The 229373-nt window shown below is 66.7% G+C and carries 199 protein-coding genes and 4 pseudogenes (1 of these 203 cut by a window edge); 80 read left to right on the top strand and 123 right to left on the bottom strand.

Translation table 11 applies throughout. From position 1 onward, the window contains the following. Positions 1 to 93 precede the first annotated feature (93 nt). The 7 genes and pseudogenes from ACQPW1_RS21790 to ACQPW1_RS21760 all read right to left on the bottom strand — a co-directional run bounded on the left by ACQPW1_RS21790 (position 94) and on the right by ACQPW1_RS21760 (position 5728). Entirely contained in the window at positions 94 to 1182 is a 1089-nt protein-coding gene (locus ACQPW1_RS21790) for an IS3 family transposase (RefSeq protein ID WP_433653973.1), read from the bottom strand. Continuing rightward, positions 1074 to 1316, bottom strand: a pseudogene (locus tag ACQPW1_RS21785) (transposase); the annotation flags it as partial. The gene ACQPW1_RS21790 and the pseudogene ACQPW1_RS21785, both read right to left, overlap by 109 nt. A 319-nt stretch (positions 1317 to 1635) precedes the next feature. Next, positions 1636 to 1947 carry a hypothetical protein gene (locus ACQPW1_RS21780; RefSeq protein ID WP_433664523.1) on the bottom strand — a complete coding sequence of 104 codons (312 nt, stop codon included), beginning with the start codon at positions 1945 to 1947 and terminating at the stop codon, positions 1636 to 1638. A 436-nt stretch (positions 1948 to 2383) separates the two neighbouring features. Further along, the gene (locus ACQPW1_RS21775; RefSeq protein ID WP_433665300.1) at positions 2384 to 3187 is read right to left on the bottom strand and encodes a lytic transglycosylase domain-containing protein; all 804 of its coding nucleotides are present in this window, start codon (positions 3185 to 3187) and stop codon (positions 2384 to 2386) included. Beyond that, positions 3187 to 3516, bottom strand: coding sequence for a hypothetical protein (locus ACQPW1_RS21770; protein WP_433664522.1), 330 nt, complete (start codon positions 3514 to 3516; stop codon positions 3187 to 3189). The genes ACQPW1_RS21775 and ACQPW1_RS21770 overlap by 1 nt, the downstream gene beginning before the upstream one ends. Then, positions 3470 to 4285, bottom strand: coding sequence for a hypothetical protein (locus ACQPW1_RS21765; RefSeq protein WP_433664521.1), 816 nt, complete (start codon positions 4283 to 4285; stop codon positions 3470 to 3472). Before ACQPW1_RS21765 ends, ACQPW1_RS21770 begins: the two co-directional genes overlap by 47 nt. Before the next feature lie 1206 nt (positions 4286 to 5491). After that, on the bottom strand, positions 5492 to 5728 hold the full coding sequence (locus tag ACQPW1_RS21760; protein ID WP_433664520.1) for a hypothetical protein: 237 nt from the start codon (positions 5726 to 5728) through the stop codon (positions 5492 to 5494). Positions 5729 to 6158: 430 nt separating this feature from the next. Here ACQPW1_RS21760 and ACQPW1_RS21755 point away from each other — a divergent pair, with 430 nt between their 5' ends. Next, positions 6159 to 6680, top strand: a complete 522-nt coding sequence (locus ACQPW1_RS21755; RefSeq protein ID WP_433661355.1) for an NUDIX hydrolase — start codon at positions 6159 to 6161, stop codon at positions 6678 to 6680. 109 nt (positions 6681 to 6789) lie between these two features. Further along, on the top strand, positions 6790 to 7131 hold the full coding sequence (locus tag ACQPW1_RS21750; protein ID WP_433661356.1) for a DUF6247 family protein: 342 nt from the start codon (positions 6790 to 6792) through the stop codon (positions 7129 to 7131). Positions 7132 to 7301: 170 nt separating this feature from the next. Here the strand turns inward: ACQPW1_RS21750 and ACQPW1_RS21745 are convergent, their stop codons facing one another. After that, entirely contained in the window at positions 7302 to 8198 is an 897-nt protein-coding gene (locus ACQPW1_RS21745; protein WP_433661357.1) for a hypothetical protein, read from the bottom strand. Positions 8199 to 8433: 235 nt separating this feature from the next. On the opposite strand from ACQPW1_RS21745, the gene ACQPW1_RS21740 reads away from it, so the two are divergent. Beyond that, complete coding sequence (locus ACQPW1_RS21740) at positions 8434 to 8688, top strand: helix-turn-helix domain-containing protein (RefSeq protein WP_433664519.1); 255 nt, start codon at positions 8434 to 8436, stop codon at positions 8686 to 8688. A gap of 145 nt (positions 8689 to 8833) precedes the next feature. On the opposite strand, the gene ACQPW1_RS21735 is transcribed toward ACQPW1_RS21740, so the two are convergent. The 13 genes from ACQPW1_RS21735 to ACQPW1_RS21675 all read right to left on the bottom strand — a co-directional run bounded on the left by ACQPW1_RS21735 (position 8834) and on the right by ACQPW1_RS21675 (position 22780). Further along, positions 8834 to 9631, bottom strand: a complete 798-nt coding sequence (locus ACQPW1_RS21735) for a restriction endonuclease (protein WP_433661359.1) — start codon at positions 9629 to 9631, stop codon at positions 8834 to 8836. Between the two features lie 437 nt (positions 9632 to 10068). Further along, complete coding sequence (locus ACQPW1_RS21730; RefSeq protein ID WP_433661360.1) at positions 10069 to 10350, bottom strand: hypothetical protein; 282 nt, start codon at positions 10348 to 10350, stop codon at positions 10069 to 10071. Between the two features lie 201 nt (positions 10351 to 10551). Continuing rightward, on the bottom strand, positions 10552 to 10956 hold the full coding sequence (locus ACQPW1_RS21725) for a hypothetical protein (protein ID WP_433661361.1): 405 nt from the start codon (positions 10954 to 10956) through the stop codon (positions 10552 to 10554). A gap of 22 nt (positions 10957 to 10978) precedes the next feature. Next, a complete protein-coding gene (locus ACQPW1_RS21720; RefSeq protein WP_433661362.1) occupies positions 10979 to 12934 on the bottom strand; it encodes a DciA family protein in 1956 nt (651 codons plus the stop codon). 2041 nt (positions 12935 to 14975) lie between these two features. Beyond that, complete coding sequence (locus tag ACQPW1_RS21715) at positions 14976 to 15509, bottom strand: YbaB/EbfC family nucleoid-associated protein (protein WP_433661363.1); 534 nt, start codon at positions 15507 to 15509, stop codon at positions 14976 to 14978. Positions 15510 to 15522: 13 nt separating this feature from the next. Beyond that, positions 15523 to 16053 (bottom strand): DUF3558 family protein, encoded by a 531-nt coding sequence (locus tag ACQPW1_RS21710; RefSeq protein ID WP_433661364.1) that lies wholly within the window; start codon positions 16051 to 16053, stop codon positions 15523 to 15525. 1 nt (position 16054) lies between these two features. Beyond that, positions 16055 to 18583, bottom strand: a complete 2529-nt coding sequence (locus ACQPW1_RS21705) for a hypothetical protein (protein ID WP_433661365.1) — start codon at positions 18581 to 18583, stop codon at positions 16055 to 16057. Then, on the bottom strand, positions 18580 to 18867 hold the full coding sequence (locus tag ACQPW1_RS21700) for a hypothetical protein (protein ID WP_433661366.1): 288 nt from the start codon (positions 18865 to 18867) through the stop codon (positions 18580 to 18582). The genes ACQPW1_RS21705 and ACQPW1_RS21700 overlap by 4 nt, the downstream gene beginning before the upstream one ends. A gap of 154 nt (positions 18868 to 19021) precedes the next feature. Further along, positions 19022 to 19738, bottom strand: coding sequence for an ESX secretion-associated protein EspG (locus ACQPW1_RS21695; protein WP_433661367.1), 717 nt, complete (start codon positions 19736 to 19738; stop codon positions 19022 to 19024). Beyond that, complete coding sequence (locus ACQPW1_RS21690) at positions 19738 to 21093, bottom strand: hypothetical protein (RefSeq protein ID WP_433661368.1); 1356 nt, start codon at positions 21091 to 21093, stop codon at positions 19738 to 19740. The genes ACQPW1_RS21695 and ACQPW1_RS21690 overlap by 1 nt, the downstream gene beginning before the upstream one ends. A 14-nt stretch (positions 21094 to 21107) precedes the next feature. Continuing rightward, entirely contained in the window at positions 21108 to 21788 is a 681-nt protein-coding gene (locus tag ACQPW1_RS21685) for a DUF3558 domain-containing protein (protein ID WP_433661369.1), read from the bottom strand. Then, entirely contained in the window at positions 21785 to 22168 is a 384-nt protein-coding gene (locus ACQPW1_RS21680) for a hypothetical protein (protein ID WP_433661370.1), read from the bottom strand. The genes ACQPW1_RS21685 and ACQPW1_RS21680 overlap by 4 nt, the downstream gene beginning before the upstream one ends. 135 nt (positions 22169 to 22303) lie before the next feature. Continuing rightward, complete coding sequence (locus tag ACQPW1_RS21675; protein WP_433661371.1) at positions 22304 to 22780, bottom strand: DUF3558 family protein; 477 nt, start codon at positions 22778 to 22780, stop codon at positions 22304 to 22306. 224 nt (positions 22781 to 23004) lie between these two features. Here ACQPW1_RS21675 and ACQPW1_RS21670 point away from each other — a divergent pair, with 224 nt between their 5' ends. Then, positions 23005 to 23250 (top strand): helix-turn-helix domain-containing protein, encoded by a 246-nt coding sequence (locus ACQPW1_RS21670; protein ID WP_433661372.1) that lies wholly within the window; start codon positions 23005 to 23007, stop codon positions 23248 to 23250. Between the two features lie 197 nt (positions 23251 to 23447). Here ACQPW1_RS21670 and ACQPW1_RS21665 read toward each other — a convergent pair whose 3' ends face one another. The 5 genes from ACQPW1_RS21665 to ACQPW1_RS21645 all read right to left on the bottom strand — a co-directional run bounded on the left by ACQPW1_RS21665 (position 23448) and on the right by ACQPW1_RS21645 (position 31251). Then, on the bottom strand, positions 23448 to 25349 hold the full coding sequence (locus tag ACQPW1_RS21665) for a hypothetical protein (protein WP_433661373.1): 1902 nt from the start codon (positions 25347 to 25349) through the stop codon (positions 23448 to 23450). A 115-nt stretch (positions 25350 to 25464) separates the two neighbouring features. After that, positions 25465 to 25887, bottom strand: a complete 423-nt coding sequence (locus ACQPW1_RS21660) for a hypothetical protein (RefSeq protein ID WP_433661374.1) — start codon at positions 25885 to 25887, stop codon at positions 25465 to 25467. Further along, positions 25887 to 27806, bottom strand: a complete 1920-nt coding sequence (locus ACQPW1_RS21655; RefSeq protein WP_433661375.1) for a hypothetical protein — start codon at positions 27804 to 27806, stop codon at positions 25887 to 25889. Before ACQPW1_RS21655 ends, ACQPW1_RS21660 begins: the two co-directional genes overlap by 1 nt. Before the next feature lie 203 nt (positions 27807 to 28009). Next, positions 28010 to 29548: a hypothetical protein gene (locus tag ACQPW1_RS21650; RefSeq protein ID WP_433661376.1), complete on the bottom strand. Its 1539-nt coding sequence runs from the start codon at positions 29546 to 29548 to the stop codon at positions 28010 to 28012. A gap of 305 nt (positions 29549 to 29853) precedes the next feature. Beyond that, positions 29854 to 31251: a site-specific integrase gene (locus ACQPW1_RS21645; RefSeq protein WP_433661377.1), complete on the bottom strand. Its 1398-nt coding sequence runs from the start codon at positions 31249 to 31251 to the stop codon at positions 29854 to 29856. 433 nt (positions 31252 to 31684) lie between these two features. On the opposite strand from ACQPW1_RS21645, the gene ACQPW1_RS21640 reads away from it, so the two are divergent. Beyond that, positions 31685 to 32275, top strand: coding sequence for a MepB family protein (locus ACQPW1_RS21640; protein WP_433664518.1), 591 nt, complete (start codon positions 31685 to 31687; stop codon positions 32273 to 32275). Positions 32276 to 32281: 6 nt separating this feature from the next. Here the strand turns inward: ACQPW1_RS21640 and ACQPW1_RS21635 are convergent, their stop codons facing one another. Beyond that, positions 32282 to 32716 carry an SDR family NAD(P)-dependent oxidoreductase gene (locus tag ACQPW1_RS21635; protein ID WP_433665299.1) on the bottom strand — a complete coding sequence of 145 codons (435 nt, stop codon included), beginning with the start codon at positions 32714 to 32716 and terminating at the stop codon, positions 32282 to 32284. Between the two features lie 351 nt (positions 32717 to 33067). On the opposite strand from ACQPW1_RS21635, the gene ACQPW1_RS21630 reads away from it, so the two are divergent. The 5 genes from ACQPW1_RS21630 (at position 33068) to ACQPW1_RS21610 (ending at position 36369) form a co-directional block, all read left to right on the top strand. Next, a complete protein-coding gene (locus ACQPW1_RS21630; protein ID WP_433664517.1) occupies positions 33068 to 34234 on the top strand; it encodes a helix-turn-helix domain-containing protein in 1167 nt (388 codons plus the stop codon). 178 nt (positions 34235 to 34412) lie between these two features. Beyond that, on the top strand, positions 34413 to 34676 hold the full coding sequence (locus tag ACQPW1_RS21625; protein ID WP_433664516.1) for a hypothetical protein: 264 nt from the start codon (positions 34413 to 34415) through the stop codon (positions 34674 to 34676). A gap of 193 nt (positions 34677 to 34869) precedes the next feature. Continuing rightward, the gene (locus ACQPW1_RS21620) at positions 34870 to 35070 is read left to right on the top strand and encodes a hypothetical protein (protein ID WP_433664515.1); all 201 of its coding nucleotides are present in this window, start codon (positions 34870 to 34872) and stop codon (positions 35068 to 35070) included. 245 nt (positions 35071 to 35315) lie between these two features. After that, entirely contained in the window at positions 35316 to 35513 is a 198-nt protein-coding gene (locus ACQPW1_RS21615) for a hypothetical protein (protein ID WP_433664514.1), read from the top strand. A 373-nt stretch (positions 35514 to 35886) separates the two neighbouring features. Continuing rightward, positions 35887 to 36369: a hypothetical protein gene (locus tag ACQPW1_RS21610; RefSeq protein WP_433664513.1), complete on the top strand. Its 483-nt coding sequence runs from the start codon at positions 35887 to 35889 to the stop codon at positions 36367 to 36369. 44 nt (positions 36370 to 36413) lie between these two features. On the opposite strand, the gene ACQPW1_RS21605 is transcribed toward ACQPW1_RS21610, so the two are convergent. From ACQPW1_RS21605 to ACQPW1_RS21550, 12 genes are read right to left on the bottom strand one after another with little or no spacing between them, the layout of a single operon-like run. Next, positions 36414 to 37202: an ABC transporter permease gene (locus ACQPW1_RS21605; RefSeq protein WP_433664511.1), complete on the bottom strand. Its 789-nt coding sequence runs from the start codon at positions 37200 to 37202 to the stop codon at positions 36414 to 36416. Beyond that, positions 37189 to 38142 carry an ABC transporter ATP-binding protein gene (locus tag ACQPW1_RS21600; RefSeq protein ID WP_433664510.1) on the bottom strand — a complete coding sequence of 318 codons (954 nt, stop codon included), beginning with the start codon at positions 38140 to 38142 and terminating at the stop codon, positions 37189 to 37191. Before ACQPW1_RS21600 ends, ACQPW1_RS21605 begins: the two co-directional genes overlap by 14 nt. Further along, complete coding sequence (locus ACQPW1_RS21595) at positions 38105 to 39652, bottom strand: SDR family NAD(P)-dependent oxidoreductase (protein WP_433664509.1); 1548 nt, start codon at positions 39650 to 39652, stop codon at positions 38105 to 38107. Before ACQPW1_RS21595 ends, ACQPW1_RS21600 begins: the two co-directional genes overlap by 38 nt. Next, complete coding sequence (locus ACQPW1_RS21590) at positions 39649 to 39897, bottom strand: acyl carrier protein (RefSeq protein ID WP_433664508.1); 249 nt, start codon at positions 39895 to 39897, stop codon at positions 39649 to 39651. Before ACQPW1_RS21590 ends, ACQPW1_RS21595 begins: the two co-directional genes overlap by 4 nt. Beyond that, positions 39887 to 41629, bottom strand: a complete 1743-nt coding sequence (locus ACQPW1_RS21585) for an HAD-IIIC family phosphatase (protein ID WP_433664507.1) — start codon at positions 41627 to 41629, stop codon at positions 39887 to 39889. The genes ACQPW1_RS21590 and ACQPW1_RS21585 overlap by 11 nt, the downstream gene beginning before the upstream one ends. 2 nt (positions 41630 to 41631) lie before the next feature. Further along, positions 41632 to 42591: a hypothetical protein gene (locus ACQPW1_RS21580; RefSeq protein WP_433664506.1), complete on the bottom strand. Its 960-nt coding sequence runs from the start codon at positions 42589 to 42591 to the stop codon at positions 41632 to 41634. Next, positions 42588 to 44348, bottom strand: coding sequence for a fatty acyl-AMP ligase (locus ACQPW1_RS21575; protein ID WP_433664505.1), 1761 nt, complete (start codon positions 44346 to 44348; stop codon positions 42588 to 42590). The genes ACQPW1_RS21580 and ACQPW1_RS21575 overlap by 4 nt, the downstream gene beginning before the upstream one ends. Then, positions 44345 to 49984 (bottom strand): amino acid adenylation domain-containing protein, encoded by a 5640-nt coding sequence (locus ACQPW1_RS21570; RefSeq protein ID WP_433664504.1) that lies wholly within the window; start codon positions 49982 to 49984, stop codon positions 44345 to 44347. The genes ACQPW1_RS21575 and ACQPW1_RS21570 overlap by 4 nt, the downstream gene beginning before the upstream one ends. Continuing rightward, positions 49977 to 52961, bottom strand: coding sequence for a type I polyketide synthase (locus tag ACQPW1_RS21565; RefSeq protein WP_433664503.1), 2985 nt, complete (start codon positions 52959 to 52961; stop codon positions 49977 to 49979). Before ACQPW1_RS21565 ends, ACQPW1_RS21570 begins: the two co-directional genes overlap by 8 nt. Then, positions 52958 to 57973: an amino acid adenylation domain-containing protein gene (locus ACQPW1_RS21560; RefSeq protein WP_433664502.1), complete on the bottom strand. Its 5016-nt coding sequence runs from the start codon at positions 57971 to 57973 to the stop codon at positions 52958 to 52960. The genes ACQPW1_RS21565 and ACQPW1_RS21560 overlap by 4 nt, the downstream gene beginning before the upstream one ends. Further along, positions 57957 to 61268, bottom strand: a complete 3312-nt coding sequence (locus ACQPW1_RS21555) for a type I polyketide synthase (RefSeq protein WP_433664501.1) — start codon at positions 61266 to 61268, stop codon at positions 57957 to 57959. The genes ACQPW1_RS21560 and ACQPW1_RS21555 overlap by 17 nt, the downstream gene beginning before the upstream one ends. A 15-nt stretch (positions 61269 to 61283) precedes the next feature. Then, a complete protein-coding gene (locus tag ACQPW1_RS21550; protein WP_433664500.1) occupies positions 61284 to 62120 on the bottom strand; it encodes a CPBP family glutamic-type intramembrane protease in 837 nt (278 codons plus the stop codon). A gap of 652 nt (positions 62121 to 62772) precedes the next feature. Between ACQPW1_RS21550 and ACQPW1_RS21545 the strand changes: the two genes are divergently transcribed. Then, the gene (locus ACQPW1_RS21545) at positions 62773 to 64185 is read left to right on the top strand and encodes an MDR family MFS transporter (RefSeq protein ID WP_433664499.1); all 1413 of its coding nucleotides are present in this window, start codon (positions 62773 to 62775) and stop codon (positions 64183 to 64185) included. On the opposite strand, the gene ACQPW1_RS21540 is transcribed toward ACQPW1_RS21545, so the two are convergent. After that, the gene (locus tag ACQPW1_RS21540) at positions 64182 to 65168 is read right to left on the bottom strand and encodes an endonuclease/exonuclease/phosphatase family protein (protein WP_433664498.1); all 987 of its coding nucleotides are present in this window, start codon (positions 65166 to 65168) and stop codon (positions 64182 to 64184) included. The two genes, ACQPW1_RS21545 and ACQPW1_RS21540, sit on opposite strands and share 4 nt — an antisense overlap. 285 nt (positions 65169 to 65453) lie before the next feature. Between ACQPW1_RS21540 and ACQPW1_RS21535 the strand changes: the two genes are divergently transcribed. Next, positions 65454 to 67352 carry an ABC1 kinase family protein gene (locus tag ACQPW1_RS21535; RefSeq protein WP_433664497.1) on the top strand — a complete coding sequence of 633 codons (1899 nt, stop codon included), beginning with the start codon at positions 65454 to 65456 and terminating at the stop codon, positions 67350 to 67352. A gap of 3 nt (positions 67353 to 67355) precedes the next feature. Here ACQPW1_RS21535 and ACQPW1_RS21530 read toward each other — a convergent pair whose 3' ends face one another. The 6 genes from ACQPW1_RS21530 to ACQPW1_RS21505 form a co-directional block, all read right to left on the bottom strand. Further along, positions 67356 to 68111, bottom strand: a complete 756-nt coding sequence (locus tag ACQPW1_RS21530) for a hypothetical protein (protein WP_433664496.1) — start codon at positions 68109 to 68111, stop codon at positions 67356 to 67358. Then, positions 68108 to 68323, bottom strand: a complete 216-nt coding sequence (locus tag ACQPW1_RS21525; protein ID WP_433664495.1) for a hypothetical protein — start codon at positions 68321 to 68323, stop codon at positions 68108 to 68110. Before ACQPW1_RS21525 ends, ACQPW1_RS21530 begins: the two co-directional genes overlap by 4 nt. A gap of 87 nt (positions 68324 to 68410) precedes the next feature. Continuing rightward, complete coding sequence (locus ACQPW1_RS21520) at positions 68411 to 69304, bottom strand: NADP-dependent oxidoreductase (protein WP_433664493.1); 894 nt, start codon at positions 69302 to 69304, stop codon at positions 68411 to 68413. Positions 69305 to 69332: 28 nt separating this feature from the next. Further along, entirely contained in the window at positions 69333 to 69587 is a 255-nt protein-coding gene (locus tag ACQPW1_RS21515) for a 2Fe-2S iron-sulfur cluster-binding protein (RefSeq protein ID WP_433664492.1), read from the bottom strand. Beyond that, positions 69584 to 70927, bottom strand: coding sequence for an oxygenase MpaB family protein (locus ACQPW1_RS21510; RefSeq protein WP_433664491.1), 1344 nt, complete (start codon positions 70925 to 70927; stop codon positions 69584 to 69586). Before ACQPW1_RS21510 ends, ACQPW1_RS21515 begins: the two co-directional genes overlap by 4 nt. A gap of 3 nt (positions 70928 to 70930) precedes the next feature. Next, entirely contained in the window at positions 70931 to 71950 is a 1020-nt protein-coding gene (locus tag ACQPW1_RS21505) for an oxygenase MpaB family protein (RefSeq protein ID WP_433664490.1), read from the bottom strand. A gap of 47 nt (positions 71951 to 71997) precedes the next feature. Between ACQPW1_RS21505 and ACQPW1_RS21500 the strand changes: the two genes are divergently transcribed. Continuing rightward, entirely contained in the window at positions 71998 to 72663 is a 666-nt protein-coding gene (locus ACQPW1_RS21500; protein ID WP_433664489.1) for a TetR/AcrR family transcriptional regulator, read from the top strand. Positions 72664 to 72785: 122 nt separating this feature from the next. Here the strand turns inward: ACQPW1_RS21500 and ACQPW1_RS21495 are convergent, their stop codons facing one another. Then, positions 72786 to 74225, bottom strand: a complete 1440-nt coding sequence (locus ACQPW1_RS21495) for an amino acid permease (protein WP_433664488.1) — start codon at positions 74223 to 74225, stop codon at positions 72786 to 72788. Between the two features lie 321 nt (positions 74226 to 74546). Next, complete coding sequence (locus ACQPW1_RS21490) at positions 74547 to 75374, bottom strand: NADPH-dependent oxidoreductase (protein ID WP_433664487.1); 828 nt, start codon at positions 75372 to 75374, stop codon at positions 74547 to 74549. A gap of 141 nt (positions 75375 to 75515) precedes the next feature. On the opposite strand from ACQPW1_RS21490, the gene ACQPW1_RS21485 reads away from it, so the two are divergent. After that, positions 75516 to 76277, top strand: a complete 762-nt coding sequence (locus tag ACQPW1_RS21485) for a siderophore-interacting protein (protein ID WP_433664486.1) — start codon at positions 75516 to 75518, stop codon at positions 76275 to 76277. A gap of 26 nt (positions 76278 to 76303) precedes the next feature. Here the strand turns inward: ACQPW1_RS21485 and ACQPW1_RS21480 are convergent, their stop codons facing one another. Further along, on the bottom strand, positions 76304 to 77188 hold the full coding sequence (locus ACQPW1_RS21480) for an alpha/beta fold hydrolase (RefSeq protein ID WP_433664485.1): 885 nt from the start codon (positions 77186 to 77188) through the stop codon (positions 76304 to 76306). A gap of 162 nt (positions 77189 to 77350) precedes the next feature. Between ACQPW1_RS21480 and ACQPW1_RS21475 the strand changes: the two genes are divergently transcribed. Beyond that, a complete protein-coding gene (locus tag ACQPW1_RS21475; protein WP_433664484.1) occupies positions 77351 to 77794 on the top strand; it encodes a hypothetical protein in 444 nt (147 codons plus the stop codon). A gap of 63 nt (positions 77795 to 77857) precedes the next feature. Here the strand turns inward: ACQPW1_RS21475 and ACQPW1_RS21470 are convergent, their stop codons facing one another. From ACQPW1_RS21470 to ACQPW1_RS21460, 3 genes are read right to left on the bottom strand one after another with little or no spacing between them, the layout of a single operon-like run. Next, entirely contained in the window at positions 77858 to 78910 is a 1053-nt protein-coding gene (locus ACQPW1_RS21470) for an ABC transporter substrate-binding protein (protein ID WP_433664483.1), read from the bottom strand. A 2-nt stretch (positions 78911 to 78912) separates the two neighbouring features. After that, entirely contained in the window at positions 78913 to 79800 is an 888-nt protein-coding gene (locus ACQPW1_RS21465) for an ABC transporter permease (RefSeq protein WP_433664482.1), read from the bottom strand. Continuing rightward, a complete protein-coding gene (locus ACQPW1_RS21460; RefSeq protein ID WP_433664481.1) occupies positions 79790 to 80638 on the bottom strand; it encodes an ABC transporter ATP-binding protein in 849 nt (282 codons plus the stop codon). The genes ACQPW1_RS21465 and ACQPW1_RS21460 overlap by 11 nt, the downstream gene beginning before the upstream one ends. A 146-nt stretch (positions 80639 to 80784) precedes the next feature. Between ACQPW1_RS21460 and ACQPW1_RS21455 the strand changes: the two genes are divergently transcribed. Together ACQPW1_RS21455 and ACQPW1_RS21450 are read left to right on the top strand one after the other, a co-directional pair. After that, positions 80785 to 82473: an ATP-binding protein gene (locus ACQPW1_RS21455; protein ID WP_433664480.1), complete on the top strand. Its 1689-nt coding sequence runs from the start codon at positions 80785 to 80787 to the stop codon at positions 82471 to 82473. Next, complete coding sequence (locus tag ACQPW1_RS21450) at positions 82455 to 83126, top strand: response regulator transcription factor (RefSeq protein ID WP_433664479.1); 672 nt, start codon at positions 82455 to 82457, stop codon at positions 83124 to 83126. Before ACQPW1_RS21455 ends, ACQPW1_RS21450 begins: the two co-directional genes overlap by 19 nt. Here the strand turns inward: ACQPW1_RS21450 and ACQPW1_RS21445 are convergent, their stop codons facing one another. The 3 genes from ACQPW1_RS21445 to ACQPW1_RS21435 form a co-directional block, all read right to left on the bottom strand. Continuing rightward, the gene (locus tag ACQPW1_RS21445) at positions 83127 to 83846 is read right to left on the bottom strand and encodes a hypothetical protein (protein WP_433664478.1); all 720 of its coding nucleotides are present in this window, start codon (positions 83844 to 83846) and stop codon (positions 83127 to 83129) included. A gap of 31 nt (positions 83847 to 83877) precedes the next feature. Next, positions 83878 to 84612 (bottom strand): hypothetical protein, encoded by a 735-nt coding sequence (locus tag ACQPW1_RS21440; RefSeq protein ID WP_433664476.1) that lies wholly within the window; start codon positions 84610 to 84612, stop codon positions 83878 to 83880. A 94-nt stretch (positions 84613 to 84706) separates the two neighbouring features. Next, a complete protein-coding gene (locus ACQPW1_RS21435) occupies positions 84707 to 85273 on the bottom strand; it encodes a carboxymuconolactone decarboxylase family protein (RefSeq protein ID WP_433664475.1) in 567 nt (188 codons plus the stop codon). Between the two features lie 66 nt (positions 85274 to 85339). Here ACQPW1_RS21435 and ACQPW1_RS21430 point away from each other — a divergent pair, with 66 nt between their 5' ends. Then, positions 85340 to 85714, top strand: a complete 375-nt coding sequence (locus ACQPW1_RS21430; RefSeq protein WP_433664474.1) for a winged helix-turn-helix transcriptional regulator — start codon at positions 85340 to 85342, stop codon at positions 85712 to 85714. A 29-nt stretch (positions 85715 to 85743) separates the two neighbouring features. On the opposite strand, the gene ACQPW1_RS21425 is transcribed toward ACQPW1_RS21430, so the two are convergent. From ACQPW1_RS21425 to ACQPW1_RS21410, 4 genes are all read right to left on the bottom strand, one after another. Next, positions 85744 to 86184 carry an LppP/LprE family lipoprotein gene (locus ACQPW1_RS21425; RefSeq protein ID WP_433664473.1) on the bottom strand — a complete coding sequence of 147 codons (441 nt, stop codon included), beginning with the start codon at positions 86182 to 86184 and terminating at the stop codon, positions 85744 to 85746. Positions 86185 to 86336: 152 nt separating this feature from the next. After that, positions 86337 to 87029: an HAD family hydrolase gene (locus tag ACQPW1_RS21420; protein WP_433664472.1), complete on the bottom strand. Its 693-nt coding sequence runs from the start codon at positions 87027 to 87029 to the stop codon at positions 86337 to 86339. Beyond that, positions 87026 to 88582, bottom strand: coding sequence for a mannitol dehydrogenase family protein (locus tag ACQPW1_RS21415; RefSeq protein WP_433664471.1), 1557 nt, complete (start codon positions 88580 to 88582; stop codon positions 87026 to 87028). The genes ACQPW1_RS21420 and ACQPW1_RS21415 overlap by 4 nt, the downstream gene beginning before the upstream one ends. Positions 88583 to 89243: 661 nt before the next feature. Beyond that, positions 89244 to 90137, bottom strand: a complete 894-nt coding sequence (locus ACQPW1_RS21410) for an NADP-dependent oxidoreductase (protein ID WP_433664470.1) — start codon at positions 90135 to 90137, stop codon at positions 89244 to 89246. 70 nt (positions 90138 to 90207) lie between these two features. Between ACQPW1_RS21410 and ACQPW1_RS21405 the strand changes: the two genes are divergently transcribed. After that, positions 90208 to 90807 (top strand): TetR/AcrR family transcriptional regulator, encoded by a 600-nt coding sequence (locus ACQPW1_RS21405; protein ID WP_433664469.1) that lies wholly within the window; start codon positions 90208 to 90210, stop codon positions 90805 to 90807. On the opposite strand, the gene ACQPW1_RS21400 is transcribed toward ACQPW1_RS21405, so the two are convergent. Beyond that, complete coding sequence (locus ACQPW1_RS21400; protein ID WP_433664468.1) at positions 90804 to 91424, bottom strand: hypothetical protein; 621 nt, start codon at positions 91422 to 91424, stop codon at positions 90804 to 90806. The two genes, ACQPW1_RS21405 and ACQPW1_RS21400, sit on opposite strands and share 4 nt — an antisense overlap. Positions 91425 to 91497: 73 nt before the next feature. On the opposite strand from ACQPW1_RS21400, the gene ACQPW1_RS21395 reads away from it, so the two are divergent. From ACQPW1_RS21395 to ACQPW1_RS21365, 7 genes are all read left to right on the top strand, one after another. Beyond that, entirely contained in the window at positions 91498 to 92547 is a 1050-nt protein-coding gene (locus ACQPW1_RS21395) for a Gfo/Idh/MocA family protein (protein ID WP_433664467.1), read from the top strand. A gap of 127 nt (positions 92548 to 92674) precedes the next feature. Further along, positions 92675 to 93568: a bile acid:sodium symporter family protein gene (locus ACQPW1_RS21390; RefSeq protein WP_433664466.1), complete on the top strand. Its 894-nt coding sequence runs from the start codon at positions 92675 to 92677 to the stop codon at positions 93566 to 93568. Positions 93569 to 93667: 99 nt separating this feature from the next. Next, the gene (locus ACQPW1_RS21385; RefSeq protein ID WP_433664465.1) at positions 93668 to 95335 is read left to right on the top strand and encodes a protein kinase domain-containing protein; all 1668 of its coding nucleotides are present in this window, start codon (positions 93668 to 93670) and stop codon (positions 95333 to 95335) included. Between the two features lie 47 nt (positions 95336 to 95382). After that, positions 95383 to 96939, top strand: coding sequence for an AMP-binding protein (locus tag ACQPW1_RS21380; RefSeq protein ID WP_433664464.1), 1557 nt, complete (start codon positions 95383 to 95385; stop codon positions 96937 to 96939). 9 nt (positions 96940 to 96948) lie between these two features. Further along, the gene (locus ACQPW1_RS21375) at positions 96949 to 97746 is read left to right on the top strand and encodes a M50 family metallopeptidase (RefSeq protein ID WP_433664463.1); all 798 of its coding nucleotides are present in this window, start codon (positions 96949 to 96951) and stop codon (positions 97744 to 97746) included. 161 nt (positions 97747 to 97907) lie between these two features. Further along, entirely contained in the window at positions 97908 to 98792 is an 885-nt protein-coding gene (locus ACQPW1_RS21370; protein WP_433664462.1) for a DUF5995 family protein, read from the top strand. A 66-nt stretch (positions 98793 to 98858) separates the two neighbouring features. After that, entirely contained in the window at positions 98859 to 99440 is a 582-nt protein-coding gene (locus ACQPW1_RS21365) for a type 1 glutamine amidotransferase domain-containing protein (RefSeq protein ID WP_433664461.1), read from the top strand. Positions 99441 to 99533: 93 nt separating this feature from the next. Here ACQPW1_RS21365 and ACQPW1_RS21360 read toward each other — a convergent pair whose 3' ends face one another. Together ACQPW1_RS21360 and ACQPW1_RS21355 are read right to left on the bottom strand one after the other, a co-directional pair. Beyond that, positions 99534 to 100010 (bottom strand): gluconokinase, encoded by a 477-nt coding sequence (locus ACQPW1_RS21360; RefSeq protein WP_433665298.1) that lies wholly within the window; start codon positions 100008 to 100010, stop codon positions 99534 to 99536. Between the two features lie 164 nt (positions 100011 to 100174). Beyond that, on the bottom strand, positions 100175 to 101050 hold the full coding sequence (locus ACQPW1_RS21355; protein WP_433664460.1) for a dihydrodipicolinate synthase family protein: 876 nt from the start codon (positions 101048 to 101050) through the stop codon (positions 100175 to 100177). Positions 101051 to 101159: 109 nt separating this feature from the next. Here ACQPW1_RS21355 and ACQPW1_RS21350 point away from each other — a divergent pair, with 109 nt between their 5' ends. Both ACQPW1_RS21350 and ACQPW1_RS21345 read left to right on the top strand, forming a co-directional pair. Further along, positions 101160 to 102080, top strand: a complete 921-nt coding sequence (locus tag ACQPW1_RS21350; protein ID WP_433664459.1) for an LLM class F420-dependent oxidoreductase — start codon at positions 101160 to 101162, stop codon at positions 102078 to 102080. A gap of 1 nt (position 102081) precedes the next feature. Beyond that, a complete protein-coding gene (locus tag ACQPW1_RS21345) occupies positions 102082 to 102936 on the top strand; it encodes a class I SAM-dependent methyltransferase (RefSeq protein WP_433664458.1) in 855 nt (284 codons plus the stop codon). Position 102937: 1 nt separating this feature from the next. Here the strand turns inward: ACQPW1_RS21345 and ACQPW1_RS21340 are convergent, their stop codons facing one another. Both ACQPW1_RS21340 and ACQPW1_RS21335 read right to left on the bottom strand, forming a co-directional pair. After that, positions 102938 to 104923, bottom strand: coding sequence for a CocE/NonD family hydrolase (locus tag ACQPW1_RS21340; RefSeq protein ID WP_433664457.1), 1986 nt, complete (start codon positions 104921 to 104923; stop codon positions 102938 to 102940). Between the two features lie 266 nt (positions 104924 to 105189). After that, a complete protein-coding gene (locus tag ACQPW1_RS21335; protein WP_433664456.1) occupies positions 105190 to 106104 on the bottom strand; it encodes an SDR family oxidoreductase in 915 nt (304 codons plus the stop codon). A gap of 107 nt (positions 106105 to 106211) precedes the next feature. On the opposite strand from ACQPW1_RS21335, the gene ACQPW1_RS21330 reads away from it, so the two are divergent. Next, positions 106212 to 106877 (top strand): TetR family transcriptional regulator, encoded by a 666-nt coding sequence (locus ACQPW1_RS21330; protein WP_433664455.1) that lies wholly within the window; start codon positions 106212 to 106214, stop codon positions 106875 to 106877. A 57-nt stretch (positions 106878 to 106934) separates the two neighbouring features. Further along, positions 106935 to 107840, top strand: a complete 906-nt coding sequence (locus tag ACQPW1_RS21325; RefSeq protein WP_433664454.1) for a dienelactone hydrolase family protein — start codon at positions 106935 to 106937, stop codon at positions 107838 to 107840. A gap of 7 nt (positions 107841 to 107847) precedes the next feature. Here the strand turns inward: ACQPW1_RS21325 and ACQPW1_RS21320 are convergent, their stop codons facing one another. From ACQPW1_RS21320 to ACQPW1_RS21310, 3 genes are all read right to left on the bottom strand, one after another. Further along, positions 107848 to 109344, bottom strand: coding sequence for an FAD-dependent monooxygenase (locus tag ACQPW1_RS21320; protein WP_433665297.1), 1497 nt, complete (start codon positions 109342 to 109344; stop codon positions 107848 to 107850). Between the two features lie 8 nt (positions 109345 to 109352). Next, positions 109353 to 109940 carry a TetR/AcrR family transcriptional regulator gene (locus ACQPW1_RS21315; RefSeq protein ID WP_433664453.1) on the bottom strand — a complete coding sequence of 196 codons (588 nt, stop codon included), beginning with the start codon at positions 109938 to 109940 and terminating at the stop codon, positions 109353 to 109355. Positions 109941 to 110014: 74 nt separating this feature from the next. After that, positions 110015 to 110914 carry a LysR family transcriptional regulator gene (locus ACQPW1_RS21310; RefSeq protein ID WP_433664452.1) on the bottom strand — a complete coding sequence of 300 codons (900 nt, stop codon included), beginning with the start codon at positions 110912 to 110914 and terminating at the stop codon, positions 110015 to 110017. 117 nt (positions 110915 to 111031) lie between these two features. Here ACQPW1_RS21310 and ACQPW1_RS21305 point away from each other — a divergent pair, with 117 nt between their 5' ends. Continuing rightward, positions 111032 to 112150 (top strand): PQQ-dependent sugar dehydrogenase, encoded by a 1119-nt coding sequence (locus ACQPW1_RS21305; protein ID WP_433664451.1) that lies wholly within the window; start codon positions 111032 to 111034, stop codon positions 112148 to 112150. Between the two features lie 4 nt (positions 112151 to 112154). Here ACQPW1_RS21305 and hutI read toward each other — a convergent pair whose 3' ends face one another. The 5 genes from hutI to hutH form a co-directional block, all read right to left on the bottom strand. Further along, positions 112155 to 113312 carry an imidazolonepropionase gene (hutI, locus tag ACQPW1_RS21300; protein WP_433664450.1) on the bottom strand — a complete coding sequence of 386 codons (1158 nt, stop codon included), beginning with the start codon at positions 113310 to 113312 and terminating at the stop codon, positions 112155 to 112157. After that, positions 113300 to 114604, bottom strand: a complete 1305-nt coding sequence (locus ACQPW1_RS21295; protein ID WP_433664449.1) for a formimidoylglutamate deiminase — start codon at positions 114602 to 114604, stop codon at positions 113300 to 113302. The genes hutI and ACQPW1_RS21295 overlap by 13 nt, the downstream gene beginning before the upstream one ends. Further along, entirely contained in the window at positions 114601 to 115800 is a 1200-nt protein-coding gene (locus ACQPW1_RS21290) for an allantoate amidohydrolase (RefSeq protein ID WP_433664448.1), read from the bottom strand. The genes ACQPW1_RS21295 and ACQPW1_RS21290 overlap by 4 nt, the downstream gene beginning before the upstream one ends. Positions 115801 to 115832: 32 nt before the next feature. Then, positions 115833 to 117485 carry a urocanate hydratase gene (gene hutU / locus ACQPW1_RS21285; protein ID WP_433664447.1) on the bottom strand — a complete coding sequence of 551 codons (1653 nt, stop codon included), beginning with the start codon at positions 117483 to 117485 and terminating at the stop codon, positions 115833 to 115835. A gap of 70 nt (positions 117486 to 117555) precedes the next feature. Beyond that, positions 117556 to 119115 (bottom strand): histidine ammonia-lyase, encoded by a 1560-nt coding sequence (gene hutH / locus ACQPW1_RS21280; RefSeq protein WP_433664446.1) that lies wholly within the window; start codon positions 119113 to 119115, stop codon positions 117556 to 117558. Between the two features lie 87 nt (positions 119116 to 119202). Here hutH and ACQPW1_RS21275 point away from each other — a divergent pair, with 87 nt between their 5' ends. Beyond that, positions 119203 to 119985, top strand: coding sequence for an IclR family transcriptional regulator (locus ACQPW1_RS21275; RefSeq protein ID WP_433664445.1), 783 nt, complete (start codon positions 119203 to 119205; stop codon positions 119983 to 119985). On the opposite strand, the gene ACQPW1_RS21270 is transcribed toward ACQPW1_RS21275, so the two are convergent. Further along, positions 119982 to 120776, bottom strand: a complete 795-nt coding sequence (locus tag ACQPW1_RS21270; protein ID WP_433664444.1) for an SAM-dependent methyltransferase — start codon at positions 120774 to 120776, stop codon at positions 119982 to 119984. The two genes, ACQPW1_RS21275 and ACQPW1_RS21270, sit on opposite strands and share 4 nt — an antisense overlap. A gap of 252 nt (positions 120777 to 121028) precedes the next feature. Between ACQPW1_RS21270 and ACQPW1_RS21265 the strand changes: the two genes are divergently transcribed. Genes ACQPW1_RS21265 through ACQPW1_RS21255 form a run of 3 tightly spaced genes read left to right on the top strand, consistent with a single transcriptional unit; the run spans position 121029 to position 122899 of the window. Beyond that, positions 121029 to 121475: a MarR family winged helix-turn-helix transcriptional regulator gene (locus ACQPW1_RS21265; protein WP_433664443.1), complete on the top strand. Its 447-nt coding sequence runs from the start codon at positions 121029 to 121031 to the stop codon at positions 121473 to 121475. Between the two features lie 2 nt (positions 121476 to 121477). After that, positions 121478 to 121900: an organic hydroperoxide resistance protein gene (locus ACQPW1_RS21260; protein ID WP_433664442.1), complete on the top strand. Its 423-nt coding sequence runs from the start codon at positions 121478 to 121480 to the stop codon at positions 121898 to 121900. Positions 121901 to 121915: 15 nt separating this feature from the next. Continuing rightward, positions 121916 to 122899, top strand: a complete 984-nt coding sequence (locus ACQPW1_RS21255; protein ID WP_433664441.1) for a zinc-binding dehydrogenase — start codon at positions 121916 to 121918, stop codon at positions 122897 to 122899. A gap of 4 nt (positions 122900 to 122903) precedes the next feature. Here the strand turns inward: ACQPW1_RS21255 and ACQPW1_RS21250 are convergent, their stop codons facing one another. Together ACQPW1_RS21250 and ACQPW1_RS21245 are read right to left on the bottom strand one after the other, a co-directional pair. After that, entirely contained in the window at positions 122904 to 124457 is a 1554-nt protein-coding gene (locus ACQPW1_RS21250; RefSeq protein WP_433664440.1) for a phytoene desaturase family protein, read from the bottom strand. Positions 124458 to 124546: 89 nt separating this feature from the next. Continuing rightward, positions 124547 to 125479 carry a PDR/VanB family oxidoreductase gene (locus tag ACQPW1_RS21245; protein ID WP_433664439.1) on the bottom strand — a complete coding sequence of 311 codons (933 nt, stop codon included), beginning with the start codon at positions 125477 to 125479 and terminating at the stop codon, positions 124547 to 124549. 168 nt (positions 125480 to 125647) lie between these two features. On the opposite strand from ACQPW1_RS21245, the gene ACQPW1_RS21240 reads away from it, so the two are divergent. The 10 genes from ACQPW1_RS21240 (at position 125648) to ACQPW1_RS21195 (ending at position 135427) form a co-directional block, all read left to right on the top strand. Further along, positions 125648 to 126805, top strand: a complete 1158-nt coding sequence (locus tag ACQPW1_RS21240; RefSeq protein WP_433664438.1) for an acyl-CoA dehydrogenase family protein — start codon at positions 125648 to 125650, stop codon at positions 126803 to 126805. 29 nt (positions 126806 to 126834) lie between these two features. Next, positions 126835 to 127359: a YiiD C-terminal domain-containing protein gene (locus ACQPW1_RS21235; protein ID WP_433664437.1), complete on the top strand. Its 525-nt coding sequence runs from the start codon at positions 126835 to 126837 to the stop codon at positions 127357 to 127359. After that, a complete protein-coding gene (locus ACQPW1_RS21230; protein WP_433664436.1) occupies positions 127356 to 128249 on the top strand; it encodes an alpha/beta hydrolase family protein in 894 nt (297 codons plus the stop codon). The genes ACQPW1_RS21235 and ACQPW1_RS21230 overlap by 4 nt, the downstream gene beginning before the upstream one ends. Positions 128250 to 128258: 9 nt before the next feature. After that, positions 128259 to 129392 (top strand): ABC transporter ATP-binding protein, encoded by a 1134-nt coding sequence (locus ACQPW1_RS21225; protein WP_433664435.1) that lies wholly within the window; start codon positions 128259 to 128261, stop codon positions 129390 to 129392. A 46-nt stretch (positions 129393 to 129438) separates the two neighbouring features. After that, on the top strand, positions 129439 to 130812 hold the full coding sequence (locus ACQPW1_RS21220; protein WP_433664434.1) for an ABC transporter substrate-binding protein: 1374 nt from the start codon (positions 129439 to 129441) through the stop codon (positions 130810 to 130812). After that, positions 130809 to 131672: a metallophosphoesterase gene (locus tag ACQPW1_RS21215; protein ID WP_433664433.1), complete on the top strand. Its 864-nt coding sequence runs from the start codon at positions 130809 to 130811 to the stop codon at positions 131670 to 131672. The genes ACQPW1_RS21220 and ACQPW1_RS21215 overlap by 4 nt, the downstream gene beginning before the upstream one ends. A 4-nt stretch (positions 131673 to 131676) precedes the next feature. Then, on the top strand, positions 131677 to 132639 hold the full coding sequence (locus tag ACQPW1_RS21210) for a carbohydrate ABC transporter permease (protein ID WP_433664432.1): 963 nt from the start codon (positions 131677 to 131679) through the stop codon (positions 132637 to 132639). After that, positions 132629 to 133441: a carbohydrate ABC transporter permease gene (locus tag ACQPW1_RS21205; RefSeq protein ID WP_433664431.1), complete on the top strand. Its 813-nt coding sequence runs from the start codon at positions 132629 to 132631 to the stop codon at positions 133439 to 133441. The genes ACQPW1_RS21210 and ACQPW1_RS21205 overlap by 11 nt, the downstream gene beginning before the upstream one ends. 127 nt (positions 133442 to 133568) lie before the next feature. Next, complete coding sequence (locus ACQPW1_RS21200) at positions 133569 to 134741, top strand: lipase family protein (RefSeq protein ID WP_433664430.1); 1173 nt, start codon at positions 133569 to 133571, stop codon at positions 134739 to 134741. Beyond that, a complete protein-coding gene (locus ACQPW1_RS21195; RefSeq protein WP_433664429.1) occupies positions 134738 to 135427 on the top strand; it encodes a DUF998 domain-containing protein in 690 nt (229 codons plus the stop codon). Before ACQPW1_RS21200 ends, ACQPW1_RS21195 begins: the two co-directional genes overlap by 4 nt. Positions 135428 to 135448: 21 nt before the next feature. Here ACQPW1_RS21195 and ACQPW1_RS21190 read toward each other — a convergent pair whose 3' ends face one another. The 12 genes from ACQPW1_RS21190 to ACQPW1_RS21135 form a co-directional block, all read right to left on the bottom strand. Continuing rightward, a complete protein-coding gene (locus ACQPW1_RS21190) occupies positions 135449 to 136936 on the bottom strand; it encodes a DUF222 domain-containing protein (protein WP_433664428.1) in 1488 nt (495 codons plus the stop codon). A gap of 261 nt (positions 136937 to 137197) precedes the next feature. Beyond that, positions 137198 to 138199, bottom strand: a complete 1002-nt coding sequence (locus ACQPW1_RS21185; RefSeq protein ID WP_433664427.1) for an acyl-ACP desaturase — start codon at positions 138197 to 138199, stop codon at positions 137198 to 137200. Positions 138200 to 138300: 101 nt separating this feature from the next. Beyond that, on the bottom strand, positions 138301 to 139683 hold the full coding sequence (locus tag ACQPW1_RS21180) for an acetyl-CoA carboxylase biotin carboxylase subunit (protein WP_433664426.1): 1383 nt from the start codon (positions 139681 to 139683) through the stop codon (positions 138301 to 138303). Next, the gene (locus tag ACQPW1_RS21175) at positions 139680 to 140174 is read right to left on the bottom strand and encodes an acetyl-CoA carboxylase biotin carboxyl carrier protein (RefSeq protein ID WP_433664425.1); all 495 of its coding nucleotides are present in this window, start codon (positions 140172 to 140174) and stop codon (positions 139680 to 139682) included. Before ACQPW1_RS21175 ends, ACQPW1_RS21180 begins: the two co-directional genes overlap by 4 nt. Continuing rightward, positions 140174 to 141862, bottom strand: a complete 1689-nt coding sequence (accD, locus tag ACQPW1_RS21170) for an acetyl-CoA carboxylase, carboxyltransferase subunit beta (protein WP_433664424.1) — start codon at positions 141860 to 141862, stop codon at positions 140174 to 140176. The genes ACQPW1_RS21175 and accD overlap by 1 nt, the downstream gene beginning before the upstream one ends. Then, entirely contained in the window at positions 141859 to 143421 is a 1563-nt protein-coding gene (locus ACQPW1_RS21165) for a PfaD family polyunsaturated fatty acid/polyketide biosynthesis protein (RefSeq protein ID WP_433664423.1), read from the bottom strand. Before ACQPW1_RS21165 ends, accD begins: the two co-directional genes overlap by 4 nt. Further along, a complete protein-coding gene (locus ACQPW1_RS21160) occupies positions 143418 to 145442 on the bottom strand; it encodes a beta-ketoacyl synthase (RefSeq protein WP_433664422.1) in 2025 nt (674 codons plus the stop codon). The genes ACQPW1_RS21165 and ACQPW1_RS21160 overlap by 4 nt, the downstream gene beginning before the upstream one ends. Then, a complete protein-coding gene (locus tag ACQPW1_RS21155; protein WP_433664421.1) occupies positions 145439 to 151798 on the bottom strand; it encodes an SDR family NAD(P)-dependent oxidoreductase in 6360 nt (2119 codons plus the stop codon). The genes ACQPW1_RS21160 and ACQPW1_RS21155 overlap by 4 nt, the downstream gene beginning before the upstream one ends. Before the next feature lie 31 nt (positions 151799 to 151829). Next, positions 151830 to 152435: a GDSL-type esterase/lipase family protein gene (locus ACQPW1_RS21150; protein ID WP_433664420.1), complete on the bottom strand. Its 606-nt coding sequence runs from the start codon at positions 152433 to 152435 to the stop codon at positions 151830 to 151832. After that, positions 152432 to 153682, bottom strand: a complete 1251-nt coding sequence (locus ACQPW1_RS21145; RefSeq protein WP_433664419.1) for an NAD(P)/FAD-dependent oxidoreductase — start codon at positions 153680 to 153682, stop codon at positions 152432 to 152434. Before ACQPW1_RS21145 ends, ACQPW1_RS21150 begins: the two co-directional genes overlap by 4 nt. A 162-nt stretch (positions 153683 to 153844) precedes the next feature. Then, positions 153845 to 155542, bottom strand: a complete 1698-nt coding sequence (locus ACQPW1_RS21140) for an AMP-dependent synthetase/ligase (RefSeq protein WP_433664418.1) — start codon at positions 155540 to 155542, stop codon at positions 153845 to 153847. A gap of 88 nt (positions 155543 to 155630) precedes the next feature. Beyond that, positions 155631 to 156563 (bottom strand): LysR family transcriptional regulator, encoded by a 933-nt coding sequence (locus tag ACQPW1_RS21135; RefSeq protein WP_433664417.1) that lies wholly within the window; start codon positions 156561 to 156563, stop codon positions 155631 to 155633. Between the two features lie 341 nt (positions 156564 to 156904). Here ACQPW1_RS21135 and ACQPW1_RS21130 point away from each other — a divergent pair, with 341 nt between their 5' ends. After that, a complete protein-coding gene (locus ACQPW1_RS21130) occupies positions 156905 to 158029 on the top strand; it encodes a BTAD domain-containing putative transcriptional regulator (protein ID WP_433664416.1) in 1125 nt (374 codons plus the stop codon). A 232-nt stretch (positions 158030 to 158261) separates the two neighbouring features. Here the strand turns inward: ACQPW1_RS21130 and ACQPW1_RS21125 are convergent, their stop codons facing one another. Both ACQPW1_RS21125 and ACQPW1_RS21120 read right to left on the bottom strand, forming a co-directional pair. After that, positions 158262 to 159281: a hypothetical protein gene (locus ACQPW1_RS21125; protein WP_433664415.1), complete on the bottom strand. Its 1020-nt coding sequence runs from the start codon at positions 159279 to 159281 to the stop codon at positions 158262 to 158264. 63 nt (positions 159282 to 159344) lie between these two features. Continuing rightward, positions 159345 to 161391 (bottom strand): annotated as a pseudogene (locus ACQPW1_RS21120) (alkyl/aryl-sulfatase). Between the two features lie 116 nt (positions 161392 to 161507). Here ACQPW1_RS21120 and ACQPW1_RS21115 point away from each other — a divergent pair. From ACQPW1_RS21115 to ACQPW1_RS21095, 5 genes are all read left to right on the top strand, one after another. After that, the gene (locus ACQPW1_RS21115) at positions 161508 to 162113 is read left to right on the top strand and encodes a TetR/AcrR family transcriptional regulator (protein WP_433664414.1); all 606 of its coding nucleotides are present in this window, start codon (positions 161508 to 161510) and stop codon (positions 162111 to 162113) included. Between the two features lie 31 nt (positions 162114 to 162144). After that, positions 162145 to 162663, top strand: coding sequence for a MarR family winged helix-turn-helix transcriptional regulator (locus ACQPW1_RS21110; protein ID WP_433664413.1), 519 nt, complete (start codon positions 162145 to 162147; stop codon positions 162661 to 162663). Positions 162664 to 162725: 62 nt separating this feature from the next. Further along, positions 162726 to 163142 carry a hypothetical protein gene (locus ACQPW1_RS21105; RefSeq protein ID WP_433664412.1) on the top strand — a complete coding sequence of 139 codons (417 nt, stop codon included), beginning with the start codon at positions 162726 to 162728 and terminating at the stop codon, positions 163140 to 163142. Continuing rightward, entirely contained in the window at positions 163139 to 164026 is an 888-nt protein-coding gene (locus ACQPW1_RS21100; protein WP_433664411.1) for an NmrA family NAD(P)-binding protein, read from the top strand. The genes ACQPW1_RS21105 and ACQPW1_RS21100 overlap by 4 nt, the downstream gene beginning before the upstream one ends. Before the next feature lie 42 nt (positions 164027 to 164068). Beyond that, entirely contained in the window at positions 164069 to 164371 is a 303-nt protein-coding gene (locus ACQPW1_RS21095) for a hypothetical protein (RefSeq protein WP_433664410.1), read from the top strand. Between the two features lie 90 nt (positions 164372 to 164461). Here ACQPW1_RS21095 and ACQPW1_RS21090 read toward each other — a convergent pair whose 3' ends face one another. Beyond that, positions 164462 to 165721, bottom strand: coding sequence for a PucR family transcriptional regulator (locus ACQPW1_RS21090; RefSeq protein WP_433664409.1), 1260 nt, complete (start codon positions 165719 to 165721; stop codon positions 164462 to 164464). Positions 165722 to 165885: 164 nt separating this feature from the next. On the opposite strand from ACQPW1_RS21090, the gene pruA reads away from it, so the two are divergent. From pruA to ACQPW1_RS21020, 14 genes are all read left to right on the top strand, one after another. After that, the gene (gene pruA / locus ACQPW1_RS21085) at positions 165886 to 167523 is read left to right on the top strand and encodes an L-glutamate gamma-semialdehyde dehydrogenase (RefSeq protein ID WP_433664408.1); all 1638 of its coding nucleotides are present in this window, start codon (positions 165886 to 165888) and stop codon (positions 167521 to 167523) included. Positions 167524 to 167597: 74 nt separating this feature from the next. Beyond that, positions 167598 to 168566: a proline dehydrogenase family protein gene (locus ACQPW1_RS21080; protein WP_433664407.1), complete on the top strand. Its 969-nt coding sequence runs from the start codon at positions 167598 to 167600 to the stop codon at positions 168564 to 168566. 185 nt (positions 168567 to 168751) lie between these two features. Next, the gene (locus tag ACQPW1_RS21075; RefSeq protein WP_433664406.1) at positions 168752 to 170224 is read left to right on the top strand and encodes an amino acid permease; all 1473 of its coding nucleotides are present in this window, start codon (positions 168752 to 168754) and stop codon (positions 170222 to 170224) included. Positions 170225 to 170426: 202 nt separating this feature from the next. Further along, entirely contained in the window at positions 170427 to 171224 is a 798-nt protein-coding gene (locus tag ACQPW1_RS21070; protein WP_433664405.1) for an NAD-dependent epimerase/dehydratase family protein, read from the top strand. 138 nt (positions 171225 to 171362) lie between these two features. Continuing rightward, entirely contained in the window at positions 171363 to 172763 is a 1401-nt protein-coding gene (locus tag ACQPW1_RS21065; protein ID WP_433664404.1) for a sugar porter family MFS transporter, read from the top strand. A 5-nt stretch (positions 172764 to 172768) separates the two neighbouring features. Further along, positions 172769 to 173800, top strand: coding sequence for a lactonase family protein (locus tag ACQPW1_RS21060; protein ID WP_433665296.1), 1032 nt, complete (start codon positions 172769 to 172771; stop codon positions 173798 to 173800). Next, positions 173797 to 174765 (top strand): LysR family transcriptional regulator, encoded by a 969-nt coding sequence (locus tag ACQPW1_RS21055; RefSeq protein ID WP_433664403.1) that lies wholly within the window; start codon positions 173797 to 173799, stop codon positions 174763 to 174765. The genes ACQPW1_RS21060 and ACQPW1_RS21055 overlap by 4 nt, the downstream gene beginning before the upstream one ends. Positions 174766 to 174775: 10 nt before the next feature. After that, positions 174776 to 175705 carry a 5-dehydro-4-deoxyglucarate dehydratase gene (gene kdgD / locus ACQPW1_RS21050; protein WP_433664402.1) on the top strand — a complete coding sequence of 310 codons (930 nt, stop codon included), beginning with the start codon at positions 174776 to 174778 and terminating at the stop codon, positions 175703 to 175705. Further along, on the top strand, positions 175702 to 176838 hold the full coding sequence (locus ACQPW1_RS21045) for an L-talarate/galactarate dehydratase (RefSeq protein WP_433664401.1): 1137 nt from the start codon (positions 175702 to 175704) through the stop codon (positions 176836 to 176838). Before kdgD ends, ACQPW1_RS21045 begins: the two co-directional genes overlap by 4 nt. Before the next feature lie 15 nt (positions 176839 to 176853). Continuing rightward, positions 176854 to 178305 carry an aldehyde dehydrogenase (NADP(+)) gene (locus tag ACQPW1_RS21040; RefSeq protein WP_433664400.1) on the top strand — a complete coding sequence of 484 codons (1452 nt, stop codon included), beginning with the start codon at positions 176854 to 176856 and terminating at the stop codon, positions 178303 to 178305. A 2-nt stretch (positions 178306 to 178307) separates the two neighbouring features. Next, positions 178308 to 179582 (top strand): glucarate dehydratase family protein, encoded by a 1275-nt coding sequence (locus ACQPW1_RS21035; RefSeq protein ID WP_433664399.1) that lies wholly within the window; start codon positions 178308 to 178310, stop codon positions 179580 to 179582. Between the two features lie 127 nt (positions 179583 to 179709). After that, positions 179710 to 181104 carry an amidase gene (locus tag ACQPW1_RS21030; RefSeq protein ID WP_433664398.1) on the top strand — a complete coding sequence of 465 codons (1395 nt, stop codon included), beginning with the start codon at positions 179710 to 179712 and terminating at the stop codon, positions 181102 to 181104. 28 nt (positions 181105 to 181132) lie between these two features. Then, positions 181133 to 181615: a pyridoxamine 5'-phosphate oxidase family protein gene (locus ACQPW1_RS21025; protein ID WP_433664397.1), complete on the top strand. Its 483-nt coding sequence runs from the start codon at positions 181133 to 181135 to the stop codon at positions 181613 to 181615. Positions 181616 to 181693: 78 nt separating this feature from the next. Beyond that, a complete protein-coding gene (locus tag ACQPW1_RS21020; protein WP_433664396.1) occupies positions 181694 to 182218 on the top strand; it encodes an Lrp/AsnC family transcriptional regulator in 525 nt (174 codons plus the stop codon). Between the two features lie 45 nt (positions 182219 to 182263). On the opposite strand, the gene ald is transcribed toward ACQPW1_RS21020, so the two are convergent. Then, positions 182264 to 183370, bottom strand: a complete 1107-nt coding sequence (gene ald, locus ACQPW1_RS21015) for an alanine dehydrogenase (protein ID WP_433664395.1) — start codon at positions 183368 to 183370, stop codon at positions 182264 to 182266. A gap of 274 nt (positions 183371 to 183644) precedes the next feature. Between ald and ACQPW1_RS21010 the strand changes: the two genes are divergently transcribed. From ACQPW1_RS21010 to ACQPW1_RS20995, 4 genes are all read left to right on the top strand, one after another. Continuing rightward, positions 183645 to 184286, top strand: a complete 642-nt coding sequence (locus tag ACQPW1_RS21010; RefSeq protein WP_433664394.1) for a GntR family transcriptional regulator — start codon at positions 183645 to 183647, stop codon at positions 184284 to 184286. Further along, positions 184286 to 185509, top strand: coding sequence for an MFS transporter (locus ACQPW1_RS21005; RefSeq protein WP_433664393.1), 1224 nt, complete (start codon positions 184286 to 184288; stop codon positions 185507 to 185509). The genes ACQPW1_RS21010 and ACQPW1_RS21005 overlap by 1 nt, the downstream gene beginning before the upstream one ends. Before the next feature lie 270 nt (positions 185510 to 185779). Continuing rightward, positions 185780 to 186154, top strand: a complete 375-nt coding sequence (locus tag ACQPW1_RS21000; protein WP_107656109.1) for an RNHCP domain-containing protein — start codon at positions 185780 to 185782, stop codon at positions 186152 to 186154. A 10-nt stretch (positions 186155 to 186164) separates the two neighbouring features. Continuing rightward, the gene (locus tag ACQPW1_RS20995) at positions 186165 to 186575 is read left to right on the top strand and encodes an RNHCP domain-containing protein (protein ID WP_433664392.1); all 411 of its coding nucleotides are present in this window, start codon (positions 186165 to 186167) and stop codon (positions 186573 to 186575) included. Between the two features lie 41 nt (positions 186576 to 186616). Here the strand turns inward: ACQPW1_RS20995 and ACQPW1_RS20990 are convergent, their stop codons facing one another. The 9 genes from ACQPW1_RS20990 to ACQPW1_RS20950 form a co-directional block, all read right to left on the bottom strand. After that, positions 186617 to 187468, bottom strand: a complete 852-nt coding sequence (locus tag ACQPW1_RS20990; protein ID WP_433664391.1) for a hypothetical protein — start codon at positions 187466 to 187468, stop codon at positions 186617 to 186619. Between the two features lie 132 nt (positions 187469 to 187600). Continuing rightward, complete coding sequence (locus ACQPW1_RS20985; protein WP_433664390.1) at positions 187601 to 189058, bottom strand: FAD-dependent oxidoreductase; 1458 nt, start codon at positions 189056 to 189058, stop codon at positions 187601 to 187603. A 97-nt stretch (positions 189059 to 189155) separates the two neighbouring features. Continuing rightward, positions 189156 to 189782, bottom strand: coding sequence for a LysE family translocator (locus ACQPW1_RS20980; RefSeq protein WP_433664388.1), 627 nt, complete (start codon positions 189780 to 189782; stop codon positions 189156 to 189158). Between the two features lie 81 nt (positions 189783 to 189863). Beyond that, positions 189864 to 190370: a GNAT family N-acetyltransferase gene (locus ACQPW1_RS20975; protein WP_433664387.1), complete on the bottom strand. Its 507-nt coding sequence runs from the start codon at positions 190368 to 190370 to the stop codon at positions 189864 to 189866. Beyond that, positions 190367 to 191554, bottom strand: coding sequence for a HAMP domain-containing sensor histidine kinase (locus ACQPW1_RS20970; protein ID WP_433664386.1), 1188 nt, complete (start codon positions 191552 to 191554; stop codon positions 190367 to 190369). The genes ACQPW1_RS20975 and ACQPW1_RS20970 overlap by 4 nt, the downstream gene beginning before the upstream one ends. A 181-nt stretch (positions 191555 to 191735) precedes the next feature. Further along, positions 191736 to 193001, bottom strand: coding sequence for a cytochrome P450 (locus ACQPW1_RS20965; RefSeq protein WP_433664385.1), 1266 nt, complete (start codon positions 192999 to 193001; stop codon positions 191736 to 191738). Between the two features lie 115 nt (positions 193002 to 193116). After that, positions 193117 to 194496, bottom strand: a complete 1380-nt coding sequence (locus ACQPW1_RS20960) for an FAD-dependent oxidoreductase (protein ID WP_433664384.1) — start codon at positions 194494 to 194496, stop codon at positions 193117 to 193119. Next, positions 194493 to 195713, bottom strand: a complete 1221-nt coding sequence (locus ACQPW1_RS20955; protein WP_433664383.1) for a cytochrome P450 — start codon at positions 195711 to 195713, stop codon at positions 194493 to 194495. The genes ACQPW1_RS20960 and ACQPW1_RS20955 overlap by 4 nt, the downstream gene beginning before the upstream one ends. Positions 195714 to 195744: 31 nt before the next feature. After that, on the bottom strand, positions 195745 to 196983 hold the full coding sequence (locus ACQPW1_RS20950) for a cytochrome P450 (protein ID WP_433664382.1): 1239 nt from the start codon (positions 196981 to 196983) through the stop codon (positions 195745 to 195747). Positions 196984 to 197249: 266 nt separating this feature from the next. Between ACQPW1_RS20950 and ACQPW1_RS20945 the strand changes: the two genes are divergently transcribed. From ACQPW1_RS20945 to ACQPW1_RS20920, 6 genes are read left to right on the top strand one after another with little or no spacing between them, the layout of a single operon-like run. After that, entirely contained in the window at positions 197250 to 198911 is a 1662-nt protein-coding gene (locus ACQPW1_RS20945) for a fatty acyl-AMP ligase (RefSeq protein WP_433664381.1), read from the top strand. A 39-nt stretch (positions 198912 to 198950) separates the two neighbouring features. Continuing rightward, on the top strand, positions 198951 to 199739 hold the full coding sequence (locus ACQPW1_RS20940) for a ferritin-like domain-containing protein (RefSeq protein WP_433664380.1): 789 nt from the start codon (positions 198951 to 198953) through the stop codon (positions 199737 to 199739). A gap of 4 nt (positions 199740 to 199743) precedes the next feature. Further along, complete coding sequence (locus ACQPW1_RS20935) at positions 199744 to 200322, top strand: PaaI family thioesterase (protein WP_433664379.1); 579 nt, start codon at positions 199744 to 199746, stop codon at positions 200320 to 200322. Then, positions 200319 to 200576: an acyl carrier protein gene (locus tag ACQPW1_RS20930; RefSeq protein WP_433664378.1), complete on the top strand. Its 258-nt coding sequence runs from the start codon at positions 200319 to 200321 to the stop codon at positions 200574 to 200576. Before ACQPW1_RS20935 ends, ACQPW1_RS20930 begins: the two co-directional genes overlap by 4 nt. Then, positions 200573 to 201421, top strand: a complete 849-nt coding sequence (locus ACQPW1_RS20925; RefSeq protein WP_433664377.1) for an SAM-dependent methyltransferase — start codon at positions 200573 to 200575, stop codon at positions 201419 to 201421. The genes ACQPW1_RS20930 and ACQPW1_RS20925 overlap by 4 nt, the downstream gene beginning before the upstream one ends. Before the next feature lie 16 nt (positions 201422 to 201437). Further along, the gene (locus ACQPW1_RS20920) at positions 201438 to 202280 is read left to right on the top strand and encodes an acyl-ACP desaturase (protein ID WP_433664376.1); all 843 of its coding nucleotides are present in this window, start codon (positions 201438 to 201440) and stop codon (positions 202278 to 202280) included. Between the two features lie 63 nt (positions 202281 to 202343). On the opposite strand, the gene ACQPW1_RS20915 is transcribed toward ACQPW1_RS20920, so the two are convergent. The 7 genes from ACQPW1_RS20915 to ACQPW1_RS20885 all read right to left on the bottom strand — a co-directional run bounded on the left by ACQPW1_RS20915 (position 202344) and on the right by ACQPW1_RS20885 (position 210480). Continuing rightward, positions 202344 to 202853 (bottom strand): PaaI family thioesterase, encoded by a 510-nt coding sequence (locus ACQPW1_RS20915; RefSeq protein WP_433664375.1) that lies wholly within the window; start codon positions 202851 to 202853, stop codon positions 202344 to 202346. 117 nt (positions 202854 to 202970) lie between these two features. Beyond that, positions 202971 to 204710 (bottom strand): hypothetical protein, encoded by a 1740-nt coding sequence (locus ACQPW1_RS20910; protein ID WP_433664374.1) that lies wholly within the window; start codon positions 204708 to 204710, stop codon positions 202971 to 202973. Next, entirely contained in the window at positions 204694 to 205083 is a 390-nt protein-coding gene (locus ACQPW1_RS20905) for a hypothetical protein (RefSeq protein ID WP_433664373.1), read from the bottom strand. Before ACQPW1_RS20905 ends, ACQPW1_RS20910 begins: the two co-directional genes overlap by 17 nt. A gap of 98 nt (positions 205084 to 205181) precedes the next feature. Continuing rightward, positions 205182 to 206309 carry an acyl-CoA dehydrogenase family protein gene (locus ACQPW1_RS20900; RefSeq protein WP_433664372.1) on the bottom strand — a complete coding sequence of 376 codons (1128 nt, stop codon included), beginning with the start codon at positions 206307 to 206309 and terminating at the stop codon, positions 205182 to 205184. Between the two features lie 169 nt (positions 206310 to 206478). Beyond that, on the bottom strand, positions 206479 to 207756 hold the full coding sequence (locus tag ACQPW1_RS20895) for an ABC transporter permease (protein WP_433665295.1): 1278 nt from the start codon (positions 207754 to 207756) through the stop codon (positions 206479 to 206481). A gap of 221 nt (positions 207757 to 207977) precedes the next feature. Continuing rightward, positions 207978 to 209549, bottom strand: a complete 1572-nt coding sequence (locus tag ACQPW1_RS20890; RefSeq protein ID WP_433664371.1) for a Na+/H+ antiporter — start codon at positions 209547 to 209549, stop codon at positions 207978 to 207980. 85 nt (positions 209550 to 209634) lie between these two features. Then, positions 209635 to 210480, bottom strand: coding sequence for an alpha/beta fold hydrolase (locus tag ACQPW1_RS20885; protein ID WP_433664370.1), 846 nt, complete (start codon positions 210478 to 210480; stop codon positions 209635 to 209637). Positions 210481 to 210612: 132 nt separating this feature from the next. Here ACQPW1_RS20885 and ACQPW1_RS20880 point away from each other — a divergent pair, with 132 nt between their 5' ends. After that, positions 210613 to 211530, top strand: coding sequence for a cupin domain-containing protein (locus tag ACQPW1_RS20880; RefSeq protein WP_433664369.1), 918 nt, complete (start codon positions 210613 to 210615; stop codon positions 211528 to 211530). A gap of 295 nt (positions 211531 to 211825) precedes the next feature. Beyond that, entirely contained in the window at positions 211826 to 212944 is a 1119-nt protein-coding gene (locus ACQPW1_RS20875) for a glutamate--cysteine ligase 2 (protein ID WP_433664368.1), read from the top strand. Here the strand turns inward: ACQPW1_RS20875 and ACQPW1_RS20870 are convergent. Both ACQPW1_RS20870 and ACQPW1_RS20865 read right to left on the bottom strand, forming a co-directional pair. Then, positions 212931 to 213098, bottom strand: a pseudogene (locus tag ACQPW1_RS20870) (VOC family protein); the annotation flags it as partial. The gene ACQPW1_RS20875 and the pseudogene ACQPW1_RS20870 overlap by 14 nt on opposite strands. Before the next feature lie 127 nt (positions 213099 to 213225). Continuing rightward, positions 213226 to 213306: pseudogene (locus tag ACQPW1_RS20865) on the bottom strand (VOC family protein); the annotation flags it as partial. A 267-nt stretch (positions 213307 to 213573) separates the two neighbouring features. Here ACQPW1_RS20865 and ACQPW1_RS20860 point away from each other — a divergent pair. Next, the gene (locus ACQPW1_RS20860; protein ID WP_433664367.1) at positions 213574 to 214386 is read left to right on the top strand and encodes an SAM-dependent methyltransferase; all 813 of its coding nucleotides are present in this window, start codon (positions 213574 to 213576) and stop codon (positions 214384 to 214386) included. Between the two features lie 62 nt (positions 214387 to 214448). On the opposite strand, the gene ACQPW1_RS20855 is transcribed toward ACQPW1_RS20860, so the two are convergent. From ACQPW1_RS20855 to ACQPW1_RS20830, 6 genes are read right to left on the bottom strand one after another with little or no spacing between them, the layout of a single operon-like run. Continuing rightward, positions 214449 to 215678 (bottom strand): cytochrome P450 family protein, encoded by a 1230-nt coding sequence (locus ACQPW1_RS20855; protein ID WP_433664366.1) that lies wholly within the window; start codon positions 215676 to 215678, stop codon positions 214449 to 214451. 10 nt (positions 215679 to 215688) lie between these two features. Next, positions 215689 to 216930 (bottom strand): cytochrome P450, encoded by a 1242-nt coding sequence (locus ACQPW1_RS20850; RefSeq protein WP_433664365.1) that lies wholly within the window; start codon positions 216928 to 216930, stop codon positions 215689 to 215691. After that, entirely contained in the window at positions 216927 to 217532 is a 606-nt protein-coding gene (locus ACQPW1_RS20845; RefSeq protein ID WP_433664364.1) for a GTP-binding protein, read from the bottom strand. Before ACQPW1_RS20845 ends, ACQPW1_RS20850 begins: the two co-directional genes overlap by 4 nt. After that, positions 217507 to 217860, bottom strand: a complete 354-nt coding sequence (locus ACQPW1_RS20840) for a DUF742 domain-containing protein (RefSeq protein WP_433664363.1) — start codon at positions 217858 to 217860, stop codon at positions 217507 to 217509. The genes ACQPW1_RS20845 and ACQPW1_RS20840 overlap by 26 nt, the downstream gene beginning before the upstream one ends. Next, positions 217857 to 218282 (bottom strand): roadblock/LC7 domain-containing protein, encoded by a 426-nt coding sequence (locus tag ACQPW1_RS20835; protein WP_433664362.1) that lies wholly within the window; start codon positions 218280 to 218282, stop codon positions 217857 to 217859. The genes ACQPW1_RS20840 and ACQPW1_RS20835 overlap by 4 nt, the downstream gene beginning before the upstream one ends. Continuing rightward, on the bottom strand, positions 218282 to 219694 hold the full coding sequence (locus tag ACQPW1_RS20830) for a sensor histidine kinase (protein WP_433664361.1): 1413 nt from the start codon (positions 219692 to 219694) through the stop codon (positions 218282 to 218284). Before ACQPW1_RS20830 ends, ACQPW1_RS20835 begins: the two co-directional genes overlap by 1 nt. A gap of 647 nt (positions 219695 to 220341) precedes the next feature. Here ACQPW1_RS20830 and ACQPW1_RS20825 point away from each other — a divergent pair. Then, positions 220342 to 220773 carry a type II toxin-antitoxin system Rv0910 family toxin gene (locus ACQPW1_RS20825; RefSeq protein WP_433664360.1) on the top strand — a complete coding sequence of 144 codons (432 nt, stop codon included), beginning with the start codon at positions 220342 to 220344 and terminating at the stop codon, positions 220771 to 220773. 20 nt (positions 220774 to 220793) lie between these two features. Here ACQPW1_RS20825 and ACQPW1_RS20820 read toward each other — a convergent pair whose 3' ends face one another. Together ACQPW1_RS20820 and ACQPW1_RS20815 are read right to left on the bottom strand one after the other, a co-directional pair. Beyond that, on the bottom strand, positions 220794 to 221006 hold the full coding sequence (locus ACQPW1_RS20820) for a hypothetical protein (RefSeq protein ID WP_433664359.1): 213 nt from the start codon (positions 221004 to 221006) through the stop codon (positions 220794 to 220796). After that, entirely contained in the window at positions 221003 to 222253 is a 1251-nt protein-coding gene (locus ACQPW1_RS20815; RefSeq protein ID WP_433664358.1) for an MFS transporter, read from the bottom strand. Before ACQPW1_RS20815 ends, ACQPW1_RS20820 begins: the two co-directional genes overlap by 4 nt. Before the next feature lie 129 nt (positions 222254 to 222382). Here ACQPW1_RS20815 and ACQPW1_RS20810 point away from each other — a divergent pair, with 129 nt between their 5' ends. Then, positions 222383 to 223321 (top strand): LysR family transcriptional regulator, encoded by a 939-nt coding sequence (locus tag ACQPW1_RS20810; protein ID WP_433664357.1) that lies wholly within the window; start codon positions 222383 to 222385, stop codon positions 223319 to 223321. Here the strand turns inward: ACQPW1_RS20810 and alc are convergent. The 6 genes in view from alc to ACQPW1_RS20780 are tightly spaced (at most 2 nt apart) and all read right to left on the bottom strand, a layout consistent with a single transcriptional unit that may run on beyond the window. Further along, entirely contained in the window at positions 223295 to 224323 is a 1029-nt protein-coding gene (gene alc, locus ACQPW1_RS20805; protein ID WP_433664356.1) for an allantoicase, read from the bottom strand. The two genes, ACQPW1_RS20810 and alc, sit on opposite strands and share 27 nt — an antisense overlap. Then, positions 224316 to 225641: an allantoinase AllB gene (allB, locus tag ACQPW1_RS20800; protein ID WP_433664355.1), complete on the bottom strand. Its 1326-nt coding sequence runs from the start codon at positions 225639 to 225641 to the stop codon at positions 224316 to 224318. The genes alc and allB overlap by 8 nt, the downstream gene beginning before the upstream one ends. Beyond that, complete coding sequence (locus tag ACQPW1_RS20795; RefSeq protein WP_433664354.1) at positions 225634 to 226815, bottom strand: glycerate kinase; 1182 nt, start codon at positions 226813 to 226815, stop codon at positions 225634 to 225636. The genes allB and ACQPW1_RS20795 overlap by 8 nt, the downstream gene beginning before the upstream one ends. Then, positions 226812 to 228617, bottom strand: coding sequence for a glyoxylate carboligase (gene gcl / locus ACQPW1_RS20790; RefSeq protein WP_433664353.1), 1806 nt, complete (start codon positions 228615 to 228617; stop codon positions 226812 to 226814). The genes ACQPW1_RS20795 and gcl overlap by 4 nt, the downstream gene beginning before the upstream one ends. A gap of 2 nt (positions 228618 to 228619) precedes the next feature. Further along, on the bottom strand, positions 228620 to 228766 hold the full coding sequence (locus ACQPW1_RS20785; protein WP_433664352.1) for a hypothetical protein: 147 nt from the start codon (positions 228764 to 228766) through the stop codon (positions 228620 to 228622). A 2-nt stretch (positions 228767 to 228768) separates the two neighbouring features. Next, on the bottom strand, positions 228769 to 229373 hold the 3' portion of the coding sequence (locus tag ACQPW1_RS20780) for an NAD(P)-dependent oxidoreductase (RefSeq protein ID WP_433664351.1). It continues 271 nt past the right edge of the window; 605 of the gene's 876 nt are visible here — the last part of the coding sequence; its start codon lies beyond the right edge, outside the window; the stop codon is at positions 228769 to 228771.

Raw genomic sequence — 229373 nt, 5'->3', positions numbered from 1 at the left:
CCGCTAACCAACCGAGCTTCTCATTCTTATTTCTCGGCCGGAGAATTCATCAACCCGCTCGACTGAGGTTCCCCCCAAATGGTGGACGGGGGGTTATGCGGCCGAAGTGGCCGCGAGGAGTGACCGCTCATAATTGTCGGGGCTGAGCATCCCGATCGTGGAGTGGCGTCTTCTACTGTTGTAGAAATTCATCCATTTGTCAACTGCTGCAACGAGTTCCGCTTTGGTGGCGAAGGTGTGTCGATAGTAGTATTCGTGTTTGAATGTCGACCACAGGCTTTCCGCGCCGGCATTGTCCCAGCATATTCCGGTCGATCCCATGGATCGGCGCAGACCGTGCCGATCGCAGGCGGCAGCCATGTCGTTGGCGGTGTACTGGCTACCTCGGTCCGAATGCAGAACCGTGCCCGCACACGACCCGCCACGCGCCGCTACCGCCCGGTCCACGGCGTCGGTGACCATCTCGGTCCGCATGTGATCGGCCACGGTCCAGCCGAGCACCTTCTTGGAATGCTCGTCCTTGATCGCGCACAGGTACATATCGCCTTCACCGCAAGTCAGATAGGTGATGTCGGAAACCCAGACTGCGTCTACACGGCCCTGGTCGAAAAGACGTTGCACCAGGTCGTCCGGGAACGACGCGGTCGGGTCCACGATCGTGGTCCGCACCTTGAAGGTGCGCGGGCTGATCCCGGCCAGCCCGATCTCGGCCATGATCGCCGCGACCGTCTTCTCCGACACCCGATCACCGCGATCGCGCAGCTCGGCGGTGATCCGCGGAGCCCCGTAGGTCCCATCGGAGTCTTTATGGACGGCAAGGATCTTCACCGTCAAGTCGGCGCGCCGCTGCTGCCGATCGGTCAACACAGGGGCCGTCTTCCGCTTCAGGTACGCGTAGAACCCTGAGGTCGATACACTCAACAACCGCGCCATGCGCGTGATATCGGCTGTGCTGCCGTTGATTTCGGTGGCGGCGCACTGCGCTGCCATCAGCTCGAACCGGGCCGGTTCTGCTGCATCGCCGCGAAGTACGCGCTCGCTTTTTTTAGGAAACTGACGTCTTTCTCCAGCTCGCTGACCTGCTTGCGTAACCGGAGCAACTCTGCCCGCTCGGCCGGGCTCAACGGCTGCTCGCCGTGTACCTCGGCCGCCGCTATCCGGCGGCGTTCGTCTTGGACCCATTTAGCGAGAAGGCTTTCATGCAAACCCAACTCGCCAGCCACCGCGGCGATCGTGCGACCGGAATCGATCACCCGATGCGCGGCCTCGACCCGGTACTCGGCCGTGAACGACCGGCGCTTCCGAGACGATGACATACTGGACATCCTTCCAGCAGGACCGCGATCCCGCTAAATCGGTGTCCACTGCTTGGGGGGAGCCTCAGACCACACCCTGCAGCCGAGCGTCACTTCACTGACCCGATCAATCCGAGTCAACTGGCGAATGAATGCGACGCCACAAGACAACGCGCATCGCCTCGCCGTCACCCATTCATATATCTGCGCTCGTCAATGACTGGCCTGCCATTCACTAACGAGTCGACACCCCATCACCTGGTCATCGACGTTAGAACCGTCCCGAACAGCCTCTGCGAGAAGCGAACTCGGCGACTCACCGATCACGACGGAGCACGTGTTACTTCGGGCAGCCGTTGGTAGTCGGGTTGGTCGCGCACAGGGCAGCGCTACCGGTGCCCGCGCTACCGGTGGACAGCGCAGTACCGGCAACGTTGCCGTTGCCGACCTTGACCCCACCACTGACCGAGGAACCAGAGTCACTGCTCCCAGCACCCAGCACCTCGATCAGACCACCCAGCGTGCTTGCCGAACCCGTGCTCGCGACAGGTGCCACCGGAGTGGTCTCCTCGGCCGACGCCGCACCCGCCGCAGCCAGCATCAAACCCGATGCCACAACCACCGCGGCACCGACCGCACGCAACTTCTTCATCGAATTTCTCCTCATCAGAATTTTTAACGCCACCCCCATCGGTCCCCACCGAAAGGGTCGCGACCGAGTCAACACAAGCTGTGTCGATGATTTTTAACATATCTTCTAGAGACTGACAACCCGAAGCGACAACACTGCCCAAATGCATAGACCTCGAGAAATAGAATCATCGAACCCTACCCAATGAAAGCCGGGCACACCAAACTACCCGTACCCCACGATCAGGGAAAGGGTCAATTTCTACATATGTGCGCCTACTGAAATTCTTGAGCCCCGCAGCAGCACAGCTCACACTTCCACCACACGGAATGCAACCAACACTCACGAATGCGATACGACGATCCACGGCGATAGGCCGAATTACCTCCGAGCGTCCACACCCCTAATAACGGAGTCGCCATCAGTATTCACTGGCGTGCGATGAGCCCTTTAAGCGTTATGCGGTGTAGCTGGTGGCGGTCGCTCGTATTTGCCTCACATAAGTATCGGAATGGTTGTAGGCGAAGATGGCGTTTCGCCAGCCCCGAGCGGTGGCCAGGTCACCACCGGAGGCACACAGGTAACGCCCGGCCGCCAGAGCCGCGTCGTCGATGTTGTCCGGGCTGCCGAGCTGGTCGGTAGATACCGCGGGTTTGGCTTTCTCGACGGTGCTGGCCAGGGTTGTGTAGTCGGTGTCAGCGCGCACACCCCACCGTTTCCACGTGTCGGGAATGAACTGGAACGGACCCGCCGCTACCGCATACACCGTATGCCCAGCCCACGTCGAGGCATCGGGATCGATGATGCGGGCGTTGCCGTTGGTGCCATCCAGGGCGACACCCCGGATCGGAGGTTTCACCAGGCCGTCAACAGCGATCTTCGCACCGCGATGACGGCCGTGATCGCTTTCCACCCGGGCGATACCAGCCAAAGTGGTCCACCCCAGATGGCAACCGGGTTGAGTTTTGGCCAGCACCACCGCCGCATACCCGTAAGCCTGCAACGCACGCACCGGAATCCCGTACTTACCGCCCCGACTGCGCGCCCACTCCTGCAGGGGCGCGGCGTGGCGACCGGCCGCGACGAGCTGGATCGCCGGTAACGGCTCACCGGCACCAGGCGGCGCGGCACCGACCTCACGATCAGATCCACCACCGCACCCCGCGACAACGGCAGCCACCGCGACTACCGACACCAGCAACATAAGACGTGGCACGATTCCCCGCCGACCACCCGCGCTCGGTATGTATCTGCTGTTCATCATCTTTCGAAACTCACCGCCACCATCTTGTCCAGCGCCGAACATCTACGTCTGTCACCTACCTGCACGGACGAGCCGTGGTCGTGGCGGTGGTGGTGGTAGTCGGCTTCTTCGACGTCGGTGCCGGTGTAGTCGTGCGTTGCGGACTTGTCGTCGCCGGCGCCCGGGTGATCGTTGTCGGTGACGGCGTCGTCGTCTTGGGCGGTGTTGTTGCCGTCGGGCACCCGGTCGGCTTCGCCGTCGACGGCCTCGGCTGTGGGGGTGCTGTCGTCGCCGTGACGATCACGGTGACGGTGACGGTTGCGGTGGCGTCGTACCAGCCGGGACAACCACAGTCACCGTCGACGGGCCACCACCCGGGGTAGGAGGCTGCCGGGAGGCTTGTACCGAAATGCTGCCGTCGATCGAGAGGCCGGGACCCCGCGCCGCTGTCGGTGTCTCCGTAATCGTGGACGGCGCAACGGTTTCGGTCATAACGCTGGTCTCCGTCGTCACCGGGTCTCCGCTGACGTTCTCGATCGAGGCCGAGTCGGTCACCGTCACTGTGGCCGGAGTGATCGACTGATCACTGCCCTCGGGTTCCACATTCGGAATATCACCCGGAGGGGGCACATCACCCGGTGTCTCGGAAACGGTCGTCGGGAAACTTGTCTCGAGCGGTGTCGTCGTGCTGGCCAGACCGCCCTGCAACAGTTGAGTGATGTCAGCGAAGCTCTGCGTCCCCGACGACGCGGCATCAGTCACCGCGTCAGACTTTTTCGGTCCGGTCCCTGTCACGATCAAGACCGTGATCACAGCGATGATCGCGACGGCCGCGGCCACGGCGTAGGGCAGATGCCGACGAACATCACCCGCGCTGGCGTATTCGATGACCCGCCGCCATCGCCGCAGCAGCGGCGACACCGACTCCTCATCAAGAGCCTCACCACCATCGGAGACATCATGGTCCGACACATCGTCGACCGAGTCACCGGCAGTTTCAACGGCATTCGTCTCATCCGAAACGCGCTCACCGTCTAAAGCACCAACGGGGATGGCGATGACTTTGGTCGCCTCGGGATCGTCGTAGTCAGGTTCGTTGTTGTCGGGTGGTCTCACCAGGTGTTGCTTTCTTTCTCAGAGACGAGCCGCCCCACAGCTTCATTGGCATGCAGGATGGGCTCGTCGACGGCCCACACAGGCACGTACTACGAGTGACGGACATCCGATGTGATGTGTGATCCGTGGAACCGCGCTGCCCGCACGGTTCCACGAATCAGGAGCGGCCATGCCGGTCAGACCCCGGCACAGCCACCCGCGATGACGACAGCGGATCTCAGGAACCGGTCACCACACCGCGCAGAACACGGCCCAAGAACCGCCCATTCGAAGAGCCCGACGACCCATCGCTCCCGCCCCCACCCTCCTGCGACCCAGTGTTGAGCGAACCGGAAGACCCGGTCGTCGACGAACCCGCGCCGACCACGAAACCACTTTCAACCGATACCAACTAGCAGGCAACCAACGCACCAACGCGTCGCCCTGACGACGAAACCTCATCACACTCCACAACACCTGAGCCCATTCCCTTGATGGACCATCCCCAAATCGGGCGAAAGCGTAGCAACGCGACAAACACTTCAAGACGGAACCAGTTGTGCACGATCCACCTGCGTTGTAGAACAGCTCACACAAATCTAGGCAGCGCATAGCGTCAGCAACTATTCAACAGTCTATTCTTCAACTTCGTTCCAGAGCAATAGATTTGAGTCATCCACACCACCGACCCCATCACGCCGATCACTCGAAACAGCTAGCTGCCCAACTAGATTCAAGTTGCCCAACCGGTACACGGCTCGTGACCATTGGTGTGCTCAATTGAAATCGCTTAACCGTCACTGTATCCCGAGTACGCAAGCCGATTATTCGAACGCGTCACATGAGCAACCGAGGCGTTACATCACTTTGGCACAACGTCTTTCGATGCCTTCGCCTTTGCGGTAAGGACACCGCTGACGCCGATCCATCGGGATACCCTTGGCTCTGAACAACATTGGTGCACACCCCTTCCATGCGGAAGGTCTCACGCACGTGGCACGACGCTAATGATTCGACTGCGGCCCCATCGACACCCAGACACTGGCCCTATGAGGCCGAGCCAGCGTGCCCAGTCGCCCGGACCGTTTACCCAGCAGATCCCCACTCTCAACCAAATCGGCTGCACACCTTCACATCTGACGAACCATCTGCCGCAGCATCCACGCAGCACACCATCCGATGAGTAGGCCTTGCCTAGACGCCAACCGAACCAAGATGATCGCGCGCTCAGGCTTCTCCCAGCTTCCGCTCAGCCTCCCCTAACGTGAATACGCCATAACGTCGAGCCACACCGCTCCGCCCTGTCCAGTTAATCCATTGCGGCACAAGCATTTTAGAAATCCGCGCGATCATCAGCCATCCGGGGCGGCATCCCATCAGGTGGTACAGCAAACCCTGCGCGACAGTCGCAATAAACGCGTCCATCGGTCGGATCGTCACCCAAAAAGTGAGATAGCCCACCATGGTAGTTACCTTCAGTAACTTCTCCGCACGTCTCAACACCAAGGTTGGGCCGGTTGGCGACCCAACCAGTTGTCCTGACACAGCCACTCCATGAACACATTCCAACGTCGGATGCCTGCCCTGCGCCGACCCCCACCCGGCTCATGACTGAGCCCTCCCGCGCCACTGGTGGGTGACCGGTCTGATGGAGCTCAGTTGTGCGCTCGCTGCTGCGAGCCCGTACTCGGTGAACACAGCTTCTCTGCCACGCCGTCGTTCGATGCCGCCCTCAGCACGTTCGACGAGTTCCGTGGATAATGAGATGTGGGCCCTACCCGCAGTTCATTTGGCAAGTCGGGTGTCGGAATGATGTTTGTCGGCTTCGTTGGTCGTCTGTCTGTGGGGTGGCGCGAGCCCGGTTGGGCCGCGCCTGAGCGGCTGGGAGTCGATCGTGGTTGAGCGCTATCGCAGCTTCGTCGACGTCTACGTTCTCCTGCGCCGAGCTGATGGCCGTGTCCTGTTGATGGAGCGCGCCAACACCGGATATGCCGACGGGCAGCTCTGCCCGCCCAGCGGTCACCTTGAGGAAGGTGAGTCGGTGATGGCCGGAGCAATCCGAGAGGCGCATGAGGAGGTCGGTGTTGTCATCACGCCAGCTGATCTGACCTTCGTCCATGTAGTGCACCATCGAAGCCCGGAACAGGTGGGCCGCGTCGGCTTTTTCTTCCTCGTCGATACTTGGGACGGCGAACCGACCAATCGCGAGCCGCATAAATGTGCTGGTCTCCTTTGGGTCGAGCCAGCTGATCCGCCCGCAGCAACCGTCCCCTATAGCGCTGCGGCCCTTCTCCAAATCGCCCAAGGACGCCAGTTCTCCCTCGATGGCTGGACAGAACTGGCCGAGATCACTGAATCTGTTCCACCAAAGGTGTTGCTGTGGAACGTCATCGAAGAGAACAATCTGCCCGGTTAGGACGGTGAAGAGTTCAGTGGCCTGTCATAGAGTTCAGTGACGGCTATCGGCAGATGGTCGTGAGACGCCACGAAACCTCAGTAAGCAGCGATGGGGCTATGGTGTTGACGTGGAACTCCGCGAGTCGTCAGGTTCGTCGGCGTTAACCGAACCGTCGGTGCCGTCCGCACTCCGCGAGATTCGTAATGCTCTTGTCGGTTCAGAACGTGTCGACTTCGAGCGCCGTTACGGCGAGGAGTTGGTGGCCGCAGCCTCGTCACTGGACCTGACGGGCGTATTCGCGGTGTTGGACAGCTTCCGCGAGGTCGCCGAGATCACCCGACGTCACGGCACCGACGCGCACATCCGGATGCTCGCTCACGTCACGGACCTCCAGCAGGGTCGGGATGTCGCCAATACCACCGCCGCGGCCACGCACCGAGCGGAGATCTACGCCAAGCTCGGCTTGTAGGCCGATGACTTCCTACGAGATCGCTTCCGGCGCCCGCGAACGGATCGATGGCAATCTCAACGATCGCGCTGGTGTCCTATGCCGATCCGACAACTAACGAGTGCTGGCGGCCATCTGATGGGAGATGGCCGCTAGCAACACGCAGGTACGGCGGTCGGTGCCAATAGGCTTCAGGCCGCTTGCAGTGAGGCGGAAGCCTTTCGCAAGGCCGTGCGGCGGTTGGTTTCGGCCTTGGCGCGTTCACCGCGCCGGAGTTGATCATCCTGTATGCGAATCCACCCCTGGGTTATTAGCCATCGTTGTTGCGCCCGGCCGTCGGCGGCGCTGAAGAACAACGGGATGCCCTTCCGGTCGGCGGTTGACGCGGCGATCTGCTCCCAGCTCGGGCTTTGATCCCCATGGAGTCGTCGATAGATTCCGATGTAGCGGGCGACGAGGTGGCCCACAGTTGCTGCGGAAGCGGGCGAGACATGGTCGCCGTGGAAGCGGTTGTAAAACCGTCGGCCGGTGCACAGGGAGCGAGGGGTGCGATTCGATGTGATCCACCCGGCCCGGTCGAGGATGGTGAATGTCGGTTTCCTGGCCAGCCGATACTCGGGCACCTCGCCGAGTGCCAGGATCCACCAGTCCACAACTGGGTCGGATTGCCAGGCTTCCTGCCAGGTCGGGCCGACGCCGTAATTGGCCCATTGCAGCGAGATGGACGACGACATCGCCTCACCGAGTGAGTCGACATCGGTGCGAATCAACGCCTCGAACTGTTTGATCTCAACCCGCTCCTCGTCGCGGACTGCACAGACCCTATTGCCCGGCAGGGTCGTCACCGCAGCGTTCACTGCGTCCGGCGTCGGTACCTGCCCGGCCTCCAGCAACTCGATGATGACCGCGGCAGCTTCGCCGGTGTACAGCGCTAGATCCAGCGGCGCACGTTTGGCGAAGCCATAGCGAGCCGGGTCGATCGCTCGCGACAACCGTGCTGCGGCGACGGTATCGCCGGCCAACTCAGTGGCGGTCAGCCAAGACTGGGCCGTCTGGTCGACGCCGGCCCGGCGTCCTTTCAAAATCACTGTGGACAACGCTCTAGCTCCGATCTCGTGTGATGTGGTCAGTCACTCGAAGCGAGTCGATCCACGACGGACGCTCGCCGAGCTCGGCTTGCGCGGACTGCTCAGATCGGTCCGGTCGTGAGGGGCGCACGTGGCGTCGGGACGAGCATAGTACGACATTTATGCATGGGATGAAAGAGCATAGGACGTTTACGCTCTGGATCATTATGCGCGGGACGTATGTGGTTGGTCCCGTATGTCGAGCCCAGGCAAGCCACCCCGCAATCCGACCGCTATGGCGTTCGGAGCGCGGGTGCGTGCCCGGCGCACCGAGCTCGGGTGGAGTCAGGAAGTGGCTGCACACGAGTGCGGCGTCCACTGGACTTATCTAGGTCAGGTCGAACGCGGGCGGCGCAGCCCGCGGGTCGAAAATATTATGAGGTTCGCGATGGGGTTGCAGACGACACCAGGCCAACTGATGGATGGTCTGCCTGTGCCGCCAGCGCCTTGAGCGCCTGCTTGTGTCGACAGCACGTCAATACTGGCTCTGGCACACATTTCGTGATCGGTTATGCCTACGGAACGGCGCGCAGGCTCTCATGGCGTGGGTAGCTTGGGTCTCCGCGATTTCCAGCCGCTACTTGTGTGCGGCAGGTCTACGAGTTCAGATACTCGCGGTACTGCCAGCACCCGCATACGGCAAACACGAGAGCGAAGGCGAAACCTATGCTATTGCCGATCGCGCCGAGGACTACCAACATGGACGCCAAAACAGCGTTTAGAACCGCGAGCACAAGATGGCCGACATGTCCGCGTGCTGGAGGCTGGCGAGGGGTTCCCCCGGTGGCACCAATAGCTTGATTTGCGGCTGCCGTCGCATGCATGCTGTGTCGGGTGTCGGCGAAGACCGCCTTGCTTCGAGACGCCCGTGAACGCTGTTGATGCAAAGCCGCGCTCGCTACGGGCACGTGCCCGTTCGAGGCTCCAGACCGTCGCTGAGCGATCTGTCCTCTCTTGTGAGCTTTATTGCGATTCTTCGCAATAAGTTTGGCGAGCCGCTCCTCGGTCAGTTCGGGCAGTTCAGCTGAGGTTGCAGGTCGCTGCCGAGGGGTCTGTTCTCTATCGCGCGCCCCCGCAATATGTTTGGCGACGATGTTGATCGGCGTAATAGTTCCGTTCGGAAGGTAGGTGAACAATGCTATGTCGTGCGCGTCGGCGTAATCGACCGCGTGAGCGCTGTAGCCTGAGGCAGCAAAGAAGAGCATCTGCAGATCAAGTCTCATACCTCGTGCGCCAAATAGCCGTTGCAGGTCGGGTCGACCAGCTTGAGCTGTACGCCATTTCACCTGCGCTACGGCCCCAGTAGCGCGGACATCGATGCCGCTGTCTGCGCCGCGTGCGGTCACTTGGGCATCGCGGTATCCGAGCGAACGCATTTGACTCGTTGCGTTCATCTCTGCTTCCTCAGCGGAGCTTATGTGTTCCACGTGCGTACTCCCCTGCCGCGCAACGTCTCTGGGCCTTGCGAGTCTTTGCCTCCGGCCCATCGTGGCCTGGCTTGACTCACACTAGTTCAGGCGGGTGGCCGGATGACCCGGCTTCTGGCGGCCACTGTCAGCCGGATGACGCTGTCGCGGCAAATCCGGCGCGCGCCCGGCCACCGTTGCCCCTACGTTTGCGGTGGGCGGTCTGATCGCTGCCTTCGGGAGCTGCTGCGCCCCCGGCGGCGCAGATCCACGAACCGAGGCCGCCAGGAGAGCTGATCACGAAATATGTGCCAGAGCCAGGATTCAGCTGCCGTTGACAGCTTGAGATATGTCCGATCAGATCAGCATGGACAGCGTCACCGCGGGCTCTCGGTCACATTAGAAGTCGAGCGCACACCCACTGCCTAGTCGGCGCCCCAACCGAGGGGCCGATCGTTGATGCGGTCAGCTACCCAGGCTGAGACCAGTTGGCTTGGGCCGAGATCTTGGGCCCGGCCGAGCTGTTCGAAGCGCTTGTACAGGCTGGCGGGCAGCCTCAGGAAGATCTTCCGGACAATCACGATCTCCTGATCGACTGGTGGCAGCTCGATTGGCGCGGCGTCGGGGTCCACGCGCACGTTCTTGAGGAACTCGTCGCGCCAGTCGGGTCCGTAAGCCGCCCGCATCTGGGCTTCGAGCTCCTCCATGGGGTCGGTCTCCCCTTCGGTCCATGGATCCTTCACAGTCAATCCCTCCAGTCTCGTGAACAGTTGAGTCAAGCCATGGGTCCAGCTCTCGGCGCAGACCGCCAGCAAGGCCGGCCCGCACCGGGGGCACTGGGTATAACGAGTTGCAAACTCGATATCCCCAGTGCCCAGCGCGGGCTACGCTGATCTACCGGAGGTTGCCTAGGTGCACGGTGCAGCTGTCTCGGTGGTGATGATGATCGTGGATATCGCCTCGAGCCCGGGTCGCGAGTTGATCCGCCCGATCAGTGATTCGGTGCGGGCGCGGATGGCCGATGCCCAGGGCAACGAAACGGTCGAGATCACTAGCGTTGTGTTGTTCAGTCCAGCTGGGATCGGCATCTCGTTCCGGTCGAGCAAGGGCTCGTCAGCGAACTCGGCAGTGATTGCGCTGAGCCACACGTCTTCGATCGGGTGGCGGCGCAGCGGCTCTTGTGCTTGGCCGCAATCGTTGATGTGTGCGGTTTTCATCAGATGTGGTCGGCAGATGACGCAGGGGATTGGTTTCTTGTCGTCATCCTTGCCGAGCCAGCCGTTGTGGCAGCCGTGGGCACTCACGTAATGCACTACTGATCGGCCCCTTCAGTTGTCACGCGGCTTCGCCGTCGTCGTCGGATTCGTCGGATTCGTCGTTCGGTCGGCCGGCGGGATGATTGTGGATCCAGGCGAGGCTGCCGAGATCGAGGTGCAGACGAGCTCGAGTTACTGCGACGTAGGCCAGGCGGGCATCGTCGTCATGGATGGGTCCGGGCTGTCCGTCATCAGTCTTCGCCGGCTCGTTGAAGTCGCTGGCGATGCGGAGTTTCCTCCATTCACGCCCCTTCGCTTTGTGTGCGGTGGAGATCGTCAATTGAGCGCTGGGTTCATCGCTGAGCTTGTTGATAGCGGCCAGAATCGCTTCGACACCGTGTTCGTCGATGAGCTTGACGAACGGGAGAAGATCGCCGCCCTGGGGGTCGCCGCTCGCGTAGTACTGCACCTCTCCCCACGATTCGAACAACGAGAGTTCATGATGGGTTGCGCGCCGTCCAGCTTTGAGGTCGCGAGCGGCTTCGGCGAGCGAGCGCAACGTGCCACCCCCACCGACCAGAGCAACCTTGATGCCCGCATCGAGGGCCGCGATCACTTCGCACATCGCTCCCGCGTTGGTCCGGCAGACAATCGCGTCGGGTTCATCGACAACCCCGACCTCGGTGGACAACTGCTCGCTGCCAGTGAGTCGGATCGGCGCGTCGATGGCATGTAGCCACAGATTCGCGACGTCGGCTACCGCGGCCCCGAAACGGAACGACTGCGTCAGGCCCAGATGCATCCCGTCGAAGCCGGACATGACGTCACGAGCTCCGCGCCACCCATAGATCGCCTGCGCTGAGTCACCCACCATGATCAGCTGTGCCCGGCCTCGTTGGGCGATGAAGATCTGCTCGATACACGGGTTCGTATCCTGTGCTTCGTCGAGCAGAAGAAATTCATAGTCCAGCTCCGGAAGGGTGAGGGCCCACATCTTCAGGTAATGATCGTGCTCGAACCGCACGTGTCCGAATGTGGGGTTCTGAAGATCGTTCCATGCTCGCCGGGCGAAGGGCAGGATGAGATTCGTGAAAGCGTGGTGGTGTTCGTCGGTTTCGATGCCCCGCATCCGCGGCACGTGCCGAGCGTTGATCGTGTCGTCGCCGGAGTGGCAGTACTTGGCCACCGCTCTCATCGTGGCGTAGTACTGGGCGGAGACACTTGCAAGTCGTTCCCCGATGCGGACTTCGTTGCGTATACCGAGCTCGACGGCTACTTGACGTGACGGGGTTCGTGGGGCATTGAGTCGGTCACGGTAGCGCTGTCCGACTGCTCCGAAGGCCAGCGAATGCGTTGTGCGGCAGTCGATATTGCGTGGGAAACGCCGACGGGCTTCGTCGGCGACAGCCTTGTTGAATGCGATGTACAGCCCCCGCCTCGGGGTACTCGCCCCCAGCAACTGCAGCGTGGTTGTCTTGCCGGTTCCTGCGCCAGCCTGGATAGCGAGGTGCTTGTCGGTCCCGAAGGCAGCCATGGCCGCATGCTGCTCCGGTGTCGGTTCCCCAGCAACAACTTTCGGTCCGGCTACAGCCGCATTTCCCGTGGCGAGGGCCGGTGCGAGACCGGTCGGCGCCCTGGTATCAGCCCGTTCCGGGCCGAGGATCTTGATGTTGGAGATGAGCTTGTCACCCGCGGCACCGTTGATCATCGCGATCAGCTGGGCTGATGTGATCCGAAGATGAGCAGTCCGTGCCTTCGTCGCGCACTGGACGGTCAGCACTCCGCCTACCAACGACGTGGGCGTGGCCGTCGCCGCGGTGTCTTGGCCGAGGAGCTCTGCCCACCTCTGCTGGATGAAGCACAGTCCGGATTGTGCGGTGGCTCTCTGCGTATCTGCCGGTGAGGGAAATGGGACAGGTTCGGTTGTATTCAGGCCTTTCTGTGCCACCGGCTGCGCGGTCGCGTTGTCCTTTTTTCCGACGGCGCGCCCAGGCCGTTGCCGGTTTGCGGGCTTTCGTTGCGATCTCTTACTCATGACTGAGATTTGTACACTCAGGTTCGCTTAAAATAACGGATATTTACCCCGGCGTGTTATGTCGGAATCATGCATGTAATTCGCTGACTCCTACCTGTTGAGGCTGTTCAGGAAGGTCTTCGGATATTTGTGCCGATATCTGCCGGATGGCTGTAAAAATACTCTGCGCACGCCATTTGACTAGAATGCAGTACGCATTCTAGCTAAATGAAAGAACTATTTCCGTGCCTGGATGTCGTTTCTCAAGCCTTCAGATTTTACTGAATGCTTGAATTCTGGAATTGCAACCATTTAAGAACAGCTTGAGTATGTGCTACTCCTATCGTCCTTTGTCCTTCGATCGGCGGGGTCATCACCGGCGCCGTGTTGTCGTGCCGGATCGGTCTTCGGCGGCGGCTCCGCGCTGGAGCGGGGCCGCCGGCCTGCCGGTTGAAGGCAGCCGGAATCCCCCGAGTGGATCTCCACTCCCGCGAGCCTGCCCGAGCCCACGCGAGCGAGCAGGTACGGTGACACCTGGGTCGTTTCGAATACTGACGATTCACGCGCGGAACCCCGCCCGCGCCCTCGACAAGCATCGGGCGGGGTTTCACCTTCCTGAGCCGACGTCGCAGCGCGCCGTGAACCGACCGCAAGGGCGGGCGGCGACTCAGCTACACAGTGGCGGGGACCAATGGGAACACGACGGTCGTCCTGTCGCGCTCAACCTCTGCCGCGCCAACGAACTGCCGCGCGCCTGCGGCTTCGAAGTATGCGGGGCTATTCGGCGGCTCCAGCCATATTGCCGTCGGCGGAGCTGCTGCCGAGGTCGGTGTAGGTTGCGGATCATATCGCCACGACGCTCGACCGACTCGCGATACTCCGCTTCCTTCCTTGGCCGCCAGCTTGACAAGGGCTCGGTGGATGGCGTGTCCGGGCCGCATCGGCTCGGCCCACCCGCGTTCGATCATCCATGTCGCCAGATCGCGCACCGCCAAATCCTGTCCAGGATGGGAAGCTAGCGCACCCTGCAGCAACTTCGTCAACGTGCCGGCTGGTGCGCGACTTCCTGAGGCCCGCTTGGGTTGTTGACTCGACGGCCGTTTGGGTGAGGGTGCCCGCTGTCCGGCGGGCGAATCGGGGGCTGGCCCGGCAGGCGACAAGGCCATCAACCGCTGGCACACCGTCTGGGTGGCTTTGCTCGGGTAGACCGAATCCCCCAGAGCTTGTGCGGCCTCGAAGAACTTCGCCAGGTGCTCCATGATCTCGCGCGCTGCACGCTCTTGCTCGACGATGGCAGCGTACGACCCACGTACACGCTTCATGATGGCCTTTCACTGTGGGTAGATTGAATACATTTCCACGCGCGATACTGCGGTGTTCCCCTCCAACAGCGGGGGTAGCCCTCGACGGGGCCATTTGATCACACAACGTGTCAAGGCCGTGGACGCCACGCCCGAGAGGCTTCGATGATGTGGCGAGTGGAGTAGGCGGCCTGCTCGAGCCTGTGGGAGTCTCGCCACCGAGGATTGCCGCCGATCACCGTGTCATGTTCGGTGCTTGTGCTCGGATGTCACGGCCTGGGCATACGCCATCGGACTGCACCACCATCCCGGTGGTCTTGCACCCGACACAGCGACCAAGCCACAAGGGGGTTCGATCAAGGGAGCATTCGGTGCACCTCGGGTGCGATTGTCGGTTCACCTACATCTCGAAGGATCGGTCCTCAGAACCGGCAGACTCCCCGGGTGGATGAGGTAGTGGCTATAGCCCGCTTGTACGGGGCACCGATGAGATCTCTGTGTCGAGAGCATGCGCAGATGCTTGACACTCGAATCCCCTGGGGCGTAGGAAGTTTCGGGGGAGCGATCTGCTAGGGACCGCGAGCTGCGTCGGCACCTGGCGGCCCTGCGCCATGTCGAGGAGGCTTCCGGTGACGGCGCGGTGACCCGCTGGCATCTCGGTAGCAGCCATCCGGCGTGAACGGGGCTGCTCAGGCTCTGTGGTGTTCGCAGAGCTCACTGGCGGCAACCGTGGACAACCCGGCAGGGTGTTCGGAGAGGCGTCAGGGCTCGAGCCACCCCTGGCGTCGCTTGCGCGCGTAGTAGTCGTCTTCTTCGTCCCAGTCGTCATTGTCTCGGTCCGTAGCTGACCCCGTTGATGTCTTTGTGACTGGCGCAGACAGTGGCGCGCGATGAGGACTCTCTATTCCCGGTGTTGTCGTGGGAGTGGTCCAGCGTCGCTCGTGCGCATCCGATTGCGCCGCCGTCGGCTGCACCGTGGCGCGCGTCAGGGGGTCTGGCTGAACGGTCATGTCCACTACTCGGGCGACCTGTGGATCGTCCATCAGTTCCTGCATCGCCGTCGCGGCACGCGGTTCGGCATCCTGAACTGCCTGCTGGTATGCGTGCAAGATCAGGTTGCACAGTCCGTTCGGGCCACCTGCGATGGCTTGGGCGTCGATCGATATTGCCTGCAGGTGGCCTTTCGAATCGACCTCGATTGATACGCCACCGGTCCGGGCCGACCCTCGGATCTGAGCCAATGCCTGCTGCGCTCGCAGGATCTTGATACCGACCTCGTCGTGGGGACTCGACATGATCAGCCTTCCGTCAGTTGGCGGGCGGGATGTGCGGTTCCAGCACGGTCGCTATGCGTGTCAGATCAGTGCACGGGTCTGGTCGTTCGGCATTCATGTCATTGAACTCGAAGGTGACATATCCGCCGACGGTATCAAGCCTCATGAGACACACGAACTTTCGATTCTCACCGGTTCGATGGTCCAGGTCGCCGCGATGGGTGCCGACGGTGATCGGCGCCAAATCCCGGTCCTTTCCCTTCTTCCATTCCGCGGCGCCGTCACCGCTGGCGTAACGGATACCGAGAGAAAAGTCGGGATTGGCCTGGCTGAGCCACGTGCAACTTTCCCCGGGGAACTGTCCTTGCGACTTCCGTTCTGGATTCACTCCAGCGTCGCGCAACGTGGTGTCAGGAAACGCGGAGCAGGGATCCCATGGCGGCGCCTCTGCTGGTCTGTGGTCCCCGTCGCATGCCGTGATGAGGACAGTAGTCGCGGCTAAGGCTGCGGTGAGGGCGGTGATGGCTTTGGATTTCGAGTGGACTGAGCAGCTGATGGTCGCCATCTCACTTCCACTGGTTGACGTGGGCGGGCACCTTGTCGCCTCGCAGTACGGAGACGAATAACTGTTGGTCAGCGGTGGTCATGTTGCCGCCGAAGACGATCTGATTGATCTCGTTGTCCCCTGATCGGGCGTCGATGACGTACTGATTGGAGTCGTCCCTGTTCAGGCCGGCCCCCTCGAGAATCTTGGGGACCGAAGCAAGATCACCGCTTTTGAGATCTTCGAAGGGTTTGAGAGCGCCGTGGTCGGTGAAGTTGCCGGGCAGCGCGTTGGGGTCGACGCGGCCTGCGTCGACGAGTGATTGCAGCATCGTGTATCGGCGGCCGGCGTCAGCGCGTACATCGGTTTGCTGTTCGGTGAGGTCGAAGTTGTCGTAGCTGATGGCTGGGTAGGGAGTGGAGGGTTTGTCGTTGATTGCGCCTACCGTGGGGTCTTTGAGGAAGGCCTCGATGGAGTTCGCCATCGGGGACCACACGTACTTCTCATAGGGCAGGGCCTTGACTCCCAGGTTGATGTACTCCTTGGCGGTCATGAATCCGGCGCCGAGCTGCTCTTTGCGGTGGGCACTTGCCGATTGATCGTCATAGCCGTGCAGTCCACTCTCGGCGGCGATACCGCCTTCGACGAGCCCGCGTAAGCGACCTGACTCGAGGGCCAGTTCCGGTCCTCCTTGCCCGAGGGCGAACGCGCGATCGAAGTTGTGCGCTTGGGCTATGGCGGCCCCGTTGATGATTGCCGCAGCCTTCGGATCGCCGTCGAGTAAGGTAAAGATGCGCGTCGATTCGACTGGGTTCAATGTGCCGAATCCGTGTGTGCCGGTGAGGTTTTCCGCCGCACCTGCCATGTTGCCGACGTAGGGTGCGAGTGCCCCGGCGACGTGTTGGGCCACGCCTGGGGTCATTTGCGCGCCGTGGGGCATCTTGAGGTCGGCGGAGTTCTCACCAGTGGACAGGACGTTGAAGTTGTTGGTGCCGTCGGAGGAGTGTGTGGTGGACAGGATCTGTGACAAACCGTGCGCGGATCTGCCGGCAAGCTCGGCGTTGGTGAGCTGCGATTGGTAGTGCGGATCGCCGGGCGCGACGGTGACTTGTGCGTCTTGGTGGATCCAGTCGAGCATCGAGTTGATCGCTGGTCCGTTGGGTCCGTCGGGCCAATGCCGTTGCAGTAGCGGCATCACGTCGGTGTCGGCGTGGTAGCCGGAGCCAAGGATCTCCGGGCCGCCTTGGCCGGTGAGGATGGCGGTGGTTCCTTCGTGGTTGCGGGCGGCGATCTCGACGGACTTGCTGATCGAATCATCGAGCGGGTAGCCAGAATCCGGATTCAGCTGGTTGTTGTGGGTCTGCTGCCAGGACAGGTGCGAACCCTGGCGATACAACTCGGTCGAGGTTTTGGTACCCGGTTCGATGCCCTGGTCGGACATGCCGAGTGCGTCGAGCAATTTGTTCTGTTTGGTGAGGAACGCGTTCATGTTCGCGTTCTCGGGACGCTGTCCCATGTCGGGGTATTGCTGGGTGTTGGCGTCGGGCCCTTGGGTGCCGACCCGGGTGGAGATCAGTTGCTTGATATCGGTGGGCAGCCGGTCGTAGCTACCTGGCGAGGTCGGTTTGCCGTTCCTGTCGCGGCCGGTGCCGACCTTCTCGTCGGAGAGCATCAGCAGCGCATTGCTCATGGCCGCCGCGCTGGTCTGTCCAGCCGGGCCTTGGGCTTTGAGCTGTTCGCTGGCGGCGATGAAGCCGTCGGCACCGGCATTGTTGAAGAACTGCTGGGTGAACTCTTGCGTCGCCGCGGGGATGGTGGCGCCGTTGCCTTGGAGGTAGGCGGCGAGCTGTTCGGGGGGCACGCCGGAGGCTTTCATGTCCTCGCCGAGTTCGGTCAGTAGCTCTGGCGGGATCGGCTGGCCGGAGGCAACAGCGTCATGGATCTTCTTGCCCAGGGCCGCTCCTGCCGGCCCGCTCAGTGGTGTACCACCGCTGTCCTTGCCCCCGCCGGGGCCGCCGTGCGCGGCGAGGTCGTCGAGGCCTGCCGCGATAGTGGCTTTCGCCGCTGCGATCGCTGAGCCGGCATTGGCCAGCTGCTCTTTGAGGCGGGTCTGAAAATCGGCGGCCGCGCGATTGAGGTTGCCCTGCATCATCGCAGCCGTTGGGTCGGTCTTGGCGTTCGGGAAATCCGGTGCCGTCACACCGCCGTCGGGCCACACCGACATACCGGCGCTGGAAGCTTCGCCATGGATCTTGACCAGTGCGGCCTTGTACCCGGCAATCGTCGATCCAGCGGAGATGAACGACTGGGCGACGGCATCGGCGGCACGGAAGGCCCTGGACGCAGCGAGGAATTCGGTCAGAGCACGCGCTGAGGCCGCGGAGGCCGCGTTGCCTTGCCAGCGGAGTGCCGTATTGTCCACTGCGCGTTGAGCTTCGGCCATCCGATCCGAGAAGTTCTTCCCGGCGGCTTCCAGGTCGTTGCCGGCCTGAGTCAGGGTCTCGGGCTGCCAATTGTAGACCTGGCCGAGGGTTGGAATTTGGATCGTCATAGCTCTGCCCGCAGCTTGTTCAGCTGGTCGGTAAACGCTTGTTCGACGGTCTCGTAGTCGGTGGCGCTGGTAGCGGCGGCATCGGACATCGCTCGAAGGCTGTCGGCTTGTCGCCCAAAGGTGGCAGTGAACTTTTGGGCCACATCGGTGGCCACTTCGCCGAGACCACTGTCGGGCATCACTACCTGCGTAAGACCGGGCATCGGTATGTGCGCGATGGCATCGGCCTTGCCCGACAAGTCCTGCGCCAACTGTCGTAGCGCATCGAGATCGGCCTGCAGCATTTCCCCCAACAGACGTACCTCTCCCTCGCAGATATCAGTCTGGGGCCGACGCTATCACAGGATTACTGGACGATGCCGGGTGTGGATGCTGCCAAGATTTGAGAGTGAAATAGGCAGCTGAGCTGGGCCGATTCAGTATGGACTGAGCTGGTGATTAGCGGATTTCGGCGAGCTGGGCGAGGTGCTGGGCGAGCTCGCTGTCGCCGACGGGGGTGAGTGTCATGTCATGACCGATAGTGAGCAAGTAACGGCCGTCGCTGGTGAAGTCCAGCCAGGTGCGGTGCCGCGGCGGCGGTGACATCGGATCCTCTGGGGCGACAGTGATAGTGAAGTAGCCGCGAGCGTCGATCGGTCGGCGCAAGACGTGCCGAAACCGTTTGGCGCGGCGACTGTCCTCGGTCTCTTGCCATTGGCTTGCATCGGTGAACAACACCGACCGCCGAGCTTCTCGCAGGGCGTCGAGCCTGCCCGCAGGCGCCGAGCCGATCGCGGTAATCAGGTGTTTGGCGACGTTGCGGGCGTGGCAGGACACCACCGTGACCGTGTCGGTCGTGGCAAGGATGGCCGCGCCCCAGTCAGAGAAGGCGGCTCCCAGCGCCAGGATCGGGTCAGGCAGTCGCTGTCCGCCGAGGTAGCGGTCGCCGAACACCGCGATCGTCGTGACATCGGTACGGGCGAGGAACGTCAATGTGCCGGTCAGGTCCGGGTCACCGTTGAGCGGGAACCGCTCGGCGAGTTGCAATGCCGCCCTTGCGCTTTCAGTGCCTACCGTGCCCCTGGGTGCGAGATTGATCGGGTATGGACGGCGATCGTGCCTGGTCTCGGTCGCCCAGACATGACTGAATTCGTCCGGGGTGAACACCCACCGCACTAGCCATCTCCTCGTGTCCTGTTATCGGACTTCCCACTTGGGGGTGGCTCGTCGTCGGTTGCGTCCCAACCGATGACCGCGGGCATCGTCGGATCGACCTGGACGAGCTCCTCGTGCGTACGCCGCAAATAGTCAGGGCTGCCCTTGCTGCGGTCAGAATCTGAACCTTGTCCACGGCTTGCCCCCGGCATCCCGCTCATCGGCGCGGTCGAACTGCCCGTTGTTGAGCGGACACCAGCGGGGACGGCTGGGTTGGTTCCCGCAGGTGACTGTGGTTGTCCAGGTATCGAGATCCCTGGGCCGCCTGGGCGATTGCCGGGCGATCCGGGGGCGCCGCTGGTGACCCGAGGGGTACTCGGTACTCGGGAGCCGGGCGATCCGGGGACGGAAGGCACTGTGGGCGAAGGTGATGCCTGCGTTTTGTCCACAGGGTTGACGCCTGCGGGGACCGTCGGTGTGTTCGGGGTTGACGACGGCTTCGTTGCGTTCGTTGCGGCAGGGTCATTCAGTGACGATGTCGTCGTCTGCGCAGGCGTCGTGGCGTTGTTTGGTTGCGGATTTTCTCCAGGCGGCTGCTCGGCTGGCTTGCCGTCTCCGGTCTCGCCATTCCCGTCTCCGGGTTCACTATTTTTGCTGTTTTTGGTGGGGTCTCCGGCACTGTTGCCACCGTCGACTCCGCCGGGGCTCTCACTCGGCTGCTGATTGACATCACCAGGGCTCGGCGCGCCAGGGCCAGGGGGCAGCGGAACGAACCGGGGAACACTGTCACCGGAGGCAGGCATGGTCGGGTTGTACACGAAGTTCATCGTGTCCTGCGCGCTTGCTTGGGCTTCGGCTGCCGCGACGTTGTAGGCCGTGCGCCGGGCCGCTCCGTCCGCGGACTCCTTCACCGGGTCGGGGTCCTCCTGATATGGCGGAGGCGGCGGCGGGATCGCGGATTTGACCGTCTGCGCGGCGCTGGAATTGAGGGCAATCAGGCGCTGAACCGTCCGGGCTGTGTCGTGCTGTTCGGCTCCTGCGCTCACGAACGCGGCGGTCGACTGCTGGGCGGTCGAGGCGAATGCGCCTGACCAGGAAGCGAACTCGCTCTTCACCTCGCGGGAGAATGCGTCGAACAGTTCGTGCAGCTTGTCGGCCCGGTAGCTCCATTCACTCGCGATCTGTCCCATCGCACCCGGATCCAGCTTCTCGTGCACCAGATCCCAGATCTGCTGGTGTATGTAGCTGTCGAACGATTCGCGATCGGGAACATAAGCCGGGTCGACCCCTGCGGCCCCGAATCCGCTCACGTGAGCAAGCTGGCTCTGCTGCTCGCGAATGTCGTCAGCGATCTCTTTGCTCGTCCGTCTGCCCACGACGCCCTCCCGATTCAGCTGTCCCCGACACGCGGAATAATCCCGCGCACCAAATCGACCATCCCCGAACATCTTTCAGGTGTTGGTCCGTCGATGAGATACGCGGCGATGACACGGTTGAAGTCGATGTAACCCACCTTGGTCTGCAGCAGAACATCGCAACCGGTGGCGGGTGCCTTCGGTCGCGCGATCAGCGCAGCGTGACCATCGATTGTCGTGTCCTCGATCTGTGCGCCGTCTGCGGTGAACTTCGCACGCCCCTCATCCAGGGTTCGGTTGCCCGACAGGATGCCCAAGCTGTACGCCTTGTCTGCGGACTTGAACTCGCAGCCCCGGAATGTGTACTCGGCGTGGATGTCGGTCGAGCGTTTGCGTGAGCGCGAGTCGTATCCGAGATGGCTGATTGTCTCGTCGTCGATCCAGGTACAGGGGTCGAAAGCAACGTCTGGGCGGTTCTGGTTCTGCTGCTTCGGCGGCTGCAGCTCGGGCGCGGTCAACGTCGGGAACGGTGGCCGACCGGCTGTGCTCGCCGCGGTCGAGCCAGATCCCGAGGCTGTCATGGCGGGGGAGCTCGACACTGGGTTGCCGTCCCCTGACGAAGTGCATCCGGCTGCTGTCAACACGCTCAAGACCAGAAGCGAGGCAGTCGAGAAGCGGCGAAAACTCTTGGTTTGCAACGCTTTTGCGACTGTCATGCGGGATCCTCGAGTTGGCTGGCTGCGACTTTGATCGCTGCTCGGTTCGCGGCGTCGGCTTGTTCGAGTTGCTTCCCGGCTACCAGGTAGGCCGCTTTGTAGCGCAGGACCGTTTCCTGGAATGCGGTCAACGTTTCGATGTACTCGCGCCCTTTGGCGCTGAACCCCTTGGCTAGCGCATGCCCTGAGGGGAGATCGGGGAAACCCGTCACGTTGTTGAGAAGCGAGGCGGCCATGATCTCGTCTTGCAACCCTGCCGCCAGCTTGTCGCAGGAGGCCGCGAGGCGGGTAGCGCCTTCTGCTGGCATCTCGAACGTGCCAGCGGTGGCCGCGTCGTAGGCCGCTTGGGCGTTCTTCTGCCCCTTGTCCGGTAGCGCCATGACCGTACATCCCCTCCGGTCTCGACAGCCGGGCATTACTAACCCGGCTTCGGTCCGAAAAGCGTATCAGTGCGCGTGTGCCGGCATTGGGTACTGACCTTCCGCCTGGCTTGACCTTGTACTTGTCTCTCGTGCTCAGCGGAGCAGCAACGGGACCACGACGTTCGCGACCTCGATCGCGCGGTCGTGTGGAGCGACACGGCTTCGTGGGTCCAATCGCAGCACCACGATGCTGAACGAGCCCAAAATCGAGGGGAAGGTCAGGTTGCACTGGTCGCCGGTTCTGTCGGACCCCGGGCGGTATCGCAGGCCGTTGCGGTCCGCGATCGTGACAGGTAGAAACTCGGTTCCCGCTTCCTTGCGGGTGAAGTCGTCGACTGTGTAGACCTGCGACCACACGTCGACCGAGTAAGTCCGCGGCTGGTCGTGACCGCCGCATCGTCTGAACCCTTCGATCCGGTCGATACCGCCGATGTCGGAGCTGAGTGTGCCCGGATCGACGCCGATCTGCCGCCAGACTTCCTCGCCGATCAGGCAGGGATCCCACAAGTCATCCAAGGGTGCACTGCCCGCGCCTACGACGGCTGCGATGGTTTCCGCTTTGTCCTGCATGCCGCGCCTCCTGTACCGCCAGCTAGGCCAGCGGCTCTGCGGAACTTTAGGTAGAAATAATGGTTCCTACATGCCCTTTGTATCGCATGCGATACATTCGCGCTACCGTACATACGTCGTGCTGTGCAGCGAGCTCACGAGATCGGTCAGGTCAGGCGTGCGATGATGCGGCCATGCCGGTGCCAGAAGCCTCGCTGTCTCCACAGCAGAGGAGGGTGCGCAAGATGAGGCGGGACGCTGTCGGCGGTGCTATTCGTCGCGCCCGTGAGTTGGCCGGGATGACGCGAGATGATCTGGCCAAGGTCTCCGGTGTATCGCAACCCGCTCTTGCTCGCATCGAGTTGGGAACCAGCAGCGTCCAGATCGATCGGCTGTGGGATCTCGCCGAGGCATTGTCCACTACGCCGTCGGTACTCCTGGCCGACGCCGAGAAGCACCTGTCACCGACCGCAACAACTGGCCGCGGCTGACTTCTGATTGACGACTTCACGCTGCCGCCCGGAGAGTACGGACGCGGCGTGTACACATAAGCGGGAAAGGATGTTCGTTGGTCAGAGGTGGCGGCGGCCGCCGCCTCGGCTGGCATCTGTACTGGTGGATGCCCCGACGTCATGCTTTTAGCCGAATGCTCCCGACAGCCCGCAGAGGTGGCCGGGAGCATCAACGCCTAGCTGGCCGGGCTCTCGCCCTCCGCCAGCAGCTTCTTTTCCATCAAGTCCACGATGGTGTTGAGCATGTCGGTGGTTCGCTGGACGACCGACTCGAACGCCTGCAGATTCGTCATGCCGTCGATTCCGAGGGCCACGCGCGTTTTCCGAGCCTCCGATCCGGCGAAGTGCGCGACACCGCCGCTGGACCGGAAGTCATACAGCTGCCGAAGGATCGCGGTGCAGTTGCTGTCATCGCCCAACACCTCGGTGAAGCGCTGTAGCAGGCCCATCGATCGTTCATTCTCCCTTGCGCCGCCGAGGTACGTCTTCAACGGCTTCGGGTCGATGCCGTCGATCATCGCGATCACAAGCAAGAGGAGGGACTTGCCGAGTGACGTCGAGTCCTCGTTCAGCGGGCCGATCATCGACTCCCACTCGGCAAGCTGGTCGTCTCGCAGTGCGCGCCAGATGGGTTTGCCGAGTAGCTGTTCCGAGACTCCGGCCGCGCGCTGACGCGCCCGCCGGAGATCGCCCGGGATGTCCTTGGAGCTCGCCGACTGGTTCAGGATGTCCCGCCTGAAGCGCCCTTCCTCCATGTGCCCCTCGGGCGGAACGTTGTGGGCCAGCCAGTGGTTCCACTCTTCGGACGGCAGCCGCTGGCCGATATCACCCAGGTAGACCTCGACCAGGCCAACTGTATTGAAGCCGATATCGACACCCCACAGGTTGTCGCAACTCAGGTGGGTTGCCGTGATTCGGTAGGCCGTCGGCTCGGCTGCATACGGCGCCAGTACTGCACGGTTGAAGTAGATCGGTGTCAGGTAGTGCGGACGACTGCCGTCGGGGTCAAAGTACGTCCCGAGTTGCTCGGGGTCACAGGTATGCCTGATCGGAGCGTACGAGTCGGGATCCACGTCGTAAATGAACGAGGGGTAGTCGACGTCCTCGCGATCGAACTGCTCAAACCGCGGCACGCGGGGACCACGTCGGCCAGTGAGGATGTACTGGCCCAACGCCCGGGAGCAAGACGGACGACTCAGCAATCCGCCGGAGGCCACGCCGAAGTGCAAGTGCGCCCACTCGTTTCGGAACGTATCGGAAACCCGTTCGAATCCGTCCTGATCTGAGTACCGAACCAGATCTAGCTGGAGGATGGCGCTTTTCCCCACTGCGGCGAGGTACTGGCGGAATTCGAGTACCCGAACCTCAACCTTCCAGCGATCTTTCGCTACGTCGTAGTGGATCAGGTCATGCTTCCGACCAGCCTGATCGGCATATTCCCAGCTGGTCGCGGTCGGATACGCATCCCAGTACCACAGGAACGGCTGGGCGATCTCGACCAGCGGCGTCGGCGCTCCTTGCGGCTGCCGGACCTGCGCGAAGAACTCCATGTCGACACCCTTCCGGGTTTCAGCGAGGCCAGAACCGAACCCCTCAGTGCCTGACCCGTCCGACCACACCTCGAACTGCCCGAGGCCGCGCCCGACCCAGCCGGTGTCGTCCAGTGCCGGCTCAGCGTGGGCCGGAACAATCAGGACACACCTGCGTCCGTCCCGAATATCTCCACTGACAGTGAGTTCTTCGATCGTCAGCCACCCGGACGGCTGGATCGTAATCGTTCGCAGAGCATCATTTGGCCATAGTTCCGCCGGGAACTCGGCGACCGGCTTCGGCCAGAGGTCAGCCAGGGTGTTGTTCAGGGGCGGGGTCGTATATCCGGGGATCGACGGCATGCTCACCAGATCAGCGTATGCCGGTGCACCCCATGGTGATCCTGGCGGCGATGAGCGATCTGAGAGGTTTGGACACGGCGTCTTGTGTGGTGAACGCGTTGTTCTCGGTGTCCGGTCGCGTCCAGGGCAGTCGCGTTCGAATTCTGGGATCATCGCCGCCCGCAGGTCGGCGACGTCGATGATCATCCACCACCGGTGATCGCTAACTCGTGCAGTATGCCGTGCCCTGGACGAACGCCGCCAGATCCTTGCGAACATCGACGACTAAATTGATTGCAGGACAGAATGTTTCGATAGTTGGCTATTGATTCCGGTGGCGGCTGTTCAGTTGCGTCACGGCTGTGGCTGCGGAGAGCTGTCCTTTGGCTTGATCGAGTTCGAGTGATAGTTCGGCAGCGATCTTGCGTAGTGCTGCGGTGATGCCGCGTTCGGTTGTGAGTTCGTATGTGAGCTTGTCGTTTTTGCCATGCAATGCCCTGTTCTCGTCAGCGAGCTCCTGCATCGCTGCAGGGGTCGCGTCCTGGGCTTTAGCCCTGGCCTTGAACAAATCGACGAGACCGGGGTGTTCGTAGACGACGTCACGGCGAAGCCCGGATTCGGCGATGAGTTCGCTGATGGTGAGTTTCCCCGACGCCGATCGTAAGGGGGTGCCGGCCAGAAGCCGGTCGGTAGCCGCGTTGATCGCTGAGGCTTCGGCGGTGCGGTCGCGAGGGGTCCGTGCCATCAGCTGCCTTCCGCTGCCCTGGTTGGCCGGATGTCGCGGCGGTGGTCGTGGCGGTCGATGATCACGCGTGCACGCGTAGCCAGTGCCGCGGCCCGGTCCCGCAGGGGTGCCGGTGCCAGTGGGTCCGCGGCAGCGGCTTCCCACTGCTGCGCGTTCTTTCGTTGCTGATCGATGTCGCGGTCGGTGAACGCCAGATTCAGGCAGTTCGAACGGCATTCGGACTCATCGGGCTGGTCCTCGGCGGCCAGCCCGGCCTCGAGCTTTGCTTGTCGGCAGGCTGCGGTCTCGGCCCGCCAGACGCAGGTTATGCCGTCGCCGTGGTGAATGTTGGGATCCGCTTTGGCGAGAAGCCGTTCGACGTTGCGGATGTTGGTGGTGACTCGACCGGCGAAACGGGCGCTGCGCTCGATGCGCTCGCGGTAATAACGCGCGGACGGTCCAGAGACGTGCTCGCCGTCAGCGAGAAGGGCAGTGTCGTCATCGATTTGTTCGAGCACCATCTCCAGCCGCTCGACGGACAGGTCGTCCATCCATGACATGTCCGCCCTGCCTGCGTAATTCATGGTGACTTTGGTGCTGACGTGCCCATATTGCAATGCCGCGGCAATGAGACCTCGTGGTCGGCGGACGATGAAATAGGCGAGGCTGCGCCGGAAACGAGAGGTATGTAGATGTTTGGTCGGGTCAGGCGGGATCGGCAGGCTGCCGTCGACGGGTCGGAATGTCGAGTTCACCCAGGCCACAAAGTCTCTGAGGTCCAGGAGCATCATCGCTGCGGATCTGGCATTGTGCTGGTTGGGGCGGACCGCATGAGGGTGATGCGGGCTTGCCGGAAACAGCAGCGGATACTCGCCGAGGTTTTCGAGCATGGCTATGGCTGTGTGAACGGGCTCGACGACTACCCAGGGACGATCCTGGGGATCGTCGTCGGGTGCGAGGGGATTACGGTCGAAGCCTTTACCGCGGCGGCCGACGATCAGCAGTTCGCCGGTTTCTGGATCACGGTCTCGGCAGCCGCGGACCAGGTTGAGAGCCTCTCCCGGGCGTAGTCCGGATAGGTAGCAAACGATGGTGAAGCAGGCGGCATACAGCAACCGCACCAGGGTCGGCAGTTCCGCGACGCTGATCGGACGGCTCCGCCATGGCTGTCCGTCGATGTGCCCGGTGATCGTGCCGATGTAGGTGTCGTCGGCGACCGGAAGTCCCGATTGCTCGATCATTCGTTTCTGACGCTTCGACAATCCTCCGCGCTTGTCGTCCGGGACGCCGACCAGGCGTAGGACCGCACCGAAATTCAACCCGCCGTCGAGCTTGCCAGGCAGCGAGCCGCCTGTAGCGCGCAACCGATCAAGGAAGGTCGGAAGTCGTGAGCCGAGTGTGCCCACGTAGACGGCTTGCGAGGAGTGGGTTCCCTCGTCGAGTTGGCGATGTTCGATCCAAGCGTCGCTGATATCGGGTCCGAGGACTTCGACCATGCGCAGGGCCCAGGCAAGCAGCGCCTCCATGGTGTCGGGGTGGATGCGCGGGGTCTTGTTTTCGAACCCGGTGCCGAGGCGGGCGACTAGGTCCTTGTCGGAGACGCCGGCCCAGGGATAGTTGGCGCGTGGGCGTGCAGGTTTGGGGATGTGCTCGCGGAAAAGCCAGAACGTGCGGACAACTTGGAGCAGGTCGGCCTTGCGGTCTTCTCGGCGCGCCAGAGCGTGAATGTGAGTTCGGTAAGTGTCCAGATCGCCGTCGGTGACGTCGCCGAGGTGGGTGATGCCGCGATCGACGAGCCAAACCGCGAAGACGCGCAGATCACCGAACCAGTAGGACACGGTCTTGACGCTGGCGCGCTCCCCCGGTCGTCGGGCACCCGGACCTGGTGGATAGTCATGATTCAGGGCAGCGAGGAAAAATGCCTTGAAGGTTGTCACCATCTGGTCTGGGTATCGTGTCCAGCGTAGCGGGGAGACGTTTAGGTGAGCGTCGGGATGTGCCGGTTTGATGTGCCAGATGGCATCGCTGAACCGCGACAGTGACGCTTGGTGGGTCCCGGCCCGAACGGTTCGGTTGTGTAGTACCACCGTGTCGTCGGCTGGCCATTCGTCGTCAGATTCGACCGCCAGGTTGTGGACGTGGGTCACCGCAGATCGAACCTTCCGTTGATGAGGTCATCGATGAGGTGCAGCTGGGCCGCGGTGAGGTCGCGGCGTGCCCGGTGGTGTTCAGCCGGTGTGTAGTGGCGCAGGATGTCGTGGAGGCCGTCGAGCGCATCCTGGTAGCGGTGAGTCCAGGTGTCGGGGTCCATGTGTGCCCGTAGGGCGTCGATTCGGTCCTTGACGGTGATCTGAATGGGTAGTTGATGTGGCAACGCGCGAGCGTTTTCGCAGTTAAGGCAGTTAAGAAATGAAGCGGGGCACGGTTCTCCGGGTTCTGTGTACGGGCCAGCGCGGTGGTCGATGCAGGCAGCCAGGGCGGTATCTTGCTCACCGGTGATCAGGCTGCGCAGAGTCTGCGGGCTCACTCCGGCTTCGCTGGATGCGCTGGTGAGGTCATTTTCCGCGCGAGCGAGGAATTCTGCGGTGAGCACTGTGCCGCCTTGCCGCTGGCGGGCTTTGTCGACCTGGTCGCGTAATGCTGCGCCGACGATGACACGGCTGTCGGCCTGAACTGTTCGGCTCGGTCGCAGATAACTGTCGTTCATGGTTTGGCGGGTGTGTGCGACGGGGCGGCGTCGGCGTTCGATCACCGTCAGTCGCATCCGGACGACATTGATTGCTGGTTTGCCTTCTCGCCCATCGTGTTTCGCCGTTGGAAAGCCACGGTTATGCGCCCAGCGCGCGACGTCTTTGGCGTTGGCTGCCTGCGGCCATCGGTGTCCCCAGCGGCCAGGAGTGGGGATGTAGGCGGTGATTGCCGTGCTGTGCCCGCCGTGGCGGCGTGTCAGTTCGGTAAGGTCGAGCAGCAGCCGGTAGACGCGCAGAGGTGACCGAAACAGTCGATGCTCTGTTTCATCGTCTTCGAGCACATCCGCCAAACCTGGCGGGAGGTCTTCCAAAGCGGTGATCATGTGTTCACGGTCGGGACCGCGTCGCGGTTTACTCGTTTCTAGCAAGGCGATGCCGTGCTCGGTGTGGGTGCCATCGCCGCGGTGGTGAACTGCCGGCCACGAAGCCACCGTGCCGAAGTTCTCCCCGGTGAGCGCGGTGAGCAGCAGCGCGAATGCGGTCGCCTCACCCTGAGTCAGACAAAGGTTGGAGACCACCTGGCCGAGCCCACCTAGGCGTGCGACTATCGCGACGCAATGACCGGATGGCGCCCGGGGTAGATCCCCAGTGCGGTCGAAGAAATCCAGTAACCGACCCAGTTCAGCCTCGCGACCGCTCGTTGTGCCGCAACGGAAGCCGTCGAGCAGGGCGCGCCCGGCCCGGATCCGATTCCGCGCTGTCCGAACATCCCTACGCAAGGCTGTCGTGATCAGCTGCCATGCAGCGTCGTCGTAGGGCGCACGGGTAGTGGATGCGGGGACGGGAACGCGAGCAGCTAGCAGCGCCGCTCGTGCGGCTGGCGGCAATTCCGGATCGTGCCTGAACGTGGTGCGCAACCGCTTGAGGTATTCGTGCTGCGACGGTATGTCGGCGTAACGGTCGACGAACACCTGGATATGCGCAGCCGTCAATTCCAGGGGACCTCGCGGCCGGGGCTGGGAGTCGGTTAACGACGCCGCGAACTGCTGAAGCGTGGCGTAGCGTCCTTCCGCGCTCTTCACACGTTTCACCGCCGAGCGAGCGCCGATCTCACGCGCGAATATCCGCGCCAGCCACCGCTGTATGCCAGGTTCGACGGGCAAGCCGGAAAAGTCGAATGTCTTTGTGCGTCCGCCAGATTCCTCGACGAACCGCACCGACGTTCCGTCGCAGCCATCCAGCAATCGTTGCGGCGGCCGCCAGTTCGGATCCGGAAGCGCGGCTCGCCGCCCCGCCCTCACCGGATGCCACCGGAAGGCGGGGAAGGCGCCACTCCCGTGACGACCCTGCCGCTGTCTTCGGCGACCGCACGTACCAGCGCATCGACAGCGGTCTGTTCGTCCTCGTCCAGCAACGACATCAGATAGTCGACCTGGAGCCCGGTGAATGGCTCGAGATAATAGTCGCGGGTCACCGACGGGCTCGCGTGACCCATCAAGGTCGCCAGCTGATACCAGATATCGCCGAGTTCCTCGCGCAGATCCTTCAACTCGTCGGTGGTGAACCCCTTCACCTTCTGTTCCCAGACCAGCGACAAGACCGAAAACCATTTCAGGCAGAAGGAATGTCGCAGCATATGGGGCCGGGCCCAGAGCGGGCATGGCATTCTGGCCCGATCACCACCATGGTTCGGGTCGCTGACGTGCCAGGCCCGCGTTACCCGGGTATTGGCGTGGTCGAACGTGTCCTCCCAACCGTGAACCTTTTTCGGCAATCCGTTCGGCGCCAACCACACTGCCAGCGGTTCCAGCCCCGCCGGTGTCGTACGGAACAGCTTGCGGCGCTCGTCGGGGCCGACCACATCTAGCGACAGCAACTCCGAACTAGCAGTTCCTTCGATATGCAGCGTCCTGCTGGGCAGGTTGTAGCCGGTGACCACGCGGATTCCGGGCAGTCGGTCGTAGCGACCGGACCGCTGTGCTCGCCGAATCACCTCAGCCCGCGACCCCTCTACCGGATCCAGACAGGCGTTCACCGCGGCGAGCGCTCGCCGCGGAATCCGGTAGACCCGTCCTTCGCGGCCGCCCTTGATGCACGCTGCCGACAACCACATTCGAGCACTGCGCCCACTCTCTGACACAGGTATCTCGACGTCGAGGATGCTGGCCCATTCCCGCAACCGCAGACCCGTCCCGTACAGGCCGTCAACGAACGCGACATCACGGTCCTCGTTGAACCCCTGCCAGCCCGTGCGCCGTAAACCATCGAATCCGTAACCGCGCAAACCGATGTTGCGCCACTGCTCAAACGCCGGTCGAAGCAACCACTTCACCTGACGCCGCGACGCGCCCGCTGGCCGCAGCGGATCGCGTCCACCGAAGCCGGAACCACCACCGACATGGCCGTGCTGTCGAGGCCCAGTACGCCGTACTCGTATCGTCGGCACCGGATTAAAAACGCCGTAGCGAGCCGACGCCCACTCATAGAAGCAGTTCAGCGCGGCGCGGTCAGCGTCGAAACTGCTGGCCTGGACCCGGCCCTCATTGCGCGCATCGGTCAACCGCCAGTCCTTGAACGCCTCCACATCGCCAATGGTCGCCTCATCCCAGCACCGGCCGAACACCCCCAAGAAGTCCAGCCACACCGCCAATGAGTACGCGTACCGCCGCCACGTCGTAACCGCCGCTCCTGCCATAGCTCCGGTCCTGAAGAACAAGTTGATTCGCGAATCCGGCCGAGTTCCCGCCGACGGCGACAGGATCGGCGTGCCGTGCCTCGCCCCGTTGCGCGCGGCGCGCTCGTGCAGACCGCCAAACCACTCCAGCTCTGAAAAATCAACCGTAGGAGAAGAATCGAAGAAGTTGTAGAAGTCCACCGACCAACGTGTTGAGCCACTCACTGAGACCCCCGAACACTAGTTTGTGTCATACATGAACCGACAGCTGAAGGAAGCCTAGAGAACCAGGGGCAAGATGGAACTCGGCGAGTATTGTCGCCTGCCTGTCGCAGAGTATTCAGCCGTATCGACACTTGCGGGACGGACGTACCAGCCTTCGAGGACGCGGGCGCTGCTGTTGATCGGCGGCTGCTCCCGATTTTCTGTCGGTGGCCCGTGCCAGGGTGAACGGGTGATCACGAACGGCGAGTGCGCAACCGACCGCTACCCCACCGCGGTCGCGCTGTGGCCGGATACAACCGTGGTCAACGCGGACCTTCTCGCCGCGAAAGCGCTCGTCTACGACCCCTGCGGGTTCGCTTGCACGCGCCCGATTCCCGAAGCAGAGAGCGCCGCGTACGCCGCCCACTCCTTCACCGTCGACGGCCGCTCGATCCGATTTCGTGTGGCCAAGTCGACGCCCACCAAGGTCGGTCAGTTCGTCACCGTGTGGAAGAGGTCGGCGGGCGGGCACATCGAGCCCTTCGACGTCACCGACCCGGTAGATCTCTTCGTCATCAGCACTCGCGACCGAGACCAGTTGGGCCAGTTCATCTTTCCCGTCGACGTGCTCCGTGAACGCGGGGTCGTATCGGTGGATGGTTCCGCTGGCAAGCGAGCGTTCCGCGTCTATCCACCGTGGGTGGGCACCACCAACCGCCAGGCCGCAAGTGCGCAAGTGCGCAAGCCTGGCAACTGGACCACTTCTTACATCTGCGGCGCGATGGACCGATCGACACCGCTCGTGCCCGAATGCTCTACCGCCGGTAGGCGATCCACGTAGACCGGACTACCAGGGCAATGCGCCAGTGGCGTCGAAGTAGCCACCGGTGGGGCCGTCGGGGTTCAGCTGTGCCATCCGGACGATGATCTCCGCTCCCTCCTCGACGGTCTGAGTTCCCGCGTGCCCGTTCAGGTCCGTCGCGGTGTAGCCGGGCTCAACCGCATTGATTCGCATGTTCGGGAACGCTTTGGCGTACTGCACGGTGATCATGTTGACCGCGGCCTTCGACGCGGGATAGGCGACTCCCGGGTAGGCGTACGCGGGCGTGTCCGGGGTGGTGACGTTGGCCAGTGAGGCCAGGCCGCTGCTGACATTGACCACGACGGGCGCGGAAGATCGTTGCAGCAGTGGCAGGAAAGCGTGGGTCACGCGGACCACGCCGAAGACGTTCGTATCGAATATCGGCTGCATGATGTCGACGGTCACCGCGGCGGCGCCGATCTCGTCGCTGTCCCTGGTTTGCCCTTCGAGGCCCGAGATACCCGCGTTGTTTGATCAGCACGTCCAGTCCTCCACCGGCCTCGATGGTTTTCACCGCCGCCGGGGACGCCGCCGCCGAGACGAACGCGAAGTAGCCCTGCATTTGTGAGAATTTGTGAGATACAGCAGCGAGTGATGGGCTGTGGGCGCACGCCGACGGCACCTGAAAGCAGAATGACCGTCCTGGCGAACCGGGCCGGTCATTCTTTGCGGTGCAACTCATGAGTGTGGTCGCGGCGCACGCCAAATTTACGCTGGTCAAGACTCGGTGAAACCCTGTACGGCCGGACCGCACGGTCGTAGCGTGGGCTTATGAGTGTGGTTGGTGCCGAACGGCTGAAGAATGCCCGGAAACGGGCCAACTTGACGCAACGACAGCTGGCGGAGGCGTCTGGTGTCTCGCTGTCGCAGGTCAAGAAGATCGAAGCGGGCAGGTACACGCCACGCCTGGAAACGCTGCGTGCGTTCGCCGTCGCAATGGATATGCGCACATCGAAACTGCAAGATGAGCCTGACTTCCAGGTGCCGGATACCGACACCGAAAACCAGTGGGCACCGGTATGGCCAGCACTCTCCGGCAAAATCTCGCAGCCCGACGAACCGGCGACTGTCGAGGGTGTGCAGTCGGTGTTGGACAGCGTGCAGGCGATGATCAGTGCCGACCGCTACGCCGAAGTAACTGCGCTGCTGCCCGACTTGATTCGAGATGCCGACAGCCTCCAAGGTGGCGAGCGCGCACGTGCTGTGCGGTTCCGGGTGCTGAATCTGGTGGGATCACTGTTGGCACAGACTCGCCAATTCGAAGCGGCGGACGTCGTCTTGGACCGTGCGCTCGACACCGCCGAGAACGGCGTCGAGGCTGCCACTGTCACCGATACCCGGCTGTGGGCCGTACTGCGGCAGGGGCGGTTGGAAGACGCGCGAAACTTGGCGATCGGAGTGGCCGACAACATCGAACCGCGATTCAGCCGGGCCAGCCTGTCCACCGTTGCGATGTGGGGACGCCTCTGGCTGAAGGTGGCCAACGCCGCCGTGCGGGACAACCAGCCCGGTGAAGCTGACGAGGCGATGTCGATGGCACGTGCCGCCGCTTACCGCATCGGGCGCGACATTTATGTTGAACGCCTGCTCGGTCGAACATTCGGGCCGCTCGAGGTCGGATACATCACCGGCGAGATGCACGTCATCGCAGGTGAACCCGAGCTCACGCTAGCGGGTGCCAGGCAGTTGCCGCCGCCGATGCTCGAGCCAACGGGGTCGAGCAGGATGCGGCACCGACTCGATCTGGCGAATGCACACGTTCAACTCGGCAACTACGGCGATGCACTCCAAGAGATGCGGAGAGTGCAAGCTAAGGCACCGGAATGGCTTGTGCAGCAACGTTATTCGCGAGACATCCTTGGCTCGATGATCAGCAAACGCCGGTCACTGACGCGGGAGATGCGGGATATGGCCACGGCGATCCGGCTCGATTACTAGGAATTCAATTCGTCCCAGGAATGTCCCTTCCGGTCCGCCATCGCCGGAAGGGACATTGTTTTGCCTGGTAGGACGATGTGACGCTGGTTCCCAGCACGCGGCGGGCGGTGAGAAATTCACCCTTTTGGTCATCGGTCGGCCCGGTCGCCGGGTGCCTCCGCCGACGACAGGGGCAACGATGTCGCTCTCCCGAACACAGCTCGCGGTGTTGTCCGCATTGGCCGTCCTGGAACCCGCGCAGGCGCGTTCGGTGCGGCAGCTGTCCGAGGAAACGGGCTTGGCGGCGTCGACGGTGCGCGCCGCGCTCAACGCGCACTCGTACATGGGATGGGCGCTCAGCTCCCGCAGGAGCCCGGCGAACTGGCGAATCACCGCACTCGGTCGGGCGGTGCTCAGCGCGCCCCGATACCGCGATGTCCTGTCGCACCGCAGCAGGAGGTGAGCAGCGATGCGACACCGCTTGTTCCCCCGGAGCCGGACCATCGAGCCCCCGGACAGCCCTCCGGGTGGCTCTGGCTCCGCTACGACGACGGCACGTGGGCTGCTGTCAACGCGTACGGCATTCCGGGGAAGCCGTTCAAACCGAACTTCGATGCCGTCCATGACGATGTGCCCCTGCACCGGAGCTGGCAGTTGTGGGCGTGGCGGTGATGGCGCGCATGACCAACGGGTGGGTGTTCGTCCTAGTGTTGATTGCGGTGCTCGGTGCGTGCATTTTGGTTTATGCCGCCATCGTCTGCTGGCCGCAACGGATACCGAAAGACCAGAGTGTCAACGGCATTCGCGAACGTATTGAAGACGAGGAGCGACAGAAGCGGAGGTGTGATCGTGGATGACGACGCCGGGACACATGGGGTCTCATGCATGCCTCGAGGCGACCGGTGACGACTTCAGCTCGACGGCATCCCATTAGGCGGGCATAGCGCACGTGCGCAACGGCAAGATCGCCCCCAACGCTGCCACCCCGGTCCGGACACGGTCCTCTAGCAGAGTCGGCAAAGGACCCGAGTACGAACTCAGGCCCGAACAGCCCGGCGTGGCGAACCGAAACGATGGTACGGCGTGGCTCGATGGGCTGGGTATGCGTACCGACCTCACCTGCGGTGAGCGGCGGCAAGCCGTACGACGGCTGGTCGCCGTGTGTCATCTGCTGAATCAGCTCGTCGAACTGGCGGAAGACGGCTCGTCGGAGCCGTTGATCGCGCTGGCGCACACGACCCGCCGACTATTACAGGATCTCGTCCTCGACATGGTCGCGACCACTTACACCAGCCACTGACGAACCACACCTGGACGCGTGCGCCGAAATTGCTTCGGCGCGCCGACAATCCAGACGGGCGACCAAGCCGAACGTAGATGTGTAGGCATCGACGTTTCGGAATGAGGTCACCATCGGCACACATCTGCCCGGAAGTCACGGAACACCGGGGGCAGTGATTCCGGGTACAACGAGGCACTCGCGTCGAGATCGGTTGCGCAGCAGTCCATGACCGCGCGCGCAACCGCGGGATTCGCGCAGCGTTTGCGGTGTCGCGATGACACCATGGGGCTATCATTTAGTTAATCGTTCGGGGTACCGGGGGTCGGGTGGTAGCCGAGAGCGGCTCGGCGAGTCATGACAAGGCAGGGGTTGAGTGGCCACGATCGCGCAATTGAGGGCAATTCTCGCGGTGCTGCATATCGACCCAGGCGATACCGATGTCCTCGCGCACAACGACACCGCGGTCGAACGCGCCAAGCTGGCCGCGTTGCTGCAGCGGGTCTTCAGCAGCGAGTTGCGCAGCGCGGTCACCAACGCGCCGGATCAGAACGAGCTGGCTCGCCGCTGGACCGCGGCAAGCACCCAGCCCGCGCTGCATGGCGAGAACGCCACCGAACAGGCCCATTTCGACGCGCACTGGCTACACAACCGGATCGACGCGCTGGCCCCGCGCGACACCTCCGACCAGGCGCCGGTGCTACTCGACGCCGCCGCGCGCGCCGCCGAGGCGGCCCAGGTGCTGCTCTCACTGAGCAGCGGCAACCCGCACGGCGACGGCACCGAATCGCTCTGGCAGACCGCACTCGACGACCTGGCGTCCGCGTTTCACCTGATCAACGACGAACACAACGCGATCACCCAGCCGATCGAATAACTGAGCTCAGCTCCAATAACTGAGCCCAGCTCCAATAACTGAGCTCAGCTCCGGCCGACCTTGCTGTGGTTGAGCCGGAATTTGAACAGCGCGACCAGTCCGCCCGCCACGCCGACGGCGATCAGGATCAGACACGGCTTGACGATGTCGCTGAACCCTGCACCGTGCAGGATGACGTCCTGATAGCCCTTCAACGCCCAGTACTGCGGGGTGTACGGCGACAACGCGCGCGCCCAGGCGGGCAGCGTGTCGCGCGGGGTGATCGTGCCGGCGAGCCCGCCGATGGCCAGCGAACCCACCTGCGCCATGATCGAGAGCTGATCGATGGTGCGGCACAACGAGACAAGAGCAATGCCGAAACCCCAGGTGGCCGCAAGCAGGGAGGCTGTGAGCGGCAGCAGAAGCCAGCTCGAGCCCTTGCTGTGCAGGTCCCACAACGTGAACACGGCCAACCACAGAATGGACACCTGAGCGACCGAAAACAGCACTGACGGGAACGACTTCCCGATGATGACCTCGATCGCCCGTACCGGAGCTGCTCGAATCCGCTGCCAGGTTCCCCACTCGTGTTCGCGGAAGAACGACGCACCGAGCAAGGTGGTGATGAAGAACGCGAACATCACGATCGTGCCCGGCCCGGACTGCTCGACACCGCTCGCGTTGAAGTATCCGGTCAGCCGCAGCTGTGCTCGGTTCGCCGGTGTCAGGAACGCGATCATGCCGATCGGCAGCACCGTAAGAACAATGAGCTGAGCCGGGTCCGACCGAATACGGCGGAGATCCGCCCAGGACAGCGCGCGTACTCGATCAACAGCAGAATCATGCAACAGCATCTTGGATCCCTTCCACGGGCCGGTCGTCCTGCGCCGCGCGCATGATCGCCAAGTACGCGTTCTCCAGGTTGGGGTGATGGATCTCCGCCGCGAGCAGTTGATCGGTGTCGGTATCCAACGTGGCGAACAACTGAGCGAGCAGTTGCCCCGGCACGTTGGTAGGAATGTTCAACCGCTTCGACTCCAGCACGGCGGCACCGGGTGCGGCGAGGAATCCGCCGAGGCTCGCGGGGATGGCGGCCGAGAACTCCAGGCTCACCGCGGACTGTGCGTACTGCTCCACCAGATCCGAGGCGTTACCCTCCGCCAGGATCCGGCCTTGGTGCAGCACGACCACCCGCGCGTCGAGCACCTCCAGTTCGGGCAGATAGTGCGTCGCGTACACGACGGCGGCACCGTGGTCGGCGAGGTTGCGGACCTCTACCAACAGATCCTGCCTGGCCGAGACGTCGGCGCCGACGGTCGGCTCATCGAGCCACAACACATCCGGTTCGTGCAGCAGTGCCATCGCGGTGTGCAGCCTGCGCTGCTGACCGCCGGAGAGCTGGTGCGCCCTGGTCTTCAGGAAGGGCGTGACACCGAGCCGGTCCGCCACCTCGTCGATGCGCGCGACCAGATCTTTGCGCCCGACGCCCATCAGCCGACCGAAGAAGGTCAGGTTCTCCAGCGCGGTGAGCGTGGGATTTACGCCGAGTTCCTGCGGCGCGAATCCCAGCTTGCGCCGCGCCTGGCGCGGGTCGCTCGCGACGTCGATGCCATCGATGCGCACCGTTCCGGAATCGGCCGGTGTCAGGCCCGCGACGATCGACGCCGTGGTGGTCTTGCCCGCGCCGTTGGGTCCGAGCAGCCCGACGATCTCGCCCGGCTGCACGATCAGATCGATCCCGGTGAGGACCTGTTTCTTACCGTACGACTTGTTCAGGTCGGAGATCTCCAGCATCCCGCACCTCCTCACTCAGAATTGGCCATGGTGCGCCCCATCCGGCGGCGCCGAGCACCGAAACTTCCCCGGCGACAGCGGCTTCCGCGGAGAACGCGTTGACGATGTCGGCGGCGACCGGCGCGATGGGGTTGCTCACGGCACGTCCGCCCGGCGTGTTCGTCAGGTCGGTCCAGAGCCGCGGTGGCCGCACCACCACGACGTTCCAGGGATGGTGTCGCGCAACGTATTCCGCGAGACCCTCGACGGCCGCCTTGGCCGCCGCGTAGTGCGGCCACCAGCGGGGCGGCGCGAGCACCGCCTCCGAGGAGATCATCACCACCGTCGCGCCTTTGCGTAGGCGAGGCACGCACACCGACAGCGGGGCGAAGACCAGCCGGGTGCTCGCCGCCATGAACTGTGCGGCGGTCTCGACCGCGTCCGGTGCCAAAGGCAGGGTCGGAATCGCCGGTGCGGCAAGCAGAACCACGCCGTCCAGCTGTCCTTCCGGCAGTGCCGCTCCCAATGCCCAACCGTCGCTGGCATCGGCGAGCACCGGCCACAACCGATCTCGGTACGCGTGCGAGGCGGCCGCCAGTACCTCGGGTGCGCGGGTGCAGCTCACCAGCACGCGCGCGCCCTGGCTGGCCAAACCCAGTGATACCGCGGCGCCGAGGCCACGGCTGCCGCCGACGACCAGGATGGTCTGTCCGGCAAGCGCTTCCGAAGGCGGCAGGACCGCGGCCAGTTCGGCAGGATCCGGGCCGGGCACCGACTCCCTGATCAAACTCTGCACGGTGACATCGGCGCTGGCACCGCAGCGCATGCCCGCGCGCAAGGTGACCAGACCGGATCGCCGGTCCACCTCGGGCTCGTTGGTCTCGAATTCCACCGCGCCGGAACCGGATCCGTGCAACACGACGGTGCACGCGACGAGCAATGCATCCCGGCCGGGCGTGCACATCCCGGTCCAGTAGCTTGCCCAACCGAGCACTGCCGCAACATGTTCGGGAACACGTCCGCCGATGACCCGCGATACCAGACCCGCGATCAGTGGATAGTCCACCGAGTAGGACCCGCTCTCCTGACCGGGCGCCTGCGCGGAATCTCCGGCCACATCGGCCAATCCGAGCACCCGCGGCGCGTCACGACGCGGCTGGTCCTCCGCGGCGGGCCCGCACCACGGCAGCACCGAGCCGAGCCGGCACCGGATGCCGACCACCTCGATACCGCCGAAGCTGACCCGCCCGCGGGCCTCACTCTCCGACACCGTCCAGTCGACCTCGTAACGTCGACCCGGAATCGTGGGCTGCCGGAACGTCGCCCGGATATCGCGCACCGCCATCGGGTCGGTCGTCTCGGCCAACGCCGCCAAAGCGAGCGTGACCACCAGTGCGCCATGCGCGACCGGCCTGCCGTAGGGCGATCGATGGCCGAAGTCGTTGTCCACGTGCAGCGGATTGCGATCGCCGACCGCGGCGGCGTAGGTCGCCACGTCCGTATCCGTAACCCGGAAGACCCGTGAGTTCATGACACCCGCTCCTGCCGTGCGGCCACCACGGAGGCGGCGATCTCGGCGAGCGACGGTTCGGAGGTGAGTGTGCTCTCCGGAAGTTCCACCGCGAAGGCGCGTTCCACCGCGTAGACGAGGCGCACCTGGGCGAGTGAATCCCAGGTGTCCATGTCGGCGCGGACGGTGTCGGGGCCGTGCGCGGCCGGCTCGCCGACCACCTCGGCGAACAGCTCGAGCAGCTGCTCCATCACATCAGTAGCCATGTTGCATCTGCGCCTCTCGCACATGCGGGCTGCGCGCGAGTGCGCCGCCCGAAAGGTCGTAACCGAATACCGACCCCTGTTCTGACTCCGCTTCGAGTGCGAAGCCGTGCCCGGGGTACAGATCGCGCACCAGCGCGTTGCGGGCGGTCGGGAGATACCGGCCCACCAATCGCGAACTACCCTGTGCCAGCGCCCATTCGGCGGTGGCGGCCAGGAGATTGTTTTCCGCGTTCCGGCCGATCACCCGGCAGCTGAGCAGCAGGGTGTCGATCTCGACGGTGCCGCCGAGGTCTTCGGCCAGCAGCACGCCGACGATGCCGTGGTCGGCGAATCGGTCCCGCAGGCGCAGGGTGGCCGCGAACCATTGCGGGTCCTCGGCCATCTTCCGGACCTGGGTCTGGGTGTGCCTGCGGGTGGTCAGGTTGAACTGGTTGGTCTTGGCGATCAGCTGCGCGGCCCGGTCGAGGGTGGTGCTGTTGATCGGCTCGATGGTAGCCACCATCTCCAGGCCCGCGAGGAACTCGTCCAGGTTGTCCGTCGCGGTCCGCTCGGCGGCAGCCAGCGCCTGGTACGAGCGCTGCCTGGTGAAGTCCTCGCTGGACAGCGAACCCGGATGCAGCCAGGGCAGTGCCGCCAGTTCGGTGGCGAACTTCGCGGGCGAGGCGGGCAGGCAGAGCGCGCGCACCTCGGGATGCGCGGCGACCACCTGAGCGCATTCGGCCGGGTTGTCGTCCACGAAGGCGAAGCTGTTCAGGCCGAGCCGGATCTTGTCCGAGATCTCCTGGAGCTGTTCGGATTTGGGTCGCCAGTCGGCGACGATGTGGGTGAAGTCCTCGACGCGCAGCACCATGCCCGGCGCCTCGGCGATGGCGCGCAACGCGAGGTCGCGATCGTTCTTGCTGGCCACCGCGAGCAGCACGCCACGCTCGGTCAGTCCGCGCAGGTAACGCTGGAAGTCGGCGAACGCCTCGCCATCCGGACCGGTGCCGACGCGAATACCGTCGATGCCGTCGTCACCGAGGATGCCGCCCCAGAGGGTGCCGTCGAGATCGACCACCACGCAACGCGCGGAGCGGCCACGATCGGCGGCGATCGTGTCGGCGATGGCGGCGGCGAGCCACGGCAGGCTGTCGGGCGCGTACGGCTGACGCACCCGGTACCAGCTGCGCGGGTCTTCCCACTGACGCAGGCCGACCTGAGCGGCGAGCTGCTCGACATCGACGAAAAGCACTCGGCCAGCGGCCTGTTCAGCAAGTCGAGCGTTGATCTCACGCACTCGATACGAGAGCGACTGCGGCGCACGCCAAGCCGCGGGACCGTACGCGTCCACCGCAGGCGGCGCGAAACCTAGCTGGACGACCCGGACACCGGAGCGCGCGGCCGCGTCCCAGAGCCCGACCCACCGGTTGACGGTCTCGTCGACCGTGCCGGTGACGTCGTGATGAGTACCGGCCAGCACCACGTAATCGCCTTCACGGAAGGGCGTTTGGGGCGCGAGCAACACCTGCTCGACCTGACCGAACGGGAACTCCAGGAGCTCCGGCGTCAGACCGGCCCGTGCGCCCGCCAGCGGCAGCAGTTCGGCGAGGAAGTCGGTCGTGTAGGTGGCCAGCAGCGCCATCCGCACCCCGATCCCGGGCACGCCGGGTTCGCGCGCAAGCGTTTTCGCCTGCTGCGTCCACGCCACGTAGCCGTCGGCGGGGGAAAGTTCTACTGCCACATCGGTTGTCATGACTACTCCCGCTCCGTGCGAGGCTGGTGCGCGAAAGCCGAGTGCTTGCCCTCGTATTCGGCGAGCGACAGCAGTGTCTCGGCGATGTGCGCGGTCTGTACGGTGCCGCCCGCGGCGGCGCGCATCCTGGCGTGCATCAGCAGCGGTGGAAGTTTGCGCCACTGCGTGACCGCACGTTCCCAGTGGTCGCGCCCGGCCGCGTCGAGTAGTTCGGGGTCCAGATCGGACGCCCACAGCAGCAGCTCGCGCTGGCGCAGCGCCTGCCACAGATCGTCCAACTGGGTGAAATCGTCTGGCGTCGAAGCGAACTGGTAGCGACTGGCCAGTGCGATGAGCGCATCAGCACCCACCAGACGGTCCTCGCGCGGTGAGAGCGGCGCCACCGGATGGGATTCGAGCCACCGATAGGTCTTGCCGACGTGGATCGCGTCCGAACCGGCCATCGCCCGTTCGCGCAGCAGCGCGACCGTGTCGTCCTGGCCGAGACCGGTCGACCACTCGCGCAGCTCGGCCGCCGAGAGCACCGGAATCCGTTGCCCGGTTTGCTTTCCGAGCTCGGTGGTCATGGTCAGCGGATCCTCTACCACCCAGCCTTCGACGGTCTCCACGATGGCCAGCCAGTGCGGGGCGTGCCAGCGCTGGTATCCGTGCTGCCACGGCAGGTGGAAGATGTCGGCGAGCAGCACCACCGAACCGTGCTCGGCCACTTGCTCTTCGAGCGCGTGATAGGCCGTCGCCCAGTCGTCGTCGCCGTTCACCCGCAGGCCCAGCGCGGGCAGCGGCGGGGTCGCGTCGTGCTCGAACAGCAGCAGGTCGTCCTCGGCGGGGCTCACCGCTAGGGTCGGCCCGCCTGCGAGCAGCGGCCGCCACCACTGGGTTTCGCCGCGGGCCACCAGTGCGCTGGCCAACGCCGCGGTGAAGCAGGTCAGCTTGTCGCCGTGGGTGGCGAGGGCCGTGGTCATTTCGCGCCTCGCAGGGTGCCGTCGAGGTAGGCGGTGCGTGAGGCCGAGCGCTGGATCTTGCCGCTCGACGTGCGCGGGATCGCACCGGGGCCGAGCAGCACCACCTCGTGCACGCCGACGTCGTGAATGCTGAAGATGGCCTGCCGCACCGCGTTCCGCAGTTCCTGCGCGGTGTTCTCGTCGTCGGACGGGATCCGGGCCTCGATGAGCACCACGATCTTCTCCTGCACGCCGACCTCGATGGAGAAGGCCGAGCAGCGACCGGGCAGCACCAGCGAATGCGCCTTCTCGGCGGCGTCTTCGAGGTCCGGCGGATAGTAGTTGCGGCCGTCGATGATGATCAGGTCCTTGAGCCGGGTGGTCGGATAGACCTCGCCGTCGTGCAGGAACCCGATGTCACCGGTGCGCAGGTAGTACTTGCCGTCGCGCGGCGCGAGTTCACCGCGGAAGGTGTGTTCGGTCTCTTCGGGCCGGTTGTAGTAGCCGGTGCAGACGGCCGGACCGGACACCCAGACCTCACCCAGCCGGTCCTCGGGCAATGCCAGCCTGGTCTCCGGATCCACGATCTGGATCGTGGTGCCCGGCGCCGCGGCGCCGCCGCTGACGATGTCCGCGCCGTCCTTGGCGACGACGACCTGACCCGCGGCGAGCGCCTCACGGTCCACCGTGAGCGTCTGCACGCCGGACAAGGTGCGCCAGTTCACCGACACGATCAGGGTCGACTCCGCCAGCCCGTACCCGGCGATCAGACTCGACCGGGCCAGGCCGTTGTCGGCGAAGGCCGCGTGGAACTTCTCGATGGTGCTCACCCGCACCGGCTCCGCACCGGACAACGCGTACCGCCAGCGACTCAGATCGATGCCTTCGAGCTCCGTCGGGCCGACGCGTTCGGCGCACAGTTCGTAGCCGACGTTCGGCGAGGCCGCGAAGACCTGCGCGGGGTTGTCGCTGATCGCCTGTAGCCAGCGCTCCGGCCGACGCAGGAACGAGGTCGGCGACATCTGGACCACACCGTGGCCGCTGATGATCGGCATGATCACGCCGACCATCAGGCCCATGTCGTGGAACAGCGGCAGCCAGCTGACGAAACCGACCTCGTCCTCGGCGGAAATGCCGACGTGGTACATCATTTCGTAGACCTGCCTGGCGTTGTCCAGGAGTCCGCGATGCGGCACCATCACCCCGGCGGGCGTGCGAGTGGAGCCGGAGGTGTACTGCAGCAAGGCGATCTGCTCGCGGTCCACCAGGACCGGTTCCCAGTCGATCGCGAGCTTCTCGTCGACCTCGCCGGTGGTCACGATGAGGCGGGTCGTGTCGGTCGGCGAATTGTCCAGCCACGCCGTCACATTCGCGAGTGCGCCGTCGGTGGTGACGATGCAGGCCGGGTCGGCGTCGACGCAGACCGCGTCGATGCGTCCGTTGGAGTTGTGCGCGCTCGGCGGATATAGCGGCACCGCGATGATACCGGCGTAGAGGCAGCCGAAGAACGCCTTCACGTACTCCAGGCCCGGCGGCAACAGCAGCACCGCCCGGTCGCCGGGGTGCGCGACCTGGAGCAGCGTGGCCGCGTATGCCCGTGCCGCGCGGTCGATCTCGGCGTAGGTCAGCGACTCGGTCTCGCCGTGCTTGGAGGTCGGATCCGGGTAGTGCAGGAAGCTGTAGGCGACCTTGTTCGGCCGTTGCGCGGCCTGGTTGGTCAGCGCGCGCACCAATGTGTCGTACTCGAGCGCGCCCCCGGTAAGCAGTGTTGTGGTCATACTCCGACCTCCTGTGGTGACGGAACGGCGAGGAAGCCGACCTTGCGGAAGTAATCCAGGTAGCGGATGAACAGGTCGCGGGAGACCGGCGGGCAGTGCACGCCGACCTGATCCAGTGCTGTGACAGCCTTGTCGACGTCGAACTGGATGAGCGGGGTGAGGCCGCCGTTGGCGCTCAACAGGCTCAGCACGCTGAAGGACGCCGATCCCGGTCCCGCGCTGGCAGCGTGGGCGGCGATCGCGTCGCGCCACTGGTCGAGGGCGACCAGTCGCACCGGCCAGCCGCTTTCCCGCAGCCACCCGATGGCCTCGGTGAAGGTGCTGGGCTGGGGGTTACGCAGGTGGTAGATGTGGGTGCCCGGTTTCGGGTTGCGGGCCAGTTCGACCATGGCCGAGCCGGTGAAGTCGGCCGGGGCCAGGTCGACCGCGAAGTCCACCTCCGGCGCGAGACCCACCTCCTGGCTCGCCTTGACGAGCAGCCAGAAGAAGTCGCTGGTCTGGCAGGCGCCGGTGCGGCTGTCGCCGCCGATGCGACCCAGTCGGAACACACTCACCGGCAAGCCACGCTCCCCCGCCTCGGTGACCAGTCGCTCGGAAACCCACTTGCTGCGTAGGTATCCGAGGGACAGCTGCGAGGGGTCCTGTGCCGCAAGCGGTTCCGCGACCCGTCCGTCGACCGCGTCACCAGGGCCGAGCACGTACAGCGAGGACACGAAATGCAGTGGCGCGCCACTGGTTCGGGCCAGGGTGACGAGCTCCTGGGTGCCCTGGACGTTGGCCGCCTCCAGCACCCGGTACGGCAGCGCGAAGTTCACGTGCGCGCCGTTGTGATAGATCGCGTCGATGGTGCGGCCCAGCAGCAGGAACTGCTTCTCGGACAACCCGAGTCGCGGCTCGGCCAGGTCACCGAGCACCGGGATGACCCGGTCGAACGAGTCGCGCGGCAGCTCGTAGCTGTCGAAGGTGGCGGTCAGACGGGCCAGGCCTTCGTCCCGGCTGTCGGCCCGCACCAGGCAGTGCACGCGGGAGTCGGTGCGCGCCAGCAGTTCATGGAGCAGGAAGGCGCCGACGAAGCCGGTCGCGCCGGTGAGCAGCACCTCGCCCGTGGTGGGCGGGGTGACGGTCCACGGTGCGGCGGGCCAGGATTCGATCGCGGCGGCCACCTCGGCTTCGAGGTCGATGACTTCCTCGGCGGCGGTCTCACCGGCCAGCAGCGCGACCACACCCGCCACTGTCGGCCGGGCGAACAGCGAACCGAGCGGAATGTCCTCGCCGAAGGTTTGTTTCAGCCGCAGGATCAGCTGAGCCGCCAGCAGTGAGTGGCCGCCGAGGTCGAAGAAGTTGTCTTCACGACCCACTCGCGGGATACCGAGGACGTGCGCGAAGACGCCCGCGACGCGCTGCTCGAGCGGGGTGCGCGGCGGCTCGTATTCCAAGGTGTTGCGGCGCAGGACCGGAGCGGGCAGTGCGCGTCGATCCAGTTTTCCGTTGGTGGTCAGCGGGAATTCGTCCAGCACGAGGACGGCTGCGGGCACCATGTGCTGCGGCAGTCGTCGCGCCAGGTGAGCGCGCACGTCGACGACCAAGTCGTCGCGGGCCTTGACGCGCAACGGGTCCGAGATGACGAGATCGTCCGGCCATTCGGCGTCCCGCGCCGTCGGGATGGACGGCAACGCCACATCCCAGCCGGTCACCACGACGTCGTACCGGCCACCCGGGCGGCGTAGCGCCTCGATGCGATACGGCACCCGATCGGCAAGGGCGAGATAGTCTTCCGGGCTGATGCCGCCGGAATCGGCGAGCGCGGCGCGGATCTGCGCGGCGCTGGCCCGGCCGCGCTGCAACTCGGCGACCACCGCGAGCGGACCGGCCACTCGGGCGTCGAGGACGTCGGCGATCAGCACCGCCGCCGGGCGATCCCGCTCGAGCAGCTCGGCCAGCAGCTGCGGCGTGGTCGTCGCGTCGAGCAGCTTCGGCCGCACCGGCAGGCCACGCTGGCCCGCGAACAGCACCGCGTCGTACCGGAATCGGGACATCTCGTTGAGGTACTCGCCGCGCTTGAGCCGCATCCTGGAGCCGGTCAGCGTCGGGTGGGTGGCCACGAAGTCTTCGAAATACCGTGGCGAGATGACCAATTCGGCATCCCGGTCGAGGGCGGCGCGCACGGCGGGTGCGAGCTCACCGGCACCGGCGGACGGCGCGTTGGTCGCCTCGACGGTCGCGTGGAACGACTCGCTGAGGGTGAGGTCGCGGACGTCGCCGACGAACAGCACGCCTTCGGGGGCGAGCAGGCCGACCACCGAATCCAGCACGCGGGTCAGGTAATCGGCGCTCGGGAAGTACTGGACCACCGAGTTGATCAAGATGACGTCGTACGGTCCGGCGACGTCGTAGGGCAGCTCGTCGGCGGCGCACATGTCGAGCCGGACGTGCTCGAGGTCCGGGTTGCCCTCGACGATCTTCGTCCGCACGTTCTCGATGGCCGAAGCGGAGACGTCGGTGGCGTCGTAGACCGCGCACTGCGGTGCCAGCCGGGACAGCAACAGGCCGGTGCCGCAACCGATTTCGAGGACGCGCTGCGGGGCCAGCGTGCGCACCGCGGCGACGGTCGCGTCGACCCATTCCCGCATGTGCTCCTCGGGGATGGCGGCATTGGTGTACGAGTCGTTCCAGCCGGAGATATCGAAATCGGCGTCGCCGTCACGGCCTTGGCGATAGGTGCTGTTGAAGACGATCTGCCAGTTGGCGACCTGGTCCTGTTCCGCTGCGGCCGCGTCGGCGGTCGCGTCGCCCGGCGTGAAATAGGCGACCAGGGACAGGCTTCCGCCGGTGTCCTTGCGGGCCAGCACGACCGACTGATCGACGCCGGGGTGCGCGGTGATCGCGGCCTCGATCTCGCCGAGCTCGATGCGGAAGCCACGCACCTTGACCTGCTGATCGATGCGGCCCAGGTATTCCAGGTCGCCGTCAGCCCGGCGGCGGGCGAGGTCGCCGGTGCGATAGACCCGTCGTCCCTCGAGCACGGGGCTCTCCACGAACCGTTCGGCCGTCAGGTCGTCGCGGTTCAGGTACCCGCGCCCGACACCGGGCCCGGATACAAGCATCTCCCCTGCCACGCCGTCGGGCACCGGACGCCCCGCCGGATCGACAATGAGCACACCGAGATCGGGCAGCGGCACGCCGATCAGGCTGCCTGCCGCCGAGACCACGTCGGCGCGGGTGAGTTCGCGATAGGTGACGTGCACGGTCGTCTCGGTGATGCCGTACATGTTCACCAGCCGCGCGGACTCGCCGAAACGATCGAACCACGGTGCGAGCGTGGACAAATCGAGTGCCTCGCCGCCGAAGATCACCCAGCGCACCGCGAGCTGCGTGCCGGGTGCGTTCTCCAGCGCGCGCAGCAGTTGGGTGAACGCGGACGGCGTCTGGTTGAGCACCGTGACCTGTTCGCGCGCAAGCAGTTCCGCGAACTCGGCGGTGGACCGGCTGACCGAGCCGGGCACCACGACGAGCCGGCCGCCGTAGAGCAGCGCGCCCCACATCTCCCAGACGGCGAAGTCGAAGGAGTACGAGTGGAACATCGTCCACACGTCCTGCGGGCCGAAGTCGTACCAGCGGGTGGTGGTGGAGAACAGGCGAACCACGTTGGCGTGCTCGATGACAACGCCCTTCGGGACGCCCGTCGAGCCCGAGGTGTAGATGACATAGCACGGGTCGTGCGGCTCGGCCTTCTCCAGCGGGAGGTCGGGCACGGTCTCGTCGGCCTGTTCGTCGATGAGCAGGAGTTCCGGGCCTGATTCCGAGGCCGAGACGAGGGCACTGTGGCTGATCACCAGACGCGCGCCGGAGTCCGCGATCATGAACTCGATCCGGTCGGCCGGGTACATCGGGTCCAGCGGGACATAGGCCGCACCGGCCCGCAGCACGGCGAGGATGGAGACGACCACATCGGCGGAACGGTCCAGATGGATGCCGACGAACGAACCGCGACCGATGCCGCGCGCACGCAGGCGCTGGGCCAGCTGGTCGGCGGCCTCCGCGAGCTCGCCGTAGCTCAGGGCGCTGTCGCCGAACGTGAGCGCGACCGCGTCGGGTGTCTGGATGGCCTGGGCCGCGAAGAGCTCGTGCAGCGTCAGGGCGGGCTCGGCGACGGTCTCGCTGGGCAGTGCCGCGGCGATCGCTCGTTCCCGCTCGTCCGTCTCGAGGAAGTCGAGTTCCGGCAGTGCGGTGTCCGGGTTGGCGACCACCGCGGTCAGCAGGGCGACGAAGTGGCGCGCGATAGCGGCGACGGTGGGCTCGTCGTAGAGGTCGACGTCGTATTCGAACGCGCCGACCAGTTCCGCGCCGACCTGGCGCAAGGTGACCAGCACGTCGAATTTGGTAGTGCCGGAATGCACTTCGACGTATTCGGCGCTGAGTCCGGGGATGGCGAGTTCGGGTAGCGCGGTGTTCTGCAACACGACGGCGGTGCGGAACAGTGGCGAGTGGCTCAGTTCCCGGTCGGGGCGCACGTGCTCGACGACGAGGTCGAACGGCGCCTCCTGGTGGTCGAACGCGTCGAAGACGACGCGCTGTTCCCGGCCGAGGAGTTCGCGGAAGGTCGGCGCGCCGGACAGATCCGTGCGTAGTGCTAGGGCGTTCACGAAGAACCCGATCAGCGGCTCGATCTCGGGCCTGGTGCGGCCCGCGATCGGTGTGCCGACGGTGATGTCCTCCGCGCCGGTGTAATAGCGAAGCAGCGCTTTGAATCCCGCCATCAACCCGATGAACAGGGTGGCGGGGCGGTCGTTCACCCGGACCTCGTCGACGAGATGCCGCAGGCCGGACAGCACCGGTGCCGGAATCGTGAACAGCACCCGGGCGCCGCGGTTTTCCGGCTCGAGCGCGCGCGGCCGGTCGGGGTGGAAGGTCACCAGTGGCGGTTCGTCGCCGAGCACGCCGCGCCAGTAGTCGAGGTCGGCGCCGAACTTGTCCTGCTGCGCGAGATCCTGCAGCCAGGTCGCGTAGTCAGGGTACTGCAACGACAGTTCCGGCAGTTCCGGAAGGTGCTTGCCCGCCGTGAGATCCGCGTAGGCGGACATCAGTTCGGTGGCGAACACGCCGAGCGACCAGCCGTCGGAAATGATGTGGTGCATGGCGACCGCGAAGATCGAATCGTCCTCGCTCAGCCGCACCAGCAGCACCTCGACCAGCTGACCGGACAGGTCGAAGACGGTCCGGCTGAACTGCTCGACCTGCTCGGTCGCGTCCGCCAACGGCCGGTTCGGGTCCAGCTGCGACGACGACACCATGGTCATCGGCAGCGGCGCCACCGGCCCGACGACCTGGACCGGAACACCGTCGCGCACTTCGATGCTGGTGCGCAGCGACTCGTGCCGGGCGACGACCAGCGACAGCGCGCCCTGCAGGGCCGCGATGTCGAGGTGGCCGCGCAGGCGCAGCGCCAGCGGCATCGTGTAGGTGGCCCGATCCGGGAACAGCTGTTCCAGGAACCAGATTCGCTGCTGGGCGGCCGAAAGCGGTGCGGCGGCAGTGGGATCGGGACGGCGCGGAATACCGGCGCGCGGGGTGCCACCCGCGGCCCAGCGGCGCAGCAACGCGCGGCGGGATGCGCCCGTGTCGACGAGTTCAGGCATTGTTGCTCCGTTCTTCGGCCGCCCCCGGCTGGTTGAGCAGCAGCTCGACCTCGCTGTCGGACAGTTCGTCCAACCGCTGCATCAGGTGCGCGGCGATGGTGTCGGCCATCCCCGCGGCTGTCGGGCTGGCGAACAGCTCTCCGAGTGCGAGATCCAACGGGAAGATGGACCGCAGCTGTGTTGCGACGTGCACGGCGAGCAGCGAATCCCCGCCCAGTTCGAAGAAGTTGGCGTCGTTGCCGACCTCGTCGATGCCGAGCGCCGCGCACCACACCGCGACGACCTGGTTGCGCACCGAGACCACGAAGTCGTCCTCGTCGGACGGTTCGGCAGTAGTGCTGTCGATCGGGGCCGAGGCGGGCGCCACGGGATCGATGCGCCGGGTTTGCGTCGGCGCCACCTCTGGGGCGTCGACCCAATAGCGTTTCAGGGCAAAGGGATACGTAGGCAGGCTGACCTTCGCCGAGGTTTCGCCGCCGTAGATGGCGTCGAAATCGATTGCGACACCGGACAACCACAGTCGTCCGGCTGCGTCCACGATCGCGGTCTCAGGCGCGCCCGCGCCGAGGCCGATGCCGAGGGTGCCGACCGTGGCCGAGGCGCGATCGGCGGTGCGCAGGAACGAGACGAGGGACTTGCCCGGGCCGACCTCCAGCGCGACGGTCCCCGGGTTGCGGCCGACCAGGGCGAGGGCGGCCTCCCGGAAACGAACGGTGCTCGTCATCTGGCGGGACCAGTAGGCCGGGTCGACCGCCTGTTCGGCGGTGATCGGCGCGCCGGTGACGTTCGACCAGAACGGCACTTCCGGCGCCTTACGGGGAACGCCGCGGACGAGTTCGGCGAAGCGAGCCGCGGCCTCGTCCATGAGCGGCGTGTGGAACGCGTGCCCGACGGGCAGCAGCGAGCTCGGCACGCCCTCCTCGGAGAGTTCACCGGCCAGCCGGAACAGGGCCGCCGGGGAGCCCGCGACGACGCAACGGTTGGCGGAGTTGTCGGCGGCGAGCCAGACGTCCTCCGGCAGGCGCTCCGCGACGACGTCCACGCCCTTGGAGATCGCGAGCATGCCGCCGGGCGGGGAGGCCGCCATGATCCGGCCGCGTTCGACCACCAGTTGCAGTGCGTCGGCCAGCTCGAAGACGCCCGCGATGGTGGCGCAGACGAGCTCACCGAGGCTGTGCCCCAGCAGTTCCCGTGGTTCGGCGCCGAATTCGCGCCACATCCCGGCGAGTGCGTACTCGACCGCGAACAGGGCGACCTGGGTCTGCTCGGTGCCCTCGGCATTGCGCACCGCGGCGTCCAAGTCGAAGCCGCTACGCTCGCGCAGGATGTCGGCGCAGGCGCGGTACCGGTCGCCGAACGGGCGGACCGTCGCGGCGAGTTCGAGAACGGCGGCGCCGAGCGCGACACCCTGTCCGGGGAACAGCCAGGCGAGCGCGGGAGCGGGCGAGGCCTCCCCCGCCGCGGGCTTACTCAGTGCGGCCGCAGCCTCCGCCGTCGTGCTTGCCACGACCATGCGGCGGTGCGGGAAACGACGGCGGCCGTGCGTCAACGTTTTTGCGACAGAAGCGAGTTCCGCGTCCGTGTTGCTCAGGTGCTCGGCGAGCCGGGCCGCGATACGGTCGGCGTCCTGTGCGGTGCGACCCGAGATCAGCAGTGCGCGGGGGCCGGACTGCACCGGGGCCGGTGCCTGTGTCGGCGGCTGTTCGACGATCACGTGGGCATTGGTCCCGCCGATGCCGAAGGCGCTCACGGCCGCCCGCCGCACCTCGTCCGACCAGGTCCGCAGTTCCGTGTTGACGAAGAACGGTGTTGCGGCGAAGTCGATTTCGGGGTTCGGCCGGGTGTAGTGCAGGCTGGCCGGGATGCGCCCCTCGCGCACGGCGAGCACGGCCTTGATGAACCCGGCGACGCCACCCGCGGAGTTGAGATGGCCGACATTGGATTTCACCGAGCCGAGCGCGCAGTACTGCGCGGCGTCGGTGTGCTCGCGGTAGGCCGCGCTCAACGCCGCCACCTCGATCGGGTCACCGAGCTTGGTGCCGGTGCCGTGCGCTTCGACGTAGCCGATGGTGTCGGCCCCGATTCCGGCGGCCGACAACGCTTCCCGGATGACAGCACGCTGGCCCGCGATGCCGGGCGCGGTGAAGCCGATCTTGTTGCCGCCGTCGTTGTTCACCGCGGAACCGACGATCACGGCGTGGATGTTGTCCCGGTCGGCGATCGCGTCGGCGAGCCGCTTGAGCACGACAACGCCGACACCCGAACCGAATACGGTGCCACTGGCATCCGCGTCGAACGCCCGGCAGTGACCGTCCGGGGAGAGGATCGACCCCTCTTCGTAGATGTATCCGGCCTCCTGCGGCACCTGCACGCTCGCACCGCCCGCAAGCGCCACGTCGCACTGGAAGTCGAGCAGCGCCTGCGCGGCCTGATGCACGGCGACCAGGGAGGTGGAGCACGCCGTCTGCACCGCGACACTCGGCCCGGTCAGGTTCAACTTGTAGGAGACCCTGGTGGCCATGTAGTCGGAAGCGTTGCCGTGCAGCGCGTGCAGCTGCGAGCTGGGTGTCTGGAACAGGCTCGCGTGTCCGACGAGGTTACGTAGCAGATAGGTGCTGATGCCCGCGCCCGCGAAAACGCCGACCGGCGTGGGGTTTTCGGCCGCGATGTGACCGGCGTCCTCCAGTGCCTCCCACGCGCACAGCGTGAACAGGCGATGCTGCGGGTCGGTGAGTTGTGCTTCGCGCGGCGGCATTTCGAAGAACTCCGCGTCGAACTTGTCCGCGTCCGCCAGCAGCGCGCCCGCGTGCACGTATCCGGCGGGCGGGTCGGCGGGCATGGCTTCCGGGGCGAGCGGGCGCACCGATTCGCGGCCCTCGCACAGGTTGCGCCAGTAGTCCGTGACGGTGTCCGCGTCGGGGAAACGGCAGGCCATGCCGATCACCGCAACGCGGAATTCGTTGTCGTCGTGTGTCATCGCTGGCTCCCAACGCTGTCGGGCAGGGTCTCGGTCGCCTGGCGGTGCGCCCGGCGGCGGGCGGCAGCCGCGCGCCGGTCCTGACCTCGGTCCGCGTCCTCCTGCGGCGCCGTCCGCCCGGCTAGAGACTTGGCCAGCCCGTCAACAGTCGGTGCCGCGAACAGGTCGGTCATCGCCAGGTCCACGCCGAGGCGGCGCTCCAGCAGCCCACGCACCCTGGCCAGCGCGAGCGAATGGCCACCGAGGTCGAAGAAGTTCTGCCCGAGACCGATCTCGCGGTCGAGCACCTCCGCCCACACCTCCGCGACGACGCGCTCCAGCTCGGTGCCCGGCGGCGTGTACACCGGCGCCACGGCCGGGGCGATCTTCGGCAGCTTCGCGCGATCGAGCTTGCCGGTGAGGCCGCGCGGCAGGTGGTCGAGAACCATGTAGGCCGACGGAATCATGTAGTCCGGCAACCGAGTACGCAGATAGGCGGACAGCTCGAGGTAGTCGGGCTCCAGCGGACCGTCCTGGGTGAGGTAAGCGACCAGCCTCGGCACGTCGGCCTCGGCGTCGAGCACCACGGCGGCCTCGGCGACCGTCGGGTGCGACCGCAGGAACGTCTCGGCCTCGCCCGGTTCCACCCGGTGGCCGCGGATCTTGACCTGGCGGTCCTTGCGGCCGACGAAGACGAGTCGGCCGTCGGGCAGCCGCCGGGCGAGATCGCCGGTCCGGTAGTACGGGACGCCGTTGGGGCCGGTGCCGAACACCTTCTCGGTGAGTTCGGGACGATGCCAGTAGCCGAGCGCGACGTACGAGCTGCGCAGCGCGATCTCACCGTAAACCTCGGTGGGACGGCCACTTCCGTCGACCAGATCGACCTCGACGCCCTCGACCGGGTGGCCGATCGGCACCCCTGCGCTGTCCGCGTCCTCGGGAGTGATGATGTGCTGCAACGCGACCGAGCATTCGGACGGCCCGTACAGGCTGACCAGGCGGCAGGTCGGGCCGAAGTGCTTGCCGAAGTCGACGACGTCGCCGCGGACCACTTCCTCGCCGCCGAGCGCGACCAGCCGCAGCGCGTCCGGCACCCACGGGCCGTCGGTGTCGCCGAGCAGGTAGCGGAAAAGCGTTGGCGTGCAGTGCAGCACGGTGACCCCGGCGCGTTCGATCTCCTCGCGCAGGCCCGCGGGACTGAACAGGTGCGGGTCGATCACGTACAGCTCGGCCCCGGCCGCCGCCGCGCCGAACGAGTTCAGCACACCGGCGTCGAAGGTGTAGCGGGCGGGCGCGGCCACGACGTCGTCGGGTCCGATGCGCAGTCGCCGCGCGTAGGTGACCGCGTGGGCCAGTGCGTTGCCGCGGCTCTGCGCCACACCCTTCGGGCGGCCGGTCGAGCCGGACGTGTGCAGGATGTAGGCGAAATCGTCGGCACTGATATGGGACTTCGCCCAGGTCGACAGGTCGTTGGTGGGCACCGTGCTCAGCGTCGGGTGCGGTTGATCGGTGCGCCCGGACACGGTGAAGACGTGCGCCCCACCGGCGACCGAGCGGGCGAGATCGGCGAGCGACGGATCGCACAGCAGCGCGGAGACGTCGGCCTCCTCCATGATCTCGATCAGCCTGGCCTGCGGCGCGCGCGGGTCGAGCGGGACGTACGCGACACCCGCGCGCAAAGCCGCCCAGACGGCGACGAAACTCTCCGGCGTGTGGTCGTAGAGCAGGGCGACGCGGCTGCCATCGAGGCCGGCGCCGATCAGCTCCTTGGCGATGGCGGCGGTGAGCACGTCGAGTTCGGCGAAGCTCGTGGTGCGATCGCCCGCGCGCAAAGCCGGTGCGCTGCCGCGCAAGTCGATCACGGCGTCGAGCCGATCGATCAGTCGCTCGTCCGGCTCCGCCTCGGGCACCATCGGGGAGCCGGGCAGGGTCCAGATCGCCTCGGCCGCAGCCTGATCCGGGCTGTCCAGGCGTACCTCGCCGACGAGCTGTTCCGGGTTCGCGACAATGCTCGCGAGCGCGGTCGCGTAATGCCGCAGTGCCCGAACGGCGGTCGGCGCGTCGTAGAGGTCGGCGCTGTATTCCAGGGTGAGCTTGGTCGGGCCGTCGGTCTCGTCGACCGTGAGGTCGAAGTCCATCTTGGCCGTGGTCCGGGGCGCGTCCACCAGCTCGACGTCGAGGTCTGCCATGTCGAGAGACGGTGGGGGCGTGTTCAAGTAGTTGAACATGACCTGGGCGAGCGGGGTGCGGCTCATGTCCCTGGTCGGCACCATTGCCTCGATGACCTTCTCGAACGGCAGGTCCTGGTTGGCATGCGCCGACAGCACCGTCTTGCCGACACGGGCCACCAGCGCGGAGAAGGTCTCCTCGGTGTCGACCTCGGTGCGCAGCGCCAGGGTGTTCAGGAAGCAGCCGACGAGCGGCTCGACGGACGAGCGGGTGCGCCCGGCGATCGGCGAGGCGACGATCAGATCCTGTTGGCGGGTATAGCGATTCAGCATGGTGTAGAAGGCGGCGAGCAGCACCGCGAAGGTGGTGACGCCGCTGCGGGCCGCGAGCGCCCGTACTTCGGCCATCACCTGCGGGTCGACGGCGAGCCGCTCGACCGCGCCGCGGGAGGTGCGGCGGGCCGGACGCGGTCGGTCGCCGGGGATTTCGGTGACCGTCGGGTCGGCCAGCTCGGCGCGCCAGAAGTCCAGCTGCCCGTCGAGCCGGTCGGCGTTGCCGCGCTGCCAGCCCGCGTAGTCCGCGTACTGCACGACCAGCGGCGGTAGCGGCGAGTCGACGCCCGCGACCTGCGCCCGGTAGTGGGCCGAAACCTCTTGGCTCAGTACGGCAACGGACCAGCCGTCACACACGATGTGATGGAGGGCGATGGCCAGGAGGTACTCGTCCGGCCCCGACTTGATGAGGTGGTAGCGCCAGACCGGGCCTTCGGCGAGATCGAACGGCGCACGATAGACGCTCGCCGCGAGTTCGGCCTCGGCGGTGCCGCGCTGTTCGGTAGGCAGGGTGCTGAAGTCCGTGAACTCCAGTGGCCGTGGCGAATACGGGCGGATCACCTGACGCAGCTGTCCGTCGTCGGTGGTGCGATAGACGCTGCGCAGCACCTCGTGCCGCTGTTCGACCAGGGCCAGGGCCTGCTCGACCGCGGCGACGTCGAGCTCGCCGCGCAGCCGCAGGCCGCCGGGCATGATGTAGGTCGCGTTGCCGGGATCCAGTGTCTCCAGGAACCATAGGCGTTCCTGGGCGTAGGACACCGCGAGCAGTTCGCCGTCCGTGCGCGGCACCGGCTTAAGCGGCGGCAGCGAATCCTGTTCTGCGGACGCCGCTTCGATCAGGCGCGCGGCCGTCACGATCGTCGGACTCTCGAAGAGCTCACGCAGCGACACGCTGACGTCGAACTCGTCGAGGATCTGGGAGATCACCCGGGTTGCCGCCAAGGACGTGCCGCCGAGCAGGAAGAAGTCGTCGTGGCGGCCGATTTCGGTACGCTCCAGCGCCTGCGCCCAGAGAGCCGCGAGGCGGGTCTCGCGTTCGCCGATCGGAGCCTCGAACGCTACGTCATCGGAGTCGTCCGAATCCGCTTCGGCCGCTTGGTCGTTCACCGCATACTCGCGCACCGGTAGCACGGCGAGCAGCTCGTCGACTGGTGTCGTCGGTGCGGCGGCGGCCGCTGCCGCGATGGCGAGGAAGTCCTGCGCCAGATCCGCCGCGGCGGTCGCGTTGAGCAGCTTCTCGTTGTAGGTCAGGTGGCAGACCAGCTCCGAGCCCGTCTCGGCGACGTGCATGACCAGGTCGTAGAGCGTGGCGCCGGTATCGATGGTCTGCCACTCGACAGTCAGTCCCCATTCGCTCAGATCGGGGCGCTCCAGCATCTGCTGTACGAACAGGGTCTGGAATACCGGGCTGAAGGCCGGATCCCACGGCCCGCCGATGGCCTCGACGACCCGCTCGAACGGGACGGTCTCGTCGTCGTAGGCCGCCATCGCGCTGTCGCGGGTCCGGTGCAGCAGGTCGAGGAAGGTCTGGTCGTCGGCGAGATCGGCGCGAACGGGGACGGTATTGACGAAGTGCCCGATGGTCTTCGCGAGCTCGGCGTACGGGCGGGCCGCCATCGGGATGCCGACACAGAAGTCGCGCTGTCCGGTGCGGTGCGCCAATGTCAGCTCGTAGCAGGCCAACAGGAAGACGAACGGCGGCATGCCGTTGTCGGCCGCAAAGGCGCGCACCGCGTCGGCCGCCTCGCGGGAGAACGAATTCTCCACGCGCGCACCGTTGTTGCCCACCCGCCGCGGGCGGCGGCCGAGGGACAGATCCAACGGCGGGGCACCACGCAGCAGCGCGGCCCGGCGCTCGACGGCCGCCGCTTGCGTTGCGGAGGCGCCATGTTCGGCACTCCACACCGCATAGTCGGCGTATTGCCGCGGCGGCACCGGCAGAATGGTCTCCGCTCGGTGCACGACGGCACCGTAGGCCGCCCACAGCTGATCGATCAGCAGCGCGATCGACAATCCGTCCAGCACAAGGTGATGCGCGACGACCGCGAGGATCCACTCCTGCTCGGCCAGCCGGATCAGCGCCCAGCGCACCGGCGGCCGATCCGCCAGATCGAACGGCGCAGACGCGAGGGACTCGAGCAGCTGATCGACCGCCGCCGCCCGCGATTTCGCGGGCACCAGGCGCAGATCGGGCGTCTGCCAGTCGGCGCCCTCGACGTCGACGACCTCGGCTCGCAGACCTTCCGGTGACTCCTTGAAGACCGTCCGGAAGGCGTGCTGCTGCTGAGTCACCGCGTCGGCGGCCGCACGCAGCGCCGCGGTATCGAGCGGACCGGTGATCCGAATGCCCAGCGGCACATGGTAGATCGCCGCGTGACCGGCCAGCTGCTCGTGCAGCCAGATGCCCCGCTGCGCCGGGGTGACCGGGAACGGACCCGCACCCTCGCGCAGTGGAACGGTGGTGGTGGAGATACCCGCCGCGCGGCGTTCCCGCAGGCGGGCCAGGGCCAGGCTGCTAGCCGGTGAGTTCATGATCGCTCTCCAAAAGGGCTGCATCGGCTTGTTCGACCATGAGCTCCTCCAGCGCCGCCGCCACCTGGGCGACGGTGGGCTCCTGCAACATGCGCCGGAGGGCGAACTCGATCTCGAAGAGTTCGCGGAGTCTGCGGACGAACTGGGTGGCGGCTAGGGAATGCCCGCCGATGCGGAAGAAGTTCTCGAAAACGCCGACCTGCTCCAGCCCGAGCAGTTCGGCCCACATTTCGGCGACGACCTGCTCGTATTCGGTGCGCGGCGCGACATAGTCGACGTCGGCGGTGAACAGATCCGTGGTCGCGCGCGAGACCGGGGCGGCCTCGACGCTCGGCACGCCACCGGCGATCCGGTACGACTTGCGGTCGAACGGATACAGCGGCAGCCGGGCCAGCGGCCGGGTCGCCGCGTCCACACCGGCCCAGCGCACCTCGTGCCCGCGGACGTGCAGTTCGCCGAGCGCCGCCAGCATCACCGACAGGTCGTCGACGTCGCGGACCAGCGACGGCACCGCGACCCCGGCCCGATCGTGATGGCGGAGCAGGCTTTTCAGCATGCCGTTGAGCGCGGGATGCGGGCCGATCTCGATGAAGGTGCCGATGTTGGCGTCGATCATCGCGCCGACCGCCTCGGCGAACTGCACCGGGCGCACCACCTGATCGGTCCAGTAGAGGCCGTTCAGTTGCGCGCCGTCGATCCGGCCGCCGGTGACTGTCGAGAAGAACGGGATGCTGCCCTCGCAGGGCTGGATGCACGGCATGTCCGTCGCGAATTCCGGCAGGCAGTCACGCATCAGCGGCGAGTGGAAGGCATAGCGGCCGGGCAGGCGGCGGGTCATGATCTGCTCGCCGTCGAGCCGGTTGAGGTAGCCGTCGACCGCGCCGGTGTTGCCCGAGATGAGCGTCCACTTCGGGCCGTTGGTGCCCGCGAGGTAAACCCGTTGCGGCAGTTCGAGTTCCGCAGCGGGGCGGTTGACCACGGCCATGCAGCCGTTGTCACGCAGGCGCGCAGTGGCTTTGGCCCGGGCCGCGATGATTTGCGCGGCGGTGCGCAGGTCGATCGCACCGCAGACGTGCGCGGCGGCGACTTCGCCGACGCTGTGTCCCACCACCGCAGCGGGGGTGATTCCCCACGACTGCCACAGTGCAGCCAGCGCGACCTGCAGAGCGAACAGCACCGGCTGGGCTGTGCCGGTATCGGCGAGAGCTTCCTCGTCGCGGCCCCGGTCGAGGATGGCGAAGGTGGACCAGCCGAGCTCCATGCGCAGCTCACGATCGACCGCGAGCAGCGCGTCGCGGAATACCGGCTGGTGCCGGATCAGCTTGCGGCCCATGCCGATCCACTGGTTGCCCTGACCGGTGAAGACGAAGCCCACCTTGCCCGGACCACTGCGCGGCACCCGGCCCGCGGCGGCGCCGAGCGGTAGCGAACCGCCGGAGATCGAGGTGAGCTGCTCCGCCAGGTCCGCGTGACCGCGGGCGGTGACGGCGACGCGGAACGGGTGCTGCGCCCGGCGCGCGGTCGAGGTCTGCGCGAGTTCGGCGATCGGCGGGGCCGATCCGTCACGCAGTGCGTCGATCCAGCTGTCGACCAGATCCAGGGTCGACTGCTCGCTCCGGCCGGAAATGCTGACCAGATAAGGCTTTTCGGGCGCGGCGGCCGGCTGGGTGTGTGCCGTCTGCGCCGGAGCGCCGGTGAGGACGGCGTGTGCGTTGGTGCCGCCGAAGCCGAACGAGCTCACGCCCGCCAGGGCACGGCCACGACGCTGCGGCCAGACCTGGTTCTCGGCAGGCACATTGAACGGCAGATCTTCGAAAGCGATGTGCTTACTGGGCGATTCGAAGTTCAGGTTGGCGGGCACCTGCTCGTGGTGCAACGCGAGGGCGGTCTTCACCAGTCCGGTGATGCCCGCGGCGGCCTCGAGGTGACCGACCACCGTCTTGGCGGAGCCGACGAGGAACTTCTCGTCGCCACCGCGGTTTTCGGCGAAGACGGTGCCGAGCGCGCGTGCCTCGATGGCGTCGCCGAGGATGGTCCCCGTGCCGTGCGCCTCGATGTACTGCACGTCGCCGGGATTCACGTTGGCCCGCCGATAGGCGCGACGGAGCACGTCGACCTGTGACTGATAGCTCGGCGCGGTCAGCCCGTTGGTACGACCGTCCTGGTTTATCGCCGAACCGAGCAGCACCGCGTAGACGCGGTCGCCGTCCTGCTCGGCCTGCGCCAGCGGCTTGAGCACGACCGCGGCGCTGCCCTCGCCACGAACGTACCCGTCGGCCCGATCGTCGAAGGTCTTGCAGCGCCCGTCGGCGGCCATCATTCCCGCGTCGGCCAGCGACTCGGTGACCCGCGGGTCGAGGGTCATGTTCACCCCGCCGACCACGGCGACGTCGCAGTCCCCGTCGTGCAGGCTGCGCAGCGCCATGTGCAGCGCGACCAGCGACGACGAGCAGGCGGTATCCACGCTGACGCTCGGCCCGCGCAGATCGTAGAGATAGGACAACCGATTTGCCGCGATGCTGCTCGCGTTGCCGGTGACGGCGGCGATCGGCATCCCGGACTCGGCGGCGTCGCCTATGCCGCGGGCGTAGTCGCCCGCAGTGATGCCGACGAAGGTGCCGGTCGAGGTCCCGGCGAGCCGCTCCACCGGCACGCCCGCGTCCTCGAAGGCGTCCGCGACGGTTTCCGCGAGCAGCCGGTGCTGCGGATCCATCGCCGCTGCCTCGGCATCGCCGATGCCGAAGTAGTTCGCGTCGAAGGCGTACGGGTCATCGAGGAAGGAGCCGAACCACGAACGGCGCTTGTCGTCGCGTCGCGCGGTGCCCGACGGCCAGTCGTGCCTGGCCTCCGGCGCCTCGCCGACCAATTCCCGGCCGTGCCACAGGGTTTCCCACAGCTGCTCGGGTCCGCGCAGTCCGGGGAACGAGCAACCGATGCCGATGATGGCGACCGGTTCCTGCGCGGTGTCGGCGCGAGGCGGGCGCCCCCCGACTTCGGGCTCCCGAGCCGCGGCATCGTGCTGCGCCGGTTCGGTGCTGTCCTGTGCCGCGGCCAGCCCCTCGGCCAGGGCGTGCACGGTCGGATACTCCCAGGGGAGGTCCGGCGGTAGTGGTTTACCCATCCAGGTGGAAATCTTGCCGACGAATACCAGGGCCACCGCCGAGGTGAGCCCGAAACTCGAGAAAGGCTCACTCAGCGCGACATCATCCGTGGCAATGTCCAGTAAATCTCCGAGCGTTTCGGTGAGAAACAAACTGATCTCGTCGGCCGTCCGACGGGCCATTTCTGCAGACATCTAGCACTATCCCTACTACGTAGAAACAGAAGTACGTGGCTCGACTGAATTATCAGTATTGTCCGCGACGGCGGGGACATTATGGTCGGTGAGAGTTTTCCCGGGAATCTCGGACAATCCACGCTCGGCCAGGTTGCGCCGAGCCTGCGCCAGCGGGAATGCCAGCACGCGCAGGTCGTGGAAGAGCTTCACCGCGATGGTCGGCCAGATCGCTCCGGTCAATTTGTAGGTCAGCGCGAGTGCGACACCACCGAATATCACCTGAGCGGAGACGGCGGGACGGAATCCGTGCCGCAGACCATCGATGACGCCACCGGCAACGATGATCAGGATCCAGAACGGCATGTCCGGCCACAGCAGCGCGACCGCGTAGATGGTGAAGCCGCGGTAGACGACCTCCTCGGCGGGCGTGCTGAACGAGTTGGCCAGCCACCAGAACCGCTCGATCGAGCTCTCCGGCGTGATGAAGACGACGTACTCGATCTTGTGCGCGATCCAGTCCTTGCCGCGCCGACCGCCGACCAGCGGAATCAGCACGGGGCCAAGCAGATACGACACGTAGATGGCGACGATGGCCAGGCTGATGATCTTCTCGGCCAGCGAGAAGCCGCGGAAGACGGAGAAGTCGAAGTGGGTGAGTCCGAGCTCGTGCACCGAGGTGCCGCTGACCGCGAACGCGACGAGGATGACGGCCAGTGTCGCCCAGGTCCGGAAGACGCCACCCTGGTACAGGCGGACGCGCGCGTCGGACCGTTCGCCGAATTCCTTCGTGAAAACGCGAACCGAGAATATCTCGAAGAATGGCTCGGCGAAGACGAGGTAGACAAGCAGAATAATGCAGAAGATTTCCATCGGGAGGCCCCGTTCACTATCCGGTCGGGTCGGTCTTTACATTTCAGTGGAGTGGGGTCGTCCGTGCCCTCATGCCGGGACAACTAATTACACGCAGGTTGCGGGAAACATCAGGTGACTTTGCGGTACTGCCCGAGCGCTGACATCACCTACCTACGGCGTCGTCCTGAACACATCGGCAGACAGTACAACCGTACTGAGATGACTGTCTACAGCTTCCACCTGGAAGCGCCTGTGAGCTGAGACACCGGTTTTATACGGAGTAAGGCCCTCCGCATGCGACGAGAGCAATACGTCCCATTCGTGCCGTTTTTTCGTCCGATTTCACCTGATCGGACAAATGACGTTAACCATTACCTACGTCGCATTAAACTGATGGAAACATTCCACACATCCCAGCGAGACGTCCAGTAGCGTCAAATTGATAGCTAGTTGTTTGCCGGAGATGTGCGGCCGTCCAACTTCGTATGTACGGCCGTCCAACACCGGGCCACGGCACCCCTACGCGGCACCGGCCCGATCGGGTGCCGACGCGGACCGACCGCAGGCCACGTCGACACCTGAACGCCGAGAAAATTCCGAGCGGGAATAGCTGTGCCCGGACTACGTTCGTTGATGATGGTTAGTTCAACAAAAGAAAGGGCCCGCGCGCGTGGCAACCGGGACAGTGGCATCATCGGTCGGCTTTCGATCGGAGCGTGGCGCCATACTCGGTGCGCTGATGCTGGCGACGGGGCTGGTGGCACTGGATTCCACCATCATCGCCACCGCGGTGCTGACCATCACCAGCACGCTCGGCGGGTTCGCGCAGTTCCCCTGGTTGTTCTCCATCTATCTACTGGCGCAGGCGGTCACCGTCCCGATCTACGGCAAGCTGGCCGACACGGTCGGGCGTAAGCCGGTCCTGATGTTCGGGATCGCTGTGTTCGCGCTCGGCTCGCTGCTGTGCGGGCTGGCGACGAGCATGCTCGGGCTGATCATCTTCCGCGCGGTGCAGGGCATCGGCGCGGGCGCGATCCAGCCGATGACGATGACCATCGCCAGTGACCTCTACACGCTGACCGAGCGGGCCAAGGTGCAGGGTTACCTGGCGAGCGTGTGGGCGATGTCTTCGGTCGCGGGACCGCTGCTGGGCGGTGTCTTCGCCGATTACCTCAGCTGGCGCTGGATCTTCCTGATCAACCTGCCGCTGTCGGCAGTCGCAGCCTGGATGCTGCTGCGCAAGTTCACCGAGACCGCGCCGCGGCGCAAACAACGGGTGGATTATCTCGGCGCCGCCCTATTAACAGTGGGTGCGGGTGCGCTGATCCTCGGCTTGCTCGAGGGTGGGCAGGCCTGGGCGTGGGGCTCCCCTGCGAGCATCGGCATCTTCGTCGGCGGTGCGCTGCTGCTGGTGCTGTTCGGCCTGGTCGAGTGGCGGGCGGAGAATCCGATCCTGCCGCTGTGGGTGTTCACCCGGCGGGTGATCATCGCGAGCAGCCTCGTCTCCGTGCTCGTCGGCACCATCCTGATCGGCCTGACCTCCTACGTCCCGACCTTCACGCAGGGCGTGCTCGGCACCAGCGCGCTGGTCGCCGGACTCACCGTCGGCGTGCTCACCCTCGGCTGGCCGATCGCCGCCTCGCTGGCCGGAAAGGTGTACCTGCGCATCGGTTTTCGGTCGACCGCGCTGATCGGCAGCGGGCTGGCGACGGTGGGTGCCGCGACCACGCTGCTGATCAACGAGAATTCGACGCTGTGGCAGGTGGCCGCATCGTGCTTCGTTCTCGGTGCGGGCATGGGTCTCGTCGCGACGCCGACCCTCATCGCGGCGCAGACGAGCGCGGACTGGTCCGAGCGCGGCGTGGTTACCTCGGCCAACATGTTCGGGCGCTCGATCGGCAGTGCGGTCGGCGTGGCGATCTTCGGTGCGATCGTGAACGCCCGGGTCGGTCACACCGATCATCCGCTGCCGTCGACCCTGTCGTCGGCGGTGCACCTGGTCTTCATCACGGTGCTGGTGATGGCGGCCGTGATGGTGCTGGCCTCGGCGTGCATGCCGAGCCGTAAGACGGTGGTCAGCTAGGCGAACTCGAAGGTCGCGACGACCGGCGCGTGATCCGATTCGGGGTACTTCTTGTCCGTCGCGAAGTCGGCCGACTCGTCGTGCAGCAGCTCGTTGTGGATCTCGGTGCCGCGGTAGTTGGCGAGCATGTTCCGGGTGACCAGCAGGTGGTCGAGCATCTGCCCGCGGCCGTGGTGGAACAGCGAATAGCGCGAGGATTCGGGGACGGTGGACTCCAGCGGGACCAGTACTCGCCCGGCCAGCGCGCCGTTGCCGGTGTCCTCCACATCGCCGCGGATCGCGACCAGCGGCACCTCGTCGGCCGTGGAGTTGAAATCGCCCGCCACCACGATGCGGGCGTTCGCGTCCTGGTCGAGGATCTGATCGACGAGCCGCCGGACCTCGACGGCCTGACTCATTCGTTTCATCGAGGACAGGAACGAGCCCTCGGCGGCGGCGCCCGCGTCGCGCCAGGTGAAGCGATCGAGCTTCTGGCCGGCGATGTCGGTGGGCAGCTTCGACTTCAGGTGCACGACGATCACGTGCAACGGCGCGCCGAGCAGATCGAGTTCGACGTGCAGGATCGGTCGTTCGATGGCGATCGACTGTGGTTGCGCGGCAGGCGGATTCGAGGTCAGCACCTGGTAGACGGGTGCCGCGACCAGATCGTTGAGCAGTTGAGCGTGCGCGGTGACCGGCAGCGCGGTGACCACCGCGAGGTTGCGTTCGTCGAACACCTCGCCGTTGGCCTTCTCGGTCGAGACGATGCCCGAGCCCGCCAGGGCGGTGTCTTGCAGCAGCTCGGTCAACGCGATCAGCGAACGCGGCTGTCCCGGCCGCTCCTGCCCGTTCACCTCCTGCAGGCAGAGGATGTCCGCGCGGAGCCGGTTGATCTGGGGCCGCATGATCGCGATGCGGTCCGCGAGCGTCGGCGTGAACGGGGTGGGATTCGGCGTTTCATCGAAGTTTTCGAGATTGAACGTCGCGATACGCAGGGTGACCATTGCACACATCCTCATCAGGCCCCGACGGTTTCCAACACCTCAATTGTCGACCCGCGGGGCCGGTTCGGTATGCGTACTCGACTACCTGAAAATCTCCGTTCACGCATCGGCTACGCGCATACGCCGGTGGGCATCAGGGGGATCCCCGATGTTCAGGTCCCGCGTGCTCCGGCATGCTCGGGCTTGTGGCAAATCGCGGGTGGTCGTGATGACGGTGGTGTCGGCGGTGTTCGTGATCGTCGGCTGGGGCTGCTGGTCTGGCTCGTCGCGACGGTCGCCCGGTGAATGATCGGATCACCGGTGGGCTGGCCGCGGACGGTGCTGCTCTCGGCCGTGTTGCCGGTGGCCGGGTCGGCGGCGGCGACCGGGTTGGCGGGCAAACTCGGGCTGGCGGACGCTGCCGACCAGATCCAGCATCTGTGGGGCGCGCTCACTGTGGTGGTGCTGTTGTGGGCGTGGATCTTCGTGCTGTGGCTCGCGGTGCTGTATGTCGCGGAGATCGTGCTGCCGAGTGGCTCGATACCCGGGCCGGTCGCACTGTTCCGGGCGTGGCGGCGGTCGCGGCAGGAGGCGATTCGCTACTGGCAGTTGCTCGGGGTGCTGGTCCGGCACGGGTTGGGCGGGTTCCTGCTGCGTGGCTCGCGGGCGCATCCGGATCGGACCAGCGCGGCGGCGGCGAATCTGCGGGACGCGTTGAACGACGCGGGCGTCACCTTCGTCAAGCTCGGCCAAATGCTTTCCACGCGACGGGATGTCATCCCGGACACCATCGCCGACCAGCTGGCGACGCTGCAGACGGATGCGACGCCGCTGCAGTGGGCGCGGGTGGAATTGATCATCGCGGCGCAACTCGGACGCCCGGCCACGGAGGTGTTCGACTCGATCGAGCAGGAGCCCTTGGCGGCCGCGTCGGTCGGGCAGGCGCACGCGGCCGTGCTCGCGGACGGCACCCAGGTGGTGGTGAAAGTGCAACGGCCAGGGGCGCGTATCCAAGTCGGCCGCGATCTGCAGATCATGCGGCGGATCGCGCGCAGGCTCGAACGGGAGGCGCTGTGGGCGCGCGAGATGGGGGTCGCGGATCTCGTCGAGGGCTTCGCCGCGTCGTTGACCGAGGAGCTCGATTACACGGTCGAGCTCGACAACATGCGCAATCTCGCTGCGGCGCTGCGTGATTCCAGCACCGGTAAGCCCGCGATCACGATTCCGGTGGCCTATCCGGCGTATTCGTCGTCGACCATGCTGGTGATGCAGCGGCTGGACGGCACGCCGGTCGGTTCGGCGCGGCGGGTGCTCGATGAACTCGACTCGGACACAAGGGCGTTCGCGGCGTCGACGCTGTTGGCCGAGACGCTGCGACAGATCCTCGTGGCCGGTGTCTTCCATGCCGATCTGCACCCGGGCAATGTGCTGGTCGATAAGGCGGGGCGGCTCGGTCTGCTCGATTTCGGGGCGGTGGGCAGGCTCGATGAGACCGAGCGGCTGGCGTTGACAGCCTTTCTGGTCTCGATCGACGGGGATGATTCGGTCGGTGCGACCGATGCGATGCTGCGGTTGCTCGGGGAGCCCGCGGAGTTCGAGCGGCGGGCGTTCGAACGGCGGATCGGGCAGGTCATCGTGCGGTTCCGGGGCGGGTTCGGGGCCGGTGGGAGCAAGGCGCTGTTCGGCGAGATGGTCGCGCTGATCACGTCGGCAGGGTTCTCGATTCCGGGTCAGGTGGCGGGTGTCTTCCGGACGCTTGCGGCGGTGGAGGGCACGTTGCTGTTGCTCGATCCCGGTTTCGAATTGCTGGTCGCCGCACGGCGGGTGGGGGACGATGTGCTCGCGCCGATGCTGGCACCGGATCGGCTCGCGCTTCGCGCCAAGGGTCAGGTGCTTTCGGTTCTTCCTGTGCTGCAACGTCTTCCGGGGCGGATCGATAAGATCACCGCGGATCTCGAGGCTGGGCGGTTCAGTGTCGGTGTGCGGGTGTTCGAACATCCTGCCGACCGGGCGTTCGTGTCGGCGCTCGCGCAGCGGCTGATCACGGCGTTGTTCGCCGCGGCGTGCGTGGCGGCCGCGGCGGTGCTGCTGGTTGCCGGGAACAAGGCCGAATTGATCGACGGTGTCGCGGTTTCCGCCGTGCTCGCCGCCGCGCTGGGGCTGATCGGGGCAATGCTCGGTATTCGGACGTTGTTGCGTACCTGATCGCTAGGACGCCGGGTGACGGTCGGCGAGTTCGGTGCGGGCGCGGTCGCGGTGTTCGGGCGGCAGTTGGTCGACCGCGGCGCGGACCGTCGCGAGGGCGGTGTCCGAGAGGCCGTCGAGGGTGCTGCGGTATTCGTCCCAGAGGTCGTGTTCGGCTGCGGCCCTGAGCATTTCGGCCAGTTTCGCCTCGGATACCAGGCCGACCATTCGTTCCAGGTGCTCGACGTCGTCGACGAGGACGGCCGCGTGGATCAGGGCGGTTCCGTCGAGAGCTGATTGCGCGGCGCGGGCGGCGTTGTCGGAGATCGTGCCCATCAGATCACCCAGGGTGATCCAATCTTCGTGCTTGGCAAGTAATTTGCCGACCGCGACGATCGTGTCCGTCGGTACCCCGGCGATGATGTAGGCCGAGCGGCGCGGGTCGAGCAGCGGGGCGACCTCGGCGAGGAAGTCGACCGGCAAGCGCTTGGCGACGTCGACCGCGTGGGACGGTTCGAGCACGTCTGCCATGCGCGCCGCGAGCAGCGCGTTGCGGTTGCGCGCCACCAGCTTTGCGATGACCGGGGCGGGGATCACCTTTGCCGCGGCGGCGGTTTTGCGCAATCCGCCCGACTGGCTTTCGAACAGTAGGTCGGCGACCTGGAAGCGGAAGTCCCTGATGTCGGCGGCGGGGACGTCGGCGAGATAGGCAAGCTGCTCGACGGGGACGCCGAGGGTGCGGGCAAGTTTGATGAGCTGGGCGCTCGCTGCGTCGGTCACAGCCCGGCCGCCTTCTTGACCGCGCCGCGCAGGAAACGGGGAACGAAATCCAGCAGCGAGTACGCGGCGGTTTCGAGGTCCTTCGCTTGTTTACGCCTGGCTTCGGCGACCACCGTGGCGAGTTCGGCCTGGATCTCGGGGGTGAGCGCGGCGATACCGGCGGGCAACTCCCCCGGCACGAGCTCGTCCAACGTCTTCGTCGTCATGGTCATGGTCACTTCCTCCGCGGCTCGACTCGCTGCCGAATCGCCCAGCCCTCGCTGACGTCCGGCTTCGTTGTGCGCAACCTTACTGCGCGGTCAGGTTGCCCGCCGCGCAGTGTCGAGGACCAGCTTGCCCCGGAGGTGACCGCCGTCGAGCAACCGGTGCGCGTCGGCGACGCGCTCGAACGGGAACACCTCCTGCACATGGACCCGGAGCCTGCCCTGTTCGACGAGTTCGACGAGACCACGCAGGGCGACCGGATCCGGGTCGACCGCGATGCCACTGAATCGCACCCCGGCCGCCGCGAACTCGGCGGCCAGCTCCGAATCCTCCTCGGCGACCGCCGTCACGAGATGGCCCCCTGGGCGGAGCACTCCGAGCGACCGCGCGGCGGTGTCGCCGCCGATCGTGTCGAGCACGACGTCGATGTCGCGGACCGCCTCGGCGAAGTCGACCGCCGTGTAGTCGATCACCTCGTCGGCGCCGAACCCCTCGACGAACTCCCGCTTGCTCCCGCTGGCGGCCGCGATCACGTGCGCGCCAAGCGCTTTCGCGATCTGGATCGCGACATGACCGACCCCACCGCCACCGCCGTGGATCAGGACGCGGTCGCCCGCGGTCACGCCGCCGAGGTCGACCAGGCCCTGCCACGCCGTCAGCCCGACGACCGGCAACGCCGCAGCCTCGACGTGCGAGAGCGACGCAGGCTTGCGCGCCAGATGCAAGGGCCCGGTGCGCCATGGTGAACTGATCGAGCTGATCGGCGGCATCTCCCGCAAGATGCTTACCCAGACGCTTCGACGGCTCGAGTCGCACGGACTCGTCCGCCGTGACGCGTATGCCGAGGTGCCGCCCCGCGTCGAGTACGAGCTCACCCGCTCGGAGCGACGCTGATCGATCCGATCCACGTACTGACCGAGTGGGTGAGGGCGAACGGCGACGCGGTCCTCGCTGCGCTCGACGCCGGTACCGAGCCGGTTGCTCAGCACGGCTGAATGCTTACCGCTCCAAAGGTTGTCAGAGGTCGAGGACGAGGTGGGTGAGCGGGCCCGGGGCTGTTATGCAGAGACGGAGGGGGCGCGGGTAGTGGTCTGCGGAGCGGGGGCCCGTGGCGGACAGGGCGACCGTTTCGCAGGTTCCGCAGATGCCTGCTCGGCACATCGAGTCGATGGGGACGCCCTCGTCTTCCAATGCCTCGAGCACGGTGAACGCGGGTGGGACGAGGACTGTGCGGCCCGATCTGCGTAGTTCGACCACCAAGGGCGGGGTCATCGGACCGGGCAGCGGGCGAGGCCGGTGGCCGAGTCGTCGTGTTGGTCGTAGGGGGTGCCGTAGATGCCGACGCGGGCGGCGAGCAGCTTGGCGACCTTCGTGTTGCGACGCCAGACCGGGTCGTCGGCGGCGGCGCGGCGCGCCCTACGGCTACGGGCACCCGGTAGTGCGTCATCGAGGGCTCGTAACCGGACGTCGACCGATGCCGCGACGCCGGTCAGTGTCGACCATGGTTGTACCGGGACGTCACGTAATGGCGTGCTGCGGACCAACTCTCGCACGAGCGGTTCGCTGCTGAAGTAGGTCAGCAGGCCGAGAAGGGGTGCCGTCGCTTGGACCTTCAGTCGATCGACCACGCTGGTGGCGCCCGCGAGGCGGTGAGTGGCCGCCCCGGCCATGTTCGCGGTCCATTCCGGCGCGACACCGGCCGTGGCGACCATGTAGTCCGACATCTCCATGCCTTCGACGGCCGTGCGCGGGATCAATTCGTCCGCGACGCCGAAGACGTAGGCGATGTACGCCCAGTAGTGCATCACCGCATTCAGTTGTCGCTCAGTGCACTTGCGGCCGTGGGCGTGGTCGAAGCACATCGGCGACAGGCCGAATGTCACCGCCGCGCCCATCATGGTGCTGTTGGAGATGGGATTGCCGTGCGTGGCGAAATGGTCGGCGCCCCAGGCGCGGCGCAGTCCGGCGCGGACCTGGGCGTGCATGATCCGCACGCGCACAGTGTCTTTGAAGACCGGTGACCAGCGCTCCATGCCGCCCCGGACCGTCACGTTGCGGAACCAGGTGGAGGTCTCCAGGTTTCGCCGATACGGATCGTTGACGAAACGGCCGGTGGCCCCGGTCGCGGAGGCGACCTCGGCACCGACGAAGGTGCCCATGAAGTCCTGCACGCCCATGGCGAGCTTGCCGGAGGTGGAGACGTTGATCCACAGTTGGCGGCCGTATTCCCAGAGGTCGGGGTCGTACCAGTCCGGCGGGTTGTCGAGCGTCGCGAACAGCGCGACCAGTTCCGGTGGCGGATCGTCCAGGGTTTCGATGCCGTGATCGAGTGCCTCGTCGAGCAGCCGTCTCCCCTCGGCGGTGCCGATCCGGCGGAACGCGGCGACCAGCTGGTCCATCGGCTCGTCACCCTGCCAGAGGTGGTCGGCCATGAGTCGGGTGCGTGCCGTCTCGGCGGGGACCGGCCGCACGTCGATCCACGGTGCCAGGATCGATTTCCTTGGCTCGTACCACAATTCGGAGGCGACGGCGCGCGGTGGCGGTGGGCGCAGCGGCATGCCCGGGCGGTAGTAGTAGTCGTAGGGGTGCGCGGCGGTATTCACGTCCAGCATCGGTCAAAATCCTGTCAGTTGCCGGAATTTCGTGGCGGGGGTCGAGCCGTGGTCGGCGTGCACCGGGCAGTAGTGCTTGGGGTCGTCACGATGCTCGGTTGCGGGCCAGAGCAATTGGGGTGCCTCCGGCGGTGCCAGCGCCGCGGGTCGCAGGCCGCGTTCGCGGCGGCGGCCCGCTCGGATGCGGGGGAAGAAGTAGCGGATCTCGTCCGGTGTCACCCGGTTCATCGCCGTGAACAACGCGCACCAGCGGTCGAAGGCGAATTGGTCCCGTCGAGTCCAGGTGAAGCCCATCGTGCGCCGGATCGCCGGGTCACACAGGCCGATGGTGAGGAACTGATAGAAGCGGGCACCGAAGGGGCGAACCATCTTCTCCCACAGCGGTTTAGGCAGCATGTCCAGCACGGGGAACGGTGGCACCGGTGCGTTCTCGGCCAAGCGGTACACATCCCATGCGGCGGGTGTCGACTCCAAGACGTTCTCGCACATGTCATTCCAGTAGTCCTGGAACTCCGGCCAGCTCTTCGGGACGACCCGCATGCTCATGCCGTACATCTCGTACCACTGGTACTGCTCGCGCCACAGTTGTTCGCGTTGCGCGGCTGAGAGTCCGCCCATGAGCAGTTCGCCCGCGCGCAGTGTCTGCACGAAGAAGACGGCGTGCGCCCAGTAGAAGGTGCCGGGGTCCAGTGCGTGATACCGCCGACCTTGCGCGTCGATGCCCTTGATTGTGCGGTGGTAGTTCACGATCTCGCGTGCGGTCTGCTCGGCCCGCGGGCCGTCGAAGACGACGCCGACAATCGGATACGCCGAGCGCAGCACCCGTTGATAGAACTCGTCCTGGATCTCGGAGTGGTATTCGACGCCCGCGCCGAGCCCGGGATGCATGTTCTGCACCATGCCGAGGAACAGCCCGGTCGGCGCGAAGTAGAGCGAGCCGAAGATCTGCCAGGTCAATGAGTCCGGACCGAGCGGCACGGGCGCCTTGTGGCTCTCGTGCACCACGTCATTGTGTGCAACCATGAAACGATGCTGACACGAACAAATGCTCGCGTTCAATTCGTCTTCTGATGCCACCGAAGACGCGGAAAACGCCGCAGCAGCAACGCTCGCGGGAGATGGTGCAACGCATCGTCGACGCCGGGCAGACGGTGCTGATCAAGCATGGTTATGACGGTGCGTCCACCAACCGGATCGCCGACGCCGCCGGGATCAGTCCCGGCTCGCTGTACCAGTACTTTCCGGGCAAAGACGCCATCGTGACGGCGGTGATCGACCGCTACAACAGTGAGGTCGCGTCGCGGGTGCACAGCAGTGTGCTGGCGCAGCTCCATCAGCCGCCCGAAACCGCCGTTCCGGCAACGATTTCCGCGTTGCTCGACGCGCTGGGCAGTCATCCGGCGCTGCTGCGCGCGGTCATCGAACAGACGCCGCGGCTCAGCGGCGACAACACCGTCTTCGCCTTCGAACAGCAGATCGGTGATCTGGCGCGCGTCGCGCTGACCATGCATCGGAACTCGCTGCCCGACGATGTGGACTTCGAGGCGGCCTCGTGGATGCTGGTTCGCGCGGTAGAACATCTGGCCATCCGCTACATACTCGACCAGCCCCCGGTTTCCCGCGAACGGTTTCTCGCCGACATCACGCGGCTGGTGCTGAACTACTTTCGCCCTGCGCCGGGGTCTCTACCTGCGAAAACCCCGACACCACGGTCATCACGAGCAGAACGCGAGTAGGAGCGTCCGCGGGGTTCGGCGACCCGAGCCGCACACCTACTGATTTCCCGCACAGTGAATCGCATGCGATTCACTGTGCGGGAAATCAAAGAGTGTGCGGCTGCCTTGTCCTGGCGTGCGACCTAGCGCGCAGTGGTGGTGCGTGCGGGATCTGTTGTGCCGCCGCTCTTTCCGAGACGAGTGAGCGTGAGGTAGCCGATGGACACCACTGCTGCCCATACGATACCAACGACCACGGCGGTGCGACCACTCTCGGTGAAGAACAGCAGGACGACCACCAGCGCGAGGAACGCCAGTGCCAGCACAGTGCTGTACGGCGCCCCGGGGAGCCGATAGTCCGCCGCAGGCAGCTCACCGCGAGCCACCCTGGCGCGGTAGATCAGGTGACAGACCAGGATCATGCCCCAGACGAAGATGATGCCGATGGTGCTCACCGAGGTGATGTAGGCGAACGCCTTGTCCGGCGAGATGATGTTGACGATCACGCCGATGACCATCGCGGCCGCCGAAGCCGAGATGCCGATGTAGGGCACGTGCCGCGAGCTCAGCTTGTTGAGCACCGACGGCGCTTCCCCGTGCAGCGACAACGTGCGCAGCATGCGGCCGGTCGAGTAGATGCCGGAGTTGCACGACGAGAGCGCCGCGGTGAGCAGCACGAAGTTGATGATGCCCGCCGCGCCGGGGATGCCGATCTGCTGGAACACCTCGACGAACGGGCTCTTGCCCGCGTGGAAGGTGCGCCAGCTGGACACCGACATGATGACGATGAGCGCGCCGACGTAGAACAGGCCGATTCGGAACGGCAGCGTGTTGATCGCCTTGCGCAGCGTCTTGCGCGGTTCGCGCGCCTCGCCGGCGGTGACGCCGACCAGCTCCACACCGACATACGCGAACAACACGATCTGCAGCACCAGCAGCGACTGGCCGAAGCCGTTCGGGAATACGCCGCCGTCGGCCCACAGGTTGGTCACGGTCGGGTTGGCGGCGTGGCCGAAGCCGATGGTCAGCACGCCGATGCCGAGCAGGATCATGCCGATGATCGCGGTGACCTTGATGGTGGAGAACCAGAACTCGCCCTCACCGAACAGCCGCACCGAGATCAGGTTCGCCGCGAACATCACCGCGAGCACCACCAGTGCGGTGATCCACGGTTGGATGTCGAACCAGTACTGCACGTACTTGCCCGCCACGGTGATCTCAGCCATGCAGGTGGCCACCCACACCGCCCAGTACGACCAGCCGGTGACGAAACCCGCGTAGCGCCCGAGGAATTCGTGCGCGTACTCGGCGAAGCTGCCCGAGACCGGACGATAGGTGAGCAACTCCCCCAGCGCGCGCATGATCACGAAGATCGCCACGCCCGCCGCCAGGTAGGCCAGGATCAGGGCGGGTCCGGCCTGCTCGATCGCGCCGCCCGCACCGTAGAACAGGCCGGTGCCGATCGCGCCGCCGATGGCGATCATCTGAATGGTCCGCGGGCTCAGGCCGCGCGAGTAGCCCTCCGAGTCGCCGGTCGAATCCTGCGTTCCAGCGTCCGATAGATGACTGTCGGCGGCTGTCATAGTGCGGTCCTTCTCTCTTGCGGCAAACAACGCGACGCCCGGGATCGTCGGTCGGTGACCCCGGACACATGACATGGGATCATCGCATGTTCCGGAATCGGACAGCACGTCACGCCACCCGTCGGTCGCCTCGCACGCAGCCGGGTGGACCGGACACCGCAGGTCAGCGCCCTGAACGCAGCATGCGTGCCACCGACAATTCATCTGGGGAGACGCGTTCGGTCGCGGCGTCGACCATCCGATGTAACCGTCGAGGCTCCGTGGAACCTCGACGGCCGGATCCGCCGCAACGACCCGCGCTGTGGGGAGAAGGTTGCCGGGTTACTTCAGATGGAAGCCGTGGTTCTCCAGGGACGTGCGCAGGCGGTGGCGGCCGTTGAGGCTGGCGGCGGTCGCGAGGCGGGCCAGGACGCGTTCGGTCCAGGAGTGTGAGAGTTGTTGTTCGGCATAGAATTCGGCGATGCGGGTCTCGTAGTCGGTGACGTGTTCGCGTTGGGCTGCTAGGTCGTAGGTTTCGTGGTGCAGGATCGCGCCCTGCGGCAGGCGGGGTTTAACCTTAGCGTTCTCGGTCGGGTCGGGGTGGCCGACGAGGAGGCCGAAGACCGCGAAGACCTGTGGGGGCAGATTCAGTTCCGCCGCAACGTCTTCCGGGTTGTTACGCAACGCGCCGAGGTAGACCGTGCCGAGGCCGAGGGATTCCGCGGCGACGACCGCGTTCTGGGCGGCGAGGGCGGCGTCGATGAATCCGACGTAGCTGGATTCGAGGTAGTCGGCCCCCTCCAGCGGCGCCTCCTGGTCGTCCGCGAGTTGCCGCAGCCGCGCGAAATCGGCTGTCCAGACCAGCAATACGGGCGCCTGCAAGATGTGGGCTTGATTGCCCGCCAGTGTCGCCAGGCGGGCCTTGCGCTCGGGATCGCGTACCGCGATAACGCTCCACACCTGCAAGTTCGATGAGGTCGGTGCGGATTGGGCAGCCGAAATCAGCAGGCGCAGCGTGTCATCCGAGACCGGGTCGGCGAGATAGCGGCGGACCGAGCGATGCTCGTGCAGCACCTGCAATACCGGGTTCCACTGGGTGGGTTCGGTAGGCTTGGGGTCGCGGTAACGCTGCTGCACCAGGTGGGTCGGTGTCGGCACGGTCTGGGTCATATCCGCCATCCTGGACTGCCGCGGCGTGTTCGTCAGCGGTTGCTCGCACGATGAGCCGAACGGCTACGGGGGGATTTCGTTGGAGATCAACTCGGAGTAGGGTCGGTAAGGTAACCCTAATTAGCAGTGGGAGGAACACCTATGGCCCGACCTCGCACCACCCTGACCGTGCAGCACACCGAGTGGTTGAGCCCGCACCTGATCCGGGTCCACCTCGGCGGCCCCGGCTTCGCCGCGTTCCAGGTCAGCGAGTTCACCGATTCCTACGTCAAGTTCATCTTCGAACGTGACGGCATCGAGGTGCTGCGCACCTACACCGTCCGCTCGGTCGACCGGGACGCGGGCCAGCTCGCGGCCGATTTCGTGTACCACGGCGCCGAGGGCATCGCGGGCCCCTGGGCGGCGGAGGCCAAGCCGGGCGACACCATCGACCTGTTCGGCCCCGGCGGGGCCTACTCGCCCCGCGCCGACGCCGACTGGCACCTGCTGGCCGGTGACGAGGCGGCACTGCCAGCCATCGCCGCCGCGCTCGAGGCGATGGACCCGACGGCCGTCGGGTACGCGTTCGTCGAGGTCGCCGGACCCGACGACGAGTTGCCGCTGCAGAAGCCCGAGGGCATCGAGCTCACCTGGCTACACCGCGGCACCCAGGCACCGGGCGAAGCGCTCGCCGAGAGCGTTCGCAACGCGCCGTGGAAGGACGGGCAGGTCCAGGTCTTCATCCACGGCGAGGCGCAGGCGGTCATGCACGACATGCGCCGCTATGTGCGCCGGGAACGCAATGTGACCGCCGAGTGGGCGAACTCGATCTCCGGTTACTGGCGTCGCGGACGCACCGAAGAGGGCTTCCGCGAATGGAAGGCCGAGCTCAAGCAGAAGGAAACCGCTCCGGCGAGCAGCTGAGCACACCGCTCTGAAGCGGGGCGTCCCTACCGGGCGCCCCGCTTTCGGTGTACCTCTTCGATCCCCGAAAGAGTCGCCGCGACATACGTCACCGGGTCGACAAGGAAAACATCGTGCGCGGCGTCGATTTCGATCACCGTCGCATCGAGCAGCGCAGCCAGCGCCCGCTGATCCTTGGGCGGCACCGCACCATCCCGCGTGGTGACCACGGCCACCGTCGGCAGTCCCGCAAGCTCCGCCGCATGCGGCCGGAAATCGAACGCATACTCGGCCAGGATCACATCGACGATCACTCGCGGATGACACTGCCCCAGCTCCGCCCGCAACCACGGCCACAGCCGCGCGACCTCGTCCGATTTGACCCGAGCCTTCCGGAAGTAGGACAGCGGCACCGATCGCCCGATCCCGCCACTGCGATCCGCAAACGGTCGCAGCCCCCGAAAGAACACCCGCCCGATCTTGTCCTCGGCACTATCGAACGCCATCGCGGTGGCTTCGAACACCAACCCGCGCACCCGATCCCGATGCCGCCGAGCGAACTCCAACCCCACCGGCCCACCCAGCGAATACCCGCACACCACCACCTGATCGATCCCCAGCGCGTCCAACACCGCAGCCGCATCATCAGCACACTGCGCGATATCGAACCGCTCCCTTGCCCCCAACGCCAGTCCCCGCCCATGCCCCCGCATGTCCATCGCGACGACCCCGTAGCCATCGGCAACCGGCTGCATCAGATAACAGAAGTTCACATCGGCCGTCAACGCCCAACCATGCAGCAGCAGAACCGGATTCGCACCGGACGCATACCGGACAGCAACGCTCGACCCGTCGGCCAGCTCGACATCCCGACGTGGCGGAAACGCAACCGGAGCGGCGATCGCATCACCACTTCGTGGAAGACCCGTCATCTACTCGACGGTAGCCGACATTCGCGCCGCTCGTTCGACCAAACCGCGCGGAGCTTCGTACTGTCCGCTTTGCGCGCTAGATCACGTTTCCGGGTAACGTTCACGACGGGGGGCGGCCGAGCTGCAACCTGTGCTGAATATCGAGATGAGGGGGAATCATCCATGATTACAACACTTTTGAGTAGGCGCCTGCGCCGGTTCGGTCTCGGTGCCGCCGTGGCCACCGCGGTGATGGTGCTCGCCGCGCCCGCCGCGTCAGCGGCTGAAGCCCGCATCACGATGTCCTCCGACAACGGTACGTTCTCGGTCTGGTCGACCTATACGGTGACGGTCACGGCGGACCCGCCCATGGAAGGAGCGGTCAGCCTCTGCTTCTTGGTCGATGGCATCGCGGGGTGTACCAGGCAGCCGATCCCAGCAAAGAACGGCACTGCGACCTATCAATGGAGACCGACTCAGCAGGGCAAATACAGAATCGACTCCACGTATGTCTATGCCGATCCGCACGGGCCGGGCGGACGCGCCGGAGTCAGCGATCGTGTGACGATCTGGGTCTACTGCCCGGGCCACCAAGGGCAGTCGTGGGACTGCCGCCGAGAGCCCTGAACCGACTAACCGGCCGATGCGCCGTCCAGGGCTTCCTGGACGGCGCATCGGGTTCCGGGTGAGTTACTGCTTGGGGGCGCGCAACGCCTCCTCCACGAACTGCGTGGTGTAGGTCTTCGAGAGATCGATGCGGTCCTTCATCGGGGCCACGTTGCGGGAGTACTTGCCGAGGATGTTCAGGACGTTTTGGGCGCCTTCGGGTTTCATCAGGCCGTCGCCGTTGAACATGCCGATCGAGTCGCGGATGGATTGGATGTAGAGGTCTTTGCCTGCGCTCGCGTATTGCGAAGGCATCTTGGCGGCGATCTCTTCCGGGGTGTGGGTTTTGATCCACTTCAGGGTCTGCACGAAGGCGGCGGCGAGCTTGCGCACGATGTCCGGGTGGGCGTCGACGGTCGCGCAGTTCATGTACAGCGACGTGGCGGGATAGAGCCCGCCGAGGGCGGCGCGGGTGCCCGCTTCGGTGCGCATGTCGACCAGGATTTCGGCCTCACCGGAGTTGACCATCTGGGCGACGGTCGGGTCGGTGGTCATGCCCGCGTCGATGCCGTTGTGGTTCATGCCCGCGATGAACGTCTGTCCCGCACCGACTTTCACCCGGGTGTAGTCCTTGGTGGTCATGCCCTGCTGGCCGGTGAGCGCCTGGGTGAGGAAGTCGGTCGACGAGCCGAGCGACGTGACACCCAGGTTCTTGCCGCGCATGTCCGCGGTCGATTTGATGGTTGCCGCGTCCTGCTTGGAGACCAGTTCCACCTCGCCGGGCACATCCGAGAACTGCACCACCGATTTGATGCACTGCTCCTTGGCCTGCAGGTCGATGGTGTGGTCGTAGAACCCGACGACTCCCTGCACATCGCCGGTGAGTAGCGCGGTTTCGGCGTTGGCGCCGGACTGCTCGCCGAGCAGCTTCACGTCGATGTCGTTGCTGTCGAAGTAGCCGAGCTGTTTGGTGAGCATCGCGGGTAGGTAGATCACCTTCTCCAGCCCGCCGACCATGATGGTGATCTGTGGCCGCCCGTTCGCCATCGGAATGTGCCGGGAATCCCGGCATCCCGTGGCCAGCAGCAGCGCCGCGATGGCAACGACGACGATCGTCACATGTTTGCGGTACCTCATGCTCAGATCCCGTGGCCCGAAGTCGCCTGCGACGGACGCCATTTGAGCAACTTGCCCTCGGCGATGCCGATCGCCCATTCCGCGAGCAACGCGATCACCGTGATGATGATCATGCCCGCGTAGATGCCCGCCGAATCGAAGGTGCCCTGGGCGTTGCTGATCAGCAGACCCAAACCCTTACTGGCACCGGCGTATTCACCGACCACGGCACCGATCAGGGCGAAGCCGAACGCGGTGTGCAGGCTGGACAGGATCCAGGTGGTCGCGCTCGGCAACACGATCGCGGTGAGCACCTGCCGCTTGCCCGCGCCGAGGATGCGCGCGTTGTTGATGACGTTGCCGTCCACTTCGCGAGCACCGGTGAAGGCGTTGAAGAACACCGCGAAGAACACCAGCACGACCACCGTGGCGACCTTCGAGCTGAGCCCGAGACCGAACCAGATGATGAACAGCGCCGCGAGCACGATGCGCGGTACCGCGTTGAGCGCCTTGATGAACGGCGCGAGCACGTCGGCCCAATACCGGCTGCGGCCCAGCAGCGTGCCGAGCACGACACCGGCGACCGCACCGATCAAGAAGCCGAGCACGGCCTCCTCGACGGTGGTGAAGATCTGCAGCCAGATCGAGCCGAATTGGGTTCCTTCGGTGAACCATTCGACCAACCGGTCCCAGATCAGCGATGGCTTGGAGTAGAAGAACGGATCGATCCACAATGAGGCGGTGAGCTCCCACGAGCCGAGCCACAGTGCCACCAGGGCCAATCGCAGGCCCCAGGTGCGGGTTCGCGCGCGCCGGGCATTGGTGCGCACCCGGGTGAGGATCTGCTCCTCGGTCTCGTTCTCCGGCACCGACGCTGCGCCGGCACCCTTTTCGAGGACGTTATGCGACACGGGAGGCACCTTCCTTACCCGCCCCGCTGGCTCCGCCAGCTACCGTCCCCCTGGTGGCTCGAGCCGCCTCGACCTCGTCGCGCAGCGTTTCCCAGATCTCTTTGTAGATATCGCGGAATTCGGTGGTGAGCCGGATCTCTTCGACATCGCGTGGCCGGTCGAGCGGGACGGTGAAGTTGCCGCACACCGTCGCGGGGCTGGCCGTCATGACGACCACCCGGTCGGCGAGCACGATCGCCTCTTCCAGGTCGTGCGTGACGAAGATGACCGCCGCACCGGTGCCCGCCCACACGCGCAGCAGTTCGTCCTGCATGAGCTGGCGGGTCTGCACGTCGAGCGCGCTGAACGGCTCGTCCATCAGCAGGATTTCCGGATCGTTGACCAGCGTCTGCGCCAGCGCGACGCGCTTGCGCATGCCGCCGGACAGCTGATGCGGGTAGTAGGTCTCGAACCCGGACAGGCCGACCTTGTCCACCCAGACCGAAGCCTTCGCCCGCGCTTCGGCTTTCGACGCGCCGCGCAACCGCGGACCGAGGGCGACGTTGTCCAGCACGGACTTCCAGGGCAGCACGGCGTCCTGCTGGAACATGTAGCCGATGCCGTCCGGGATGCCGTCGACGTCCTTGCCGCGCACCAGCGTCCGGCCGGCCGAGGCGGGCTCGAGGCCGGAGACGAGGGACAGGGTGGTCGACTTGCCGCAGCCGGTCGGGCCGACCACGGAGACGAATTCGCCGGGGCGGACCTCCAGGTCGAGGTTCTTGACGGCGGTGTGGATGCCGCCCCCGGTGCCGGGGAAACGCTTCGTTGCGCTCCGCAGCTCGATGAGTGGGTGGTTCATGGTGCTAGCTCCTGCGAGATCGAGGTAGAGCGAACGTACGTGTCCCCGGTCACACGGCGGAGCTTGTGCGCACAAGCCGTGCAAAGTACCGATTCGCTGGTTCTGCGCATTCTGCTCACCCTCGGCGGGTGGTCTATGCTGCGGCAATGGCGAATGAGGGCGCGCCTGCCGTGCGATTGAGGACTCAAGTTCTGCTGCTGCAGATCATGGTGGTCACCCTGACCCTCGGCGTCGCCTTCGCCGTATTCGGCTACCTCAGCGACCAACGTCTGCGCGACGGATACGGCCAGCGCGCCCTCGCGATCGCGCGCGCGGTGGCGGCCGAGCCCGTGGTGCGGGACGAGGTGACCAAGTACGCGCCCGGCGCGATCAGCACCGACCCGCAGCTGCGCGAGCGCCTCGCCACCGGGCCGTTGGAGCGGATCGCCATCGACACGACGCAGCGCACCGACGCGTTGTTCGTGGTGATCACCGATGATTCCGGGATTCGGCTGGCGCATCCCGATGCGGCGCGGCTCACCGAGCACGTGAGTACCGATCCGTCGGGCGCACTGGCGGGGCGCGAGGTGATTGCCGAGGAGCGCGGCACGCTCGGCGACTCGGTGCGGGCGAAAGTTCCTGTGCTGGAACCTGGTTCGGATCGGATCGTGGGTGCGGTCAGTGTCGGGATCTCCACCGACGCGGTGCGTGATCAGCTGCTCGACGACCTGCGGACGGCGGGGCTACTGGTCGGTGCTGCACTGCTGGTCGGGATCGCGGGATCCATGCTGCTGGCCCGTCGTTGGCGCGGGCTGACATTGGGGTTGGAGCCAGCCGAACTCGCCGAGTTGGTGCGCGGTCAGGCCGCGGTGTTGCACGGCATCGGCCGCGGCGTGCTCGCCGTCGACTCTTCTTGGCGCACAACGTTTATCAACGATGAGGCGCGCAGGTTGCTGGGGATCGGCGCGGATATCGGGCGGCCGGTGGACGAGATCGGGCTGACGCCAAGGGTTCTGGAAGTGTTCCGCGGGCTCGACGAGCAGCCCGCGTCGGCGACGGTCGGTTCGCACATCGTCGTCGTCGCGGCGCGGCCGGTGCATCGGGACCGTCGCGACCTGGGCGCGGTGCTGACCGTTCGGGACCGCACCGATGTGGAGGCGTTGACTCGTCAGCTCGACGCCGTGCAGTCGATGAGCACGGTGCTGCGCGCGCAGCGCCACGAGTTCTCCAACAAGATGCACCTGATCAGCGGCTTGCTGCACGGTGGCCGCACCGAGGAAGCCTCGCGCTCGATCGACGAGATGATCGGCGCCGGTCCGCTCGGAGCCGCCGCGCCCGGCATCGACGCCATCCACGATGCCTACCTGCAAGCGTTCCTCGCCGCGAAAGCGGCGCACGCCCGCGAGAGCGGCGTCGAACTGGTCCTCGGCCCGAACACCTGGGTGGACGGCAGCCTCGTCGATCCCGTCGACGTGACCACCGTGCTCGGCAATCTGCTCGACAACGCGATCGAGGCCGTGCGCGCCTCAGAGAATCCGGTCAAGCAGGTGGAAGTCGAACTGGTGCAGGAGGATTCGACGCTGCACATCGTGGTGGCGGACAGCGGCGACGGCGTCGCACCCGAGCTGATCGATGTGCTGTTCACCGAAGGTACCTCCACCCGCGACAGCGGTGATGTACCCGGCGGCCGGGGTGTGGGCCTGGCGCTGATCAGGCAGATCGCCCGCAATCACGGCGGCGACGTCCGACTAGCCAGTCCGCGTGGCGGCACTCCCCCGCTGACCGGTGCCGAATTCAATGCTCGTATTCCAGAAGTGCTCGTAGACAGCAAGGTGTCATGGCTCCATCAGATCTGACCGTTCTCGTCGTCGACGACGACTTCCGAGTTGCCAACCTGCACGCCGGAATCGTCGACTCCATCGCCGGTTTCACCGTGGCAGGCACCGCCAACACGTTGGCCACCGCCCGCGAAATCCTGGCCGCCGAACCGGTCGACCTGGCCCTTGTCGACGTCTACCTTCCCGACGGCTCCGGCATCGACTTTGTCCGCGAATTACGCTGCGACGCCATGGTTCTCACCGCCTCCACCGACAGCGGCGCGGTCCGCGCCGCCCTCTCCGCCGGTGCCCTCGCGTTCCTCGTCAAACCGTTCCCGCACACCGAACTCGCCGCGCGGTTAGCCGCCTACGCCCGCTACCGCCGGATCCTCACCGCCCCGCAGGTGGACAACGCCCGAGTCGACGCCGCCCTCCAAGCGCTGCGCCCCACAGCCAGCACCAGCACCCCGACCCCGGTCACCTCCCCCACCAAAGACCTTGTCCTGCACTCGATCCTAGATGCGGGCATCCCGCTCTCCGCCGGTGAAGTAGCTACCGCCATCGGCATCTCCCGCGCCACCGCCCAGCGCTACCTCGCTACCCTCGTCGGCACCGGCACGCTCCGCATGAGCCTGCGCTACGGCAGCACCGGCCGCCCGGAACAGGAGTACTCGGCCGCGCCCCGGGGGTGATCAGACCGTGTCGACCTGCTGGAATTTGACCTTCTTGTCGACGCCGCGGGCGCCCGGCTGTCCCGGCGCGCCCGGCGCACCTACGGCACCCACTTTGCCCGGGCTGCCGGGATCGCTCGCGGCATGCGAGTAGTCGCTGCGTGCGCCGCTCGAGTGGCTTCCGATATCACCGGGGTCGCCGCCGCGCCCGGCACGTCCAGCCGCCCCGGCCGCGCCCGGGTCACCACCTTTGGACTTGTAGATGTTCTGCCCGGCACTCTGATCGTTGACGTAGTAGACGAAGATGTCACCGGCGTCGCCGCCGTTGAGTCCGTTGCCGCCGTTGCCCGCCGGGCCACCTTTGCCGCCGTCGCCGCCGTAGGCGTCCGGTTCGCAATCCATGCCGTAGCCGCCCTTACCGCCCTTGCCACCGACACCGCCCGCGCCACCGGCACCGCCGTCGCCGCCCTTGCCGCCGGCGACATCGATCTCGATGTCGCTGCCAAGCACCTTGACGTGCAGTTCGACCACGCCGCCGGTACCGCCGGACACGCCGTTGCCGCCATTTCCGCCGACCCCGCCGTCACCGCCTTGGCCGCCGCGGCCGGCCCCTACGTCGCCGACGAAGAACCATCCGCTGCAGTTGGCCTGCGCGCCAGGGCCGCCGGGCTGACCATCCGGGCCGGCCACCCCATCAGGCCCCTTCGGTCCGTCGGTACCCCGTTTGTCGATGCCGCCCATGATCGGCTCCTTCCTTGCGCACCAGCGCTTTTCAGCGCCAGCCTTGCGATACTGCCTGTGCCCGTTGCCGGATCTCGTCGATCCCGAGCCGGTCCGTCCAATGCTCGATCGGACCCGGGTCGGGCCCGATCCCGGCCATCTCCTGCCAGACCATCGACTGCCAGTCCGGCGGTTTGGGGTCGCCTTGTATCCGGTCGCAGGTCAGCATGAAGTGGCTGCCTTCCGGCACGATCCAGCCGGTGTGCCGGAACCGAACGTTTCGAGCCGTCAGTCCGTGAATCTTGCGGCTGACATAGAGAATTCCGCGCACATCGAGATCGAGGCCGGGGAACTCCACGGTTCGCCAGACCGGGCTGCCGAGTGTCGTCGGCGCGAGGAAGGACACGGCTTTCCTGGCGATCAGCATCGCCTCGGTCGAGTCGTAGCCACGATGTTCGAGGTGCCGCGACGTTCGCCGGATCGTTTCCGCGGCGATGGCGTACTCGTGCGGGACGGGCACGATGCCGGGGATCGCACGATCGCCGAACCAGCGCCCCGCCTCGTCGACGAAGACCGCGTCGGGCAATGAGATCCGTTGCGCCAGTTCACGTGCTTCGTGCAGGTGGTCCCGCTCGACCGAGGACGGAATGATGCCGAGCTCGTACATGTCGTCGAGACTGGACGGCCGTCGCTCCACCAAGTACGGCGCCGCGGGCGAATCCGGACTCGTGGAGAAGACGACCGGCGCCGCTCCCTCTTCGATGACGAATGTGTCGTGTGCCCGCATGGCCGGTCCTTCCGCCGCGTTGTCCGTCGACGGTAAGTGCGGGAACCGGTTGCCACACGAGTAGTTGACTACTCGATCAGCGGTAGCTGCCGGTTCACGCCGGGAAGCGGCGGGCCCAGGTCTCGTGTTCGATGCGGGCGGTGTTGATCACGGTGCTGAGCAGGCGGTACCAGCCGGTGGTGGTGATCAGTTCGAGGATTTGGTCGTCGGGGCAGCGGGCGTGCAACTCGGCCCATAGGGCGTCGGAAACTGTTGCGGTGTCGTGGATTTCGTCGACGAGGCGGATCAGCGACGTGTCGTCGGCGGACCATGCGGGGTCGTCGGGCTTTCCTACGACCGTGGCGTCGATCTGTTCGGCGGTCAATCCGACTTCGGGGGCTTGGATTACGGCGTGGATGCCCCATTCGTATTCGGCGTTCGCGCGGGCACAGGTGCGGAGGATGACGATCTCGCGGTCGCGGGGTGGGATGCGGCCGTGGCCGAGGATGCCCGCGCCGAGGGGGCGCATTCGGCCGAAGAGGTCGTCGTGGATGGCGAGGGTGCGGAACAGGGCCAGCGGTTCGATGGCCGAGCCGGGCGGCATCCACTTGAGCAGTTGTGCCTCGATTTCAGGAGCGTAGGGCGGGCTCAGTGGCGCGATGCGTGGGGCGGGGTCAGTCATGGTCGATCCTCATGCTTCCAGCGATGACGTATTCTTGCTTCGAAAATAAGAGCAAGGACGGTGACGATGGTAGCTTCGGAATCCGAAGCGGGCAAGACTCCGGTGGTCGGCGGGCCGGTGCGTGGGTCGCGGACCGGGCGCCCGATCATGGTGCTGCTGGATCTGCTGGGCAGGCGGTGGGCGCTGCGGGTGCTGTGGGAGTTGCGCGACGGACGCGCGGTGACGTTCCGGGAGTTGCAGGCGCTGTGCGGAGGCGTCTCGGCCAGCGTGCTCAACGATCGATTGCGCGAACTCCGCGAGGCGCGGGTGGTCGCCGCGGAACCGAACGGGTATCAGCTCAGCGCGGACGGTCTCGACCTCGTGGCGGCGCTTGCGCCACTACAGGTCTGGGTGCAGCGTTGGGCGGACGAACCGGAACCACCAGCGGGACAACATCACTGAAGCCCCGCACACCCGAATCAAGCGGCGTGCTACTTCGGCGGGGTGCCGATCATCCGCACTTTCTGCCCTTCCCAACGGAATTGGACGCGAGTGACAGTGCCATCGGGGCAGGCGTTGCAGCTACCGGGTGTCTTGTAGGCCAACCCGACCGTGTCGTCGTTGGTGCTGTCGACATCCAGCGACGTGAACCCATGCGCCTCCGGCGTCGCCGTGCCGAGATAGGCACCCTTGTGGAACAACAACGCCTGGTTCGGCGAACTCCCCGTCGCCCCTTGCACCGTGATGATCACCGTCGACAAGGTGGCACACGGATCGAAGTTCCCCTCGAACCCGCGCGCATCGGTGGACCACGGTGCGTGCGTGACCGATTCGGCGGGCAACGCCGCGACAGCCGACTGGATCACCTGAGCCGTCAGATCAATACCGCACCCGGCGGGCACACCAGACGTCGTCGGCACCGCGTTGTGCACATGAGTCTCCGATGACCCACTGTCATTTTCGGCCGCACATCCGGTAGCCGCCATGGCAAGTCCGGCACACATCACCAACACAGGTCGAGCTATCCGCACCACGAAAGATCCTCTTCAGGTCCGCCGACAGATTCGAGCTAGCTCGGATCAGCCTATGCGGTCGGCGCGGTCGACGGCGCATTGGCCACCGCGAGGTATTCGATCACCTGATGCAGGTCCGGATACAGCCGGTGCGCCAGCTGCCGGGTCTCCTCGGTCGGCTGCACCAGATCGGGCACGAGGATGCAGCGCAGGCCCGCGGCACACGCGGCACGCAGTCCGTTGGTCGAATCCTCCAGCGCGAGTGTGGTTTCCGCTTCACCGCCGAGCGCCGCCATCGCCTTCAGGTACGGCTCGGGGTCGGGCTTGCCCTTGGTCACGTCCTGCCGCGTCACCACCACGTCGAACCGGTCGGCGATCCCGGCCAGTTGCAGATGGTGGTCGGCGCGGTCCCGCGACGACGAGGTGGCGATCGCCTTCGGCACCCCCTGCGCGTCCAGGGCGTCCAGCAGCGCCACCGCGCCCGGCTTGGTCTCCAGCCTGCCGCTGTCGACCAGCTGACGCAGGTGCACGTCGTGCAGGGCGAAGTACTCCTCCAGCGGGAAACCCCGCCCGTAGGCGGCCGCGGCGAGCGTCCGGCACCGGTCGGCGGGCACGCCGATCATGCTGCGGCAGAACTCGATCGGCATCGCGTAGCCGAGCTCAGCACCGGCGCTGACCAACGACTCCATGGCCAGGCTTTCCGAGTCGATCAGCAAGCCGTCCATATCGAAGACGACCGCGCGAACCGGATTTTCGGCGTTCACCCGTTGCTCCCTTCCGATTGCGGCGCCAGCCTGCGCCGGACCGCGGCCTCGACACCGTCGCGGCTGATCTCGGCCAGGGCGTCACCGACCTGTCGCTGCACACTCTCCAGTTCAGGTAGCGTGCCGAAGATATCGGTGCGCTGCAAGAACGCCTGCGCACAGCGGTGCGGATCGGCGTCTACGAGCACCGCGAGCGAATCTTCCCTCGGGTCGATCAGTTCCATCACCGCGCCGGGGGCGTGGCTCGCGGTGAACCAGCGGATCCACGCGGCGATCAGCAAGGTCGCTCCGGGGGTCGGCCTGCCTGCCTCGATGTTGTCGCGCAGGGCGTCGACGACGCGCGGCATCATCTTGTCTGAACCGTTGCGGCCGATCCGGGTCATGTCCTGGGCGATGGCCGGATTGCGGAAGCGACGCATCAGATCGTCGACCGTCCGGTGCAATTCAGGGGTCGCGAGGGCCAGCGTCGGCCCCTGCTCGTCCAGCATGAACTGCCGGGCCAGCGCCGCGAGCGCCGGGCTGGCCGTCGCGTCGGCGATGGTGCGGTGGCCTGCCACGCCGCCGAGGTAGGCGAGCAGCATGTGCGTCCCGTTGAGCAGCCGCAGCTTGGCCAGCTCGTAATCCTTGACGTTGGAGACGAATTGGGCGCCGCCGAGTTCCCACTGCGGGCGCTCGCCCTCGAAATCCTCGATCGTCCAGGTCATGAACGGCTCGGCGGATACGGGCGCGAGATCCTCGATGCCGCCGAGCCAGTTGCGGGCCACCGCGGCGTCGGTGGGCGCGGTCGGCTGCACGATTCGGTCCACCACGCTGTTCGGGAACTGAACGTGCCTGGCGATCCACTCGGCCAGATGATCGTCGCGCAGCAGCGCGAAATCGATGACCGCGCGGCGCAGGGTGCTGCCGTTCGCGCACAGGTTGTCGCAGCTGATCACCACCGGCGGGGTGCCGCCGCGGCGCCGGACCAGCTCGAGGCCCTGCGCGAGCATGCCGATCGGCGTGATCGGCCGGGTCGGCGACCGGAGGTCGTGGCGGACGCCGGGGCAGTCCACCTCCAACCGTCCGGTGACCGGCGAGACGCAGTAACCGCTGGCCGTGACGGTGAGCGTGACGATCTTGACGCGCGGGTCGGCGATGCGCTGCGGCACGCCGATCAGGTCTGTCGGCGCGTGTACGGCCTCGGTGATCGAGCCGACCACTTCCACCCGCGCCTGCCCGTCTTCATGCAGCAGCGTGGTGTACAGGTGGTCCTGCGCCCGCAACGCGTCGACGACGGTCGGGCGGTTGATCGCGACGGCGGCGATGCCCCAGCGTGGATCGCCGGTCTCGTTCATCGCGTGCTGGGTGGCCAGGGCCTGGTGCGCCCGGTGGAACGAGCCGCAGCCGAGGTGCAGGATGCCGGTGGTCAGGCTGCGCGGAGCAAACCCCGGCCGGGCGACCGAGTCGGGCAATCTGGTGAGCATGTCGGTGGACAGACGCGGCACCACCTTGCCCGGCATCCGGGACGTCATTTCGGTTCGAGTTTTCTTCGCCGTAATCAGCGGCACACGCATGTGCGGCCTCCGTTGGGTCTGCGAGAAGGAGCGATATAGAACGCCTTATCAGCATTGACTAAGCGACGTTTCACACGGTATGTCAGGCCTGCCAGTATTTCGACAGCAAACCCCGAATTGCCCAACTGAAGGCACTTCGCCGCAGGTCACTAGCTGTATTGCAAATATTCCGTAAAGCACCACTTCAGGCCGCATGAATCGTCGGTAACTATCGGGAACACGCACTGCCGAAATGCGCGCTCGTGACCTCTGTCACGCGTAGTCATTTCCGATTTGCCCGATAGGAAACGCTTTAAGATTGCTCTCAGATTTGCTGAGTAATTGCTGATTTCCAGCAGGGGAATACGCCGTAAACCGCACGCCCACGGTCCCGCGCGACGCCGAGAGGCGGTGCGGCATAGCTACTTCCGAATGGAAACATGTGCGAACGGACAGGCCCGCGCCGTCACGGTTGAGCGCAGGTCGTAAGCAAGGCTAAATGTTGCCTCACAGTTGCGGAAGGGCCCTCGGTGAGAAACGCGCGGATTCCACTCGGCGCCGCACCCGAGCTGGGACGTTTGGCGCCGACTCGCGGATGACTGCGGTCATCCCCGCCCAACAGACTCGGCGGCGGGAAGCACCTTCTCGCCGCCGAGTCTGTAAACCATCCAACCGCGCCGCCTCAGACCACCATGACCCGACGCCCCCGCGTGTGACCGGCATGGCTGTCGATGTGCGCCGCCGCAGCCTCGGCGAGCGGGTACGACTTCTCGACCGGGATGTGCAGCTTTCCCTGCGCGATGAGCCCGGCGGCCTCGGCGAGCGCGTCCGGCACGCTCCCGGCCACGCCGGAGAATCGGACACCGAGCTCCGGCGCACCGAGATCGGCGATCGAGACCACCTTTTGCGGATCCCCGGTCAGCTCGATGAGCTCACGAATCACGCCCGAGCCGGCCAGATCCAGAGCGGCGTCGACCTGACCGAGCTGTCGCACCCGCTCGACCCAGCCCTCGCCGTAAGTCGTGGCGACGGCCCCCAGACTGCGCAGATAGCCCTGGTTCGCAGCCCCGGCCGTGCCGATCACCGTGATGCCGCGCTCCCGGGCGATCTGCAACACCGCCGATCCGACTCCCCCGGACGCACCGCTGACCAACAACGTCTGCCCGGACTGCACACCGACCTCGCGGATGATGCGCAACGCCGTCTCCACCACCGAGGGATACCCGGCCGCCTCTTCGAACGTCAGCCCCTCTGGCATCCGAGCCCAAGCCGATAACACCGCGAACTCGGCATACGTGCTCGAGCCTTCGCCGAACACGTAGTCGCCGACCGCGACCCCATCGACACCCGCACCGATCTCATCCACCACCCCGGCCGCGTCGAGCCCGACTCCGGCGGGCAACTCGAGCGGATGGGCCTGCAGCTTTTGACCTTCCCGGACCCGCCAGTCGACGGGGTTCACGCCCGCCGCCCGCACGGCGATACGTACCTGACCTGGGCCCGCGTGCGGCTCCTCGGCGTCTACGAGTTGCAGAACATCTGGACCGCCGAACTCGGCGAAGCTCACTTTCTTCATGAGATCGACGATAACACTAACCGTTAGCGTTTTGAAACGGTTGCATATTTGTATCTGATAGCATAAAACGATGACCGTGCCGACCGGGCGTCGCGAGCGCAAGAAGGCCGCGACCCGCCAGAAGATCGCCGACACCGCCCTGCGGCTCTTCCTGGAACGCGGCTACGACGAGGTGGGCATCCGTGACGTAGCCGCCGAGGCCGACGTCGCCGTCACCACGCTGTTCTCCCACTTCACCTCGAAAGAGGCCCTGATATTCGAGCGCGACGAAGACTTCGAGCACGGCCTCGCCAAGGCGGTCGCGGGCCGGGCACCGCACGAGCCGTTGATGACCGCGCTGCGCCGCGAGATCCAGGCCCAAGTGCGCCATTGCGCGTCGGCGGATGCCGCCCCGACCTGGCAGATGATCGACGAATCACCTGCCCTGCGGCAGTACGAGGAGTCGATGCGGCTGCGCCATGCGGAGTCGCTGGCAACGGCCATCGCCGCCGATCTCGAACTGCCACAGACCACAACCGCCTGCCGGACGATCGCGCGATTCGTCGTCGACGCCCATTCACTGGCCCGCGCGGCAGCCGATCCGGATGCCGCGGTGGACGAGATCTTCCGGATGATCGACGCGGCATGGGAGGTCAGCAGCCCGGCTAAGGCTTCGGCCGGTCGGGCCTAATCCGGCTCGCGAGCCGCGCGTCGTATCGCCCAGACCCGCGCGGGCACAACCGTCAAGGCGGCGGCAACCAGTACAACGATCACCAGCGCGATCGCACCGATCTGCCACGGCGACGCCAGAAAGTGCTCCTCGCTGTAGTTCCCGTAGCCGACCAACGCAGCCCCGGCAACGAACACCACCGAGGTAACCACCAGCCCGATCCGCCCGAGCCACAACGTCTTTCGCCCCTCGACAGCAATCGCTTCGACCAACATGATCGGCGCACAGATGCTCCAGATCGTGTGCAGCGACGACACCTGCTGCGTCAGCGCGACACTCATCCCGACCGCCGGAAGATAGGTGGGCCCGTGCAGCAGATCCTGCCCTGCGTACGAGTCGTTCCACAGCAGCTGATCGACCGGCCCCTCCTCGAACAACGCATACGCGGCCGCGAGCAACACCATCGACGGCCAACCGACCTCACGCACCAGCAACGCCCCGCACCCATACATCGGCGCGAGCAGCAGCCCGAGCGGCAACGCGGACACGGTCAGATTGCCGAGCAGGAACTCACCCACGAAAGGCGCGACAACCAGCAAGCCGAGCACCGGCCCCCACCGCGTCGCGCTCCCCCGCATGACTGGCACGCTACGCAGCGACGGCCGATCCCTCATGACCCGAATTCCTGGGACGATCCGCTAGCGTCGAGACATGAGCTTGGACGTCGCTGTTATCGGATACGGATTGGCCGGATCGGTTTTCCACGCTCCGCTGATTGCCGCCGAACCTCGCATGCGGGTCGCGGTGGTGGTCACCTCGTCGGCCGAACGGGCGGCGCAGGCCGAACGAGACCACCCCGGCGTCCGGGTCGTCGCCAACGCCGACGAGCTGTTCGCCGATCCCACCGGCGTTGACCTCGCGGTCATCGCGACGCCCAACCGCACGCACGCGCCGTTGGCCAGGCAGGCACTGGACGCGGGCCTGCCGGTGGTGGTCGACAAGCCGTTCGCGGTAACCGTCGCCGATGCCGAGGACCTGGTCGAGCGAGCCGAACAAGCCGGGCTGGCTTTGACGGTCTTCCAGAATCGCCGCTGGGACAGCGACTTCCTGACCGTGCGCGCCCTCGCCGAGGCAGGCCGGTTCGGCGAGGTGCACCGCTTCGAGTCCCGATTCGAACGCTGGCGCCCGGTGCCCAAGGGCGGCTGGCGGGAGATGGGCGACGCCGCCGACGGCGCGGGCCTGCTCTTCGATCTCGGCAGTCACCTCATCGATCAGGCGCTGACCCTGTTCGGCCCGGTGAAATCGGTTTACTGCGAACTGGATCGGCGACGCGCGGACATCAAGACCGACGACGACGCCTTCGTCGCGCTCACCCACACCTCGGGCGTCCGCTCGCACCTGTGGATGAGTGCCGTTGCGCCGCAACTGGGTCCACGCTTCCGGGTGCTCGGCTCCGAGGCCGGATACGTCACCTACGGCCTCGATCCGCAGGAGGCCGCGCTGCGCGACGGTCGCCGCCCCGACGACGGCAAGCCTTGGGGCACAGTCGAATCCGAGCACTGGGGCACCTTCGGCGCGGAACCCGCAGTCGAACGTGTCCCCACCCTCGCGGGCAACTACCCTGCCTTCTACACCGAACTGGCCGCCGCCCTGCTCGACGGCGGGAAGGTTCCGGTCGACCCACGCGACGCCGTCGCCACCCTGCGCATCCTCGAAGCCGCACGCCGATCGGCCGCCGACGGCGCGGTCGTCGCCGGGTAACCGACAGCAACCTTAAGGCAGGATCAAACTTCAGCAAATCGACTGGCAACCCGTCCCGTACGTCGATAACGTCGACGCTCGGTGTCGGCTGTGTGTAGGCCGGTTGTTCGGCTGAGAGGAGATCCCCATGGGGTCAACGATTTTCGCGGTGTTCCTGCCGCTGGCTCTGGCCCTGGTGATGTTCGGTCTCGGCTTGACCTTGGCCGTGGACGATTTCGCCAGAGTGCTGCGCTACCCGAAAGCGGCGATCATCGCACTCGTCTGCCAGATGGTGCTGCTGCCCGCGGTCTGCCTCGGGCTGATCTATCTGTTCCGGCTCGAAGGCGCTCTGGCCGTTGGCATGCTGTTGCTCGCCGCGTCGCCGGGCGGACCGTCGGCCAACCTGTTCAGCCACATCGCGGGCGGCAATGTCGCGCTGAACATCACCCTCACCGCGATCAACTCGGTGCTGGCGGTGTTCACCATGCCGCTGATCGTCGCGTTCGCCTACAGCCAATTCATGAGCGGCGACGGGTCATTCGGACTCCGGCCGGACAAGTTCGCGCAGGTGTTCGCGATCGTGCTGGTCCCGGTCGCCGTCGGCATGTGGGTGCATCACCGGTTCACCGGGTGGGCCGAACGGATGCGCGGCAACGTCAAGATCCTCTCGATCGTGGTGCTCGCGCTGGTCGTGCTCGCGGCCGTGGCGAAGAACTTCAGCACGCTCACCGAGAACATCGGCAAACTCGCCTCGCTCAGCCTGCTGTTCGCCGTGATCAGCCTGGCCGTCGGCTATTTCGTGCCGCGCCTGTTCCAGGTAGACGCCGATCAGGCGATCGCCTCGGCCATGGAGATCGGCATCCACAACGGCGCGATCGCCATCGCCATCGCGGGATCGGTGCTGCACAACGACGCGATGGCCGTCCCGGGCGCGGTCTACGGGGTGCTGATGAACATCCCCGCCGCGATCGCGGCCTATCTGCTGGCCAGGTACGTGCGGCACGGCCGCCCCGCACCGGTGCCCAGCGCAGCGACCAGCTGAAACCGCACCGGCTGCTGGGAAACAGCTAACTGAACCAGACACCGCGTCGAGCGGTAGGTAACCTTTCGATGTTCGACACTCGAAGGGACCAGCATCGCGATGCGACCGCTCGGCGCAGACGATCCCACGCGGATCGGCGACTACCGGCTACTCGGCGTGCTCGGTGCGGGCGGCATGGGCCGGGTGTATCTGGGCCGCAATGCCGGTGGCCGGACCGTCGCGGTCAAGGTGATCCGGCCGGATCTGGTCGGCGACAACGAATTCCGGGAGCGGTTCCGCCGCGAGGTCACCGCCGCCCGACGGGTCGGCGGGCAATTCACCGCGGCGGTCCTCGATGCCGATGTCGACGCGAATCCGCCGTGGCTGGCAACGGGTTACGTGGCCGGATTCTCGCTGACCGAAGCGGTCGAGGAATACGGCCCGTTCACCGAGAGCTCGCTGATCGTGCTCGCGCACGGGCTGGCCGAGGCCTTGGTCGCCGTGCACGCCGCCGATCTGGTGCACCGCGACCTGAAACCGTCCAACGTGCTGCTCGCCCTCGACGGCCCCAAGGTGATCGACTTCGGCATCGCCCGCGCGATCGACGACAGCCAGTTCACCACCACCGGAAAGGTCATCGGCTCACCGGGATTCATGTGTCCCGAGCAGGTGACCGGCGAGCCGGTCGGCCCGGCGAGCGATGTGTTCGCACTCGGCGGCGTGCTGGTGTTCGCGGCCACCGGGCAGGGTCCGTTCGGGATCGGCGAGATGGTGCAGATGCTGTGGCGGGTGGTGTACGAGGAGCCGCGACTCGACGCGGTGCCGGAACGCCTGCGCCCACTCATCGCGGCCTGCCTGAGCAAAGACCCGGCCGCTCGGCCGACCCCCGAGCGCATCATCGCCGACCTGACCGAACTCGGTCTCCCTGGCCGCGGCGGCTGGCTCCCCGGGCCCGCGCTGGAAGAGGTCAGTAGGCGCGCTGTGCAGTTGCTGGACCTGGACTCCGGGCCCTTCGACGTGCCGGAGGCACTGAGCAAGAATCCGACCCGAACCGCCGAGACGGTGGTGCGGCCGTTCACGGATCCGAATGTCCGGACCGCCACGAGCCTGCCCGGTGCCGGACAACCGGACGTCACGCCGCGATCGTGGTGGCAGGGCGCGCCCGATCCCGGCCACCCGCCGAGTCAGCCGTATTCCTATGGACCACAAGACGGCTCCTACGGACCGCAGGACGGCTCATACAATCCGCAGCAACCACCGCAGTCAGCCGCCCAGCCCGCACCACAGCCCACCCGCCAACGCCCACGCCGCCGCGTCGCGTTGATCGCCGGTGCGCTCGCACTGTGCCTCGTGATCGCGGCCGCCGCCTTCGTGATCACCAAGCAGTTCACCGGCTCCGACGGCGCCACCGACCAATCCGCCACCTCGACCGGCGAGCCCGCCGCCGAGCTGCCGGAAGCATTCGTCGGTGAGTGGAAGGGCGTCGCCAAGGACAAACTCGCCAGCTTCGACATCGTGCTGACCCTCAACGCGGGCACGGTCGGCGAGGAACTCGGCACCTCGTCCAACACCGGCAAACTCGTCGGCATGACCTGCGGCCGGGCCGAGACACTGACGGCCGCGAGCACGGAAGAAGTCACGCTGACCGCCCGGCTCACCGAGGACAGCGGCGGCTGCAACGACGACGGTTCGACAACGCACATCCAGCTGCAACCCGACGGGACCCTGGCCTATCGCACCCGCAGCGTCATCGGCGACATGACCGGAATCCTGACCAAAACATCGTGACCCGGCTCTTGCTACCCGGTAGCTGAGGAAGTGGCAGACTGCGAATCATGGGCGATGCTTCGGGCAGCATGTCAACACCAACCATTACCTGCGCGGGCCGGGTTCGGCCGCAGGCCGAGGCGCATCAGCGGGCGGGACGGCTGGCCGCCGCGCTCGCCGCGGCCGGGGTGCGGCCCGGCGACCGCGTCGCGATGATGATCCGCAACGACATCGAATTCGTCGAGGTGTCCCTGGCCGTCGCGGTCTGCGGGGCGAATTCGGTGCCGATCAACACACATTGGCGGGTGCCCGAGGTCGCGCACGTGCTCGTCGACAGCGACGCACGCCTGGTGATCGCGCACACCGAGTTCATCGATATCGTGGAACAGGCTGTGCCGCAAGCCGATACGCCCATCCTCGAGATCGCTATGCCGAGCGAACTGCTCGCCGCGGCCGGACTGGACGCGGCACTGGCCGAGCCGACCGGCAGGCACGCGACCCTGGAGCAGTGGCTCGACGCTCATGTCGAACCGCTCGGCCGCATCGAGGGCTCGCGCGACGACTCGACCGGCTTGATCTACACCTCCGGCACCACCGGACGGCCCAAAGGCGTGCTGCGCGAACGGATGACCCCACACCAGTGGTTATCGATCGCAGGCAGCGCGGCCAAGCGACTCGGTCTCACCCCGCGCGGGCAGGCGGTGATTCCCGGTCCGCTCTATCACGCGAGCCCGAACGGAATCGCGACGCTGGCCTTGCGGGTGGGCACCAACATCACCATCATGCCGCGCTGGGACGCCGAGCAGTTCCTGCGCATCGTCGACGAGCGCCGCATCACCCAGGCCAAGGTGGTGCCGACCATGCTGTCCCGGTTGCTCTCGCTGCCCCGGGAGGTGCGCGACCGCTACGACGTCTCCAGCCTCACCCATCTCATCCACTCCTCGGCCCCCTGCCCGCCCGCGGTGAAGCAGGCCGCGATCGACTGGTTCGGCGACGCGCTGATCGAGTACTACGGCTGCGCCGAAGCGGGCACCATCACCTGGATCTCCGCCGCCGAATGGCTGGCGCATCCGGGCAGCGTCGGCCGTCCGGCGGACGGCGCGGCCGTCGTCATCGCGGACGACGCGGGCGAGCCGCTGCCCACGGGCGAGACCGGTCAGGTGTTCGTGCGCGGCGCCGACTACTGGCCGAAGTTCCGCTACCTGCACGACACCGGCGAAGCGGAGAGTCCGATACCGGGCTTCCTCGCCGTCGGCGACCGCGGTTATCTCGACGACGAAGGCTTCCTCTACCTCACCGGACGCTCCGCCGAGATCATCATCTCCGGCGGCGTGAACATCTATCCCGCCGAGATCGAGAACGCCATCATGGCCCTGGAGGGCGTCGAGGACGTCGCGGTGTTCGGCATCCCGCACCACGGCGATCTCGGCGAAGCCGTTGCCGCCCAGATTGTTCCGCGACCCGGCGCCGAGCTCACCGAGGAAGGCATCCGCACCGGCCTGACCGGGCAGCTCGCCTCGTACAAGATGCCGAGGGTGCTGCGGATCGTGGCCGAGCTGCCCCGCGACGATGCCGGGAAGATCTACAAACGTCAGCTCCGAGCGGAGATGTCCGGCGCCGGATAAGGTGCGGCGGTGGACAGAGCCGAATGGGTCGAGCGTGGCACCTCCATCGTCGACCGCTTGACGACAACGCAAACCCAGCCGCCGTGGTGGTTGGTGGCCGGCGCCGGCGTGGTGGCGCTGGTGCTCGTCGGATACACGCCCATCTGGCGATTCACCCGCAATATCGTCACCATCGCGCACGAGGGCGGGCACGCGCTGGTCGCGCTGCTCACCGGACGCAGGCTCAATAGCATCCGATTGCATTCGGACACTTCGGGTCTCACCGTGTCGAGCGGAAAACCCTACGGCCTCGGCATGATTCTGACGACGATGGCGGGCTATCCCGGGCCGCCGCTGCTCGGGCTCGGCTTCGCCGCACTGCTCGGCGCGAGCCGGATCACGCTGATGCTGTGGGTCGCCATCGCGTTGCTGGCCGCGGTGCTGATCATGACGCGCAATGTCTACGGCATGCTGACGGTGTTCGCGGTCGGCGCGACCGTGTTCGCGGTGTCCTGGTTCGGTACCGACACGCTGCAAGCGGGTTTCGCCTATCTCGGCGCGTGGTTCCTGTTGCTTGCCGGCGCGCGGCCGGTGATCGAATTGCAGCGCGGCCGCTCCCGTCAGCTGCGCAGCCGCTACCAGGAGGACGTCGCCTCCGACGCCGATCAGCTCGCCCGCCTCACCCACCTGCCCGGCCTGCTGTGGGTCGGGTTGTTCGGGGTGATCGCGGTGGGGTCGCTGGTCATCGGCGCGGGGTTCCTGATCTCCGATATCTCCGGGATCTGCCTGCAGAGTGTGTCCGGCGGGACTTGCCCCACCGGGCAATAGGTTCGGGTCGTTGCAGCATGAGCAACAGCTGGGTCGAGTCCGCTAATGTTGGGCCACCTCCGGTTTCGCCGGAATGTCTCGACCCGCCCACTCGTCGTCGCCGACCGTCAGCGCACGTTCGCCGACGGACCAAGCGGCGCGTGCACCTCCCGGAGCAGCACATGATCACCACCATCCGCCTCGCCCTCGTCTCGGCTCTGCTGCTCGGCGGCGCCACGCTGTTCGGCGCGGGCCAGGCCTCCGCCGCCGTCGACTCCGCCTGTGGCACCGCGTTGTCGCCCGCCGAGATTTCCTCGATCGCCGCGCTGTCCGACACCAGCACGCTCACCGGTTCCTCGCTGCGACAGCTGGAACAGGCCGTCGAACAGCATCGGCAGCTGACCCAGATCCTCGTCGAGCATCGCGATCTGCGCGGCGTCTTCGCGCTCGGCCTCGACGCCGTCGAGCAGGCCGCGGTGATGCCGTTGCAGCGCGACCCGGCCGCGTTCGCCGATCCCGAGTGGGCGCATCGGATCAGCCTCGAACTGCTGTCCCGGTTCCTGCGCAACGTGCACGCCGAATTCACCGGCGCGCCGACCGATCCGCAGTGGACCAACTACTTCGACCTCGCCCGCCGCTGCGACCGGTCCCCGGCCCGCGTCGCGATGGCCGGATACGACGCGCATCTGTCCGTCGACCTGTCCTACGCGGTGGCCGCGGTCAACGGCACGCCCGCCAACGCGTCCGACTACTTCAAGATCGTCGACTCGATCGCGCAGCAGGGTTCGTTGATCGTCAGCGCGACCAAGGAGATCTATCACGGCGATCTCGGGCCGCTGTGGCGGTTCTACTTCGTCGGCGAGGGCCTCGACCTGATCGTCGGCCAAGGCGTCGCCACCCCGCAGCTGCTCCGCCTCGCCGATGCGGGTGCCAACGTGGTGATCTTCGGCAACGGACTCGCGCTGACCGATCCCGCCCTGGCCCCGGCGGCCCGCGTCGAGATCGACGCGCTGTGGCGCAGCGCCGACGTGGCGTTCGAGGTGCTCACCCGACTCGGCGGGCTGTAGAGGTTTAGCTTTCCGGATTCGCGGCACGCCTACTCCTGAGACGAATGATGGAAGGGAGTTGTCGGCATGTCGGAAGACCTGAATGGGACGCGCGTACTGATCATCACTTCGAACACGGGTGTCGAGCGGGATGAGCTGTTGGTTCCACAGAAGAAGTTGACGGAGCGGGGGGCCACGGTCGTGCACGCCGCACCCAAGAACGAGCAGGTGCAGACCTTCGAGCACGACACCGAGAAGGACGTCACGGTGCAGCCGGATTCGGCGCTCGAGGATGTCGAGGTGGACGACTTCGACGTATTGGTGGTGCCCGGTGGCACGGTCAATGCCGACAAGTTGCGTGCGGAGGATCGAGCGGTCGAACTGGCCAAGGGGTTCGCTGCCGCGGGTAAACCGATTGCCGCGATCTGCCATGGGCCGTGGCTGCTGGTCGAGGCCGAGCTCACCCCGGACAAGACGCTGACCTCGTACTTCTCGCTGCGCACCGACCTGACCAACGCAGGTGGCCGGTGGGTCGATCAGCCGGTGGTCCGGTCGGCCGAGAACGGCTGGGCGCTGATCACTTCGCGCAATCCGGACGACCTCGACGATTTCTGCCGGGCGATCGCTGACGAACTGCGCGCGTTGGATCGGCAGCCGCACAACCTTTGACATCCGCACGCGTGTCAGTGCGGCGAGTCGATGTGCGGGGCATCAGAAGGTGTGCGGCTGTCACTGTGGCGCGCTATCTGAGCGGGCACGGCGTCACAGCGCGTGCAGTACCGCCGAGGTTTCGCGTGCCAGCTCGGCGGGGTCTCGGGTCGCGTCGACTGTTGTACCGCGCTCGTCACCGGCCAGCGGCTCCAGCGCGGCCAGCTGCGAGTCGAGCAGGCTCGACGGCATGAAATGTCCGGTGCGATCGGTCATTCGGTGCGCGAGTTCTTCGTGCGATGCGGCCAGATGGAGGAAGAACGCGTCAGGTGCGGCGGCGCGCAGTCGGTCGCGGTAGGCACGTTTCAGTGCCGAGCAGGTGACCACGCCGCCTCGCCTGGTGTGTTCGCCCATCCACGCGGCAACCGTGTCGAGCCACGGAGCCCGGTCCGCGTCGTCCAGTGGGATGCCTGCGGCCATCTTGGCGATGTTCGCTTGGGGGTGGAAATCATCGCCCTCGGCGTATTCGACCCCGAGCTCGGCGGCGAGTGCTCTGCCGACCGTCGACTTGCCGGACCCCGACACCCCCATCACAACCACGACGGGCAGCGCTCGTTCCGGCACATCGGCTCCTTTGCTGGTTGCGCGACGCCATCGGTGGGCCGCGCGATATGTCCGACTAGACATTAGCGCGGCCGCCACGATGCCTGGTGTCGCACGTCGGCGCCCGCAGCGATCGCCGCGCTCGGGCGCGATCAGCGGGCCGCCGCGATCAGTTCAGCCAGCGCGCGATACGTGTCGTTGTCCACCGACAGCAGTGGCGGTCGCGGGTCGCCCACGTCGATCCCGAGCGACCGCAGTCCCGCTTTGACAGTCCTCGGCAGGCCGCCACGGCTCATTGCGGTGAGCAATGGTTCCAGCCGCTCGAAAAGCCCTGTCGCCGCCGCGGTTTCGCCCGCCGTCAGCAGCCGCCACACCTCCACGATCTGCTGCGGCACCAAACACGGTGCGGCCGTGCACCATCCGACGGCACCGGCGTCGAACGCCTGCAGCGCGAGCCGATTGCTGCCGTTGAAGAACGGCACACCGTGTTCCGCGAGCCGCCGCATCCGCGCGATATCCCCGCTGGATTCCTTGATCATCGTGATGTTGTCCACGGCTGCGACGAGATCGACCAGGAATTCCGGCGTCATGTCGATGCCGCTGGTGCCGGGATTGGTGTAAGCCATGATCGGCAGTGCCACCGCGTCGGCGACCGCGGTGAAGTGTCTGCGCAGCTCCGCCTCGGTCAATCGCCAGTAAGCCACCGGCAACATCATCAGCGCCGTCGCACCGAGCCGTTCCGCAAGCCGAGCCCGGGCGATCGTCCCCGCGGTGGTCAACTCCGACACCCCGACCACCGTCGGCACCCGCCCATCGACCTGCTCCACACAGATCGACGCCACCGCCGCCCACTCCTGATCGTCGAGATACGCGCTCTCCCCGGTACTCCCCAGTGGCGCAACACCATCCACGCCCGCGTCGACCAGCCGATCCACCAGTCCCCGCAGCACCCCCTCCTCGACCTTGCCGCTGTCAGCACTGAACGGCGTCACCGGATACGCCACGATCCCCGCGATAGACCCACTCATCGGAACCTCCAATCGCCCCCATCATTCCTCGGTGGCGAAGTCATAGCGCGGGGTGAGCAGCGGCCCCCGGTCGTACCGTCCGGAAGTGTCCTCGGGCACGATGGTCGTCATGGAATTGCGCATCTTCACAGAACCGCAGCAGGGCGCGAGCTACGACACGTTGCTGGCCGTCGCCAAGGCCACCGAGGACCTGGGATTCGATGCCTTCTTCCGGTCCGACCACTACGCGGCGATGGGTGGGGTGGACGGGCTGCCCGGACCGACCGATGCCTGGATCACCCTGGCCGGGCTGGCGCGGGAGACCAAGCGGATCCGGCTGGGCACGCTGGTGACCGCCGCCACCTTCCGGCTGCCCGGGCCGCTGGCGATTCAGGTCGCGCAGGTGGACCAGATGTCGGGCGGCCGGGTGGAACTCGGCCTCGGCAGTGGCTGGTTCGCCGACGAACACGCCGCTTACGGAATCCCGTTCCCCGCAGACAAGTTCGCGCGGTTCGAGGAGCAGCTCGCGATCATCACCGGGCTGTGGTCGACCAAGCTCGGTGACAAGTTCGACTTCGACGGCAAGCACTACCAGCTGACCAACTCCCCCGCGCTGCCCAAGCCGGTGCAGGATCCGGTGCCGGTGCTGATCGGCGGTCACGGTGCCACCCGCACACCGCGTTTGGCCGCGCAGTACGCCACCGAGTTCAACATGCCGTTCTCCTCGATCGAGGACAGCGCCGCCCAGTTCGAGCGAGTCCGTGCCGCCGCTGTGGCGCGCGGTCGCCGGGCCGACGACCTCGTCTACTCCAACGCACTCGTCGCCTGCGTCGGCGCGAACGACGCCGAGGTGGCCCGCCGAGCCGCGGCGATCGGTCGCGAGGTCGACGAGCTGAAGGCGAACGGCCTGGCCGGTTCGCCCGCCGAGGTGGTCGACAAGATCGGCCGCTACGCCGAGATCGGCGCGCAGCGGATCTACCTGCAGATACTGGATCTCGCCGACCTCGACCACCTCGAGCTGATCGCCGGACAGGTGCAAGGGAAGATCTGACATGGAGGTCGGCAAGCCGAGCCGGACGGCGCTCGCTACCGCGCATGTGCGCGCATACCACCAAATCGCTCCCGAGCCACGGGTATTCACCGATCCCCTGGCCGTGTCGATCATGGGCCTGACCGCTGCGGAGCTGACCGACCAGACCAATGCCGCGACGGCGGGCGAGGACGTCGCATTTCATCGCGTCCGCCGGTTGTTCATGGCGAGCCGGTCGCGCTTCGCGGAGGAAACGGTCGCCGAGGCGGTGGCGGACGGGGCGCGGCAGGTGGTGATCCTCGGCGCGGGCTTGGACACCTTCGCCTATCGCAATCCCGATCCGACGCTGCGCGTCTTCGAAGTCGACCATCCCGCGACGCAGGCGTGGAAGCGTCAGCTGCTCGCCGAGGCGGGAATCACCGTCCCCGATTCGCTGACCTTCGCACCGATCGACTTCGAGAGTGAAACGCTGGCAACAGGTTTGGCCTCTGCGGGCTTCGCCGGAGACCAACCTGCGGTGTTCGTTTGGCTCGGTGTCGTGATGTATCTGACCAGGGAGGCCATCCAGTCGACATTGCGCTACATGGCCGGGCAGGCGACTCCGGTTCGGTTGGTCTTGGACTACATCCCGCCAGCATCCGAAGCCGCACCGGAACACCGAGCACAACTACAGGCGCGAGCGGACCGCATGGCCGCGCTCGGCGAACCGTTGTTGAGCCACTTCACCGCCGCTGAACTGGCGGCGGAACTGCGTGCGGCAGGCTTCGACAGCGTCGAGGACCTCAGCGCACCCGACCTCATCGCGGGCTATGTAGGACAGGACGAACTCGGGCCCGAGCGTCTGCACGCCCGCGTGGCCCGCGCCGTGTGCAGCTGACTCAGCCGAGCGGCCTGCTGGTCGGCAGGTTCACGAAGCTCGGCTGGGCCGGATCCAGTTGCAGGGACTGCGGTTTGAGTTCGGTGTTGTTGAGCAGCGGCCGGAAAGGCAGTGCCTTGGGCGAGTTCCCGGCGAACACGTCGACACGTAGCCGATGTCCGGGTTGCAGCACCGCCTGGATCGGGATCACGGCGATGTCGAGCGCAACGGGCTCACCGGGAACGACGGGCAACAGGCTGTCCAGGGTGATCGGGTTGTAGGGCGCGGTGTAGTCGCCGTTGGACGAGCGGGTGCTCTTCGCCTCGTCGACCGCGCGCATCGACGCGGTGAGCTGGCCGGTGCTCAACACGGTCGAAGTCCCTTCGGGGGCAACATCGTTCACGGTGACCGCCCAGTAGCCGTCGGTCGCGTCATGAACGGTGTTGAGGTGCATATTGATCGGACCGGAGATCACCGTCGGTTCGGTTACCGGTGTCCCGGTGAAGGTCAGCGCGTTGCGTTCGGCGATGCGAGAGTCTTTGGCGCACATATCGAATACCGCGGTCATCCCCGCGGCGCCCTGGGCGGTGTCACGCGAACACGCGTTCGCGAGGCCGGGCGACACCGTCAGCGTGCGCTGCTCGTCCGGCTTTGCCGCCGACAGTGACCCGTCGTAGACGCTCTCGGCGGTCCCGCTGGGCGCTGCCGAAAGGTAGACCCGCCGATGGGTCGTGTCCTGCTGCGGGAACTGGCCCAGCGTGATCCAGCCACCGCCCTGTTCCCACACGGTCACCGGCCCGAACTCGCCGACGCCATGGTCGATGTCCTTGAGCCACTTGTCGAACCAAACCCGCTGCAACACCTCCAGCCGCGCCGGACCACCGGGCCCGCCCGTGCCCGCGCCGGGATTCGCGTGATACGTGTCGCCGACCAGCAGCTGTTTCTTGTTCGCGGGCAACGGGATCGCGTTGAACAGCGTGGTCGCGCTGTTGGCAAAGATGTCATGCCAGCCGCCATAGACGAACGTGGGCACCGTGATTCGCTCCGGATGCCCCAGAATGGCCTGCCGGAAGTCACTTTCATGATCCAGCGCTGCCGCCAGCGTCTGCGGAACCTGATCCAGCGTTGGGGTGAGCAGCGCCTGGGTCAGCAAGTCATAGTTGGTGGACGGGTCGGCCATGCGGTCGTTCAACCACCGCCAGTCGAACGTCCCGTTCAGCATCGACCGCACGTCGGGGACCAGCTTCGTCTGGTTCACATTGCTGAGCCAGAGCGGCAGGAAGGTGGTGCCGATGCCGCCGCCCGGCGCGACGACATCGCGCATCAGGTCACTACCCGGTTCCACCGGAAAGATGGCTTTCAGTGCAGCGGGGGCGTTTTCGGCCGCGCGCAGCTGCGTGATGCCCGCATAGGAGCCGCCGCTCATGCCGACCTTGCCGGTGGACCACCGCTGCGCCGCGGCCCACTCGATCACTTCCCGGGTGTCCAGTTGTTCACGAGCGCCGAGCGTGTCCCACGTGCCCTGGGAGAACCCCGTGCCGCGCACATCCGCGACCACCAGGGTGTATCCGCTGCGAATCAAGCTGCGGTCGATGCCGAGCACGGTCTGCACAGTGCCGCCATCGAGCGCGTGCAGCAGATCGCCGAAGCCGCTGATCGGCGTCCCCGATAGGTTCATCCGGCGCAGCAGATCCATCACCATCGGCTGCAATCCCGGCGTCGCCAGCGCCGAATCGACCAGGTTGGACAGCAGTTTGGTGTACGGCGTGAGATTCACGATGGTCGGCAGCGGACGCTGCTCCACCGTCCCCGCCGCGTCCACCGGCCGGTACACGTTCGCCTTCAGCACGACCCCGTCGCTCATCCGGATCGGCACATCCCAGTCGATGTGTACATCGGTGTACGGCTGCGGCCCGTCGTGCAGCGCCGTCCACTGATCGCTGTGCGTGGCCTCGCCCGGCTGACCCGCCGCCGATCCCACCGCAAACCCGCCGCCAACCACAACCATCGATAGCACCGTCGCCAATCGAGCCGCACTGACAAACCGTTGTGCCACTTGCTGCCCCGAAAGCATCCTGCTCCTCGACCGATGTGCCGCACGTTGATTGGGTTCCGCAGTATTGGAGTGACAACATAGCAATCTGTTCGCAAATCACGGGGAGGTACGGCCCGGTCGGTTTGTCGCACGGGTAGTAGCGGCGAACCGATCCGGTTGCGCGGTAGCGTATTTGCGCAAATCGGGCACCATAGATACCGCGCAGTTTGATTTAAGAATCAGGCGGGCAACAGGGTTCCGGTCAGTCGTTCAGCTTCGTCCCACAGTCGCCGAGCGGTCTCCTTGTCCCGCGCCCGGCGCGGCACCGATGCGACACCGGTCGGGCCGACGAGGCCGAATCGTCCACTGGGACCGTAGTATTCGCCGTTGCGCGCCGCCGGATCGACCGCGGCGAAGAGAATCGGCTCGGCTCCCTGATCCACCTGCTGCTTCGGCAGGAAGTCCAGGCTGGTGAGCAACGTCCGCTTCGGCCGTTCGCCACCGAGGCTCGCCCCCGCGGTCTGCAGGTTGGTGACGGTGTAGCCGGGATGAGCTCCAGTGCTCAGCAGATTCCAGCCGCGCTCCTCGGCAATCTCGGCCAGCCGCATCGTCAGCATGAGGTCAGCCAGCTTCGACTGCGCGTAGGACATGTTCGGGCTGTAGCGGCGTTCCCACTGCAGATCGTCGAACCGGATCCGCCCGTACATCGCGGTGCCGCTGCTCATCGTCGCGACCCGAGGCCGCTCGGTGCGGCGCAACAGCGGAAGCAGCAGCATGGTCAGCGCGAACGGGCCGAGGAAGTTACTGCCGAATTGCAGCTCGAACCCGTCGGCGATGGCGTTCCTGGTCGGCGGCGCCATCACGCCCGCGTTGTTGATCAGCACATCCAGCGCCCGGTCTTCGGCGCTCAGCCCCGCGGCGAATTCGCGGACCGAGGCGAGATCGGCGAGATCGATGCGCCGCACCTCGAGCGACGCGCCCGGGTGCCGACCGAGGATCTCGGCCTTCGCCTGCTCGCCTTTGGCTGGTGTACGCACCGCCATGATCACGTGCGCGCCCGCACCCGCCAACCGCGCGGCCGCTTCCTTTCCGGTGCCGCTGTTCGTACCGGTGATGACTACCGTTTTGCCGGTCTGATCAGGTACTTCATACATCGCGAGCTCCTACCGAGATTTAAGAGACCGTTGGTCTGTTGATAGATCCAACGCTAACGGACCACCGGTCTGTAGTCAAGAGACCGCCGGTCTGAAATACTGGTGGCATGGTCGGATTCCAACGCGCACGCAGTGAAGAGCAACGGGAGCTGCGCAGACACGCCATCCTCGACACGGCGGCGACGATGCTGGCGCAGATGCCGGTGGCCGAGGTGGGCTTGAACGAGCTCGCCCGACGCGTCGGGTTGGCGAAGTCGAATGTGTTGCGCTACTTCGATTCTCGCGAGGCCGTGCTACTCGAATTGCTCGATGTGTCCTACCGGGAGTGGCTGGTCGCGCTGACACCCGAGCTCTCGGACACCTCGGGTGATCTGCCGACCCGCCGCGACCGCCTGATCCGCGCCATCGTCACGTCACTCGCGCAGAACCCCGTGCTCTGCGATCTGTTCAGCTCCCAGGCGGCCGTGCTGGAGCGCAACATCTCCCCCGACGTCGCCACCCGATTCAAACGCGCCGCGATCGCCACGACGGGCGAGTTCGCCGACCTGGTCGCCGGACTGATCCCCGAGTTCGGCGCGGAACGCGCGCGGAAGTTCTGTGTCGCGACACTGCTCACCGCCGGTGCGCTGTGGACACACAGCCAGCCCTCCGCGGCCATGCTCGCCGCCTACGAGCAACATCCCGACCTGGCCGCCGCCCGCATCGACTTCACCAGCACCTGCACCGAACTGCTGAACATCCTCACCACCGGACTGCTCGCAGGTGAAGCCTGATCCAACTGTTGCCGGAAAGCCACGCGGATCGTGACATCGGGGCCTACCTTGGGGGGCATGACGCCGCTGCAGCGCTATATCGCGGAAGAAATCGCCGTCGATCATGCCGACGGCCTGCTGAATCGCCGTGAGGCGCTACGCCGCCTGAGCCTGCTCGGGTTCGGTATCCCGGCGGCCGCCGCGTTGCTCGCAGCCTGCGCCAGCGAGGACAACGCGCAACCCGCGACCTCGCAACCGCCCTCGGCCGCAACACCATCCACACCACCCGGCTCGGGCACTGCGGTGCCGACAACGCCGATTACCTTCGCGGGTCCCGACAATCGCGAATTGCAGGGCGCCTGGGCCGCCGCGGCGCAGCCCCGTGGTGGCGTGCTCGTCATCCACGAGAACAAGGGCCTCACCGACCACATCCGTTCGGTGACAGGACGATTCGCCGGAGCCGGCTACTCGGCCCTCGCCGTCGATCTGCTTTCCGAGAAGGGCGGCACCGCGGCCTTCACCGATCCGGCGCAGGCCACCGCCGAGCTCAGCAAGACCCCGCAGGAGCAGTTCAACGCTGACCTGCGCGCGGGCCTCGACGAGCTCGGCAAGCGAGTCCCCGGCAAGAAGCTCGGCGCGACCGGGTTCTGCTTCGGCGGCGGCCTGGTCTGGTTGTTGCTCGCCTCCGGGCCGCCTCCCCTCGCCGCGGCCACGCCGTTCTACGGGCCCTTCCCCGAAAACGGCGACCTTTCCGCTTCCAAGGCCGCTGTGCTGGGGATCTACGCGGCGGCGGACGCGCGCGTGGACGCCACCCGCCCGGCCGCCGAGGCCGCGCTCGGTCGCGCGGGCAATCCGCACGAGATGTGGGTCGCGCCGAATGCCGATCACGCGTTCTTCAACGACACCGGACCGCGCTACGCGCCGGAGGCCGCCACCGAGGCCTGGCGTCGGGTACTCGATTGGTACGGAACACATCTCGGCTGACCGAACATCACCAGGCGGCTAGGAAGTCCTGGATCGGCGCGGGGTCCGTGGCGATGACACCGATGTAGCCGTCCGGGCGGACCAGAACCAGCGTGCCCGGAGCTGACGGGTCGATGTCGTAATTGCGGAAGGCTGGACCGACAGTTGACGGGTCGGCCTCGCCGGGTTCGAGAACTTGCGCGCGGACCCGATCACCGTGTCCGCGAACGACTTCGGCAACGGCTGCGGCAGTATCGGTGCCGAACCCGAGCACCGTGAAATGAGTACCGCGGAACAGGTCGAACAGACGAGAATCACCGCACTGCGCGTCGGGCGCACGGTCGCCCGCACGCACCGCGCCTGGCGTCTCGCGCGCATCCACGGCCAGTGGTCCGCCACGATAGTTGACCTTCAGCTGGAAGATATCCAGACTCTCCTGCCCGGGCTCCGCATCTCGAAAGTCGCGGCGATGCGAGCGCGTCGTCACGTCGAGGACCCGCGCCGCGATCGGAAACCGCTCGGCCTCATAGGTATCCAGCAACCTGTCCGGGGCGCCCGACAGCACGGCCGCCAACTTCCAGCCGAGGTTGTAGGCATCCTGCACGCTGGTGTTCAGCCCCTGCCCACCGGACGAGGAATGCACGTGCGCCGCGTCGCCCGCCAGGAACACCCGGTCGACCCGAAAACGGTCCACCATACGAGCATTCACCCGATACACCGAGATCCAATTCAGATCGAACAACCGGATATCCGAACGGCCGGACCGTTCGTCGAGGATCTTCTGCACGGCTTCCAGGGTCAGCTCAGGCACGTCGTCCGCAGTCATGTTGGCAATGAACTGGTAGTAGTCGGTCCCGGGCATGGACCACAGCGAAAAGCGTTCCTGCACATCGCCGGTCGTCAGCATGTGGCAGTAGGTGCCAGACAGGCCCTCAGCTTTGACATCACCGATCAACGTCCGCTCGGTCTCGAAGGTTTCGCCCTCGAAGCCGACGCCGAGCGTCTTGCGCACGACACTGCCACCGCCGTCCGTGCCGACCAGATACCGCGAACGCACCTGCTCGAGCTCACCGTTGCGACGCAGTGTCGCCGTGACCCCGGTGTCGTCCTGAACGAAATCGACCAGCTCCGTGCGCAATTCGAGGCGCCCGCCGAGTTCGAGCAGTCGGTCCCGGAGCAGCTCGTCGGTACGCCACTGCGGCAGGATCCACGTGTTCGGATAGGGCACGCCATCGCCGCGTCCGAGCGGCGCGATGCCCAGCATCTCCTGCACCGTTCGCGTCCACTTCACCTGAGTGTCCGCATACATGCGGAACGACGGGAACGGCGCACCGTTGGCAACCACCGCATCGATCAAGCCGAGATCGTCGATGACCTCCAGAGTCCTTGGCTGCAAACCCTTTCCGCGCGAACCGATGAAGAGCTGCGCGGCCTTGTCCACCACCAGACAGTCGATCCCGCGCCGAGCCAGTTCGCAGCCCAGCGTCAGCCCGGTCGGTCCGGCGCCCACGATCAGCACCGGCAGTTCTGTTGTCATGATCTGTCTTCTTTCGTAGCAAAAGAGCGGGTGAGGATCGGCAGCAGCAGCTCGTCCACCAGGTCGGCGAGGAACGCCCGGTCGAGCGGCTCGCCAAGAAACATCCGGCGCATGATCTGCCCCTCGGAGACCTGGTGTGCCAGTTCGGTTTCGGTGCCTTCGGGCAGTTCGCCGCGGGCGATGGCACGGTCCACGATGGTGCGGAACGGGCCGAGGTCCTCGTCCGCCACGTGTTCGCACAGCGCGTCCGCGAGTTCGGTGTCCACCCGCATCGCGTGCATCACGCCGGTCATCATGGTCACGTAGTGGTCGTCGACCTGCGCGGTGAGCGCGAGCAGCGCCGCGATCAGATCGCCGCGTGTGGTCCCGGTGTCGGGGATGTCCGCGACGTACTCCGCGTCGTGCGCGTCCATCGCGGCCTTCACCAGCGCGGGCTTGCCCGGCCACCGCCGATAGATGGTCGCCTTGCTCGCCTGCGCTCGTGCCGCGACGGCGTCCATTGTCATTGCCGCATAACCGATTTCGCCCAGCAGCTGATACGTGGCGGAGAGTATCGCCTGCTCGCGTTCCGCACCCCTGATCACAATCCCTCCAAGTGAACGGTACCGTTTCGTTCACTTGTAAGGTAACGCAAGACCAGCGACAGGCACAAGGCCGATTACAGAATTTGATCGCCGAGCGCGACGTCCCGGCAGGCCTCCAGCAGCGGGTGCAACCGCTCCATGGCATTGGTGCGCACGGCGAGCACCGTGGGCAGCGCGAGCACACCCGGCGTGCACACAGGCAAGAAGGCCACCCGGCTGCTGTGTAAGAGTCGTGCGTGCGGCGCGTAGAGGACAGTCCATCCGGCGGCACCGGCACCGAGTGCGGCGAGGGTGTCTTGGATCGAAACTTGCTCGGGACCGAACACCGGCTCGAATCCCGCTTTGCTGCACGCGGTCAGCACAAGATCATCGAGCAAAGCGTTGTTCTGCCGGTTTGTCAGATAGAGCGGCAGCTCGGCGAGCTGAGCGAGATCGACACACCGCTCGGCGGCCGAGGGGTGATCGGCAGGCAGGGCGACGACCAGTTCGTCGTACCACACCGGAATCTGCTGCACGCCCTCCGGCGCGGCCACCTCGCCGCGCAGGAACGCCGCGTCCCACTCGTGCTCCGACACCTTCCGCAGCCGCTGCCCGAGCGCCGCCGACGTCAGTTCCACCTTCACCCCGGGCGCGCGGTACTTCAACGCGACGAGCAGCCGCTCCAGCCGCTCACCCATGCCGCGGCTGGTCCCGATCCGCAAGACGGTCGGCGTGGTCAGGAAGTCGGCGACGCTGGTCCTGGCGCGCTTCTCGGCTGCTAGGACCTTCTTGGCGGCAGGCAGGAACGCCACCCCGGCTTCGGTGAGCCGGACGCTACGAGGCGAGCGTTCCAGCAGCACGACGCCGAGCTCGCGTTCGAGTCGGCCGAGCTGCTGGCTGACCGACGATTGCACAATCATCAGTCGTTCCGCCGCCCGGCCGAAATGTAGCTCCTCGGCCACCGCGACGAAATACCTCAGTTGACGAAGTTCCATGACCTCAGCGTGGTTCGGGGACAAGACTGGGTCAGGCTACCGCCCGTGGTGCGCAGCCAACCGATGTGGCTTCATCCCGCGCGCCGCGCACACACAGATCTCGTCGGAGGTGCCCGCGTGAGTTATCCGAAAGTCAGGTCAGCGCGTCGTCGCATTGTGGGCGTCGCGATCACCGTAATACTGGCCGTCGGCGCGATCTCGGCGTGTGAAAGCGACCGACCCGGCCCCTCCCCCGAGACGGTGCGCAGCACCGCGCCGAGCAAACCCGAGGGCGCGCCCGACCTCGGGGCGGCCGAGGAGATCGCGCGCGGGATCGAGGTGCCGTGGGGTTTGGCCTTCCTGCCCGACGGCAACGCATTGGTGGCGGAACGGAACAGCGGGCGCATTCTGCGAATCGGGCCGGGTCACCCACCGGAGCAGGTCTATCAGGTGCCCGGTGTCGTCGCGCGCGGCGAAGGCGGTCTGCTCGGTTTGGCGTTGTCGCCGCAGTATGCCGAAAACCATTACGTCTACGCCTACTTCACCGCCGAAGCCGATAATCGGATCGTGCGATTCCGGCTGGACGGACCGCCGGAGGTGCTGTTCCAGGGGATTGCCAAGGCGGCCAATCACAATGGCGGCCGGATCGCGTTCGGGCCGGACGGAATGCTGTACGTCGGTACCGGTGACGCGGGACAGAGCGATCGGTCGCAGGATCCGGCCAGCCCGAATGGGAAGATTCTGCGGCTGACGCCGGAAGGCCGACCGGCGCAGGACAATCCGACACCGGGATCGCCGATGTACAGCCTCGGGCATCGCAATGTGCAAGGGCTGGCCTGGGATCGCGCCGGACGGCTCTTCGCGGCGGAGTTCGGGCAGAACCGATTCGACGAGATCAATCGGATCGAGTCGGGGCACAACTACGGCTGGCCGACGGTCGAAGGAGTGGGCGGCGCCGATCGCGGGTTCACCGAACCGTTGATCACCTGGACGACCTCGGAGGCCTCCCCGTCGGGCATCGCGATCGCCGGTGACACGTTGTATGTCGCTGCATTGCAAGGCAAACGGCTGTGGACCGTGCCGCTGCGGGACGGCACGGCCGGTCAGGCGCGAGATGTCCTGCGGGACAGCTACGGTCGGTTACGCACGGTCGTAGCCGCACCGGACGGCGCGCTGTGGCTCACCACGTCCAACACCGACGGCCGAGGCAACCCGCAACCGAATGACGATCGCGTCCTGCGTTTCCCGGCGCGGTGAGCGGTCAGTCGAACATCGGCACGCGGACCGGTCGGCCGAGCCGCCACACCGCGTAGGTCAGCGGCACTCCTGGACGGTAAGCCAGGTGGGTGACCGACGGTGCGTCCAGCACCTGTAGATCCGCGCGAGCGCCCACACGCACGACACCGACGTCGTCGCGGCGCAGCGCTCGCGCACCGCCCGCGGTCGCGGCGTGCACGGCCTCGGCCACCGAAAGTCCCATCTGCAGTACGGCGGTGGCGACGCAGAAGGCCATCGAGGTGGTGTACGAACTGCCAGGGTTGGCGTTGGTGGCCAACGCGACGGTGGCACCCGCGTCCAGCAGCGCGCGGGCCGGTGCGAGGCGCTGCCGGGTGGACAGGTCGCAGGCGGGCAGCACGGTCGCGACGGTGTCGGAGGACGCGAGGGCCTCGATGTCGGCGTCGGTCAGGTAGGTGCAGTGGTCGACGCTTGCCGCACCGTGGCGCACCGCCAGTTGCACGCCCGGGCCTTCGCCCAGCTGATTGCCGTGCACCCGCAAACCGAGCCCGTGCTTCTCCGCGGCGCGCAACACCCGATCCGACTGATCCTGATCGAAAGCGCCTGTCTCGCAGAAGACATCGGCCCACCGCACGTAGGGCGCGACGATGTCGAGCATCTCGCCGCACACCAGATCGACGTACTCATCAGCGTCCATGTCGGACGGAACCAGATGAGCGCCGAGAAAGGTCACCTCGTCGACGGCCGCCGCGGCGAGCCTGGCCGAGCGGAGTTCGTCGGCGACGTTGAGCCCGTACCCGGTCTTCGTTTCCAGACACGTGGTGCCCTGCCGTCGCGCCTCGGCGATATGCCGGGCCAGATTGACCGACAGCTCGTCGTCCGACGCGGCCCGGGTGGCGGCGACGGTGGTGGCGATGCCGCCTGCCCGGTACGGCCGTCCCGCCATCCTGGCCTCGAACTCGGCGGTGCGGTCACCGGCGAAGACGAGATGGGTGTGGCTGTCGACCCAGCCGGGCAGCGCGGCCCGGCCGCCGAGTTCGATCCGATCGTCGGCTGCAGGCGCGGCGTTCGCCGGACCGACCCAGGCGAACTGCTCGCCGTCGAGGACCACCGCGGCGTCGCGCAGCGGGCCGCTCTCGGTGTTGGTGGTCAGTTCGCCGATGCCGGTGATCAGGGTCGACACAATGCCTCGATTTCCTCGCGCAACACGGTTTCCGGATGTTCCACTCGCAGGTGGCGGTGTTCGGACACGATCTGACGACCCGCGACGAGCACCGAGCGGATATCGCTCGCGGTCGCGGCGAACAGCGCGGCGGCGGGCGCCGCGCCCGCCGTGCGGATCGAGTCGAGATCGATGGTGACCAGGTCGGCTGCGGCGTTCGGGGCGATCCGACCCGCCTCGGGCCAGCCGATGGACGCGTGATCGGTTGCGGCGCGGTAGAGCTCGGCCGGGCTGAATCGGCCGCGGGCCCGGCTCGCGAGCCGCTCGTCCAGTTCGAGCGCGCGCCACTCCTCGAAGGCGTCGATCACCGCGTGACTGTCGGTACCGAGGCACAGACCGACTCCGGCGTCGGACAGCGCTCGGGCCGGGCCGATACCGTCGCCCAGGTCGCGTTCGGTGGTGGGGCAGAAGCAGGCGCGGGTGCCGCTGTCGGCGAGCAGGCCGATATCAGCACTCGTGAGGTGGGTCGCGTGCACCGCGACCGTCTGCGGCCCGAGCAGGCCCGCCTCCGCCAGCAATGCGGTCGGCGTACGGCCGTGTGCGGCAAGGCAATCGGCGTTCTCCGACGGCTGCTCGGACAGGTGGACGTGCACCGGCCGACCGGCGGCCGCGTCGGCGACCACGGAGAGCGCCGCCGCAGGCACCGCGCGCACCGAATGGGCGGCGACACCGGTACGCACCAGTTCCGGCTTCGGCGCGAACGCGGCTGCACGTTCCGCCCACGCGTCTACACTGCCGTCACTGAAGCGGAGTTGATGCTCCCCCAGCTCAACCCCGAATCCGCCTGCCAGATAACACGTATCGAGCAGGGTGAGCCGGATTCCCGCGTCGTCGGCGGCCGCCGCGAGTGCCGCGCTCATCGCGTTCGGATCCGAGTATCGAGCACCACCGGGAGCGTGATGCAGATAGTGGAACTCGCCGACGCTGGTATATCCCGCCAACACCATCTCGGCGTACACCCCGCGCGCAAGCCGATAGTAGGAGTCGGGATCGAGTTGGGCGGCAACGGCATACATGCGTTCGCGCCAGGTCCAGAACGTGCCTTGATCGTGCTGCGTGCGCCCACGCAGCGCGCGATGGAAGGCGTGTGAGTGCGCGTTGGCGAAACCGGGGATCGTCAATCCCGGCAGCGCCGTGCCGGTTCGATCGGTATCGCGAGCCACCGACTGGATCGTCGCGCCGTTCACCTCGATCGTCACCGCCTCGGCCAGCCCGTCCGGCAGCCAGGCGTATTCGGCCCAGTAGACGGTCATCCGGCCAGTTCCTCGAGCACCCGCGCGAGACCCTGTGCGCCGCTGTCGATGTCGGCGGGCTCGGCGTATTCCTCGGGGGCGTGGCTGATCCCGGTCGGGTTGCGCACGTACAGCATTCCGGAGGGGACGTGCGCGGCGAGGACGCCCGCGTCGTGCCCGGCGCCGGTGGGCAGCGCAGGTACACCGCCGAGCACCTTGTCCATCCGGTTGCGGAGGGTCTCGTCGAAAACGACGTCGTCCGAATAGGACTCCTCGGTGACCGTGAGCTCGCACCCCTCGGCCTCGGCGGCGGCCCGCGCCGCTTCGGTGATGTCCTCGACCAGCGCCGCGGTGCGGCCGTCACCGGCCGCACGGGCATCGAGCCACAGATCGACGCTGGACGCAATGACATTCGTGCCACCGGGATTGGGCACCAGCCTGCCGACCGTGGCCCGCGCGTCGGACATCGCCGCGGCGGCCCGGCGCGCGGCGGCCACGACCGTCGCGGCCGGGAGCATCGGATCGTGCCGGTCGACGAGACGGGTGGCGCCCGCGTGATTTCCCTGGCCGGAGAAGGAGAATCGGTACCGCCCGTGCGCGATGATGCTGCTTCCGGTGGCGATCGGACTGTCCAGCTCGATCAGCCCGCGCCCCTGCTCCACGTGCAGCTCCACGAAACAGCCGATCTGGGCGAGGGATTCGGGATCGGCGCCGAAACGCTTCGGATCATGCCCGGCCTTCACCGCCGCCTCGGCGAGCGTGATGCCCTCGGAGTCCCGCAGACCCCGGGCCCGATCGGCGTCGATGGCGCCGGTGAGCAGTCGGGAGCCCAGGCACGGCACACCGAACCGGCCGCCCTCCTCCTCCGCGAACACCAGCAACGCGAGCGGCTTGACCGGCGCGAAACCCTTGCCCCGCAAGATCTCCACCGCCGCGAGCGCGCTGGCCACGCCCAGCGGACCGTCGTACGCGCCACCACCGGGCACCGAGTCGAGGTGACTGCCGGTGACGACCGCGCCGGTCCCTGGACTTCCCCACCAAGCCCAGATGTTGCCGTTGCGGTCCGTGTTCACGTCCAGCCCGCTGTCCAGCGCCTGGTCGATGAACCAGTCCCGCAGCTCGAAGTCGGCGTAGTCGTACACGTGACGCGAGTAGCCGCCGCGCCGGGCATCCCTTCCGACGCCGGCGATCTCGGCCATCAACTGGTTAACGCCCACCGCTTCGCTCCTGCTGTGCTCTGGGATTTGGTTCACGGCGCCTCGTGCATGGGAATCCGCACACCACGCTCCGCGGCCACCTCGCTGGCACGGTCGTAGCCCGCGTCCACGTGCCGCATCACGCCGGTGCCGGGGTCATTGGTGAGCACGCGCTCGAGCTTCTGCGCGGCCAGTGGCGTGCCGTCGGCGACGCACACCTGTCCGGCGTGAATGGACCGGCCCATGCCGACGCCACCACCGTGATGGATGGACACCCACGTCGCACCGGATGCGGTGTTCAGCAACGCGTTGAGCAGCGGCCAGTCCGCGATGGCATCGGAGCCGTCGGCCATCGACTCGGTCTCGCGGTACGGGGAGGCGACACTGCCGGAGTCGAGGTGATCGCGGCCGATCACCACCGGCGCGGACAGCTCGCCGCTGGCCACCATCTCGTTGAAGCGCAGACCGGCAAGGTGCCGCTCGCCGTAGCCGAGCCAGCAGATGCGGGCCGGAAGTCCTTGGAAGGCAACGCGTTCGCTGGCCATCCTGATCCAGCGGCGCAACGATTCGTTCTCCGGGAACAGGTCGACGATGGCGCGGTCGGTGGCCGCGATGTCCTTCGGGTCACCGGACAGCGCCGCCCAGCGGAACGGGCCCTTGCCCTCGCAGAACAGCGGGCGGATGTAGGCGGGCACGAAGCCGGGGAAGTCGAAGGCGCGTTCGCAGCCGCCCAGGACGGCCTCGCCGCGCAGCGAGTTGCCGTAGTCGAAGACCTCGGCGCCCTTGTCCAGGAAGCCGAGCATGGCCCCGACGTGCTCGGCCATCGATTCGCGCGCCCGATCGGTGAACTCGTCCGGCTTCTTCGCCGCGTACTCGGCCCAGTCCTCGACGGCGATGCCGCGCGGCAGGTAGGCCAGCGGGTCGTGCGCGGAGGTCTGGTCGGTGACGATCTCCGGATCGAGACCGAGCGCGAGCAGCTGCGGCAGCACCTCGGCGGCATTGCCGATCAGGCCGACGGACAACGCCTTTCGCTGCCTGCGCGCGTTCGTCACCCGCATCACCGCGTCATCGAGGTCGGTCGCGATCTCGTCGAGGTAGCGTTCCTGCACCCGCCGCTGTGCGCGGGCCGGGTCGCATTCGATCACCAGCGCGACGCCGTCGTTCATGGTGACCGCCAGCGGTTGCGCGCCACCCATCCCGCCGAGACCCGCGGTGAGCGTGAGGGTTCCGGCGAGGGTTCCGCCGAATCGCTTGTCCGCCACCGCCGCGAACGTCTCGTAGGTGCCCTGGAGGATGCCCTGCGTGCCGATGTAGATCCAGGAGCCCGCGGTCATCTGCCCATACATGGTCAGCCCCAGCGATTCGAGCCTGCGGAACTCCGGCCAATTGGCCCAGTCGCCAACGAGATTCGAGTTGGCGATCAGTACCCGCGGCGCCCATTCGTGCGTGCGGAACACACCGACCGGCTTGCCCGACTGCACCAGCAGCGTCTCGTCGGTCTCCAGCGTCGTCAGCGACCGGGTGATCGCGTCGAAGCTGGCCCAGTTCCGGGCCGCCTTGCCGGTGCCGCCGTACACCACCAGATCCTGCGGCCGCTCGGCCACTTCCGGATCAAGGTTGTTGTGCAGCATCCGCATAGCCGCCTCGGTCTGCCAATTCTTGGCAGTCAGCTGCGTCCCCCGCGCCGCCCGAACGATCCGACTCATAGAACCAACCTCCAGTGAATTCCTGCCGCAAGCGAGACTTGGCCGCGGCAAAGTTCGTAAAGCCTCGGTGTCACGACCCGTTCGCGGCAGCGAGGTGCGGGGCGACCGTGCGGGCGAGCTCGCCGGAACGGACCAGCGCCTCGGCCGCGGCGATCTCGGGCGCGAGATGACGGTCGGAGCCGGGGCCCTCGACCTTCGTGCGCAGCAGCTCGAGTGCGGCCGCGGTGGCGGGCGCCGGACGCAAGGGCGCACGGAAGTCCAGTGCCCTTGCCGCCGTGAGGTATTCGACAGCCAGCACGGTGCTCAACCCGTCCACCGCGGTGCGCAGTTTGCGGGCGGCGGACCAGCCCATCGAGACGTGGTCCTCCTGCATCGCGCTGCTCGGGATCGAGTCCACCGACGCGGGCACCGCCAGGCGCTTGAGCTCGCTCACCACGGCGGCCTGGGTGTACTGGGCGATCATGTGGCCGGAGTCGACGCCGGGATCACCCGCCAGGAAGGCAGGAAGACCGTGCGACCGTGCGACATCGAGCATCCGGTCGGTGCGACGCTCGGCCATGCTCGCCACATCGGCCACCGGGATGGCGAGGAAGTCGAGCACGTAGGCGACGGGCGCGCCGTGGAAGTTGCCGTTGGATTCCAGCCGACCGTCGGCGAGCACCACGGGATTGTCGACGGCAGCGGCCAATTCGCGACCGGCGACCAGTTCGGCGTGCGTCACGGTGTCCCGTGCGGCGCCGTGCACCTGCGGCGCGCACCGCAGCGAGTAGGCGTCCTGCACCCGATTGCAGTCCGGCCCACGGTGACTCGCGACGATCTCCGAATCCGCCAGGGCGGCACTGATCCGCGCCGCCGAGCGGGCCTGGCCCGGGTGCGGGCGCAACGCCTGCAGGTCGGCGGCGAACACCCGGTCGGTGCCGAGCAGCGCCTCCACACTCATGGCCGCGGTGATGTCGGCGACGTCGAGCAGCATGTTCAGGTCGGCCAGCGCGAGCATCAGCATGCCGAGCATGCCGTCGGTGCCGTTGGTCAGCGCCAGGCCTTCCTTCTCGGCCAGCACGACGGGCTTGATGCCGTTGGCGCTCAACGCCGTTGCCGCGTCGGTCACGTTTCCGGCGGCATCGGACACCTCGCCCTCGCCCATCAATGCCAGCGCCACCGCGGCCAGTGGCGCGAGATCGCCGGAACATCCGAGCGAGCCGTATTCGTGCACGATCGGGGTGATGTCGGCATTGATCAGCGCGGCCAGCGTGGCCGCCGTCTCCGGCCGGATCCCGGTGTGGCCGGTCGCCAGGGTGCGCAGCCGCAGCACCATCAGCGCGCGCACCACCTCCCGCTCGACCGGGCGGCCCGCGCCCGCCGCGTGCGAGCGGATCAGCGAGCGCTGCAGCGCGACCCGGCTCTCCTGCGGGATGTGGCGGGTGGCCAGCGCGCCGAAGCCGGTGGACACGCCGTAGGTCGGCACCGTCCCCGCGGCCAGCGCGTCGACGTGCGCCCGGGCCAGCGCCAGCCGGTCCTCCGTGGCCTCGCTCAAATGGACCTTGGCGCCGAGCCGCGCGACCGCGACGACCTGTTCCCCGGTCAACGGTCCGTCGAGTGCCACGGTGGGTAGCTGTGCAGTTTCGGGCATGGGGTCCATTCCACCGTCGCGGCGGGCAGTGGAGAATGACGGACGGTCCGATAGTGTCTGATATCCAAGACTTGCCGAGGAGATGGCATGGGAACGAGCAGCGACGTCCCGGCGTTGCGCCGTGGCCTTGCGGTGTTGCAGCTACTCGCGGGCCGAGCCGGGCCCATCTCCGCCTCGACTATCGCGCGCGAGCTCGGCCTGCCCCGCTCCACCACCTATCACCTGCTCGGCGAGTTGGAGGCGGCTCGTTTCGTCACCCGCCTGCCCAGCGAGCGCCGCTATGGGCTCGGCATCGCCGCGTTCGAGCTCGGTTCCGCCTATCTGCGCCACGATCCGCTCGAACGGCTGGCCGGGCCCTTGCTGCGCGAGTTGGTGGAACAGGTCGGGCACAACGCGCACCTCGGCGTGCTGCACGGCAACGAGTTGCTGTACCTCATCAAGGAGCGTCCGTCGCGCCCGGAAACCCTGGTCACCGGCGTCGGCGTGCGGCTGCCCGCGCACCTGACCGCCTGCGGCCGCGCGATCCTCGCCTATCTTCCGGCGGCGCAGATCCGCGCGCTGTTCCCGTCCGCGTCCTCGTTCGTGCGCCGCACCGAACGCGGTCCCAACTCGCTCGCCTCGCTGCGCACCATCCTTGCCACCGAGCGCAGCCGCGGGTGGGCCTGCGAGGACGGGCACGTGACACCGGGCTTCGCCTCGGTCGCGTATCCCGTCTTCGATCACAACCAACGCCCGATCGCGGCCATCAGCGTCACGCTGCGCCACCACTGCGAGGCCTCCCCCTGCCCCGCCGACTGGACACCCCTGGCAGGCCGGGTGCGCACTACCGCCGACAGCCTCACGCAGCGCATCGGCGGCCGCGCCACCTAGAGCTTGCGACCGATGCCACCCCACGCCGCCGACGGCAGCTCGCTGGTGGCTTCGGACTCGGCACGCCATTGATTCACCGGAACGATGCCGGGCGGGACGAGGTCGAGATTCTTGAAGACTTCGCGGACCTGATCGACACTTCGCACGTAGTACGGAACGGCGCCGGTTTTCGAGTAGTAATCCGATAGGCGAACCAACCGAGCGTCTTCGTTGGTGCCTTCGTACATCGCAAAGTAACTTCCGGACGGAATTGCTTCCTGCAAGGAGCCGGTGATCCGCAGTACGTCGTCCCAAGTGCGCGCGTGGCCGAGCACACCCATGAACATTACGGCGATCGGCTTGTTGAAGTTCAAAATGTTGCGCGCTTCGGTGACCACCTGATCGGTATCGTGGAAATCCGCTTCGATTAGCGCGGTGACGCCCTCATCGGTGGTATTGACCAGCAACGCGCGAGCGTGCGCGAGAACGAGCGGATCGTTGTCCACATAAACGATCTTGGATTCTGGCGCAACACCCTGCGCGACCTCGTGCGTGTTCTGCATGGTCGGCAAACCGGTGCCTACGTCGAGGAACTGCCGGATGCCCGCCTCCTCCGCGAGGTAGCGCACCGCGCGTATGAGGAACTTGCGCGATTGCCGCGCCATCGTCCCGATATCGGGAAACACCGATACCCCGGACTCCCCGGCTATCCGATCGACTTCGTAATAGTCCTGACCACCGAGCCAGTAATTCCAGATTCGTGCGGAATGGGGTACATCGGTGCGGATCAGCCGATCGCTTTCGCGGACCATGATGCGGCTCCTCGAGAGGTGGTACGTGCGGCTGACTGTACAAGCGCCCAACGGCCCGTGTCGGTGAATTCGGACATAAACACCGAAGAGTCAGAATTGGACACGAGTCGCTTGTTCCGTCGAACGCTCGGAAGCACTTCTCGTCAGCCCGGTGGGCTTCGACACTCTACATGCATCGACCTCCAGGACTGTGACCGGGAACACCCACTTGATTGGTTGTGCACAATATAGTTGCGGACTACGTTATTGGACATGACCGATCATCTGACCCTCGATGAGCAGATCTGCTTCCCGCTGTACGCGGCATCCCGGGCGATGACTGCGGCCTACCGGCCGAAACTGGAACGGCTCGGGCTGACCTACCCGCAGTACCTGGTGATGCTCGCCCTGTGGGAACAGGACGGGCGTAGCGTCGGCGAGGTGTGCCACGCGCTCGCGTTGGACTCCGGCACGCTGTCCCCACTGCTCAAGCGGCTGGAGGCGGCGGGCCTCGTGCAGCGGCAACGCTCGGCCGCCGACGAACGTCGCGTCGATATACAGCTCACCGAACGCGGCCGCGCCCTGCGGGCCGAGGCCCGCGGCATCCCCGCCGAAATGGCCGCGGCCTGCGGTCTTTCCGTCGACGAATTCTTGGCGCTGCGCGCAACCCTGCGGCGACTGACCAGCGCACTCTCGGCACCACCGAACGAAGGAGAATAGCCATGCAGATCCTCTACACCGCTGAGGCCTTGGCGACCGGCGACGGCCGCAACGGACACGCCCGCACCACCGACGGCAAGGTCGACGTGAACCTGGCCGCGCCCAAGGAAATGGGCGGCAGCGGCGAAGGCACCAACCCCGAGCAGCTGTTCGCGGCCGGTTACGCGGCCTGCTTCCATTCGGCGCTGCGCCTGGTCGGCAAGCAGGCCAAGGCGAACATCGACGATTCCGCGGTCGGCGCGAAGGTCGGCATCGGCCCGAACGACGCAGGCGGCTTCGGCCTGGCGGTCGCCCTCGAGGTGTCACTCCCCCATCTGTCCCGCGAGGAAGCACAGGCCCTCGCCGACAAGGCGCACCAGGTGTGCCCGTACTCCAACGCCACCCGCGGCAACATCGACGTCAACGTCGTTGTCGCCGAAGACTGAACGAAGGAGCGAAGCATGCGTGCGGTAGTCATCCAGAGTTTCGGCGAACCCAAAGACGTTCTGGCCACGGCGGAACGACCGCTGCCCGAACCGGGCGAGCACGAGGTGCGGGTCGAGCTGATCCTCGCCCCCATCCACAATCACGACCTCGCCATCGTTCGCGGCGTGTACGGATACAAGCCGCCGCTGCCCGCCATTCCGGGCACCGAGGGCGTCGGCCGGATCGACGCGCTCGGCTCCGGCGTGACCGGACTTACTGTCGGCCAACGGGTTACCGTCTCCGGTGCCCAGAACGTGTGGGCCGAGTACTTCGTCGTCAAGGCGGGCCAGGTTGTGCCGGTGCCGGATTCGGTGTCCGACGAGACCGCCGCCCAGCTGCTCGCCATGCCGCTCAGCGCGCTGATGCTGCTGGAGGATCTCGAGGTGGCGTCGGGCGACTGGATCGCGATCAACGCGGCCAACGGCGCGGTCGGCAGACTGGTGAATGTGCTTGCGCGGCAACGCGGTGTCAATGTTCTCAACCTGGTGCGCGGGCCGAAATCGGTGGAGGCGCTGACGGCGGCGGGCTACCAGCCGGTCTTCGACACCGAGGCCGAGGGCTGGCGCGACGCGGCGGTCGCCGCGACGTCGGGTGCGCCGATCGTGCGCGCCGTCGATCAAGTGGGCGGACGCGCGGCCAGCGACGCGATGGCCTTGCTGGCGCCCAAGGGCGAGCTGATCTCGTTCGGCGCCCTGTCCGGTCAGCCGTTGACGCTCAGCCCGGGTGACCTCATCTTCAAACAGACCGTGGTCAAGGGCTTCTGGGGTTCCAAGCGAATCGAGGAGACCTCCGCCGAGGATCGCAGGCGGCTGATCGGCGAGCTGGTGTCCGCGGCAGCGCAGGGCGTGCTCAAGCTCGACGTCGAGGCCACCTACCCGCTGGATGCGGCGGCCGACGCGGCCGTCGCCACCGAAAGCCCGGGACGCAGCGCGAAGATCATGCTGGCTCCGAAGGTCTGACGCGCTACGGGCGCAGTTCGAGAACGGCCATGGCGGCATTGTGACCTGGAATGCCGCTGACACCGCCGCCTCGAACTGCGCCCGCGCCGCAGAGCAGCACATTGCGGTGACCGGTCGAAACGCCCCAGCGTGCGGCCGGGTCCGTTGCCGAGTCGTCGGGTCGGTACGGAAAAGCCAAGTCGCGGTGGAAGATATGACCACCGGGCAAGCCGACCTCCTGCTCGAGATCGAGCGGGGTCTTCGCTTCGAGACACGGCTCGCCGTTCTCGTCCATCGCCAGACAATCGCTGATCGGCTCGGCGAGCACCGAATCCAGCTGAGCTATGGTCGCTTTCACCAGTTCCGCCTTCACGCCCGCCGGGTCCTTGGCGAAAAGCTTTGCCGGTGTGTGCAATCCGAACAGGGTGAGGGTGTGTGCGCCCCGCGCGGCCAGCTCCGGCGACAGGATCGACGGATCGGTCAGCGTGTGGCAGTAGATCTCCGACGGCGGCGCGGACGGAATCCGGCCGATCGCCGCCTCACCGTATGCTCGGTCCAGCTGGACATACGATTCGCCGATGTGGAACGTCCCGGCGAATGCTTCGCGCGGGTCGACCGAGGTGTCGCGTAGCCGCGGCAGGCGGTGCAACAACATGTTGATCTTCAGTTGCGCGCCTTCGGGTTTCGTCTCCGCCGGTTCACCGAGCAGCCGAGCGAGTTCGTGCGGCGCGGCATTCACCAGCACGTGGGCAGCGCCGACCACACCGTCCACGTAACTCACTTCCGCTGAGTTACCGTCGGTTTCGATCGCGGTCACCGCGCAGTCGGTCACGATCTCCGCACCCGCGGCACGCGCCGCCTGGGCGAGCGCATCCGTGAGCGCGCCCATACCGCCCACCGGCACATCCCAGTCCCCCGTGCCGCCACCGACCACGTGATACAGAAAGCACCGGTTCTGCCGCAGCGACGAATCGTGCGCATGCGTGAACGTGCCGATCAACGCGTCGGTGAGCACGACCCCGCGCACCGTGTCATCGGCGAATTCCGACTCGACGATCTCGCCCAGCGGCCGCTCGAACAGCGCCGCCCAGGCGGCCTCGTCATCGACGACGTCCCGCAACTCCGTCCGCGACGGCAATGGCTGGGTCAGCGTCGGAAACACCCGCTCGGCCAGCCGCCCCGTCATCGCGTAAAACCGCTGCCACGCAACGAAATCCCGATCCGACCCGGTCAACCGGACGAAACTCTCCCGCGTGCGCTCCGCGGACCCGGTGTCCACCAACAACCCACCCGCCCCCACCGGCGTATACGACGAGATCCGCCGACGCCGCGTCTCGAACGACAAGCCCAACTCGTCGACAATCTGCCGAGGCAACAAGCTCACCAGATACGAGTACCGCGACAACCGCGCATCCACCCCGGCGAACACCCGCGCCGACACCGCCGCCCCACCCGTACTCGACTGCCGCTCCAACACGGCCACCGACCGCCCGGCCCGCGCCAGATAGGCGGCGGCCACCAACCCGTTGTGACCACCACCCACAATCCCCACGTCATACGACGACCGCGTCGGTTTCATCCGTCCTCGATAGCACGGATTCCGGTCGATCGTCACCCCAACACACAGAAGACCCCGGTCACCTGGACCGCGCGGGGTCCGCCGACGTTTCAGAGGTCGAGAACGAGAACGTCCGACTTCGCCCGCGAAACGCACAGCATCATGGTGTCGCCCCGTGCCTGCTCGTCCGCGGTGAGCAGCGAATCGCGATGGTCGATATCGCCCTCGAGAACAGCGGTTTCACAGGTACCGCAGGTGCCTTCGCGGCAAGAGGTGACAATGCTGATCCCTCCCCGCTCCAGTACATCGGCGATGGATTGCTTCGCACCGACCCGGAAAGTTCGACCGCTACTTGCCAATCGGACCTCGAAGGACCCGTTCGCCGCGAATTCCATCGGCCGCGGCACGAACCGCTCCACATGCACCGGCATCTCCTGCCGCACCCCCTCGGCCTCAACGGCGGCGAGCAGCGGTTCGGGCCCGCAGCAGTAGACCGCGGCGTCGTTGTGCGCGGCCAGGATGTCGGCGAGCGGCAGCAAGCCGTGCTCGTCCTGCGGCAACAACTGCGCGGCCGGGTACCTGCGGGCGAGATCATCGGCGAACGCCATGTGCGCACGAGTGCGGCCGCCGTAGTACAGCGACCAGCGCGCACCGGCGGCCTCGGCGGCAGCCACCATCGGCATGATCGGCGTGATCCCGATGCCGCCCGCGAGAAACACATAACTCTCACGAGCAACCAGCTCGAAATTGTTGCGCGGCTTCGACACTCGTAGCTCGGTACCCGCCAGCGCGGTACCGTGCAGATGTTGCGATCCGCCACGCCCGGCGGGCTCGTGCAGCACCGCGATACGCCACCGGCTCGACTCCGCCGGAGCACCGCACAGCGAATACTGACGGACCCCAGCGTCGCCCACAGCAACATCGATGTGTGCGCCCGGCGTCCACCCGGGCAACTCTCCGCCCGCCGCGTCGGACAGCTCGAGCGAGAACACGCCCTCGGCCTCGTCGCGGCGCGCCGACACCCGTACCGGAAACTCAGTCATCTCGGCCTTCTTTCGCGAGTTGGTCGAGCCAGAAGTAGATTGCTGCCGTCTCGATCACCGTCTCGGAGATCCCCAGGCCACGCACCAGACGAACGGGCAGTCGATTCGCGCAATCGACGTTGACTATCGCCCCGACTCAGACGGCCCTTCGGCCCCGAAACTGGCGCCATGACGACTGTGGGGCAATTGGTGGAGCAAACCACCCGGTTCATTCGTGACCAGGTCGTTCCGGTGGAACGCGAGGTCATCGTCGACGGGCGGGTGATGGACGACGCGCTGCGCCTCGACCTGCAGAAGAAGGCCAAGGAGGCGGGCGTCTTCGGCCCGCTGTCCGACCCGAAGTACGGCGGGCTCGGCCTCGACACCCGCGCCCAGGCCCAGGTGCTGGAGGCCGCAGGCGCCAGCCTGCTCGGCCCGATCGCGGTGAACGCCTGGGCACCCGACGACGGCAACATCCATCTGCTCGCCCACGTAGCCAACGCCGAGCAACAGGAGCGCTACCTCGCGCCGCTGGCCGCCGGCGAGGTGCGTTCGGCGATCGCGATGACCGAACCGGCCCCCGGCGCGGGCTCGGACCCCGGCATGCTGCAGACGGTGGCCGAGGAGACCGACGACGGCTGGATCATCAACGGCGCCAAGCACTTCACCACCGGCGCACAGGGCGCCGCGTTCACCATCTGTGTGGCCCGCACCGGCGACGGACCGACGATGTTCCTGGTCGACCAGGACAACCCGGGCCTGAAGGTCGGCCGCCGGATGCCGACTCTAGACCACACCAGCGCCCCCGGCGGACACTGCGAGGTCACCTTCGTCGACTGCGCCGTCCCCGATTCCGCCGTGCTCGGCGAGGTCGGCCAGGGACTGGCGCTCGCCCAGGTGCGGCTCGCCCCGTCCCGGCTGGTGTTTTGCATGAACTGGCTCGGGCTCGCGGTGCGCGCACACCGGCTCGCCATCGAACACATCAGCACCCGAACATCTTTCGGCGTCCCGATCGCGGAGCACGGCATGGCCCAGGGCATGGTCGCGGACAACGAGATCGACATCGCCGCCGCCCGCGGCGTCATCCGCACCGCGGCCGAGACCATCGACGCCCAGGGACCCACCTCCTCGCAGGCGCGGCACGACGCGTCGATCGCGAAAACCTTCGTCTCCGAGGCGGTCTGGCGGGTGCTCGACCGCGCGGTCCAGCTGCACGGCGGACTCGGTGTCTGCGAGGACTACCTGGTCGCGCGGTTCTTAGTAGAGGCCAGAGCGTTTCGCATCTACGAAGGCCCGTCCGAGGTCCTGCGCTGGTCCATCGCCCGGCGCGCACTGCGCAATCGCTGAAGTCCGTAATCGCTGAAGGGAGTACCGCTATGACCACGCGAGAGATCGCCGGCTTCGCCGCCGCCTACCCCGAACTCGACGGTGCCGCCGTCGACTACGAATACCTGCGGGCCGTATCGCAGGACATGGTGCCGTTCGGCCGCCACGTCGGCACGCTGATCACCGAGATCGGCCCGGAGCGGGCCGTTGTCGAGATCCCCGCCGTCGACGGCGTGCGCAACCACATGGGCACCGTGCATGCCGGCGCGCTGTTCACCGCCGCCGACATCGGTGGCGCCGCAGCGTTCGTCGGCGCGGCCGCCACTCGCCTGTCCACCATCGAGCGACTGGTGTTGCGGGCGGGCACGGCGTCCTACCGCAAGCCCGCCATCGGCCGGATCCGCGCGATCGCCACCGTCGACCGGCGCGAGCTCGCCGAGGTGCTGACCGCCACCGTGTCGAACCGTTTCGAGTTGTCCGGCAAGGCTTCTCTAATCGACGACGGCGACGTGGTGGTCGCCAAGTTCACCTTCGACTACGTCTGCGATGTGACGGTCCCGGAGTCGGACCGGTGACGACCACGGCACCCAAGAAGGCGTCCGAATTCACGACCCTCGAATCGACCACCGTCTCGACCGCCGACGGTGTCACCTTCACCGTCCGCTTCCTGCCCGGCAAGAAGGCGGACGCGCCGGTGGTGCTGATCCTGCCCGCCATGGCGATGAAGGCGAAGAACTACCTGGCGCTCGCGAAAGAGCTGAACGCCCAGGGCCTTTCGGTCGCCACCTGCGACCTGCGGGCACACGGCGAGGCACAGCCCGAGCTCGGCCTGCACCGCAACTTCGGCTACCGGGAGATGCTGGAGATCGACATGCCCGCGATCGTCGCCGCTGTGCGGCAACGCTTTCCGGCCGCGCCGATCCACCTGTTCGGGCACAGCCTCGGCGGGCAGGTGGCGCTGCTGTTCGCCGCCGCCGAGCCGGACGCCGTCGCGGGGGTCACCGTCATCGGCACCGGCACGGTGTTCTGGTGGGCATTCGGACCGAAGCGCTGGTTCGAGGCACTGAGCCAGATCCAGTGGATCGGCCTCGTCGCGCGCTGGAAGGGCCACTGGCCCGGCGGCGTGCTCATCCCCGCGCCGATGCCGGGCGGCGTCATGCGCGACTGGGCGATGCACTCGCTCACCAGCTACTACCGCCCCAAAGGCAGTGCACGGCAGTACAACACGCTGCTGCGCAACATGACGGCGCCGGTGCTGGTCATCTCGCTGTCCGACGACGTGCTCGGCCCGAAGTCCAATGTCGACTTCCTGGTCTCCCGGATGCCGAAGGCGCGCGTCACCCAGTGGCACATCGACGAGGACTCGCCGGTCGAGCATCGCGATCACTTCACCTGGGTCAAGGATTCCCCGGCGATCGCGGCCCGCGTCGCGACCTGGGTTGTCGCCGGCGAACTGCCCGGCTGAGGAGAACTGGTGGCAAGACTGCGAATTGACAAGGTGTCGAAGCAATTCGGCGCGACCTACGCGGTGCGCGAGGTGAGCCTCGACATCGCCGACGGCGAGTTCCTGGTGCTGCTCGGACCCAGCGGCTGCGGCAAGTCCACGCTGCTGCGGATGATCGCGGGCCTGGAGGATCCGACCGGTGGCCTGATCCTGTTGGACGACAAAGACATCACCCACCGCGCGCCGCAACAGCGCGACCTGGCGATGGTGTTCCAGAGCTACGCGCTGTACCCGCACCTGACGGTGGCCAAGAACATCGGTTTCCCGTTGCGCGCCAGGCACACCCCGCGGTCGAAGATCGCCGAGCGAGTGGCCGAGGTGGCCGCGATCCTCGGGCTCGGCGAACTGCTGCGCCGCAAGCCCGGCGCGCTGTCGGGCGGCCAGCGGCAGCGAGTCGCGTTGGCCCGCGCCATGGTTCGCGATCCCGGCGCCTTCCTGATGGACGAGCCGCTGTCGAACCTGGACGCCAAACTGCGCAGCGCCACCCGCGCCGAGCTGATCGCGCTGCATCGCAGGCTGGGTGCGACGTTCCTCTACGTCACCCACGACCAGGTCGAGGCGATGACCATGGCGGACCGGATCGCGCTGCTCAACGAGGGTCAGGTGGAGCAGGTCGGCACCCCGACCGAGCTGTACGACCGGCCGCGATCCACCTTCGTCGCCGGTTTCCTCGGCGCCCCGCCGATGAACCTGATCCCCGGTGTCGTTACCGAACGCGACGGCAGGCTGTTCCTGGTGACCGACGGCATCGATGTCGAATTGGCTATCGCAGCCGACGATTTCGGCTCGGCGGTCGACGTCATCGCGGGCATCCGACCCGAGCAGCTGCGCATCGACGCCACCGCCGCGGACGTTCGCGGCCAGGTGACCATGGTGGAGAACCTGGGCAGCGAGGAACTGATCCACTTCACCACCGGCGACCACACGCTCTGCGCCCGCGCCCCGCGTCCCGCGGATGTACACGCCGACGACAGCATCGCGCTGCGCGTCGATCCCGCCCACATCCACCTCTTCGACCCCGAATCCGGTCTGCGCATGACGTGGCAGGAGCCACAAACGGATTCCCTACGCGACCGCGCCGAAGAAGTCGTCGCCGTCGCCTGACTCGTGACAACGCCGTCCGACATCACCGAACAATGAGGAGAACACCGTGAACCGCACCGCGCCCATCTTGGGCATGGTGTTCGCAACCACCGTCGCGCTCAGCGCTTGCGGCGGACTCGGGAGCACCAGCACAGATTCGAACTCCAGCACCGCGCAGATTCCGGACTTGAAGCCGGATCAGCACGTGGCCATCGTGTTCGAGTCCTACAACTACGGACTCGCCGGAGCGTGGACCGACACCTTCAACACGCTCATCGGCGACTTCCGCAAGAAGTTCCCGAACATCACGGTGACCGCGCAGAAGCCGCAGGGCAACAGCCCGAACCCGGCCACGGACACCATCTCCAGCATCCAGAACCAGACGGTCGCGGGCACCCCGCCGGACGTCGCACAGCTCGGCTTCAGCGACCTGGACTACACCGTCCATCAGCTGGGCGCCAAGCCGCTGGACACGCTGGTCTCCAAGCAGGAGGTGCAGCGCAACTTCGACGGCGCCAAGTACCCGTACGCGCCGAAGGCCCGCACCCTCGCCGATTGGGACGGCCACACCTACGGCGTGCCGTTCGTCTTCTCCACCCCGGTGCTGTACTTCAACGCCTCGCTGTTCACCGAGGCCGGACTGGATCCGGCCAAGCCGCCGAGCACCTGGCAGCAGGTCGCCGAGGCGTCCGCCGCGATCACCGGCAAGACCGGTAAGGGCGGCGTCTACGTCGACTGCCTGACCAAGACCGCCAAGGACTGGTGCTTCCAGTCGCTGGTCCGGTCCAATGGCGGCCGGGTCATCTCCGAGGACCGCAAGTCGCTGACCTTCGCCGACGCACCCGTCATCGAGGTCGCGAAGATGCAGCAGCAGCTGGTCGACTCGGGCAGCATGCCAAAGCTCAACCAGAAGCAGGGCTACGAGGCGTTCGCCCGCGGCGACGTCGGCATGATCCTGGAGACCAGCGCGATCCAGGGCACCTTCACCACCGGCGCCAAGGACAAGTGGGACCTGCGCGCGGCGCCCATGCCGAGCTTCGCGGGCAAGCCCACGGTGCCGACGAATTCCGGTGCGTCGCTGCACATCCTGTCGAACGACCCGGCCAAGCAGCGGGCGTCCTGGGAGCTGATCAAGTTCCTCACCAGCGAAGAGGCCTACACCAAGATCTCGCAGGGCATCGGCTACCTGCCGCTGCGCACGGGGCTGATGGATGACCCTGCCGGACTGAAGGATTGGTCGGCGAAGAACCCGCTGCTCCAGCCGAACGTGGCGCAGCTGGCGAACATGGAGCCGTGGATCTCCATGCCGGGCAACAACTACCTGCAGATCCGCGACGGCATGATGGACGCGGTCGAGGCGATCGTGTTCCAGGGCAAGGATCCGCAGTCCACCTTGACCGAAGCGCGTGAGCAGGGCGCCAAACTGCTGCCGGTCTCATGAATACGCCGGTCACGATCGTCCAGCTGACCGACACCCACATCCGGCCCGCCGGGGAAAAGGTGCACGGCAAGGTCGATACCTACGAGAACCTCACCCATGTGCTGCAACAGCTTCGGGCTTCCGGCCAGCGGATCGATGCGCTGGTGCTGTCGGGCGATCTGACCGACAACGGGTCGCCCGAGGCGTATCGACGGCTGCGCGACGCGGTCGAGCCGGTGGCCGCCGAGCTCGGCGCGCAGACGGTGTACGTGATGGGCAATCACGACGAGCGCGCGGCGTTCGGCAGCGAGTTGCTCGGAAACGATGCCGCCACAATCGATCCCGATGTCACCCATGACAGTGTCACCGAGGTGGCCGGGTTGCGGATCATCGCGCTGGACAGCTCCACCCCGGGTCGTCATGACGGCCGGCTGGAACCCGAACAGCTCGACTGGCTGGCGGATGAGCTGCGCCGACCGGCACAGCACGGCACCCTGCTGGTGCTGCACCACCCGCCGATCCCGTCGCCGATCGCGACCACCGAGTACCTGAAGCTCGAACGGCCCGAGCTGCTGCAAGAGGTGCTCTCCGGATCCGATGTGCGGCTGATCGTCTGCGGGCACAACCACCTGACCGGTGCGGCCGCGCTCGGCGGCGTCCCGGTCTGGATCGGACCGGCGCTGTCGTATCGGATCGATCCGATCGCGCCGGTCGGTCGGCACCGCGGGCTGGTCGGCTTCGGTTACAGCCGGATCGATCTGCTCGGAACGTCGTTGGTGGCCACCGCGATCGAGGCGACCCCCGCCGAAACCGTCTACGACAGAACGGAACAGGACGTGCTCGATCAGCTCGCCGCGTTGGCCGCGGCCGAGACCAGGTAGGTCGATGTTCGTCATCGAAACCCCCCGCGTCGCCGAGGAAGTGGCCGAGCCGGTCACTTCCCCGGCGCCGCCGCCGCACCGCCTCGCCCGGTTCCGCCGGGCGGGGCGGTTCGTGGTGCCGTACCTGTATCTGGCGCCCGCGCTGTTCCTGCTCGTGGTGTGGACCTACCGGCCGCTGGTGCAGGCGTTCGAGTTGTCCACCTACTCTTGGAATCTCCTGCCGACCTCGCCGATGAAGCCGGTCGGTACCGGCAATTACGAACGGCTGATGGAACTTCCGGCGTTCTGGAATTCGCTCGGCCGCACGGGTGCGTTGATCCTCGGCATGCTGCCGTTCACCGTGGTACTTCCGGTGCTCATCGCGTTGGCGAGCAAGCGGGTGCACGGTCGGGCCAGGACGATCTATCAGGCGTTCATCTTCGTGCCGTTCCTGGTGGCTCCCGTTGCGGCGGCGGCGGTTTGGCGGTGGCTGCTGCATCCCGGCGCCGGGATCGTCGACCAGCTGCTCGGATCGGATCGCAACTGGGTGTACGACGTGAGCACCGCGCACATCGTGATCATCGCGATCACCGGCTGGCAGCTGCTCGGGTTCTCGGTGCTGGTGGTGTGGGCCGGATTGGCCGGTGTCAGTGGCGATTACAACGAGGCGGCGCAGGTCGACGGCGCGAGTCCGGCGCAGATCCGGCGCTGGATCACGCTGCCGCTGCTCTCCCCCACCGTGATGTTCCTGGTGCTCACCACCGTATTGCTCAGTCCCGTGCTGACTTTCCCGCTCATCGACTCGATGACCCAGGGCGGTCCATCGCAGGCCACCACGAACATCTATTACCTGCTGTGGGACTACGCCTTCCACAGCTTCGATGCCGGGCTCAGCGCGGCCGCCGGAGTGCTGTTGTTCGCCGGATTCGGCGTGATCGCCGGGATCCTGGTGTGGATCTCGGAAAAGGTTGCCTTCCATGATGATTGATCGTCTACGCACCGCGGGCAGCCATGTGCTGCTCGCGGTGACCGCCTTGGTGTGTATCTTCCCGATCTACTGGCTGTTCGCCACCTCGCTGCGCAGGCCGGAGGACATCACCTCGCTGTCGCCGATCCCCTGGCCGATCTCGTTCGCCAACTACACCGACGCGGCCGAGAAGGTCGACGTGGTCGGCCTGATCGGCAACACCTTCTTCATCGCGGCGCTGTCCGCGGTGGGTCAGCTGCTTGTCGCACTGTTGGCGTCCTACGCGTTCGCGATGTACACGTTCCCGTTCCAGAAGATCCTGTATCTGGCGTTCGTCGGCACCTGGCTGGTGCCGTTCCAGGTGACCATGTTGCCGAACTACGTGCTGCTCACCCAGCTCGGCCTGATCAACTCGCTGATCGGTGTCGTGCTGCCGACCCTGTGCTCGGCGTTGGCGGTGCTGCTGTTGCGCCAGCACATGGCGAGCTTCCCCAAGGAGCTGGTAGCCGCCGCCAAGATCGACGGCCGGTCGTCGTGGTCCATCCTGTGGACCGTGGTCGTGCCCAATCTGCGGCCCGCGCTGGCGGCCCTCGGCATCCTGCTGTTCATCAATGCCTGGAACGAGTACTTCTGGCCCGCGGTGGTGCTGCGTCAATCGAACAGCGTGCTCCAGCTCGGGCTGCGCAGCTTCATGGGCACCGAGGGTGAGCAGTGGGGACCGATGATGGCGCTGGCGAGCCTGGCGTGCTTGCCGGTCCTGGTGATGTATCTGTTGTTGCAACGCCACATCGTGAACGCTTTTGTGAGGTCAGGACTGAAGTAGTTTCAGGTGGTCGGTTACGAATCGGTGCGCAAACTGAGATTCCGCTCACTCACTCGTGCGGAGACCGCGATCACCGGACATCCTGATCTTGCTGAGTGCGCAGCAGAGACGAAGGAGCGAATGGATCGTGCGTCCGAAAAGGGCACTGACGTGGGTTTCCTTGGCCGCCGCCGCGGTATTGGTCGCCGCGAGCTGCGGGTCCGCCTCGGACACCGCCGCTGAGGCGCCGCAGAAGCCGGGCACGCTCCTCTCGCAGCGGCCGCTGACCAATGGCGGCCCCAAGATCTCGGCGGCCGCCGGTTCGGCAACCTACTTCCGGTACATCTCCACCTCTCCGGACAAAACGCCCATCGAGGTGTCGGGGGCCGTGTACTTGCCGAAAGGCGCCGCGCCGCAAGGCGGCTGGCCGCTGGTCGCCTACGGGCACGGCACCTCCGGCGTGGCCAACGACTGTGCGCCGACGAGTTCACCCGAACTGTTCGGCAACGACGTCACGGTCGCCAATCTGCTCGACGCGCACAAAGCCGTGGTGATGACCAACTATCAGGGGCTCGACGGCCCCGGCTCGGCGCCGTATCTGCAAGCCGAATCCTCCGGATACGACGTGCTCGACTCCGTTCGGGCCGCGCAGCAGCTCGACCTGCCGGTGACCAAAGAGGTTGTGCTGGTCGGGTTGTCCCAGGGCGGGCGGGCGACGGAGTCCGCGGCCGAGACCGCCAAGACCTACGCACCCGAGCTGAAGATCCTCGGCAATGTGCTGCTCTCGCCCGCGCTGCGCAGTGAACTCGCGCAGGCGGCCGCGACGAACACGTTGACCGTTGGCCAGTATCTGCTGCTCCCCTACCTGGTGGCGGCTGTCCGCTACGACCACCCGGACTACTCGTACGACAAGCTCCTGCACGGCTCGCTACTCGCCGCAGCGCCCCGGCTCGAAGGACTGTGCACCGGCCAGACGACGCTGAGGGACCTGGCCGTCGGCCAGGCAGCCACACCGGCCGCCGCGCAGTTCGTCGACGATTCCGCCCGCAACGCGCTGGCCGACTACGAATCCGGTGGAAACCTCCCGAAGGTCGCCAGCGATCTGCCGACCTTCATCTCACGCGGCGACAGCGACGACCTGGTCAACACCGCATGGGGCAACCAGGCGGTCGCCGACATGTGCCGGCTCGGCACCAATCTCGTCGACCACGTGCTGCCCGGTGGCCACGAGGCCTGGCGCGCCCGCGGCGATCTGGTGACCGCGTGGATCAACGACCGCTTCGCCGGCTCCCCCGTCCCGCCGACCACCTGCCGCCCGTGACCGCCCGCCTGAAAACCGGTGCAGCCCTACTGTTCCTGACGATCACGTACTACATCGCCGAACTGATCGTCGGCAGCCGCTGGCACGACGCCAACCCCTACAGCTGGTCCGAAAACATGATCAGCGACCTCGGTGTCCCCGAATGCTTCGGCGACATGGGGCAATACGGCGCGACCACTCCGCGCTACATCTGCTCGCCGTGGCACGCACTGATGTCCGCCGAGTTCGTCCTGCTCGGTGTACTCGTCCTCGCGGCCGCCCTACTCCTTACTCCGCTGCTGCCGAAAACCCTTGCCGGACGGTCGATCCCCTACCTGGCCCTGATCAACTGCCTCGGCATCGTCCTCGTCGGCACCTTCCCCGGCAGCGCGGGCGAGGTCCCCGGCGGCAACCAGCTGCGCGCCGTCCTGCACCCCACCGGCGCCTATCTGGAACTGCTCTCCGGCCTCGCGATCATGATCATCATCGCCCGCCGCTACCGCGCCCATCGCGCCTACGCCGCAACAACTCTCACGCTGATCGCCATAACCATCATCGGCATGATCACCAGCCTCGCCCCCAACCACCTGGGCCTCGGCGCAGGCACCGCCGAGCGCCTCGCCATCGACCCCTTCGTCGTCTGGCGAATCCTCACCGGCCTCGCCCTGCTCATCGCCTTGCCTCGAATCCAGCGCCAGACCACCTGAGCACCCCGCCGGAGGTCCCAGTCAGGCAGCGCCATCCAACCGCTGCTCTTGTCGTAATCGCTCACGATGCTGTTGCCCCTCTTGCTCTTTTCGGCGTTGGACACGAGCGAGTGCCTCGGCGAGAAGTTCGCCGGGATGGTGACGATTGTTGATTCGCGGCTTCCCGCTGGGATCGATGTGGGGTGGTGCAATCCACGCGACACGGCCAGGATTCGCCGAATCCGGTCCCAGAACCACGGTTTTCCAGCCGCCGGGTCCGTCGTGAACCATGGCATGGCAGCTATCGCAGGCCAGCGTTTCGTTGCCGATGTCGGTAGGGCCGGATTTGCTCCAGTCGGTAACGTGGTGGGTGGCGGACACACTCGCGGGAGCATCACAACCGGGACGCGAGCAGCCGCGTACAGCGGCGATCAACGCCAATCGCTGTGCGGCAGAAGCCAAACGTTTGGTGCGTCCTAGATGCAACGGCAAGCCTTGGGCGTCGAAAACCATCAAGAACGGCTGCGACCCCTCGGCCAGTTTCAATGCCTCACTTATCGGGACCATGCCCCCGGTCGCGGTGGTCGCGACCCCGGCGGCCTTCTCGACATCCGCGACGCTCATCGTCAAGATCGTCGAAACCGGCAGTCCACGATGGGATCCCAGCTGCTCCGGCCCGACACAGTGCGTCAACAATGCGACGAAGCCATCGTGGGTACGTTGCGCGACACTGCGGGCATCGCGCCGCGCGGCCTCGGCGAGCTGGACTTGGTCGACGTATTCGTCGTCCCCGGAGGGGCTTTCGGGATCGTCGGGATTGTTCATGCCCGGTCGGGCAAGTTTGGCCATCACCGGATCCAGCAGCGCGCGCAAGGTCGGGGTGATCTCACCTTTGATCGGTGACATCCCATCCGCGCGCTGACGACCGATGCGGATACCACGCATCCGGGCACGATCGGTGTCGTCCGTGCGTTCCCCGTCGGGATCCAGGTGCGCCAGGATCGCCTCCCCGACCTTGGGGATGTCATCGGGCGATCCGGTGCGGGCGAAATCGGCCAGCAGGCATTCTGCGGCTTCGAAATCCGTATTTGCCGTCGAACCGGGGACGCGCTTCATCACCGCCGCGATCTGCCGCGCATGATCGACCGAGATGTCGCCCTCGAGCTGCGCCGCCGCGGTCGCAGGCAGGCGCGCCTCATGTGCCTCGCCGCTCATGTCATGCCAAGACCCCAGCTGCAGCGCTGCCGCGACGCGCGCACCGGCGTCCGGGCTGGACAGTCGGAGGGTATGCATCAAGAACTTCTTCACCGTGCCGGTACCGGTCTGATTCGGCAGGTTTCGGTCCGAGGCTTGCACGATCAACCGATGCCCCACGGCCGCGAGCATCCGAGTCGCCTGTTCGACATCACGCAGCAACGCGATGATCTTGTCATCGGACATAGCAGTCAACGATTGCTCGAGTAGATCAGAGACAGCGCCGAGCAGCGGGTCGGCGACCCGCTCCTCCTGCACGACGCTGCTCGAACTCATGTTCTAACCCTATCGAGCCGCAGCCGCCAATGCCAGGGAAAACTCTATCTGATCTGCAGGTTTTCACTTCAAAAGGTCTGCGAAGTGAAGATCTTCGACAGGGCGCACCGCGCCACGATCAAACATGATCACCAGTGGGATCACGACCGTCTCATGTCCGCACGGCGGGCGCCTCCGCGCGACGGGCGTCAATCATCCACGCGGAGCCGATCCGATGCCGAAATAGGTTACCCACCTTATGATTCCGCGGCGCGCGGTCGCTCAGATCAACGTGGTGGTGAGTGGCGCCGATTCACGCTTGCTGGCCTGGCGGGCGGCGATGCGGTCGCGGCGCTCTTCGAACTTGAGCATGTCGCGTTCGTACTTGGCGAGGTACTCGGCCAGTTTCTCGCGGGTCTGCTCGCCTGCGGCGGTGAAGTCGTTGCGCTCGAAGATCTTCCAGATGCGCAGCACCGGCATGACCACGTCTTCGAGGTGCTGGCGCATGTCGTAGATGCCGTGCTTGGCCATCAGCGCGCCGTAGCGGCGGAAGTTCGGGTTCTCCGCGCCGGGCATCTGGAAGTTCATCAGGGTGAGGGCGATCGCCTCGATGGCCTGATCGGGGGCCAGGTCGAGGGCGGCGGCGCACATGTTGCGGTAGAAGATCATATGCAGGTTCTCGTCGGCGGCGATGCGCTGCAGCATCTTGTCGGCGATCGGGTCGTCGCAGACCCGGCCGGTGTTGCGGTGACTGAGGCGGGTGGCGAGTTCCTGGAAGGTCACGTAGGCCACGCCGAGCAGGAAGCCGGTGTCGACCTCGCTGGGATCGACGTTGCCGTACTTGGCCACGGCCAGCGGATCGAAGCCGGTGGTCATCGCGATCATCCTGGCGTTTTCCAGTTCGACCGGGTCGACGCCGCGGGTGACCACCAGGTAGTCGCGCATCACGATGCCGTGCCGGTTCTCCTCGGCGGTCCAGCGACCCACCCAGGTGCCCCACGCACCGTCCTGGGAGAAGTTCTCCGCGATCACCCGATGGTAGGAGGGCAGGTTGTCCTCGGTGAGCAGGTTGGTGATCATCGCGGCCTTGGCGACATCGGACAGCTGCGACTGACTGGGGTCCCAGTCGACACCGCCCATCGCGGCGAAGTTACGGCCCTCGTCCCACGGCACGTAGTCGTGCGGGTGCCAGGCCTTCGCCATCGACAGATGCCGATTGACGTTCTCCTCCACGACCGGCTCGAGCTCGGTGAGCAGCTCGAGCTGGGTCAGATGTCTCCCCATTTGCGTTACCCCTCAGACGTTTTGGCTCACTTTGCGCCCGGGGCCGATAACGACCGTCAGCGCGACAACCTCCGCGAGCCTACGGATCCGTAGGTGGCAATTCAACTGGCCAATCCGATGCCCCCAGAACTGGTGGCAGTGCCGATCAAGGCGGTGTCGTGCGTTGCGGCGCGGAAGCGCGGGTGGTCCAGGATGTCGTGCAGGAACTCGGCAGTGGTGGCGATACCCTTGCCCCGAATGCGGGTCTCGGCCAGCGCCCGGCGCATCCGGGCGATCGCGGTGGGGCGGTCGGGGGCCCAGACGATGATCTTGGCGAGCAGCGAGTCGTAATGCGGCGGAATGGTGTAACCAGGGCCGACGTGGGTGTCGATGCGGACGAATTGCCCACCGGGCAGGACGCACTCGGTCAGCGTGCCCGGCGCCGGCGCGAATTCGCGGTTCGGATCCTCGGCGTTGATCCGGCATTCGATCGCCACGCCGCGCGGAGCGGCGGATTCCGTGGTCAGCGTGAGTGCCAGTCCCGACGCAATGCGCAGCTGTTCGGCGACGAGGTCGATGCCAGTGACCATCTCGGTAACAGGGTGTTCCACCTGCAGGCGGCAGTTCACCTCCATGAAGTAGAAACGCCCCTCAGGATCGAGCAGGAACTCGAAGGTGCCCGCGCCGACGTAACCCACTGCCTCCGCGCCACGGACCGCGGCGGCACCGATGCGCGCGACGAGTTCGTCGGGCAGGCCGGGAGCGGGTGATTCCTCGACGAGTTTCTGATGGCGTCGTTGCAGGGAGCAGTCCCGTGCGCCGAGGTGGATGACGGTGCCGTGACTGTCGGCGAGGATCTGGACCTCGATGTGGCGGGCGGAGTCGAGGTAGCGCTCGACGTAGAGCCTGCCGTCACCGAAGACGGCGGTGGCGTTGGCGCGGGTCTCCTGCCACGCGCCCGCGAAATCGACCGGATCGCGGACCACCCGCATACCGCGGCCGCCACCGCCCGCGACCGCCTTGATGATCACGGGGTAGCCGATGTCGTCGGCGAGAGTCTGTGCGTCTTCGGCGGTTTCGAGTGGATCACGGCTGCCGGGCAGCAACGGCAGGCCCGCGGCGTCCATCAAAGCGCGGGCGGTCGACTTGTCGCCCAGATCGGCCATGACGGCGGTGGGGGTGCCGACGAAGATGAAGCCCTCGGCCTCGCAGACCTCCGCGAAATCCGGGTCCTCGGAAAGGAATCCGTATCCGGGGTGGATGGCGTCGGCACCGGTAGCGCGCGCCGCTTCGATGATCGCCGGGATGTAGGAGTAGCTGCGCTTGGCCGGACCCGGCCCGATCCGAACCGCCTGATCGGCGAGCCTTACCGCGGCCGAGTCGGCGTCGGGAGCCGAATACACGGCGACCGTGTCGATCCCGAGTTCGGCGCAGGTGCGGATGACCCGGACGGCGATCTCGCCACGATTGGCGACAAGCACCTTGCGGATCGTCCGGGTCGTCACCGAACCACCTCGAGCACCAACAGCGGTGCACCGTGCTCGACCGCGTCACCGTTGTCGACGAGGAACTCCGCCACCCGGCCCTCGCGGGTCGCGGTCACCGGGATCATCAGCTTCATGGCCTCGACGATGCCGATCTGCTGACCGGCACGCACCGGGTCACCCTCGGTGACGAACGGCGCGGCACCCGGCTCCGAGGAGCGGTAGAATACGCCGACGGTCTCGGAGACGACAGTGAAAGTATTGGCGTCGGAGGGGGTTTCGACCGGAGTCGGCTCGATAGCAGCGACCGGGACAGCCGCCACTGTTTCCGTCGCGGACTCCGCGTCCCAGCTGATTTGCAGCACCAGTGGCCCATTGGCCACCGTCACGGACGTGGGTGCCGTCTCCGCTCGCACGGACAGCGCGTGCCGGGACAGCACCGCGAGCGCACTGTCTGCGTCGGCAGCGGTCAGCGCACGGCCGACCGGTTCGATGGTCAGGGACTCGGTCATCACATCTCCTGATGGTTCGTCGTGCGGGGTAGACCGAAGGCGCGGAATCGGTTGTGGCGCTGGTCGAGTAGTTGCCGGACGGGCAGCGCGCCGAGCCCGGCGATGGCGTGCCGGAGTGCCCGGCGCAGGTGTGCGGCAGCGGCGGCCGGGTCGCGATGTGCACCGCCGTCCGGTTCCGGCACCACCGCATCTGCCACACCGAGTTCGAGCAGCGAAGTCGAGTCGACGCGTAGTGCGGCGGCCGCACGCGGGGCGGCAGAGGCGTCCTTCCACAGGATCGACGCGCACCCTTCCGGGCTGATCACCGAGTACACCGCGTTCTCCAGCACGAGTACCTGGTCGGCCACGCCGAGCGCGAGCGCTCCCCCACTGCCGCCCTCACCGGTCACCACGGCGACCACCGGAACAGGCAGTCCGGCAAGCAGTTTCAACGATTCGGCGATGGCGACCGCCTGTCCCTGCTCCTCCGCCGTAATGCCGGGGTAGGCACCTGCGGTGTCGATCAAGGTGATCACGGGTATGCCGAGCTTGGCGGCCAGCCGCAGCACTCGCGCGGACTTCCGGTAACCACCCGGCGTCGGCATGCCGAAGTTGCGCTTGGACAGCTCGGATGCGGTGTGGCCCTTCTGCGTTCCGATCACCACCACCGGTGCGCCGTCGAGGCGGGCGAGCGCGGTGATCATCGCCGGGCAGTCGGTGGACAGCCGGTCGCCGTGCAGCTCGACGAATTCGTCGAACGCCGCGGCCAGATAGTCCAGGGCCGTGGGACGACCCAATTCCCTTGCCGCACGGACGCTTTGCCACGCGTCGCGGACCGGTAGCTTCGTGACATCCGACCGCACCGGCGGCGTGGCCTCGACGAAGTCGATCCGCCGCGAACTGTCCGCGGCGAGTGCGAGCAGCCGAGCCAACCGGTCCCGCAGGGCGGACCGGTGACAGATCATGTCCACCACACCGTGCTCGAGCAGGAACTCCGCCGTCTGGAAGCCGGCGGGCAACGTTTCGCCGATGGTCTGCTGAATGACCCGCGGACCCGCGAAGCCCAGCCGGGCACCGGGTTCGGCGATGATGATGTCGGTGGAGGTGGCGTAGGAGGCCGCGACGCCGCCGTAGGTGGGGTCGGTGATCACCGAGATGGTGAGCACGCCCGCGTCATCCAGATCGCGCAGGGCCTGGCTGGTCTTGGCCATCTGCATCAGCGCCAGGATGCCTTCTTGCATGCGCGCTCCGCCGGAAGCTGTGACGATCACCAGCGGCACACGGGCGGACAACGCCGTCTCGGCGGCAGCCGTCACCGCCTCACCCACCGCGACACCGAGACTGCCACCGAGGAACCGGAAGTCCATGACAGCCAGCACAACCGGAGCGCCACCGATGGTGGCACGCACGCAGCTGATGCCGTCGGTCATTCCGGTGCGCCGCTGCGCTTCGGCGTGCCTTTCGACATAGCTCCGGGAGTCGCTGAACCCCAACGGATCTCGGACCGTCGCGGCGATCTCGATGCGGTGCACCGAATCCGCGTCGACCAGCGAATCGATGCGCTGATCGGCGGTCAGTACGCCGTGACCATCACAGTCCGGGCAGACTCTGCCCGCGCGGTCGTAGCGCTTCGCGTAGATCATGGTGCCGCAGGACGGGCACACCATCCAGGAGGTCCGGGTATCCGAGCCGGTCTCGAGTGTCGTCATCGTTGCTCCATCGGTCGCGGAACGAATCGGGTGCAGTCGGCGGGTAACCGCACACCCGCGGTGCGTAGCTGAGCGATTCGAGTGAGATACGCGGCGCCGAGCATCATCTGATCGGCGATATCGGCGACATGCCGGTTACTGAGCGCGGCCAGGTAGGTCCCGCCGACCCAGTTGTTGAAGCCGCCCATCGCAGGCCCGGACCACACCTGGTAGTCCGCGACACGATCGGCCTCGCCGCGGATGCTCCAGCCGGACGACAGACCCAGGTACCACCGGAACACCAAGGCCATCTTGCGTTTCGGATCCTCGGCCGCACCCACCAGCTGCGCGGGGTCGCGTTCGGTGAAGTAGCTGACGCAGTCCTGCCACACGGTGTCCAGCGGCCGCCGGAACAGCGTGGCCTCGAGGTCGCGGCGCAGTTCGGCCGGGATGTCGTCGATTCCGGCGTAGGCACGGTAGGTGTCGTACAGCCGTTGCGCGCGGGCGGCGAACATGGTGCCCCGGCGCAGCACCTGCACCTGCACCCCGAGTTCGAACATGTCGGAGGAAGGCGCCATCGTGCAGTCGGCGAAATCTGCTTGGGCCAGTAGCTGTTTGGTGGTGTCGCACTGGGCCGCCTCGCGGGTCGCCTGATTGATCGACCCCGTCACCACGTAGGCGGCACCCAACGCGAACGCCGCAGCGGCCGCGGCGGGCGTCCCGATACCGCCTGCGGCACCGATCCTTACCGCCGCAGCGGCGGGCAGGGTGCTCCGATCACGCGCGGCGATCAGTTCCGGCAGCAGCACCAGCAGCGGCCTGCGGTCGGTGTGACCGCCGGAGTCCGCCTCCGCGGTGATGTCGTCAGCCATCGGCACCCGTTCCGCCAAGCGGGCCTGCTCGGCCGTCACGTCACCCGAGGCGACCAGCTGACGGAGCAGATTCGCCGGTGCCGGTCGCAGGAACGGCTCGGCCACCTCGACGCGAGAAACCTTGGCGATCAGCCGGTTCCGCACCTCGAGCTGCCCGTGCCGATCGACGCCGAGACCGGCGACCCGGTAGCGGACGACCTCAGCAGTGAGCGCCATGAACGCCGAAGCCTCCACGCACCGCACCTGATGCCGCAGGCAGGAATCGACGATCGCCCGCTCCAGCGCCGGTTCGGAGGGGCTGTGGATCAGGTTGCAGGCAAACGGCTTTCCCCGCAAGGTGGCGCTGAGTTCGGCCAGCGCCGCATCCACCACCGCAGGCGTAACGCCCGCAGCACCGTACGACGCGAGGTAACCCGCCCGCGCCATCGCCGAAACCAATGCCGGAGAGGCGATCCCATTGGCCATCGCCCCCGCCGCATACGCAGCGCGCACCCCGTGAGCGGCATGGAACTGCTTGTCGCCGAGCAGCTCCGGCGGCAGCGGCGCGACCGCGGTGAGCACCTCCGAGCAGGCGACAATGCCCTCGTCGGAGGTCGCGCCCACCCGGCCGTCGTGACGCACGATCCAACACGGCCGCCGCACATCCAGCAACAGGGCGGTGATCTCGTCGGCCGTCTCCGCGACGACACTCAACCGGGACGTGGTCATCGGCCGCCCTCTCGCTCGCCGAGTTCGACCGCGAGGTCGATGAGTTCGTAGATGCGCAGGCCCGGCTTCCACAGCGAGCCGTCCACGATGACGGTGACGCCGTCGGGTCCGCGCCGGACCTCCTTGATGTGCGCGTCCAGTTCCACCGTGCCGTCGGTCGGCAGGAACTGGCCGCGGTAGCGCCAGCTGAAGGCGAGGTCGGCGGGGATGCGGAAGACCGGGTCGGTGAGCTGGTCGGCGAATCCGGCGTCGAGCATCCACTCCTGGACCGCGTGGATGACCGATTCCACGCCGAGCGAACCGGGGATCACCGGGTCCAGGTGGAAGTGGCGGTCGAAGTACCAGTCCGACGGGTCGATCGCGCGCAGCGAATGCAGGTAGCCCGCTTCGTATTTCCCGCCGCCGTCGACCACGTCGATGTGGTCGATCAGGGCCAGTGTCCGACGGGCGCACAGCTGAGCATTCGGGTCGGCGCGCCGCGCGGCGACGTCGATGGTCCGAATCGACACGTCCACGTGCTCGTCCAGCCAGGTCGGTGCCGCCCGCCCGGCGTCGAGGCCGGTCTGGTTGGCCAGTGCTTCGTCGCTGAAGTAGCCGAACATGGTCTCGCCGGTGTAGAACGGTTCGCCGTCCACACTCAGGGTGTAGTCGAACGTCTGCAGCGACGAGCCGGGCAGGATCGTGGTCGACAGCAGCCGGGACGACTGCTCGATCGTCTTGTCCCGCAGATCGACCTGCCGCAGCACCGTCGCCGTGCCGCCGAGATTGCGCAGGCTGAGCGTGACGCCCGGCTGGGTGAGCGTCGGCCCGGCGTAGTAGCCCATCAGCAACGCCGCTTGCAGCGAGGTTTCCATGTAGACGAAATGCGGCATGGAATCGTTGGCGGTGTCGCCGTAGTACCAGGAGTCGGCGGGTGAGTCGTACTCGGTCGTGTACGCCGCGCCATCCAATCGGCCACGCGCACCGTCGAATTCGATGACCCGGTCGACCAGCAGCAGGCCGCCGGTGGGCAGCCGGGTTGCCCGCACGCCGGTGTATTCGGCGAATTCCGGTCCCATGGCGATGCTTTGATCGCCGCGCGCCAGGTGGGTCATGTGGAATTCGTTGAGCAGCAGGCCCGGTGCGGCTTGGCCTGGTCCGACTCCTGCGCCGACGGCTTCGGCGACCACAACGGTGACCTGCAACTCCCCCTGTGCCCCAGCGACACTCGCCCTGGCGGAGACGTGCGGCCGTGGTACCAGGTCGATATCGGTGACAACAAGATCCACAGTTCCGACGCTGCTACTTTCGACCGCACCGCTGTTCTGTGCGGTGCCCAACCTGCTTGCAGACAGGCACAGCTGCATGCCGGTGAACAGGGCGAACACTTCCGCCGCCTGCACCGCCGCCGCGCGTGGGTCGCCGTCGAACTGCGCGACCACGCGGCCTTTCCCGGTGCCACCACGCAACTCGATCGTGGTGACCGCGGTGAGGACCAGCGGCCCCGCCGCGGCGAGTCGCGCCACTGATTCGACACCGGGGCGTCGATGCCCCGATCCGAACACACCGACGACATCACCCTCGACGAGACGCAGCAGGGCAGCGTGATCCAGGCTGCTGCGCTGGGTACGAGCCAGCGGCTTGAACGCGGATTCCGCTGCGGCGGCGACAGTTCCGATGGTCGCGCCATTGCGACCAGCGAAGCCGAAGCCGTGCCCGTCACCGGCCGAGCGCATCGTCCGTTGCCAAACCGCACGCTGCAACGCCAGCTGCGCCGTCAATGCCGCACGGTGCGCGGCGACCACGCCGGAGCGAATCTCACTTAGCGGCTGAGCAACTCGTGGTCCTCCGCCGACCGAGGCGGCGACGCCACCGTTTTCGGGCCTCAGCGCCACCGTGCCACTGCTCGCTTGCGCACTTCGCGATGCCGCGGTCGGGTGCACCGGGGCATCCGCATTCGCCTGCGCCGCCGAGGTGGCAGCGGGCATCGGGGTCGCTGCCACCGGATTGAACGGGATTCCGTCGAACTCGAGCACTGTCATGCCATCCACCTCCTCACCGAGGTCTGGAACTTCTCTGTCAGATCCGGTGTCGTCACCACGGTGACGTCCGAGAACCGTTGCAGCACTGTGCCGTCCGCCGTGGTGGCAGTGGCGTCGATGCGGGCATCGACGCGTCCCGCGCGCGGGTTGTCCACGGTGAGCAGGAACGTCTCGTCCGTGGGCAGCGGCCGGTAGTAGTCGGCCCGGCCGACCCCGAGGGGCAGGCAGGCACCGCCGAGGAGGCGGTAGCCGAGCACCGGTGGGCCTTGCAGGATCAGGTCGGCCAGGACCGGGTCGTGCAGGCGGCCCGCATAGGCGCCGTTCGCCACTCGTGTTGCCGGGAGCGAGCATTCGAAGACGATGGCGTCATCGGAGGCGGCTCGTACCAAATGCAGACCCTGGAGGGCCGGCGCATGGAACTGGATGGCATCACGGTAGATGTTCGCGTCGCTGGCCGATCCGCTCGGAATCAGCTTGCTCGGCGGTTCATCCGCTTCGGCGGCCAGCAGCAACGTGGCCCGGAAGTGCAGGACGTTGCCGCCGCGGATGTTCGCCTCGACCAGCGTCCGGCCGTCAGCGGATTCACCGGGGATCAGTTCGAGTTCGAGCTCGTCCACCGGGTGGTCGAACACGATCCCCTTGAGCACCTGGAAATCCCTGGCGCCGACCACGGTTCGGCCTACCAGGCTGCGTTCGGCGAGGTTGATCATCGCGCCGAGCCCGAAAGTGGCTGGCAGCACGACGTGTTCGCCGATGCGGTGGGCCCGGATGATCGGCTCGTCGGTGAGCCCGGTGAGCACCCGCCGGGCACACACCGCGCTCGGCTCGACTCCGGTGTCGCCGGACAGTCCGTTCGCGGGCCCGATGAGGACGACGGTGTCCTCGCGGTGGTCCGCCGTGAACTGCTCGGTGAACGCCGCCGCACCGATCTCCGGGTCGAGCAGCGCGACGCCGCGGGCCAGGAAGTGGCCCCGGAGTGCGGGTGTCACCATGCCGCCGTCCCAGGCGCCCCAGTCGATCGCGGTGACGTGGCAGTCGGGATGATGCCGCCGCCAGCTCACCGCGAAACGGGACAGTGCCTCGTTCGCGGCCGCGTAATCGGCCTGGCCCGCATTGCCGAACAGCCCCGCCACCGAGGTGAACAGCACCAGGTGCCGCAGTTCGCCTAGTGCGGCGAGCACGGTGGCCAGCCCGGCGATCTTCGGATTCAGGACCCGTTCGATGGATTCGGCGGTCTTGTCCGTGATCATCGAGTCGGCCAGCACACCCGCACCGTGGACAACACCGGTGATGGTGTCCCGCCACGGCGCGAGCGCCGCACTGACCGCGTCCCGGTCGGTGGCGTCGACCGCGAGATACTCCGCCCGCGAACCCAATTCGGTCAGCGTGGCACGGATCTCCCTGGCCGCCAGTACCCCAGCGCATGCGCGCTCGATCTCTCGCGGCTTGACTCCGGTACTCGCCAGAGCGCGCACCGCCGCGGGCTTGAGATCCGCGTCGGAAACACCTGACGCCCAGTCGGGTTCGGGCGTCAGCTCGGATCGACCGAGCAGGACGAACCGCGCCTCGCTGCGCTGAGCCAAGGCTTTGACGCATGTTGCCGTGACGCCACGCGCGCCGCCCGTAACCAGCAGCAAGTCCTCCGCCGTCAGCAGACTCGGCTGCTGCTCAGCACCGGGACGCACGATGGTCACGGAACCGGCAGGCGCGTACGCACTCGGCACCAGCGTCCGCCGCTCGCCCGCCGCGTCGATCCCGACTTCGAGGGTATCCCGTGCCGCGTCGAACAACTCGGCGGTCACGAGATCGGCCAGCTGTTCGGACTCGACACCGGGGTCGATATCCAGGGCCCGGCAGAACAGCGACAGCTGCTCGGCCGCAAGAGTTTTCACGACTCCGCCGACGCCACCGAGCAGCGCACTGACGGGATCGGCCGTGCCCGCAAAGCCAAGTTGGCCGTCGAGGCGGGTGACCGTGACGAAACTCGCTCGGTCGTCTGCCTTCTGCAACAGCGGCACCGCTTGACCGGCGGCCAGAATGGTCTCGCCGATCCACCGCTGTGCCGAATCCCAGTCGGCCGAACCGCTGCCGACCAGCACGAGGCACACATCGACGGAGCCGAGCTCCGACAGTTCGGCCGACCCGCCGATGCGGTGCACTACCCAATCGAGTGTGCCGAGCACGGATTCGATTGCGGCACAGTCTGACGCCGCCTCTCCGCTGAGGTCCAAGAGTGCGACGACCGCACCGGCCCGGTAGGGCGCGACGGCCCGGTCCAGCGTCGGCAGGGTGATCAGTTCGACGGCGTGCCGCGGCGTTTCGGCCGCGGCCTCAGCTTTTGGGTGGACATCACCGCCCACCGACGTGGCGAGCTCGTCGACGATCTGATCCAGGGTGCGCAGCGTGCCCAGTTGCTCCGGGCCGAGGCTCGGTAAGTCCGGAAACCGTTCCTGCAGTGCGCCGATCACCTGAACTCGCTTGATGGAGTCGACGCCGAGATCGGCCTCCAGATCCATCGACGGATCCACCATCTCGACCGGATAACCGGTCTTCTCGGCCACGACCTCTTGCAGTGCGCGGCGCAAGACGTCACCGGTGGATGCTTCGCCTTCGGCCGGTGCTGCCGAGGCGCTGGCCGTGGCAGTCCCGTTCGAAGCCGTATCTGCCCCGTTCAGATTGGCCGCAGCCCCATTCGGCGCGACCTCACCGAGCAGGCTCGCGATCTGATCGAGCGTGCGCAGCGTGCCGAGCTGCTCCGGACCGAGGTTCGGCAGATGCGGGAAGCGCTCCTGCAATGCACCGATCACCTGGACCCGCTTGATCGAGTCGACGCCGAGATCCGCCTCCAGATCCATCGACGGATCCACCATCTCGACCGGATAACCGGTCTTCTCCGCGACAACCTCCTGCAACGCCCGCCGCAGTGCGTCGGCCGATACCTGACCGTTGGTCTCAGCCACCAGAGGGTGAGATCCATTGCCATTGGTCTGCGGCTCCGAAATAACCTGTGCCACAACAGTTTCAACGGTTGCGACCGGCTGCCGCTGTTCCACCACCGGCGCGGTCGTCAGCGGCCGACGCTCTGGCGCCGATTCGATCGCAGGTTGCCGCGCCGACTCCACCCGACGCGTAACCGGAGCAGCGGGCCGCGGTGCCGGTGCGAAACCACTTTCCAGCTCGGCCAATTGCGCGAGCACATCACTGGCCCGCGAATGGCTCTCGCTGATCGCGACGCCGTGATCCTTGACGGCCTCGATCGCCCGCACCATCGCCTCGTCGAGCGACCCGTTGCCGAGCACACCGGCGAGCCCGCGGGCCATATCGAGCTGTCCGTCGAGGAACTGGCGGTGCGTCTGCAGGTGCTGTACCAGCGCACTGTCCAGTGCGTCCGCTCCTGGGTCGTAGGACTTCGGGGGTTGATACACGGTGGTCTCCGTTGCTTCGGTGAAAGTTGGGGCCACGACCGGCATTTCGGGTTGGCGATCGACCACGGTGTCGACTGGGGTGGAAACGGGAGCAGCCGGGGCCGCCGCCAGGCTCACCTGGTAGCCGTCGTCGAGCACGGCGGCGTAGGCCGCACGCCGACTCTCGGGCACGTATTCGGGCGCCGACATCGTCACGGTCATCGCGCGACTCGGCTTGTGCCGCACCGAGGCCGGGGCAGCATGCTGGTTGATCTCGTGCAGGCCGAAGCCGAGCACCGCAAGCCGAACAGCGGCCCGCGCCAATGCGAGATCGCTGTTGCCGATCGGCCCGCCGTCAGTCGGGATGGCGATGACGTCGTCGCCGAGGGTGCGGCGCACCAGCGAGGTGAGCACCTGTTTGGGCCCGAACTCCACGAACACCGTGCAGCCTGCCTCGTGCATCGCCGTCAGTGCCGACGCGAATTCGACCGGCTTGCTGAGCTGTTCGGTGAGCAGGTCCCGATTGGCCGCGACGTCACTGCCGTAGTGCGCGTCCGGTGTGTTCGCGTAGACGGGAGCGTCCGGCACGCCGATCGACACCGTGGCGGTGGTTTTCGCGAACGCCGCCACCGCGTGCCCAACGTACGGCGTGTGGAACGCACCGGACACCGGCAGCGCCCGGGTGGCCACGCCACGCTCGGCGCTACGCGCGACCACGGCGGCAACGCCTTCGGTCCCGCCGCCGATGACGACCTGGTCGGGCGCGTTGTGGTTGCAGATCCACACGTCCTCGACGCCGTCGAGCAGCTCCTCGGCGGTCTCCCGCGAGGCACCGAGCGACACCATCGTGCCCGCCTCGACACCCTCCTCCGGCGTCATCGCCACGCCACGTGCCCTGGCCAGCTCGAAGAACTCCTCGGTGCCGACCGCACCCGAAGCCCACAGCGCGGTCAGTTCGCCGAAGCTGTGCCCGAGGTAACCGTCGGCACGGAACCCGTACCCGGTCAGCACCTGGAACTGCCCCGCCGACAGCGCACCGATGGCGGGCTGCGCGAATTCGGTACGGCGCAAAGCGGTTTCCTGCTCCTGCGCGGTCTCCTCGTCGAAGGCGGGCGGCGGGAAGACCACCGACGAGACCCGCACCGGCGCCCCGGTGAACGCGATGTTGGCCGCGTCGAATGCCGCGCCCACCGCCGGATTGTTCAGTGCCGCATCCAGTCCCATATCGACGTACTGGCTGCCCTGACCCGCGAACAGCGCACCGACCTTCCGGTCCGGCAGCGCCGCGGCCCGGAAGTACACGCCCTCCGGGTGATCCCACGCGGCGAAGTCCGGTCGGCGCACCAGCTCATCGACGGCGAGAGTGCGCAGATGCTCGGCGTTCTCGTCGTCCACCGACACGAATCCGATGCGCGCGTGGCCCTCTGGGATATCGCCACCGTCCACCGGATCGGCACTGCGCACCGCGTCCACCAGAGCGGCGACATCGGGCGCATGCCAGAGGTGTGCCCGCGCGGTCCGGTGCAGCACCGGCTCGTCGCGAGACGAATCCGCCTCCTCCAGCACGACGTGAAAGTTGGTGCCGCCGAAGCCGAATGCCGAGGCGGCGGCCCGGCGCACCGGGCGCTGCGGGTCACGGATCCACGGGCGGGTGCGCGTATTCACGTAGTACGGCGCGTTCTCCGTGGCGATCTCGGCATTGGGCGCCGACACATTGATGGTGCCGGGCAACACCTTCTGATGCAGCGCGAACGCCAGCTTCATCAGGCTCGCCGTACCCGCGGCACCCTTGGTGTGCCCGATCTGCGACTTCACGCTGCCGAGCGCGGCGAAGCGCGGTTCCGAAGTCGCTTCGGACAGCAGCCCTTTCAACGCGGTCAGCTCGGTCTTGTCGCCCACCGGCGTGCCGGTGGCGTGCGCCTCGATCAGCGCGACATCGGCGGGCGAGCACTCCGCGTCGGCATAGGCCCGATCGAGTGCCACCCGCTGCCCGCTGGCCCGCGGCGCGTAGATGCTCTTGGCCCGGCCGTCACTGGACGAACCGAGCCCGCGGATCACCGCGTAGATCCGATTGCCGTCGCGCCGTGCGTCTTCCAGCCTGCGCAGCGCGAGCATCGTGATGCCCTCGCCGAGCAGCGTGCCGTTGGCGTCCGACGCGAACGGGCTGATCTGCCCGCTCGACGACAGCGCACCCACCTTGCTGAAGCACATGTAGATGAAGATGGTGTTCTCGGTGTCCACGCCACCGGTGATCATCATGTCGGCCCGGCCGTCCTGCAGCTCGGCGATCGCCGTCCGCAACGCGGCCAGCGACGCCGCGCAGGCCGCGTCGACGGTGCAGTTGATGCCGCCGAGGCCCAACCGGTTCGCGACCCGGCCCGCGGTGATGTTGGCCAGCAGGCCGGGGAACGAATTCGCCTCCCACGGCGCGAACGCGGCGACGAACTTGTCCGCGATCGCATCCGCGTCGGTATCGGACAGCCCGACCGACCGCGCCGCCTCCTTCAGCACCGGCGTCGACAGCCGCGCTGCTAGGGGGTGCATCAGCGGCACCGGACCGGTGGTGCCGAGCACCACGCCGGTGCGGTCCGCGTCGTACCAGCTGGAGTCCACCGCACCGGCGTCGATGAGCAGGTCGCGGGCGACCCCGAGGCTCAGCGTCTGCATGGTGCTGGTGACCTCGAGCTGGTTCGGCGGCAGCCCGAATTCCAGTGGGTCGAACTCGATATCGGGCAGGAAGGCGCCGCGCCGCGAGTACGTCTTGTCCGGGGCGTCCTGGTCGGCGTCGAAGTAGTCGTCGAGGCTCCATCGGGACGTGGGCACCTCGGTGGTGCAGTCCACGCCGTCGACGATGTTCTGCCAGTACTCACGATGGTTGTGCGCGTTGGGCAGCAGCCCGGACATCCCGACGATGGCGATCGGGTTGCGCGCCAGGCGTCTGTCGTCTGTCACGAAAGTTCCTCTCGAACCGGATAAAGAAAGATCAGGCGGCGACGGTGGTCGCGGTACGCGACGCGATGAGCTCGGCCGCGCCCGCGGCGAACATGTGATGACCGAGCGAGCTCGGGTGCAGACCATCGGCGGTCCACACCTCGGGCAGCGACCAGTCCGGCTGGGTCGCGATATCCAGCAGCAGTGTGCCGGTGTCGGCGGTGACCTCGGCGAGCGCTGTATTGGCAAAGGCGAACCGCTCGCGCAGCAAGCCACGGAACCCGTCCGGTACCGGCAGCCGCGCCGGGATATCCGGGTAGCTCGCGGTGAACACCGTTGCGCCACCGGCACGCAACGCGCCGAAGATGGTCCCGAGGTTGCGCTCGAATCGGCCCTCGTCGAAGTCGCTGACCAGATCGTTCACGCCGACCACGACACCGTAGAGGCCCGCCCGCGCCGACACTGCGAGGCGCAGCTGCTGTTCCACCACGACGGTCGTGGTAGCGCCGTGCACACCGAAATTCCGCACCACGGCGGGCCGCAGGCCGAGCTGGCCACCGAGCCTGGGCACCCAACCTCGGTACCCACCCCCGGCCGCGGCATCGCCGCGGCCCTCAACGAAACTGTCCCCCAATGCCGTTAGGCCGGGGACCCTCATGCCGAGACCCCATCCTTGGTGACATGCCGTGCGGCCGCCGGGAAGTCGACCTTCTCGTACAGGTCAGCCAGTTCCTGCTCACCGAAGTACTTGTCCGGCGAGTAGGTTCCGGCGATCAGCCCGAAGAAGCCCTTGGTGTACTGCGGGTCGTAGCTGGTGGCGCGGAACACCGAGTCGTAGTACGGCGTCAGCGACAGCTCCGAAATGCTCAGCGTCAGTTCGAAAGTGCTCGCGCTCTGCACGTCGCGCTCGCGCTCGTACTCGGCCAGCACCTCGTTCATCGGCCGCGCGCCGGACAGGCCCTCGTGCACCAGATCGGAGAGCAGCTGCGCGTACTTGAAGGCGTCGGTGATGCCCCAGCCGGTGAACGGATCCTTGTGGTAGCCGGCGTCGCCGACCAGCGCCCAGCCGGGGCCGAACGAGCGGCGACGGTAGTTGTCCGGGTACAGCATCGGCCGGAACTGCTCGACCCGCTTGCCCGTATCCTGCAGGCGCGCCCCGAGTTCCGGGTCGATCTGGGAGACGATCTCCTGCACGCCCGCGTCGGGGTCGGTGCGGAAGTCGCGGAACCGGTCCCGCTTGCGCATCACCGCGACGAGCGAGAGCCCGTCGTTGGTCGGCCAGGCCGCGAACTGCTGCTCATTGAAACCGGTGCGGTGCTGCATGCCCCAGTCGACGCCGTCGTAGTAGGAGTAGTAGATGAAGCAGGACGCCGGGGCCCCCTCGTAGACCTCGGCACCGACCGACTTGGCGACCACCGAGTTCGCGCCGTCGGCACCGATCACCAGCTTGGCGCGGAACTCCTGCTCGGCGCCCTCGCCGACCTGGCCGCGGATGCCCACCACCTGGTCACCGTCGAAAACCAGCTCGTTGACGGTGAATCCGCTGATCACCTCGGCGCCCGCGTTGCCGGCCGCGTCGACCAGGATCTTGTCCAGCACGGTGCGGCGCGGGCAGTACACGGCGTCGATGCCGTCGGCCGACACGTCGGCGAAGCCCTTGATGACGATGTCGGTGTAGGAGAAGTTCAGGTGCCGGATCGCCGGAGCGCCCGAGGCCACCACCGCGTCCAGCAGGCCCCACGACTGCAGCAGACCGAGACCGGCCTGGTGGATGTAGTGGGTGGAGGGGGTGTCACTGGGGAAGGCGGCGCGGTCCACGGCGAGGACGCGGTAGCCCTTCCTGGCGAGCAGCATGGCCAGCGGGGAACCCGCGACCCGAGTTCCGACAACGATGACGTCGTACATGTTCGCATCACTTTCAGATAGTCGAATACTGAAATCGAGTCTGTGGCCGACGCTGGTCGAGAACCACCGGGCGCAGCCGTAATTCATCGGGCGATTGGCGTGGCCTATCTACCCAGTCCGACCCCACGCTGCGCCGGACCGGGTGACGTGCCTTCGGTGTGGCTATAGCGCGGGCTGACGAGCCCGATAGAGAACGTCGATATCCGCGACATACGCGGCTTCGATGGCGGCCCGGCGCAATTTCCGTGACGCAGTCAACAATCCGTCCTCGACCGTGAAATCACCGTCTACTATCCGGAATGCTCGAATCGACTCGGGCCGGGAGACAAGCGAATTCGCGTCGTCCACCGCGGACTGGATGGCGGCCGACAGATCCTCGTCGGGAGCCTCGTCGCGCCAGCGCAGCACCTGCAGCGGATCCAAAGTCACCAGGGCGGTGACGAAGTCGCGCCCGTCCCCGATCACCATGCAGTTGCTCACCAGCGGATGCAGCCGCACCCGGTCCTCCAGCGGCGCGGGCGCGACGTTCTTGCCGCCGGAGGTCACCAGGATCTCCTTCTTGCGGCCGGTGATGCGCAGGTAGCCGTCGGCGTCGAGTTCACCGATATCGCCTGTGCGCAACCAACCTTCGGCGTCCACGACGGACTGATCCGCCGCCGCACCCCAGTAGCCGGGCGAGACGTGCGGGCCGCCGACCAGTACCTCGCCGTCGCTGTCCGCGATCGCCACCGACGTACCCGGGATCGGCCTGCCGACCGTGCCCAGGCGGTTGGTCTCCGGCGCGCTGACGGTCACCGCGGTCGCCGCCTCGGTGAGCCCGTAGCAGTTCAGCAGCACCACACCGAAACCCGCGTAGAAGCCGGTGGTCGAATCGTCGAGCGACGCACCGCCGGAGATGACGTAGCGCAGCCGCCCGCCCAGCGCCGCGGCCACCGGATGATCCGAGAGCTCGGGAGTGGCATGGGCGCGCAGCAGTTCCAGCCCGCGCTCGACCGCCTCCTGCTCCTCGGTGCCGGCCAGCATGGTGCGGCAGTACTTGCGAATCTTCTCCAGCCCGAACGGAATCAGCGCCAGGAAGGTCGGGCGCAGCGTCGGCAGCACCGGCACCAGATCGGGGATGCCGGGCAGGAGGTGGGTGCGGCTGCCGCCGGCCAGGCAGGCGAACAGGATGGTCTGGCCGAAGACGTGTGACAGCGGCAGCGCGAGCACGGTCGTGCCGTCGAACATCGCGCCGGTCTGGCGCACCGTGTTGGACGACGAGACGAACATGTTGCGGTGGGTGATCAAGCAGCCCTTGGACACTCCGGTGGTGCCGCTGGTGTAGACGATCATCGCCAGATCCTCGGCCCGCACCGCCGCGACCCGCTCCGCGAGGTCGGGGTCGGGGTCGATCTCGCCGCTCGCCCAGGTGGCGAGCTGGGCGAACGTCCAAACCTCCCCGGCGCCCGACGCCTGCAGACGCTTGGCGTCCGCCGCGTCCTCAGCGGCGAAATACGCACTGCCGCTGTCGGTCAGGATGTGTTCGATCTGCGACGCCGAGGAGGTCGGATAGACCGGGACCACCACGGCGCCGAGAGCGAGTAGCGCGCAATCCAGTAGCGCCCATTCCAGGCTGGTGCGGCCGAGGATCGCGACCCGATCCCCCGCCGCGACCCCGCGCGCCGCCAGGGCCGAGGCCAGCGCGCGGGCCTGCCGATCGACGTCGGCACAGGTGAGTTGCGTTCCGTCCGCGCCGCACAGCGAAAGCCGTTGCGGGTGTTCGGCGGCCGCTCCGGAAATCACCGAGTACAAACTCGCGTCGTCCGGAAGATCGATTCCATTCTCGGTGCTGGACACCGCGGTGACAGACACTTTGTTCACAGTGTCGAATTCTGGTCGCCGCCACCGAATTACGGACCCGTCGATATCGCGGTTCCTACCGCGCGAATGTCATGGCCTATCGAAGAGACTAGGCGGACACCGCGCGGGCAATATCGATGCGTGCCGATTCAGGTGATTCCACGCACTCCAGGAAAAGCGATACCGCCGGATTCGACTCGTCCGCACGCCACACCGCGTACAAATCCAAAGTCGGCACCGGATCGAGCAATTTGACCGCCACCGAACTACTCCCCGGCGCACCCATACCCATCGAAATCGCGCGCGGCAGCGAGGCGAACCCCACCAGCGGCCGCACCGAAACCATGTGCGCGGTGGCGCCCGGATCGTCCGCGGTCTGCGCGACCGACAGGGTGATCCGAGTATCCGCCGCCGCGCGGAAGATCGAGTCGTACATGGCCGGACACTGTTCGCGGGCGAACAGCACACACTCCTGGCCCTCCAATTCGGCGAACGGCACGCCGGGCCGATCGGCCCACCGGTGCCGCCTGCCCACTACCGCCACCAGCGGAACCCGGTGCAGCAGACGCCGATACCGGAAATCTGTGGTGCTCGGATGGCCGTACACCAGGGCCAGGTCGAGCGAGCCGTCGGAGAGCGCGGCCAACTGTGGCCCGGTGCGTTTCTCCCACAGCGACACCACGATGTCGGGGTGCTGCTCGGTCATCTTCGTCAAGGCGTCCGGTAGCACATGTCTGCTGGCCGGAAGGTTGTAACCAATGTTGAGCGTGCCCGCCCGCCCCTCCGCGGTCGCCTTCGCGACCTGGGCGGCCCGATCCATCTGAGCCACGATGATCCGAGCTTGACTCTCGAACTCCCGTCCCGCCGGGGTCAGCTTGACCTCGTGCGAGTTGCGTGCGACCAGTTGCACGCCAAGCGATTTCTCCAGCTTCTGTAGCTGGGCACTGAGACTGGGCTGCGTGAGATGCAAGCGCTGCGCTGCGCGGCCGAAATGCAGCTCTTCGGCAATCGTGATGAATGAAACCAGATGTCGGAACTCCATGCCGCAGGCTCCTTTTCCCGTACCCCGAAAGGTAGGCCGCGTCGGGTAACCCCGGATGAACCGCGATCGCACGGATGTTGCCGGGACCGTTGCGGGCGGGTGAACTCGCACCGGTCCGGCGATGGAGTGTGCTACGTCGAATGCCGTGACCATCCAGCATCCCCGATCAGGCATCGGAGGGCAAGACCCCAACTCCTCGACAGCGGCCGGAAAACGTTGCGGGCCAGGCACAACACCGCCTGCGACACGGTTGCGGCACGCGCGTTTCGGGCCCGTCGGTCGCGGCGATCACCGTGACCACTCGGTACCGTATGGATGGTGTTACGTCGGGAGGAGGGGCCATGATCGAGGTCCGCGCGCAGTTCGGCGTGCTCGGTGCGGTGGAGTTGGCGATCGACGGAGTCGGGCAGGCACTCGGCGGGCCGAAGCAGCGAGCCGTACTGGCGTATCTGGTGATCAACGCGAATCGGCCGGTGTCGGTGGAGGCGCTGGCGCAGGCGGTGTGGGAGGGCAACCCGCCGCCGGACATCCGGGTCAGCCTGCACACGATCGTCTCGAACCTGCGTAAACCACTGCGCGACAACGGCATCGATGCGCGGACGATGCTGGCGCAGGTCGGTCCCGGCTACCGGGTCACCGTGGCCGACGGTGCCAGCGACGTGCAGCGGTTCCGGGTGCGCAAGGAAGCCGGATTGCGGGCGCTGAGCGCCGGACAGTACGGGACCGCCAGCGAGTTGCTGACCAGTGCGCTCGACCAGTGGCGCGGGCCCGTGCTCGCCGATCTGCGCGGGCTCGGCTTCGCCGACTCCTATGCCGCCGTGCTCGACGACGACCGGCTCGGCGCCATCGAGGCGCGCGCCCAGGCCGACATCGCGCAGGGACGCGCCGATGCCGTGGCGTCCGAACTCGGGCTTCTGGTCGGCGAGTACCCGCTGCGCGAACCACTCTGGGAACAACTGATCACCGCCCTGTACGTGGACGGCAGGCAGTCCGACGCGCTCGACGCGGCCCGCCGGCTGCGCGCCACCCTCGCCGACCAACTCGGCATCGATCCGAGCCCGCCCATCCGCGAGTTGGAGGCGCGCATCCTGCGCCAGGATCCGCTGGACAGCCACGCGCGGGCGGCCGCGTCGTTGATCGGTGCGACGACCATCGTCGATCAGACCTCCGGCGAGCAGACGGCATTGCTGCGCGATCGCTCCGGTCAGACCTACCCCATCGCGGGCACGGTCACCCGGATCGGCCGGCTGCCGGACAACGACATCGTGCTCGAGCACGGCAAGGTCAGCCGGCATCACGCGGCGATCTTGCATCACGGGCCCGCCTATCTGATCAAGGATCTGTTGTCGTCGAACGGTGTTTTCGTCGATGGGACGCGCATTGCCGATACCGCCGTGCTGAGCGACGGTGCGGTGATCGGGATCGGCGACTATGAGCTGACGTTCACGCTGGTGCGGCCGGGCTGAGGAGCGGCCGTTGGTTCGTCGTTAGTGGACCGTTGGTGGGTGGGGCGACAGTTGGTTCTGCCGAGACCGGTTGGTCACAACACCTAGGACCGCAGACATGGTCTGCACCCCGTTCCTCGCCCCCTGCGCGCACTGCCCGTCGCGCCGGGAATCCGCGGCGGTGGCCGGTTTCGGCGTTCTCGTTGCAGCGGCCCTGCGGTCTTGAACCGCGGGGCCGTTCGGCGTGCGCGGGTCAGCGGTGTGGGGTCGGGGTGGGTTGTGTCGACGGTGTAGTGGTTTGCGTCGGCCGGACTGTGGTGGTGGGGGTTCGGGTCGGGGCCGAGGTTGTTGCCGGAGCCGATGTGGTCGGCTGCAGGTTGTAGGGCTGCACGGAGGTTGGTTGGCAAGTCATTGCCGGAGGTAGCAGCCGGGTGGTCGGGGTGGTGGAGCGGGTGGACGGGGTCGGCTGCCTGGTGGTGGGAGGTGGTGTCGTGGTGGTTGTTCGCGGCGTCGGGGTTTGCGACACGGACGTGGTCGGTCGCTGACTGGTGGTCTGCGTCGGTGTGGTCGGGCAGGGTTGCCACGGCGGGGTTGTCGTTGTCGTTGTCGTCGTGGTTGTCGACGGCGAGGGGCAGTAGATAGCGCAGGGGACCTGCGACCGACCTGGGATCTGGATCGTCACCTCGATCGACAGCTCGATCTTCGGGGGCTGCGTCGCGGACGAGGGGGTCGGCAGTTCCGTCGGGTAGGTCGTCGTCGGCGGATCCGTGGTGGTGGTGATGGTGATCGGCGGGTCGGTCGTGATGGGCGGATCCGTGGTGATCGGTGGGTCTGTGGTGATCGGTGGGTCCGTGATCGGCGGGTCCGTGATCGGCGGGTCCGGCACAGGCGCGGGGTCCAACGGCTCTGTTATGTCTGCGTTGTCCGACGGCGGGGTGGCGTCCGGTTCGATCGGCGGCATAGGGTCCAACGGCTCGATCGGCGGATCGAGCGCGGGCGGGTCCTCGGGTGTGCTCGACTCGGGGACTGCGGTGTCGGTCGTATTCGGCGCTGTCGGAAGGAGATCGGACGATTGGTCGGTCGTCGGATCGGGCAGGCTCATGCTGAGTTCCGACTGGTCCGCGGAGTTGCTCGGGTGCGCCGTGGTCTGCGCAGCCGACCCCGAAATCAGCAGCCCGGCCACGACTACCAGCGATCCGGTAATCGGACCGGACTTTCGCATCGTTCGTGCCGCCTGCCACCACTTTTCGGGCACAGCTTGTATTCCGAACATCGTCTGAAGCATGGCACGAAGGACGGCGCCCGGCGCTCCCCAGTCAAATGGGGAACGGGTCGGTCACGGGGTGACGATGGCGAAGTTCGGGTCCGGCTTGTCGAACAGGTCCTTGAGCTTCTTCAACGCCATGATGTTGCCCTCGACGGCGATGTCCCCCTTCAGCACGGCCGCCTGAAAGTCTTGACCGGCCAGCAGGGTTCGGGCCAGTGCGCCCCTGGTCAGGGTGATCGTCGCGTCGGCGGCAGGTAGGCCGTCGTCGGGGCTGCGGTCGTAGTGGATGAGCACGCCGTTGCCGAGTTCGGCGCGGTGCAGGCGGTTGTTGTCGTCGCGGAAGCGCCAGTCGGAGGTGATGGTGGTGTCCCACGCGGCGGGGCCGTTGATGCGCAGGGACATCGCGTCGAAGGCTTGGTCGACGGTGAGGGCGGCCAGCAGGCCTGCCGAGGAACCCTGGGTCGGTGTGCCGAAGGGTCCGTTGCGTAGTTCGGTGGCGCCGCTGAGGTAGAAGTTGCGCCAGGTGGCGTTTTCCGCGCCGTAGGCGAGTTGCTCGAAGATACTGGCCTGCAAGCGTTTCGCGGTGTTGTTCTGCGGGTCGGCGAAGATCACATAGTTGGCCAGTTGGGTGGCCCAGCGGTAATCGCCTGCTTCATAAGCTTTTTGTGCCTTCGTCAGCACATCGTTCGCGCCGCCCATCGCTTCGACGTGCCGTTTAGCGGACTCGACCGGCGGATGTTCCCACAGGTGTGCGGGATTGCCGTCGAACCAGCCCATGTAGCGCTGGTAGATGGCTTTGACGTTGTGGCTCACCGAACCGTAATAGCCGTGGGTGGACCAGGATTTCGTGATCGCGGGCGGCAGCTGGAGCATCTCGGCGATCTCGCTGCCGACGTAACCCTGATTGAGCAGGCGCAGCGTCTGATCGTTCAAGTAGGCGTAGAGGTCGCGCTGCACGGACAGATACTCGACGACCTTGTCGGTGCCCCAGATCGGCCAATGATGCGAGGAGAAAACAAGATCCGCGTTGCGCGCGTACAGGTTGATCGACTCGGTCAGGTACCTGGACCACACGTGCGGGTCACGCACTAGCGCACCGCGCAGGGTCAGCAGGTTGTGCATGGTGTGGGTGGCGTTCTCGGCCATGCACAGGATGCGGCGGTCCGGGAAGTAGAAGTTCATCTCCGAGGGGGCCTCGGTGCCCGGTGTCAGCTGGAACACCAGCCGCACGCCATCGATGGTCTCTTCCTGGCCGGTACGGGTGATATCGCGGGTCGGCTCGAGCAGGGTGATCGTGCCGACCGAGGTGGTCTGCCCCAGGCCCGCCCCGATCTGCCCCTTCGGCCCGCGCGACAACGCAGCGCCGTACATGTAGGCGGCACGGCGCGCCATCGCGGTGCCCGCGTAGATGTTCTCCGACACAGCATGTTCCAGGAATCCGGCGGGCGCGAGCACCGGGCAGCGGCCTGCCGCCACGTCCTCCTTGGTGGTGACGCCGAGGGTGCCGCCGAAGTGGTCGACGTGCGCATGGCTGTAGATCACACCGGTGACCGGTCGATCGCCACGATGCTTGCGATACAGCGCGAGCCCCGCGGCCGCGGTCTCCGTCGACACCAGCGGATCGATGACGATGACACCCGTATTGCCCTCGACCAGCGTCATGTTCGACAGATCCAAGCCGCGAACCTGATAGAAGCCCGGCGCGATCTCGTTACAGACCCTGCTTGGTGGTCAGTTGCGATTGCCGCCACAGACTCGGATTCACCGACAGCGGACAGGGTTCCCGCAGAAAGCCATAGGAGTCGTTGTCCCACACCATCTTTCCGGTGGCGTCTTTGACGACTCCAGGTTCGAGTGACGCGATCCAGCCGCGATCGGCGTCGGCGAAGTCGGTGACATCGGAGAACGGCAGCGTCGCGGCGATCCGCTTGTTCGCGTCGGCGATGTGCGCGCTGGGCTCGACCGGCGTCGTCGACGGATTCAACTCCACCGAATCGGCACACCCGCTCAACCCGACCCCGGTCCCCGCCACGGCCAGCGCGGCCGCGCCGACCCCGAACACCCCACGCCGCGAAACCCGCGCTACCGGGCCTTTCTCCTGCGCACCGTCCACCATCGCGCTCCCATCCAGATCCAATTCACGCGGCCGACCGACAGCCGCCGAGCACGACCGACAGTAGCCACTATTGCAGTCCGACTGCAATAGTGCCACCATGTGATGGGATGAACCCCATGAGCGAGGTGACCCGCCCCCGGCGACGACGCAACCCGGAACAAACCCGCCGCGCCATCGTCGACGCCCTGCTGTCCCTGCTCAAGGACGGTAACCTGGACCCGACCACCAGGGCCATCGCCGCCCGCGCCGCCGTCTCCGAACGCAGCATCTTCGTTCATTTCCCCGGCCGCGACGACCTCCGCATCGCGGCCGTAGACCAACAGTCCGCGGACGTGGAAGCCCTCATCGAACACCCCGACCCCGACCTCCCCCTCGGCCAACGCATCGACGCCGCCATCCGTCAAAGCGAAGCCATCTTCACCCTCCAGCGAAACCCCCGAGTCCTCGGATTCCTGGAATCCCAACGAATCCCAGCCATCGACGCCCGAATGCGCCTGACCGACAACCGCATTCGCGCCGCACTAGCCCAAACCTTCGCCCCCGAACTCCCCCACCCCAACCATCACCGCCTGGACATCCTCGACGCCACCCTCGGCTGGCCCCTCCGCCACCACCTAATGGACCGCCGCAACCTCTCCCAACAAGCAGCCTCCACCGCCATCCGCCAAACCGTCCACACCCTGCTGACCCATCCAGTGGACACCGCGACCGAAGAGGCTTGATCAGGTAGTAGTTAGGTGCCATACTAAATCCGTGGGAACAGAGCATTCGGGGAGTCCGACGCTGGCGCAGGCCGAGCGGCAGATCCGGCGTTACGGGCTGGAAGATGAGGCTGATCCTCGGGCGGTGCTTGTCGCGGTGCGGTTGATGGCTACGGGGGTGCAGCTCGGGCAGGCAACGGAGGCGCACTTCTCTCGATTCGGGTTGTCCACCGGGCGCTATCGGCTGCTGGCCGACCTGGAGGATTGGGATGGGGAGAAATCTCCCTCGCAGTTGGCGGCCAGTCTCGGCGTAACACGTGCGACCGTAACTGGTTTGATAGACGGGCTGGAGCAGGAGGGGTTGGTCTGTCGGCGCGCCTCGGCCGAAGATGGTCGTGCCGTTGTCGTCGTACTGACCGCGCGTGGTGCACAGAGACTGCGCGAGATGGCGCCCGAGCATTTCAGCCGCCTGCAAGCAATGGTGAACGTACTCACCCCCGACGAGCGCACGGTCTTCCTCGAACTGCTCGGACGAATTTCGCAGGGCATCGATGCGCTGAACGCCCACTGACAACTCCAGCCCCTCGAATCCGAGGGGCTTTTTCACGGACATATAGTTAGGTTCCTAATTAAATGATCAACACGACGGCACCACCCACGTTCGTGCTGTGGCGCGAAGTTCTGTTCGCCTACGCGGCGCCCGCACTATGCGCGGGCATCGGCGGCCTGGTCACCGGACAACACGATCTACTGCTGGCCGCCGCCACATCGATCGCGGGGACATCCGCCGTGGTCGCCGCGCTGGTCGGAATATGGTTGCAGCGGAACCGATTCCGACGCGGATGGCTGGCGCGGACAACACCGGTCCTACTGACGGCCGGGTTCGCGATCGGCGCAGCCGCTCTCGCCGCCCTCATCGCCTGGCTTACCACCGAATCCTCGACGCTTGTGCCCGAGCGCATTCGGATCGATTTCCCGATCGCCGCCGCCCTCGCCGCGACGATCACCACTTGGCGCTGGCGCGCGGCACAGCGAAGGGCACAACAATGATCGTCATTCTGGGCGCGACCGGAGCAACCGGCAGCGCACTCTTGGCCCGCCTCGTCGCCCTCGGGGCGCCTTGCCGGGCATTGACCCGAACCCCGGACCGACTCCGTGACACTCTCGCCGAAATGTCTTGCACGCAAGTCGAAGTCCGCCACGTAGACGCGACCGACCCAGCCTCATTGCGGGCCGCTTTCGCGGGCGGCACCCAACTGTTCCTCACCATGACCAACAGCCCCGCCCAGATCGAACTCGAATCCAGAGCCATCACCATCGCCGCCGACAGCGGCATCGAGCACATCGTCAAACTCTCCGCACCCACCGCAAGCCCCGACTCGTCAGTGGCCGTCGCGCGCTGGCATCACGCCATCGAGGAAGTCCTGCGCGGCACCGGCGTGCCGCACACCCTGTTGCGCCCGTACGCGTTCATGCAGAAGCTGTCCCACCTCGCACCAGCGGTCGCGGCACAGGATGTCATCGTCGGCGCGATGGGCGACACCGCTTGCAACTACATCGACTGCCGCGACATCGGCGACGTCGCGGCCGAAGCGTTCACCCGACCCGAAATCGCTGGGCACACTTACACTCTCACCGGCGCCCGCACCTTCAACTACCCCGAACTCGCGGCACTGCTGAGCGCACTACTCGATCGCCACATCCGCTACATCGACGTGCCTCCTGCCGCGTTCCGCCAAACCAACATCGAACGAGCCGGAATGCCGGATTGGCTGGCCGATCACATCATGGAGATCCAACAACTCGCGGTGACACACCCCGAACAACCCACAGACACCGTCGCCCGCATCCTCGGCAGAGCCCCTCGCACCATGGAATCCTTCCTCACCGAACACCTCGACATCTTCCGCCCGAAGTTGCGTGGACGGAGCTGACAACGGCAGGTAGGGTCTCCCCATTCTGATGAGGAGATCGTGATGAAAAGCATTGCCTTGCTGGCCATTGGTGCCGCGCTGGCACTTTCGGGGTGTAGCTCGTCGGCAAGCACGGATGCGGCGCCGACGAGCGCCGCGTCGAACAACGCGGTACGCGCGAAAGCATGCCAGGACTACCTCCCGCTGCTGAGCAAGTTGAAAGCAGCCAGTGAGGACGCCGCGAACAAGACCGCGGAAGAAACCATCAAGCTGCTCCCCCAATCCGCACAATGGGGAACGCTCAGCGAAACAGACCGGCAATCGACCATCGCCGGAATTCGCGACGCCGCCAAGGGAACGTGCTAGCGGCACAACAATAGCCGCGCACTCTCTGAATTCCCGCACACCGAATCGCAGGCGATCTTCGTGTGCGGAAAGCCAACAGGTCCTTAACCGTCAGCGCGTGGCCGATCCGCCCTCACGACCATGTGCACGCCGGTGTAGTGCGAGCTGGATTTCCAGCAGGAGCCGATCGGCGGGGTCGGTGAGGTCTATGCGGAGGATCTCTTCGACGCGACGGATGCGGTAGCGCAACGTGTTCGGGTGGACTTGGAGGGCGTTGGCGGCGTTGCGGACGTCGCCGTGTTCGCGCAGGTAGATGTCGACACTTTCGCGCAGGCTCGCGGAATGCTTGCGGTCGTAGTCGGACAGGTCGCGCAGGCGGGGGTCGTGCAGTTCGGGGCGGGTGCCGACGAGGTCGAGGATCTCACCGAGCAGCACAGCGGTGCGGGAGTCGGCGAGGGTGGTGACTCGGCCACGGGGGTAGGTGGCGATGCTGCTGTCGAGGACTCGGTCGACCTCGCGCCGTGCGTCGGCGACACTGCTCAGGTCGGGCACGGGGCACGCGATGGCCGCTCGAAGTGCCAGCGCGCGTTTGGATTCGAGCTGCTCGACCAGCTGACGGGTCCAGGCGGTGACGGCGTGTGCGGCCTTATAACTGGGCAGCAGAACGTAAACGCGGTCGCCGAGGGTGGCAGTCACCGAGTCGTTGCGAAATGAGCTGGCGCGCAGGCGAAGCATGTTGCCCAGCGCGGAAGGTTCGGTGGCGGGCGCGGTTTCGGTCGCGGTCAACGCGAACCCGACCACGGCGGCCGGACCGGTCAACGGCAGGTTCAGCGCAGTCGCCACAGTCGCGACATCGACGGAACCACCCTCGCCGAACAGTCTTTGGACGAGCAACGCCTCGGTCGATGGTGCGTCGAGACTGCGCGAGATAAGGCGGGCGGCAATGGCCGAGGCGCCGCGCAGGATCTCCGCCGCGTCCGGCTTGAACGGTCGATCCCCCTGCTGCAACCAGATCGTGCCGAGCACCCGCGGCGCCCGCGCCGCACCGTCGGCGGGATGCCGGACGCTGACCGCGAGCCTGCGCTTGATGTTCAGCTCTTCGTGTTCCGGCACATCGATGACCTCGTCGGTCCGTCGCAGCCGATCGAACACTCCCCACTTCCGCAGGACCGCCAGATACTCGCGCGGCCCCTCCCGCCCCAGGATCGACATCACCCGCATCTGATCCGCCGCCTCGTCGGAGGCGGAATACGCCAGCACATGAGACTGCGGGTCTTCGATCGACACCATGCCACCCGCGTTCTGCGCAACGATCTGCGCCAAACCGAACAGGTCGATGTCCGCGGCAACAAGCCCACTATCAACAGCCACGACTACGCCTTTCGGCCAACTCGACAACACACTCATCCCATCTTTGTCCTTTTAGCCCATTTCCCGGGACCTTTTCCGGTGTTGACTTCGGCTCACCTCAGTTTCAGAGCGCTTGCGAGCCACGAATGTGCGAGGCCGCATTGCCACATCCAGCAGGAGGAATCATGGACGCCATCGTGTCCACACCGCGGCCGGTCAACGAGCCGGTCGGCACGTTCGCCCCCGGTAGTGCGGAACGTACACGGTTGCAGGCGAAACTGGCCGAGCTCGGCGCGACGCCGACCGAGGTGCACCACGTTATCGCGGGTGAGCACCGGCGCAGTTCCGGCAAGACGATCAACGTCGTGCAGCCGCATCGTCATGCCGCCGTGCTCGGCACGCTCACCACCGCCAAGCCCAGCGATGTCCAGGACGCGATCAACGCGGCCACCGCGGCGGCACCCGCGTGGCGGGCCCTGTCGTTCGAGGATCGCGCCGCGGTGTTCCTGCGCGCCGCCGATCTGCTGGCCGGTCCGTGGCGCGAAACCATCGCCGCCGCAACCATGCTGGGCCAGTCGAAGACCGCGTACCAGGCCGAGATCGACAGCCCGTGCGAGCTCGTCGACTTCTGGCGCTTCAACGTGCAGTTCGCGCGGCAGATCCTCACCGACCAGCCGATCTCCTCCCCCGGCGTGTGGAACAAGGTCGAATACCGGCCGCTGGACGGCTTCGTCTACGCGATCACCCCGTTCAACTTCACCGCCATCGCGGGCAACCTGCCGACCGCGCCCGCGCTGATGGGCAACACCGTCGTCTGGAAGCCCGCGATGACCCAGTCGGTCGCCGCGTACTGGACGATGAAACTGCTCGAAGCGGCCGGTCTGCCGCCCGGTGTCATCAACCTGGTGAACGGCGCCGGCCCCAAGGTCTCCGACGTGGCGCTGGCGGACCGCCGACTGGCCGGCATCCACTTCACCGGATCCACCGCGACGTTCCAGCACCTGTGGCGCTCGGTCGCCGCGAACATCACCGACTACAACTCCTACCCGCGCCTGGTCGGCGAGACCGGCGGCAAGGACTTCGTGGTCGCGCACAGCTCGGCCGATCCCGACGTGCTGACCACGGCGCTGATCCGCGGCGCGTTCGACTACCAGGGACAGAAGTGCTCGGCCGCGTCGCGCGCGTTCATCCCGAAGTCGGTGTGGGCCAAGATGGGTCGCGAGTTCCTCGACAAGGTCGCCACGCTGAGCTACGGCGACGTCACCGACTTCAGCCACTACGGCGGCGCGCTGATCGACAAGCGCGCGTTCGACAAGAACGCCGAGGCCATCGCCCGTGCGAAGGCGACGCCGAGCCTGTCCATCGCCGCGGGCGGGCACGCCGACGACTCGGTCGGCTACTTCGTCGACCCGACCGTGCTGCTCGGCGAGGACCCGACCGACGAGGCGTTCAGCACCGAGTACTTCGGCCCGATCCTGTCCGTGCACGTCTACGACGACTCGGCCCGCGGCTCCTTCGAGCAGACCCTAGAGCTGGTCGACAAGGGTTCGCCGTACGCGCTGACCGGCGCGATCATCGCCGACGACCGCACCGCCATCGCGACGGCCACCGAGGGCCTGCGCTTCGCCGCGGGCAACTTCTACATCAATGACAAGCCCACCGGCGCGGTCGTCGGCCAGCAGCCGTTCGGCGGGTCGCGCGCCTCCGGCACCAACGACAAGGCAGGCTCGGCGCAGAATCTGCTGCGCTGGACCTCCGCCCGCACCATCAAGGAAACCTTCGTCCCGGCGACCGATCACCGCTACCCGCACATGGAGGCGTAGATGAGCCACAATCGCGCAGCCAGGCTCATCGGAGCCGACCGGGTGCGGGTGTCCCGCAGAACACAGGAGATCTGATGGCCTTCTCCGCTCTGCTGCGACCCGCCATGCTGGCCGCGTCCCGCTCGCCGCGCATGGAGCGCACCATCACCCGGATGCCGACGACCAAGAAGCTGGTCGACCGGTTCGTCGCGGGCGACTCCGCGGATCAGGCGGTGGCCGCGGTCGAGGCGCTGCTCGGCTCCGGCCGCTACGTCACCATCGACTACCTCGGTGAGGACACCACCGAGATCGAGCAGGCCCGCACCACCGTCACGCATTACCTGCACATGCTGTCCGCATTGGCGCAGCTCGACGTCAAGGCGGAGACGGAATCGGTTCGGCCGCTCGAGGTTTCGCTCAAGCTGTCGGCGCTGGGCCAGTCGCTGCCGAAGGACGGTCACGCGATCGCACTCGAGCACGCGCACCGCATCTGCGCGGCGGCGGCGGAGGCCGGGGTCTGGGTGAACGTCGACGCCGAGGACCACACGACCACCGACTCCACCCTCGGTATCGTGCGCGAACTGCGCGCCGACTTCCCCAGCCTCGGCACCGTGTTGCAGGCGTACCTGCGGCGCACCGAGGGCGACTGCCGGGAACTGTCGGGCTACGGCTCGCGCATCCGGTTGTGCAAGGGCGCGTACAAGGAACCCGCTTCGGTCGCGTTCCAGAGTCGCACCGAGGTCGACGAGTCCTACCTGCGTTGCCTGCGTGTCCTGATGCTCGGCGACGGCTACCCGATGGTCGCCACGCACGATCCGGCGCTCATCGAGGCCGCGCAGAAGTGTGTCGATCAGACGCACCGCAAGGCCGACGAGTTCGAGTTCCAGATGCTGTACGGCATCCGCGACGCCGAGCAGCGCAGGCTGGTCGAGGAGCGCAACCATCTGCGGGTCTACGTGCCCTATGGCGACCAGTGGTACGGCTATTTCATGCGCAGGCTGGCCGAGCGTCCGGCCAATGTCGCGTTCTTCCTCCGGTCCCTGAAACCCGGTAGTCAGCGGTGACGGGCGGGGCGGCCGTTCGCATGAAGCACTTGCGAGCGGCCGCCCGTCCGGTTGGCCAACCAGGCTGAACATTATTTGGCCAACTCGCCGATCACAGTCGCGCTGTGGTCGTATTTAGTAACCACAGCTCGAAGTGTGATCTGCGTTACGCACCGTCGCGTAGCGCGGAGGACGAAAGGAACAACATGTCCATCGCGGAGTTGCGCATCCAGATGCTGCGCCGTAAACCCATGGGGCAGGTCGATGACGAGGGCCCTGCCGACGAGCAGTTGGCGCGGTCGCTCGGCCTGTGGCAGCTCACGGCGATCGGCGTGGGAGGCATCATCGGCGCGGGCATCTTCACGCTCGCCGGCGCGGTCGCGCACTCCGTCACCGGACCTTCGGTGCTGATCTCGTTCCTGATCGCCGGTGTCGCCAGCGCGGCCGCGGCGCTCTGCTACGCCGAGTTCGCCGGGATGGTGCCGAAGGCGGGCTCCGCCTACACCTACGGGTACGTCTCGCTCGGCGAGATCGCGGGCTGGTTCATCGGCTGGGATCTGTTGCTGGAGTACATCGCGGTGGCGGCGGTGGTCGCGATCGGCGTGTCCGGCTACTTCCGCTTCCTGCTCGGACAGGTGGATGTCACGCTGCCGGACTGGATGATGGGTGCGCACGGCACCGGCGACGGGCATGTGGTCGACGTTTTCGCGATGCTGTTCTGTCTCGGCACGGCGTGGCTGCTCTCCCGCGGCATCAAGAGCGTCGGCCGGTTCGAGACCGTCGCGGTGGGCATCAAGGTGGCCCTGGTGGTGCTGATCGTGGTACTCGGTGTGTTCCACATCGACAGCGCGAACTACACCCCGTACTTCCCGTTCGGTCAGGGCGCGGTGTGGACCGGCGCGGCCACCGTGTTCTTCGCGGTGTTCGGCTATGACGCGATGAGCACGGCCGCCGAGGAATCCCGGGACGGCAAGAAGCATCTACCGAAGGCCATCCTCTACTCGCTGGCCATCGCGATGGTGCTGTACGTGCTGGCCACCCTGGTGCTGACCGGCATGCAGAAGTACACCGAGATCAGCCCGACCAGCGGTTTCTCCACCGCGTTCGAATCGGTCGGCATGCCGGGCATCGCCAACATCATCGCGATCGGCGCGATCGTCGGCATCGTCACCGTGGTGCTCACCTTCATGCTGGGCGTGACGCGCGTCTGGTACGCGATGAGCCGCGACGGGCTGCTGCCGGAGTGGTTCGCCAAGACGCATCCGGTGCGCAAGGTGCCGACCAGGGTGACCTGGATCGTCGGCATCGGCGCCGCGGTGATGGCGGGTCTGCTCGATATCACCGTGGTCGCCGAGCTGACCAACATCGGCATCCTGATGGCCTTCATCGTCGTCTCGGTCGCCGTGATCGTGTTGCGGCGCACCAGGCCTGACGAGCCGCGCGAGTTCAAGCTGCCGTTCATGCCGGTGGTTCCGCTGATCGGCATCGGCTTCTCGCTGTACCTCATCTGGTCGCTGCCGTGGCAGACCTGGGTGCGGTTCCTGGTCTGGCTGGTTGTCGGGCTGGTCGTGTACTTCGCGTACTCGCGCACGCATTCCAAGTTGGAGCGCACGGGTACGGCTGGTGCCATCGGGACTCTGTCCGTCGACATCAACAAGAGGGACTCCGAGGGGCACTGACGCCAGCTTCTCGGGCCGGTTGGGTGGGTTGGCCGAAAGGCCACCCACCCAGCCTTATTCTCAGAGCAAGACTGATGCTCCGCTGGCATCAGTCGATATCGAAAGAGTGTTGGACATGCATCAGTCCAGCGCCTTAGCCTTCTGACACGTCACACGGAGAGTGATCCACCCCACACTCGCCGATGGACACAGGAGGACGAAGATGTTGCGAATTCTGATCACCGGTGCCGGTGGTGGGATCGGCACGCTGATGCGACCGCGATTAGGTCGGCCCGATCGCATTCTGTGCTTACTGGATCTGACCGAACTCCCCGCTCCCACAACGGATGAGCGGGTCGAGATCGTCACCGGATCGCTCACCGACGCCGACACCATGGCCGCCGCCTGCCGGGATGTGGATGCGATCATCCATCTCGGCGGGATCAGTCGCGAGGACAGCTGGGAGCGGGTGCTCGCGGTGAATGTCGATGGCACGCATACCGTTCTGGAGGCCGCGCGGCAGGCGGGCATCTCGCGCGTAGTGCTGGCGTCGAGCAATCATGCTGCGGGATATCGGGTTATCGGCGAGGCGGGCCCGAATGGCATTGCCGGAGAAGCACCGCCGCGGCCGGACACCTACTACGGGTTCAGCAAAGCGGCGATCGAAGCGCTGGGCAGTCTCTACCACTCCAGGTTCGGCATGGATGTCATCTGCGTGCGAATCGGCTCGTGCTTCGAGCGGCCGAATGATGTTCGCGGACTGTCGATGTGGCTGTCGCCCGACGACGGCGCGCGGTTGTTCGAAGCCTGCCTGACCGCGGAAAGCCCTGGCTTCAAAGTGATTTGGGGCGTGTCGAAGAATACCCGCGCGGTCGTCTCGCTGAAGGAAGCCGAGGAGCTCGGTTACCGCAGCCTGGACGACGCCGAGAAATACGCAACGGACATCCCCGACGGAGCGGCGCCGACATTCATCGGCGGCGCATTCCTCGACACCCCGCTCGGCACCCCGAATCCGCTCTGACGTTTCGCTGTCTTCGGCGGCACCAGTACTCGAAACGCATAGCGCGATACCGAGTTCGCATCACGCTTTCCCTCAATACAGCCAGCTCAGCGTGTGACGCTGAGGGCACTTGCTCGACCGCGAAAGAAGCGCAGCACAATGCAATACAAATCCACGGTGCAGGCACGGAAATCGGCCCTCGGCACCAATGTTCATTTCCTCTATTTCTTCGGCGCGCTCGGCGGCATCCTGTTCGGTTACGACCTAGGTGTCATCTCCGGTGTGCTCTTGTTCATCAAGGACGCCTGGGAGCTCACCTCGGTGACCAAGGGCGTCATCGGCGGCTGCCTGGCCGCGGGCGCGATCATCGGCGCGGCCATCGCGGGCCGGATCACCGATCGGCTCGGCAGGCGGCGCACCATCATGATCGCCGCGGTGGTGTTCGGCATCGGCGCGCTCGGCTGCGCGGTGGCACCGAATGTGACTGCGCTGGTCATCGCCCGGTTCGTCACCGGGATCGCGGTCGGCTGTTCCTCCGCGACGGTGCCCACCTATCTGTCGGAGCTGGCGCCGACCAGGGCGCGCGGTGCGTTGTCGACGTTGAACCAGTTGATGATCGTGTCCGGCATCCTGATCGCCTACATCGTGGACTGGGCGTTGTCCGGATCGGGCAACTGGCGCTTGATGTTCGGCGTCGCCGCGATTCCCGCGGTGGTGCTGTTCCTCGGCATGACGGTGCTGCCGGAAACCCCGCGCTGGCTGGTGAAGGCCGGCCGCGAGGACGAGGCACGCGCGGTGCTGGCGGGCACCCATCGGTCGAACGAGATCGATGCCGAGCTCAACAGCATTCGCACGGTCAACCAGCTGGATGCGCAGCAGAAGGGTCGACTGCGCGACCTGTGGGCGCCGTGGGCGCGGCCCGCGTTGGTCGTCGCGCTCATTCTTGCGGTCGGACAGCAGTTCTCCGGCGTCAACGCGGTAAACTTTTACGCGCCAACGATGTTCACCGATCTCGGGTTCGGCAACTCGACCTCGCTGCTGGCGGCGATCGTGCTGGGCGTGGTGAAGGTGGCGTTCACCGCCTGGGTGATCTTCGTGGTCGACCGGTGGGGCCGCAAGCCGCTGTTGCTGCTCGGAAACGTCTGTATGGCGTTGTCGCTGTTCCTGCTCGGCGTCATCGTGCTCACCGTCGACAATCACACGGTCACCGGGCTGACCACGCTGATCCTGCTCAACGTCTACCTGGCCGGTTACGAACTCGGCTGGGGTGCGGTGGTCTGGGTGATGATGGCCGAGGTCTTCCCGCTGCGGGTGCGTGGCGTCGGTATGGGTGTGGGCAGCGTGGTGCTGTGGAGTTCGACGTTCGCCATCACCTTCCTGTTCCCGGTGATGAACGACCATCTGGGCCTGGCCAAGTCGGCCTGGTGCTTCGCCGGTGTCAGCGTGGTGCTGTTCGTGCTGGTGCAGCGGTTCGTGCCGGAAACCAACGGGCGCAGCCTGGAACAGATCGAGCTCGATCTGCGGGCCCGGGTCGGCGGGCACGCCACGGAGCGGGCGTGACTCGGATGCCCACTGCCGAGACGCACAGCGTTGTCTACGTATCGAACGCCGACAGTCGCGAGATCTCGGTGCTGCTGCTCGACTCCACCGGCGTGCTCACGCCGGTGGGGTCGGCCCCGGTGGACGGGACGGTGATGCCGTTGGCGATCAGCCCGGACCGCCGGTTCCTCTACGCCGGATTGCGTTCGGAACCGTTCTCGGTCAAGACCTTTGCCATCGACCCGGCGACCGGTCGGCTGACGGGTTTGGCCACCACCGCGCTGCCGGACAACATGGCCTACCTCGCCACCGACCGGGCCGGGCGGTCCCTGTTCAGCGCCTCCTACAGCGGAGACAAGATCGCGGTCAATCCGATCTCGTGGAACGGCACCGTGGGGCCGCAACCGGACGAGGTCATCGCTACTGCGCCGCATGCGCATTCGATCGTCGCCGATCCGTCGAACCACCATGTGTTCGTGGCGGTGCTGGGTGGCGACCACATCCTCCAGTACCGGTTCGACGCCGCGTCCGGCAGGTTGAAGCCCAATCGACCCGCGGCCGTCGGGACCGAACTCGGTGCGGGACCGCGCCATATCGTCTTCCACCCGAACGGCTATGTCGCCTTCGCGACGAACGAGCTGGATGGAACGCTGAGCAGCTACCTGTTCGATCCGGCGACCGGCACGCTGACGCCGGTGTCGTCGATATCCGTACTGCCAGAAGGCTTTTCCGGCAGTCCATGGACATCCGACGTGCACGTAACACCCGATGGCCGCTATGTCTATGTGTCCGAACGAACTTCGGACACCATCGCCGGATTCCGCGTCGACGGCATGCCCGGCGCGCTCGAGCTCCTCGGCCACACCCCCACCGAGTCCCAGCCGCGCGGCTTCGCCATCGATCCGCACGGCCGCTTCCTGGTGGCCGCGGGCCAGAAGTCCAACGCGATCACCAGCTACGCCATCGACCACGCCACCGGCGCACTCACGGCTCGGCACCGCGTGCCCGTCGGCCGCAACCCCAACTGGGTCGAGATCATCGACCTACCCGCCGCATGACCCGCATCGAAGATCTCGGCACCCGCCCGTGGCGGCGGGATCACCCGCATCATCGCGCCGAGGCGGGCAGGCTGGCACCCATGGTCTCACTCGAGCAGGTCCGCGGGTTCGTCATGGTCGCCGACGAGGGCAGCTTCCGCCGTGCGGCGGAGCGACTACGGATGACCCAGCCGCCGCTGAGCAGGCAGATCCAGAAGCTCGAGCGCGACATCGGGGTGGAGCTGTTCGACCGCAGCCAGCGGCAGGCACAGCTGACCCCGGCGGGCGAGGTGTTCCTGATCGAGGCACGCAGGCTGCTCGCGCTCGCCGAGGGCGCGCCGGGGACCGCGCGACTGGTCGCGGCGGGCGGCGCGGGCACAGTGCGGATCGGCTTCACCGCGGCATCCGGGTTCGGCTTCCTCGGCCGGTTCCTCAACCACATCGAGCAGGGGCTGCCCGGGGTCGAGGTGGTGCTGCGCGAGATGGTGAGCTCGGATCAGTTCGAGAACCTGCGCAGCGGCAAGCTGGATCTGGCGCTGGCCCGGCCGCCGTTCGATCGGACCGAATTCGATTGCGAGCTGGTGCATTCCGAACGGCTCATGCTCGCGCTGCCCGACGCGCACCCGCTCGCAGCCGACGGCCCGATCGCGGTCGAGGAGCTGGGTGGCGAGACGCTGCTGGTGTACGCGCCCGGTCCGGCCCGGTATTTCGCCGATCTGGTCGCGGGAACCCTTGCCGCCGTGCCATATACGTCGACGCACGAGCTGACCCAGGTGCACACCATGCTCGCGCTGGTCGCCGCGGGCCGTGGGCTGGCGCTGGTGCCGGAGACGGCCAGTCATCTCCATCCCGACGGCGTGCGGTTCCGGCCGCTGGCCGGCGTCGACGATCCGGTTGTCCTGTACGCGGTATGGCGGCGCAACTGCGCGAACCCGGCGTTGCCGCGGGTCGTGCGGTTGCTCGACTCGCTGCCACCCGCTCATTGAAAGGAAAGCAATGTCGCATCTATCCGCTGAAGAACTAGGACCCGCGCTGGGTCAAGGACTGCTGTCGTTCCCGGTCACGCATTTCGACGCGGACCTCTCGTTCGACGAAGCCGCCTATCGCAAACACATTGCCTGGCTGGCACAATACGACGTCGCCGGGCTGTTCGCCGCGGGCGGCACCGGTGAGGGCTTCTCGCTGACACCGTCCGAGATCGATCAGGTGGTGCGTGCGGCGGTCTCCGAGACCGGCGGCCGGATACCCGTCATCGCACCCGCGACGGCCGGAACCGCCGCCGCTGTCGAGCAGGCCAGAGCGGCGGAAGTCGCTGGGGCCGAAGGCATTCTGCTGCTGCCGCCGTATCTGACCGAGGCCGGTCCGGAGGGTCTGATCGAGCATGTCGCCACGATCTGCGCGGCCACCTCCCTCGGCGTCATCTTCTACAGTCGCGCCAACGCCACCTGCAACGACGTCACCTTGGCGCGGATGGCCGAACGCTGCCCGAACCTGGTCGGCTTCAAGGACGGCGTCGGCAATATCGAGACGATGACCCGGATCTACGCCCGCCTCGGCGACCGGCTCACCTACATCGGCGGACTGCCCACCGCAGAGACCTTCGCGCTGCCGTACACCGAAATGGGTGTCACCACTTACTCTTCCGCGATCTTCAACTTCATGCCCGAGTTCGCGCTCGCGTTCTACCGGGCCGTGCGCGCTCGGGACCGCGACGCTGTCTACCGGCATCTGCGCGAGTTCGTCATCCCCTACCTCGACATCCGCGACCGGCGGCCCGGTTACGCGGTGTCCATCATCAAGGCCGGGCTGACCGCCATCGGTCGCCCCGCCGGACCGGTACGGCCGCCGCTGACCAACCTCACCGACGACGAACGCGCCGAACTCGGCACGCTGATCCGGACCGTCACCGGCACGGCGGCGGCATGACCGGCGCGGCAACGCTGGACCGCATCACCGAGGTCACCATCTCCTCGGTCGCGCTGCCGCTGCCCACCGGTATCAGCGACGCCAAGGTGCTCACGGGTCGGCAGCAGCCGATGACCGAGGTGGCGGTGCTGTTCGCGGAGATCACCACCGCGTCCGGGCTGGTCGGCCTCGGCATCAGTTACTCGAAACGGGCAGGCGGCCCAGGGCAATTCGCGCACGCGCGTGAGCTCTCCCCCGTGTTGCTCGGCGAGGATCCCAGTGATATCGCCAAGATCTGGGACAAGCTCATGTGGGCGGGGGCGTCGGTCGGTCGCAGTGGGCTCGCCGTGCAGGCGATCGCGGCGTTCGACGTCGCACTGTGGGATCTGAAGGCCAAACGCGCCGGGCTGCCCCTGGCCAAACTGCTGGGCGCACACCGGGATTCGGTGCGCTGCTACAACACCTCCGGTGGCTTTCTGCACGCACCGATCGAGGAGGTGCTCGACCGTGCGACGGAATCCCTCGAACACGGGATCGGCGGCATCAAACTCAAAGTGGGACACCCGGACAGCGCCGTCGACCTGGCCCGGGTCACCGCGGTGCGGGAAAAGCTCGGCGATCGGGTGCCTTTGATGGTCGACGCCAATCAGCAGTGGGACCGGGCGACCGCGCGCCGCATGTGCCGGGCGTTCGAGCCGTTCGGGCTGGTGTGGATCGAAGAGCCCTTGGACGCCTACGATTTCGACGGTCACGCCCGGCTCACCGCAACCTTCGACACCCCGATCGCGACGGGTGAGATGCTGACGAGCGTGGCCGAGCACACCCAACTCATCCGCGCGGGCGGCGCCGACATCGTGCAACCCGACGCGCCACGCATCGGCGGCATCACCCAGTTCCTGAAGGTGATGGCCCTGGCGGACAGCGAAAACCTGCAACTTGCCCCGCATTTCGTGATGGAGGTGCACGTCCACCTCGCCGCGGCCTACGCCAGAGAACCCTGGGTCGAGCACTTCGAATGGTTCGACCCGCTGTTCGAGGAGCGCCTGGAGATCGCCGACGGACGGATGCACCTCTCGGCACGTCCCGGCCTCGGCGTCACCCTCAGTGACCTTGCCCGCGCCTGGACCGTCGCCGAATACTCGGCCCGCGCCTGACCTTTCGGAGGAATCATGGATACCGACCCGAACGACCTATCCCGAATCATCGCCGCGGCAGCGGCATCCGCCGCCCGGCTCGCCGAGTCCACCCCGGCCGAACGCGCGCGATGGCTCACGCACGCCGCGGACGCGCTCGATGCCGCGGCCGACGAGCTGGTCCCGCTCGCCGCCGAAGAAACACATCTCCCCGAAAGCCCCCGCCTGCGTGGCGAATTGGCGCGCACCACGTTTCAGCTGCGCTTGTTCGCCGAGGTACTGGCCGACGGTGAGTTCCTGCGCGCCACCGTCGATCACGCCGCCCCGCAGTGGCCGATGGGCCCGCGACCGGATATCCGCCGCAGCGTTGTCCCGATCGGTCCGACGCTGGTGTTCGCGGCGAGCAACTTCCCGTTCGCGTTCAGCGTCGCGGGCGGAGATACCGCGTCCGCGCTGGCCGCGGGCTGCCCGGTCGTGCTCAAGGCGCATCCCGGGCATCCGCGGTTGTCCGCGCGCACCGGCGTTATCGTGCGCGACGCTCTGATCGAGGCGGGCGCTCCAGCCGGAATCTTCGACGTCATCCACGGTATCGAGGCAGGCACCACCGCACTGCGCCACCCATCAATCGCCGCGGCAGCCTTCACCGGGTCCGTGCCCGGCGGGCGCGCACTCTTTGACGTCGCAATGGCACGGCCCCGACCTATCCCGTTCTACGGCGAACTGGGCAGCGTCAATCCGATCGTGGTTCTCCCCGAGGCCGTTCGCGCACGAAGCCGCCAGATAGTGGCGGGTTTCCTCGGCTCGTTCACCCTCGGCGCCGGACAGTTCTGCACCAAACCCGGCCTGCTGCTGCTTCCCACGGGCCACGGTCTCACCGACGCGCTCCGCACGGCCGTTCGTGACGCGCCCGGGCAACGGCTGCTCAACGACCGCATCGCCGACGGCTTCCGCACCCGAGTCGCTGATCTCCGCGAGCACCCTGCTGTCACAGCACTTTCCCTGCCCGATATCGAGGCCGACCTGCTCGCGCCGACGCTGTTGAAAGTGTCCGCCGCCGACTTCCTCGCCGGTGACGAACTGCTACGCACCGAATGCTTCGGTCCCGCCGCACTGGTGGTCGAGTACGCGAATTCCACTGAGCTGCAAACACTTCTCGACGAGCTCGAACCGGGCCTCACTGCCACGGTCTTCGCGGAGGACAGCGAGATCGAGGATGTCCGCCCGCTACTGCCCGCGCTAACGGCGCTGGCCGGGCGGCTGATCTGGAACGAATGGCCGACCGGCGTGACCGTCACCTGGGCCCAGCAGCACGGCGGCCCCTACCCGGCCACCACCGCACCCACCACAACCTCGGTGGGCACCGCCGCGATCGACCGGTTCCTGCGCCCCGTCGCCTGGCAGGGCTTCCCCGACAGCCTGCTCCCGCCCGCCCTGCGCGAGGAAAACCCGTGGCGTGTACCGCGTCGCATCGACGGAAAGCGGGACTGACCATGTCCGCTGTCATCACCGATGTCCGCCTTACCCCGATCCTCATCGCCGACGCACCGCTGCTCAATGTCGGTGGCGTACACCAGCCCTACACGCCGCGCCTGATCGTGGAACTGGAAACCGACAGCGGCACGGTCGGTCTCGGCGAGACCTACGGCGACCACCAATACCTCGCCTGCGCAACGGAACTGGCGCAGCACCTGATCGGCATGCCGGTCGCCGCGAGCAACGCCATCCGGCTGCTCGGCGCGGGCGACACCCGCCTGCTCGACGACAACCCCGTCGCAGGCGGCCTACGCGGCACGCTGACCACCGACAAGGTCCGGCTCAGCGTGATCTCGGCCTTCGAAACCGCAGCACTCGACGCGCACGGCCGCGAGCTCGGCCTACCCGTGCACGCTCTGCTCGGCGGCAAGGTACGCGACCACGTCGACTACTCCGGCTACCTGTTCTACAAGTGGGCCGAACACCCGACGCCGAACACCCCGACCGACGAATGGGGCGAGGTGCTCGACCCCGACGGCGTCGTCCGGCTGGCCGAAAGGTTCAGCGCCCACGGCGGATTCCGCTCGTTCAAGCTGAAGGGCGGTGTCTTCCCACCCGAGGAGGAAGTCGCCGCCATCACCGCGCTGGCCAAGGCGTTCCCCGAACACCCGCTGCGCCTGGACCCCAACGGCGGCTGGTCACTGGCCACCGCGACGGCGGTCGCCGAACAGCTCACCGGTGTCGTGGAATACCTCGAAGACCCCACCGCCCGTCTCGACGACATGGCCGAACTCCACCGCCGCACCGCAATGCCGTTGGCCACCAACATGATCGTCACCGCCATCGACGAGATCCGGCCCGCCTTCGACGCGAACGCGGTCCAGGTCGTGCTGTCCGACCATCACTTCTGGGGCGGCCTGCACGCGACCCGCGACCTCGCCGCGGTCTGCCACGCCTACGGCAAGGGCATCTCGATGCACTCCAACACCCACCTCGGCATCAGCCTGGCCGCGATGACCCAGGTCGCCGCCACCGTCGCGCACCTCGACTACGCCTGCGACACCCACTACCCGTGGCAGGCCGAGGACGTCATCACCGCACCGTTCGCCTTCACCGACGGCGCCGTCGCGGTCACCGACACCCCCGGCCTGGGCATCGAGCTCGATCGGGACGCGCTGGCCCGGCTGCACGAGCGCTGGCAATCCATGCCCGCGATGCGTAACCGCGACGACGTCGCGGCCATGCGGGCCGCCGATCCGGAATATCGCCCACCCGGTTCGCCGAAATACTGAACTCCTTGTGATCCGCATCCGTATTGATTGCGAAATGGTCATACGGCTATCTACTGTCGGGTCTTCGGCCCGACGGCTCAGTCGTGCTGGTCACGCGCCGTTGCGTGGCCGAGAGGAGCGGTAGCAGATGGATCTCCAGGACGTCGTGTCCGCGGGTGTGCTCGAGCAGCGGGAGCTGCTCGAACAGGGAGCCGTGTCCTCGCAGGAACTGGTCGCCGCCACGCTGGCGGGTATCGACGCGGCCGCGGACCTGGGCGCGTTTACGCAAATCCGGCACGAGCAGGCCCGCGCCGAGGCCGCCGAACGGGACCGGGAGCGCGCGGCGGGCAACGTCGGGCCACTGCACGGCATTCCGATCGCCATCAAGGACGAGATCGACGTCGCGGGCCTGGTGACCACGTTCGGCACCCGGGCCAACTCGACCCCCGTCAAGGCTGACGCCGAGGTCGTGCGCCGGTTGCGGGCGGCGGGCGCCGTCGTTGTCGGCAAGACCGCGATGCCCGAATTCGGACAGTGGGCGTTCACCGAGTCGAGCACCTACGGCGTGACCCGCAATCCGTGGGATCGGACCCGGACCACCGGCGGTTCCAGCGGCGGCTCCGCGGCGGCGGTCGCGGCGGGCCTGGTCCCGGTCGCGATCGGCAGTGACGGGGGCGGCTCGATCCGGATTCCCTCGGCCTGCTGTGGGCTGTTCGGCCTCAAGCCGCAACGCGGGCGGGTGCCGACCGCGCCGTACGAGCATCTCTGGTGGACGCTAGGCGTCAGCGGACCGCTCACCCGCGGCGTACTCGACTCCGCGATCGTGTACGACGTGATCCGCGGCAACATGCCCGACAGCCGGTTCACGGCACCGGACCCGTTGATCTCGTTCGAGCAGGCCGCACGGCGGCCCGCCACCGGCCTGCGCATCGGGTACAGCACGAAACCGCATACGCCACTGGCGAAGCCGGATCGTGAGAACGTGCGCGCGGTGCTCGATACCGCGAAACTCCTTGCCGAGCTCGGACATTCCGTGTTCGAGGTGGACCCGAAGTACCCCGAGTACCTGCACGCCTTCTACCCGCAGTTCTTCGGCGGTGTGCGCGACGAAGCGGACCATGTCGAGCATCCGGAACTCCTCGAACGCCGCACCCGCCAGACCATCACGATGGGCGCATGGGCCCGGCGTCCCGTGGTGGACTGGGCGATCCGCCAAGGAGAATCCGTGGCGCACAAGGTCGATCGCGTCTTCGCCGACTGCGACCTGCTGCTTACCCCCACCATCGCCTGCCGCCCGCCGGGCCTCGGCGCACTGGACGGCGCCAGCACCATCCGCGCCCAGATCCGCTCCATCCCGATGGTGGCCTACACCGCGCTGTGGAACGTGACCGGCCACCCGGCGGCGTCGCTGCCTGCGGGTATCGGCGAAGACGGGCTCCCGCTAGCGGTTCAGCTCATCGGCCCGAGCAATGGCGAAACGACCATCCTCACGGTCGCCGCGCAGCTGGAACAGGCCCGGCCGCACGCGCGACCGGTGGGCTGAAGAGGCCGCGGCGGCTAAAGTGGCCACTGTGAGCGAATTGGGCGATATCGCACCGTCTTTCGTGGAACTGGCGCACAGCATCGTGTGGTGCACCGTCTCCACGACCGATCCGGCGGGCCGCCCGCGCAGTCGCGTCCTGCATCCGATCTGGCAGTGGGACGGGCAGGAGCTGACCGGCTGGATCTTCACCGGTAAGACCCCGGCCAAGCTGGCTCACCTCGCGCACAGTCCCTATGTCGCCTGCAACTACTGGCTGCCGACACACGACACCTGTCTCGCGGAATGCGCGGCCGAATGGGCCGACGACCTCGAGACGAAGACCAGGCAGTGGGAGCTCTTCCGGAGCACGCCGGGACCACTGGGCTACGACCCGGGCGGGATCGGCATCCCCGGCTGGACCGGGCCGGAATCGCCCGGCGTCAGCCTGCTCCGGCTGCGGCCGTGGCGACTGCGCGTGCTGCCAGGGAAAGACTTCCTGAAGGGCTTGCCAGCCACCTCCTGGCGCGCGTGAACTGCACGAGAATCCCAGTTGTTGAAGATCATTCACAAATAAGGCGGATTTACGAACAAGATTCTGTACGGTCGAGGCATGCGTAAGAATGATTCACCCGGCGGATCGACCTCGCCGGTGTCGCCGCTGCACCCTCCGGCCGGTGTGCCGATCGATGATATCGACCGGATCCTGCTCGACCAGCTCGCGCGGGACGGCCGGATGACGAACAACGCGCTCGCGGCGGCGGCGGGCATCGCGCCGTCCACCTGCCTCGGGCGGGTGCGCGCACTGGTGGAACGCGGCGTCATTCGCGGATTCCACGCCGATATCGATCCGGCCGCGCTCGGCCGGAGTCTGCAGGCCATGATCGCGGTGCGGTTGCGCGCCAGCGCCCGGCAGCATCTGGCCCAGTTCGGCGAGCAGATGTCGGAGTTCGAGGAGGTGCTCAACGTGTACTTCATCGCGGGCGCCGACGACTACCTGATCCACGTCGCCACCTCGCACACCGACGAGCTGCGCCGTTTCGTGCTGAACAACCTGAGCGAGCACCCGGCCGTCGCCTCGACCGAGACGATCCTCATCTTCGAGCACATGCGGCCGCGGACGAATACCACGACGTGACAAGGGCGGCCGACCCAACGGGGTCGACCGCCCTTGCGAAACGTGTTACGCGGCCAGGCTTTCGGCAGCGTAACCGTGTGCGGCCGCGACAGAGGCGGACAGCAGCACACCACCATGCGTACTGAGACCGCTCGCCAGGCCCTGGTCCATCGCCACCGCCTCGCGCCAGCCGTGCTCGGCCAGCGAAACCACGTACGGCAGCGTGGCATTGGTGAGCGCGACGGTCGAGGTGTAAGGCACCGCGCCGGGCATGTTGGCGACGCAGTAGAACACCGACTCGTGCACCCGGTAGGTCGGGTCGGCGTGCGTGGTCGGCCGCGAATCGGCGAAGCAGCCGCCCTGGTCGATGGCGATATCGACCAGCACCGAGCCCGGCTTCATCTGCGCGACAAGGTCATTGGAAACCAGCGTGGGCGCCTTGGCGCCGGGCACCAGCACCGCGCCGATCACCAGATCGGCTTCGCGAACGGCCTTTTCGACCTCGAGGCGGTTGGACATGATGGTCCGCACCTGACCCTTGTACTGTGCGTCGATCTCGCGCAGGCGGGCGATGTTCAGGTCGAGCACGGTCACCTCGGCGCGCATGCCGTGCGCGATGGCGATCGAGTTGCCGCCCGCGACGCCCGCGCCGATCACGACCACGTTGGCGGGCGGGGTGCCGGGCACGCCGCCCATCAGCACGCCGCGGCCGCCGCCGTTGCGCATCAGGTGGTAGGCGCCGGCCTGCGGGGCCAGCCGGCCCGCGACCTCGCTCATCGGGGCCAGCAGCGGCAGCGAGCCGTCGCGGCCGGTGACCGTCTCGTAGGCGATCGAGGTGATGCCGGAGCTCAGCAGCGCATCGGTGCATTCCTTGGAGGCCGCGAGGTGCAGGTAGGTGAACAGCACCTGACCTTCACGCATGCGCGAATACTCTTCGGCGACCGGCTCTTTCACCTTGAGCACCAGGTCGGCGGTGCCCCAGACCTCGTCGGCGGTGTTCAGCACGCGCGCGCCGGCGACGGTGTACGCCTCGTCCTCGAACGCTGAGCCACGACCGGCACCGGACTCGATGTACACCTCGTGCCCGCGCGACACGAGCTCGTGCACACCGGCCGGGGTAATCGCGACCCGATACTCGTGGTTCTTGACCTCGCGGGGGACCCCGATCTTCACCTGCGCTCCTGAATGTCGATGGATGTCGATAGTCGATCCGCATAATATGGACCGTTACTGCTCAAATTATGAAGATCATGCAAGATCAGGTCTATATCTTTGAAGATAATTCTCGATACTGGCCCACAGTCAGTGCAATCCTCAGATCGAAGCCAGCGCGAGAGCCATAGCCCGCAAGATGTTCGGCCTACGGGCCATTCCCCACCTACGCCCCACACGGCCAGTAACAAACCTCACAGTCGGTTCGCCGCTGATCTTGCCTAAGATACAACTTGTGTCTAAGACGTATTCATCAGCTGAGCAGGCCTATTGCGAGGTCAAGGAACGGATCCTCACCGGGACCCTGGCGGGTGGCGAGCTGATCAGCGAGGGCGAGATCGCGGCCGACCTCGGCACGTCGCGGACGCCGGTGCGCGAGGCGTTCCTGCGGTTGGAGACCGAAGGGTGGATGAAGCTCTACCCGAAGCGCGGTGCGCTGGTGGTGCCGATTCCGCCGGACGAGGCCGAGCACGTCGCGTACGCCCGCTATGTCGTCGAGGCGGCCGCGGTACGCGCGCTGGCTTCGACCGATCGCACGGCGCTGACATCGATGTTCCGTTCCTCGCTGGACCGGCAGCGCGAGCTGGCCGCCGCCGGGGATCTCGACCAGTTCGCGCTCGTGGACACCGACTTCCATCGCTCGTATGTGATCGCGGCGGGCAACCCGCTGCTGGCGAGCTTCTACGACTCTCTGCGCGAGCGGCAGCGGCGGATGAACAGCGTCGCACTGCGTCGCGGACCGATCGATATCGACCGGATCATCGAGCAGCACGCACACCTGGCGGGATTGATCGAAGCAGGCGAGGTGGACCGCTTCGCCACCGCGTTGGCCGAGCACCTGTCCGGTGTGCACCAGCTAGAACTACGAGGACTGTGATGGCGACGCTGACCACCGCGGTCCGGCCCGCACCCGCCGAGGTTTCGTCGAAGGCGTGGTGGGGTGTCGCCGCCGCGATGTTCGCGATCGCCTGGGGCGGAAACGAATTCACGCCGCTGCTGGTGATGTACAAGAACCACGGCCTGCCCGCCACCACCGTGGATCTGCTGCTGTTCTACTACGTTCTCGGCATCGTGCCCGCGCTGTTGATCGGCGGACCGTTGTCGGACCGGTACGGCCGCCGCGCATTGCTGCGTCCGGCGCCGCTGATCAGTGCGGCGGGCTCGCTGCTGCTGGCGTTCGGCTCGGCGTCGGTGCCGGTGCTGTCCGCCGGACGGGTGCTGTGCGGAATCGCGCTCGGACTGGCGATGGCGGTCGGCAGCAGCTGGTTGAAAGAGCTCGCGCAGCCGCCGTTCGGGCCCGCGCTGCCCGGCGGCACCGGGGCGCGGCGCTCGGCAATGAGCCTCACCGGCGGTTTCGCGGTCGGCGCGGGATTCGCCGGGGTACTGGCACAGTGGGCGCCGTGGCCGAACGCCCTCGCCTATCTGATCAATGTGACGCTGTGCCTGGTCGCCGCAATGTGGGTGGCGCGGGCGCCGGAAACGGTACTCCCCCAGGAGAATCCGGGCCGGTTGATCGATGACCTGAAGGTGCCCGCGGCCGCCCACCGCCGATTCCGTTGCGTGGCACTGCCCGTCGCGCTGTGGCTGTTCACCTCCGCCGGAACGGCCTACGCGATCATGCCGACACTGATGGCACCGCACATCCATGGCGCGCCGATCGCCTTCTCCGCGCTCGTCGGAGTCATCACGCTGAGTTGCGGTTTCGCGATCCAGTCGGTGGCGCGGCGGATCGACAAGCCGGGCACCGCCCGCGCGGCCGTCGTCTCGCTGGTGTTCGTCACGTGCGGAATGGTCGCGGCCGCATGGGCTTCCGGTGCGCTGACGCTCTGGGCGACCCTGGCAACGGCGGTCATCCTCGGCGCGGGATACGGCATCGGCCTGGTCGCCGGGCTCCAGGAGATCGAACGCATCGCTCGCCCGGACGATCTGGCCGGACTGACCGCGGTGTTCTACTCGGTCAGCTACCTCGGCTTCGGCGTACCCGCCCTGCTGTCGTTCCTGCATCAGCAGTTCGGCTTCGGCTACCCGCCCATGTTCGCCATCGCCGCACTCGCCGCGGCGGGCAGTCTGGGGCTCGTGGCCCGCAACTATCGGTCCTGAGCACCGCTCGCCTAAATCGGTGGCGACCAACGAGCCCGCGTTGCTACCGTTGCTGCCGCGCTGGTAGAAGCGCCCGAGAGATCGGTTACCGGGCCCGACGGCCCAGGAAAGAGCGTCTATGACCCGGATTGCGCCGAGCGCGCCTCACCGCGTCGAGTCGAACCGCATCGGTTCGACCGCGCCCGCACAGCCAACCGCCGCTAGATAGGTTCCGAGGCGCGCTCGGCCTGCTCCTGCTGTTATCAAGCCCTCAGCAAAGGAGTAATCCGGGTGTCAGACAACACCTCTCACGGTCCGAGCGCATCGCTCCGTACCGACACTTTCACCTGCGTCCGCTGCGGCCTCGTCGTAGCGACGCTCGCGCCGGACAACAGCTGGCGCAACCACTGCCCGAGTTGCCTGAACTCACGGCACACCCACGACCACGTCGAGGGTGGCACGTCCGACTGCCGCGCCAGGATGGCGCCGCTGTCGATCGCCGTGCTGCGCACCGGCGAATGGGCTGTGGTGCATCGCTGCACCCGCTGTCACGAGCTGGCGCTGCACCCCGTGTGCGGTGACGACAACCAGCTCATCCTGATGCGCATGGCGGTCCGCCCGCTCGCCGAACCACCGTTCCCGCTCGAAGTCTTCGGCGATCTGTAGGGGGTGCGACATGCCACGCAGAAAACCGGCGGGCCACCGCCCGCAACGCGCCAAGGACGTATTGCACGGCCGCACAGGCGAATCCGGCGATGCTTTCCGGTGCATCGGCTGTCGGATGGATGTACCGACCGTCGCGCCGGGCACCGCTCACCGCAACCACTGCCCGCACTGCCTGACCAGCCGTCACGTGGACCGACGCGTCCCCGGCGACCGAGCCGAGCAGTGTCGCGGGCGGATGGAGGCGGTGAGTATGTCCGCGCGCGACAACGGGGAATGGCAACTCGTTCACCAGTGTCTGGCGTGCGGTTCCCTCAAAGCGAACCGCATCGCTGGCGACGACAACGCCCTCGCCCTCATGCGAATAGCGTTGCGCCCGTTGGTCGATCCCCGTATCGGGCACCGCGCACTGTTAGCGCTGTGAGGTTGTCCGGTGCCTGCCGCTCGGCAGGCACCGGACAACCCCTAGGAGGTTCTGGCTGGTTGCGTTTCGGCCTGCAACGCACGACGAACCTGCGCGGCTTCCGCGTCGAGAGCCGCCGCCTGCAGGTATGCGGCGGTGGTTTCGGCGAGGAGGGTGGTCCAGCGAGTGACGCGTTCGGTGCGGTGGGTGACTTCTCGTTCGGCTGCGGCCAATGCCGTGGCGTCGCCGTTCGCGGCCGTCTCCGCCGCAGTCCGTGCGTCGCGTAGTTTCTGCTCGGCTCGAAACTGGAGTTCGCGGCAATGGTCCGGGTCGAACACCTCTGAGCGGATGTCGGCGGCTTCGCTTTCCAGTTCCGCGATTCGAGCCAGGCGGGGATCGGACTGGTCGATCGTCTCGTCCGGCGTCCACGATTCCTCGGTGGATTCCCATGGGAGGTCGAAGGTTTCGTCGTTCAGGGCCTTCTGCTCGAGGAAGCGGCGGTGGTCTTCTTCGGCCCATTCGAGGTAGTCGCGATACTCGGCCATGTCCGTGTCGGTGATCGGGCGGTGCCGCGGGTGCGCGGTCATCGATACCGCGATGCTGCCGTCGGTGTAGCGCAGGTTCACGGTGACGACGGTGATCGGTCGCGGTTCGGACTGGCCTTCCACCCGCGCCATCATCACCTCATAGCGGTACTCCTCCACCGCGCGGTCGCAGGCTTGTTCGAATACCCCGCAGGCGATCTCGTAGTGCTGGCCCGCGGTGCTGCCGGTCAGCGGATGCGCTTCGCCGAGGCGGGTCTCGCCCGACTCCGCGGTCGTGCCGTCGTGGACGATCTCCCAGGTGTAGGACTCGGCGAGTTCGTCGGCGGACGCTCCCGGCCGCGCCTCAGTGGTATCGGTGACGTCGTGCACAGTCCGCTCCCATCTCGTGGCCGAACATGGCGGAGGCGGCCTGATTTCGGCGTGCCGTTCCCGCTGGCGGTTGCACGCCTATATTTCTCCATCCGGGCGCAGCACGCCAGCGGCAAATCTGGGGATGTCGCGCTACGCGGCGAGAGCGACCGTGTCGGCCAGCACCGTCGAGATCGACTCGCGGTGCGCCCTGAGTTCGGCGACGAGTGCTTGCTGGGCTGGGGTGCGCTCCCCCCGCAGCAGAGCTTTGAGCATGGTGCTGTTGACCACGTCGCTCGGTGCGACGAGCAGTCCGGTCATCGCGAAGTAGCTCATGAAGGTCGGGCCGGATCCCGCTGCGTCGCTGGACATCCGCGTGGTCAGCCGTTCGAGGACGAGGTCGAAGTACTTGTGCATCAACGCGACATTCTTGAACGGTTTGCCGCCGGTGTGTTCCACACCCGGCCAGCGGAGGTCTTCGAGCGCGCTGAGCCACCAGGCCGGGTACGAGGCGCGCTGCAGCTGCTGGAGGACATTCCGCTCGAAGCCGGGTCCGGCTTGTTCGCTCAAACACGTGCCGATGTTCTGGGCTTGAATGGCGGCCACGGTCATGCCCTGGCCGTAGATCGGGTCCACCGTGGAAAGCGCGTCGCCGAGCACCAACAGTCCGGCGGGCCAGTCCGCCATCTGCTCGTAATGCCGTCGCACGCAGACCGGAATGCGAAAGCTGCGGGGCGCGGTCAGCGGTTCCGCATCGCGCAGTGCCTCGGCGATGGCGGGACTGATCAGCTCGGTCAATCCCTGCTCGAACCCGGCGGCGTCGGTCGGCGGATAGTGACCGCCGATCCCGGACAGACACGCGCTCCAGACGTCGCCCTCGATCCGCTTCAGTACCCCACCGGCTGGATTCCCTGTGCTGCAATCGTTTTCGACCACCTGCAAGGTGGGCACAGCCGCGTGCGCCGGCAAGCGGTAATAGCGGGTGCTGTAACCGATCCCGGACTTGACGACCTCATCCGGCGGTGTGGTGTAGCCGAGCGCCGAAAGCCATTGCGGCAGCTTCGTAGACCGCCCACTCGCGTCGATAACCAGGTCCGCCGATATGGTGGTGGCAGGCTCGAGCCGCCCACTGTGCCGAACCTGCACACCCGTGATCTTCGTGCGATCGGCGTTGGCGCACAGCTCGACAACCTTCTGTTCGTACACGAAACGCACGTTGCCGATCGCCGCCACCCGGTCACGAATGGCCTGCTCGACCAGCCCCCTGCTGTAGAACGCCCCCTTCGGCGGAGCAGGCATCGCCAAGGTGCCGTACCGATTGGTCCAGTTCAGCACCGAATCCTTCAGCGGAAAGGCCCCGGCCCGCAACACGCCATCGAGGAAGCCCGGAAAGAGCTGCTCCAACGCCATCTCGCCGCGCGGCAACATCTGATGCAAATGAAACGCTTGCGGAACCCCGCCCCGCCGCACCCCCGCCCCGGGCGCGGCATCGCGATCGAGCACCACAACCTCCCCGTAATGCTCGGAAAGCACCCGCGCCGAAAGTAGCCCGGCAATCCCGCCCCCGATGACCACTGCCTTCTTACGCTGACCCGCCTGCAAGCTGTCCATACGGCAACGCTAAGACCGCCCCACCGACCCTCACCTCACCCCGCAGCGTGAACGCCGCATCCCCCACGAGTATGAGTTTTCCGCGCGCAATGCCCGGCTAGTGCTGGATGGCCAGCCGGACGCCGAGCCCGATGAAGATGCCACCGGTGGCGACTTCGATGCGCCGACGCGCGGCCTGACGACGACGCAGCCAGCCACCGATCCGCCCGGCGAGCACGCCGACCGCCCCGTCGACCAGGAACTCGAAGACGATCATGACCGCGCCGAGAATCGCGAACTGCAGCCAGATCCGGCCGAGGCTCGGATCGATGAACAGCGGGAGGAACGCGATCGTGAACGTCACCATCTTCGGATTCAGCAGATTCGTGAGCAGCCCGGAAACATAGGCCTTCCGGCCGGAAACCCCGACCTCCGCCGACTCCGTCGGGATGCTGTTGCGGCGCCGGATCGCTTGCACCCCAAGGTAGATGAGGTAGGCGGCACCGAGCGTCCGGACCACGGTAAAGGCAACGGGGACAGCAGCGAACAAAGCCGCCAACCCTGCCGCGGCGACCGCAACGTGGATCGCCTCGCTGGTCGCGACGCCTGCCGTGGCGAACAGCCCGGCCCGCGGACCGCCACGCATCCCGCAACCGAGAACGAAGAGCATGTCGGGGCCCGGTGTGATCATCGCGATGAACGTTGTGGCCATGAAGGCGAGGAGAAGATTCTGGTCGACCGGCACGGGCCGATCCTTGCAGCCCAATCCACATCTGGCGACGCAATTTCGAGCGTGTGCAGCTCGTCTCCCGACAGACGCGGAGGTCTATGACCGTCCCGACCTTATTGCCTGGGCGGACAGTATCGCGACGATGTAGGTGACGTCTCGGCCGTTCTGCACGCAGTGATGGCGGTCGTGCTCGACGAATCCGAGTCGGCGGACCAGTTGTCGGCTTCGGCGGTTCCAGGCTTGGATGGCGGCACGGATCGGTGTCGAGGGGTGGTCTCGGCGGAGGTGAGTCAGCACTACCTCGCCGAAGTCCTTGCCGTGGCCTTGGCCGACCCATTTCGGATCCATGCCTACACCGAGGTCGATCAGGTCGGGGTCTTCATCGAGGCCGGGGACTCTCGCTTCTGTTCCGGTGCAGAAGAATCCGACGATGCGGTCTGTGTCGGCGTCGGCCACTGCCCTGTACCCGTCTGCGGCAGTCGGCAGGTCATCGGTGAGGTCATAGATCTCCCATGGGCCGCCGTACTGCCAACCGGCCATCTGGTGCGCGTCGGTGGTGGTCAGGGAGCGCACCACCAAGTTGTCGGGCCAGCCGTCGTTCACTCCGTCATGATCTCCCGACTGTCCGTTGGAGTCGAAGGAGTTTCCGGGCTCGGATGTCGCGGGAAGGTGAGGCGGAATCGGGCGCCGTCGCCTTGGGTGGATTCGGCGGTTGCGGTGGCGGCGTGGAGGTCTGCTACCTGTTTGACGATGGCTAGGCCGAGGCCGTGGCCGGGTTTGGCTCGGGCGGTGGTGGAGCGGTAGAAGCGGTTGAAGATGTGAGGGAGGTCGGCGGGTGGGATGCCGGGTCCGTGGTCGCGGACGGTCAGGGCGTTCTGGTGGAGGGTGATGTGGATTGTGCCTTGAGGTGGACTGAACTTGGCAGCGTTGTCGAGGAGGTTGGTGATGGCGCGGGTGAGACGGGCGGAGATGCCGTGGATGATGGTCGGTTCGAGGTCGGGGGCGAATGTCATTGTGGGCCAGTGACGTTCAGCAGTGCGGAGACAGTCGGTGACGAGGAGGTCGAGGCGTAGGTCTTCGAGGGGTTCAGGGGCGGCGGTGGGGTCGTCGGCGCGGGCGAGATCGATGAGATCGGTGACCAGGCCGGACAGTTCCTCGGATTGGATTCGGAGGGCGGACGCTGTTTCGTCGAGCTGTTCTGGGCTGAGGCGGGAGGCTCGGCGGAGTAGGTCGATGTTGGTGCGGAGCGCGGTAAGTGGGGTGCGGAGTTCGTGAGAGGCGTCGGCGATCAGGCGGTGCTGGGCGGCGCGGGAGTCCCGTTCAGCAGTCAAGGCTTGGTCGAGTTCGTCGAGCATGGTGTTGAAACTGCTTGCCAGGCTTTGCAGTTCGTCGGGGCCGGTGACGGTGATGTGGTGGCGGGGGTCGCGGGTGTTCGCGATGCGTTCGGCGGCGGTGGTCAGGGTGGTGACGGGGGCGACTGCGCGGCGGGCGACGGCGAGACCTGCCGCGAGGGCGAGCAGGGTGCCGATCGCGGCCGCGGTGAGGAGGGCGTAGGCGACGCGGCGCAGGCTGGTGTCGACGGGGTCGGAGCGTTGGGCGATCTGCACCGCGGTGCCGGAACGTAGTGGCGCGGTGTACATCCGGAGCGGGAACCCGTCGAGGGTGATGTCGGTGAAGTACGCCGAACGGGTGCCCGCGGCGACCGCTTCGGTGGCCGCGTCGACCGGCAATGGCTGGTTCGGGTCGTGCTCGGATTCGATATGCCCGTCGGCGGCAACGACTTGCACGCAGCTCGGTGCGGTCAGGTATCGGCACGGGCCGGAGACGGTGGCGACGTCGGCCTACCGGCAGGCTGCGTCGACGCGAAACTCGCGACCGACAACGCACCAAAGCGACTCTGCCCAGGCAAGTAACCACAATGGACCCGGCGCCCTCCGGCACCGGGTCCATCCTGATGATCTCGGGTGACTATGCAGGGGTGAATCGGGTGGGCAGGGATTCCAGGCCGCGGATTACGACATTCGGCTTGTAGGGCGGGGTTTCGGTGAGGACGTCGATGTCCTTGACCTTGCGCAGTAGGACCTCGAGGAGGACCTCCATTTCCAGGAGGGCCAGGGGGGCGCCGAGGCAGTAGTGGATGCCGAGGCTGAAGCCTAGGTGCTTCTTGGCTGGGTTCTTCGGGTCGGAGTAGCGGGCTACGTCTACTCGGTCGGGGTTGAGGTAGGCGTCGTCGTCTCGGTTGGCTGAATTGATCAGTACGACAACGCCTTCGCCGGTTTCGAAGTCGTGGCCGGCTACGGTGATCGGGCGGGTGGCGGCTCGGGTGGTGATCTGGACCGAGGGCTCGAGGCGGAGGAGTTCGTCGGGGGCGCTGGCGCACAGGTCGGGCCGGGCGCGCAGGGCGGCGATCTGGTCCTGGTTGCGCATCAGCTGGAGCATGCCGGTGCCGATCAGGTTGGCCGTGGTCTCGTGCCCGGCTACGAAGGTGGTGATGCAGGTGGCGAGGAGTTCCTGCTCGGTGAGTACGTCGCCACGATCCTCGACCTGCGACAGCACGCTGAGCAGGTCGTCCTTCGGGTCCTTGCGGCGCTCGTTGAGCAGTTCCCGGAAGTAGCCCATGAACCCGCGCGAAGCGGCGCTGCGCGCCTTCAGCGACTCCTCGGGCAGCGTGTAGTCGTGGTCGAACCCGCGCGCCAGGTCCTGCGACCACTGGTGCACCTGGGTGTACGCCTCCGGCGGCACACCGATCAGCTCGCAGGCGATGATCAGCGGCAGCGGGTAGGCAATGAACTCGACGAGGTCGAATTCGCCTGCCTCCAAGGCTTTGTCGACGAGTTGCTCGGTGAGCTCCTCGATGCGCGGCCGCAGCCTGGTCACCATGCGCGGGGTGAAACCCTTGGTCACCAGGTTGCGCAGCCGGGTGTGGTCCGGCGGCTCCATCCAGAGGAACGAGGTGGGCAGTTCCTCGGGCGCGTCCTCCGGCGACACCGTGGGATGCATCATCGCGGCCTCTTCCGCGTGACTCCACGCGGTCGTCGACAGCACGGCGACGCAGTCTTCGTAGCGGGTCAGCAGCCGATGGCCGAGCGGGGTCTGGTGCACCCGGCCCGCCTCACGCAACACGCGGGCCGGCGTATAGGGGTCGGATCTGCCTTCAGGGCCGAACAAGTGGGCGATCGCGGTCTGTACGGAATCCTGTTCCGCGACAGCCGTGCTCGCGTGCGTCGAGTCCATGTCGAGTGGTCCCTCCTGTGCGGTGCACCGGCGAGCTGCCGGTGCTGCCGGTCGTTCGGAAAGCGTCAGCGTTCGGAATGGGTAGGGAGGTGTCGGCCCGCGACGATGCGCGCCGTCACCTCGTCGGCTCGATGGGGATAGGTGTGCGGTCGACGGACGGTTGCCCGTCGAAGTCGGAGACCGCGGCAGTACTACTGCTGCCGCGCAGCATGATTCGGCCCGCAACGCGCGGCCGCAGCAGCGCGGTCGACGGTTCGATGAGGTTGGCCACGCGCATGAAGGTCCGCGCGACCAAAGGATCGACGTGGGCGGCACGGTGGACACGCGCCACGTAGGCATTGGTCAGACGGGTCCGCGCCGTACGCGGGCCGAGCACGCCGGGGTGGCTGAGGTCCGCACCCGCCGCCAGCTGCCAGGCGACATCCACTACTTTGCCTGCGGCGGAATAGAACCTGGCGGGCAGGTCAGCCGAGTCAGGGCCATCGGATAAGCAGTCGCGCAGGGCAAGCGCCTGTTGCGCGGCCACCGCCATCCCCTGGGCATACAGCGGATTGAAGCTACAGAACGCATCACCGAGCACCAGAAAGCCTTGCGGCACAGCATCCAGCCGCTCGAACCGGCGGCGCACCGGCGACCGGAATCGGTGCGGCACCGCATCATCCAACGGTTCGGAGGTCGTCACGATCTCGTGAATGTCCGGCGCCGCGATAGTGCTCGCGAACGCCGCGAACCCGATGGGATCGGTCGGCGGATGGTCGCCGAGCATCCCGGCCAGGGTGACGTGCCAGCGGTCGCCCTCGACCCGAATCGCCCCGCCACCACGGCCGTTCGCGCCCGTCGAGATGATCACCGACGAGTGCCCGCCCAGCTGCCCCGGCGTGCGCCGGAACATCCGTGACGCGTACCCGAGATCGACCTCGAGCCGGTCCTCCGCCGGTGCCTGCGCCCCGAGCGCGGTGAGCCACACGGGCGCCCGCGATCCCCGCCCGGTCGCATCGACGACCAGATCGGTCGCATGCGCCTGCGCCCCGTACTCGCCGGAAACCGATACCGCTCGAACCCGATCGGCGTCGCCGATCAGACCCCGCGCGGCACCTTCGCACAACCGAACCCCGGGCGCGGCCAGCGTCCGTTGTCGCAGCACCGATTCCAACAGCGGCCGCGTGGCCATCACCGAGGTGAGCCCCGTCGAAGTCGGCACAACCCGCAATCCGCCCACATACCAACGGGTTCCGATGAGCGCCTCCGCGGTAGTCGCACCGCACGAGGCCATCTCGGAGGTGAACCCCGGGTACAGCTGCTCGATGATGGTGCGACCACGATCGAGCAGCCCGTGCAGATGCCGCGCCTGCGGCACCCCGCGCCGCACCTCCGCACCCTCGACACTGTCTCGCTCGAAGATGGTGACCTGCGAGAAGTAGTCGGAAAGCACACGGGCGGCCAGCAATCCGGCGATACCCGCGCCGAGCACTACCGCGTGCCGCCCCTCGCTCACAACGTCACCGGCAGCGACATGATCCCACGATGGATCAGGCTCGGCTGGTATTCGACCTCATCGGTCGCCAGACTCAACTTCGGCGCCTGATCGAGCAACTGACCGAACGCGGCCTCGGCCTCGATCCGGGCGAGCGGCGCGCCGACGCAGTAGTGGATGCCGAGGCTGAACCCGAGATGCTTACGGGCAGGCCGGTTTCCGACGTAACGAGTGATGTCGAACGAGTCGGCGTCCGGAAAGACCCGATCGTCCCGGCTGGCCGACGCGGTCAGCACGACAACACCGTCGCCGCGCTTGAACCGATGCTCGCCAACCATGTTGTCCGCCAACGCGACCCGGATGGTGAACTGCGTCGGCGCGTCGTAGCGCAGCATCTCCTCCAGCGCCGGGCCCATCAGCGCCCGGTTGTCCCGCAGCAGCGCAAGCTGTTCCGGATTGCGCAGCAGCGCGAGCATGCCGTTGCCGATCAGATTGATCGAGGTCTCCATGCCCGCGACCAGGGTGAGCAGCGCGATGCCGATCACCTCGGGCTCGGTCAGCTGACCGTCCACGCTCGCGGCGACCAGGGTGCTGAGCAGATCCGGCGTCGGGTTCGCCTTCTTCTGCTGGATCAGCCTGGCGAAGTAGCCCATGCACTCCATCGCCGCCATGCCGCGCGCGGCCACATCGGCCTCGCCGAGCAGCGAATCCGGGTCACTGCCCCGGGCGATCGCCAACTGCCACTGCCGGAACAGCGCACCGTCGGCCGGGTCGGCGCCGAGCAGCCGCACCGGGACCATCGCCACCGCCAGCGGTACCGCAAGCCCGTTCAGCACGTCCAGCTCGCCGCGGCGCACCGCCGCCTCGACCAGCTCGCCGACGACCTGCCCGGCCAGGGGCACCATCTCGGCCATCATCCGTGGCGTGAACGCCTTGGCGACCAGCTTGCGGTAGCGGCCGTGTTCGGGCGGATCCATCCGGACGAACGAGCCGGGGATCGCGGCGGTGGTGTCGCGGAACGGGCTGATGCCCGCGGCGTAACCGTGTCCCCAGTCGGAGCCGGTCAGGATCGCCGCGCATTCCTCGTACCGGGTGATCAAAGTGACTGGCACGTCGCCGAATTCGTAGGGAAATAGCGGCGCGGCGTCGCGCACCCGGCGATAGGCGGGATACGGATCGGCCCGCTCGCTCGGATCGAAGGCGTCGAAGGTGACATCTACCGGAACAGCTGTGCTCATCGTGGCTCCTGTATCAGTACGCGACCGTCTCTCATCTGCTTTCCAGCCGGACGCGAAGTTGCGACATGCCGCGCACGACCACGTTCGGCCGGTACGGCGGTTCCTCGAGCAAAGTCATCGCCGCGACCCGTTGCGTGATCGCGCGCAGCACCACCTGCATCTCCAGCCGGGCCAGCGGCGCGCCGAGGCAGTAGTGCAGGCCGAGCCCGAAGGACAAGTGCCGCTCGGACTTTCGACCGCGGGCATAGCGGGCGATGTCGAACCGGTCGGCGTCGGGGAAGGCGAGCGAATCCCGGTTGGCGGAGGCGAGCAGCACGATCACCGCGTCGCCGGGCGCGAAAGTCTGCCCGGAGATGGTGATTTCGTCGTGCGCGGTCCTGGTGGTCAGGTGCACGGGTGCGTCGTAGCGCAACACCTCGTCCACCGCCGGCTCGCACAGTTCCGGGTAGGCGCGCAGCCGCTCGAACTCGTCCGGGTTGCGGATGAGCGCGAGCACGCCGTTGCCGATCAGATTCACCGTGGTCTCGTGCCCGGCCACCACGAGAATCAGCAGCGTGCCGAGCAATTCGGTGGACGTCAGCCGGGCGCCCGCGTCGTCGGCCTGCACCAGCGCGGTGATCAGGTCTTCCCGCGGGGTTTTGCGCCGCTCCTCCACCAATTCGCCGAAGAAGTCCAGGAAGGCATACACGGCGGCGGTACGCGCGGCCAGTTCGTCCGGGGACAGCAGCACGTCGGGATCGAGGCCGCGGGCGATGGCCGTCGAGATCTCACGCACGTGGTCGTGCGCTTCCGCGGGCACGCCGAGCAGCTCGCACACCATGGTCAGCGGCAACGGATAGGCCAGCGCGTCGAGCAGGTCGACATCGCGCTCGGCCAGCATCTTCGCCATCAGGTCGTCGACCAGCTGCTCGGCCCGCTCCCGCATCCCGCTGATGGTGCGCGCGGTGAACGCCTTGCTCACCAGCCCGCGCAACCGGGTGTGGTCCGGCGGCTCCATCCACAGGAACGACCCGGGCAGCTCGACATCGCTGTCACCGTGCAGCAGCTGCGGCTCCTCCGCGTGGCTCCAGCGCGGGTCCTGCATGATCGTCTGCGCCTCGTGGTGACGGGTCACCAGGTGCATGTCGTGCGGGCCGGGCACGAACGGCCCCGCGGCGCGCAGCACCTCGTAACTGCCGTACGGGTTGTGCCGCATATGCGGTGCGACGCTCTCGATGACCGCCAGCTGGACCGGGGTCAATTCCTCGACCGCCGAATGGTCGGAACTCACCGGCAACTCCTGGATAACTGGAAAACTGGATAGAACAGGGACGCCGCCGACGAAATACGGCGCGTAATTCCGGTTTGGAAAGCAATTCCGCGGTCCATCGTCGGGCTTCCCGACACCCCGGAGCGGCGGCGATCACCCGTTCCTATCGAGCCATAGTCGAAATCCTTTATCGTGCACTGCGATTGGTTGATCGCCCTTCTTTATCGAACACCGCAATTCACAATCAGTTCAAGGGACCGTCACAATTCGCTGTTGTCGTGGCAGTCATGAATTCTGCGGAATCGGTCGAAACCCTGAACGGCCGGATGGCCGAGATCGCGGCAGGCCACCCCCGGGTGGCCGCCACGTTCTGCTCGGTGTCGGAAACCGTGGACTACGCCGAGCTGCACCGGCGGTCCCAGGCGGCCGCCACCGCACTGGTCCGGCGCGGCGTCTCGCGCGGCGAACCGGTAGGCATCCTGTGCCCCAACGCCCCCGAGTTCCTGATCAGCCTGTTCGGGGTTGCGGCGGCGGGCGGCGCGGCCACTCCCCTACCGCTGCCCGCCGGTGCGCGCCAGATGGGTGGATACCCACAGAAACTCGCGGCCATCGTCGAGGCAGCGGGCATGCGTACCGTGCTGATGTCGCATCGGTTCGCGGAGCTCGCGGCAGTGCTCGCCGACGCGGTCAACGTCGAATTGATCGACACCGCAACACTGTTCGCCGAGGGCGACACCGACGACATCCCGCTGCCGACACTCGGCGCGGACGACCTGGCCATCGTGCAGTTCACCTCGGGCAGCACCGCGAAACCCAAAGGCGTTCGCCTGACCCACCACAACGTGCTCAGCGGGTTGGCCGCCATCCGCACCGGCATCGCGCTGGACCTCGCCGACACCGGCGGATTCTGGCTGCCGCTGTTCCACGACATGGGCCTGTTCGGCACCCTCTCGGCGATCCTGCGCGGCATCCCCGCACACGTCTGGTCGCCGCTGGCGTTCGTCAAGGACCCCGCCCGCTGGCTCGCCGAATTCGCCACCAGCGCAACGACGATCACCGCCATGCCCAACTTCGGCTACGAGGCACTGCTCGCCGCGATACCGGCGGAGCAGGTGACCGACTACGACCTGAGCAACTGGCGGATCGCGTTCAACGGCTCCGAGCCGATCTCCCGCGACGTGGTCACCGCGTTCTGCGAGCGTTTCGCCCCCGCGGGCTTCGCGCCGACGACCATGTTCGGCGTCTACGGCATGGCCGAGGCCACCCTCGCCGTCGCCTTCCCGCCCCTGGGCCGAGAACCGTTGTTCGAGTGGGTCGATCGCGCAGCCCTCTCCGATGACGCACAGGCACAACAGGTTTCCCCGGACGCCCCAGGTGCGAAGGCAGTGGCTGGAGTCGGTTCCGCCGTCGACGGTATGCGGCTGCGCATCGTCGACCAGGACGACGACCACGAGCTGCCAGACGGCGCGGTCGGCGAGATCCTCATCCAGGGTCCCTCGGTCACCGACGGCTACCTGACCGCCGAGCCTGCGACCGTCGCCGGGTTGTTCACCGACGGCTGGCTGCGCACCGGCGACCTCGGATACCTGCGTGCCGGTGAGCTTTTCGTCACCGGGCGGCGCAAAGAGATGATCACCGTGCGCGGCGTGAACTACTACGCCCAGGACGTCGAGGCCACCGTGCGCGACCTCGACGGCATCTACAAGGGCCGCTGCACCGCCGCCACCGATCCCGACGGCGCGGACGTGATCGCGCTGATCGCCGAATCCGAACTGACCGGCGCGGCCGCTGCGGCGCTAGGCGAACGGATCAGGGCGCAGGTCGCGGCTGAACTCGGGCTGGCCGCGGTCGAGGTGTACCTCGTCGAGCCACGCAGCATTCCACGGACCAGCAGCGGCAAGCTCCAGCGGCTCGCCGCCCGCGATCTCGTCTCCGCTCGAAAGCACTGACCACCAAGCCAATTCGCAACAACCGAACTGGAGTCACCTGTGCACAGCTATGAAGTCTTCCGCCATTACGAGCGCCTGCATTGGAAGCTGGCCGACCTGGACCTCGACAACGTCGACCGCTCCTTGGTCCGTCCCGAATACGTCACGCTCGCCAAAAGCGCGACGATGGGCGAATCCAACGTCATCGCCGCGGTGCACGGCTTCATGAACGAATTCGTCGACGACTACGACTTCTCCACCTTCGCGGTGGTGTGGGGCTACCAGGAAGTGCAGCACCACTACGCATTCCGCTCCTGGCTCGGCGCGATCGGCGAGAGCGTGGACGACAAGGCCGTCGACTCCATGCGCGAGCCGTACGCGCCCGGCAGCACGCCGTCGGCCACCCTGGCCACCAACATCATCTCCGAGCTCACGGTCAACCACATCTACCGCGCCGTCGCGAGTTGGGTGCAGGAGCCGGTGCTGAAGGGCTTGCTGCTCAGCGCGAGTCGCGATGAGGCGGGCCATGCGCGTGAGTTCATCCACTACGCGACCAAGCGCCTCGAGAAGCGCCCGGAGGAGCTGCCTTCCGTCCTCGAGACGCTGTACGTGTACAGCTCCGAGGCCAAGATCAAGCACCCGGTGAGCACCTTCAAGGCGGGCATCAGCGAGCTCGGCGAGCACGAGACCATCGACACCGGGTTCGACCTGTTCCTGGAGGAGGTCGCCGCCGAGGGTGAGCTGGATGTGTTGCACGACAAGGTGCGTCGCACCTTCGCCAACATGACAGGCCTGGATCTGTCGAGCAATGCCAAGGTCCGCCGCGCACTCGCCGACACGATGGCCTAGCCCGATGGACCGCGCAATCGCCGTAGCCGGCCCCGAGTTACCGGGCGAGCCGACGCTGCCCGAGGCCGTCCAGGTGCCGTGGTCGGTGATCCCCGACTACCACTGCTTCGGCTGCTCGCCACACAACCCGACCGGCCTGCGGCTGGCGTTCACCCCGCACCAGGACGGCCTGCAGGCCCGGTTCCGGCTCGGCCGCGAGTTCGAGTCGTATCCCGGTGTGGTGCACGGCGGCCTGATCGGCGTGATCTGCGACGAGGTGATGGGCAACCTGATCGTGCTCGCCCGCAACTACCCCGCCTTCACCGTGTCCCAGCGCACCCGGTTCATCACGCCCCTGCTCGTCGACCACGAATACACCTGCGTCGCAACACTGTCCGACCAGGCACCGGATCGGCCGATCCAAGCGGCGGCCGAGATCCTCGACGGCGACGGCGCCGTCTGCGCCACCTCCACCGCCGCCTACCAACGGTTCGCGCTCGACGATGTGCGCCACCAACTCACGCTCGGCGACGACGAGGTCGCTCTGCTCTCGGACGCGCTGTCCGCCGCGAATACCTTCTCTACGAATGGAGTTCACTCATGACGAATCCCGCCGACATCCTGCGCACCGTCACCGAGATCGCCGCCGCCGAGACCGGCATCGCCGCCGCCGACCTGCTGCCCGACGTCGACCTGCGCGGTATGGCGGGCGTCGACTCGGTGCGGGTGCTGCGCATGGTCGCCAAGATCGAGAAGAGCTACGACATCGAGCTGGAGGACGAGGACGTGTTCGGCCTGTCCAGCCTCAACGACGTGGTCAAGGTCGTGGATCGGGCGCTGCGCGAGGCCGCGGCATGACCGTCACCGATCAGCCGGTCACCGCCGACACCAATCAGCATTACGACCTGGACCCGGACATCTTCGGCCAGTTCCTCGACCCGCTGCGCAAGTACAGCTCCGCGCTGTACGCCTCCGACACCGACACCCTGGAGCAGGCACAGCGCAACAAGCTGCGCTTCATCGCCGACCGGCTCGGGCTGCGCGGCGGCGAACGACTCCTCGACGTCGGCTGCGGCTGGGGATCGCTGATCCTGTTCATGGCCGAGGAGTTCGGCTGCGACACACTGGGCGTCAGCCCGGCGCCGCGGCAGCACGAGTACATCGCCGAACAGGCGGCCGCGCGCGGCATCGCCGAGCGGGTCCGCACTCAGGTCGGCCATTTCGAACGGCTCGACCTGCCGCCGCGCAGCGTCGACGCGGTCACCCTGGTCGGCTCGATCGTGCACATGCCCGATCTCGGCGAGGTCTTCCGCCGCGCCCGCGCGGTGCTGCGCCGCGGTGGCACGCTGTATGTCTCGGAGAGCTGCTTCCGGAATGCCTCGGCGCACAACGCGTTCGACAGCCGGGTGGGCACCGAGTTCGTCCGCGAGGACATCTTCGGCTGGGGTGACCTGCGGCCGCTGTCGGATCTGCTGACCGCCGCCGAGGACGCGGGCTTCTCCATCATCGCGGTGGACGATCTCACCGACCACTATCGGCGCACCATCGACGACTGGATCGCCAATGTGTACGCCTCCGCCGAGCGCATCGACGCGCACGGGCCGGGCCTGGCCGCGAAGCTGCGGCACTACCTGGAGATCGCCAACGCCGGATGGGGTTACACGACAAAGCATTACGCGCTGACGTGTCGTAACGCCCGCTGAGGGTCAGGAGAGGCACATGGATATCGAGTCAACACTGATTCCCGTCGACGAGGTGGCCGAGGCGGTCGACGGGTTCCTCGCCGCCTCGCCCGCCTCGCGCGCTTGGGATGTGGAGACCGCGTTCAACTGGTCCCGCGCCGACGCGGGCAGGCTCACCGAGGGCCAGCGGTCGGCGGTGCAGTTCGTCACGCTCATCGAGGACCACCTGCCCGGCTACTTCGAGGTCTACCACCGGTACTTCCCGGTGGACGACACCGTCGGGCGGGAAGCCTTCGTGCACAACCGCGAGCTGTACCACTTCACCGTCCGCTGGGCGCTGGAGGAGGACACCCACGCGCGCGCACTGACCCGCTACCAGGAATCGTCCGGGATGGCCGAACGTAGTTCGCTGCGTTCGGAATTGGCGATCGAGGGGCAGAAGCCGTTCGACCTGCCCTACGACCATCCGGTGCAGTTCTTCGCCTACGCACTGGTGCAGGAGAAGGCGACGCAGATGTACTACCAGCATCTGCGCGACGTGGTCGAGGATCCCGTGCTCGCGTCGGTGCTGGCCCGGCTGTCCAGGGACGAGGCACGGCACTTCAGCTTCATGGCCGATATGGTCGGCCGCTACCTGCGGGTGCACGGCGACGCGACGGTGGAGCCGATCCGCGACGTGATCGCCAACTTCCGAATGCCGTTGGCCGACACCATGCGTGGCTATTGGCGGTGGGCGTTGAAGATCGCCGACGTGGCGTCCTACGACCACACCGAGGCGTACGAACACCTGGTGAAGGTGATCGACCGCGCGGTGGACGCGCGCACCGATCGACTCGACGAACTGGTCCACTTCATCGAGGAATGCCACACCCTCGCCTGATCGCCGGGCACGACAATGGCCCTGCTTCCGAAACGCCTTCGGAAGCAGGGCCATTCGCGTAGGTCACTGCTCCGGGTTCAGCACCAGGATCGTGGTGGAGCCGTGCGCGATCAGCTTGCCGTTGCCGTCGACGATCCGGCCCTCGGCCGTGGCGGTGCGCCTGCCGACGTGAATCGCGTTGGCCTCGCAGGTGAGTCGCGAGCCGTCCAGGGTGACCGACCGGATGAAGTTCACCTTGAGCTCCAGCGTCGTATAGGCCACGCCGTCACCGAGTTTGGTGAAGACGGCGCTGCCCATCGCGGTGTCCATCAGGGTCGCGATGACCCCGCCGTGCACGGTGAACATGGCGTTGATGGTGGCCGGGTTCGGGTCGAGGTAGTACCGCGTGTAGCCGTCTCCCGCGGTTTCCAGTCGAATCCCCAGCGACGCGCCGACACCCAGGTTCTCTTGCAGCCCGCGCTCGAAGACCGTGGTCAGTTCGTGTACTCGGGACGCCACCGTGGCGTCGGCCGGTGTGCCTGCGCCGTTGGTGTGCGTGGCCGGCTCGTTGGCATGTGTTTCGGTGCTGGTCATGGCCTCTTCCTCCCTGGCGAACGATGCCAGGCCATTCGATCAGCGCCCGGTGAACGCCAGCAGGCTTGCGGCCATTGCATTTCCAGCTTCGATCGGGTGATCGAAACACGGAGCCGGTCAGACGTGCACCATGACGTAGGTGTCGTCGGCGTTGACCAGGCCGAAGCCGGTGCGCTGTTCGATCTCGGTGAGGCGGTTGAGGATCCCGGCCGGGTCGGGGAAGCTGTGCTCGGCGAGTTCGGTCAGTAGCTGGCCGCGGAGGGGCATGAGTGGGGCCAGGGCGCCGAGGACGACCAATGCCTCCAGGAGGTCGCGGTCGTAGTCGAGCAGGGCGTACACGCCGCCGGAATCGAGGGTCGACAGCACTTCGTCGAGGCGCTCGTCGGGGACGGTGTTCAAGCCGCTGTCGAGGTAGAGGTTGCGGGTGACCTCGGCGAGTTGGTGCTGGACGGTGGCGAGGAGGGCGGCTTGGGGTGTGCCGTCGAAGACGCTGTCGACCACCAGTTGCATGCGCTCGAACAGCTCGACGTACCGCGCGCCGGGGTGGGCGTGGGTGTAGAGCAGTGCCATTTCGTGGGCATCGTCGGGTTCGATGCCCGGCGCGACAACGTCGACCGCCGAATCCGGGCCGTGCACGATGATCGCTCGGTGCAGACCTGAGGACAATGCACTGAACACCAATTCCACTGTGCCGGAGCCGGATTGCCGGGCCGCCTGTGGTGCTCGCCCGCGCAGCAACACCCGCTTGCCGAGTCGCACGACGTACTTGCCGCGCCGTGCGACCGTCACATCGACATCCACCGTGCCGAGTCGCGCGATATGGCGGCGGTCGAGCAGCACACCGAACGCCTGGCGCAATCCCTCCGCGAGCGCCGCATCCGCGGTGTCGGCGACCTCCCCCGGCTCGGCGTTCAGCTCCGCGAGAAGCGTCGCGTAGGCGCGTTGACCCGCACGCCAGTGCGCGGACGAAACATGCAGCGGAGAAGCCCATTTCGCCGACTCTGTCGGCTCGTGGTGCAGAATCAGCTGTTCGAGCGTCGCCACGTCGGCCTCGGTCATGCGGGCCAGTTCGCGTACCCGTCGAGTGACGTGGTCGACGATCAGGTTGGCCAGCTTGCCCATATCCTTTTCGCCTGTACCGAGCAGGATCTCGACCAGCCACCGATCCTCGAAGAAGACCCCGCGCAGCACCGCCAGCACCAGATCCGTTTCGGTATAGAGCCGTTCGCATCGGCGGCGCAGATCGCGCCACATGCTCTTCGCACTCAAGTAGCCGAGCAGGTAGCCGTCAGCGTCCCCCGCGAGCCCGGTCGCGAGCACGTTCACCTTGCGACGGATACCTGCTTCGCTGGCCCGAATCGTCCTGAGGTGCGCGCTGATCGGCAGCGACATCGCCAGCGCGGTGGCATGGTCGCCGACCATCGGGGCAAGGTCGCCGCCGAGGATGTGCGGCGCCTTCCCGGAGAACAGATTGATGGCCGCGAGCAGCGGTGCCGTGACCACCGGGCTCCGGACGGTGTTCACGTCGAACTCGGCGAACAGCGCCAGACCCTCGATCAGCGGCCGCAACACCGCGGTCACCGTCTGATAGGCGACAGCGTCCCGCTGTATCCGATCCAGCGCACGGTCGTCACCGGCGAGTGCGTCACGGGCCATCCGGTATTGCAAGCCGGTGATCGCGAAGCCGACCGCCGAGTGAAAGCACCAGTGATGGGTGAACTCGTGCAGACACCCGAGCGTCAACTCCGGCGATCCCTGGCCCGGACGCAGCAACTCGTCCAGGTGATCGGCGAGCCGAACAGCGCCGAGGTGGGTCAGGTTGCTGGAAAGGTCTGTCCAGCTACGGGTTTGCGCCACCGTCGCCCTCGGGCAGGCCGTGCAGGCCGAGACCGTCGATGAGTTGCTTGATGACCTGCGCGTCCGGCGCCTCGCTCTCGCTGAACGAGATGATCGCCGAACGGTCCACCTCGCTGCCGTCCGAATACAACACCTTGGCGCGCAGCTCGATCCGCTGTTTCCGGCGGTTCTTCAGCGCCCACGCGGCCAGCGCCTGGATCGTCGGGATCGCGAACGCTACGGCGAGCACGAGCATGGTCGGCTCGCCGTAGCGGCTGCCCGGCACCGTCTCCGGCGTCAATCCCGGTGACTGCGTGGCCAATTCGCGGCTGATGTCCTGTACATCGGCGTGGTCCAAGTCGAACAACGTGATCTTCACCGGTTCGGCGGTCATCTGACGACTCCCAGCTCTCGGCCCGCCGCGACACTGTTCGCCGCATGCGCTGGCAATCGAGTATCGACCACTTTCGCCGCGCTGTTAGCGAATCGCGTTTACTCGCTTTCCGGCACGCCCAGCACCGACCTGCCGATCTCGCCCGCGATCACCTCGGTCGAGTACGCCATCAGCTGGCCCGCTTCGGCGTCGCGCAGATGACGTTGAATGGGCGACTGTTTGAGGTAGCCCGACGCACCGCCCACCCGCACGCCCAATTGCGCAACCTCCACGGCAACCTTGTTCGCGAGATACTTGGCGCGCGACAGGTTGGGGAAGAAGGTCGGTATCCCGTTGTCGGCCTCCCACAGCGCGCGCTCGTACAACGCATGCGCGGCCGCCAGCCTGATCTGCACGTCGGCGACCTCGTACTGCACCCACTGCTGATGCGACAGCGGCTTGCCCAGGATCACCCGCGACTGCGCGTGCTCGACCAGCGCGTCCAACGCCGCGTCGGCGATGCCGAGGGAGATGGCCGGGAGTCCGGCCGGGATCACCGCGAAATCACCGAACCCCGGTGCGCGACCACGGTATTCGGCCCGCAGCAAGGTGTTGTCGAATGACAGCAGCTGACTACGCGTGGCCCGCATGCCCAAGGTGTCCCAGATCGGGATGGTCGAGACGGTCTCGTCGGGCACCACGCCGAAGAAGGCGGGCAAATCGTCGACTCGCGCGTTCACCAGCAGGTACTCGGCGATCTCACAGCCGGAGACGAACCGCTTCGCGCCGGTGAGCGACCAGCCGCCCGCGACCGCGACGGCATCCTGCTGCGGGTTGAGAAAGCGGTTCCCGCTGGCCGGTTCCGACAGCGCGTTGGCGAATCGCTTGCCCGCCAGGAACTCGTCGGCGAAGAACGAGCCGAGCGTCTCCCGGGTGAATTCGGCGAGCGCGACGCCCGCGCCGGCATGCATCGTCCAGATCGTCGCGGTCGACGGATCGGCCTTGGCGAGCAAGCACACCACGTGCCCGAATGCCGCGTAGCTCAACCCGATCCCGCCCACCCGTTCGGGTAGCACGGCCCGATCGAGGTCCGCGTCGTGTAGCGCCGTCAGGTGACCCACCGCGATTTCGGCCCGCTCGTCGTATTCGGCCGCGCCGGCCCGAAATCCCTCCGCCAACTCGGCGACTCGATCGAGCACCTTGCGCTCGACATCGCGGACCGGAAAAGGAAACTGGGCAGTAGTCACGAAACGCTCTCTGGTCGAAGGAATTCGCCAGACACCACGGTCACCGGACGACTGGCCGACCCAGGGTACGCAGAACCCCTGCCCGCTGCGGCAAGAACGGACAAGCCTGGCGGCTGGTGTCGGCGGGCGGCAATGCTCGCCCCTGCCACCACGATCGCCGCCTGCCGCGCTATGCCGGTGCGGGGCGCCCGGTTCCGGTGCGGCGCAAGCCTTTGTAGTCGTAGAACCGGGTGATCACGGTGCCGAGGACGAGCCCGACGGCCAAGCCGAGCGCTGCCATCCAGACTCCCCTGCTGAGCCCCGCCGGACCGCTGGCGTCGAAGTAGAGGATCGCGCGGACGCCGAGGAATACCTGGTGCATCGGCTCGAAGGACGCGAGCCAGCCGAAGTACTTCGGCGTCGCCTCGATCGGCACGGTGCCGCCCGACGACGGCAGCCCGAGGATGATGAACAGGATCAGGTTGATCAGCAGGCCCGCCGAACCGACGGCCGCGAGCACGGACAGTCCCGTGACGCCGACGGCGATGATGGCCAACGCGCTGTAGAGGAACAAGCCGAGCGGGTGATCGATCGGCATGCCCAGCGCCTTCGCGACGATAAGGAACACGCCCGCAACAACATTCGCGGTCACCACCATCACGCCCCACTTGATGAGCAGGGTATGGAAGCGTGAGATGGGTGTCGGCGGGAAGTGCACGAACCACGGCCCGTACTCGGTCGGCACGAAGCCGAGCTGCGCGTCAATCATCGTGTGAATGGTCATCGAGCCGACCAGACCGGCCAGCAGGAGCAGCAGCGCGTAGAAGAACGCCGTGAGGCCCTGACCGGTGCCGCTGGGCAACGGATGGAACGGCTCGACGGTGATCTGCAGCGGCTCGGCGAGGGCGACGCGGGCGGCGCCACTCAGTTCCGGCGCGGGCGCCCCGCCAGGCGGCGGCGTCAGCTGCGCCCGTACCTGCTCGGTCAGATGCGCGCCGACCTGCTTGTTCACCTGATCCAGCGCCTGGCTGCCGATCTGCGTGACTATCTCGGTGACGAACGCGCCGCTGCGTGGATTGGTCTGCAACGTGATGATCGGGCGTTGGATGTCACCGGGGATCGCGCTGCCGACACCGAGGATGCCCAGACGTTTGCTGAAGTCGCTCGGAATCAGGATCGTTCCGTAGACCTTGTTGTCCTGCATTCGCTGCGACGCCTCGTTGACGGCCAGCACCTGCAGGTCGATCTTGTCCGAAGGCACCGCCTTCTGCAGCCCGTCGGTCACCTCGTCGCCGAACTTGACCTGCCGCTCCTGGCCCGGCGCGCCGATCGTGTCGCCGACGTCCTGATTGACCAGCGCGATCGGGAAATCGTGCATGTTCTCTTCCGGATCGACCACGTAGTCGAGGTACATCGTGCCGAGCAGGGCCATGAAAACGGCCAGGATGGCGACCGGCAAGAGCCACATGCGTAGCCCGAGGCGGCGGTCCGAGCGAGCTGCTTCCACGCTGTCCGTAGTCACGGTCTCGGACGGTAGCAGCAGACCGGACGAGGATTCGGGAGCTTCGCCGAGCTGTTTGCTGTGAGGATGCGAAGTAGGCCGCCCACAGCGGTTCGGCGATCCGATTGCGAAACGCAATCAGACGTGCGATACCGACCGAGCACAAGGACGTAGCAGACCCAGGCCCGCTACGGCGATCTCAGATCGAGGCGGCGCATGACGCGATCGACCAGATCCGGTGGCACGCCTGGTTCTCGCCGCGCGGCCATCGCCTCGGTGCGCCCCGCCGTCAGCACCTCCTGATTGATCCGATCGAGCTTGCGGTTGAGCCGGAAGGTCCGCTCGGCCGCCGCCTTGGCATCGTCGGCCGCTTCGGGATCCGCTCTGGCGAGCCGTCTTTCGATGCCGACGTGCAATCGGTCATAGACCTCGTCCGGCAGGTTCTCGGTGCGCGCCACCTGCTGCAACCGGGTGAGCTCCGCGCGCAGAATCCGAGTCCACAACTGGCGCTCCATGTTCCGCTCCGCCTCGGTATCGACGCGAACTCCGGTCGCGCGCACCACCAGTGACAGCGTCGGCCCCTGGATCAGCAGGGTGAACAGCACCAGAGCGAAGGCGGTGAACAGGATTCCGCTGCGCCACGGGAACTCGGCGCCCGACTCGGTGGTCAGCGGCACGGCCAGGGCCAGCGCGGCGGTGGCGACGCCGCGCTGCCCGGCCCACCAGGTCACCATGGTCTCGCGCCAGGTGTAGGGCTCGTCGGCCTCCCGGCGCCGCCACCAGCGACCGAACAGCGCCCAGGTCGCCATCAACCAGACCAGCCGGACGCCGACGACGGCGGCGATCACCGCGCCGGAAACACCGAGGAAGCGCGGCCAATCCGGGCCGACGTCGCGCAGCACGGTGGCCAGTTCCAGCCCGATCAGGCCGAAAGCGATTCCGGTGACCAGCATTTCGATGATCGACCAGAACGAGTCACCGATCAGCCGATAGTTGCTATCGCCGAAATCGGAAGCCGCGTCCGTCAGATACAGCGCGCAGACCAGCACCGCGAGCACCGCCGACCCACCCCAGGCATCGGCGAGCCGATAGGCGGCGAACGGTAGCGCCAGACCAAGAGCCACCTGCCAGGCAGCCTCGTCGAGCCGACGCATCAACCAACTGCCGCCCCAGCCGAACACCAGCCCGACCGCAACACCTACCACCGCGGACACCACGAAATCCATGGCCGCCGACCAGGCGGAGAACTGCCCGGTGACCACCGCCTGCACCGCGATCCCGTACAGCACGATCGCGGTGACGTCGTTGAACAGCCCCTCCCCCTCCAGCACCGCGATCAACCGCCGCGGCAGCCCGAGCCGACCGGCCAGCGCGCCGACGGCCACCGGGTCCGGCGGCGCCACCAGCGCGCCGAGCACGAACGCGACGGCCAGCGGCACCCCCTCCCACAGATGCACCACCACCGCGACCACGGCCGCGGTGACCACGACCAACCCGACCGCCTGCAGTGCGATCGCACTCCAGTTCTGCGCGAAGGTTCGCCACGAGGTGCGCCGGGCCGCCGCGTACAGCAACGGCGGAAGTAGCAGCGGCAGAATCAGATCCGGCGCGACCCGCACGTCCGGCACCGCCGGGATCAACGCGAGCACGCAGCCGAACACCGTCATCAAGACGGCCGGGGCCACGCCGAGCCGCCGCCCGATCGGCTGGGCGAGGATCGTGCCGAACAGCACGAGAAACGGCAACTCCAGATGACTCACGCCAACCCAGGCTGCCTCCGCTTGCTGAGAGCCGACGCTGCCGGAGCCTGAGAATCGCTGATGTGTCTTGCCGTCGGCCGCCTGCTCAGCCCTGCAGGCTGCCCGCGGCGGTCTCGATGAGCTCCGTGACCGCCTTGGGCTGCGACAACGCGACCGCGTGGCTGCCCGCCTGCTCGACGGTGGTGGCGTTCATCCGCTTGGCCATCTCCCGCTGCCCGTCGGCGGGGATCATCCGGTCGTCCTTGGCCACCAGCGCCCAGCTCGGCAGCGACTTCCAGGCCGGGACACCGCTCGGTTCCATGAACGAGGCCACCGCGATCGGGCGCTGCGCGGCGGCGAGCACGGTCGTCTCGCTCTCCGGCAGGTCCTGGGCGAAGTTGTCGTGGAACTTGTCCGGCGCGATGGTCAGCTCCTGGCCGGATCCGCCGCCGGGCAGCGGGAACTCGTGCGGGACACCGATTTTGGTGGCCGGTCCGCCGAACTTCGCGTCCAGCGCCCCAACCGGCTCACCCTGGTCCGGGGAGAAAGCGGCCACATAGACCAGACCCGCCGCCTTGGGCGAACCCGTCGCGGCATTGGTGATCACGGCACCACCGTAGGAGTGGCCGACCAGGATCGTCTTGCCCGGCAGCCCGTCCAGCACGCTGCGGATGTACGCGGCGTCGTAGGTGAGCCCACGCAGCGGCACGGCCGCCGTGGTCACCTGATAGCCGTCGCGCTGCAACTGCGCGGCGACCTTGGCCCAGCTCGACCCGTCGGCGAACGCGCCGTGTACCAGCAGCACGGCGGGCTTGTTCCCGCTCGGCGCGGGCGCTTGCTCGCTGTCGGCGGACGCGGTGCGGGCCGAGACGGTCATGCCCAGCGTGACCGCGGCAACGGTCAGTGCGGCGCCGCGCAGGCCGCGGCGGGTACGGGAAGTGTTGTTGCGCATGGTTTTTCGACCCCTTCAACGATGGAACGTGCGGACTCTCGCGGCGAGCAAGCTCCAAGTTAGCTGGACAATCAGGCAATAGCTATGCTTCAGAAGCCGAGATAGTTTGCCGAAACTCCAGGAGCGTCGATCGTGTTCAGCCAGCCCGAGGATCTCGACGCGTTCTCGGAGATCCTGGAGGCGGTCCGGCTACACGGGGACACCGTCGCCCGGTTCGCCCCGCCGCAACCGTTCGAGGTGACCATCCCGGACGGCATCCGGCTGCTGCACATCGCGGAACGCGGCACCATCCGGCTGCGTGTCGGCGACGACCCGCCGATCCTGCTCGGCCCCGGCGACCTGGTGCTGCTCGGCTGCGGCGACGCCCATTCGCTCAGCGTCGGCACCGGCGCGACCCCGCGGCCACTACAAGACTCCGACACCTTCCGCCTCGACTCCGAGCTGACCGATCCCGAGGCCCCGCGCTGGGTCACCGGAACGTTCGCGGTGCAGGAGGCGATCGCGGCGCCCCTGCTGTCGGTGCTGCCCCGAGCGATCCATATTCCGGCCGACCCGAGCCACCGTCCGTGGCTCGCGGCCATCCTCCCGGTCTTGCTCATCGAGGTGACGAGTCCGAATCCCGGTGCCACCGCGATGATTTCGCGAGTGCTGGATCTGCTGTTCATCCACACCCTGCGCGCCTGGTTCGCCGGGCACGACGCCGAGCCCGGCTGGCTCACCGCGGCAATGGATCCCGCGCTCGGCCCGGTGCTCGCCGCCATTCATCGAGACCCGACCAAACCGTGGACCGTCACTACACTCGCCCAGGACGCCAGGATGTCGCGCTCCGCCTTCGCCGAACGCTTCACCCGTCTGCTCGGCCGGGCCCCGGCGGCCTACGTCACCGAGCGCCGCCTCGACCACGCCGCCGAACTGCTGCGTTCGACCACCGACCCGGTCTCCCGGATCGCCGCCGACACCGGTTACACCTCCAATGCCGCGTTCAGCCGCGCCTTCCAACGCCGATACGGCGACGCACCGCAACGCTGGCGCAAGCTGACAGTGCGGTGATCGAGTTGTCCGGTGGACGTCCGGGCGATCGCCGTTTGGGGCGCCCCGTACTGCGGCAATCTGGTGCTTACGACGCAGTTCCCTGAAGTGGTGAAAGGAGAGTCCGATGATTATCGGAATGGTTAGCCACTGGGTTCGTTCAGTGCTCGAGCTAATCGGCATTTGACCCGGCGTTCCGATCATGTCCTAGCACACGGAGACCCGCGGGACCGTTCGGTCCCGCGGTGTTCTCTCCCGGTGCCACCAGGAATCCGTAATACGCGTACGAACTCGACTGACGGGTAACCTGAACTCCATGGACGCAGACACTGCGACCGTCGGTGTCGAAGAGGAATTCCTCCTTGCCGATCCCGAAACCGGTGCGCCTGTCGCGAAAAACGTCGAGGTCGCTCGGACCGCGGCCGAACTCGGCATCGATTTGCAGCTCGAACTCACCCGATGCCAGGTAGAAACCAGCACCGGCGTGCATACCGATTCCACCGAGCTGGCAACGGAATTGCGCGATCTGCGCTGCGGCATCGCCGCCTGCGCGGAGAAGAACGGCACCCAGCTGCTCGCGGTGGCCATTCCACCGACCGTGCCGGACAAGTTCCCGATCACCGATACGCCCCGCTATCAGCGGATCGCCTCGGCGTTCGGCATGCTCGCGCAGGAGCAGGGACTGTGCGGATGTCACGTGCACGTGGCCGTGCCCGATCGCGAAACCGCCTTGCACGTCAGCAATTTCCTGCGGCCATGGCTGCCGCTGTTCCTGGCGCTCACCGCGAACTCGGCCATCTATCGCGGCATCGACACCGGCTTCGCCAGTTGGCGCAGCATTCTGTGGCGGCGCTGGCCGAGTGCCGGTCCGCCACCGTATTTCGGCTCGGTCGCCGAATACGACGCGATGGTCGCCATGATGCTGTCGAGCGGCAGCATCCTCGACCCGAAGATGGTGTATTGGGATGTCCGTCCGGCGCTGAGTTTCCCGACGGTGGAAATCCGGGTCAGCGACGTGCCCGCGACGGTCGAGGAAACGGTATTACTCGCGACCCTGGTGCGCGCGACGGTGATGACCGCGCAGAATTCGCTGGCGCACAACATCTCCGCGCCGCCGGTCAGCGACGAGGTGTTGCGCGCGGCCTATTGGAAGGCGGCCCGCACCGGACTCGACGGCGACGCCGTCGACCCGGTGCACGGACGCATCATGCCGGTGCCCGACCTGCTCGCCGAGCTCATCGGCTACATCGGCCCGGCCCTCGACGAGCTCGGCGACCAGCAACTGGTCACCGACTCGGTCGCGGCCGTGCTGGCCCGCGGCAACGGAGCAATGCGGCAGCTCAACGCTTTTCGCGTCAACCACGACGTCGGCGATGTCGCGACGGAGCTGGCGGCGGCCACCCTGGCGGGCTGCCGCGCGGCTACAGCCACATGAGACAAAAGATGTGCCCCACTGGATCGGCATAGACCCGGAACTGCTCACTGTCGTTGGGCTGCACTAGCTTTGCGCCGAGCGCGAGCGCCTTCGGTTCGGCCTCCTCGATATCGGAGACCAGGACATCGAAGTGGATCTGCTGGGACGCTTCGGGATCCGGGAAACGCGGCGGCTTGTACTCGGGGTGCCGTCTGGAAGACGATGCGCCTGCCGTCGCCGTCCACCGTGACGACCCAGGTGTCGTCCTCGTTCTCGGTCAGTTCCAGGCCGAGCAGACCGATATAGAACTCCGCGAGCTTGCGCGGCTCCGGGCAATCCAGCACCACGCTGCGCAGGCGTCCGACAAAGCTATCCGACGTCATGAGATACCTCCCTTGATCGGCACCTTCGTCGCCCACCCGGCTCCAGTGGCAGGCAAACGCCCAGCGCGGACGCAACCTTCCTGCGACGGTAGCGGCCCAGGGCCCGACGGCCTCGTGCGCAACCATCGAATCACCCCTCAGTGCAACTCCCGCAATGGTGAAACATGTTGTGGTCAAATAAGACTCGCTACGGAAGCACGCACCATCCCCGCACTCGGCCTCCTAGGATTAGAACCAACAGATTCAGCGGACGAGGGGGCAATCGAGATGACCGACCTGGCGCATGTGATCGACCAATCCAAGCCGAGTATCGCCCGGGTGTACGACTACCTGCTCGGCGGCAAGGACAACTTCGCCGTCGACCGCGCGATCGGCGACCACTTCAAGAACAATCTGCCCGGCTCGGTGGCGATCGCCGTCACCAACCGGCAGGCGCTGATCCGCGCCGTGCGCGACATGGCGCAGGACGGCGTGCGGCAGTTCATCGACCTGGGCAGCGGGCTGCCGACCGCCGACAACGTGCACCAGGTCGCGCACCGCTACGCGCCCGACGCCAAGGTGGTCTACATCGACAACGACCCCATCGTGCTCGCGCACGGCCGCGCGCTACTGGCTACCGACTCCGACACCACCGTCTTCCAGGCCGATCTCCGCGACCCGCGCACCATTCGGGAGCACCGCGAGGTCGTCGACATGATCGATTTCGACCAGCCGGTCGCCGTCATCTTCAGCGCCGTGCTGCACCACCTCAACGACGACGAGGATCCGGCCGCGGTGGTGCACTACTGGTCCGAGCAGCTGTCACCCGGCAGCCTGCTGTACATCTCGCACTTCCGCTCAGGCGAGAACCGGGAGACGGCCGTCGCCGAGGAAAAGCTCCAGTCGACCTTCGGGCGCGGCCGCTGGCGCACCGACAAGGAGATCGAGGCGCTGTTCGGCGACCTGGACATCCTCGAACCCGGCATCACGCCCTGCGCGAGCTGGCGGCCGGATCTGATGCCGACCGACGAGACGGCACCGCACCGCGCGCTGACCGTCTGGGAGCAGCTGATCATCACGGGCCTGGCTCGCAAGGCCTAGACATGCGAAAGGGGCGCCGCGTCCTTGCGGCACCCCTCATTCGAATAGTGTTGCGCAAGTGGCTAGTCCACCGGCTCCAGAATCACCGGCAGCTTGCCGTGCCCGTTCGAGATGAAGCTGACCACGGTGCCCAGTTCCGACGGATCCGCCGCCAAGCGCATGTTCGGGAAGCGCTCGAAGATGGCGGGCAGCGCCAGCGCCGCCTCCAACCGGGCCAGCGGCGCACCGAGGCAGTGGTGCACGCCGTGGCCGAAGGCCAAGTGGTCCTTGGTCACTCGGGTCACGTCGAAATCGTCGGCGGTGTCGCCGTGCACCTTCGGGTCCCGGTTCGCCGCCGCGTAGGCGGGCAGAATCGGTTCACCCTTGGCGATCCGCACGCCCTCGATCTCGATGTCGTCCACCGCGAACCGCAGCGGCAGATGCGCGACCGGCGCCTCGAAACGCAGCGCCTCCTCGATCAGATCCGACCAGCTGACCTTGCCCTCGAGCACCGTCGCGCGCTGCTCGGGCCGGGTGATCATCGCGTAGATCGCCTGGTCGAGCAGGTTGACCGTGGTCTCGTGGCCCGCGCTGATGACGAGCAGCAGCGTGTCGATGAGCTCCTGCTCGGTCAGCTTCGAGCCGTCGTCCTCGCTGCGGTGCGAGATCAGCAGGCTGGTCATGTCGTCGCCGGGATGTTCGCGCCGGTAGGCCACCAGCTCGCCGAGGATGCGGTACATCTCCATGTAGTTGGCCTGCGACTCCTCCGGGCTGAGGGCGGTGTCGAAGATGCCGTCGACGCACTTGCGCAGACCGGGATTCAACGACTCCGGCACACCCATCAGTTCGGAGATGACCTCGATCGGCACCGGATACGCGAAACCCTCGCGCAGATCGACCACTTCACCCGCGGGCACGGCCGCGAGCCCGGCGATCAGCCGCTCGACGATCCGGTCGATCCGCGGCCGCATCGCCTCGGTGCGCCGATGCGTGAACGCGGGGGCGACCAGCTTGCGCAGCCGCCGATGATCGGCGCCGTACGCGGTGAACATGTTGTTCACCGCGACCCAGAGGAACAGCGGCCAGTCTTCCGGCACTTCACCTTTGCCGAAGGCGGGCCAGTGCTGTCTGGCATCCTTGGACACTTTCGGATCGACGAGCAACCGCTTGAGCAGGTCGGCGTCGGTGATCGACCACGCGCGCACGCCTCCCGGCAGCTCCACCAGGGTGGCCGGTCCGCGCTCCCGCAGGCGGGCGGATTCTCCTTGAATGTCGGTGCCCGTCGGGTCTAGGACGAGAGGCTCAGTGTCCATCGGGGTCTCCTTAAAACACGTTCAACGGTGGTGACTTAGGGAAGACTACCGGGAGGGAGACCAGCGCTCGGTGGAAAGGACCTGGCCGCCAAGACAATTCACGGGCGGCGACAGCAAGATCCAACTCGGGCAACGCATCGAGGAGCTGATCGATGGCGTCCTGCACGATCAGGTAGGCCATCGACCTTGCGGGGCAGGCGTGCGGCCCGACGCTCCACGCCAGATGCGATCTATTGTCCACGTACTCACCGACACTGATGGTCGGATCGTTGTTGCAGCCGGCCATGCTGATCACCACCGGCTGGTGCGCGGGCAGCCAGACGCCGTCGATCAGGATCGGCTGCCGCGGGTAGGACACGCAGTAGTTCGCCATCGGCGGGTCGGTGAACAGCACCTCGTCGAGCGCGTCGCGGGTCGAAAGACTGCCGCCGAGAACGTTTCCCGCGAACCGCTCGTCGGTGAGCATCAGCAGCAGCGTGTTGACGATCAGGTTCTGCTGCGGCTCGATGCCCGCGCCGTACAGCGTGACGAGCTGGTGGATCATCTCCACGTCGTCGAGCTTGGCGGGATGCGCGAGCAGCCGCGAGGTGATGTCGTCGCCGGGCTCTTTGCGCTTGGAGTTCACCAGATCGAACAGCGCGTCGGTGAGCATCGCGTTGCCCTTGTCGGCGTTCACGCCCTCGAAGATCGCGGCCATGCCGGTCGCGACCTGCTGGCCGATCTCCGGCGTGCAGCCGAGCGTGGCGTTGAGCACCGCGAAGGTGAGCGGAAAGGCGTACTGGCTGATCAGGTCCGCGGCGCCGTCCTGGCAGAACGCGTTGATCAGCGGGATCGCGATCCGCTCGACGGTGGAATGCAGGCTGTGCAGGTCGACCTCGGCGATGGCGGCCACGTTGGCCTGCCGGTACTTGCTGTGATCGAGCCCCGCGCTGCGCAGCGCGTTCGGCCGCCACTCCAGCATCGGCAGGATCGGGCACTCACCCGGTACATCCTTCTGCCAGGTGCGTGGGTCGGCCGGAAAGTGGTCGGGGTCGTTGAGGATTCGCAGCGCGGTGTGGTACCCGATCACCAGCGTGGCGGGCACGTCCGGCGAGAGGTTCACCGGCACCAGCGAGCCGTATTGGCGGCGCATCTCGCGGTAGGCGAGGTGCGGGTCGGCGGCGTATTCCGCCGAGTACAGCGACACCCGTGGGCCGTCGCTGTCGATCGGTGATCCGTGCTGGACCGGGCAGGAACGCGAGGGCGTTGTCAAAGTCGTGACTCCTGACGATGGAACAGGAATTCAACAAGCGTGATCAGGGATCGCAAGCACGTGCCCCGGTCACGCGCGTCTAAGGAAGTGAGCGGTGTGTCGGGCGCTAGATCCAAGGCGTCCCGAACCTCGCCCAGCGGAAAGTCTTTGAAGCCTTCGAATTGGTTGACCGCCACCGAATACGGCACACCGCGCTCCTCGAGCACCGAGAGCACCTCGTCGGACTTCTCGATGCGCCGGGTGTCGACCAGCACCAGCGCGCCGAGCGCGCCGCGGGCCAGCTCTTCCCACAGCGGGACGAACCGCTGCTGGCCGGGCGTACCGAACAGGTACAGCGCCAGCTGCGGGTTCAGCGTGATGCGACCGAAGTCCATCGCCACGGTCGTCTGCGATTTGCCGGGCAGGCCTGCCATGTCGTCGACGCCGACGCTGGCCTCGGTGATCGTCTCCTCGGTGCGCAACGGCTTGATCTCCGAAACGCTGCTCACGAAGGTCGTCTTACCGACGCCGAAATTGCCTGCCACTAACAGTTTTACGGAACGAGTAACGGTCTCCGGCACATAGTCGACTGGACGATCAGACGGCGAGAGCACGGAGCCCATTAAGTACCTCCTCGAGCAGAGCGATCTCCGGCAGGTTTTCCGCCGGTGTAGGTGTGACCAGGTGGCCGTTGTCCATCAGATCGGCCGCGACGATCTTGACAACGGACGGTGGCAGATCGAGGTACGCGGCGATCTCGGCGATCGACAACGTGCCTCGGCGGCTACAGAGATTGATGACCCGGCGTGCATCGGGTGCGGCACCCGGTGATGGGTCCTTGGCGGCGCGGACCAAGGTGACCAGGTCCAACTCGCGAGTGGGACGGGTGCGTCCCCCGGTGCGCACATACGCCCGAACCAAATCGGGATCACGCCGGGCCCGTGGTGTCATGGCAATTCGCCACCATCAACGCGCCTGCGCGGCTGGCTGCCCAGCTCGTGCCCGACCCGGCTGGCGAGTTCGTTCATCCGATGCGCGATGAGTGCGACGTCGATCTCGGGGGTGGTCGCCACACCGAGCAGCGCGCCGTCGCCGGCGGCGGTGATCAGGATCATGCCCTGGTCGTATTCGGTCATGTTCTGCCGCACACCGTTGTCGCCCTCGCCGCAGAACTCCCCGAGTGCCTTGCCGAGCGAGCGCAGGCCCGACGCGGCGGCGGAGAAACGCTCCGCCTGGTCGCGTTCGATTCCCGCGGAATGCGCGATCCGTAAGCCGTCTTCGGACAGGAGCACCGAGAATCTGACGCCCGGGACGCTGAGGTCTTCGAGTAGCCAGCCCAGCTTGTTGCTGCTGTCGGTCACGGGTGTGGCCATCAGGATGTCATCCCTTCCGTGTGATCGGAGTGATCGGACTGTTCGGTGGCGGCGGCGCGGCCGCTCTGCGAGCCGGTGTGCCAGGCCGCGGCGACGTCGGGCCGGGCGAGGCCGGGTTCGGTGCGCGGCCCGACCGGAGCCAGCGCGACCGTCCTGCGGCGACGCTTCGGTAAGCCGCCGCTGGTGATCTCGTGCACGGCGAATGGCTCACTCTCACTGGGCTCTTCGATCTCCGGGGCCCGGTGCGACGCGGTCGTGGTGACCGACGCGGGGACGGGTTCGGCGAGGATCTCGACCTCGCGGGCCGGCACGACATCCTGCATGGCCGGTTGCTCGGCCGTCAGCAAAGCTTCGGGGATGTAGACCATCGCGCGCATGCCGCCGTAGACGTTCGGGCCGTCGATGTAGACGGTGAAGCCGTAGCGACGGGCCAGCGCGGCGATGCCAGGGAAGCCGACCTTCGGCGCGGGGCCGAGCTGGTGGATGTCGACCGAGCGCTCGTGCGCGAGCACCTGCCTGGTCTCTTCCATCTGCTCGGCATTCATCCGCACGCCCGCGTCGTCGATGATGACGGTGACGCCGTGGTGTCCCTCCTGGAAGCTGACATCCACGAAAGACGTTGGCGGAGAATAGCGCAACGCGTTGTCGAGCAGCGTCGCCAAGGTGTGCACCAGTGGCTCGACGGCCCGGCTGATGACCACCCGGTCCAGCTGGCCGGGGCGCACCCGCAGGTAGTCGCGGACGCGGCCGGTCGCGCCACCGATGACGTCGGTGAGCGACTGGGCGGGCCAGCGCCGACCGGGCAGGCCGCCACAGACGATCACGTAGGACTGCGCCTGCCGGATCATCTGCTGCACGGTGTGGTCGATCCGGGTGAGGGTTTCGTACACCTCGTCCTTGCGGTGCTCACGCAGTGCGGAGCTGACCACCTGGCTGACGTCGGCGCCGAGACTGACCACCGACGTGCCGAACGAGCGCACGGCCGCGCTGGTCGCCTGCCGGGACGCGGTCGACACCTCGGTGCGCACCTTGTCCTCGGCGGACTTCATCGCCTGCTGCGCCTCGTGGTTGGTCTGGTCCCTGGTCTCGGACCGCAGCAGGCTCAGGTCGTCGGCGTATCGCTCGGCGATCCACCGTAATACCTGCGCGGTGCGCGAATTCTCCAGCCCCGGTGGCACTTCGACCGTCGGCGCCTGGCTGTCGAAGCGTCTGATCGCCTCGGCTACCGCGGGCATCGTGGTGGTCGCGAAGCGCTCGACGGCTTCCTCCGCGGCTCGTTGCTCTCTGCTGAGTGCTTCGGCCCTGGCTCGCTGCTGTCGCGCGTATTGCACTGCGTATAACGCGACCGCTGCCACTACCACGAGAGCAGCGGCGAGGATCCATGAAAGCACCACGGCGATATCTTGGTTCATCAGTTCTTTCGTCGTCGATTGGCGCCGAGGAATCGACTCTCCGTCATGTGCTTCGTCTCGCCTTCCTCGCGACGCCGACCAGCACACCCTGGTCGGATCTGGTCCACGTCGGAGGACCGGCTACCTGCCGAACAACAGATTGTGTCCGAACAGTTACCAGAACCCGACGTTCCGACATTAGCAGCTATGCAACCAGTTCTCTTCAGATCCACTCACATGATTGCGTTTGCAGACAAGAGATGACGGGTGCCGCGAGATGCGCAATAATGCTGCGCCACTGGTGATCACGATCGCTTGCCACGCGGTGACCAGCGGTGTTTCCGGCGCGCCGATAGAGGACACATCATCCGATCTATCGGCGGTGCCGCATATCCCGCGCATGCTGTCAACCGCGCCTATCCGAAGCAGGTGGGAGAACAGGGTATTCGGCGCTATCGCGACCAGAAGTTTGCTGGAACGTCCAGTTTGTTCTCGGCGGGTGTCTCCGGGACCCGCCGAGACGACACGCGGATGAAGGTTGCTCACATGTCGCTCGACAACACCTGGTCGAATGGGTGCGCACCGATCATGAAGCCCAACTGAAGGGGCGGACCTTCGCATTTCGGCACCAACTACGGCGAACCGCGGGTACCGGATACTATGCCGCCATGGCAAAGCTGAAGGTCTCCGTCGATGTGCCGATCTCGCCCGAGGACGCGTGGTCGCACACGTCCAATCTGGCCGAACTGGACAAGTGGCTGACAATGCACGAGGCGTGGCGCAGCGAGGTACCGAAGGAACTGACGGTCGGGACCGAATTGGTCGGTGTCGCCTCGGTGAAGGGTTTGCGGAACCGGGTGACGTGGACGGTGAAGGCCGCCGAGGCGCCGCGTCGGCTGCTGCTGACCGGTGCGGGCAAGGGTGGCACCAAGCTCGGTCTCGAGTTGTTGGTAGCGCCGAAGGGCACTGGCTCAGAGGTGACCGTCGATATCGAGCTCGGCGGCAGGCCGCTGTTCGGGCCTATCGGCGCCGGTGTCGCGCGGGCGGTGAAGGGCGACATCCAGCGTTCGCTGGACAAGTTCGTCGAGCTGTACGGCTGAATCGGGCTGTGCCACAGGCGCTACCGCGCCGCGCCGGTGATTCGGCGGCCGAGACCGGCCTGCTTCTTCGTCGAAGCGCAGGTTGACGAGGTCGAGCGCGTCGAGGTCGAGCCGTCGCGACCTCTCGGTGGCCCGAATGCGCCGGGTCCGACGAGTTGCCTTGCGCCGTAACCCATCCGGTTGAGATCGATGTCGGCCACGCGATAGGTGCCGCCAGGCAGTCCTGTCGTCATGCGGCACCGCGCATTCCGCGGGTGCCGACGCCGACACAGACCAGCAGGGCGATGAGCACGCCTGCGAAACCGGTCATCGCGACTCGGGTGTCGACGAATTGCGTCGCGACGCCCATGCCGATCACCGGCAGGATCAGACCGGCGTTGCCGATGACGAACAGTCCGGCGACTGCCTCGCCCCGGTTCGCCGCGGCGGCGGCCCGCACGGTGCGCGCGACGGCGGACTGGATCAGGACTCCGGCACCCGCACCGCTCACCACACCGGCCGCCAAGAACAGCGCCAGATTGCCCGCCAGCATGGCGGCGACCAAGAGACCCAACCCGACGACGGCACCGATCAGCCCCGTGACGAGACGAGGCAACACCGGTAATGCCATGGCCGCGTGCTGCGCGACCGGCGCGCTACCGAACACCAAGAACACCACCCCACCCGCCAGCAGCGGCGAGGTCTGGCCCAGCGTCCCGGCGAGGAAAACCGGGCTCAACGAAGCGAACAGACCGAAGGCCGCGAACGCCGCGAAGATACTGCCCGCGGCGACGACCCAGCCGAGCTTTGATCCCACGACGGACACCCGCTGCGGGCGATACGCCGGTCGCCGCGACGGCGGCACAGACACGGTTTCCGGCACGAACCGGATCAGCGCCGCGATCACCAGGACCAGGAACACCGCGAAAACCACGTACGAGGTCCGCAGCGGCCACGGCGCCCACTCGGTGAGCACGCCCGCGACCAGCGCGCCGACCCCGAGTCCGCCGATATTGGCTGCGGGCGAGGCGATTTCGAAGCGTTTCACGCCGTCGCGTGGCCGGGCGAGCGTGTGCAGCTCGTGCAGATACGCGGTCGCGGTCGCCGTGATCGCGCCGACGCCCAATCCGCTGATCAGCCGCCCGGCGATCAGCAGCGGCAGCTGCGGCGGCAGGATGAACACCACCGCGGCCAGCACCTCCACGGAGATCGCGAGGGTGAGCACCCGCCGCCTGCCGATCCAGTCCGACACGTGCCCGACGGTGCACAGGCTGAAGATCACGCCCGCGCCGTAGACGGCGAAGATGATGGTGATCATCAACGACGACAGACCGAGTTGCCTGGCATAGAGCGGATACAGCGGCGTCGGCACCATCGAGAACGCCATGGCACCGCAGAACGCCGCGGTCACCAGCCAGAAACCGATGTTGTGCGTGCCAGAGTCCGGTTGCCCGGCCGACACCTCGGAATTCTCCTGGTGGTCAAGGGACACAGTCGTCATCGCATGCACTCTTTCCCGGGGAATCGCGGCGACCTGCCTGGCCCCGCCGAATCCATGGTCGAGCCTGCGAACGTGCACGTCCAACGATTCATTCTTCTATCAACTATCACCAAATGAGATAGTTGACCGATGGAGCTCAGGCATCTCGAGTACTTCGTCGCCGTCGCCGAGGAACGCAGTTTCACCAGGGCGGCGGCCCGATTGCACGTGGTTCAGTCGGCGGTCTCCGCAACCATCAAGGCGCTGGAGCGGGAACTGCGCACCGAGGTCCTCCGACGCACCTCTCGCGAGGTGGCACTGGCCGAAGCCGGGATCGTCCTACTGCCCCGGGCAAGGGCGATCCTGGACAGCGTGCGCGAGACGGTCGATGCGGTCGACGCTGTCCGCGGGACGGTCGGCGGTGAAGTCCGGTTGGGACTGATGTCCTCGGTGCCCTGGTTCGATCTGCCCACCGTGCTCGGCCGGATGCACACCGAACACCCCGAGGTACGGCTGCGGTTGAGCCACCGCGCGGGCGGCTCCCAGGAACTCGCCGCCGCCGTGGTCGCCGGGGAGCTGGATCTGGCGATCCTGTCCGAGCCCGGCTCCTTCGGCCGCAAACTCCGGCTGACCGAACTGCGGTCCTTCCCGATGCGCCTGCTGGTCCCGGCCGCCCATCCGCTGGCAGGTAGGCGCTCGGTGCGCCTAGAAGAGCTGGAGGGCGAGACGTTCGTGGACCTGCCGCAGGGTTACGGCAGCCGGGCGGTGGTCGACCGCGCGTTCGCCGCGGCGGACCTGACCCGGAATGTCTCCATCGAACTCGGCGATGGCCGGGTCGTCACCGACTACGTGCGCCAGGGACTCGGCATCGCGATCCTGCCGGAGGCCTTCGCCCGTGCGGACCCGACGGTCCGCTCCCTCGCCGTCACCGGCAGCGGGCTGACGTGGCGCATGTCCCTGGCCGTGCCCCGAGACCGGGAACTCGGGGCAGCGGCAAAGGTGTTGACGGCCATGGTGTTCGACGCGCTCGCCGAAACGAGCGACCCTACCGCCGGTGGCGATTCAGCTCTTGGTCGCGAGCCAGCGTGAGTTCAGTTCTCGTTCGGCGTCGGCGGTGAGTGAGCCGAGCACACGCAGGCGGGCGATGCCGCCGTCCGGGTAGATGTCGACGCGGACGTGCGTGGCTGGACGATCGGAGGGGGTGAGCCGGAACCGATGAGGAGTGTCGGGTTGCAGCGTTGTCCTGGGCAACAACTCGAACCACGCGGCGTCATCGGTGGGCGGAAGTGGTTCCGGGCCTTGGTGATCGATGGCAAGGATGCGAGTTTCGCCGGGGGCGTTGAACAGCAAGTTGGTGGTGTCGAGTTCGATCAGGGCGGGGACACCTTGCGCCGCGAGTTCGATGACGGCCCAGTCGTTTCCGCTGTCGCGACGGCGCGCCGTTTCCCACCCCTCGGCCTGATTGCGGGCCAAGCCGGGCGAGAGCATGTTGTCGGGCGCCGAGTAGAACATGTTGGAGCAGGCCACAGTTCGGGCACCGTTCGCCAGGGCGGCGAGATCTACGGTGAGGCCGGTGAGCAGGGTCGGGTCCGGCACTACCTCGCCGTGCACGCGAAGACGAGCGACGCCGCCGTCCGGGTAGATGTTCAGGCGGACGTGGGTGAAGATGCGGTCGTCGGAAACCGGGAGCTCATGCGTCGCGTCGCCGCCGAGCGCACTGCGCGGCACGATCTCGACCCACTCGGCCGAATCCAGTTGGGACGGTGCCGGATAGCCGGGCGCGCGGCAGGCCTCGATCGAGGTGAACGGCGGGTAGTTGCCCTTGAACCAGGCGGTGTCGATGACGACGCCGCGGATCACGCCGGGCATGCCGAGCCGGATGATGGCCCAGTCGTGGCCGGGGCCGCGGTGGCGGCGGGTCTCCCAGCCGTCGTACTCCTGGCCCTTGGGGCCGAAGGTGTGCTCGGCGAAGCGGGGTTGCCAAGGGTTGATGAGGTTTTCGCGTTCCTCGAACGACTCGTCGCTGGCGGCGATCACGCCGGCGCGGTTGGTGCGCAGCGCCAGGTCGGGCAGGCTGGTGAAGTCAGACATTGTTCCCTATCCGGTTGTGGTGCAAGGAGATGAGGCTGCCTGCGGGCGGGTGGCCGTTACCGACGACGCGGCCGCGGAGCCAGGTGGCGTGGACGAGGCCGCGCAGTTCGCGGCCGCCGTAGGGAGTGATCGGGTTCTTGTGCGCCAGCGCGCCGGGATCGACGGTGATCGGCGCCCACGGGTCGAAGGCGACCAGATCGGCATCGCAGCCGACCGCGATCCGGCCCTTGTGCGCCAGACCCGCCAGCTCGGCAGGCGCGGTGGCCATCCACTTGACGACATCGGTCAGCCGGAACCCGCGCTCGGCGGCGGCGGTCCACACCGCGGGCAGGCCGATCTGCAGGGACGAGATGCCGCCCCACGCGGTCGCGAAATCGCCCTCTTTCAGGTCCGGCGTGCACGGCGAATGGTCGGAGACCACGCACGACAGCACGCCGTCGGCCAGGCCCTGCCACAGCGCGTCCTGGTTGCCCGCGTCGCGGATCGGCGGGCAGCACTTGAACGCCGTGGACGACGCCTCGGCGGCCGAGAGGGTCAGATAGTGCGGGCAGGTCTCCGCGGTGATCCGCACGCCACGCGCCTGCGCCGCCGCGAGCGGCTCCAGGCAGGCGGCCGCCGAGACGTGCAGGATGTGCGCGCGCACGCCGGTCAGCTCGGCGAGCGCGATAACCTCTTGGACCGCAGCCCTTTCCGACTCCCCCGGGCGCGAATCCAGGAACGCGCGATACGACCCGTCCACCGGATCGTGCAGGCGCACCGGATCTTCGGCGTGCACGACGAGCAGCCCGTCGAAATCGGCGAGCTCGCGCATCACCTGCTCCACCTCACCGAGCCCGAGCGGCGGGAATTCGTCCACCCCGGACGGTGACAGGAAGCATTTGAAGCCGACCACACCCGCCTCGTGCAGCGGGCGCAACGAGGCGAGGCTGCCGGGAATCGCACCACCCCAGAAGGCGACGTCCACGTGGCATTGCCCATCCGCGACAGACTGTTTCGTCTCCAGGTACGTCACCGTCACCGTCGGCGGCAGCGAGTTGAGCGGCATGTCGACGATCGTCGTCACCCCGCCCGCCGCGGCCGCCTTGGTTGCCGTGGCGAAACCCTCCCACTCGGTGCGCCCCGGCTCGTTGACGTGCACGTGCGAATCCACCAGGCCGGGCAGCACGACGAGGTCGGCCAGGTCGGTGGTCGCCGCCGCGGGCAGCACCGCGTCGTAATCGGCCAGCGCGGCAATCTTCCCGTCCTGCACGGCAATCGAGGCCGCGCGGATTCCCTCCGGCAGGGCGACCCGCCGGGACCGGATAACCAGATCATGCATGAGCACTCGCTCCCAGCCAGGCGCCGGCGATCTCACCGGCGAGCCGTTCCAACAGGGGTCCTGCCTGCGCCATACAGACCTCGGGGTCGGGTTCGAGGTCGGTCAGCGCGTACGCCTGCTCGATGTGCGCGCGGCGCAGCTGCTCGTCGGTGAGCGAGCGCTGCCCGGCCACCGCGACGACCGGCACGGCGGCGCCCGCCGCGGCCCGCGCGACCCCGACCGGCGCCTTGCCGTGCAGAGTCTGCGCGTCGAGGGAGCCCTCGCCGGTGATCACCAGCCGCGCCCCCTCGACCTGCTCGGTGAAGGACATCAGCTCGAGGATGAGCTCGATGCCCGGCCGGACGGTCGCGCCGAGGAAGGCTAGCGCGGCGTAGCCGACCCCGCCCGCGGCACCGGCGCCGGGCCGGTCCGCGACGTCGGCACCGAGGTCGCGTTCGACGATCGAGGCCAAACGTGCCAGGCCCCATTCCAATTCGTCGATATCGCCGGGGCGCGCGCCCTTCTGCGGGCCGTAAACCTGTGCGGCGCCGCGTGGTCCGAGCAGCGGGTTGTCCACGTCGGAAGCCACGATCACCGGCACCTGCAGCATGTCGCTGGCATCGATGTGCGCCAGCCGGGTCAACGCCGCACCGCCGCGCGGCAACTCGCGACCGTGCTCGTCGAGGAACCGGACGCCGAGCGCGGACATCATGCCCACTCCCCCGTCCGTGCACGCGCTGCCGCCCAGGCCGAGCACCACGTTGCGGGCACCGCGTTTCGCGGCCGCGCGAATCAGCTGGCCGGTGCCGTAACTGCTTGCGGTCATAGCGGTTTGGAAGGTCGGCCGCACCGGCAGCCGACGCAGGCCGGACGCTTCCGCCAGCTCGATCACGGCCGCTTCGCCCCTCATCGCGAACGAGGCGGCCACCGGTAACCCCAGCGGACCGGCGACACTCGTCTGGAAGCGGACGAAGCCCGACTCCACGACGGCGTCGACCGTGCCGTCGCCCCCGTCCGCCACCGGCATGGTGACCACGGGGATGTCCGGGCGTACCCGGCGGAGTCCGGTCGCGATGTGCGCGGCGACCTGGGGCGCGGTCAGCGACCCCTTGAACTTGTCGGGGGCGACGACGCAATGTCCTTCGCGCCACCCGCCGCGCACATCTCTCGAGAGCGGAGCGTCCGGCCCGCTCACCTGCCGCCTCCGACCGGTTCCGGTTCCGGTTCGATGGCGACGGTGGCGGTGGGCGCGTCCGCGGCGGACAGCGCCAGCTCCTCGAATTCGACGATGTTGTCGATCTCCAAGCCCATGGACACGTTGGTGACGCGTTCGAGGATGCACTCCACGACCACGGGCACGCGGTGTTCGGCCATCAGCTTCTTGGCGTCTTCCAAGGCCTGGCCGATGTATTCGGGTTGGAAGACGCGGATCGCCTTGCAGCCCAGTCCCTCCGCGACCTTGACGTGGTCCACGCCGTAACCGCCGACCTCGGGGCTGTTGATGTTGTCGAAGTCGAGCTGCACGTAGTAGTCCATCGAGAAGTTCCGCTGCGCCTGACGGATCAGGCCCAGGTAGGAGTTGTTCACGAGGACGTGGATGTAGGGGATGTTGAACTGAGCGCCGACGGCCAATTCCTCGATGAGGAACTGGAAGTCGTAGTCGCCGGACAAGGCGACGACGGTGGCGTCCGGGACGGCCGTCGCCACGCCCAGTGCCGCGGGCAGGGTCCAGCCCAGTGGTCCGGCTTGTCCTGCGTTGATCCAATGCCGCGGCCTGTAGACGTGCAGCAGCTGCGACGCTTGGATCTGGGAGAGGCCGATGGTGCTGACGTAGCGGATGTCGGGTCCGAACGCCTTGTTCATCTCCTCGTAGACCCGCTGCGGCTTGATCGGGACGTTGTCGAAGTGGGTCTTGCGCTGGCCGAGTTGCTTTCGGGCGCGCACCTGCCCGGCCCAATCCGATCGGTCGCGGAGTTCGCCCTTCGCCGCGAGCTCACGGGCCACCTCGACGAACACCTTCAGCGCGGCACCGGCGTCGGAGGTGATGCCGAAGTCGGGAGCGAAGACACGGCCGATCTGGGTCGGCTCGATGTCGACGTGCACGAAAGTGCGGTCCTTGGTGTAGGTTTCGACGCCGCCGGTGTGCCGGTTGGCCCACCGGTTGCCGATGCCGAGCACGAAATCGGCTTCGAGCATGGTGGCGTTGCCGTAGCGGTGCGAGGTCTGCAGGCCGACCATGCCCGCGTGCAGTTCGTGATCGTCGGGGATCGTGCCCCAGCCCATCAGGGTCGGCACCACGGGAACACCGGTCAGCTCAGCGAATTCGACGAGCAGCGCAGCCGCGTCGGCATTCACGATGCCGCCACCGGCGACCAGCAGCGGACGCTCGGCCGCGTTGAGCATGGCGATGGCCTTCTCGGCCTGTGCGCGGGTAGCCGCGGGCCGATGCACTTCTAGGGGCTCGTATGTCGCGATGTCGAACTCGATTTCGGCGAGTTGCACATCGATCGGCAGATCGATCAGCACCGGGCCCGGACGACCCTCGCGCATCAACCGGAACGCCTTCTGGAAGGTGCCTGGGACCTGCGCGGGCTCGAGTACGGTCACCGCCCACTTGGCGACAGGTGCTGCGATCGAGGCGATGTCGACGGCCTGGAAGTCTTCCTTGTGCAACTTGGCCACGGGTGCTTGACCGGTGATGCACAGGATCGGGATGGAATCCGCGCTGGCCGAATACAACCCGGTGATCATGTCGGTGCCCGCCGGACCGGAGGTGCCGATGCAGATGCCGATGTTGCCTGCGGTGGCGCGGGTGTAGCCCTCGGCCATGTGCGAGGCGGCCTCGACGTGGCGGGCCAGCACATGCTTTATCCCGCCGTGTGCGCGCATGGCGCTGTAGAACGGGTTGATCGCCGCGCCGGGCAGACCGAACGCCTGTGTCGCGCCCTCTTTTTCGAGAATCAGGACCGCGGCGTCGACGGTACGCATCCGTGCCATGGTCAACGCTCCTTGTTCTGGCGTGTGCCGCAAGATTGCATCGCGTGCAGCACCGCACTGTCGGCAGGTTTATCGCTGCGCACCCAGCCGTCGGGCAGCCGGATGCCGCATTCCTCGTGGCGCACGAGGGCCTGTGTCGCGGCGGGCATTCTCATGCCTCGCCCCGGCCGGACAGCGCCTCGGCCACCAGCAGCAGGCCCGAGTGGTCCAGCGAGCCGTAGCCCATGGCCCGGCCCGCCGCGATCAGCTGCGCGGTGAGCGCGCCCATCGGGATGGACACCTCGGCCTCGCGGGCGGCCTGCAGGATGATGCCCATGTCCTTGTGGTGCAGGTCGATCCGGAAGCCGGGCACGAAGTTGCGGGCCAGCATGGTCTCGCGCTTGAGCTCGAGGATCTTGCTGCCCGCGAGCCCGCCGGCCAGCACGTCGAGGCCCTTGGCCGCGTCCGCGCCCAGGTTCTCCATCAGCAGGATCGCCTCGGCGACCAGGGCATAGGTGCCGCCGACGACGAGCTGGTTGGCGGCCTTCACGCACTGGCCCGCGCCGCTGCCGCCGACCAGCGCGAAGGTCTTGCCGACCGTCTCGAAGATCGGTGTTGCGGCTTCGAAATCGGCCTGCGAGCCGCCGACCATGATCGAGAGGGCCGCGTTGATCGCCCCGTTCTCCCCGCCGCTGACCGGGGCGTCGAGCACCCTGAGCTCGTTCTTCTTGCCCTGCTCTGCGGTCCACTTGGCCGTCTTCGGGGTGATGGTGGAGA

The sequence above is a fragment of the Nocardia sp. CA-128927 genome, from assembly GCF_050955855.1.
Classification (GTDB): Bacteria; Actinomycetota; Actinomycetes; order Mycobacteriales; family Mycobacteriaceae; genus Nocardia.
Note: the sequence above shows the minus strand (reverse complement) of the source record. Positions and strands in the feature narration are given on the sequence as shown.

Excerpts from the sequence above, each read along its gene's own strand:
- ACQPW1_RS21760 (WP_433664520.1), bottom strand. The coding sequence starts at position 5,728 with ATGGTGGGCTATCTCACTTTTTGGGTGACGATCCGACCGATGGACGCG.
- ACQPW1_RS20820 (WP_433664359.1), bottom strand. The coding sequence starts at position 221,006 with ATGACGACAGGACTGCCTGGCGGCACCTATCGCGTGGCCGACATCGAT.
- ACQPW1_RS21655 (WP_433661375.1), bottom strand. The coding sequence starts at position 27,806 with ATGGTGACAACCTTCAAGGCATTTTTCCTCGCTGCCCTGAATCATGAC.
- ACQPW1_RS21580 (WP_433664506.1), bottom strand. The coding sequence starts at position 42,591 with ATGACCACGGCCCTCGCCACCCACGGCGACAAGCTGACCTGCTTCACC.
- ACQPW1_RS21350 (WP_433664459.1), top strand. The coding sequence starts at position 101,160 with ATGGAATTGCGCATCTTCACAGAACCGCAGCAGGGCGCGAGCTACGAC.
- ACQPW1_RS21080 (WP_433664407.1), top strand. The coding sequence starts at position 167,598 with ATGGCCTTCTCCGCTCTGCTGCGACCCGCCATGCTGGCCGCGTCCCGC.
- ACQPW1_RS21400 (WP_433664468.1), bottom strand. The coding sequence starts at position 91,424 with ATGCGGGGGAGCGCGACGCGGTGGGGGCCGGTGCTCGGCTTGCTGGTT.
- ACQPW1_RS20830 (WP_433664361.1), bottom strand. The coding sequence starts at position 219,694 with ATGAACCAAGATATCGCCGTGGTGCTTTCATGGATCCTCGCCGCTGCT.
- ACQPW1_RS20955 (WP_433664383.1), bottom strand. The coding sequence starts at position 195,713 with ATGAGCACAGCTGTTCCGGTAGATGTCACCTTCGACGCCTTCGATCCG.
- ACQPW1_RS21665 (WP_433661373.1), bottom strand. The coding sequence starts at position 25,349 with ATGATCATCGACGTCGCCGACCTGCGGGCGGCGATGATCCCAGAATTC.
- alc (WP_433664356.1), bottom strand. The coding sequence starts at position 224,323 with ATGTCTGACTTCACCAGCCTGCCCGACCTGGCGCTGCGCACCAACCGC.
- ACQPW1_RS21130 (WP_433664416.1), top strand. The coding sequence starts at position 156,905 with ATGATCGAGGTCCGCGCGCAGTTCGGCGTGCTCGGTGCGGTGGAGTTG.
- ACQPW1_RS21240 (WP_433664438.1), top strand. The coding sequence starts at position 125,648 with ATGACGACTGTGGGGCAATTGGTGGAGCAAACCACCCGGTTCATTCGT.
- ACQPW1_RS20945 (WP_433664381.1), top strand. The coding sequence starts at position 197,250 with ATGAATTCTGCGGAATCGGTCGAAACCCTGAACGGCCGGATGGCCGAG.
- ACQPW1_RS21720 (WP_433661362.1), bottom strand. The coding sequence starts at position 12,934 with ATGAGTAAGAGATCGCAACGAAAGCCCGCAAACCGGCAACGGCCTGGG.
- ACQPW1_RS21340 (WP_433664457.1), bottom strand. The coding sequence starts at position 104,923 with ATGGTTGTGGTTGGCGGCGGGTTTGCGGTGGGATCGGCGGCGGGTCAG.
- ACQPW1_RS20895 (WP_433665295.1), bottom strand. The coding sequence starts at position 207,756 with ATGTGGCTCTTGCCGGTCGCCATCCTGGCCGTTTTCATGGCCCTGCTC.
- ACQPW1_RS21075 (WP_433664406.1), top strand. The coding sequence starts at position 168,752 with ATGTCCATCGCGGAGTTGCGCATCCAGATGCTGCGCCGTAAACCCATG.
- ACQPW1_RS21685 (WP_433661369.1), bottom strand. The coding sequence starts at position 21,788 with ATGACAGTCGCAAAAGCGTTGCAAACCAAGAGTTTTCGCCGCTTCTCG.
- ACQPW1_RS21185 (WP_433664427.1), bottom strand. The coding sequence starts at position 138,199 with ATGGGGAGACATCTGACCCAGCTCGAGCTGCTCACCGAGCTCGAGCCG.
- ACQPW1_RS21380 (WP_433664464.1), top strand. The coding sequence starts at position 95,383 with ATGGGCGATGCTTCGGGCAGCATGTCAACACCAACCATTACCTGCGCG.
- ACQPW1_RS21590 (WP_433664508.1), bottom strand. The coding sequence starts at position 39,897 with ATGGCTACTGATGTGATGGAGCAGCTGCTCGAGCTGTTCGCCGAGGTG.
- ACQPW1_RS21495 (WP_433664488.1), bottom strand. The coding sequence starts at position 74,225 with ATGACAGCCGCCGACAGTCATCTATCGGACGCTGGAACGCAGGATTCG.
- ACQPW1_RS21410 (WP_433664470.1), bottom strand. The coding sequence starts at position 90,137 with ATGAAGAAAGTGAGCTTCGCCGAGTTCGGCGGTCCAGATGTTCTGCAA.
- ACQPW1_RS20825 (WP_433664360.1), top strand. The coding sequence starts at position 220,342 with ATGGCAAAGCTGAAGGTCTCCGTCGATGTGCCGATCTCGCCCGAGGAC.
- ACQPW1_RS21645 (WP_433661377.1), bottom strand. The coding sequence starts at position 31,251 with ATGGCAGGAGCGGCGGTTACGACGTGGCGGCGGTACGCGTACTCATTG.
- ACQPW1_RS20855 (WP_433664366.1), bottom strand. The coding sequence starts at position 215,678 with ATGGACACTGAGCCTCTCGTCCTAGACCCGACGGGCACCGACATTCAA.
- ACQPW1_RS21700 (WP_433661366.1), bottom strand. The coding sequence starts at position 18,867 with ATGCTGCAGGCCGATCTCGATGCGCTACGACAGTTGGCGCAGGACTTG.
- ACQPW1_RS21460 (WP_433664481.1), bottom strand. The coding sequence starts at position 80,638 with ATGAACCACCCACTCATCGAGCTGCGGAGCGCAACGAAGCGTTTCCCC.
- allB (WP_433664355.1), bottom strand. The coding sequence starts at position 225,641 with ATGCATGATCTGGTTATCCGGTCCCGGCGGGTCGCCCTGCCGGAGGGA.
- ACQPW1_RS21065 (WP_433664404.1), top strand. The coding sequence starts at position 171,363 with ATGCAATACAAATCCACGGTGCAGGCACGGAAATCGGCCCTCGGCACC.
- ACQPW1_RS21605 (WP_433664511.1), bottom strand. The coding sequence starts at position 37,202 with ATGCTGTTGCATGATTCTGCTGTTGATCGAGTACGCGCGCTGTCCTGG.
- ACQPW1_RS21500 (WP_433664489.1), top strand. The coding sequence starts at position 71,998 with ATGCCACCGAAGACGCGGAAAACGCCGCAGCAGCAACGCTCGCGGGAG.
- ACQPW1_RS21030 (WP_433664398.1), top strand. The coding sequence starts at position 179,710 with ATGGATCTCCAGGACGTCGTGTCCGCGGGTGTGCTCGAGCAGCGGGAG.
- ACQPW1_RS21100 (WP_433664411.1), top strand. The coding sequence starts at position 163,139 with ATGATCGTCATTCTGGGCGCGACCGGAGCAACCGGCAGCGCACTCTTG.
- ACQPW1_RS21095 (WP_433664410.1), top strand. The coding sequence starts at position 164,069 with ATGAAAAGCATTGCCTTGCTGGCCATTGGTGCCGCGCTGGCACTTTCG.
- ACQPW1_RS21330 (WP_433664455.1), top strand. The coding sequence starts at position 106,212 with ATGGTCGGATTCCAACGCGCACGCAGTGAAGAGCAACGGGAGCTGCGC.
- ACQPW1_RS21245 (WP_433664439.1), bottom strand. The coding sequence starts at position 125,479 with ATGACTGAGTTTCCGGTACGGGTGTCGGCGCGCCGCGACGAGGCCGAG.
- ACQPW1_RS21505 (WP_433664490.1), bottom strand. The coding sequence starts at position 71,950 with ATGGTTGCACACAATGACGTGGTGCACGAGAGCCACAAGGCGCCCGTG.
- ACQPW1_RS20885 (WP_433664370.1), bottom strand. The coding sequence starts at position 210,480 with ATGCGCAACAACACTTCCCGTACCCGCCGCGGCCTGCGCGGCGCCGCA.
- ACQPW1_RS21450 (WP_433664479.1), top strand. The coding sequence starts at position 82,455 with ATGGCTCCATCAGATCTGACCGTTCTCGTCGTCGACGACGACTTCCGA.
- ACQPW1_RS21675 (WP_433661371.1), bottom strand. The coding sequence starts at position 22,780 with ATGCAGGACAAAGCGGAAACCATCGCAGCCGTCGTAGGCGCGGGCAGT.
- ACQPW1_RS21255 (WP_433664441.1), top strand. The coding sequence starts at position 121,916 with ATGCGTGCGGTAGTCATCCAGAGTTTCGGCGAACCCAAAGACGTTCTG.
- ACQPW1_RS21485 (WP_433664486.1), top strand. The coding sequence starts at position 75,516 with ATGGCCCGACCTCGCACCACCCTGACCGTGCAGCACACCGAGTGGTTG.
- ACQPW1_RS21060 (WP_433665296.1), top strand. The coding sequence starts at position 172,769 with ATGCCCACTGCCGAGACGCACAGCGTTGTCTACGTATCGAACGCCGAC.
- ACQPW1_RS21070 (WP_433664405.1), top strand. The coding sequence starts at position 170,427 with ATGTTGCGAATTCTGATCACCGGTGCCGGTGGTGGGATCGGCACGCTG.
- ACQPW1_RS21390 (WP_433664466.1), top strand. The coding sequence starts at position 92,675 with ATGGGGTCAACGATTTTCGCGGTGTTCCTGCCGCTGGCTCTGGCCCTG.
- ACQPW1_RS21250 (WP_433664440.1), bottom strand. The coding sequence starts at position 124,457 with ATGAAACCGACGCGGTCGTCGTATGACGTGGGGATTGTGGGTGGTGGT.
- ACQPW1_RS21045 (WP_433664401.1), top strand. The coding sequence starts at position 175,702 with ATGACCGGCGCGGCAACGCTGGACCGCATCACCGAGGTCACCATCTCC.
- ACQPW1_RS21020 (WP_433664396.1), top strand. The coding sequence starts at position 181,694 with ATGCGTAAGAATGATTCACCCGGCGGATCGACCTCGCCGGTGTCGCCG.
- ACQPW1_RS20840 (WP_433664363.1), bottom strand. The coding sequence starts at position 217,860 with ATGACACCACGGGCCCGGCGTGATCCCGATTTGGTTCGGGCGTATGTG.
- ACQPW1_RS21395 (WP_433664467.1), top strand. The coding sequence starts at position 91,498 with ATGAGCTTGGACGTCGCTGTTATCGGATACGGATTGGCCGGATCGGTT.
- ACQPW1_RS21710 (WP_433661364.1), bottom strand. The coding sequence starts at position 16,053 with ATGGCGACCATCAGCTGCTCAGTCCACTCGAAATCCAAAGCCATCACC.
- ACQPW1_RS21780 (WP_433664523.1), bottom strand. The coding sequence starts at position 1,947 with ATGAAGAAGTTGCGTGCGGTCGGTGCCGCGGTGGTTGTGGCATCGGGT.
- ACQPW1_RS21275 (WP_433664445.1), top strand. The coding sequence starts at position 119,203 with ATGGGAACGAGCAGCGACGTCCCGGCGTTGCGCCGTGGCCTTGCGGTG.
- ACQPW1_RS21105 (WP_433664412.1), top strand. The coding sequence starts at position 162,726 with ATGATCAACACGACGGCACCACCCACGTTCGTGCTGTGGCGCGAAGTT.
- ACQPW1_RS20935 (WP_433664379.1), top strand. The coding sequence starts at position 199,744 with ATGGACCGCGCAATCGCCGTAGCCGGCCCCGAGTTACCGGGCGAGCCG.
- hutH (WP_433664446.1), bottom strand. The coding sequence starts at position 119,115 with ATGCCCGAAACTGCACAGCTACCCACCGTGGCACTCGACGGACCGTTG.
- ACQPW1_RS21005 (WP_433664393.1), top strand. The coding sequence starts at position 184,286 with ATGGCGACGCTGACCACCGCGGTCCGGCCCGCACCCGCCGAGGTTTCG.
- ACQPW1_RS21435 (WP_433664475.1), bottom strand. The coding sequence starts at position 85,273 with ATGACTGACCCCGCCCCACGCATCGCGCCACTGAGCCCGCCCTACGCT.
- ACQPW1_RS21490 (WP_433664487.1), bottom strand. The coding sequence starts at position 75,374 with ATGACCCAGACCGTGCCGACACCGACCCACCTGGTGCAGCAGCGTTAC.
- ACQPW1_RS21570 (WP_433664504.1), bottom strand. The coding sequence starts at position 49,984 with ATGCCTGAACTCGTCGACACGGGCGCATCCCGCCGCGCGTTGCTGCGC.
- ACQPW1_RS21625 (WP_433664516.1), top strand. The coding sequence starts at position 34,413 with ATGTCGCTCTCCCGAACACAGCTCGCGGTGTTGTCCGCATTGGCCGTC.
- ACQPW1_RS21160 (WP_433664422.1), bottom strand. The coding sequence starts at position 145,442 with ATGACAGTGCTCGAGTTCGACGGAATCCCGTTCAATCCGGTGGCAGCG.
- ACQPW1_RS21510 (WP_433664491.1), bottom strand. The coding sequence starts at position 70,927 with ATGCTGGACGTGAATACCGCCGCGCACCCCTACGACTACTACTACCGC.
- ACQPW1_RS20810 (WP_433664357.1), top strand. The coding sequence starts at position 222,383 with ATGGAGCTCAGGCATCTCGAGTACTTCGTCGCCGTCGCCGAGGAACGC.
- ACQPW1_RS21550 (WP_433664500.1), bottom strand. The coding sequence starts at position 62,120 with ATGGAAATCTTCTGCATTATTCTGCTTGTCTACCTCGTCTTCGCCGAG.
- kdgD (WP_433664402.1), top strand. The coding sequence starts at position 174,776 with ATGTCGCATCTATCCGCTGAAGAACTAGGACCCGCGCTGGGTCAAGGA.
- ACQPW1_RS21260 (WP_433664442.1), top strand. The coding sequence starts at position 121,478 with ATGCAGATCCTCTACACCGCTGAGGCCTTGGCGACCGGCGACGGCCGC.
- ACQPW1_RS20925 (WP_433664377.1), top strand. The coding sequence starts at position 200,573 with ATGACCGTCACCGATCAGCCGGTCACCGCCGACACCAATCAGCATTAC.
- ACQPW1_RS20815 (WP_433664358.1), bottom strand. The coding sequence starts at position 222,253 with ATGACGACTGTGTCCCTTGACCACCAGGAGAATTCCGAGGTGTCGGCC.
- gcl (WP_433664353.1), bottom strand. The coding sequence starts at position 228,617 with ATGGCACGGATGCGTACCGTCGACGCCGCGGTCCTGATTCTCGAAAAA.
- ACQPW1_RS21265 (WP_433664443.1), top strand. The coding sequence starts at position 121,029 with ATGACCGATCATCTGACCCTCGATGAGCAGATCTGCTTCCCGCTGTAC.
- ACQPW1_RS20845 (WP_433664364.1), bottom strand. The coding sequence starts at position 217,532 with ATGGGCTCCGTGCTCTCGCCGTCTGATCGTCCAGTCGACTATGTGCCG.
- ACQPW1_RS21355 (WP_433664460.1), bottom strand. The coding sequence starts at position 101,050 with ATGAGTGGGTCTATCGCGGGGATCGTGGCGTATCCGGTGACGCCGTTC.
- ACQPW1_RS21415 (WP_433664471.1), bottom strand. The coding sequence starts at position 88,582 with ATGCGTGTGCCGCTGATTACGGCGAAGAAAACTCGAACCGAAATGACG.
- ACQPW1_RS21525 (WP_433664495.1), bottom strand. The coding sequence starts at position 68,323 with ATGACCATGACGACGAAGACGTTGGACGAGCTCGTGCCGGGGGAGTTG.
- ACQPW1_RS21295 (WP_433664449.1), bottom strand. The coding sequence starts at position 114,604 with ATGACCGTCTACTGGGCCGAATACGCCTGGCTGCCGGACGGGCTGGCC.
- ACQPW1_RS20985 (WP_433664390.1), bottom strand. The coding sequence starts at position 189,058 with ATGGACAGCTTGCAGGCGGGTCAGCGTAAGAAGGCAGTGGTCATCGGG.
- ACQPW1_RS20860 (WP_433664367.1), top strand. The coding sequence starts at position 213,574 with ATGACCGACCTGGCGCATGTGATCGACCAATCCAAGCCGAGTATCGCC.
- ACQPW1_RS21480 (WP_433664485.1), bottom strand. The coding sequence starts at position 77,188 with ATGACGGGTCTTCCACGAAGTGGTGATGCGATCGCCGCTCCGGTTGCG.
- accD (WP_433664424.1), bottom strand. The coding sequence starts at position 141,862 with ATGACGACACTCGAGACCGGCTCGGATACCCGGACCTCCTGGATGGTG.
- ACQPW1_RS21210 (WP_433664432.1), top strand. The coding sequence starts at position 131,677 with ATGTTCGTCATCGAAACCCCCCGCGTCGCCGAGGAAGTGGCCGAGCCG.
- ACQPW1_RS21615 (WP_433664514.1), top strand. The coding sequence starts at position 35,316 with ATGCGTACCGACCTCACCTGCGGTGAGCGGCGGCAAGCCGTACGACGG.
- ACQPW1_RS20930 (WP_433664378.1), top strand. The coding sequence starts at position 200,319 with ATGACGAATCCCGCCGACATCCTGCGCACCGTCACCGAGATCGCCGCC.
- ACQPW1_RS21790 (WP_433653973.1), bottom strand. The coding sequence starts at position 1,182 with ATGGGTCCAAGACGAACGCCGCCGGATAGCGGCGGCCGAGGTACACGG.
- ACQPW1_RS20995 (WP_433664392.1), top strand. The coding sequence starts at position 186,165 with ATGCCACGCAGAAAACCGGCGGGCCACCGCCCGCAACGCGCCAAGGAC.
- ACQPW1_RS21565 (WP_433664503.1), bottom strand. The coding sequence starts at position 52,961 with ATGACACACGACGACAACGAATTCCGCGTTGCGGTGATCGGCATGGCC.
- ACQPW1_RS21445 (WP_433664478.1), bottom strand. The coding sequence starts at position 83,846 with ATGGGCGGCATCGACAAACGGGGTACCGACGGACCGAAGGGGCCTGAT.
- ACQPW1_RS21135 (WP_433664417.1), bottom strand. The coding sequence starts at position 156,563 with ATGGAGTTCCGACATCTGGTTTCATTCATCACGATTGCCGAAGAGCTG.
- ACQPW1_RS21740 (WP_433664519.1), top strand. The coding sequence starts at position 8,434 with ATGTCGAGCCCAGGCAAGCCACCCCGCAATCCGACCGCTATGGCGTTC.
- ACQPW1_RS21585 (WP_433664507.1), bottom strand. The coding sequence starts at position 41,629 with ATGACAACCGATGTGGCAGTAGAACTTTCCCCCGCCGACGGCTACGTG.
- ACQPW1_RS21440 (WP_433664476.1), bottom strand. The coding sequence starts at position 84,612 with ATGCGGGCACACGACACATTCGTCATCGAAGAGGGAGCGGCGCCGGTC.
- ACQPW1_RS21535 (WP_433664497.1), top strand. The coding sequence starts at position 65,454 with ATGATCGGATCACCGGTGGGCTGGCCGCGGACGGTGCTGCTCTCGGCC.
- ACQPW1_RS20875 (WP_433664368.1), top strand. The coding sequence starts at position 211,826 with ATGGACGCAGACACTGCGACCGTCGGTGTCGAAGAGGAATTCCTCCTT.
- ACQPW1_RS21115 (WP_433664414.1), top strand. The coding sequence starts at position 161,508 with ATGAGCGAGGTGACCCGCCCCCGGCGACGACGCAACCCGGAACAAACC.
- ACQPW1_RS20785 (WP_433664352.1), bottom strand. The coding sequence starts at position 228,766 with ATGCCCGCCGCGACACAGGCCCTCGTGCGCCACGAGGAATGCGGCATC.
- ACQPW1_RS21455 (WP_433664480.1), top strand. The coding sequence starts at position 80,785 with ATGGCGAATGAGGGCGCGCCTGCCGTGCGATTGAGGACTCAAGTTCTG.
- ACQPW1_RS21175 (WP_433664425.1), bottom strand. The coding sequence starts at position 140,174 with ATGACCGAGTCCCTGACCATCGAACCGGTCGGCCGTGCGCTGACCGCT.
- ACQPW1_RS21470 (WP_433664483.1), bottom strand. The coding sequence starts at position 78,910 with ATGAGGTACCGCAAACATGTGACGATCGTCGTCGTTGCCATCGCGGCG.
- ACQPW1_RS21775 (WP_433665300.1), bottom strand. The coding sequence starts at position 3,187 with ATGAACAGCAGATACATACCGAGCGCGGGTGGTCGGCGGGGAATCGTG.
- ACQPW1_RS21310 (WP_433664452.1), bottom strand. The coding sequence starts at position 110,914 with ATGGAACTTCGTCAACTGAGGTATTTCGTCGCGGTGGCCGAGGAGCTA.
- ACQPW1_RS21365 (WP_433664461.1), top strand. The coding sequence starts at position 98,859 with ATGTCGGAAGACCTGAATGGGACGCGCGTACTGATCATCACTTCGAAC.
- ACQPW1_RS21430 (WP_433664474.1), top strand. The coding sequence starts at position 85,340 with ATGGTAGCTTCGGAATCCGAAGCGGGCAAGACTCCGGTGGTCGGCGGG.
- ACQPW1_RS21595 (WP_433664509.1), bottom strand. The coding sequence starts at position 39,652 with ATGAACTCACGGGTCTTCCGGGTTACGGATACGGACGTGGCGACCTAC.
- ACQPW1_RS21475 (WP_433664484.1), top strand. The coding sequence starts at position 77,351 with ATGATTACAACACTTTTGAGTAGGCGCCTGCGCCGGTTCGGTCTCGGT.
- ACQPW1_RS20915 (WP_433664375.1), bottom strand. The coding sequence starts at position 202,853 with ATGACCAGCACCGAAACACATGCCAACGAGCCGGCCACGCACACCAAC.
- hutU (WP_433664447.1), bottom strand. The coding sequence starts at position 117,485 with ATGAGTCGGATCGTTCGGGCGGCGCGGGGGACGCAGCTGACTGCCAAG.
- ACQPW1_RS21670 (WP_433661372.1), top strand. The coding sequence starts at position 23,005 with ATGAGGCGGGACGCTGTCGGCGGTGCTATTCGTCGCGCCCGTGAGTTG.
- ACQPW1_RS21630 (WP_433664517.1), top strand. The coding sequence starts at position 33,068 with ATGAGTGTGGTTGGTGCCGAACGGCTGAAGAATGCCCGGAAACGGGCC.
- ACQPW1_RS21055 (WP_433664403.1), top strand. The coding sequence starts at position 173,797 with ATGACCCGCATCGAAGATCTCGGCACCCGCCCGTGGCGGCGGGATCAC.
- ACQPW1_RS21370 (WP_433664462.1), top strand. The coding sequence starts at position 97,908 with ATGATCACCACCATCCGCCTCGCCCTCGTCTCGGCTCTGCTGCTCGGC.
- ACQPW1_RS21335 (WP_433664456.1), bottom strand. The coding sequence starts at position 106,104 with ATGTATGAAGTACCTGATCAGACCGGCAAAACGGTAGTCATCACCGGT.
- ACQPW1_RS21235 (WP_433664437.1), top strand. The coding sequence starts at position 126,835 with ATGACCACGCGAGAGATCGCCGGCTTCGCCGCCGCCTACCCCGAACTC.
- ACQPW1_RS20835 (WP_433664362.1), bottom strand. The coding sequence starts at position 218,282 with ATGGCCACACCCGTGACCGACAGCAGCAACAAGCTGGGCTGGCTACTC.
- ACQPW1_RS21555 (WP_433664501.1), bottom strand. The coding sequence starts at position 61,268 with ATGTCTGCAGAAATGGCCCGTCGGACGGCCGACGAGATCAGTTTGTTT.
- ACQPW1_RS21515 (WP_433664492.1), bottom strand. The coding sequence starts at position 69,587 with ATGACCCCGCCCTTGGTGGTCGAACTACGCAGATCGGGCCGCACAGTC.
- ACQPW1_RS21270 (WP_433664444.1), bottom strand. The coding sequence starts at position 120,776 with ATGGTCCGCGAAAGCGATCGGCTGATCCGCACCGATGTACCCCATTCC.
- ACQPW1_RS21405 (WP_433664469.1), top strand. The coding sequence starts at position 90,208 with ATGACCGTGCCGACCGGGCGTCGCGAGCGCAAGAAGGCCGCGACCCGC.
- ACQPW1_RS21730 (WP_433661360.1), bottom strand. The coding sequence starts at position 10,350 with ATGGAGGAGCTCGAAGCCCAGATGCGGGCGGCTTACGGACCCGACTGG.
- ACQPW1_RS21360 (WP_433665298.1), bottom strand. The coding sequence starts at position 100,010 with ATGGGGGTGTCGGGGTCCGGCAAGTCGACGGTCGGCAGAGCACTCGCC.
- ACQPW1_RS21145 (WP_433664419.1), bottom strand. The coding sequence starts at position 153,682 with ATGTACGACGTCATCGTTGTCGGAACTCGGGTCGCGGGTTCCCCGCTG.
- ACQPW1_RS21385 (WP_433664465.1), top strand. The coding sequence starts at position 93,668 with ATGCGACCGCTCGGCGCAGACGATCCCACGCGGATCGGCGACTACCGG.
- ACQPW1_RS21165 (WP_433664423.1), bottom strand. The coding sequence starts at position 143,421 with ATGACCACGTCCCGGTTGAGTGTCGTCGCGGAGACGGCCGACGAGATC.
- ACQPW1_RS21715 (WP_433661363.1), bottom strand. The coding sequence starts at position 15,509 with ATGTCGAGTCCCCACGACGAGGTCGGTATCAAGATCCTGCGAGCGCAG.
- ACQPW1_RS21345 (WP_433664458.1), top strand. The coding sequence starts at position 102,082 with ATGGAGGTCGGCAAGCCGAGCCGGACGGCGCTCGCTACCGCGCATGTG.
- ACQPW1_RS21660 (WP_433661374.1), bottom strand. The coding sequence starts at position 25,887 with ATGGCACGGACCCCTCGCGACCGCACCGCCGAAGCCTCAGCGATCAAC.
- ACQPW1_RS21575 (WP_433664505.1), bottom strand. The coding sequence starts at position 44,348 with ATGACCACAACACTGCTTACCGGGGGCGCGCTCGAGTACGACACATTG.
- ACQPW1_RS20920 (WP_433664376.1), top strand. The coding sequence starts at position 201,438 with ATGGATATCGAGTCAACACTGATTCCCGTCGACGAGGTGGCCGAGGCG.
- ACQPW1_RS21705 (WP_433661365.1), bottom strand. The coding sequence starts at position 18,583 with ATGACGATCCAAATTCCAACCCTCGGCCAGGTCTACAATTGGCAGCCC.
- ACQPW1_RS21215 (WP_433664433.1), top strand. The coding sequence starts at position 130,809 with ATGAATACGCCGGTCACGATCGTCCAGCTGACCGACACCCACATCCGG.
- ACQPW1_RS21125 (WP_433664415.1), bottom strand. The coding sequence starts at position 159,281 with ATGTTCGGAATACAAGCTGTGCCCGAAAAGTGGTGGCAGGCGGCACGA.
- ACQPW1_RS21600 (WP_433664510.1), bottom strand. The coding sequence starts at position 38,142 with ATGCTGGAGATCTCCGACCTGAACAAGTCGTACGGTAAGAAACAGGTC.
- ACQPW1_RS21735 (WP_433661359.1), bottom strand. The coding sequence starts at position 9,631 with ATGAACGCAACGAGTCAAATGCGTTCGCTCGGATACCGCGATGCCCAA.
- ACQPW1_RS21040 (WP_433664400.1), top strand. The coding sequence starts at position 176,854 with ATGGATACCGACCCGAACGACCTATCCCGAATCATCGCCGCGGCAGCG.
- ACQPW1_RS21150 (WP_433664420.1), bottom strand. The coding sequence starts at position 152,435 with ATGAGGGTCCCCGGCCTAACGGCATTGGGGGACAGTTTCGTTGAGGGC.
- ACQPW1_RS21680 (WP_433661370.1), bottom strand. The coding sequence starts at position 22,168 with ATGGCGCTACCGGACAAGGGGCAGAAGAACGCCCAAGCGGCCTACGAC.
- ACQPW1_RS20965 (WP_433664385.1), bottom strand. The coding sequence starts at position 193,001 with ATGGACTCGACGCACGCGAGCACGGCTGTCGCGGAACAGGATTCCGTA.
- ACQPW1_RS21190 (WP_433664428.1), bottom strand. The coding sequence starts at position 136,936 with ATGAGTTCGAGCAGCGTCGTGCAGGAGGAGCGGGTCGCCGACCCGCTG.
- ACQPW1_RS21540 (WP_433664498.1), bottom strand. The coding sequence starts at position 65,168 with ATGGTCACCCTGCGTATCGCGACGTTCAATCTCGAAAACTTCGATGAA.
- ACQPW1_RS21325 (WP_433664454.1), top strand. The coding sequence starts at position 106,935 with ATGACGCCGCTGCAGCGCTATATCGCGGAAGAAATCGCCGTCGATCAT.
- ACQPW1_RS21205 (WP_433664431.1), top strand. The coding sequence starts at position 132,629 with ATGATGATTGATCGTCTACGCACCGCGGGCAGCCATGTGCTGCTCGCG.
- ACQPW1_RS21035 (WP_433664399.1), top strand. The coding sequence starts at position 178,308 with ATGTCCGCTGTCATCACCGATGTCCGCCTTACCCCGATCCTCATCGCC.
- ACQPW1_RS20905 (WP_433664373.1), bottom strand. The coding sequence starts at position 205,083 with ATGACCGCCGAACCGGTGAAGATCACGTTGTTCGACTTGGACCACGCC.
- pruA (WP_433664408.1), top strand. The coding sequence starts at position 165,886 with ATGGACGCCATCGTGTCCACACCGCGGCCGGTCAACGAGCCGGTCGGC.
- ACQPW1_RS21560 (WP_433664502.1), bottom strand. The coding sequence starts at position 57,973 with ATGAACTCACCGGCTAGCAGCCTGGCCCTGGCCCGCCTGCGGGAACGC.